This is a genomic window from Nocardia amikacinitolerans (genome assembly GCF_900215415.1).
Taxonomy (GTDB): domain Bacteria; phylum Actinomycetota; class Actinomycetes; order Mycobacteriales; family Mycobacteriaceae; genus Nocardia; species Nocardia amikacinitolerans.
This window is the reverse complement of sequence record NZ_OBEG01000002.1, coordinates 57,672-288,357: the sequence shown is the minus strand read 5'-3', so window position 1 is coordinate 288,357 and position 230,686 is coordinate 57,672. Positions and strand designations below refer to the sequence as shown.

Genomic DNA, 230,686 nt, shown 5'->3' with positions numbered 1-230,686 from the left:
GCGGCGGTGCGCTGGCCCAGGTGAACGAGCGCGGCGTGGTGACCGCTCCCGGCTACTTCGGGACGGTGAACAACTTGCAGTCGGTGGCGCTCTCGCCCGACGGGCAGCTGGTCGCCGGGGTCGCCGCCAACGGACGGCCCGCGCCGGAGCCGCCGCGCACGCTCATGGTCGGCACCTACGGCGGCAACGCTTTTCCGGTCGCCGAGGGCACCACGATCAGCAGGCCGTCCTGGGCCGCCGACGGCGGTGCGGCGTGGGCCGTCATCGACGGCGGACGGGTGATCCGCGCCGTCAACGACCGCGGCACCGGCAACGTCTCGGTGCAGGAGGTCGACACCTCGGCGTTGACCGAGTCGGCGTCCGAGCCGAATTTTCGCGGTCCCATCACCGAACTGCGCATCTCCCGCACCGGCGTGCGCGCCGCGCTCATCGCCGACGGCAAGGTGTACGTCGCGGTAGTGGAACGGCGGCCGGACGGCAAGTACGCGCTGACCTCGCCGCTGCCGCTTGCCGTCGATCTGAGCACCAGGGCGCTCTCGCTGGACTGGCTCGGCGGCGAAGCGCTCATGGTCGCCAGGGAGGGCAATGTCGAGCCGGTGTTCACCGTCTCCATCGACGGTTCCGAGAGGTACCCGCTGACCTCGCAGAACCTCACGGCGCCCGTTCGGGTGGTCGCCGCGTCGCCGACCACGCAGTACGTGGCGGACTCGCGCGGCGTGCTCGAGCTGACCAACAACCAGACCAGCGAACTGCGCTACTGGACCGAGATCCCCGGCCTCGGATCGGACACCGCGCCGGTGCTACCCGGCTGATCCACCCGCCGAATGTCGGTGGGCGGGTGCACACTTCGGTCATGGGAGCCGCCGAACACCTCGCCGCCCTGCTGGACTTGGCGCTGCCCGCTTCGTGCGCGGGCTGTGGCGCCGTGGGCGTCGGCTGGTGCGCGGACTGCGCGGCGGCGCTGACGGGCGGTCCGACGCGGGTGCGTCCGCGCACCGATCCCGGCGTTCCGTGCTGGGCGCTCGCCCCGTACGCCGGTCCCGCGCGCCGCGCGGTGCTGGCCGCCAAGGAGCGCGGCCGCCGCGATCTGGCGGCGCCGCTCGGGCTGGCGATGGCGCGTGGTCTCTCCGGATTGCGAACGCCCGATCGCGTGTTGGTGGTGGTGCCCGCGCCGAGCCGGGGAGCCTCCGCGCGGCGCCGCGGTGGGGATCCGGTGCTGCGGACGGCGCATGCCGCGGCGGGGTGGCTACCGGATTGCCGGGTGGTGCCGATGTTGCGTGTGTGGTGGGGTGTGCGCGATTCGGTGGGATTGACACCCGGTGAGCGACAACACAATCTGCGCGGCAGGGTCTCGGTGCGGCGCGGGCCACTCGCGAGCCTGCGGGGCGGGGAGAACACCGAGGTCGTCGTGGTCGACGATGTCCTCACGACCGGCGCGACAGCCCGCGAATCGGTGCGCGCGCTCCGCGGGGCCGGAGTCGAAACAAGTGCCGTCCTGGTGACGTGTTCTGCTTGACTCCGGGAAATTTGCGTGAACACTGGCGGACCGCCGGTTGGCGTACTACCGTCGCGATCACACACCCGAACCGAGAGTTTGGAGGTGGCGCCTCGGACAACTTCGTGTCGTGCGAATCCCCGGTGTGAGCCAAGCCCGAAGGCGTCAGCCTGTCTGACAACCAACGGCTCTCGCGCACCCCAAGACCTCCGGATTCCGCTCGGCACGGCTCAATCCCGCCGCACGGGAAATCGGTCCGTGCGGCCAGATCCGGGAGGTACGCGTGACGACTTCTTCACGTCCTTCAGTGAAAGACGCAGATCCTTCGGTGCTGGATGCCGGCGCCCTGGATGCGACAGAGCAACCCGCAGCGGACCAACCACCGGCCACTCGCGCCGACATCGTGGTGAAAGGCCGCAACGTCGTGGTTCCTGACCATTACCGAATTTATGTCGCGGACAAACTCTCCCGTCTCGAACGCTTCGACCCGTCGATCTTCCTATTCGATGTCGAGCTGTTCCACGAACGCAACCGTCGTCAGCGCAAAGCCTGTCAGCGCGTCGAGATCACCGCGCGTGGCAAGGGCCCGGTGGTACGGGCGGAGGCCTGCGCGGACAGCTTCTACGCCGCCTTCGAGTCGGTGACCGCCAAGCTGGAGAGCCGAATGCGCCGAATCAAGGACCGGCGCCGGGTCCACTACGGGGAAAAGACCCCCGTCTCGGTCGCCGAGGCCACGGCCGACCTGGTCGACGATTCGCTGTTCACTCTGACGGACGAAGCCTCCAAGGCGCACGCGCACCCCGGTGAGCGCGCCGAACAGGAAGAACCCGAGTACGAGGCCGGTCCGGGCCACATCGTGCGGACCAAGGAGCACACCGCGACACCGATGACGGTCGATGACGCCCTCTACCAGATGGAACTCGTCGGGCACGACTTCTTCCTCTTCCATGACAAGGAGACCGACCGACCGTCGGTCGTTTATCGGCGTCACGCCTTCGATTACGGCCTGATCAGGCTCGCATAGCCAACCGTCGGAAGAGCCCGGCCGACGCCCTCGCGGGCGTCGGCCGCTTGGTCTCCGTACCGGTTCGCGCTCGCGGCCACGCGCGTGCCAGTTCCAGCAGCTGGCGGAGTTCGGAATCGAGGTCGCGGGAGGCGGGCGCCGCGGTCCTCGCGGCGGCGTTGGCGGGACCGTGTCCGTCGGCCTTGGCGCGTATCCCGTGCGCGATCCGCCGCGCGTAGCGCTCCGTCGGACTCGCTCCGGCCGGCATCGGAAGATCGTGGGGCGCATACCTGTTCAGGTGCAGCAGGGCGTCGCGGATCTCCACCGTCATCCGGATCAGTCGCACCTCGGGTTCGTCCTGCCCGGTCGCCGTGAGGTCGAGGACGATCTCCGGCACCGCACGCGTCACGTCCGTCCAGAGCGGGCGCAGCCGTCGGCAGTAGCGCCGGGACCGGTCCCAGCCCGCGCGTGTCACCAGCACGCCGAGCAGCGGCACCGCGAGCACGGCGGCGCTGACCACGATGACGGTGAAGTTCGGCCAGGCCCAGCGGATCAGGTTCGGATCCTCGATGCGCACGGCGTCGCCGAGAATCCCGCCGAAGAGCAGCGCCGAGAACGGCAGACTGCACGCGCCGATCGCCAACGCCGCGAGCAGTGCGCCGTATACCAGCCGTTCCCGCCGCCTGGTGTCCTCGCGAGCCAGTTCCCGCCACAGGGCGGTCGCCATCACGCGACCGCAGGCGATCGCGGGCAGGCAGAACGCCAGCGCCGAGATCGCCGACCACACGCCGGGCGTCTGGCCGAGCAGCGTCCCTTCGTGTCGTGCCGGTGTGCCGACGACCAGGATGACGACGGCGCACGCGGCGGCGATCAGGTCGTAGCGGCGCTGCCGTCGTCGCGCATCCGAGGGGTCCGCACCCGCCCACAGCATGGCAACGCCGTAGGCGCTCATGATCGTGAAGAGCATGCAGCCCATGGAGAGTTGGTGCATGAGGCTGCCGAATCGCGGCGCGATGCCGCGCTCCAGCAGCACCATTCCCGCCGCCGCCCACGCCAGCGCCCGGTTCAGCAGCCGGTCGGTGGTGGTTCGGTGCAGCAGCGCCCACCGGCCGACGGTCACCAGTGCGACGAATCCGATCAGCGGCGCCGCGATCAGCCCCGGTACGGGGGAGTTCACCTACGACGGTCGCGGAAGAACGTCCGGTGCAGCAGGGAGTCGCGGCGCGGCGGCCGCATCGCCTGCAGCATCACCATGTCGGCGAAGGTCTCGGCGTCGCGTTCCCTGCTCGTGCCGTAGTCGGTGCGGCCGAGCACGTGCGCGATGGATTCCGGTGAGATCGAGGGCAGCAGTTCGGCGACGGCCGCGAGGGTGTGCGCGGTCTGGTCGCTCGGCGTCGGCTCCGCTTCCGGGCCGTGGCCGAGCAGCATGTGACCGAGCTCGTGGGCGATGATGTGCTCGGCGTGCCACTCGGTGGTGTCGGCGCCGTAGACGATCACATCGCTGTCCCGCTTGGCGATCCACAATCCGCTGCCGGTGCCGCAGCCCGCGCCCGCGAGCACGGCGGTGTCCACCGGCTGCAAGGTGATCGGGCGGTCACGGAACTCGGCGACGGTATCGAGATAGGTGTTCAGATTCCACGGGTGCGGTATCGGTACGTGCCGGGAAAGCTCCCGGAACCGGGTGTCCATACCGGCCATGCGATGCGATCTCCTACAGCAGTTCCGCGGTCCCGCCCCGTGTAGCTGAGAATGGTACCCAGGACGGCGCGCCGCGGGCGACCCACTGGCCGTCGCCGCGAGGTCAGTGCGCCGGAGCGCCCGATTCGGCGGAATCCTCGGTGCCGCGGATCAATCGGGCGAGCATCGCCCGGTCGACGTCGGAGCCGCGCAGCGCGATGCTCGCGACGTTGGCGTCGCGCATGGTTGCCAGCAGTTCGAGTTCCCTGTCGATGCTCGCGGCGGCCTGCCCGGTGGTGGTCAGATAGCGCGGCGCGACGCCGAAGCAACTCGCGATCGCCGCGAGGACCTCGAATTCGACAGTGGCGCCGTCGCGTTCGTCGTCGAAGCGACCTTCGCGCAGCTCTTCGAGGTAGCTGGCCGCCACCGCGCGGTCCAGCTGGTCGCTGACCTGTTCGGCGACGGACTCGGTGCTGCGTTCCGGCGCCGAGCGCGGGTGCATCACCGCGAACAGTCGGTTGATCTTGTGGCTCAGCGGCAGGTGCGCGGCCTCGGTCATGTCGATCACCTCAGTGCTTGCCGTTGCGATTCGGCGCGGTCGTGCTGTTGGCGGCCAACCACCTGGCCCGGAACTGGGCCTCGGTCGCGGGGCTCACGTTTTCCGAGCGACCGGCGAGCCAGCGCCGGTAACGGCGCTCCTCGAACTCGGTCGCGTCGTCGGCTTCGGCGGGAACCTCGAGCAGGTGCGAGAACGCCATCTCCACCAGCGGGTGCAGCTGGCGGCCCGGTCCGCCGTTGCGTTCCAGCATGACCGTCGCGTAGCGGGCGGACAGCCGGGACACCACCCGGTTCAGGTCCGAGATCGCCTCGACCACAGCGGGTTCGGAGGTCTGGCCGCGCTCAACGGCGTCGGTCAGCCTGCCGGTCGCGGCGAGCAGGCCGGTGAGGTCGGAGATGTCGAAACGGATCGACGTCGGGCCTGCGACGATCGACTCGTCGGTGGCGTGTTCGCCCGATGCGGCCTCCCGCACCGCGGGCGAGCCGCCCGCGTAGGTGCGTGCCGCGCTGCCCGGCAGCCAGCGCAGCGGTGCGTCCAGCTTGTTCAGCGTGTGGGTGCTGATCGCGGCGTCGCCGTCCTCGATCTTTCGGATCGTCGGCGCCGATGGCCCACCCAGATCGCCGATCTGCAGCTGGGTGAGGCCGAGCTCGTCTCGGCGTTCCTTGATGATTCGGCCGAAGCGCTTCTGCCGCGACAGCTCCGAAGGGCTTCTCATAGTGGGCCTCATAGTAGGCCTTACCGGACGGTAATGACAACTTCATAGAAAAGATTTGAAAAATTGGTCGAAAGAACGCTACTGTTCTTTCTGCGTCGGATGCGCGTGCCGACCACTCGAAGCGGTTCCGGGACGAGCAGGGGCGTTCGTCGGGACGGGCGCCCGGCCTGCTAGCGCAACGGCGCGCCGCAGGCCGGCTCAGCGGCATCTGGAGGGGATCGCTGAGCCGCCTGCGGCTCGGGACGAAAAGCCTGCCCGCCCGGAGGGGTGCGGGGAGGCGTTTTCCCGTGCGAGCGTGGACCGGAAACTTACTTCAGAGTAAGTTTGTGGTGTACGTCTCTGGAAAGGAATTCGCATGGCTTCCGACGCCGCTCGCCGTGCCGTCATCGTGTCCGGCGCCCGCACCCCGTTCGTGCGCGCGTTCACCGATTTCACCCGGATGGACTCCATCGCGCTGGCCGACGCCGCCGTGCGCGGCCTGCTGGAGCGCACCGGGCTGCCCGGCGCCCAAGTGCAGGCCATCGTGTGGGGTGGGGTGATCCTGCCGAGCGCGGCGCCCAACATCGCCAGGGAGATCGCGCTCGATCTGCGCCTCGATCCCGGGTGCGAGGGCTACACCGTCACCAGGGCGTGCGCGTCCGGCTTGCAGGCGGTGACCGCCGCGGCGGCCGCGATCGAACGCGGCGAATACGACATCATGATCGCCGGCGGCAGCGATTCCACCAGCAACGCCGAGGTGAAGCTGCCGCAGAAGCTGGTGCACGCGGGCGCGCCGCTTGCGCTCGGCAAGCCGAAGGTGAAGGACTACCTTTCCGCCGCAGCGCAATTGGCGCCGTTCACCGACATCCTGCCGAGCAGGCCGAAGATCGCCGAGCGCACCACCGGCGAGGTGATGGGGGAGTCGGCCGAGAAGATGGCGCGGATCCACGGCATCGGCAGGGCCGAACAGGACGAGTTCGCGGCCCGCTCACACCAGCGCGCCGCGGCCGCCATCGCCTCAGGACGCTTCGACGACGAGGTGCTGCGGGTGCGCACGCCCGAGGGGGTGGACATCGAGCGCGACGGTCTGGTCCGCGCCGACACCAGCGTCGAGAAGCTGGCCAAGCTGAAGCCGGTGTTCGCCAAGGAGGGCACGGTCACCGCGGGCAACGCCAGTCCGCTCACCGACGGCGCCTCGGCGGTGCTGCTGATGAGCGAACAGAAGGCACGCGAGCTCGGCTACCGCCCGCTGGCCGCGTTCCGTTCCTGGAGCTACGTCAGCGTCGATCCCACCGATCAGGTGCTCATCGGCCCGGCGATCTCCATGCCGCGCGCGCTCGACAAGGCCGGAATGTCGTTGTCCGACATCGACTTCGTCGACATCCACGAAGCCTTTGCCGCGCAGACCCTCTCGGTGCTGAGCGCGCTCGCCAGCGACGAATGGGCCAAGACTCGGCTGGACCGCGACACCGCCGTCGGCACCGTGGACATCGACAAACTCAACGTGCACGGCGGCTCCGTCTCCCTCGGCCACCCCTTCGGCGCCACCGGAGCCCGCATGGTCACCACGATGGCGAACGAACTCGCCCGCACCGGCAAGAACACCGCCCTCCTCGGCATCTGCGCTGCAGGCGGCATCGGCGCCTCGGCCGTGCTCGAGCGGGTCTGATCACCGACCGAAGGTGACCTGCACCGTGTCATGCGCGGTGAAGGTCACCTTTGGTCGAGGTCGGTTCCCGGGCCGGCCTCGATCACCAATGCGATCCGTCTGGACCATGTGGGCTCCAGCCCTGAAGAAACGGTTTGAGATCATCGGGCTTCGGCTCCGACAGGCTGGGCACGATACTCGACAGCTGCCGGACAGGATCCAGCATTTCCACGGTTCGTTCAGCCTCGTCGAGTTGTCGCCGGATGGCTTCACGGTCGGCTCCGTCGTATTGTCCGAGAGCTTCTCCGGCCGCCGCTAGGAACCGGCGGTGCTGGTTGACGGACTGCCATTCGCGCGAGCGATCTTTGAAATGCTCCCACCGGGCGTGTTCGAAGTATCGCTTCTTCGCGACCACCATCGCCGATTCCCAGCGCCGCTGGCGTTCGGCCTTCGCACGCTCACGCTCCTGCTTGTGCCAGTCGGCGCGAAGCTTGTGGATCTCGAACGCACGGAATACCTCAGGGAGCTTGGCTTCGACAGGGATGGTCTTCGCGTCACGGTAGTGGTCGCCGTCGTAGCCGCTGCCTGGTCCGCGCACTATGAGTTCGAGCTTTCCGGTGCCGATGAACTCCCACCCACGGTGCCTGATCCACCCAGGCATCGCCTTACGTTCTTTCCACCAGCCCGGATCTACTTTCGGCGCGCCGCTCGCCGCGATCTCCTTGATCTGAATACCGTAGACCCCGGCTGGTGTCCGCAATGCCAGGTGGGATTTGTTCAGGTCGCGCGCTTGGTATCGGTCCGTGTCCTTCGCGGCAGCTCCTGGCGTCATGGCCTCGAGGCCGCGGGCGGCGGCCTCGGTAGCGATTGCCTGCAGGATGCGGGAGAACAAGCTGCCCGCCGGCCGCCAGCACTCGCGCGATCAGCTGATCCGCGTCCGACTCATCCGGCAACACACCCGCCGGCGGCGCCGCATGCCACTTTCGACCAGCGTCGGTAATCGATGCTGCCCAAGTATCCCCCTTTCCGCTAATGGTGATGAGTCCACGGCGTTCCAGGGCTCGCGCGGTTATTCGGTGTTCATGGTCGGTGTAGACACCATCGGGGCACCCATCGAGTACCCATCCGAGAACGTCGACCTGCCTTTGGTTCAGCTGCGCGGGGTTCTTGCCCATCGGGCCATCATTGCTGGCGCCGTCGCTCCAGACTGACGATTTCGGGCAAGTCGACGCCGGAGCATCGATGCCGCATGCCAGTACAGTCGACCGGGTACTCCATATAACCGGCAGATCGTGTTCAACGGGCATCCGAGTCCTGGCCACGCGCACCACTGCGGTCGTGGTCTTCGACCACGATGGTCGCCAGCCCGTTCCGCTTGTAAGGGCCGGGGTTCAACGATTCTCGTCAGCTGCACGCGGTGTTGTCGTGCTTGATCATGTAGGACGAGTTTCCGGCGACTGTGCGGATATTGCTGATCGCGGATTTGGCTTCCGTTGAGGGCTCATGGTCACCGATGAGCAACCGCGCCGGTGTTTGGCCGAGAACCCAGATCGGAAGACGCTGATCGCCAACAAGCGATACCTTATCCAGGCGGATCCGATCGACAGCCATGTGACAGCTGAGCAATACCAGAACCGCGCCCACCATGATGGCGCCCACGGAGACCGGAGGAACGTAGGACGGTGGAAGATCGGACGCGGCATCGGGTTCCGGCAGGTACAACAGCGCCAGCACAATGCCGACGAGCGTCGACACCAGAGCAGATGCCACCAGCCGCGGATTCCGAGAAAGCGACTCCTGCAAGCGCTCCAACGAGCCAGGTACCGATGCCGCAGGCTGCGCGCCGGTACTCGATATGGTTGCCAGCGCGAGCCGGTCGACACGATCACCGTGTTCCAAGTGTCCGTTGGGCGGCGGTGTCTGATGCTCGAACACGAGGTTCTGGTATCGAATTCGTTCGAGGGACACCGCGGTGATCCGGGCCTGAGAATGCGCATCGATCAGGATCGTGTGGACACGCCGTGCCGCATTCTCGGTTGCCCAGTGAGACAAGGAACCGCGGATATCTCGCTGATACAGGTCATCACCATCAGGCAACTGTCGAATCCGCTCCCAGCCAGCGGCAATCAACGCGCGGTCGGCACGCTCCAGGTCCGCCGAGCGTCCCCGAATACTCACCCGGCAGTGTACGCGCGACCAAGCCAAGTTCACGAGGTAGTGGCCGCTGTAGACCAGTCGATTTCTGAACATCGAACTCCCCCTCACATCTGCGATAGCCGAAAACTACTGCGTTTCACCACCAGAGGGCCAATCGATGGCGTCGATCAGGTGGCACCCGAACGACCGGTATCAGCCGGCGATCACCCACTGAGCCGCGATCTGAGCGGACCGCACCGTCCGTGGGCGGCCGGCCGTGTCGCTCATCGTGTGCAGTGAGTGCTAGCGCGATGTGGATGAGATGACGCGCTGTCGGCTCCGACGCCTGTCGCCCGAGTCGACCAGCCTTGTTGCTACGACCTCGATCAAGCTCTCTTATTGCACTGTCGAGCTGGTTGTCGCTGCTGACCGGTTCAACGTAGCTGCGGTTGCTTGATCGGTCAGGGCGCTATGGTCTCTGTCGCCGCGATATTCGTTGACGGTTCAGTGGCAATTCCGGTCGCGCCGAACGTTTCGCGGTGCACCGCTTCGGACAGTGGGCGGCCGGTGCGCCAGCCGTAGCGCTCGAGGTCTGGGACCGTTTGGAATTCGTGGACCGGGCCGACGCAGAGCCACGCGACGGGGCGGATGCCGGGCGGTAGGCCGACCAGTTCGGCGAGGAATTCCGGGTCGTAGAAGGACACCCAGCCGACGCCGATGCCCTCGGCGGTGGCGGCGAGCCAGAGGTTCTGGATCGCGAGAACCGTGGAGTAGACGCCGGTTTCGTGGACGGTCGCGCGGCCGAGCACCTGCGGTCCGCCGCGGTCGTGGTCGTAGCCGACTACGACGCCGGTGCCGCTCTCCACGATGCCCTCGATCTTGATCGGCTCGAAAGTCGTTGCCCGCTCCGGCGGTAGGGCGTCGCGGAACTCCACACGCTTGCCCGCCACATGATCGGCGAACTGGCGCAGCGTGTCCGGTTCACGCACCACGACGAAATCCCACGGCTGCGAATTGCCGACGCTCGGCGCCCGATGCGCGGCGTCCAGAATCCGCCACAGCGTGTCCTCGTCGACCGGCTCCCCGGTGAATTCGGCGCGCACATCGCGACGCAACCGAATGGCCTCGTAGACACTCAGGCGATCAGCACTCACCGCCTCAGTCAACCAAAACGGACCGGCGGGTCCACACCCGCCGGTCCGCTGTGCTCGAGATCCGCCTACTTCGCGAGCTGGAGAGCGTGCTCCGGCCGAGCCGCACGGCGGGCGAACCGCCGCTTGCCCTCGGCGAGTGCGGTGCGCAGGCCGCGGCGCTTGCCGGTGACCGGGTCGATGGTGGCGACGGCGTTGCCGCCGAACTTGCGCTCGGAGGCGGTTTCCGGGGCGTCGTCGGCGGTGTGGCGCAGGTACTTGTTCGGCAGCGCGAGCTTGAGGATGGTGCGCCACGCCTTGAAGTACTGCACGGGAAGCGATCCCGTGGTGTAGGGCAGGTCGTACTTGTCGCACAGCGCGCGCACCCGGACCGCGATGTCGGCGTACCGGTTGCTCGGCAGATCCGGGAACAGGTGGTGTTCGATCTGGTGGCTCAGGTTGCCGGTCATGAAGTGCATGATCGGGCCGCCGGAGATGTTGGCGCTGCCGAGCATCTGGCGCAGGTACCACTCGGCCTGGGTCTCGCCGTCGATGTCGGCCTTGGTGAATTTCTCCGCGCCGTCGGGGAAGTGGCCGCAGAAGATCACCGCGTTGGACCACACGTTGCGAATCATGTTGGCGGCCAGGTTCGCGGTGAGCGTGGAGAAGAACAGGGGACCGGTGAGCGCCGGGAAGACCACGTAGTCCTTGAGCGCCTGCTTACCGACCTTGTTCAGCACCTCGCTGCGCTTGCGCTCGAACTCGGCGCGCTCGGGGGTGCCCGGCTTGTATCGGCCCGCGGCCAGCTTGCCGAGCTCCAGGTGCTGGATCGCGACGCCGTACTCGAAGAACAGCTGCAGCAGCAGGTTGTAGACCGGGTTGCCGATGTTGAACGGCTTCCAACGCTGGTCTCGGGTGACCCGCAGCAAACCGTAGCCGATGTCGTCGTCCATGCCGAGGACGTTGGTGTACTTGTGGTGCAGGTAGTTGTGGGTGTGCTTCCAGTGCTTGGACGGGCCGGTGTTGTCCCACTCCCACGAGCTGGAGTGGATCTCCGGATCGTTCATCCAGTCCCACTGCCCGTGCATGACGTTGTGCCCGATCTCCATGTTCTCGATGATCTTGGCGGTGCCGAGCAGCGCTACGCCGGCGAGCCAGGCGGGCGGAAGGAAACCGGCGTACAGGACCGCGCGCCCGCTGATCTCCAGCGCGCGCTGCAGCCTGATGACATTGCGGATGTACCGCGCGTCCGATTCGCCGCGCGAGGATTCGATTTCCCGCCGGATCGCGTCGAATTCCGCGCCCAACGCCTCCACATCCGCGGCGGTGAGGTGCGCGTATTCCTTGACATCCGAGATCGCCATGGGGGTTACAGTACCGTAAGTTACGACACCGTAGGTTACGAGAATCGCGTAGCTACCGTGGCAAATCTCGCATTGCGAACGCGACGGCCGGATGCTATATCAGGCGCGCCGCAGGTGCAGGCGAAAACCTTTGGCTCGCTCGGTCTTCTGCCGCAGCGCGGCCTGCTCGACGCGCGCCTTCTCTTGGAGGGCGTTCTTGGCCTCGCGCAGCAGCTCCTTCTCCTGGCGCGCCTTGTCCTTCAGCGCTCGCTTGGCCTCGCGCAACACCTCTTTCTCGTGCCGCGCCTTCTCCTCGAGCACAATCTTGGCCTCGTGCAACGCCGAACGCAGACCGCGCCGCTGCCCGGTCTCGGGATCGGTCAACACCGAGTTGTTGTCGGCCCAGCGCTCGGTGTTCGGCAGCGTGATGCCCGCGAACTTGCGCTCCGAGGAGGTCTCCGGCGCGTCGTCGGCGGTGCGCTTCAGGAACCGGTCCGGCAGCGCCAGCTTGTGGATGGTGCGGAAGGCGAGCAGGTACTGCTTGCCGAGCGAGCCCGTGGTGTAGGGCAGGTCGTACTTGTCGCAGAGTTCGCGCACCCGCTGGGCGACCTCCGGGTACCGGTTGCTCGGCAGGTCGGGGAACAGGTGGTGCTCGATCTGGTAGCAGAGGTTGCCGCTCATGAAGGCCATCGCGGGCCCGGCCTTGAAGTTGGCGCTACCGAGCATCTGGCGTAGGTACCACTCGGCCTGCGTCTCGCCCTCGAGCTGCTCGATTGTGAACTTCTCGGCGCCGTCGGGGAAGTGACCGCAGAAGATCACGGCGTAGGCCCAGAGGTTGCGCACCAGGTTGGCGGTGGCGTTGGCCTTCAGCGTCGACTTCCACGCCGGTCCGGTCAGGGCGGGGTAGAGCAGGAAGTCCTTGCTCACCTGGCGCGCGATCTTGCGGGCGAACTCCCGGTTCGGCGCCGACAGCAATTCCCGCCTCGGAGTATTCGTCAGCTCCTTCTCGATGCTCCAATCGTGCAGCGCGATGCCCCACTCGAAGGTGGCGGCCAGCAGCAGGTTGGCCAGCGGCTGCACCAGGTGGATCGGGCGCCACTCCTCGTCGCGGGTCATCCGCAGGATGCCGAAGCCGAGGTCCTCGTCCTTGCCGAGGACGTTGGTGTAGGTGTGGTGCGAGTAGTTGTGCGCGCGCCGCCACTGCGACGACGGACCCGTCTGGTCCCACTCCCAGGTGGTGGAGTGGATCTCCGGATCGTTCATCCAGTCCCACTGCCCGTGGCTGATGTTGTGCCCGAGCTCCATGTTCTCGATGATCTTGGCGACCGAGAGCAGCGCGGTGCCGGCGAGCCAGGCCCAGCGGTTGCGGCTGCCGAAGAGCACCGCGCGCCCGGCGACCTCGAGGCCGCGCTGGGCCGCGATGGTGCGGCGGATGTACTTCGCGTCGCGTTCGCCGCGGGAGAGTTCGACGGAACGCCGGATGCTGTCGAGTTCCTGCCCCAGGGTCTCGATATCGGCTGCCGTGAGGTGGGAGAACGTCTGGATATCGGTGATGGCCACCGGAGTCCCTTCTCTGCTCGACTGATGGGGTCGAGGGTACCCGTGTCTGAGGCGGTATCGGTGTGGTCCGCGGGTGCGCACCGCGCGGACGTCCCGATCCGGCGGATCACACGTCCAGCGTGCAGTCACCCGCAGCGGCGGAGATACAGGTCTGCACCTTGTCGCCCTCGCGGCGCTCGTCGCCGTTTCTCAGGTCGCGTGTGTGTCCGGAACTCAAGGTCACCACACACGTCTGGCAGATGCCCATCCGGCAGCCGAACGGCATCTGAACCCCGACCGACTCGCCGGCCTCCAGCAGGCTGGTCGCGCCGTCGACCGTGACGCTGCGGCCGCTCTTGCCGAAGCTGACAGTGCCGCCCTCGCCGACCGCCGAGCGCTCGATCTCGAACCGCTCCACGTGCAGGCGGTCGGCCAGACCGGCCTCCCGCCAGTGCTGTTCGATCTCGTCCAGCATGGCGGCCGGGCCGCAGGCCCAGGTGTCGCGTTCCCGCCAGTCCGGGAACTTCTTGTCCAAGTCGGCGAGCTTGAACTTGCCGTGCTCGCCGGTCAGGTGCAGGTGCGACTGGAAACTCGGGTGCCGGTCGTGCAGCGCGCGCAGCTCGTCGCCGAACATCACGTCCTCGGCGGTGCGCGCGGAATGCAGGTGCACGACGTCGGAGACCGAGCCGCGCCGGTCCATCGCGCGCAGCATCGACATCACCGGCGTGATGCCGCTGCCCGCGGTGAGGAACAGCACCTTGGCGGGCGGCGGGTAGGGCAGCACGAACCCGCCCTGCGGCGCCTGCAACCGGACGATCGTGCCCGGCTTGACCCCGCCGACGATGTGGCTGGACAGGAAGCCCTCCGGCATCGCCTTCACGGCGACGGAGATCAGGCGCTTGCCGCCGTGCTCGGGGGCGTTCCAGTCCGGCGGGCAGGTCAGCGAGTAGGACCGCCAGTGCCAGCGGCCGTCGACCAGCAGGCCGATGCCGATGTACTGGCCCGGCTGGAATTTGAAGTCGAAGCCCCAGCCCGGCTTGATCACCAGGGTCGCCGAATCGGCGGTCTCCTTGCGCACGTCGACGATCCGGCCGCGCAGCTCGCGCGCCGACCACAGCGGGTTGGCCAGGTGCAGGTAGTCGTCGGGCAGCAGCGGTGTGGTCACCCGGGCGACGGCCCCGCGCAACACGTTGAGCCGACCACCGCGGTCGGCGACGCTCGCCGCGGGCGCTTCGAGCCAGTCCCGGACATTCTTGAAGACCATCGGTGCCGTTTCGTCTTTCTGTCGAGGTGGCGACCGCCGTCGGGGTCGCTCCCGGCTAGGTTACGGCATCGTAGGTTAGCGGGCAGCTCCGACCGCGACCCGACGCCTCAGAGCAGGTCGAGCAGGAACGGCAGCTCCTGTGCCGCGTACCAGGCGAGCTGGTGGTCCTCGGCGTCGCCGAGCACGAACTCCGCGTCCGGGTCGCCGAGATCGGCCGCGTCGACGACGTCCACCGCCTTGGCCACCTCGGGTTCGGCCTCGGCCAGGTCGACGTGGATCGACGCGATCCGGTCGTAGCCGATCGGACCCGCGAGCTTGACCACCGCGTCGTCGAGGTCGGGCCGCAGTTTGGCGCCGACGACGTCCGCGGCGATCACGGCCCGCCGGTACACAGGACCGCCGGACGGTCGCGCGGCAGCGGGTTCGCCGTCCTCGATGTCCTCGACGATCGCCTCGCGCTCGGCGGCGAGCAGGCGCAGCGAGGCGCGGGCGGCCTCGGCCATGGCGACCTCGGCCAGCTCCTCGTCGTCGCCGGAGGCGTAGGCCTCGCGCAGCGCCGGGGTGACCGCGAACGCGGTGCCGCCGATCGGGAACAGCTCCCGCTCGGCGACCAGCTCGCGCAGCATCGGCACCGTCGCGGGCACGTACACCCGCATGGTGTTCTTCTGATCAGACGCAGGCACCGAGCATCTCCTCCATGGACTCGTGCACCGCGGCGGCCAGCACCTCGATGTCGGCCATCGCGTCGCGGTCGGCGTTGAGTCCGTAGAAGACGCGTCCGTCGTAGGACGTGATCCCGATGCTCGAGGCCTGATTGCGCAGCAGCGGCGACACCGGATACATCTCCAGCATCCGCGCGCCGCCGATGTACATCGGCGTCTGCGGACCCGGCGCGTTGGTGATCACCAAGTTGAACGTGTGCTCTGCGAACGTACTCGCCGCCCGCACGCTCATCGCATGCAGGCTGGCCGGAGCGAACCCGGCCATGTGCACCAGCGTGCGCGCCCGCACCCCGCGCCGCGTCCTGCTGTTGGCCTCGGTGGCGTGCGCGATGTGCGAGAGCCGGATCACCGGGTTGGGCTCGCCGACCGGCAGATCCAACAGGAACGAGGACACCTCGCTCGCGGGCTCGAGCCGATCGTGGTCCGGTCCCTCCACGTAGACCGACATGGGCACCACCGCGCGCAGTGTGGTCGATTCGATCAGCGCCTCGCCGCGGGAGAGCAGCCAGTTGCGTAGCGCACCGGTGACCACGGCGAGGATCGCGTCGTTGGTCGAGCAGCCGAAGCGCTGACGGATCTTGCGGTAGTCACCGAGGTCGGTGCGCACCACGTCGAAGCGGCGGCTGCGCGAGGTGCGCGCGTTGAGCGGGCTGTCCGGCGCGCCGATGGCCGCGGTGCGCACCGCCGAGACGATCGAGTCGACCGCGCGACCCGCGGCGCCGATCATCGCGAAGGCGTCGGCGCTCGCGTCGCGCGCCACCTCCAGCGCCTCGCGCGGCTGGGCAGCCAGATGGGTGAGCGCGCCGACGAGCAGTTCCACGTCGGTGGGTTCGCGCGGCGCGACCCAGGAGTCGTCGGCGAGACCGCGCGGCGAGGGACTGTTGTCCAGGATGACGTGTCCGATCTCCAGCGCGCTCGCGCCGTCGACCAGCGCCGAGTGGGTCTTGGTGAAGATCGCGCAGCGGCCCTCGGTCAGTCCCTCGATCAGATACATCTCCCACAGCGGTTTGCTCTGGTCGAGCGGTCGCGAGGCCAGCCGCGCGACCAGGTCGTGCAGCTGCTCGTCGGTGCCCGGACTCGGCAGCGCGGAGCGGCGGATGTGATAGGTGATGTCGAAGCGGCTGTCCTCCACCCACACCGGCCTGCCGAGCGCGAACGGGATCTCGCGCACCTTGCGCCGGTAGCGCGGGACAAGCGAGAGTCTGCTCTCCACGAGATCGACCAGGCGGTCGTAGTCGAGGGCCGGTTCGCCGTCGAGGTGGCCCTCGTCGGCGTTGCGGACGATCGCGAGCGAGCCGATGTGGATCGGATTGCTGCTCGACTCGAGCCGATAGAACGCCGCGTCCTGCGGCGTCAAACGCGTGATCACGCTGCCCGGTGCTCCTTCCGATGCCGTGTCCCCGCTTCATTGTCGTTCGCGACAACCGAAAGGTGGGGGATCCTGTGGCATATCCAGCGAAAAAACACGAGCCGCACTGCTCTTGCCCGTCCGCGTGCCGGGGTGTTGCGGGAACGTTCGGTCCGATCGCACGCCGCCGACGGCGCGCCGGACGTCTGCCATCGTATGGCACCTGCGTTCGAAGCGGTTCGGCTCCAGCGGGATTCACCCGCGGTTCGCCGAAGGGACCGGCGCGACGGGTCGCCGAGTCGCAGGTCCGCGGCCGCTGCGGGCATCGCGCGCGACGCGAGGCGAGTACGGTGAGAAGCGACGCCACGCGACCGCTGCGGCGATGCCGTGCGACGTGATACGACGCTGGTCACCCGCGCTCAGCATGGTCGCGGCATTACCATGAGGGGTGCTGCGGCTTCCGCCGTGCCCGGCGGAGGTTGTGGGGGCCGAAACATTTGACACACCGACCAGAGGACTGACGAGACCCGTGCCTGCGCTGACACTGACGAGGTTGCTACGGATTGGTGAGGGTCGCACCGTCAAGCGGCTCGCTCATCTCGCCGACGAGGTCCTCGCGCTCGACGCGGAGTACGAGCAGCTCAGCGACGCCGAGCTGCGCGCGAAGACCGACGAGTTCAAGGAGCGTTACGCCGACGGCGAGAGCCTCGACGACCTGCTGCTCGAGGCGTTCGCGGTGGCGCGCGAGGCGTCCTGGCGGGTGCTCAACCAGAAGCACTACAAGGTCCAGGTGATGGGTGGCGCCGCGCTGCACCTCGGCAACATCGCCGAGATGAAGACCGGTGAGGGCAAGACCCTGACCTGTGTGCTCCCCGCGTACCTGAACGCGCTGTCCGGCGAGGGCGTGCACGTCGTCACGGTCAACGACTACCTGGCCAAGCGCGACGCGGAGTGGATGGGCCGCGTGCACCGCTTCCTCGGTCTCGAGGTCGGCGTCATCCTCGGCGGCATGAGCCCGGCCCAGCGCCGCGCCGCCTACCACGCCGACATCACCTACGGCACCAACAACGAGTTCGGCTTCGACTACCTGCGCGACAACATGACGCACTCGCTGGACGACCTGGTCCAGCGCGGGCACAACTTCGCCGTGGTCGACGAGGTCGACTCCATCCTCATCGACGAGGCCCGCACGCCGCTGATCATCTCGGGTCCGGCCGACGCCTCCTCGAAGTGGTACGCCGAGTTCGCGCGCATCGCGCCGCTGCTGAAGAAGGACCTGCACTACGAGGTCGACATCAAGAAGCGCACCATCGGCGTGCACGAGGCGGGCGTGGAGTTCGTCGAGGACCAGCTCGGCATCGACAACCTGTACGAGGCCGCCAACTCGCCGCTGGTCAGCTACCTGAACAACGCCATCAAGGCCAAGGAGCTCTACCAGCGCGACAAGGACTACATCGTCCGCGACGGCGAGGTCATCATCGTCGACGAGTTCACCGGACGCATCCTGGTCGGCCGCCGCTACAACGAGGGCATGCACCAGGCGATCGAGGCCAAGGAAGGCGTCGAGATCCAGCCGGAGAACCAGACGCTGGCCACCATCACGCTGCAGAACTACTTCCGCCTCTACGACAAGCTCTCCGGCATGACCGGTACCGCCGAGACCGAGGCGGCCGAGCTGCACCAGATCTACGGCCTCGGCGTCGTGCCGATCCCGACGAACAAGCCCATGGTGCGCGCCGACCAGTCGGACCTGATCTACAAGACCGAAGAGGCCAAGTTCGCCGCCGTGGTCGACGACGTCACCGAGCGGCACGAGAAGGGCCAGCCGGTGCTGATCGGCACCACAAGCGTCGAGCGCTCGGAGTACCTGTCCAAGCAGTTCACCAGGCGCGGCATCCCGCACAACGTGCTGAACGCGAAGTTCCACGAGAAGGAAGCCGAGATCATCGCCGAGGCCGGTCGGCCTGGCGCGGTCACGGTCGCCACCAACATGGCGGGTCGCGGTACCGACATCGTGCTCGGCGGCAACCCGGACATCATCGCCGACATCCTGCTGCGCAAGCAGGGCCTCGACCCGGTCGAGACGCAGGAGGAGTACGAGGCCGCCTGGCATCCGACCCTCGAGCAGGTCAAGCAGCAGACCGAGGAGGACGCCGAGGCGGTCCGCGACGCCGGTGGTCTGTACGTGCTCGGCACCGAGCGCCACGAGTCCCGGCGCATCGACAACCAGCTGCGCGGTCGCTCCGGCCGTCAGGGCGATCCCGGCGAGTCCCGCTTCTACCTGTCGCTGGGCGACGAGCTGATGCGGCGCTTCAACGGCGCGGCGCTCGAGGCGATCATGACCCGGCTCAACCTGCCCGACGACGTGCCGATCGAGGCCAAGATGGTCTCCAAGGCCATCAAGAGCGCGCAGACCCAGGTAGAGCAGCAGAACTTCGAGATCCGCAAGAACGTCCTCAAGTACGACGAGGTGATGAACCAGCAGCGCACCGTCATCTACGGCGAGCGCAACCGGATCCTGCGCGGTGAGGACATGGAGGGCCAGGTCCAGAACATGATCACCGACGTGATCACCGCGTATGTCGACGGCGCCACCGCCGAGGGCTACGTCGAGGACTGGGATCTGGAGAAGCTGTGGACCGCGCTGAAGACCCTCTACCCGGTCGGCGTGGACTACAAGGAGCTGACCGGTGAGACCGGCATCGGCGAGGCGGGCGACCTGACCCGCGACGAACTGCTCGACGCCCTCCTCGACGACGCGCACGACGCCTACGAGAAGCGCGAGCAGGAGATCGACGGCCTGGCAGGCGAGGGCTCGATGCGCAATCTCGAACGGCAGGTGCTGCTTTCGGTGCTGGACCGCAAGTGGCGCGAGCACCTCTACGAGATGGACTACCTCAAGGAGGGCATCGGCCTGCGCGCCATGGCGCAGCGGGATCCGCTGGTCGAATACCAGCGCGAAGGCTTCGACATGTTCGCCGCGATGCTCGAGGGCCTGAAGGAGGAGTCGGTCGGCTTCCTGTTCAACCTCCAGGTCGAGGTGCAGCAGCCGCAGCCCGCGGGCGTCGCCGTCGACCCTGGCCTGCGTTCCCCGGTCGGCGCCATGTCCGGTGCTCCGGCCCCGCTGCCCACCCAGCAAGCCGCCCCCGCCGCCAACGGCGCCCCGGCCGCCTTGCGCGCCAAGGGCATCGATGAGCGCACCACCCGCGGCTTCAGCTACTCGGGCCCCGGCGAACGCGGCGGCGCCGAAGTCCACAGCGACGCCGAGGAATACGGCTCTGAGTCCGGCGCCCACGCCACCCGCCGGGAGCGTCGCGAAGCGGCGCGCGCCGAGAGCAAGGGCAAGCGCGGACCGAAGTCGCGCCGCAGGCACTGACAGCTCGAACAACGAAGGCGCCCAGGGTTTCCTGGGTGCCTTCGTTGTTTTCGGAGTCGGTTGAGAGCTACCCGGTCGCTGCCGGAGAGGGCGGAGTCGTGGAATTCGATGGCGTGTTGGGGGTGCCTTCGTGGCGCCTGAAGCGATGCCCTTCGCCGCTGTTCGCCGAGGTTCGCGAGTAGGGTGTGCTGGTCGAAGCCGCGAGCGAGGCGACTCCTGCGGCCAGGAGGGGAAGGACTGACTGGTAGTGCGGTACTTCAACACCACGGGTCCCTGCGACTCGGAATGGCATTACATGCTTCCCGCCGCCGAGCGGCTGCCCGATGCGCGCCGAATCATCAGCCGTGGACAGTACTTCGTCCTGCACGCGCCGCGACAATCGGGGAAGACGACCAGTCTCGCGGAATTGGCGCGGGAGCTGACCGAGGAAGGGAAGTACCTGGCGCTGCACTTCTCGTGCGAGTACGCCGAACCGGTCGGCGACGACTTCGGCCAGGTCGAATTGCTGCTACTGGATGTGATCAGGGCGGCTGCGAGTGGGTTGGCTCCCGAGTTGTTACCCCCGGATCCGTGGCCCGAAGCGGAGCCGGGCCGTCGGATCGACGCCGCGTTGACCGCGTGGGTTGCCCGTTGTTCTCGACCGCTGGTGTTGTTCTTCGATGAGATCGATGCCGTCCGGGGTGAGAGTCTGCGCAGCGTGCTGCGGCAACTGCGGGGCGGCTACAGCACCCATCGGAAAGGATTTGTGCACGCGGTCGTGCTGTGCGGGCTGCGCGACGTTCGTGACTACAAGGCCGCGTCCGGCGGCGACCCGTCGCGACTCGGATCATCCAGCCCGTTCAACATCAAGGTCGAGTCGATGCGGATCGGTGACTTCACGCACGCTGAGGTAGCCGCGCTGTATGCGCAGCACACCAAGGAAACCGGCCAAGAATTCACTTCCCGCGCGGTGGATCTCGCCTACTACTACACCCAGGGCCAACCCTGGCTCGTCAACGCCCTCGCCGCCGAAGTGATCGACAAGATGCGGGTGCACACCACGATCACCGACGATCACATCGACGAGGCCAAAGAACGGTTGATCGTCGCGCGTGCCACCCACTTGGACTCGCTGGTCTCGAAGCTGAGTGAGGACCGCGTGCGCATAGTCATCGAACCGCTCATCGCGGGCACGCTGCTGGAAGCGGATCTCACCTTCAACGACGCCGTCTCCTACGTCAGGGACCTCGGCCTCATCGCGGGCGATCGGCCGGTTCGCGTCGCGAACCCGATTTACAAGGAGGTCATCCTCCGAGTGCTGGGTTCGGCGATCGAGAACAACGTTCTCCTGGAACCGAGCAGCTTCCGGCTCCCGGACGGTCGCCTCGACTTCCCACGCCTGCTCACCGAGTTCGCCACGTTCTGGAAGTTGAACGGCGAGGTCCTCGTCGCCCAACAGGGCTACCACGAGGCGGCCGCACAGCTGGTGCTGATGGCGTTCCTGCATCGAATCGTCAACGGCGGCGGCTATATCGACCGCGAATACGGCGTGGGTCGCGGTCGCATCGATCTGCTTCTCCGTCAGCCGTACACGGACGCCGACGGCCGCCGGGCGTGGCAGCTCGAGGCGATGGAGTTGAAGGTGTGGCGGGACAAGGAACCCGACCCGCTCACCACCGGCCCCGCCCAACTCGACGGATATCTGGATCGTTTCGTGCTGTCCACCGGCGTGCTGGTCATTTTCGATCGGCGGTCCCAAGCCGACCCGATCGATCAGCGCACGGTCTTCTCCGAGGCGACAACCCCCGCCGGTCGAACGGTCACTGTTCTGCGCGCTTGAGCTTCAGGCCTGTCTCGAAGAGCTGTGCGCAACGGTTGAAACGAGCCTAGAGCCGGACGATCGCGGCCCCGCAGCCGATGTCGGCCACGTAACCCGAAGGCGCCCAGGGTTTCCTGGGCGCCTTCGTTGTTTCGGGGTCACCCGAGGGCGACGCGGGCGCCGCCGGAGAAGGCGGAGTCGTGGAATTCGATGGCGGTGGGGGTGGTGCCCTTGGGGACGTCGAAGGCGAGGACGACGGAAATTCGGTTGCCGGGGTTGATTTCGGTGACCAGGTTCTTGTTGAGGTTCACTTCGGCGGCGGTGTCGTTGCTGTAGAGGCGACCTTGGGCGTCGACGAGTTTCTGGTTGTCGCCGAAGTAGGTCTGCGGTTGGTCGCCGGTGTTGCTGACGTCGACGTGCACCAGGATGAATTCGCCCTGGGCGTCCTTCTTGAGGAATTCGTTGTCGCCGACGGAGGCGACCGGGCGTTCGACGCGGGTGACGACGAAACCGAATTTGCCGTCGCGTACCTCGGAACCCGCGGGGGCCGTGGAGGTCCGCTTCTCCGTGCTCTCGGCGACTTCGTCGGCCGCGCTGCTCAACAGCGCGACGCACCCGCCGAACAGCAGCAGTACGAACGCGAAGAACCCGCCGAGCACCCACGGCCACACCGCCCGCTTCTTCTTCGGCGGCGGCGGGTAGTGCGGACTCTGGCCGGCCCACGGTTGTTGGGGCGTCTGGGGATTGGTCATGCCGGTATTCCTTTCTCGACTGCGGGGCGAGCGCGGTGCTGGGGCTGCCGCACGCGACAGCACGGAAATGCGCGGCGGTTCGATGGCGTGCCGTCGGGAGCGACGGTTCGCGCCGGGCGGTTCGAGGTTTAGCCGAAGTCCCCCGGTGGAAGTCTGGAGGTTAGCCGAAAGTGCTGGACCGAGGGCTTTTTCGGGCAGGTGTTAGGGGGACCGTTCGGTGACTGTCCTGATCATGGTCTGGACACGCCGTTGGCGGCGGGACGCCGTTTCGGTACAGCTCGGGAAACCGGGTGGCTGCCACGGAATCGCTCGAGGGCACTCGCATGCGAGTTCACGGGAGATGGCCGATCGGAGGAGTACCGTCCGGGCTATGGATCGCGATGCTGTTCGCGCGTGGGTGGCGGCCTACGAACGGGCTTGGCGCACACCAGGCACCGACGTACTCGCCGAACTGTTCGCCGCCGACGCCGATTACGTGGTGTCACCCTGGGCGAGCCCGATCATCGGTCTGCCCGCGCTAGCCGAGTTCTGGGAACGGGGCAGGGACGGAGCCGACGAGCCCTTCACCATGACCTCCGACCTCGTCGCGGTCGACGGCGACACCGCGGTGGTCAGGGTGGCGGTCGAATACGAGCGCGACGACCCCTCCCGCTGGCGCGACCTGTGGATCATCCGCTTCGACGATTCCGGCCGCTGTATCCACTTCGAGGAGTGGCCGTTCGCGCCGGGACAACCCGACGGTCACTGACCACACCCGCGCCAACGGGCCACTTCAGTGCCGAACGAGTTTCACGGCGAACGCGCGATTCACGCGCTGTACTGGAGTATTTCGCCTGCGAGGGCGGCGGCGGTGTCGTGCGCCTGCGGCAGGCGGTCGGCCCACGTGTCGGCGGCGTCGCCCAAGTAGACGGCGCGGGCGTGGGCGAGCGCCGGGCGGTGTTCGTCGGGGAGGCGGTCGATGGCCCAGCTCGCGGCCTCGGATTTGGCGCGAATCTCGCCGGTTTCCAACGTCATCCAGACCCGCGCCAGCCGGAGCAGGACGTTGCGCGTGTCGCTGTCGAGTTCGGTGAGCAGATCGGGAATGCCGTCGAGCAGCGCGCCGCGCAGATGCTTCGCCGGGACGGGGTCGAGGAGTTCGGCGGGCGGCGGCCCGAGCAGCGGGGAGTCGGCCTGGAGGGTCATCGTGATCAAGACGGCGAGGTCGGCGTCCGGAGCGGCGACGGGCAGCGCGCCGCGCTCGTACTCGTCGCGCAGCCATTCGCCGTACTGGAAATCGAGGGTCGGCGGATACTGCCACGGCCGCACGTCGGTGTGCGCGATGGTGCTGAGTTCGACGGGCCGCGGCGCCCCGGATACGCGCGGATCGCCCGAAACGGCGAGCAATCCGTCGACCAACGCCCGCCGCTGCTCGGTCTCCAAATGCCCGTCGGTGACCACGAGAACATCGATATCGCTGTGCGGCCGCAACCCGCCGAGCGCCGCCGAACCGTGGCGATAGGCGCCGAGCAACTGGGGCCCGAGCACGGCGCGGAGCAGATCGGCGACGGCGGCTTCCTGAGTCACCCGCTCCACTGTAGGCGCACCCGCGGCACGCGGTCGGCCGACGACGCGCGCGTCGCTGCCCGGAGCGCTCCTACCAGGGCTCGTTGGAATTCAAGGCGACGAGCAATCGGCGAATGGCCGCGACCCTGCGCTCTTTTTCCGGCAGCGCGTCCAGCGCGCATTCCGGATCGGCGGGCGGGCCGAGGTGGGTGCAGCCGCGCGGGCAGTCCTCGATCGCCTCGGCCAGGTCGCTGAAGGCCAGGATGACGTCGTCCGGCGTGATGTGCGCGAGGCCGAAGGACCGCACGCCCGGGGTGTCGATGACCCAGCCGCCGCCCGGCAGCGACAGCGCGATGGACTGGGTGGAGGTGTGCTTGCCCTTGCCGACGCCGGAGACCTCGCCGACCGCCCGATCCGCGTCCGGCACAAGGCGATTCACCAGGGTTGACTTGCCGACGCCGGAGTGGCCGATGAACGCGGTGAGGTGGTCGGTCAGCAGGTCGAGGGTCGGTTCGAGCGGATCGTCGATGCCGCCGTAGACGATGGTGAGATCGAGATCGTCAAAGGCCGAGGCGAATTCGGAGTCGGCAGCCAGATCGTGCTTGGTCAGGCACAGAACCGGTTGCAGCCCACCGACATACGCGGCGACCATGCACCGCTCGACGAACCCGGTGCGCGGCGGCGGATCGGCCAGCGCCACCACGATGAACAGTTTCTCGGCGTTGCCGACCACGATCCGCTCGAAGGGATCGGTGTCGTCGGCGGTGCGGCGCAACACCGTTCGGCGATCGCCGACGCGCACGATGCGGGCCAGGGTGTCGGGCTTGCCGGACAGATCGCCGACGACGTCCACCTGGTCGCCGACCACGATCGGCGTGCGGCCCAGTTCCCGCGCCCGCATCGCCACGATCCGCCGTTCGGGGTCGCCGCCGAGCACGCAGCCCCAGCGGCCGCGGTCGACGGAGACCACCATCGCGGCCTCGGCGTCGTTGTGCTGCGGACGAGTCTTGGTGCGCGGGCGCGAACTTCGGCCAGGACGAACCCGCACATCGGATTCGTCGTAGCCCGCGGCGGAGCGACGTGGCCGGCTCAGTGTGCGGCTCCGTCGTTCAACATGTGCTCCCACAGGGACACGAAGTTCGGCAGCGTCTTGGCTGTGGTGCCGATGTCCTCGATCTCCACGCCCGGCACCCGCAGGCCGAGGATCGCGCCCGCGGTGGCCATCCGGTGGTCGGCGTAGGAGTGCCATGCGCCGCCGTGCAGCGGTGTCGGCACGATCTCCAACCCGTCCTCGGTCTCGCTGACCTTGCCGCCGAGGCGGTTGATCTCGGTGGACAGCGCGGCGAGTCGGTCGGTCTCGTGCCCGCGCAGGTGCGCGATGCCGCGCAGCAGGGACGGGGAATCGGCCAGCGCGGCCAGCGCGGCGACGGTCGGCGTCAGCTCGCCGACGTCGTGCAGGTCGATGTCGATGCCCGCCAGTCGTTCCGGTCCGCGCACGGTGAGTATGCCGTCGAAGACGCGCGCCTCCGCGCCCATGCGCACCAGGATCTCGCGGATCACGTCGCCGGGCTGGGTGGTCAGGCGCGGCCAGTGCGGGATCTTCACCTCGCCGCCGGTGACCGCCGCGGCGGCCAGGAACGGCGTTGCGTTGGACAGATCCGGCTCGACGTCCCAGTCCACGGCGCGGATCGGGCCGGGCTCGACGACCCAGGTCTGCGCCTTGCGGCTGTCCTCGGGCGCCTGCACGCGCACGTCGGCGCGGCGCAGCATCTCCACGGTCATCTCGATGTGCGGCATGGACGGCAGGGCCTTGCCGTCGTGGTGCACGGTCAGTCCCTGGTCGAAGCGCGCGGCCGAGAGCAGCAGCCCGGAGACGAACTGCGAGGAACCGGAGGCGTCGATGGTGACAGGGCCGCCGCGCAGCGCGCCCTTGCCGTGCACAGTGAACGGCAGCGCGTCACCGTCGATGTCGGCGCCGAGCCCCCGCAACGCGTCCAGGATGGTGCGCAGCGGACGCACCCTGGCCTGCGCGTCGCCGTCGAAGGCCACGTCGCCGGTCGCCAGCGCCGCCACCGGCGGCAGGAACCGCATCACGGTGCCCGCCAGCCCGCAGTCGACCGTGCCGCCGCCGAGCTTCGCCGGGGTGACGTGCAACGTGTCCGCGTCACCGGAGATGCTCGTGCCGAGCGCCCGCAGGGCCGCGATCATCAGATCGGTGTCGCGGCTGCGCAGCGCCCCCGTGATCGTGGACGGCCCGTCGGCGAGCGCGGCGAGGATCAAGGCGCGATTGGTGATGGATTTGGATCCGGGCAGGGTGACGGTCGCGTGTACCGGGACATCGACGTGGGGCGCAGGCCAGAAAGTCACCAGTCCATCTTGGCCCATCGCGTCGCCGAACACACCGCCGGTCGCGAACTGCGGCCGAATTGGGTCGTACGGAACCGGCCCGCGTGGTACGCGCGAACCGCAAGGCTCGCGCGTACCGAGCACTTCCTACTTGTGCCGTCCGTGCAGGAACGGAACCAGCTTGCGCAGCAGCTTCATCGTGGAATCGGTGCGGGTGTAGCTGAGCAGCGCCATGCCGGGAACCGTGAAGCGCTGCACCGCGATCGAATGCGGCCGCACGAACTCGCGCAGGCCCGGCTCGCCGTGGATACGGCCGATGCCGGAGTCGCCGACCCCGCCGAACGGCAGGCCGGGGATGGCGGCGAAGGCCAGCACCGAGTTCACCGAGGTGGCGCCGACGCGCAACCGCCGCGCGATGTCCAGGCCGTTCTTCTTCGAGTACACCGCCGAGGACAGGCCGTACTTGGACTTGTTGGCCAGTTCCACGGCCTCGTCGACGCCGTCGACGGTGCGGATGGTGACGGTCGGGCCGAAGGTCTCCTCGGCCACAGCCTCGGAGTCCTCGTCCACGTCGACGAGCACGACGGGCTCGATGAACGGACCCTTGATCGACTCGGGCCCGCCGAGCACCGCGGTGCCGCCCTTCTTCAGCGCGTCCTCGATGTGCCTGCGCACGATGTCGATCTGGCTCGGCATGGTCATCGGGCCGTAGGCGGCCTTGGCGTCGGAGCCGGGCTTGATGTCGGACAGGATCCGCTTGACCTCGGCGACGAACTCCTCGCGCACCGAGCGGTCGACGTACACCCGCTCGACGCCCGCGCAGGTCTGACCGCTGTTGGCGGTGGCGCCCCACGCGACCGCGTCGGCCGCGGCCTTGACGTCGGCGTCGCCAGCAACGATCACCGCGTCCTTGCCGCCGCACTCCAGCAGGACCGGGGTGAGGTTCTCGGCGGCCGCGGCCATGATGCGCTTGCCGGTGGCGGTGGAGCCGGTGAAGGCGATCTTGTCGACGCCGGACTTCACCAGCGCCGCGCCGGTGGCGCCGTAGCCGTTGATGGTCTCGAAGACGCCCTCGGGCAGTTCGGGGTTGGCCTTCTTGAACGCGTCGGCGAGGAAATTGCCGATGCCCGTGGAGAATTCGCTCGGCTTGAACACCACGGTGTTGCCCGCGGCGAGTGCGTAGGCGATGGAGCCGTTCGGCGTGTAGACCGGGTAGTTCCACGGGCCGATGACGCCGATGACGCCCAGCGGACGGTGCTCGAGGCGGGCCGCGAAGTTCGACATCAGCGCGCCCGGCGACACCTTCTTCGGCGAGAGCAGCTTCTTGGCGTTCTTGGCCGCCCATGCGATGTGCTCGAGCGCGAGCATGAGCTCGAGGAACGCGTCGTCGAGCGGCTTGCCGTTCTCCTTGTGGATGAGCTGGGTGAACTCCTCGGAGTCCGCGACCAGGCGGCTGGACCAGCGCAGCAGGTGCTTGCGGCGCTCGTCGAAGCTCAGGGCGCCCCAGGTGGCGGCGGCGGTGCGGGCCTTGGCGACGGCCGCGCGCACCGCGTCCTCGTCGGCGATGGGGTAGGTGGCGATGACCTCGCCCGTGGCCGGATCGACAGACTTCAGCAGCGTGTCTGGCGCGGCGGGGGTGGTCTCGGTGGTTGTCACGTGGTGCTCTCCTCTTGCCTCTACGGTGGCCGGTCGGTGCGCGTGCCGGAGCGGATGGGTGTGATGGCCGTCCCATCCGTTGAGAGAATGCTAGGTCAAAACTCTCACCAGGTCACCACTCAGTATCGATTGTCCCCGAGCTTGTCGGTGCGGGGTGGGAGTATCGGAGATATGTGCGGACGATACGCGACGACGACGAACCCGGGCAGGCTCGCGGTCGAGCTCGACGCCATCGACGAGACCGGCAGCGAAAACGATTCGCGCGCGGGCGGTTTCGAGAACTATAACGTGGCGCCGACGAATCGGGTGCTGACCGTGGTCGAGCGGCACGACCACGACAACCCCGACGACGATCCGAAGCTGCGCATCCGCCGGATGCGCTGGGGATTGATCCCGGTCTGGACGAAGGCGGCCGAGCCGGGCGTCCCGGCCAAGGGCAAACCGCTGTTCAACGCGCGCGCGGACAAGGCGGCGACCACACCCTCGTTCCGCGACGCCGTGAAGTACCGGCGCTGCCTGGTGCCGATGGACGGCTGGTACGAGTGGCTGACCGAACCCGATGCGGTCGGCGGCGGCAAGGGCAAGGCCGTCAAGCACCCGTATTTCATGGCCAACGCCGACGGCTCCCTGCTGTACATGGCGGGCTTGTGGTCGGTGTGGCGGGACCGTTCGGTGCGCGACAGCGAGCCGCTGCTGTCCTGCACCATCCTGACCACCGACGCGGTCGGCGATCTGACCCGCATCCACGACCGGATGCCGCTGCCGATGCCGCGCGAGCACTGGGATGCCTGGCTCGATCCGGATCACCCGGCTCCCGCGGAGCTGCTGGCGACCCCGAGCGAGGAAACGGTGGCGGGCATCGTCGCGCGGCCGGTGTCACCGTTGGTGAACAGCGTCAAGAACAACGGGCCCGAACTGCTCGCCGAGGTGTCCGGCGCGGACACGGAAAAGGCCGGGCAGATCAGCCTGTTGTGATCGCCCGGCCGCCGAATCCGTCGCTCACATATCGCACTTCACCGCGTCGGTGGCGACGTTGAGCGTGCACTTGACGACCCCGCCGAGGAACTCGATGGCCTCGCCCGCGTTGCCGGTGAGCATGTCGATGACCTTGGTGGCGACGTCGCCGCCGTTCTGCTCCGCCTTCTCCGCGTGCTCCGCCGGTTCGTCCTTCTCGTCGTCCTCGTCCTCGTCGGTCTGCTCCTCGCCACCGAAGTCGAAGGGATGGTCGACCTTGGTCACGGCCGGACCGCCAGGAGCGGCCGTCGCTTCCGGCGTCTCGAGCGCGGCGGCGCCCACTGTCAGCAGGGCGGCTCCGGCGAGAGCGACGGTGGCGGTGCGCAGACGGTGGTGCTGGGACATTTCGCATCACATCCTCGGGGTCGGACGAATCGGACCTTGTTCGGGTAACGCAGAAATCAGCGGCGCGCGAAACGGGTCGCGCAGAGACCAGTAACGCACAAGTCCGCGGTGATCCCGGTGGTTTCGTGCCGGTGTCGTCGGACTCGTCGCCGTGAACGGGCGCGCCGCCGCGAACTCGCCGAGCCGTCGGAGCCGTTGCCGTGGTCGCCCGGCGACGGTCCGGTGAGCGTTCGCGGATCCGCTTCCGCGCCCTCAGGCGGTGATCGACGCGGTAACCGCCCCGGCGACGCGCACCAGATCGGCCGGGGCCAGCTCGATCTCCAACCCGCGCTTGCCCGCGCTGCACAGCATCCGATCCCAGCCGAGCGCCGAGTCGTCGATCACGGTCGGCAACCGCTTGCGCTGCCCGAGCGGGGAGATGCCGCCGAGCACGTAGCCGGTGGTGCGTTCGGCCTTGGTCTTGTCGGCCATGGTCGCCTTCGGCGCGCCGAGCGCCGCGGCGGCGGCCTTGAGCGACAGGGTGTTCGGCACCGGAAGCACCGCGACGGCGAGCGCGCCCGTCGAGAGCTCGACTACCAGCGTCTTGAAGATCTGCGCCGCGCGCACCCCGAGTTCGGCGGCCAGCGCGTCGACGGCCTCGGCGCCGTAGGAGTCGGCGCGCGGATCGTGCGCGTAGGAGTGCACGCGGTGCGCGACACCGGCCTTGGTCAGGGTGCGGATCGCGGGAGTCGAGGCGCCTGCCATGGGCGACACGATATCGGCGCGACAGGGCCGCGCCGCAACCCGATTTCCGCACCGGACTCGTCGCAGGGGACCGCCGCGCCGCACGGTGCGGCCGCCCTGCCGCACCACATCGCCCACCCTGTGGGAACACAGCGTGCGGTGGGCATGTTGCATGCGATAACAGGCGCCGCGGCGCCGATCGAACAGCCCAGATGGACGACGTGAAGGAGATGTCGGTGTCCGTACTGCTCGACGAACGTCCGGTGTGGACCGTCGCGTCGCCGACGGAAGCCGGTTTCCCCTCGGAGCTGGACTTGCCGGTAGATTTGGCAGGTACAGCTATCGAAGGGACAGGTGTGACGAGCGACGAAGGCGTGGTGCGCGACGACGGCGAGGTCGGCACCGCGGTCGGTGAAGCCGAGCTGGCGCAGCGATTCGAGCGGGACGCGCTCCCGCTGCTCGACCAGCTCTACGGCGCGGCGCTGCGTATGACCAGGAACCCGGCCGATGCCGAGGACCTCGTGCAGGAGACCTACGTCAAGGCGTTCCAGGGGTTCAAGTCCTTCAAGGAGGGCACCAACCTGCGGGCCTGGCTGTACCGGATCCTGACGAACACCTACATCAACTCCTACCGCAAGAAGCAGCGCCAGCCCGCGCAGTACCCGACCGACGAGATCACCGACTGGCAGCTCGCCGCGACGGCGGAGCACACCTCGACCGGTCTGCGCTCGGCCGAGGTCGAGGCGCTCGACGCGCTGCCGGACGACGACATCAAAGCCGCGCTGCAGGAGTTGCCCGAGGAGTTCCGCATGGCGGTGTACTACGCGGACGTCGAAGGATTCCCGTACAAGGAGATCGCCGACATCATGGGCACTCCCATCGGTACGGTGATGTCCCGGCTGCACCGCGGCCGCAAGCAACTGAAGGGTTTGCTCGCCGACGTGGCGCGCGAACGGGGGTTCAACCGCAGCGAGCGCCAGGAGGTCAAGCAGTGAGTGTGGAGCGGGACCCCGACATGGAGCTCGACTGCACGGCGGTACTAGCCGACGTCTGGCTCATGCTGGACGGCGAATGCGACGACGCGACCCGCGCGCGTCTGCAGCATCACATGGATCACTGCTCGCCGTGTATCGAGGCGTACGGCATCGAGGAGAAGATCAAGAGTCTGCTCAGCCGCAAGTGCGGCGGCGACAAGGCGCCGGATTCGTTGCGCGACCGGCTGACCTTCGAGATCCACAAGTCGATGCGGGTGTACAAGGTCGAGGGCGAATAGTTTGCGCGGGCGGCGTTCTCACCGAACGCCGCCCGGAAACGACTGAGCGGCACGCTCTTCCATTCGGAGGAGCGTGCCGCTCAGTGTTTGATCAGCGAACCGGCTCAGGCGTTGGGCCGCTTGCCGTGATTCGCGGCGTTGCCCTTGCGGCTGCGCTTCTTACGTCCACGCTTACCCATCGGTAGTCTCCTGGCTCTTCCCCGTCACCACGGGGAACACTTCTGATCGAACACATCTGATTGAAGGCCATTGTTCCACATGTGGTTGGCTGTACCTTCAGCGGATACAGGCGCGGTGCGGCGTCGCCGCCGGGCGACCGGCGGAGCCGCCCGAACAACCGAGTGAATGGGGTGTCATGGCTGAGGAAGTGCGCGCGGAGATGGTGTCCACGGTGCTGACCGTCGAGGTGGCGGTCGGCGACCACGTCGACGTCGACCAGACGCTGATCCTGCTGGAGTCCATGAAAATGGAGATCCCGGTCATCACCGAGACCGGTGGCGAGGTGACCTCCATCGCGGTGGCGCCCGGCCAGGTGCTACAGCAGGGCGATCTCATCGCGGTCATTTCCTAGGGCGAAGCGGTAGACCAACGTGGCGACACTGAGCGAGCTTCTTGCCGAACACACCGACCTGCCCGGCGTCGCCGTCGACCATCTGCAACGGGTGGTCGGCGATTGGCAGTTGCTCGCCGATCTGTCCTTCGCCGACCTGCTGCTGTGGGTGGGCGCGGGACCGGTGGTCGAGGGCGCGGACATCGTGTGTGTCGCCCAGTGCCGCCCGACGACGGCCGCCACCGTGCACGTCGAGGACCTGGTCGGCACCACCGCCTTGCAGGCCGACCATCCCCAAGTCTTCGACGCGCTGATGACCGGCAAGATCGTGCGCGCCGACAGCGACGCGGAGGCGCAGGGCGTCTATCACCCGCACCCGGTGCACGCCATCCGCGAGGCCATCCCGGTGCGCTGCGGCGACGACGTGATCGCGGTGCTCTCCCGCGACACCGACATGCAGCGCTCCCGGGTCCGCAGCACCCTGGAGATCGCCTACGTGGCGTGCGCGGACGACCTGTGCCAGATGATCGCCGACGGCAGTTTCCCCACTCCCGAGGACCGAGCCGCCACGCACTCGAGCCCGCGCGCGGGCGACGGCTTCATCCGCCTCGACACCGACGGCATCGTGGTCTACGCCAGCCCGAACGCGCTGTCGGCCTATCACCGGATGGGCTTGCAGAGCGATCTGGCCGGACAGGACCTGGCCGTCACCACCCGCTCGCTGATCACCGACCCGTTCGACGCCCAGGAGGTCGTCGGCGACATCCAGGCCGCGCTGGCCGGGCGCACCGGACGGCGCATGGAGGTCGAGGCGCGTGGCGCCACCGTGCTGCTGCGGACTCTCGTGCTGCGCCCGCACGGCGAACTCGCGGGCGCCGCAGTGCTGGTCCGCGACGTCACCGAGGTGAAGCGGCGCGACCGCGCGCTGCTGTCCAAGGACGCGACGATCCGCGAGATCCACCACCGGGTGAAGAACAACCTGCAAACCGTCGCCGCGCTGCTGCGTTTGCAGGCCCGCCGCACCGAGAACGAGGAGGCGCAGGTCGCGCTCACCGAGTCGGTGCGCAGGGTGACCTCGATCGCCTCGGTGCACGAGATGCTGTCGATGTCGGTGGACGAAGAGGTCGATCTCGACGAGGTCGTCGACCGGCTGCTGCCGATCATGGCCGACGTCGCGACCGTGCACACCACCAGGATCAAGGTCCGCCGCGCGGGCTCGCTCGGCGTTTTCTCCGCCGAACGCGCCACCCCGCTGGTGATGGTGCTGACCGAGCTGGTGCAGAACGCCATCGAGCACGCCTTCGACTCCGGCCAGACCGGCACCGTGACGATTCGCTCGGAACGTTCCGCCCGCTGGCTCGACGTGATCATCAGCGACGACGGCCGCGGCCTCCCACCCGGCTTCAGCCTGGAAGCCTCCGACCGCCTCGGCCTCCAGATCGTGCGCACGCTGGTCACCGCGGAACTGGGCGGCTCCATCGGCCTGCATCCGGGTGCGGATGTGGGCACGGACGCGGTGTTGCGCGTGCCGCTGGGACGCCGTTCGGGCCGCTGACTCCCGACGCTCGACCCGCGGGCCCCTCGATTGGCCCGCGGAGACACCGCTCTACAAGCAGACGACCAACCGCTCGTCGCGATGGGCGCGTAGTCGCCCCGGTGAGACGTGGGTCGAGCCGGTTACGCCGACCGTGGCCCCGTCGAACGCGGCGGTTCCAGACGGCGGGCGCTCGGCGTCATGTGACGTATATCGCGCTTGTTCAGGGAAAGGAGCCTCCGAAGCACTGGCAGCAGCACAACAGCACCGCCGCCTGCCCAACGCAACCACCACAATCAACCTGCCCAACAACAGGTTTCGAGCGAAGCGAGACCTACCATCAGCGTTCGCGGCCGTTCGCGCCCCAGCGGTCGAAGCGCACGCGACGCAGTCGCAAGTCTCGACCGCTGGGGCGCGAGACATAAGGGGCCGCGAACCGCCGCGACGAAGTCGCGGCCAAAAATAATCGAGCCCGGCACCTTTGTCAGGTGCCGGGCTGAATGCTCTACCGGGCCGGGCTGAGAGGGTCCGGTAAAGGCGGTCGTCTTGTCAGACGACGGTGCGGGTGCGGGTGCGCGCGTTGCGACGCTTCAGCGCCCTGCGCTCGTCCTCACTCATACCACCCCACACGCCGGCGTCTTGTCCGGACTTCAGGGCCCAGGACAGGCAGTCGGCAGTAACGGGGCAGCGAGCGCAGACCAGCTTGGCATCGGCAATCTGCGCGAGCGCAGGACCACTGTTACCCACCGGGAAGAACAGTTCGGGGTCCTCGTCGCGACAGATGGCCTTGTGGCGCCAGTCCATTCCTCTGCTCCTTTGCTGGGCGCCGCAAAGGGCGCCTGTCGTTTGTGGATCGTTCACTTGTGCGACTCGAATGTTTCCGCACGGTTGCTTGTGAATGCTTTCACGAACACCGTAGATGTCAATAGGTATCCGGTGCACCGTGGGGAAGCTCACGCAATCGAGGTACCCCCGTGGGGGACCTGCCCGGTCCTTTGTACTCGCTCGAGGCGGTTTTCGCAGCGCAACCGCGAGTTTTTCGCGGCGTTTCGTCAGCGACGTGGTTGCGGCGCCACCACTTCCAGCACATCGGGGACCGCCGTGAAATCCACCACGTTGCGCTTTCCGATGAAGTCGCCATCGATTTGCAGGCCGATGGGTTCCTTCGTCTCGATATGCACCGACGGAACGTCGTCGTCACGAAATAGATTGCGGGACTTGGGATTTCCATTCGGAGCGAGGAGCTGCCTGGCGAGCACCAGTGTCGGTAGCACCGCCATGGAGCGCACCGCAAACACCCCGAGGCCCGTTTCGAAGCTCGTGCCGGGGTTGGTGTGCACCGGCGTGGTGTTCAAGTAGGTCCACGGACTGGCGTTCGTGACGAACGCGTAGTGCACCTCGTCGACCGCTTCCATGCCCGGAATTTCGATCCGAATCCGCGGTTCCCGACGCTTCGCGCGGAAGAATTGTCGCACAGTTGTTCGAACATAGCGACCGGGTGTGGCGGCGTGGCCCTTCGCGCGACTCGCGTCTATGGCCTCGCACACATCGGCGTCCAATCCGACGCCCGCGCTGAAGGTGAACCAGCGGTCGTCGGCGAGGCCGAGGCCGATCGTGCGGTCGTGTTCGAGGGTCAGCAGGTCGATGAGCTGGTTGGTCGCGGTCACCGGATCGGGGGAGATGCCGAGAGCCCTGGCGAACACGTTGGCCGAGCCGCCGGGGATCACGCCGAGCCGGGGAATCCAGGCCTGTCCGTCGTTCAGTTCGGGCAGCGGGAGGAAACCGTTGATTGTCTCGTTGACGGTCCCATCGCCGCCGTGCACGACGATCAGGTCCATCTCGTTGGTGGAGGCCCACTGGGCCAGTTCGGCCGCGTGGCCGCGATGCTGGGTGTGCGCAACGGTCAGCTGGGTGCGGCTCTCCAGGGCGTGGGCCAGTAGGTCTCGGGTCGCCGGTGTGGTCGAGGTGGCATTCGGGTTCACGATCAGCAACGTCCGCACGTTCGCAGCTTAGTGCGGCCGCGAAGGGCCCAAGGCCGTGCGGCCGTGACCGGGCGCACCCTACGCCGCGTCGTAGGCTTGGCGCGTGGCGGAAAGCGGCAAGGCAGAGGTTTCGGCGGACGCGGTTCCCGCGACGGTGCGCGGCGCGGGCGGGCTCGTCGCGCTCGAGGGCGCGGTCGCGGTGACGGTCGCGATCGTGCTCGTGGTGCGCGGGCTGCTCGGTCACGACCAATCGCAAGCCAGCGGCTACGGCACCGCGGCGTGGTTCGGCATTCTCGGCGGCGCCGTGCTGGCCGCGGGCGTCGGACTGCTGCTCGGCCAGCGCTGGGGCCGCGCCATCGCGGTCATCGCCCAGGTGCTGCTGCTGCCCGTGGTGTGGTCGCTGCTCACCGATTCGCACCAGCCGGTCTACGGCGGACTGCTCGGCGTGGTCGTAATCGCCGCGCTGATCCTGCTCTTCGTGCCGTCCTCGACCCGCTGGATGGCCAGGGAGTACGGGGCGGAATAACTTCGGGGCCGACCTATCGCGCGGATGCGATCGTCGCGCGCAGGGCCTGTCGGCAGAGGGCGTCGGCTCGGCGGGTCGTCTCGGGCTGACGGTAGTGCGGCGTGAGGGCGAGTACCTGCGCGCACGCCGTGTCCAGGTCGATCAGGTGACCCACCGACACGAACACCGGCTTGACGCCCGCCCTGGTGCGCAGCGCCCTGCCGACCACTTCGCCGTCGATGATCAGATCCGACGCGTCACCACGTGCGGGCCCCGGTTCGCTGTATTCGCCCCACGCGTTCTTGGCGACTCCGATCGTCGGCACTCCGGCCAGCACGCCGACGTGACAGGCCAGTCCGAAGCGGCGTGGATGGGCCAGGCCCTGGCCGTCGCAGATCAGCAGATCCGGTGCGGCGCCGAGCCGTTCGAGCACGCCGAGGGTGGTGGGCAGCTCGCGGAAGGCGAGCAGGCCGGGCACGTACGGGAAGCTCACCGTGCCGTGCGCGACCGCGGAGTCGACCGTCGCGAGCGTCGACGCGTCGAGCACCACGACGGCGGCGGCGACCACACCGCTCGCGTCGTCGTAGGCCGAGTCGAGCCCGGCCACCGTCCGGAACCGCGGGGGACGGGGATTCGCCGCGACGACGCGCGGCCGCAGCTCGTCCTGAATCGCCGTCGCCGCCGCGGCGTCGGCGGGCCAGCGATCGGGCGTCTCGATCAGCAATCGATCCTCCGCGCGGTTCAGGACGCTTCGGCGGCCAGCTTCACCAGCTCGCCGCCCGACAGCCGGTACCCGACCCACTCGTCCTGCTCGACGGCGCCGATCGAGCGGTAGAAGTCGATGGACGGCGTGTTCCAGGTGAGCACGGACCAGGAGACGCGGCTGTAGCCCTTGTCCAGCGCCTCCCTGGCCAGTGCCGCGATGAGGGCCTTGCCGTAGCCCTTGCCGCGCGTCTCCGGCTTGACGTACAGGTCCTCCAGGTAGATGCCGTGCACCCCGTCCCATGTGGAGAAGTTCAGGAACCAGATCGCGCAGCCGACAACGCCGGTCTCGTCCTCGGCGACGTGCGCGAACAGCGCGGGCGACGGACCGAAGAGCGCGGCGCGCAGCTGCTCGAGCGTCAGCGTGCACTCGTGGCGCGCCTTCTCGTACTCCGCGAGGTCGTAGACGAGATCGACGAGCGCGGGGACGTCGGCGGGGGTGGCGCGGCGGATCGCGGCGGTCACTTGGCTCCCTCGTTGGTCGAAACGATGTTGTGCGCGTGGATGGTTCGCGCGTCGTGCTCGTAGCCGAGCAGACTCACCGCTGCGGTGGACATGGCGAAGCGGCGGCCCTCGACGACCTCGAACTCGGCCCACCGGGCGATCAGCACCCGGGAGAAGTGCCCGTGCCCGACCAGCACCACGTCCCGCTCCGGCAGGACGGGCTCGACGGCGGCGAGCAGCCGATCGGCCCGCGCACGCACCTGGGCGGCCGTCTCGCCGCCGGGCGCCGTGCCGGTCCAGATGGTCCACCCCGGCGTGGTCTCGCGGATCTCGGGGGTGGTCAGGCCCTCGTAGTCGCCGTAGTCCCATTCGGCGAGGTCGTCGTCGACGGTAGTCGCGGTGCAGCCCGCCAGCTCCGCCGTGCGCACCGCGCGCTGCCGCGGGCTGGTGAGGACGAGCGGATCGCGCAGCTTCAGCTCGGCGAGCAACCGCCCGGCGGCCTCCGCCTGCCGCTCGCCGCGCTCGGTGAGCGGCAGATCGGTGCGACTGGTGTGTCGCCGCTCGCGCGACCAGGACGTCTCGCCGTGCCGGAGCAGAACCAGCCGGGCGTCTTCGTGTGCGGACATGCCCTCCATCATGGTCAGAAACGCGCCGCGCCGCCCGGGGCGGGGTTGTGACGCAAGGCACCGACAGATTCGGGCGCCGAGACCGGCGGACGTCAGCCGAGCGCGTGCAGTTGTCCGTCGCGGAGTTCGAGCACGATGTTTCCGAGTACGGCCAGGGAGATCGGGCCGCCCGTGTAGCCGGGACGCGGGAACGGGATGCGGCCGACTTCGGCGCCGGAGGTGGGATCGAGGACGGCGAGGCCGTCGGCGACCGGCAGCAGCAGGCGTCCGGCCATCATCGCGGGCGAGCCGAGCGAATTGGGCGCGGCCCAGAGCGGATCGAATGTGCTTGCGTTCAAGGCGATCACGCTGTTGCCGGTGAACACCAGGAACGCCGAGCCGATCCGGGTGGTCGTCGCGTTGTCGCTAAGCGGAGCGGAAAGTTGATGCACCGCAACGGAATTGCCGGTGCTGTCGTACACGCCGAGGCGCGGTGGCGTGGATTCGCCTGCGCCGGAGACGGTTCCGCCGGGGAGGTAGAGCACGATCCGGCTGTCCGACACCGCGATCACCCGGGCGCCCGGCGCATCGGCGCCAGGACCGGAGAGCACGTGCGAGCCGTACTCCTCGGGCACTGTGTTGTCCTTCGGCGCCGGATTGAGCACCGTCAAACGGGCCGCCGGGTCGTCGGGGCAGCGTTCCAGCACGGCCAGCCGGGACGAGCTGGAACCGGCAGAGAGCAGCGTGCAGCCTTTGCGCGGTTGGGTTTTCACGTTCACCGGCGCGTCGACGTAGCCGTACTCCAGCGTGCGCACCAGATCCGAGCGCCACATCTCCAGTCGCCGCTCGCCGTACGCGAGCACGTAGGTGCCGTCGACCGAGAGCCGCACGCTCGGATCCATGTAGCTGCTGCGCGCGGTGCGGCGTTCCCCGCTGTCACCGGCCAGCAGGGTGGCTTGGCTGCACCCACGCTGGTCCCGGTACACCGCGATCACCATGCCGAACTGCGCTTCCACACCGCACAGCGGCATATCCCGCCGGTAGCGCCACAATTCGGCGCCGGTGGCGGGATCACGGCCGGTAACGGTGCCGCCCGAACCGGTGATCGCCACGCCGCCGGAGGCCAGCGCCCGCGCGCTGGCGTCGTCCGGCGCGTGCCACAACTCCCGCAGGTTCGCGGGGATCTTGTCGGCCGTCGGCGGGGTGGTCGCGGGCGTCGCCGCGGTCACCGATTCGGTGCCCGTAGCGTCGCCGCGCGCCCACACCACCAGCCCCGCGATCGCCACGAGCACGGCGATCGCGACTGCGGAGATGATGTCGGCGCGCGTCCGCCGCTCGGGTGCGAGCACGATTGCGAGACTAGCGGATCCGCCGAACTAAGCCGAAGCAGCCGTTCCCGCGGTCGCGGCCACGGCCTCGCTCGCCTCGGCCTCGTCGGCCTTGCGACGGCGGCGGCGAATCGGCTTCTCGGCGGCCTCCGCGTCGGCGGAAGCGTCGCCGTTCCCGTCGACCGGCGCGTCGGCCGTCTTACGGGTGCGGCGGCGCTTGACCGGTTCGGCCGCTGCCGCGCCGTTCTCGGCGGTGCCGTTGTCCGTCGACTCGGCCGTGACGGCCTTGCGGGTCCGTCGGCGAACGGGCTTCTTGGGCGCTTCCTCGGCGGTCTCGGTCGCGAGTGCCGCCGCGGTCTCAGCCTGCGCCGGTGCCGCGGTGTTGTCCGCGACTGCCGGGGTTTCGGCCTTGGCCGGTGCCGCGGTGTCGTTCGCGACTGCCGCTGCGGTTTCGGCTTCGACCGGTGCCGCGGTGTTGTTCGCGACTGCCGCTGCGGTCTCGGCTTCGACCGGTGCCGCGGTGTTGTTCGCGACGGCCACTGCGCTTTCGGCCTCGACCGGAGCCGCGGTGGCAGCCGTCGTGGCCTCAGCCCGAACCGCAGCCGTGGTCTCGGCCGTGACAGGAACCGCGGTCTCGGTCGCCGCGGTCGCGGGCACGTCGTTCTCGGTCGACTCGGCGGTCTCCGCGGCACCGTTCGCGTCCGCGGACTTCCGCCGACGACGCCTGCGCCGCGCCGGAGCCTCGGCGGTCTCCGCCTCGGCACTCTCGCCCGCGTTCTCGGTCGACTCGCCCTCGTCGGCGACGTCCGCCACGTTGTTGTCCGCGCCCTCGGCGCCGCCGGAGCGCCGCCGCCTGCGCCGACGGCGCGACCGGCCCTCGTCCGCGTTCGACTCCGAACCGTTCTGCCCCGCGCCGTTCGGCTCGGTGTCGTTCCCGTCGACCTCGACGGTCGACTCGGCGCCGACCTCGGCCCCGTCGACGGACTTGCCGCCGCGGGTGCGCCTGCGATTGCGCTTGCGCGGACTGCGCGCCTCGCGCTCGACCACCACGTCGTCCTCTTCGCGGGCGGGCCGCGCCTTGCGGACCGTGCCGGTGACGCCCTCGGGGATGCCGAGATCGGCGAACAGGTGCGGTGAGCGCGAGTAGGTCTCCACCGGTTCCGGGATGCCGAGGCCGAGCGCCGTGTCGATGGCGGCCCAGCGGTTGAGCTCGTCCCAGTCGATCAGCGTCACCGCGACGCCGGTGCGCCCGGCCCGGCCGGTGCGCCCGATCCGGTGCACGTAGGTCTTCTCGTCCTCGGGGCACTGGTAGTTGACGACGTGCGTGACGTCGTCGATATCGATGCCACGGGCGGCCACGTCGGTGGCGACCAGCACGTCGATGGTGCCCTTGCGGAACTTGGTCAGCGCCTTCTCGCGGGCGATCTGACCGAGGTCGCCGTGCACCGCGCCGACCGCGAAACCGCGCTCGGCCAGCTCGTCGGCGACCTTCTGCGCGGTGCGCTTGGTGCGGGTGAAGATCATGGTGGCGCCGCGGCTCTCGGCCTGCAGCACCCGCGCGACCAGCTCACTCTTGTCCAGCGCGTGCGCACGGTAGACGAACTGCGCCGTGCGGTCGTGCACCGCCGAGTCGTGCGGCTCCTCGGCCCTGATGTGGGTCGGGCGGGTGAGGAAGGTGCGGGCCAGCGTGATGATCGGGCCCGGCATGGTGGCCGAGAACAGCATGGTCTGGCGCTTCTCGGGCACCATGTTCAGGATGCGCTCGATGTCCGGGAGGAAGCCCAGGTCGAGCATCTCGTCGGCCTCGTCGAGGACGAGCACGCCGATCTTGCCCAGAATGAGATGGTTCTGCTTGGCCAAGTCCAGTAGTCGGCCTGGCGTCCCGACCACCACGTCGACGCCGTCGCGCAGCGCGGCGATCTGGGACTCGTAGGGACGACCGCCGTAGATCGCGGCGACCTGCAGCTTGCCCTTGTGGTTGCGCAGGTGCTTGCTCGCGTTCTCCAGGTCCTGGGTGACCTGGATGCACAGCTCGCGAGTCGGCACGATGACCAGCGCCCGCGGCGTGCCGTCCAGCGGCGTCGTTCCGGAATCGGCGGTGGCGACGCGGTGCAGCAGCGGCACGCCGAAACCGAAGGTCTTGCCCATGCCGGTGCGCGCCTGACCGATGAGATCCTCGCCGGCCAGCGCCAGCGGGAGCGTCAGTTCCTGAATGGCGAATGTTCGTTCGATGCCGATCTCGGCGAGCGCTCGGACGATTTCCTCGCGCACCCCCAATTCGGCGAATGTCGGGGCGGTATGCGTCGCGTCCAGTTCGGCCGTCAACAGCGTGTCCGCCACACCGGGTTCCTGCTCGACAGTGATCTTGCTCAGGTTCGTGCCTTCCTCGTTATCGCGTCACGCGCGCCCGAGGCGTGGGGCGGACCGGTCGGTCCACGACGACCACGTATCCGCCGATAACGCTCGCCGCAGCCGGATGTCGTTCGGGTGCCGTCCGATGACGGCAACTACCTGGGAACATCGGCGCAGCGCAGTCGGATGCGGATCTGGTGCGCGCACATTTTCCTGGACGACGGAAGCCCTGGCGCCACACCTGTGGCCGACGCATGGGTAACGAAAGTTTCCGTTGTCCGCAGTGATTGTAGCGTGATATTGTGCCCGGCTCGAATTGCCGCCGCCGTTATTCCATGGCAATGCTCCGGTTTCCGTCCCGATCGTCGCCGACCGACGGTGCGCGACTTGACAATTCATCGCCGAGCCGGAATCGGGCGGCGCCGGAAAGTGGGCCGTCCGGCGCTATTCGCGTGCGCCGCGCCCGGCGGGTCGCGACGGCGTGGCGGAGCGGTCTCGGCGTTGCCGTGGAACCTCGCAAACCGGACTTGCCTGTTACCGACGGTACTGGCATGTGAGACATTCTTGTGGTGAGCATCGCAGAGACCGTCACCACCGCCGCCCGCAACGCCTGGGCGCTGACCTTCGGCTCGGGTGTCGAGGCGCCGGACCCCGCGCCGTCGACGGTGCTGTGCGACGAGCCGCACCGACAGCTGCGCCGCTACGAGGGCGGCGCGAGCGACGGCGCGTCCGCGGTGCTCCTCGTCCCGCCGCTCGCGGCCCCGGCCAGCTGCTTCGACCTGCGCCCCGGTCAGAGCGTGGCGCGCTTCCTGCGCGACAGCGGCCGGGCCACCTACGTCGTCGACTATGGCGACATCACCTTCGCCGACCGCAAGATGGGCTTCGAGGACTGGCTCGACGACATCCTTCCTGAGGCGATCATGCGCACCTCCGCCGATGTCGGCGGCAAGCCGGTCGACCTGGTCGGCTGGTCGATCGGCGGAACGCTGGCGCTGCTCACCGCCGCCGCGCACGCGCAGCTGCCGATCCGCTCGATCACCGCCGTCGGCTCGCCGCTGGACTACGACAAGATGACTGGCATCCCGCAGCTGCGCGCGGTCGCCAAGCTCACCGGCGGCATCGCCACCTCGACCGCGGTCAGGGCCGCGGGCGGCATTCCGGCCGGGCTCACCCGCGCCGCCTACCGGGTCACCGCGTGGGACCGCGAGCTGACAAGGCCGTGGTTCGTGGCGAGCAACATCGCGCGCACCGAGACACTGGCCAAGATGGAGTCCATCGACCGGTTCATGGCGGCTATGCCGGGCTACCCCGGCCGCTTCTACGGCCAGTTGTGGGGCCGCCTGATCCTGAACAACGACATCGGCCGCGGCGTCGTTCGGCTCGGCGAGCGGCGCATCGCGCTGGCCGACGTGACCGCGCCCGTGCTGCTGGTCGGCGGGCCGAGCGACGTGATCACCCCGGCCGCCGCCGTCGAGGCGGGCACCCGCACGCTGACCGGCGCCGCGGAGGTCCGCTACGAGACCGCCCCCGGTAGCCACCTCGGCATCCTCACCGGTGATACCGCCCGCGACACCACGTGGGCCTACCTCGACAAGTTCCTCGCGGAACTGGGCTGATCGCCGCCGCCGGATCGAGCCGGGTGTGAGCCGGGGGTAGATCCGGCGGCCGCCCTGACAAGCGTCGCGAAACCGACCCGACGAATGTTCGGCTGGACGAACACTCGCGCCCCGACGCCGCTACGCTAGGGCACATGGGAGCACAGTCAACACTTGGCGTTTCGTTCGATCCGGCTACCTCGCCCATCGCCGCGGACCATCCCGGTGTGACCGATCTGTTCGCCGTGCTCGCCTACGGTGAGATCTCCGCGTTCTACCGGCTGGCCGAGGAGGCCAAGCTGTCGCCGACCCTGCGCGGCAAGGTGGCCGTCGCGAAGATGGCGTCCGCCGAGATGGACCACTTCAAGACGCTCGAGGCGGCGCTCGCCGAGCGCGGCGTCGAGGTGTTCGACGCGATGGCGCCGTTCGTCAGGGCCCTCGACGCCTACCACGCGTCCACCGATCCCTCGACCTGGCTCGAGTCGATGGTGAAGTTCTACGTCGGCGACGGCATCGCCGCGGACTTCTACGGCGAGATCGCGGGCGCGCTGTCGCCGGAGGTCGCCACCGTCGTCCACGACGTGCTCGCCGAGACGAGCCACTCCGAGTTCGTTGTCGAAGAGGTGCGGCGCGCGGTGTCGACCAGCCGCTCCGAGCGCGACCGGCTCACGCTGTGGGGCAGGCGGCTGCTCGGCGAGGCGATCACCCAGGCGCAGTACGTCATGGCGCAGCGCGACGAGCTCACCGACCTGGTGCTCACGGCCACCGGCGATCTCAACGGCATCGCCGCGCTGTTCGAGCGCATGCAGACCAGCCACGCCGAGCGCATGGCGGTCCTCGGCATCTGATCGGATCCGCCCACGGCCGGACCAGGTCGCCGACCAAAGGCCACCTTCGGTCGGTCATACCTGGTCACGGTCACCTTCGGTCGGCGCCCTATTCGTTCGCGGCGCGGGTGTGGACCAGTCGTAGGCCGGTGGTGCGGGTGGCGGCTTGGTCGAGCAGCCAGACGACGACGCTCTGGTCGCGGTCGGTTTCCATCGTTTCGAACGGGACGTCGACCGGGCCGTGCACCGGGTGATCGAACTTCAGCAGGCTCGACACCGGCCCGTCGCCGACCCGGTGCGGCTTCCACCGCTCGCGGAACTCGGGTTCGCGCCGTAGCGCCTCGATCATCGCGAGCAATTCGGCGTCGCCAGGCCAGCGCACCTTCGCGCGTAGCAGCGCGTCCGCGAAGGTGACCGCAGCGGCAGGCCAGTCGCGCAGCGTTCGGCGGGCGCGCGGATCTTTGAAGACGTACCAGGCCAGGTTCGCTTCGCCGTCCTCGTCGAGCAGACCGAGCGGCGTCGCGAAGTCGGCCCACGCGGGGTTCCAGCCGAGGACGTTCAGTCGTCTGCCGATGACGAAGGCGGGTGTCGGCTGGAGCGCGTCGAGCACCGCCCTGATCGTCTCGCCGAGCTGTTCGCGCGGGGATTCGCTACCCGGACAACGGGATTCGTTGCCCGAGGCCATCGCGAGCAGCCCGAAGTGGTGGCGCTGCGGGCCATCGAGCAACAGTGCGTCGGCGAGCGCTTCGACCACCGCGACGGACGGATTGGTGTCGCGGCCTTGCTCCAGCCGGGCCAGGTAGTCGGCGCTGACACCCGCCCGCACCGCGACCTCCTCGCGGCGCAGTCCCGGCGTCCGGCGCCTACCGCCCTCGGGCATTCCGACGTCGGCGGGCCGTAGCTCGCCGCGGCGGGCGACGAGGAATTCGGCGAAACCATTGCGTGCCATGGTCTCCATCGTGCCCGGTCCTCGGACATTCATCCTCGCCCTGCGAGGTCCAGGATAACGGCGGTCTGGTTACCGGACGGTGGTCCGGACAAGGTCGATGGCATGACGAACACTTCCGCAACCACCGCCGCCCAGCAGCTGAAGCCCGGATCCTGGGCGCTGGACACCGCCCACTCCTCGGTCGCGTTCACCATCCGCCACCTCGGCATCTCGAAGGTGCGCGGCGGGTTCACCCGCTTCGAGACCGAGTTCGTCGTCGACGAGACGGGCGCGGCCACCCTCGGCGCCACCATCTACCTCGACTCCTTCGACACCGGCAACGCCGACCGCGACGCCCACGTCCGCAACGCCGACTTCCTCGACGTCGCCAACCGGCCGACGCTCACCTTCCGCGCCCCTCGGCCGGTGGCGATCGCCGAGACCTTCACCGTCGAGGGCGAGGCCACCCTCGGCGCGATCACCAAGCCGGTCACCCTCGAGGTCGAGTGGGGCGGCGTCCAGGACTTCGGCCCGACCGGCGAGCGGCACGCCGGATTCTCGGCGACCGGCACCATCAAGCGCACCGACTTCGGCGTCGGCGGCCCGATGCCAGGCATGCTCAGCGACGCGGTGAAGATCGAGCTGGATATCGAGCTGATCGAACCCAAGTGACCGGCCGCTCGGCCGGATCGCTGTTCGCGGTCAGCGTAGGCAGTGCGGTGCCGCGCGGCCGTTGCCCTGCACTAGCCTTGGACCGGACAGCAAGAGCGCTCGGGCGGACGCGAACGTCCGACCGCCGCACAGGACTCTAGGTTCGGAGGTTGGCCGTGGAGGTCAAGATCGGTATTTCGGATAGCCCGCGCGAACTCGTGATCAACAGCGGGCAGACCCCGGAAGAGGTCGAGGCGATGGTGTCCGAGGCGCTGAGCGGCACCGGCGGCGTCGTGGCGCTCACCGACGAGAAGGGCCGCAAGTTCCTCATCCAGGCTTCGAAGGTCGCCTACGTGGAGATCGGCACCGCCACCAGCGGCCGGGTCGGTTTCGCCGCGGTCTGACGACCTCTACGCGACGAGCCCTCGGGTTCCGGTTGATGACCGAGAACCCGAGGGCTCGTTCGCGATTGGGGCGCGGCAGGAGCCGCGCCGCCGAATCAGAAGCGCGTTGCGTTGCCCGCGTTGTCGATCGGGTGCAGCGGAACGTGCGACAGACCGCCCCAGGCCAGCGCGACGGTGGTGTCGACGGCCTCGTCCTTGGGGATCGGGCGGTCCGCCTCCAGCCAGTAGCGCGCGGTGAACTGGCTCGTGCCGACCAGGCCGACGGCGAGGATGCGCGCGCGATAGGGATCGAGGCCGGAGTCGTGCGCGACCAGGTCGAAGACCGCGTCCACGCACGCCTCGGTGGCCTGCTCCACCCGGCGCTGTACCTGCGGCTCGCTGGTCAGGTCGGATTCGAAGACCAGCCGGAAGCCCTGCATCTCGTTGTCGACGAAGTCGAAATAGGCCTGCACGGCGGCGCGCACGCGCTGACGGTTGTCGGTGGTGGAGCGCAGCGCTTGGCGCACGCTCGACACCAGCATGTCGACGTAGTTCTGCAGCACCGCGAGGTACAGCTCCAGCTTGCTGGTGAAGTGCTGGTACAGCACCGGCTTGCTGACACCCGCGACCTGCGAGATCTCGTCCATGCCCGCCGCGTGATAACCGCGCAGCACGAACACCTCGCTCGCCGCTTGGAGTAGCTGCTGCCGCCGTTCGTCACGCGGCAACCGCGTACCGCGTTTGGTCGGCGCCATGGCCTCGGACGACATTCTGCGGGACGTCATCCGGTCCACGAGGTCAGTCATTTCGGCTCTCCCAGTCGAGTCCCCGGCAAAAGGGGTTGTGCACCGGGTATCCAATGAACGATACCCGGTTGTAGCTCACATGCCGATCGGGGTTGTCGATCTCGTCCAGCGGGTGAGACGTGGCGCACAGCGGAGCTCGGCCCCCATTGGCTCTGGGTCGTCCGGTTCCGTAGGCTCAGAACTCGTGGCAAGGTCCGGTCCCGAAACTCGTTCGGGTGCGGCTGCCCGATCGGGCGCTGTACCGCGGTCCGGGATCCCAGATCGGCCCGGCCGATCCAGACCCGAGCGCGGGACCCGCACCGACCCGTGGCCGCGGAAACCCGACGGCGACGACGCGGCACCCGCGCCCACACCCCCGACGGCAGCACGCGACGCCAACGGCGTCGAGATCTACGACCCTCTCGGTCTCTACCAGGCAGCCGACCGCTCCCATCAGCCGCTTCGGGCGCGCTGGGACCCGACGGCGCCGGATCCGAATCGCTCCCGCGGCCCTCGACCCGATCGCAACGCCAAGAAGCAGAGCGCGCTCGGCCGTTTCGTGTCCACCTACGGGTGGCGCGCGTACGCCCTCCCCGTGTTGTTCGTGGTCACCGTGCTCGTGATCGCCGACGCCGTGCGCGGCGGCGGCAGCCCAGCCGGGTCGACCGCCGCCCCGAGTTTCGGTCGGCTCAGCCCGCCCGCCGCGAACACCGGCGTCATCGGCGCACCACCCGGCGCCGGACAGTTCCCCGCCGATCTGCCCACCGGCGCGCTGCCCGACGGCGGCCCCTTCACCGAGATCGGCGCGGGCACCTGGCGGGTGGTCCCCGGCGGCACCGCCGAGGTCGGCGCGGGCACGGAGTACCACTTCAGCTACACCATCGAGATCGAGAACGGCGTCGACACCTCCGGCTTCGGCGGCGACGAGTCGGTGGCCAAGATGATCGACAGCACGCTGGCCAATCCGAAGAGCTGGGTCCAGGACAAGCGCTTCGCGTTCCGCCGCGTCGATCAGGGCAACCCGGATTTCCGCATCTCGCTGACCTCGCGCCAAACCACCAGGAAGGCCTGCGGTTTCGACATCCCCATCGATTCCTCGTGCTTCAACGCCGATCTGGATCGGGTGGTGCTCTCCGAGGTGCGCTGGGTGCGCGGCGCGCCCGCCTTCGAAGGCGACATCGGCTCCTATCGGCAGTACCAGATCAACCACGAGGTCGGCCACGCGATCGGTTACCACCAGCACCAGCCGTGCGAGGCCGACGGCGGACTCGCGCCGATCATGATGCAGCAGACCTTCGGCACCGAGAACAACGACATCGCCGCGCTCGATCCCGACGGCGTCGTCCCGATGGACGGCAAACGCTGCCGATTCAACCCCTGGCCGTACCCGCGCGGCTGATCGGCGGCGCGGTGCGCGACGATAGAGGGAAGAACGGTTCGATCGTCCGCGTTGCACATCGCGATCGGCCAATTCGATTCGAGGAGTCCTGGACGTGTCATCACCGAAGTCCCTGCCGCCGCTGGTCGAGCCGGCCGCGGAACTGAGCAAGGACGAAATCGCCCGCTACAGCCGTCACCTGATCATTCCCGACGTGGGTGTGGACGGACAGAAGCGACTGAAGAACGCCAAGGTGCTGGTGATCGGCGCGGGCGGTCTCGGCTCGCCCGCCCTGCTCTACCTGGCCGCCGCGGGCGTCGGCACCCTCGGCATCGTGGAGTTCGACGAGGTCGACTCCTCGAACCTGCAGCGCCAGATCATCCACGGCGAGTCCGATATCGGCCGCCCCAAGGCCGACAGCGCGCGCGACTCCATCCTGGAGATCAACTCCGGCATCGACGTGCGCCTGCACAAGCTGCGCCTGGAGCCGGAGAACGCGGTCGAGCTGTTCCGCGACTACGACCTGATCCTCGACGGCACCGACAACTTCGCGACCCGCTACCTGGTGAACGATGCCGCGGTGCTGGCGGGCAAGCCGTACGTGTGGGGTTCGATCTATCGCTTCGAAGGCCAGGTCTCGGTCTTCTGGGAGGACGCCCCCGACGGCCGCGGCCTGAACTACCGCGACCTCTACCCGGAGGCTCCCCCGCCCGGCATGGTCCCGTCCTGCGCCGAGGGCGGCGTGCTCGGCGTGCTCTGCGCGTCCATCGGCTCGATCATGGTGACCGAGGCGATCAAGCTGATCACCGGCATCGGCGAGCCGCTGCTCGGCCGTCTCATGGTCTACGACGCACTGGACATGAGCTACCGGACCATCAAGCTGCGCCGCGATCCGGAACGTCAGCCGATCACCGAACTGATCGACTACGAGGCGTTCTGCGGTGTGGTGTCCGAGGAGGGCCAGGCCGCCGCTGCCGGGTCGACCATCACCGCGCGCGAGCTGAAGGAACTGCTGGACGCGGGCAAGGACATCGAGCTCATCGACGTGCGCGAGCCCGTCGAGTGGGACATCGTGCACATCGAGGGCGCGCGGTTGATTCCGAAGGACCGCATCCTCTCCGGTGAGGCGCTGTCCGAGCTGCCGCAGAACAAGCCGATCGTGCTGCACTGCAAGACCGGCATCCGTTCCGCCGAGGCCCTCGCGGTGCTCAAGAACGCGGGCTTCTCCGACGCCACGCACGTGCAGGGCGGCATCGTCGCCTGGGCCAACCAGGTCGACACCAGCCTGCCGGTCTACTGAGCGACGACGGACTCGTGTCCGCGCGGGTTCGCCCGGCGGACGCACACCGCTACCCGAGGACGGATCCGGGCCGTACAGGGCCCGGATCCGCGCGGTAGCCGGACGCGCGACCGGACCGGCGCGGCGTCCGAATCCGGCCCCGCACCGGCGGTACCGTACGGCCGTGACTTCTGTGGAACCCCCCGAGCACGTGCGCGCCACGTTCGGTCTGCGCGAAGTGACTCCGGTCCCGCTCGGCGACTGGGACGGCGGTTGGCGCTGCGGCGACGTGGTGCTCAGCCCGGTCGCCGATCACGCGCGGGCGGCGTGGTCGGCGAAGATCCGCGAGACGCTGAAGGTCGACGGGCTACGCGTGGCCCGTCCGGTGCGCGCCACCGACGGTCGCTACGTGGTGTCGGGCTGGCGCGCCGACACCTACCTGGAAGGCAGCCCCGAGGCGCGCCACGACGAGGTCGTCTCGATCTCGCTGCGGCTACACCAGGCGACGACGCGGCTGGAGCGCCCGCGCTTCCTCGTGCAGCCGCCGGTCACGCCGTGGGTCGACGTGGACGTCTTCGTTGCCGCCGATCGCGCCGCGTGGGAGGCGGTCCCGCTGCGCAGCCTGCGCGCGGGCGGCGCGGTACCGACCACCTCGCCCGACGGGCAGCGCAGCATGGAACTCATCGGCCAACTCGCCACGCTGCGCAAGCCGGTGCGTACCCCGGCCCAACTGGTGCACGGTGACCTGTTCGGCACCATCCTCTTCGCAGGCGCGCAAAGCCCTGGCCTCACCGACATCACCCCGTACTGGCGTCCCGCCGCCTGGGCCGCGGGCGTCATCGTCATCGACGCGCTCTCCTGGGGCGGCGCCGACGAAGGCCTGCTCGACCGCTGGTCCGATCTGCCGGAGTGGCCCCAAATGCTGTTGCGCGCCGTCATGTTCCGCCTCGCCGTGCACGCGCTGCATCCCCGCTCCACCCCCGAAGCCTTTCCCGGGCTGGCGCGGACCGCCGATATGGTCCGGCTGATGCTCTGAATTCGAGCTGCGCTGGGCGGCGGTGCGCTAAGCTCTGCTCCGCCGCGCACCTCGATGTCGGCGTTTTCGGCTCATGTGCTCGACGGAAAGCCGTAGCTATCCGGCCGCCCACTGGTTCTTCCGCAGTACCCGGTTCGGTGTCGTCCCGCACCGGTGTTGTTCGAAATGTGTAGAGCCGAGCGCGATCTCGTCGATCGTGCTAATTTTGACGAACTCGCGTCCGTGACTTTCCTTGTGGAATCTCGGGGACTGCGACATGGGGTGAGGACAGCGGCAGATGCGAATAAAGCCACGCGAGCAGGTTCTGAATGTCTGGCAGTCGCTGATCTCGACGTGCTATCGAGACGGCGCGTGGCAATGGGGTGGACGCGAGGCCCCGAATTCGATCAGTGACGCCGAACAACTGCTCTGCCTGCTCTACCCGGCCACCGAGATCAGCATGCTTTCCCTCGATCGTCCGAACGACACGGCCGAGGATGTCGCGGCGGCACTGGAAGCACTGGGCGGACCGCCGCGCATCGGCGAAGTGATCGTGCGGGTGCTGGAGGATTACGTCCAGCGCTACACCGATCCGGACGGTGAACCGAACTTCGCGGCCGGGAGCTATCTGCGCGGCGGCGCGGAAGTCCCGCCGACCGAGGAACAGCGCGCGATCGAGATCGTCGATTCGTACTCGATGTCGCTGACCTTGTGCATCGCGGCCCTCGGCTTCCTGCGGGTCTACCAGGTCTACGTGAAGAGCCAGACCTACGAGGAAGCCCGCGCCCTCGAACGCCGGATCGAGGCGCTCGTCGGTGACGTCGGCACCCGGCTCACCGCGGCGATGATCGGCCTGCTTCGCAGCTTCGTCGTGAACACCGTCGATCCCAGAGACGATGCGGGACAAGCGATCCTGGGCATGATGAACCAGACCGGCATGCCCGAGCGGCTGCTGCTCGACGCTCTGGTCCGCGCTCTCGAACCGGTGCGGACCCAGCTGCGCAGCGATGTCACTCTTGCCACCATCCCCGGTGTCGAATTATGGGATGAGCAAAGGCTTTTCGAGTGCGGCTGGAGCTGGGGTGTGGTCGACGGAGCGACGACCATCGATTTCTCCGCGCGACGGATAGCGAGTCGCTCCGGTGTCGCGGACCCCCGGCCGTACCTGTATTTCACCGTCGTCGCGTTGGACGGCATCAACGACCTCACCTCGCAGCGAACCAGGCAGCTCGACCTGCTCGACGACGAACAGCGCAGGCTCGCCGAGGCGTTGCAGACCCGCTGGCATCTGACCCAGCTCTACTGGTCGACGGTGGCGCGGTTCGGCCCAGGTCGCTGGCCACTGGAAGACATTCCGTGGCGGACCTCCGACGGCGAGGAATCCGACTACTACAGTCTCGTGGTCTCCGCCGTGCTCATCCAGGATCTGGTGAACCGCACCGCCAACGACGAGGACCTGACCAGGGCGGTCGACATCTTCGACGAGCTGGCCAAGCGCGGCAAGCTCATTCGTCGCTTCACGCACGACGATCCGGTCGTGCAGCTGCACGTCCCCGGCGTGCCGATGTCGCTCGTCGGCTCGGAGAAGGTGGACGACGGCCCGCGACTGGCCTGGGTCGTCTCGGACTACGCGCCGGTTCTGCTCAAACGCATCCTGCAGGCGGCGCGGCTGTCGGGCAACGTCACCGCCCGGCACCGCCTGATGGAGTTGGCGAAATCGGTGATGCAGCACCTCGAAGCGAGGAAGATCCAGGAGGGTCCCGCCACGGGCCTGTGGGACGACGCGGCGCGTGCTTTCGGTGTCGACGACACCGCCGTGACCGCGCCGTCGTGGTATTTGACCGAGCGCGTCGTCGAGTGCCTGATCACGGCCGCACGCACCTATCGTTCGCTGCCGTTGCGTCCCCCGGCTCTGGTGGACGACGCGGTCGCTTACCTGAGCGAGGCCGAGCACCTGCTGAACCAGGAACTGCTCGGCGTCAGCGCGGTGGACCACTCGGCGAATCGCCGAGCCCTCGCGCGGATCGAGCGGCGGGTGAACCGGGCGCGCGAGCTGGTCACCGAGAAGCCGGGTACCTCGGCGAGTTTGGCCATGAAGGCGCTGGAGGAACTCGAGGAACTGTCCTACGCGGACCAGGACGCGATGAGGAGCCGCTGATCCATGCTCGTCTTCGCGACATCGGACAAGGGCGGCACCGGCCGATCGGTGACCAGCTGCAATCTCGCCTACCGTTTGTGTCTCGGCGGAAAGAACGTCGCCTACCTCGATTTCGACTTCGGTTCGCCGACGGCAGGCGCGCTCTTCGAAGTCAGCGCGGTCGAACGTGGCGTTTCCGGCGGCGCTGGATTACACAGCTATCTGCTGGGGGAGAAGGGCACCGCGACACGGGTCGACGTGCGCGCGAAATCGGATCGCGGCGCATTGCGGCAGATGCCGACCCGATCCGGAAAGCTGGTCCTTTTTCCCGGTGACGAGGGCGGCGCGGAATTTCTCGGCGCGGGTCACGACATGGTGGAGCGCTGCCTCGCCCTGCTGACGGAGGCGTTGTCCGAATTCCACGTCGTCCTGGTCGATCTCAGCGCAGGGCGCTCGGCAGCCGCGCAGTTGGTGCTGCAGGCGACGGCGCGGCGGCAGCTGGCAGGCGCGGTGTCGCGGTGGCTGGTCTTCCACCGGTGGACGCGCCAGCACATCATGGCGACCAGCGCCCTGGTGCACGGTCCGAACGGCCTGCTCAGCTCCGGCGTCGAGTACGGGCACGACCTGGTGCACCTCACCGAATCGATCCGGTATGTGCGGACCGCGGTACCCGACCCGTTCCGCGGCGCGAGCAGCGAGAAACCCGCCCAGGCCCGGTGGCTGCTCGAGCAGCATCAGGCGCTCAAGCGGCTCGCCTCGGTCAAGAAGCTCGGTGCCGACACGCTGCTCGGCGAGACGCCGATGGAGCCGGTCCTGCAGTGGCGCGAGCAAGTTCTCGTCGACGCGGACGTCGACGCGCAGATAGCGAACGAGACGACGGTCGGCGCGTTCGGCGAACTCGCCCGCAGGCTCACCGATCCCGCCGTGTGGGAAACGTTCTGATCTACACCAGCACAGGAAAGGTCTGGACTGCCAGTGGACATCGCCGCACGGTACAGCGAGGCGACCGCGAGCGCACGAATCGCCGCGGTGCCGATGTCGCATGTATCCATCGAAGTGGGGCATTTCTACATGAACGATCTCACCAATGGTGAGGATCGGATCAGGGCGCAATTCCGGGAAGTCAAGGAGTACCTGGATTTCATCGAGGCCAAAGTCAGGCGCCGATACGGCAGGAACACGAAAGTCAGTACTTGCTTTCTTGTCGACGATTACTTCGGGCCGGACACCGACCCGGCGCGGATCATCGGCAAGCTCTTGGCCGCGGCCGCGGAATGCGATATGCGCATCGATTACCTGGCGCGTGAGGAAGGATGTTTCGAGGCGCCGGTCTATACCGATGGCGTCGCCACGGGCATTCGGATTCCGTTGGCGGAGATGGTGTCCGCGCGCGTTGTGCCCGAGCCGGTACAGAACACGACCGGCCGTAGACCGCCTACCGACGTCTCCGGATGGTTGTGCAATGGCCGCCGTTCCTCCGACGACGAGCCACAGCAGGCGATGCGTCTCGAAAAGTACCGGCCTGCCGAGGAATACGGGCGGCGTGAGCATTCCATTTTCCTCGACGCACAGTTGTGGGCTCCGCCGACGAAGAAGACCAGGGCGCGGCCCGGGCAGCAGCGGGTGTGGTCGTGTCCGTTCCTCGCTTCGATATGGCAGCTGCTCCGGCTCGGCATGCTTCGCTACGAAGGCGCGGCCGTCGCCGAGCCGCAGGAGTGGGACCCGGCGGCGGGCTGGCCGGAGAGCTGGCGCGACCTGCCGACCGTGGTGCGATTGAACCCGGAGGCGGATCCGTTCTCGGCCTTCGAATCGATGTCGATCCTGCCGCACCGCTATGTGGAGATCGAGCACGCGGTCCGGGTCATCCTCGCCCACGTCAAGGTGGACGACGCGGTGATCGATGAAGCGATCTGGAGCGGTGTGGCCGAGGGCGTCACCGTGCCGCGCAAGGTCACCGAGCGGCTGGGGCACGTGCTCCTGCCGGGATCCTGACGGGTCGGCGGCGATGACGAACGGGACCGGCGGGCGGACCGTGCCCGCCGACGCGCTGATACTGCTCGGCGAGATCCACACCTGCCTCGTGCCCGATTCCGGGACGTTGAACGCGACCGAAGTCGAAGGTCTGCTCGCCGCCCTGATGCCGGGCAGCCTCGTCTCCACTCGCGCGCGCCCGATTCCGTTGGCGATCTCGCCGACCACGGTGTGCGGAGTGGACTGCAGGTTGGCGACCGTCTCGGGCGCTACGGTGCACGCGATCGGAACGGTGGCCACCGAGGCTGTCGTGTACGGCGGCCGAGTGCTGCAGAGTTGTGCGCGCACCACCGTCCGGCGGGCCGAGCAGACCCAACGGCAGCCGTGGTCGCACTATCTGAGCCGGGTCGGCGTGACCGAGGTGGTCACCAAGACCAAACCGGGGACGCCCGAGGACCTCGCCGACGGCTTCCTCGCCGTTCCGGAAATCGCCGACACCTTGGATCTGTGCTCGATCAGCGAGCGAACCCTGGCCGCGGTTCGCGTCCATCCCTTGCTCGATCAGCAGCAGCCCTTGCTGGCCGGGTCGACACGATTGCGCTGGGTCGCGCGTTACGCCGGAACGGACGCGGAGCCCGAAGTGCGGATGCGGCTCGAGGATGGCGCGCTGCGCACTGTCCGGGTGACCGTGCGCGATCCGGCGGATCTGCCTCTCGCGCAGCGGTTTTGCGCCGACCTGGCCGTGCACGACTGGCTGCTGACCGCCGCGGGAACGGCGATCGAGGAGACCAACCGGCACCCGGCGGGAAGTGCGGAATCGGCGCGGATCCTGTCCGCCATCCTCGAGCATCTCGCTCATCTGTGGATGCCCGGCGTGCACAGCCCGCCCGGTCTGCGCGAACTCTGGAAGCAGCTGCACGCCGAACCGGGATTCGACCGCCAATGGCGGATGAGCGTCGGTCAGCTACGCGATCGCCTGGCGGTCGCCACGTTGGCGGCGCTGCGTGACGCGAAGGTCGCGGCAGCGCCGTGGTGAGCGGCACGGCGGCCGGTCACAGCCGGAACCACCGGCGCACCAACAGCGCGAAGAACACCGACATCGACACCGTCCCCGCGTACGACTCGACGACGAGCAGCGCGCGTCCCGTCCGCCCGACGGCTTCGGTGTCGCCCATGCCCGCCGGATTGAGGAAGTTGATCAAACACAGGTACAGGCTCGAGTGCAGCGCCGTGTCCGCGAGCCAGCTGATGGCCACGGTGAACAGCAGCAGTTGCAGCAGCATCCACATCAGCAGCCGAAACGGCCGATACCCGTAGCCGCACAACAGGTCCGAGAGCTGGCCGCCGATCCGGCGCCAGCGCGGATGGCGGGCACGGCACTGGGCGCGGGCGCGCGCGAGACCGCAGCGGTCGGCCGCGTCCTCGTCTTCGTTCTGCCGGTGCAGGCCGGTGGCGCGGCCGAACGCCAAGGTCGCGTGGCCGGGCAAGCCGGTAGCGGAAAGACATTCGCCGAGGCGTTCGTACACCCTCGCGAGCATGGTGTTCTGCGTGCGGCTCAATCGCAGCGGTCCACGAAACTCGACCTCGGCGGCGAGCAGGGCGGCGAGGAATTCGACAGGCACGTCGTTGGGTCGGCGCGCCCCCGGCAGCGGCGACCGCGCCTCGGCATAGCTGTCGGCGAACACCAAGCTGTCACCGCGTCGGCGGACGCTGGGCGGATCGTAGCTGGTGAGAACGGTTTCCACGTGGGTGTTGAAGGAGTCGAGCAGCAGCTGCTCCGGCCGGTGATCATGCGCGGTGGCCAGGTGCTCGGCGATCTCGGACGCGTAGGCGGCGGCGTGGCGGTTGATCCGGGTTGTCATCGACGCGACGAACGGCAGTGACGACTGATCCGGATGGTCGATCATGATGCTTCTCCCCCGGTGGAACAACGTCGGTTACGACGTCTTTTCCACGATAGCAATGTATTTCGGCTATCTGCCCGGGCCCGGTTTCAGCCAGCGCGGGTCGGCGGAGGACAACGGCGGGCCCGTCGGCGCCCGGCGGATTCGGTACCGCAGCACGTCGCGCGGCTGGCCCGGACCGAAATACTGCTCGTCGTGCTCGGCCAGTTCGAATCCGACGGATTTGTACAGCCTGCTCGCGATCTCGTCGGAGGGCCGCACCGTGAGGTACACGCTGTCGACCGGCGCGGCGCGGCATCTCGCCACGGCCAGTTCCAGCAGCGCGCGGCCGAGCTTGCGCCCGTGGTAGTTCGTGGCGACCGCGAGTCCCATGACCCAGCCGCGGCGCCCGGCGTCGACGCCGACCAGCGCGTAGCCGCGCACGGCGCCGTCGAGTTCGGCGACCACCCAGTTCGTTCCGTGCAATTCGAACAGTTGGCGCAGCGCGACGTAGGACAGCGATTGATCATCGAACTGTTCCCGCTCCAGCGCGGCGATGTCTTCGAGGTCATCGAGCTGTGCGGTACGGAACACCGGCCCTGCCCCCGCCCCTGTCCCGATATCCAACGGCTCACCTCTGTCGCCCCTCGTGAGTCTGTGCTCCAGCGTAAAGCGTTGTTGCGCTGTGGGGTTCGGAATCCAGGGGGCTAGCCGACGTGGTGGTGACAGCCAGGAAGTTGCCCGCGGACGCCGAATGCCGCTGGGAGGATACTCTTCCCAGCGGCATTCGGGTCGAACGGGGGCGTGGCGGTCCCGGAGGGGAAATCGGGATCGCTTTGCCCCGACCGGCGTTCGGGGTTCGGTCCGAACGCCGGACGGTGATGCGGGTTACACCTTCGCGTAGGCCAGCGAGGGGACGCGGCCGATGGCGAACGAGGAACGCAGGTAGAAGAACCAGGTGACCCCCGCCATCACGATGAACGCCGCCGAGTAGGCCCAGAAGGCGGGCGCCATGCTGCCGAAGTTGATGTTGGACAAGCGAAGTGCCTGCTGCAACAGGTACCCGCCGGAGGCGCCGATCGCGCCGATGACACCGATCGCCGCGCCCGCCTGTCGCTTGGCCGACGCCGCGGCCTCGGCGATGTCCATGCCGTGCTCGGAGGCGTACTTCTTGGCCTCCGCGTTGAAGATGGACGGGATCATGCGGTAGGTGGAGCCGTTGCCGATGCCGGTCATGATGAACAGCGCGAGGAAGGCGATCAGGTAGAGCGGGAAGCTCTTCAGCTCGAGTGCCGCCATGATCGCGGCGACCGCGGCGGCCATGCCACCGAAGACGATCACGGTGATCTTCGCGCCGCCGACCTTGTCGGAGATCCACCCGCCGAACGGGCGGCTGAACGAGCCGACGAAGGCGCCGAGGAAGGCCAAGTTGCCGAGGGTGGTGATCCAGCCGATCTTCGCCAGGTCGGGGAAGTTGGCCTTGATGAGGGTGGGGAAGGCGAAGGAGAAACCGATGAAGGAACCGAAGGTGCCGATGTAGAGGAACGACATCACCCAGGTGTGCCGGTTGGTGAGCGCCAGCTTGTAGGACTTGCCGTCGGACTTCGCGGTGCTGATGCTGTCCATGTAGCGCAGCGCGCCGAAGGTGGCGATCAGGATGAACGGCACCCAGACCAGCACCGAGAGCGTGATGCCGAAGCGGTAGCCCGCCGGATCCTTGGCCGTGAGATGGGTGCCGAGGGTGATCAGCAGCGGAAGTACCAGCTGGGTCTGCGCGACGCCGAGGTTGCCGCCCGCGGCGTTGATACCAAGGGCCGCGCCCTTTTTCCCTTCCGGGAAGAAGAACGAGATGTTGGCCATCGACGAGGAGAAGTTGCCGCCGCCGAAGCCGGCCAGCGCCGCGAGCACCATGAACACCCACATCGGCGTGCCGGGCTGGTTCACGAAGTAGGCCAGGCCGAGCGTCGGGATGAGCAGCATGGCCGCGCTGAACGCGGTGAAGGCGCGCCCGCCGAACTTCGGAATGGCGAAGGTGTACGGAATGCGCAGCGCCGCACCGACGAGCGTCGGGGTGGAGGTGAGCAGCAGCGCGTTGCTGACCGCGACGGGGTTGCCCTTGCCGAGCCCGGCGAGGAAGTCGAAGCCCGCGGCGCCCATGCTGGTGACCACGGTGCCCCAGATGACCCACACGCTGAAGCCGAGGTTCTCGGCGAAGACCGAGAAGGCCAGGTTCTTGCGCGCGGTCAGTTTCCCGCCCGATTCCCAGAACTTCAGGTTGTCCGGTTCCCAGTGGTCCAGCCAGCGGCCACGCTTCTGGTGGCTGAACGATTCCGACTGCTGGCCGGTGGCAGCAACTGTGGCAGTCATCGGCTTCCTCTCGATTAGGCTCGACCGACCCTCATCGCGGCAATCGTCGCGCCGTTGCGACGTTGATTCGTCTCGGGACGCCCATCCAAGTCGGGGAGGGGCCGTCGAGTTGCCTTTGTACGGTCGAGACAAAGGTAGAAGCCAGTTGTTGCGGGCCCGTGGCCTTCGATGACGTTCCAGGCAAATCCGACTCACATGGGGGGAACGCCCTCAGTGACCAGTTGGTTACCTGGCGATCGCGCCGCGGGACCGGTCGGAACTATCGGGCGTCCGGGTATTCCGCGATGAGCGATCCGAGGAAGCAGCGCGCGGCCTGCGCGGCGCGATCGGCGTCGCCGTCGACGACAGCCTGCACCAGTTCGTTGTGCTCGGCGTCGTAGGAATCGTCGGATTTCGAAGTCCGGGAGCGGATCACCTGTTCGATGGTGGGCAGCAGTGAGTCGTAGAACTCGAGATACACGGCGTTGTGGCTGGCGACCACGATCGCGCGGTGCAGCGCAACGTCGGCGGCGATGGCGCTGTGGGTGTCCGCGTCCCAGTGGTGGCTGCGTTCCTCGAGCAACCTGCGCAGGTTCGCGATGTCGGCGTCGTCGCGGCGGCGCGCGGCGAGCGCGGCGGCGGTGGTGTCCAGCGCGAGGCGCAGTTCGAGGACGTCGCGCTCCTCGGCGTCGGCGAAGTACTTGCCGAGGGTGCCGCCGACTTCCGAGGCCGCGATCACATAGGTGCCCGAACCTTGGCGTCGTTCCAGCATGCCCGCGTGCACGAGCGCCTGGACGGCCTCGCGCACCGTATTTCGGCCGGTGCCGGTGAGCTCGGTGAGCTCCGGCTCCGTCGGGATGCGGGAGCCGATAGCCCAACGGCCGGAACGTATTTCGGCACGCAGCTGTTCGGTTACCTGGGCGATGAGGCTGGTGCGCCGGACGGGTTGCACCGAAACAGAGTACCGCCCGTCACAAATTGTTGCCGCCGATCATGGGGTCATCCTATGATTTCTCGGTGACAGCGACCCTCTCGAACACCGCGACCCGCCAGGATTCCGCCGTTCTCGAGCAACGCAGGCGCGCGCTCGTCGAGGGTCGACTACTCGTCCTGACCGCGATCGTGATGTCCGCACTGGTCCTGCGCGTCGCCGTCACGGCGTTCAGTCCGCTTGCCGAGCGGATCGGCGCGGACATCGGCTACTCGACCGCGGTCGTCGGCGTCTTCGGCATGATCCCGACCGCGATGTTCGCCCTCTCCGGCCTGCTGACCCCGATCCTGGTGCGCCGCATCGGCCTGGAGCGGACCGCGCTGACCGCGATGCTGATGGCAGGCCTCGGCATGCTGATCCGGGCCACGACGCACGGCACCGCCGAACTGCTGATCTTCTCCGCGCTCGCGCTCGGCGGCATGGGCATCGGCAACGTGGTGATCCCGCCGCTGGTCAAGCGGTACTTCCCGGACCGGCTCGCGGTCATCAGCTCGCTCTACATCACCATGGTGCAACTCGGCACCGTCGTGCCCGCGCTGATCGCCGTGCCGGTCGCCGAGGCGCACGGCTGGCGGATCTCGATCGGTCTGTGGGCGCTGCTCGGCTTCGCCGCCGCGCTGCCGTGGATCAAAGTGCTGCGCGATCGGCGCGGCCGCGACGTGGTCGATACCACCGGTTTGCCCGCCGAAGGCGAAGAGCCGGCGGGCCGCGTCTGGCGTTCGCCGGTCGCCTGGGGGATGGCGGGCATGTTCGGCATGACCTCGCTGACCACCTACGCGATCTTCGCCTGGCTGCCCAAGATCCTGAGCGAAGCGGGCGCGAGCGCGGCGTTCGGCGGCACCATGGTCGGCCTGTTCGCCCTTGTCGGCCTGGTGGCCGCGCTCTCGGCGCCGACGATCGTCGCGCGCTTCCGCAATCCGTTCCCCGTTGTCGTCGGCTGCGCGGCCTTGTTCTTCACCGCTTTCGCGGGCCTGCTGATCGCGCCGATGGGCGCGCCAGTGCTGTGGGTGCTGATTCTCGGCCTCGGCCCGAGCACCTTCCCGATGGCGCTCACCCTCATCAATCTGCGCACCAAGACCCCGCGCGGCTCGGCGGCGCTGTCCGGCTTCACCCAGGGCGTCGGTTACGCGGTGGCGTGCGCTGGCCCGTTGCTGTTCGGCATGCTGCACACCGCAACGGGCGGCTGGCTCGCGCCGTTCGCGATGCTGAGCGTCGCGGTGCTGGTGTTGCTGGTGGGCGCGTGGCAGGCATGCAAGCCGCGCATGCTCGAGGACACCTGGAACTGATCCGGCGGAATCTCCCGGTTCGAGTTGCGTGCCGGTGCGGTGCGGCGCATGCTGTGCGCGTCACACCTCACCGGCCGTTGTGCGCGAGATCGGCTGTTTGTCACCCGTGGAAACGCTTGTGTCACACGGGTGAAACATAACGTTGAAACTCACCCCGATATCCGGGGAATCGTGAGCAACCGTTGATTTGGCGGTCATTTACCGCAGCATTTCGGCAATACCTGTTTCCTACCGTTGGGGCCAACCGATTTTGGGAGGCCCTTGTTGAGCACGCTGACGCGTAACCACAACATCGAGCACTGGGATGCCGAGGACGTCGCGGCCTGGGAGGCGGGCGGCAAAGATATTGCCAAGCGCAACCTGATCTGGTCCGTCTTCGCCGAGCACGTCGGATTCTCGGTCTGGTCGATCTGGTCGGTGATGGTGCTGTTCATGCCCGCCGACAAGTTCGGCATCGATCCCGCGGGCAAGTTCTTCCTCGCCGCGGTGCCGACGCTGGTCGGCGGCTTGCTGCGCATTCCCTACACCGTGGCCACCGCCCGGTTCGGCGGACGCAACTGGACCATCTTCAGCGCGTTCCTGCTGGTCATCCCGACGCTGCTGACGCTGTACTTCGTCAACCAGCCGGGCACCTCCTACACCACCTTCCTGATCGTGGCCGCGTTCGCGGGCTTCGGCGGCGGCAACTTCGCCTCCTCGATGACCAACATCAACGCCTTCTACCCGCAGCGACTCAAGGGCTGGGCCCTCGGTCTGAACGCCGCGGGCGGCAACATCGGCGTTCCGGTCATCCAGCTGCTCGGCCTGCTGGTCCTCGCGACCCTCGGCGACGGCTACGGCGCCCTGATCTGCGCCATCTACCTGGTGCTCGTCGCGCTGACCGCTGTCGGCGCCGCGCTCTACATGGACAACCTGAAGAACCAGAAGGCCGACCTGTCCTACATGGTGACGGCGCTGAAGGTGCCGCAGTCCTGGGCCATCGCCTTCCTCTACATCGGCACCTTCGGTTCGTTCATCGGCTACAGCTTCGCCTTCGCCCAGATCTTGCAGATCAGCTTCAAGGCCGGCGGCGACACCGCAGCACAGGCCGCCGTGCACGCCGCGTCGATCGCGTTCATCGGCCCGCTGCTCGGTTCGCTGGCCCGCCCGTACGGCGGCAAGTGGGCCGACCGGATCGGCGGAAGCCGGGTCACCTTGGTCGTCTTCGGCGCGATGATGGCCGCCACCCTCGTGGTCGGGATCGCCAGCACCGTGGCCGACGGCAACGGCGGCGTCGCCAGCGGCGCCGTGATGACCGTGATGGTCATCGGCTTCATCGCCCTGTTCGTGCTCTCCGGCTTCGGCAACGGCGCGGTCACCAAGATCATCCCGTCGGTGTTCGACGCCAAGTCCAAGAGCCTGGACGCGAGCCCCGCCGAGCAGGCCGCCTGGTCGCAGAACACCTCAGGCGCGCTCATCGGCGTCGTCGGCGCCATCGGTGCGCTCGGCGGCGTCGGCATCAACTTGGTGCTGCGCTCCTCCTACGCCTCGACCAACTCGGCCACCACCGCCTTCTGGGTGTTCATGGCCTTCTACGTCGCCTGCGCCGCGGTGACCTGGTTGGTCTTCCTCCGCCGTCCCACCATGGCCGTCGACAGCGATGTCGTGCACGAGGCCGAGGCGCTGGTCCTCGAGGCCGAGGCCGCCGCAACCAAGTCCAACTCGTCGGCTCGCGCCTGACGCCCGAACCATCCCCAGGGAGGTCACCATGAACCCCACAGTCGATCCCGCCCAGCGCAAGACCGCGGTGGTCGTCGGCCACGGCATGGTCGGGCACCGTTTCGTCGAGGCACTGCGCTCGCGTGACGAAGCCGACCAGTGGCAGATCGTCATCCTCAGCGAGGAGCAGCTGCCCGCCTACGACCGCGTCGGACTCTCGTCCTACGTCGGCAGCTGGGATCCGAGCCTGCTCGCGCTGCCCGGCAACGAGTACGCCGGTGACGCACTCGTCGAGCTGCGCCTCGGCCAGCGCGCCGAGAGCATCGACCGCGACGCGCGCAAGGTCGTCACCTCGGCGGGCGACACCATCGCCTACGACGCGCTGGTGCTGGCCACCGGGTCCTATGCCTTCGTGCCGCCGGTGCCCGGCCACGACCTGGACGGCTGCTTCGTCTACCGCACCATCGAGGACCTGGACGGGATCCGCGCCACCGCGGAGGCGGCCGGTCCCGGCGCGGTCGGCGTGGTGATCGGCGGCGGTCTGCTCGGCTTGGAGGCGGCCAACGCGCTGCGCCTGCTCGGCATGACCCCGCACGTCATCGAGTTCAACGACCGGCTGATGCCCGCGCAGGTCGACGCGGGCGGTGGCGCGATCCTGGAGCGCTTGGTCACCGACCTCGGCCTGAACGTGCACACCGGCGTCGGCACCCAGTCGATCGAGGCCGCGGGTGACGGCAAGCTGAAGCTGACCCTCTCCGACGAGTCGACCATCGACAACGCCTCGCTCGTGGTGTTCTCCGCGGGCATCCGTCCCCGCGACCAGATCGCCCGCGACGCGGGCATCGAGGTCGGTCCGCGCGGCGGCATCGTCACCGACCTGGGTCTGCAGACCTCGGACCCGAACATCTGGGCCATCGGCGAGTGCGCCGCGGTCGAGGGCGTCTGCTACGGCCTGGTCGCCCCCGGCTACAGCACCGCCGAGGTGGTGGCCGACCGGCTGCTCGGCGGCGCAGGCGAATTCCCCGGCGCCGACATGTCCACCAAGCTGAAGCTGCTCGGCGTCGACGTGGCCAGCTTCGGTGACGCGCACGGCACCACCGAGGGCGCGCTGTCGGTCGTGCTGCACGACGCGGCCAAGGGCACCTACGCCAAGCTCGTCGTCTCCGACGACGCGCAGATCCTGCTCGGCGGCATCCTGGTCGGCGACGCGTCCGCGTACTCCGCGCTGCGTCCGCTGGTCGGTCGTCCGCTGCCCGCCGATCCCGCCTCGCTGATCTCCCCGGCGGGCGCGGAACTCGGCGCGGACGCGCTGCCCGACGACGCGCAGATCTGCTCGTGCAACAACGTCAGCAAGGGCTCGATCTGCGGCGCCATCGCCGAGGGTGCTTGCGACGTGCCCGCCATCAAGAGCTGCACCAACGCGGGCACCTCCTGTGGTGGCTGCGTGCCGATGCTCAAGAAGCTGCTCGAGCAGTCCGGCGTCGAGGTCTCCAAGTCGCTGTGCGAGCACTTCACCCAGTCGCGCGCCGAGCTGTTCCAGATCGTTCAGGTCACCGGCATCCGCACGTTCTCGGGCCTGATCGCCAAGTACGGCAAGGGCACCGGCTGCGACATCTGCAAGCCGACCGTGGCCTCCATCCTCGCCTCCACCTCGAGCGACCACATTCTCGACGGTGAGCAGGCCGCGCTGCAGGACACCAACGACCACTTCCTTGCCAACCTGCAGAAGAACGGCACCTACTCGGTGGTGCCTCGGATGCCCGGCGGTGAGGTGACCGCCGAGCAGCTGATCACCATCGGCGAGGTGGCCAAGGAATTCGGCCTCTACGTCAAGGTCACCGGCGGCCAGCGCATCGACCTGTTCGGCGCGCGCGTCGAGCAGCTGCCGCGGATCTGGCAGCGGCTGGTGGACGCGGGCATGGAATCCGGTCACGCGTACGGCAAGTCGCTGCGCACCGTCAAGAGCTGCGTCGGCTCCACCTGGTGCCGCTACGGCCAGCAGGACTCGGTCGGCATGGCCGTGCTGCTCGAAAAGCGTTACCGCGGACTGCGTTCCCCGCACAAGCTGAAGCTGGCCGTGTCCGGCTGCGCCCGCGAATGCGCCGAGGCGCGCGGCAAGGACGTCGGCGTGATCGCCACCGAGAACGGCTGGAACCTCTACGTCGGCGGCAACGGCGGTCTCACGCCGAAGCACGCGGTGCTGCTTGCCGGTGAGCTCGACGACGAGACGCTGATCAAGTACATCGACCGCTACCTGATGTTCTACATCCGCACCGCCGACCGGCTGCAGCGCACCGCGCCGTGGCAGGAGGCGCTCGAGGGCGGCCTGGACTACCTCAAGGCGGTCATCTGCGAGGACAGCCTCGGTATCGCCGACGAGCTGGAGGCCGCCATGGCCAAGCACGTCGACGGTTACAAGGACGAGTGGGCCGCGGTGCTCGAGGACGAGGAGAAGCTCTCCCGCTTCGTCTCCTTCGTCAACGCGCCGGAGGAGGCCGACCCGACGATCTCGTTCGACGACAGCGGCGAGCGGAAGGTGCCGGTGCTGTTGGGTGTGCCACAAATGCCGGCCGCCACGCACGGGAAATAACGACTTAACCGTGCGGAAACAGGACGCCGGTACCAATGAGTAAGGCGTTCGGAGGAGGAACCCGATGACCGTGATCGATACACCCAGCATCTCGCCAGCTACGGCCACCGGTTGGACGCAAGCGTGCCGACTCGACTATTTGATCCCAGGCCGCGGCGTTGCGGTATTGCTGAAGGGTGGCCAGCAGGCCGCACTGTTCCGACTGACCGACGGCAGCGTGTACGCCGTGGGCAATATCGATCCGTTCGGTCGCGCGGCCGTGATGTCGCGCGGGATCGTCGGTGATCGCGGCGGCGTGCCCGTCGTGGCCTCGCCGCTGCTGAAGCAGGCGTTCTCGTTGCTCGATGGGCATTGCCTGGACGATGAATCGGCGGCGCTGCCGGTGTACGCGGTGCGGGTCGACGACGGCATCGTTTCGGTTTCCAACGAGCCGGTCGCGCTCGATTCCTCGGACGGATGAGCATCCATGACGACAACTGAAGCGGGCGCTTGTCTCGCCGGATTCACGGTCGGCATCACGGCGGCGCGGCGAGCCGAGGAGTTCGCCACCCTGTTGACCAGAAGGGGCGCCACCATTGTGTCGGCGCCGGCCATCCGGATCATTCCGCTGGCCGACGACAACGAATTGGAGCGCGTCACAAGGACTCTCGTCGCCGAGCCGCCGCAGATCACCGTCGCCACCACCGGCATCGGCTTCCGCGGCTGGATGGAGGCGGCCGAAGGTTGGGGACTGGCCGAGGAACTGCGCAGCACGCTGGCCGCCACCCGCATGCTTGCGCGCGGTCCGAAGGCCAAGGGCGCCATCCGCGCCGCGGAACTGCGCGAGGAATGGTCGCCCGCCTCCGAGTCTTCGGCCGAGGTGCTCGATCACCTGCTTGCCGAGGGCGTTGAGGGCGTGCGCATCGCGGTGCAGCTGCACGGCGCGACCACCGAGTGGGAGCCGGTACCGGACTTCTGCGAGGTATTGCGTTGTGCCGGAGCGGATGTCGTTCCGGTGCCGGTGTACCGCTGGACCCCGCCCGCCGATCAGGGCCCGATGGACCAGCTGATCGAGGCCATCGTCACCGCGAGCCTGGACTGTGTGACCTTCACCAGCGCGCCCGCAGTGGCGTCGATGCTGATGCGCGCCAAGGAAACCGGGCTGCTGGAGGGTGTGCTGCACGCCCTGCGCGGCCGGGTGCTCGCGGCCTGCGTCGGCCCGATCACCGCGGCGCCGCTGGAAGAGCTCGGCGTGCCGACCTCGATGCCGGGGCGGGCGCGACTGGGTGCGCTGGCCAGGCACGTGGCCGAGGAATTGCCGAGGCGCGCCAGCCGAATTCAGGCCGCGGGGCACAACATCAGCGTGCGCGGCGCGTGCGTCGTGGTCGACGGTCAGGTGCGTCAGCTCGCGCCCGCGCCGATGGCGCTGATGCGTTCGCTGGCTCGCCAGCCCGGTCGCGTGGTGTCCCGCGAGGACCTGCTCTCCGCGCTGCCCGGCGGCGGTGACGACACGCACGCCGTGGAGACCGCGATCGCCAGGCTGCGCGCCGGACTCGGCACGCCGAAGGCGATCCAGACCGTGGTCAAGCGCGGCTACCGGCTCGCCTTGGACGCCGCCGAGTGCACCGACAACAATCCGCGCCAGGTGCCGCAAGCGCGGCCGCAGGTGCCCGGCGTCGGCTCGCCCGCGCGTGCCCCCAAGTACGCTCCGCAACCGATGGGGACCTGGTGAGCACCCCCGCCCTTGTGCTGGTGGCGCACGGCACCCGAAGCACAAGGGGCGTGGAGATGATCGCCGCCTTGGCCGAAGCCGTCTCCCGTGAACTCGGTGCGGCGCAGGCTCTTTCGGAACCGGCCGCCGCGATTTCGGGGCGCGGCGACGGTACCGACGCGCCCGCGGTCCGCACCGCCTTCGTCGACGTGCTCGGCCCGTCGCCGTCGGAGGTGCTGCGCGATCTGACCGGTGCGGCGGAATCCGTTCCCGCCGTGGTGGTTCCGGCGTTCCTCGCCTCCGGCTACCACGTCTACCAGGACGTGCCGCGCGAGGTCGCCGAGAGCGGGCACGACGCGGTGGCCGTCACCCCGGCCATGGGGCCGGATCCGGCGCTGGCCAGGATCATGGCGATGCGGTTGCGCGCGGCGGGCTGGCGGCGCGGTGACGCCGTCGTGTTCGCGGCGGCGGGTTCCTCGGATGCCCGTGCGCGGCAAGACGTTCGGCGGGCGGCCGCGATGCTGGCCGAGCACCTGGGTGCGCCGGTGCGCATCGGTTACGTCGCCACCGGCGCGCCGCGGGTCCCGGAAGTCGTCGCCGACCTGCGTGCCTCCGGTGCGCGGCGGGTGTTCGTCGCGTCGTATCTGCTGGCGCACGGACTGTTCCAGCAGCGGCTGCACGAGGCGGGTGCGGACGGTGTTGCCGAGCCCATCGGCGTGCATCCCGCGGTCGTCCGGCTCATCGCGGATCGGTATCGCGCGGCCGTGCGGGAAATGGTCGATACTCGCGTACGTTGAGTGCCTTCGTTTCGAGCGTTTCGCGGCTCGGCACTTAGGGATTCGCTCAGGTCAGGGCCGCTGAGGTAGGCGGCCCTGACCTATGGCGCTGTCGGGGGCGCCTACGGGCCGGACTGTTCGTGTTCCGGTGCCGAGAGGGCGGGGAACCAGATGTCGGTCAGTACCTCGGCCGCTCGGTCGGCGGAGACGTCGATCGTCCCCTGCATGGCCCAGCGCGTGAAGAAGCGCTCCAATTGCGCGACAAGCAATTCGATGCGTAGCCGCGCCTCGTCCCTGCGTTCGGCGGGCCACCGGGACAGATAGGCGGGCATGCTGTCGGCGAGGGTCATGATGCCCTCGCGCGCCACCTCGCGGAATTCCGGCTCGAGCGCGGTCGCCTCGTCCCAGGCGGGAAGCATGTCCTTGTTCGCGAAGAACCAGTCGATGGCGCGGGTCATCCAGTCCGCGAACGCTTCTCGTGATCCGGTGGTGAGCACCCGGTCCAGGTCGGCGTAGAACAGGCGGATGGTGGCGAGGGTGCCTGCCTCGGCGATGGCGCGCAGCACCTCGGGTTTGCCGGTGAAGTGCAGGTAGAAGGTCGCCCGGCTGCAACCGACGGCGGCGGCGATGTCGTCGACGCGGACGGTCGAGTACCCCTGCGTTTCGAAGAGGTGGCGCGCGGTGTCGACGATCCGCGCCCTGGTCAGGCGCTTCTGTTCCGCGCGCAGCGAGCCGCGGCGGGTCCCGGTCGGTTCGGTCGGCATGGACCAATCTTAGACGACGTGCAAACTCACTAGACACTACGTCCAGCCAGTGCTACTTTGTGGTTCAGGTCACGTCGGCGGGCCTCGCCGAAACGGAACCGTTGTCGCGCAAGGCGATCGGCGAGGTCGTGCGACGCGAGATCGAACTGTAGGGAGTCGGCGATGTTCGACAGCATCATCAAGGGCGGCCGGTGGTTCGACGGCACCGGCGCCCCGTCGGCGGTCCGCCACCTCGGCATCCGCGACGGCAGAGTGGCGCAGGTGTCGGCCGCACCGCTCGACGAGACCGGCTGCGGCCGGGTCGTCGACGCCGCCGGGCAGTGGGTGATCCCCGGCATGATCGACATCCACACCCACTACGACGTGGAGGTACTGCTCGATCCGGCGCTGCCGGAATCGGTGCGCCACGGCGTGACGACCGTGCTGCTCGGATCGTGTTCGCTGTCGACGGTGCACGCCGACGCGGAGACGGCGGGCGATCTGTTCGGCCGGGTCGAAGCCATTCCGCGCGAACACGTCGTCGCGGCCATCGGCGACCTGAAGTCTTGGCGCACCGCCGAGGAGTACGCCGCGGCGCTCGACGCGCTGGCGCTCGGACCGAATGTGGCGAGTTTCCTGGGACATTCGGACGTCCGCGCCGCGGTGATGGGACTCGATCGCGCGACCAGGCACGAGGTGAAGCCGACGCCGGACGAACTCGCCACGATGCGGCGCGCGCTCACCGAAGCGCTCGACGCGGGCTTCGTCGGCATGTCCTCCCAGCAGTTGCTGTTCGACAAGCTCGACGGGAAGCTGTGTCGCTCGCGCACCCTGCCCTCGACGTACGCGACGCGCGGGGAACGCGGCATGCTCAACACGATCCTGCGCCGTCGCGGGCGCGCCCTGCAGGGCGGACCCGACGTGGCACGGCCGCAGAGCCTGGTCGCGATGGCCGCGAGCAGCATCGGGCTGTGGCGGGAACCGCTGAAGGTGAGTCTGCTCTCCGCCGCCGATGTGAAGGCGATTCCCGGTGTGGCGCACGTGTTTCCGGCGCTGACCCGCGCCGTCAACGCCCTCGGCGGCGACTTCCGCTGGCAGCACCTACCGGTGCCGTTCGAGGTGTACTCCGACGGCATCGACCTGCCGGTGTTCGAGGAGTTCGGGTCGGGAGCGGCGGCGCTGCATCTCGCCGACCAGCTCGAAGAGCGCAAGCACCTGCTGAGCGATGAAGACTACCGCCGGTGGTTCCGCAAGGACTACGACAAGAAGTACGGTCCCCGCGTCTGGCATCGCGACTTCTTCGACGCCGAGATCGTCGAATGTCCCGACGAAACCGTGCTCGGCAAGACCTTCGGTCAAGTCGGTCTCGACCGCGGCGGCCTGCATCCGGTCGACGCGTTCCTCGATCTCGTCGTGGAACACGGCGGCAAAGTGCGGTGGCGCACCACCATCTCCAACCACCGCCCCGCCGTGCTCGACCGTTTCGCCGCGGATCCCGGCATCCAGCTCGGCTTCTCGGACGCCGGCGCGCACCTGCGCAACATGGCCTTCTACAACTTCGGCCTGCGGTTGCTGCGCCGCGTCAACGACGCCGAACGCGCGCACCGGCCGTTCATGACCCTCGAACACGCGGTCCACCGCGTGACCGGTGAACTCGCCGACTGGTACGGCCTGGACGCGGGCCACCTGCGCGTCGGCGACCGTGCCGACGCCGTCGTGATCGACCCGGCCCATCTCGATGCCACCCTGGACACCTACGCCGAACACCCGGCCCCGCATTACGCCGGTCTGTCCCGCATGGTCAACCGCAACGACGCGACCGTCACCGCCGTGTTCATCGGCGGAAAGTATGTGTTCGGCTCCGGCGGCGCCGACCCCGGGCTGGGCACCGAACGGGCGGGGCGGTTCCTGCGCGTGGGATGAGGACCGGCTTCGATCTGTCGGTACCCGGGTCCACACTGTGACCCATGGCATACGACGAGGAATTGGCCGAGCGAATCCGCGACCACATCGACCCCGGACTCGCCGTCACCGAACAGAAGATGTTCGGCGGCCTCGCCTTCCTGATCGGCGGCAACATGGCGGTGTCGGCCGTTCGCGACGGCGGGCTACTCGTCCGCGTCGACCCAACCGAAGCCGAGCGTCTGCTCGACGACGACTCCGTCACCACCATGACGATGGGTGGCCGCGAAATGCACGGCTGGCTCCACGTTGCCCCAGCGGCGCTCGGTGATGACACCACACTGCGTGAGTGGGTCGACCGCGGCGTCGGCTACGCCCGCTCCCTCCCCACCAAGAAGTAGATCCGCGCGCCGGTTCCGCGGGGGTGCGGTAATGATCGGGCGGGCTGGGGCGGGGCGAGGGAGGCCGCGCGTGCGCTGAACGCATCACGCTGAGTCCGCCGAAACGGACAGTCCGGGCGGAATCGACGCGTTTCCTTTCTCGACCGCCGGGGGCTCGATACGCTGCGGTGATGATGTCCATGGTGGGTGGGGCCGTCGTGGTGGCGGTGGTCGGCGGGGCGGTGGTCGGTGTGGCGCGGGCGGAGGCTACGCCCGGGTCGGATATCACGGCGGTCACCCTCGGGCAGGCGCAGATTCCGGCCGGTCTGCTGCCGTTCGTGGCGGGGACCGATCTGGTGGTTCGGGAGATCACCATCGGCCCGGGCGGGTCGACGGGATGGCATTGGCACGACGGGCCGGTCTTCGGCTTCGTCCGATCCGGCACCCTCACCCACCCTGGCCCGGATTGTGTCGCGCCGGTGTATCGCACGGGCGACTTCATCTACGAACCCGCGGGGGAGTGGAACGTCCACATCGGCCAAAACCTCGGCCCCGACTCGCTGATCCTCGACGTCGTCTACGCCCCACCAACCGGCGCCCCTCTCTTCCAGGACGCCCCGGCCCCACCCTGCGCCTGAGTACCTCGATCCACGACGACGAACACACCTTCGATCCAGGTGGACAGGGGTCCGTAGCGGTCGCCGGTGGGCCAATGTGGGCGCGCCACCGCAGTCGGCGTGATATCTTTTTCTCAAAGTAGATATCAGCATCGAGGGGAGGCATGACATGGCTCGAACCGTCATCGACGTGGACGACGAGGCGCTCGCCGAGGCTGCCCGTCACCTGGGCACCACGACAAAGCGCGATACCGTCAACGCGGCGCTGCGCGAAATCGTGGACCGCCGACGCCGGGCCGCAGCCGTCGCGCGAATGCGCGAAATGGTGGCTACGGGGGAGATCGACCTAACCGCTATCGATGAGAACGGACCGCAGCACGGTCGTGTTGCATGACCGAGTTGTTTCTCGCCGACACCAGCGCACTGGTCCGGTTCTATCGCAACCAGACGGGCTCCGAGTGGGATCAGGTGGTCGGGGCCGGCTTGGTCGGTATCTGTGAACCGGTGCGGCAGGAGTTCTTACGCGCGGTCGGTGGACGCCCGGCCTACTACGAGGCCGACAGTCTGCTTCGAGAAACTTTCCCGTACTTCGCGATCCGCGACTCGGTCTGGGATGACACAGCCGATCTGCAGCGTCGGCTCGCCGACAAAGGTTGGCACCAATGCGCAGGTCCGGTCGATCTGCAGGTCGCGGTGACCGCGGTCCACCACAAGCTCACCGTGCTACACGCCGATTCGGACTTCGAGACGATCGCCCGCGTAACCGGCCAAGCCGTCGAACGCATCGGCTGACCCGGCAGTGAGAACGCCGAACCGGCCCCTTGGTCGCCGTGACCAGGGAGCCGGTTCTTGGACGAAATCCGTTCTCAGCGCCAGCGTTCTGGGGTGACCGGGGCGTCCCAGGCTTTTGCGTAGCGGCGGGAGTCGGTGGCGTTGGGTTGTTTGTGGCGGTAGACGATGTAGGGGCGGGTGAGGTAGCCGATGGGGGCGCTGAACATGTGGACAAGGCGGGTGTAGGGCCACAGGGCGACCAGGACCAGGACGACAAGCCCGTGCAGCTGGAACGGCCACGGGGTGTCGACCATCAGTTCCGGTTGCGGGTTCAGGGTGAACAGGCTGCGGAACCAGGGGGAGACGGTTTCCCGGTAGTTGTAGGTGCCGAACAGCAGGTTGGCGCCCCAGGTATTGGTCAGTCCGGTGACCAGCGCGGCGGTGAGCAGGGCGTACATCAGCTTGTCGTTGGCGGTGGTCGCTTTGCGCACCGCCGTCACGGTGAACCGGCGGTACAGCAGAATGCCGACACCGGCCAGCACGGAGAGACCGGCCACCGATCCGGCGCCCACCGCGATCAGGTGATAGGTGTGATCACTGATGCCGACGGCCGCGGTCCACGACTCGGGAATCAGCACGCCGAGCACGTGCCCGAAGAACACCCCGAGCATGCCGAAGTGGAACAGCGGGCTGCCCAACCGCAGCAGCCTGCTCTCGTAGATCTGCGAGGACCGGGTGGTCCAGCCGAACTGGTCGTTGCGGTAGCGCCAGATGTGGCCGAGCACGAACGAGGTGAACGCGACGTACGGCAGGATCAGCCACAACTCGACGGGCAAGTGCGGGACGGCGTTCATCGACGGCCTTCCGATTGAGCGAACATCGTGGGGTCCATGGCGAAGGGTTCCAGGCCGACCTCTTCCTCCGGCGGACCTTCGGCCGCGAGCTCGGCGATGCGCCGCCGATCGGCCGTGGTGAGCGGCGGCAGTGTCGCCACCACCGCGGCAAGCGCCCCCGCGTACGGAGAACCGCTGTCGGACAACGAGAGTCGCAGCAGCTCGATGACCGGCAGGTGCTCGCCGAGCAGGCGCTCGCCGCCGATCGGGTCCACCGTCGCGGCGAATTCGAGCAGCACAGGCAGATGGTCGGGCAGTTCCTGATCGCCGAGTTCCACCCCGGCGTGCCGGTAGGCGTGCTTGAAACGCAGCAGCGCCATGCCCCGCTTGCGGGTGTCGCCGTAGGCGTAGAAGGTCAGGTGCAGGCTGGCGCGGCGTCGCATGTCGAAGGTCGCGACGTAGTCGGCGGCCAGGTCGATCGGCGGCGTCGTGCGCAGGTGGGTCAGCAGACCGGCCAGCTGCGGGCGAACCTCGTCCGGCAATTGCTCTGCCGCGCCGTCCAATTCGTCCAGCATGGCCAGCAGGTCCCGGCCGGGGTAGTCCAGCAGCAGCGCGGCGAGCCGCCACACCAGGCGACGGTCCCGCTCCGCCATTCGCACGGCGGGCTCGGGCCGCCGCCGCAGCTTCAGCAAACTCATCTGGCGGCCCCGCTCGGCGCCGCGGTCACGTCCCCTGCGGACGAACCGTTCCCGGCAGCGCCGTTGCTGCCGTTCGCGGCCCCCACCTCGGCAGCGCCGTTGCTGCCGTTCGCCTCTGCGTCGTCGTGCCCGGCGCCGTTGGCCGAGCCGTTCCGCCCAGCACCGTTGGACCCAGCGCCATTGCTGGTCGGGATCAACCCCTCGGTGCTCTTGCCATCCCAGTTGAGCAGATTGATCCGGTTCGACTTCTCCTCCGGCGCGGCACCATTGGTGTCGGTCAGATGGAACTTCTCCACCATCTGATCGAACGCGGTCATACCGGGCCCGCCGTCGGTGTCGAGACTGCATCCGGTGGCGAGCGAATCCAGTTCGTGCGCTTGCGAAGTCGCACCCTGCGGGATCACGTAGCGGTGCTCGTACTTCGCGATGGCGAGCAGCCGGTACAGCGCCTCGATCTCCTCGGGCTCCAGCCGCACCGACGGCGCGATCGAGGGGTCAGGTTCCTCACCGAGGTTCACCGACCGCATGAAAGACCGCATGGCGGCGAGCCTTTGCAGCGACGCGCGCACCGGGCCGAGCTCACCCGCGGTGAACAGCTCCGCCAGGTACTCCACCGGAATGCGCAGCGCGTCGATGGCGCCGAACAGGTTCGCGTGATTCTCCCCGTCGTGCCCGGTCTCGGTGAGCACGTCCACCACCGGCGAGAGCGGCGGCACGTACCACACCATCGGCATGGTCCGGTATTCCGGGTGCAGCGGCAGCGCGATCTGGTAGTCGACGATCAGCTTGTAGACCGGCGAATCCTGCGCCGCCTGAATCCATTCCGGCGAGATACCGGCGCGCTCGGCCTCCGCGATGACGCGCGGGTCGTGCGGGTTGAGGAAGACGCCGAGCTGCGAGGGATACAGGTCCTTGGTGTCGGTGACCGACGCGGCCTCGAGCACCTTGTCGGCGTCGTAGAGCATGACGCCGATGTAGCGCAGCCGACCCACGCAGGTCTCCGAGCACACCGTCGGAATGCCGACCTCCACGCGCGGGTAGCAGAAGGTGCACTTCTCCGCCTTGCCCGTCTTGTGGTTGAAGTAGATCTTCTTGTACGGACAGCCGGTGATGCACTGCCGCCAGCCGCGGCACTTGTCCTGGTCCACCAGCACGATGCCGTCCTCGGCGCGCTTGTAGATCGCGCCGGAGGGGCAGGACGCCGCGCACGACGGGTTCAGGCAGTGCTCGCAGATGCGCGGCAGGTAGAACATGAAGGTCTCTTCGAACTCCAATTTCACCTTGTCCGAGAGCTTGTTCAGCAGCGGGTCCTTGCCCACCTGCTCGGGGCCGGAGCCGAGGTCGTCGTCCCAGTTCGCGCCCCAGGTGACCTTCGTGTCCTCGCCGGTGATCAGCGATTTCGGCCGCGCCACCGGCGTGGTGTCGATGGCGGGGGAGGACAGCAGGTTGTCGTAGTCGTAGCTCCACGGGTCGTAGTAGTCCGACACGGTGGGCAGGTCCGGGTTGGCGAAGATGTTGAGCAGCCGCTTCATGCGCGAGCCGGACTTCAGGGTCAGCTTGCCGCGCTTGGTGAGCGTCCAGCCGCCCTTCCACTTCTCCTGGTCCTGGTACTGCCGCGGATAGCCTTGTCCAGGACGGGTTTCCACGTTGTTGAACCAGACGTACTCGGTGCCGCCTCGGTTGGTCCACGCCTGCTTGCAGGTGACGCTGCAGGTGTGACAGCCGATGCACTTGTCCAGGTTCATCACCATGGCGAGCTGTGCCATGACACGCATATCAGTACTCCACCTTCTGGGACCGCAATCGGACAGAGCGTCGGCACCTCGTCGGGGTCATGTCAGTACTCCACCTTCTGCGACCGCAATCGGACAGAGCGTCGGCACCTCGTCGGGCTCATGTCAGTACTCCACCTTCTGCGACCGCTTGCGAATAGTCGTCACCTCGTCGCGCTGATTTCCGGTGGGGCCGTGGTAGTTCAGCGCGAAGGACTGCTGCGCGTACCCGCCGATGAGATGCGAGGGCTTGATCATGATCCGGGTGAGCGCGTTGTGGATACCGCCGCGCTTGCCGCGCGCGTCGTTCACCTCGGGGGTGCCCTCGATGCGCGGTACGTCCACCGCGCGGTCCTGCGCGTGGTACATGAACACGGTGCCCTCTGGCATGCGGTGCGAGACGATGGCGCGCGCGACGACGATGCCGTTGCGGTTGATCGCCTCGATCCAATCGTTGTCGGCCACACCGATCTTGGCGGCGTCCTTGTCCGACATCCAGATCGACTGACCGCCGCGCGAGAGCGTCAGCATGTGCAGGTTGTCCTGGTAGGCGGAGTGGATCGACCACTTCGAGTGCGGCGTCAGATACCTGACGGTGACGCCCTTCTCGGTCACCGAACCCACGCCCGGCTCGCTGAACAGCGCGGTCATGTCCAGCGGCGGACGGAAGATCGGCAGCTGTTCGCCGAGTTCGATCATCCAGTCGTGGTCGAGGTAGAAGTGCTGGCGCCCGGTGAGGGTGTGCCAGGGCTTGAGCCGTTCGGTGTTGATGGTGAACGGCGAGTACCTGCGTCCGCCGGTCTCGCTGCCCGACCATTCCGGCGAGGTGATCACCGGCACCGGCCGAGCCTGGGTGTCGGCGAAGGTGATTCGCTTGCCTTCGTGCTCGGCGGCCAGGTCGGCCATCTTGGTGCCGGTGCGCCGCTCCAACGCCTCGAAGCCCTCGACCGCGAGGCGGCCGTTGGTGGTGCCGGAGAGGGCGAGGATGGCCTCGGCCGCGTGGGTGTCCTTGGCCAGCGACGGACGGCCCTGCGCCACACCGGAAACCACCGTGCCGTTCATGCCCGCCAGGTACTCCACCTCGGCATCCGGGTGGGTGGTCACGCCCTTGGTGGTCAGGCCGAGTGTGTCGACCAGCGGACCGAGCGCGGCCATCTTCTCGGCCACCTTCGGATAGTCGCGCTCGACGACCACCAGCTTCGGCATGGTCTTGCCCGGAATCGGTTCGCAGTCACCGGCTTTCCAGTCCAGCACGCGCCCGCCCGCCTGCGCGAGGGCATCGGGCGAGTCGTGCTGCAACGGCACCGCGACGATGTCCTTGCGCTTGCCGAGGTGCTTCTCGGCCATCCAGGAGAAGCCGCGGGCGATCCGGTGGAACGCCTCGAAGTCGGTCTTGGCCTCCCACGGCGGGGAGATGGCCGGGGAGAACGCGTGCACGAACGGGTGCATGTCGGTAGAGGAGAGATCGTGCTTCTCGTACCAGGTGGCCGCTGGCAGCACGATGTCGGAGAACAGCGTGGTGCTCGTCATCCGGAAGTCGAGGGAGAGCAGCAGATCCAGCTTTCCGGTCGCCGCCTCGTCGCGCCAGACCAGCTCCTGCGGCCGCACGCCGGTCGCCTCGCCCGCCTGCAGGTTGGAGTCCGCGCCGAGCAGGTGCTTGTGGAAGTACTCGTTGCCCTTGCCGGACGAGCCGAGCAGGTTGGCCCGCCAGACCGTCAGGCAGCGCGGGAAGTTCTCCGGCGCGTCGGGGTCCTCGCAGGCGAAGCGCAGCTCGCCGGACTTCAAGCCCGCGACGACGTGCTCGGCGGGCGTCGTGCCCGCGGCCTCGGCCTCGTCGACGAGATCGAGCGGGTTGCGGTTGAAGGTCGGGTAGCTCGGCATCCAACCGAGCCTGCTGGCCAGCGCGATGTTGTCGGCCGCGGTGCGGCCCTCGAACGCGCCCTTGCCGAGCGGCGAGGCGAACGACTCGGCGGTGAACGGGTCGTAGCGCCACTGGTCGTTGGTCAGGTACCAGAACACGGTGCCCTGCATCTGACGCGGCGGACGCTGCCAGTCCAGACCGAAAGCCAAAGTGGCCCAACCGGTCACCGGACGGCACTTCTCCTGACCGACGTAATGCGCCCAGCCGCCGCCGTTCACGCCCTGGCAGCCGGTGAGCAGCGTCAGGGTGAAGAAGGCGCGGTAGATCTGGTCGGAGTGGAACCAGTGGTTGGTGCCCGCGCCCATCAGGATCATCGAGCGACCGCCGGAACGGTCGGCGTTGTCGGCGAATTCGCGCGCGATGCGCTCGGCCTGCTTGGCGGGGACGCCGGTGATGTTCTCCTGCCACGCGGGGGTGTAGGGGGTGGAGGCGTCGTCGTAGCCGGTCGGCCATTCACCGGGCAGTCCGTCGCGCCCAACGCCGTACTGGGCAAGCAGCAGGTCGAACACGGTAGTCACGCGCTTGCCCGCGACGGTCACCGTCGGCACGCCGCGCAGCAGCACGCCCGCCTTGTCGGTGTCGAAGCGCGGCAGCCGCACCGCGACGGGCTGATTGCCCTCCGCGCCATAAAGACTGAGCAGCGGGTCGACACCACCCAGGTCCAGGTTCCACTTGCCGGCGTCCGCCTCGTTGAAGCGGTGGCCGAGAGAACCGTTGGGCACCACGGGATTTCCCGCGTCGTCCAGCAGCACCGGCTTGTGCTCCGCGCCCTCGACGGTCTCGCCGAGATCGGCGGCGGTGAGGAACTTGCCCGCCAGCGCGCCGTCGTGGTGGTAGACGCCCTCGGCGTCCCAGCCCGCCGGGTCGTCCAGGCAGACCAGGTACGGCAGGTCGGTGTAGCGCTTGACGTAGTCGAGGAACCGCGGGGTGTCGCGCTGGAGGAAGAACTCCTTCAGGATCACGTGCCCCATCGACATGGCAAGCGCCGCATCGGTTCCCGGCCGCGCCGGCACCCACTCGTCGGCGAACTTGGTGTTGTCGGCGTAGTCGGGGGAGACCACGACCACCTTCTGGCCGCGGTAGCGGGCCTCTGTCATGTAGTGCGCGTCCGGTGTCCTGGTGACGGGCACGTTGGAGCCCCACATGATCAGGTAGCCCGCGTCGAACCAGTCGGCCGATTCCGGCACGTCGGTCTGGTCGCCGAACACCTGCGGCGAGGCGACGGGCAGGTCGGCGTACCAGTCGTAGAACGACAGCATCGACCCGCCGAGCAGCGAGATGAATCGGGCGCCGACGGCGTGGCTGACCATCGACATGGCCGGAATGGGCGAGAAGCCCGCGACCCGGTCGGGCCCGTAGCGCTTGATGGTGTGCACGTGCGCCGCAGCGGCGATCTCGGCGGCCTCCCACCACTCGGCGCGCACGAAACCGCCCTTACCGCGGGCGGATTTGTACTTCTTGGCCTTCGCCGGGTCCTCCACGATGGATTCCCAGGCCAGCACGGGGTCCTTGAGCTCGGCCTTGGCCTCGCGGTACAGCTCCAGCAGCGCGCCGCGCACGTACGGGTAACGCACCCGCGCCGGCGAGTAGGTGTACCAGGAGAAGGACGCGCCGCGCGGGCAGCCGCGCGGTTCGTACTCGGGCTTGTCCGCGCCGACCGAGGGGTAGTCGGTCTGCTGCGACTCCCAGGTGATCACGCCGTCCTTGACGTAGATCTTCCACGAGCACGAGCCCGTGCAGTTCACGCCGTGCGTGGAGCGCACCACCTTGTCGTGCGCCCAGCGGTCGCGATAGAAGTCGTCGGCGCCGCGGCCGCCGACCTTGTGCAGGCTGCGCTGGTCCGAGGAGACCTCGCCGCGCTGAAAGTATTTGCCCAGCCGGAGCAATGCGTCACCGGCGTCGGAGGAAAGCGGGCCCGCCTGATCGGAGGGTGCCGAAACATGAGTGCGTGAGTTAACCACGACGCCCCCTTCGAGCTGTGAAATCGGGCTGTTGCACCGACTGTAAGGAGGTGAAGACGCGCGGCCAAACGATTCTCTCACAGCGCGCGGAGGCCGCCGGTGAGTTGTGAGGTCGCGGCAACCTGCCGGTCACTGGGCGGTTGCGACCGACCTTCGGTGACATTCACGTGACCTGGGCCGATGCGGGCTGACCGGCCGAAATACGGCAGCGGGCAGGTGTTTCGGGGCCTTGTCGGTGAAGCTTTCGAAACCGGGGGTTCTCGGGCGGTTTACAATCGTTAACACAACGCGGCGGGGTCGGAGAGCCCGAATTGTGGCGCCGCCCACTGCCCTCGTGGCTACCATGCCGGACCCCGATTCGTCCAGACCCGTGTCGTTCGCCATTCGTTTGCCGTAGAACCGGCGGCGCATAGGCCCCGGTGACACCGTCGCGGTCACCGTGCGCCGCGACACCGCAGAACGGTCGAGGTGCCGGAGGATCTCGCGGCGGCGTCGACCGCCGCGAGCGCGCGCCCCGCCTTCGACGCGCTCTGCTATGCGCGGCGCCGTCAGCTCGTCGGCGCGATCGAGTCGGCCAAGCGCCCGGAGACACGCGCGAAGCGAATCGCTGCGGTGGTCGCCGCGGCGGGGTGACGCGCGTCCTCGAACGGCGGCCATTTCCGAATCGATTCGCTCAATTCTTTTGGGCGACAGCGAGGCGGGGCAAACGGGTACCGACCGGTCGGATATAGCGCCGTACGTGCGCGCATTCGAATGGTCGGTCGAGCGACTTGTCTCTGCCGAGCGGGCGTGCGGCGTCATGAATGGCACTGGCGGAGGTGGCTTTTCACGCCCCGTGAGATTGCTGAAATGTAACCATGACACATGCGTGGTGCGGAATATAAAGAAGGTATATCAGTTAATATCGTCCGCTATGGACAACAGCTCGGATCATCGACGATTGGAGCCATGGACAACGGTATCGCGGCCCGAGTGCCGCGAGCGCGAGGGATTCGGCAGCGCTGCCACTTGGAAGTAGCCAACTGGTTGATACATCTACGTTTTCATAGGAGCGAATAGCTGTGTCACGCAAGTCGACCGAAGCCGGGACGGGCGATCTCCTGCGACCGCCGACCTTCGGCGGGTTGTTGCGGAGGTTCCGCGACGACCGGCGGGTGTCCCGGGAAAAGCTGGCCTTCGCGGCGGGGGTGAGTTCCAGCTACATCACGCACCTGGAGGGCGGCGACCGCGCCCACCCGACGAAAGTGGTGGTCGAAGCGCTCATCGGATACCTGCACCGGATCGCGCCGCTCTCCGACGCCGAGCGCAGACACCTGTTCGACCTGGCCGGGCTGGCCGTCGCCTCGGCACCGACGGTCGCCGAGTTGCGCGCCGAGATCACCCAGGACATGCGCAACGGCCTCGCGATGCACGAGCCCAACGCGGCGGGCTATCTCGACACCCGGTGGAACGTCCTGTCCTGCAACGACGCCTACGCCGCCGTCTTTCCCGGCTTGGTCGAGGACGTGAACGTCCTGCGGTGGTTCTTCGGCAACGAGGTGTCCAAGCGGGTGATGGTCGAATGGGAGCGCGAGGCCGCGCTCACCGTGGACTGGCTGCGCGGACTCATCGGGCAGTCCGCGGGCGCCGACTGGTCCACCGAATTGCTCGCCGAACTCGGCCGGTATCCGGAATTCCGCAGGATGTGGGCGGCCGGGGGAACCGCATACGGCCGGGAAAGTCCGCAAATGCTGCTCCGCGATATCGAAACAGGACGGTCGTTCAGCCTGGACGTGCAGCTCTTCCGGGTGGATTCGGGAAGTCACCCCGGCCGGATTCAATTCTTCCTCGGTATCCGCACGCCCAACCACCCGGCGCGGGCAGGCATCGCCAACGGGGCGGCGGTCAACGGCTCCCTCGGCGGGTAGCTCGTTGTAAAGGCCCAGTGGCAGCGCGGTTTTCGTGGGAAACGTACCGCGCGGCATCGCCATGCACGCGACCGCCGGCCCCATCGGCGAAGCGGTCTCCGGGGCGGCGCCGAGCCCACCCGTGCGCGAAAACCGCTGGGGTAGCACCTTTTCCGACGAACTCATGGGTAGACGATAGCGCGCGGGCTACGCTGTCGAAATGCGTTGCGGGAGATATGCCATGCCCCGTCGCGGGTACCGGCTCTGCGGTACTTCCACTGGTCGGTGGGGGTACCTCACAGGGCGCGGGGGAAGTTCCACTTCGTCTGGACAACGGTTGGGGAAACGTATTTGATCCGTTTATCGGCGCGGTCGGGCAATTAGTTGCGACACTGTGCAGATCTCGAAAGACAACGGATTGCGTGAACATTGCGGGGAGTGTGTGCTCATGGTCGATGACATCGGTTTGGTACCGCATATCTCGCTGGCGGCGGCCGCGAACTGCGCGAACGGAACGTTCGCGGTCTGCGGCGACGAGGGGCGCGCACTGTGGTACGGACCGTTTCTCGACGGCGACGCCGATCATCCGCACGGCGATCGGCGCGCGGGCGCGATGGCCGCCGCGAACCGGGCGGTGTGGCTGGCCGGACGGGCTCGCGCGGACGCGGGCCACGCCGAGGCCACCCTGCATCTCACGGTGACCGAACCGGACATCGATATCGTCACCCTGGCCTGCACCGCGTCCATGTCCGGTCTCGTGCTCGACCTGATCTGCTCGGAAGACAATCCGGCGCTGGACTGGTGCCAGGTCTTCGGCAGCCTGGACTGGAATCCTGGCGCGCTAGTCGATCTGATGGACGGCGAATCCCAGGAGCAGGCACCCGGCAGACATCTACGCGCCGTCGACACCCACACGAACAACGACATCGAGGAAGGGTTGCCCATGATCCGCGACGCAGGAGACATCGGTTCGATCGGTGGGAAGCAGACGGTCGATCTCGGCGTGGAGTTGCGCGCCGCGCTCGAGGCGCTGCTGCTGCACGACGCCGTCGGCCTCGATGCCAAGATGCGCCACGCGATCGCGGCGACGGTGCACCTCGCGGTGGACACCCCGCACGGCCCGCCGGAGGACGCCGAGGAGTTCCTCGGCAGGTTGGACGCGGGCTGGCTGCTCGCCGCGTGGGCGGGGCACGACACCGAGATGTCGCTCATCGCCACGCTCGCCGCGGGTGACGTGCCCGCGCTGTCCTGGTGCGAGCTGATGTTCACCACCGCGCTCGCGCCGTGGTCGACCAGTCCCGTCGCGGTGCACGCGCGCCGAATCTTCGCGACGGTGCAGCACGGCCGCATCGGCGCCGTGCGTCCGCAGGTGCGCGCGTCCGGGGCCTGACACCCGGCGCACGGCCGGAGGTAAGCCGACCCGGATCCGGGCGATAGCGCCCGGTCCGGGGCTCAGGCGGGATCGATCTCGGCGAAAGAGCCGATCCATCGGTGCGGCGGCCGCGGCGGATTGGGTTCGCCGGGCCGGTGCACGCCGACGGCCGACCAGCCCGCCGCGACGGCCGCGTCCAGTTCGTCCGGGTGGTCCGAGAGGAACAGGATCTCGGCCGCGGGCACGCCGACCGCGCCCGCGATCTTGTCGTAGGACGCGGCTTCACGTTTCGGGCCCGCGGTGGACAGGTCGAAGTACCCGCTGATCAGCGAGCCGAGTTCGCCGCCGCGCGCGAAGGCGAACCAATCGCGCTGGTTGCGCACCGAACCCGAGGAGTACACGTACAGCGTCAGCCCGGCGGCCTTCCATTCCGCCAGCGCGGGTGCGACATCCGGGAAGAACTCGCCGTGCAGCGCCCCGCTGCGGAAACCCTCGTGGCAGATCAAGCCCTGCGCGGTCTTCAGCGGCTCGGCCTTGACGTCCGAGCCGAGCCAGCCGCGCAAGATCTCGGCCACCTCGGCGATATCCGCGTCCGGACGTCCGGCCAGTTCCCTGGCACCCGCGAGAACCGGCGCCGCCGCTCCGGCGCTGTTGTCGGCGAGCCACTGCGGCAGCCGATCCCTGGTGTATCCGTACAGGTCCTCGCGCACGGAGCTGGTCGGGCTCGTTGTTCCCTCGATGTCGAGGACGATCGCGCTGGTCACGAGGCGGTGAGCAGTTCGTCGAGGGTGGGGAAGCCCTCGCTGATCCGGTCGCCGGTGAAGTCGCCGATCCAGCCGTCCTCCTCCTCGAAGAAGCGGATCGCGATGAAATCGGGGCGGGTACCCATATCGAACCAGTGCAGCGTGCCCGCCGGGACCGAGAGCAGATCGCCGCCCTCGCAGACCACCGCGAGCACCTCGTCGCCCAGGTGCAGATAGAAGCAGCCGCGGCCTGCCGCGAAGTAGCGCACCTCGTCCTCGGCGTGCCGGTGCTCGTTCAGGAACTTCTCTCTGGCGCCCTTGGCGATGGCGGGCCACTCGGGGTTCGCGTCGTCGGGGTGGATGCGCGCGATGTCGATGTGCTTGTAGCGGCCGGAGGCGTTGAGCTCGGCGACCCGGTCGGCGTAGTGGGCGAGCAGGTCATCGGAGGAGGTCGCGGCGGCCTCTTCGAGCGCGGGCCAGCGCTCGAACGCGATGCCGTGCGCGGCGAGTTCGGCGGCGATCACGGTGTCGTCGGTGGTCCGCACCCGCACGTCGGCGGCGTTGTCGGCGGCCATCACTTGGAGCAGGGTCATGTCAGTCCAATCTCGAGTGACTCGGCGGGCGTGGCGAAGGCGTGCCTGCGGCCGGTGCGAATCACCAGTTCGCACAGCGCCTCCAGGCATTCGGCGCGATCGCGCGCCCGGGAGAGATTCTCCCCCCAGGTGGTGATGCCGTGCCCGGCGATGCACAACACGGGTGGGGCGGCGGGGTTGTCGCGGAGATAGCGTTCGATGTCGGCGCCGATGCGCGGGACGTCGCGCCAGTTGGGGAACACCGGGATATCGATCGCCGACGGGTCGGCGGAACCGAGTCCCTTGATGAGCTCGAAATCGGTGATGCGCAGGGTGGTTTCGCGCTCGGCCGCGCCGGCCTCGGTCGCCAGCGCGGTCGCGTACGGCGAGTGTACGTGCACGACGGCTCCGGCGTCGGTGGTGCGGTACACCGCGGTGTGAATGGTGGTCTCGGCGGAGGGTTTCCGCCGCTGACCCGGCAGCGGGGCGGAGTCCTCGACGGCGACGGTCACCATGTCCGCTGGGGTCAGCTCGCCCTTCGACAGTCCGCTGCCGGTGACGACGGCGGTCGCGCCGTCGCGCACCGAGAGGTTGCCCGCCGTGCCCGGCATCCAGCCGCGGCCGTAGAGTTCCCTTGCGATGTCGGCGAGTTCGGTTCGGGCCGCCGAAACAGGTTCTGTCGCCGCACTGTTCGTGCCGTGCACCACGCCGTTCTCGGTGACGACCGCCGTGACCAGCTCGCTCGGCGTCACGTCGAAGGCCGGGTTGAACACCTCGGTGTCCGCGGGAGCCGTTGCGACGCCGCCGAATCCGGTCACCTCGGCCGCGGCCCGCTCCTCCACGACGATGTCGCGGCCGGTGGCGGTGTTCGGGTCCCGCGTCGATTCCGGCGCCACCACGATGAACGGGATGCCGTGCCGGTGCGCGGCGAGGGCGACGGCGTAGGTGCCGATCTTGTTGGCCACGTCGCCGTTGGCGGTGACCCGGTCCGCGCCGACAAGCACGCAGTCGACCTGGCCGGTGGCCATCGCCCACGCGGCGGCCGAATCGATGGTCAGCCGGTGCGGGATGCCCGCCTCGGCCAGCTCCCAGGCCGTCAGCCGCGCACCTTGCAGCAGCGGCCTGGTCTCGTCGACAAGCACGTTCTCGATCGCGCCGCGCTCGGCCAGGACCCGCAGCGTGCCGATCGCGGTGCCGAACGCGCTGGTCGCCAGGCGGCCGGTGTTGCAGTGGGTGAGCACCCGCAGCGGTCGGTCCGCGCAGAGTCGCTGGACCAGGTCGGCGGCGTGCGTGGCGGCGGCCCGGTTGACGCGGCCGTCCTCGGCGAGCATGTCCAGGGTTTCGGCGAGCACCGCGTCGGCTCCGGCCGGAATCCGGGTGCGGACCCGTTCGACGGCCCAGGCCAGATTCACCGCGGTCGGTCGCGCTGCGGCGATGCGGTCGGCCTCGGACTGCACCCGCGCCTCGTCCACCACACCGTCGACGGTGTGCGCGGCGGTCGCGATGACCACGCCGAACGCGCCCGCGATCCCGATCGCGGGCGCGCCGCGGATGGCGAGCGTCTTGATGGCCTCGATGATCTCGTCCACGGTGCCGAGCCGCAGCTCGCGCACCTCGTGGGGCAGCCCGCGCTGGTCGATGGTGACCAGGGCACCGTCGTCCCAGACCAGGGAACTGTCGTCCATCAGGCGCATCCTTTGTCGCGAAGAGCTGCATTCTGCCTGGTAAACGGTATCCGACCGGGCCGGGTCGCCGACAATCGGCTCAGCGCTGGGCAGACTCAGGACTGGGCAGCCTCGGCGCGCAGCTTCGCGGCTCGTTCGCTCGGGTCGTAATCCGGGCCGACGCCTTCGACGAGTACCAGGTCGCCGTCGATGTGATCGGCTCGCAGCCGCAGGATCGCCTGGTACGCGGGCGAGCGGTACCAGGCCCGCGCCCGCGCCAGATCCGGGAACTCGATCAGCACCATGCTGCCTGGCCACTCGCCTTCCACCACCTCGGCGGGCGGTCCGTGGATCACGAACCGGCCGTCGAACGGGTCCAAGGTGTCCTGGATGCGCTCCAGGTATTCCAGGATCTCCGGGTGTGGACGGCGGCTGCGCAGGTGGGCGAAGCCATACGCGGACATGATCGGTCCCTTCGACGCGGCGGGCCGCTCCGTGGCGAGCGGTGTGCCGAACGTATCGCCGTTCGCGGCGCGCGTCGATTACCCGCGAGGTAATAGAGGGAAGGGATTGTGGCGTTGCGATGAATTGGTGAGCTCTACGAAAAGAAACTGCGTCTGCCGGTTCCGCAGAAACCGGCAGACGCAGTTTTGAGTCGCTCAGTTCTGGCCGTGACGCCGGTCCTGCTCCCGCTGCTCTTCGGGAATCCGGTCCCGCCCAGCTCGATTCATGCCCCTCTGGTCCTGCTCCTGGCGCTGCTGTTGCTGCTGCCGTGGCATCTGCTTGGGCATTTTCTTAGGCGTTTTCTTCGACTTTTCAGCCATCTCCACTCGGTCCTTTCCGAAGTGATTTGATTTCGCCTAACGACAACACCATAGCGAGCGCGCATCACTCGAGGAAGGGGAAAGTGAAAATATGTCGAGAGCCGCCGGTCGGGGGCCGATTTTTCAGAACGGCAGAAGTAGGAATTCCACGGAAATGCCGTCGGACGCCTCGGCGGGGACGACGACGAGCCCGTCGCGGTCGACGAGACCGCCCAGATGGGCCGTGCGCACGGTCGGATCGCCGATCCAGCCACCGGTCGGGGCGATGCGCGCGGGCACGATGCGGGTGACCGGTCCCGACACGTCGGCGGCATTGTGCAGCGGGCCGGTCAGCGGGCGATCCTGCTGAGCGCCGGTGCGTCCCGCCACGATGGCGGGTGCGAGCGCGAGCAGCGTGGCGACGGCCGCGAACGGATTCCCGGGCAGGCCGAGAACCGTTGTCCCGCCGGGAGTTTCGGCGACGATGGTGGATCCGCCCGGACGTAGTCGCAGGCGCGGCACCAGCACGCGGGCCTCGGCGCGCGCGATCGCGCCGCGCAGCTGATCGGCCGCGCCGCCGCCCGTCGCGCCGACGATGACCAGCAGGTCGCAGTCGGTGGACGCGGCGAGGACCTCGTCGAAGCCGTTGGGGGTGTCGCGCAGGTGCACCCGGTCCACCGTCCGGATGCCCGACCCGGCGAGCAGATCCGGCAGGATCGGCCCGATCGAATCCCTGGTCTGGCCGGCGCGCAGCGGGCCGTCGCTGCGGATCTCGTCGCCGGTCATCACGACGCGCGCCCGGACGGGCCCGCGCACCGCGGCCTCGGTGACCTCCACGCTGGCCGCCGCCGAGATCAGCGCGGCGGTCACCCGCGCGCCCTCCGGCGCGACCAGATCCCCGGGTGAGCGGTCCTCGCCGCGGCGGCGGATGTCGTCGCGGATCGGCGTCTCGGGCAGGCGGTGCAGGGTTTCGTCGGAGCCCACCCGGACGAACTCGTCACGGATCACGGTGGTGGTGCCGTCTGGCACGTGCGCCCCGGTGGCGATGCGCACCGCCTCACCCGGCAGCAGACCGACCGGGCGCTGTCCGCCCGCGAAGCCGATGTCGCGGCGCAACCGCCACGGCCCGTCTCCGGCGACGGCGTACCCGTCCATCGCGGAGACGTCGAAGCGAGGCAGCGCCTCGGCCGCGGTGAGCGGCGCGGCCAGCGCGGCGCCGCGCACGCTCGGCAGGTCCGTCCGGTAGGCGGTGAGCCGGGTGAGGCCGTCGCGCAGCGTGTTTCGCGCTTCGTCGAGCGTCAGCGGCGTGGTGTCCGCGGCCCGTGCTCGCGCCTGGCGCACCTCGTCCTCGGTGTCGCAGTCGGCGATACCGGACAGCCCGACGATCACGGTGTCGGCGGGCACCAGCGCCTTCATCGGCTGATTGATCAGCGAATCCAGTTCGGCGAGTGCGGCATTGAGCGCGGAGCGGCGCCAGACGCCGATCAGATACTGCGGGCGGCCCGACTCGTCCGCGGCGAACACCGCCTCGGCGCCGGATTCGGCTTCGTGCCTGAGTAATTCGGCGATCGTGCCCGGCGTCACGAAGGGCATGTCGGCGGCGAGCACCACCACCAGCGGCGCCCTGGAACCGGCGAGCGCGCGCAATCCGGCGTCGACCGCGGCCACCGGACCCGATCCCGGCGGCACCTCGCGGACCTGCCGGATCTCCGGATTCAGCTCCGGCCGGTGCGGCCCGACGACGACGGTGCGCCCGCGACCGGCGACCGCGGCGAGCGCCGCGTCCAGCATCGACCGGCCGCCGATCACGATCGCGGGTTTGTCGACCCCGCCCATGCGGCTGGCCCGCCCGCCCGCGAGCACGATCGCGTCGGCGGCCGTCACCGGACTGGCTCCGCACCGAGGTACACCATGTCCGAAATGCTAATTCGGGCGCGCGGCGGCCGGGGAACGCAGGCCGTCGGCGGGGCGATCCCGGTCGCGGCTCAGACGCGCGACAGGTCCGTCGCCCGGCGGAGCAAGCAGAACTCGTTGGCCTCTGGATCGGCGAGCACGGTGCCGGGGACGCCGCCGAACGCGCCCGCGTCGACCGGCGTTGCGCCCGCTTCGCGCAGCCGTGCCAGCTCGGCGGCGGGATCGTCGGTCGGGAACGCCGTCAGATCGAGGTGCAGCCGGTTGCGTCCCTGCTTCGCGTCCTGGTTGCGGACGAACTCCAGCCAGGACCCGAGGCCCGTCGCCGAACGAAGACCCGCGACCTTGGCGCCGGAATGCACGATCGGCCAGCCCGAGGCGGTGGACCAGAACGCGGCGAGCCGCGCCGGATCCCGCGTGTCCACCACGATGGCCGCCACCGCGCCGGTGTCCACGTACTGCTCCCTCGGCTCGAGCACGCAGAACTCGTTGCCCTCGGGGTCGGCGAGCACCACCCACGGCACGCCGCCCTGTCCGATGTCGACGTGCCGCGCGCCGAGCGCGAGCGCCCTGTCCACCTGAACTCGCTGGTGGTCGAGCGAGCGGCTCGCCAGGTCGAGGTGCAGACGGTTCTTGCCGCTCTTCGGGATGTCCGCGGGCAGGAACGTCAGTGCGATGTCGAGGCCGTCCGGGTCGGGCGCGGCGACGTCGACCTCGTCCGGCCGGTCGACGGTGACCGACCAGCCGAGCAGCTGAGCCCAGAACTCCGCGACGACGCGCGGCCGCTGCGCATCGAAGACGACACACGCCAGGCGGGTGGACATGATTCCACGTTAACGCCTTGGCGCATCCCGAACTTCGGGAAACCGGAAACGCGCCTCGCGCAGATTCACCCTGCCGTCCTCGATCGGCACGTCTTCGGCGGCGAGCAGGCGCAACTGACGGTCGGCCAGATGCGTGGCGGGCCTGCCGCCCGCACGCAGCACCCGGTGCCACGGCAGGTCGGCGGCGTCGGTGCGCATGATCCAGCCGACCGTGCGCGGGGTCGAGAGCCCGGCCGCCGCGGCGATGTCGCCGTAGGTGGCGACCATGCCGGGCGGAATGCTCGCGACGAGCTCGCGCACCAGCTCGATCTGCGCGTCGGAAGTCCGCCCGGCCGATCGAGGGTGACCTTTGGTCTGTCCGACCGGCTGGGGGTCACCTTCGATCGGCGGACGTTTGCGAGAAGTCGGCACGGTCTGGTTCCTAGAGGGCCGCGCGGATCAGGGCCGCGGTTTCGGCCGGACGGGCTTGCGCGACCATGTGGTCGCAGTCGAACTCGTGCACGGTCAGCCGCGGCCCGAGGTGTGCGGCCAGTGCCGCGCGGAACTCGGCGGTCACGAACGGCGGCTGCACCTTCATCGCCTGCACGAGCACCGTCGGCAGCTGGGCGGGCGGCAGCACGAACGCGCGCGCCAGCTGGCCCCAATAGGAGATGACGGCGGGCACGCTCAGCCGCCAGCCGACCCTGCCGTTCTCGGTGGGCACCAGGTGCTGGGCCAGTTCCGCCTCCAGCAGCCGGGATTCGACGTCGTGCCAGGCGCTGGCGAGTTTGTCCCTGCGCGCGTGCTCGATGTCGGCGTAGTCGGGGTACGCGATGGTCCGCGCCGCGATGTCGGAGAGCAGGCCGGCGTCCTCCGCGATCGCGGGATCGAGCAGGACGAGCCCCCGCACCAGCTCCGGGTGCCGTGCGGCCAGGTGCACGCCGACCGCGCCGCCGAAGGAATGGCCGACCACCAGCACCGGCCCGTCGACCTCTGCGGCGAGCAGTTCGACGAGGTCGGCGACGATCGTCTCGAAGTCCCACGGCGGCAGCGAGGTCGACCGGCCGTGCCCGCGCAGGTCCGGCGCTACGACACGGACCTCGGGCAGATGCTCGGCGGCCAGCGCGGCCCAGCGGTGGCCGTGCCCGGTGAGCCCGTGCAGGGCGAGCACGGTCGGGCCCGTGGCGGGACCGAAGCGGTGAACGTGGAGAGTCGGCACCGGGCCATTCTGTCGGGTCGGGCGCGGCACGTCATCCCGGACGGCCGCAGGCGGTGGTCGACGCCCCGGTGTCGCGGAGGTGGCCGTGACGTGGACAACGTCCGGCCGGAGCGGGGCCGCGGCGTGTCGGCCCCGTCTGTTGCAATAGCCGACGTGGTGCGATCGGATAGCGCGGTGCGACTTGTTCGCCGGAACGCAACGGCACCCCGGGCGCGGCTCTGGGGCGCCGACGTGCGCCCACTGCTCGAGGCCACGGCAGGCCCCGCCCCCGCGCGCCAGGGGTGGCGGCCCTGGCAGGTGCTCGGCGGACCGGGTACCGGCAAGACCGCGCTGCTCACCGACCTCGCCGCCGCGCGCATCGCGGCCGGAGCCGATCCGGAATCGGTGCTGCTCCTGACCCATTCGAAGCAGGCGGCGGCCACCGTGCGCGACGCCATTACCGCGCGCCTGAGCGGTACCGGACCCGACGCCGAAGGTGGTGTCCCCGGTGCGACGCGGGAGCCGCTGGTGCGCACCCTGCACTCCTACGCCTTCGCGGTGTTGCGCAGGCACGCCGCAGCGCACGGCAACCCGCCGCCGCGTTTGCTGACCGGTGCCGAGCAGGATGCCGTGCTGCGCGAGATGCTGCGCGGCGACCTCGACGACATCGCCGACGGCGCGACCGGACTGTGGCCGGAGCGATTGCAGCCCGCGCTCGGCCTCGCCGGGTTCGCCGAGCAGTTGCGCAACCTCCTGCTGCGGGCCACCGAACGCGGCATCGGCCCGGAGGATCTGGTGGCGCTCGGCCGCGAGCACGGCAAGCCGGAGTGGGTGGCGGCGGGCCGCTTCGCGCAGCGCTACGAGCAGGCCATGCTGCTGCGCTGGTCGGTCGGCGTCGAGGCGCCCGAAGCGACCGCGCCCGCGCTGGACGCCGCCGAGCTGATCGGCGCGGCACTGGACGCGCTCGCCACCGACCCGAATCTGCTTGCCGCCGAACGAGCCAGGATCGACTACCTGCTGGTCGACGACGCGCAGCATCTCGACCCGCAGGCGGCGCTACTGGTCCGCGTCATCGGGGCGGCGGCGCACTGCGCGGTCGTCGCTGGCGATCCGGATCAGGGCGTCTTCGCCTTCCGCGGCGCCGACCCGCGCTTCGCGGCCGAGCCAGGTGGGCCCGAGGAACAGCGAATCGTGTTGCGGCACAACCACCGCTCCGGCCCGCAGGTGCAGCTGGCCGTCGCCAGGGTCGCGGCAAGGTTGCCCGGCAGTGCGCCGCAACGCTTTTCGCTACCCGACCGCGCGTCGGCGCCCGCGGACGACGGCGCCGCGGTCCGCGTCCGCGTACTCGCCACGCCCGCCAAGGAGGCGGCGCTGATCGCCGACCATTTGCGGCGCGCCCACCTCACCGGCGGGGTGCCGTGGTCGGAGATGGCCGTGATCGTCCGCTCGGTCCCGCTCTCGCTGGCTCCGCTGCGGCGCGCGTTGCTCGCGGCAGGCGTTCCGGTGCAGCAGCCCGCACTGGACGTGCCGTTGGCGCGGCGGCGTGGCGCGGCCTGGATGCTGCTCGCGTTGCGCGCGCTGCTCGCGGGCGAACGGTCGCGCCGGGCGGGAGAGTCGATGTTCTCCGCCGAGGACGCGCTCGATCTGCTCTCCGGTCCGCTCGGCGGCGCGGACCAGATCACGCTGCGGCGGTTGCGTCGTGGTGTCCGGCGCGCGGTGCTGGAGCTGGAGCGCAAGTCGGCGAAGCGTGCGGAAGGACAGGCGTGGTCCGCGGCGACGACGTCGGACGACGTGCCGTTGCCGGAGGATGCGCCGCCACCGGATGATGCGCCGCCGGAGGCGCTTCCACCGGATGACGTGCCGTCGGACATGCTTTCGCCGGATGACGTGCCGTCGGACGCACTTTCGCCGGAGGATGTGCCGTCCGATGATGCGCCCCCGCAGGATGATGTGCCGTCGGACGTGCTTTCGCCGGATGATGCTCCGGCAGAAGCGCTTTCGGCGGAGGATGCGCCGCCGGACGCGCTTTCGAGGGAGGATGCGCCGCCAGAGGACGAATTCGATACGGAGGCAGGGGACACCGAGTGGTCGGCCGTCGACCCCGACTGGATCGTCAGTGAATCGGAGTGGCGAGAAGCCGATCTCGAATGGGGTCTGGAGGTCGCCGAGCACGCGGACGACAGTGCGACGCCGAGCCGTCCCGGCGACGAGCGCCCGGTTGATCGCGGAGCCGCCGATTCGGCACAGGACGACGAAACCCCGAGCGACACGGCACATCCCAGCCCGCTCGACCAGTCGTCGGCCGAGGTCTTGCGCGATCTGCTGGTCGGCATCGGCGATCGCGCACTGCTCGACCGCCTCACCGACGTCGAGGCCGCCCCGCTGCGCCGCGTGCTCGACGCCTTGGATCGCGCACGCAAGGCGCGCAGGCGGGCCACCGGTCTGGAGGACGTGCTGTGGGCGCTGTGGACCGCCTCGCGCCTGGAGCGGCGCTGGGTCGCCCAGTCCGAACGCGGCGGCGCGGTCGGTATGCAGGCCGACCGCGATCTCGACGCCGCCGTCGGCCTGTTCGACGCCGCGGCCGCCTACGTCGACCGCATTCCTCGGGCCGGCATCGAGGGTTTCGTGGAATACCTCGTGCAGCAGGAGATTCCGCAGGACACCGCGCCGCTGACCGCGCCGGGTGAGGCGGTCGCCCTGCTCAGCGCGCACGCCGCGGCGGGTCGGGAGTGGGACGTGGTCGCGGTCGCGGGCGTCCAGGAGGGTATCTGGCCCAACCCCCGGCCGCGCGGCACCCTGCTGCACACCGAGGACCTGGTCGATCTCGGCGCGGGCATCGGTCTGGCGGGCGAACAGGTCAGCCGCGCCGCGCCGATCCTGGCCGAGGAGCGCAGGCTGCTGCTCGTCGCGTGCAGCAGGGCGCGGCGCTCGCTGCTGGTGACGGCGGTCGAATCCGTCTCGGGCGAGCGCGATCTGGTGCCCTCGCGGTTCCTCGCCGAGCTGCTCGGCCACGACGACGACACCGAGCCCGGCGCGTTGCCGGTGGCCGATCCCGGTCGCGCCCTCGTCATGCACTCGCTGGTGGCCGAGCTGCGCGGCGTGGTCTGCGACGCCGAGGCCGACCCGGAGCGCCGCCGCAGGGCCGCGCACCAGCTGGCTCGGTTGGCGCACGCCGGTGTGCGCGGCACCCACCCCGAGGAGTGGTACGGCACAGCCGAACTCAGCTCGCTGCGCCCGCTGTGGGACGACGAGGAGACGGCGGTCGCGCTGTCGCCGTCCACCGTGGAGCTGCTGCGCACCTGCCCGCTGCGCTGGGCGCTGGAACGGCACGGCGGCACCGACGGCGACAACCCGCACGCCGTCAAAGGCAATCTGGTGCACACCCTGGTGCAGGCGCTGGCGGGCAAGGTGCCCGAGGCGCAGGTGCGCGCGGCGCTCGACCGGGCTTGGCAGGCCATCGATCCCGGCACCGGCTGGCATTCCCGCCAAGAGCTGCGGCGCACCGAGGCGATGCTGGAGACCTTCATGGCCTGGATCCGCAACACTCGAGGCGAACTCACCCAGGTCGGCGTCGAGGTGCCCGTCGACACCGTGCTCGCGCCGCGCGGCGACGGCGAACCGCCGGTGCGGATCAAGGGCCGGGTGGACCGGCTGGAGCGGGATGCCATGGGGCGCTTCGTGATCGTCGACGTGAAGACCGGCAAGACACCGATCAGCAAGCAGGCCGCCGCCGACCACGCGCAGCTGGCGACCTACCAGGTGGCCGCCGCGCTCGGCGCGCTCGACGAGAATGCCGGTGGGTCAACGGAATCGGCTGCGGAGCCGGGTGGCGCGCGGCTGGTGTACGTCGCCAAGCCGAGCAGCAAGGAGGGCGCCACCCAGCGCATGCAGGAGCCGCTCGACCGCGCGGCGCTGGACAAGTGGCGCGATACCATCCACGACGCCGCCGCGTCCACCCGCGGCCCGAGCTACCTCGCCATGCGCAACGACGGGTGCCGTCACTGCGCGGTCGCGGGCAGCTGCCCGGTGCAGGACACCGGAAGGCAGGTGACCGACGAGTGAGTCACCCCGCGGTGTCGCCGCTGCGGATCGCCGAGGCGCTCGGCCTGCCACCCCCGACCGACGAACAAGCAGCCGTGATCGCCGCGCCGCCCGGGCCGACCCTGGTCGTGGCGGGTGCGGGCGCGGGCAAGACCGAGACGATGGCCGCGCGCGTGGTCTGGATGGTGGCCAATCGGCTGGTGCTGCCCGATCAGGTTCTCGGCCTGACCTTCACGCGAAAAGCCGCGCAGCAGTTGACCGCTCGCATCCGTACCCGCTTGGCCCGGTTGGCGGGTTCACAGCTGCTGCGCGATCTGGACGCGTCGGGCGAGCTGCGTGCCCAGCTCTCCGGCGCCGAACCCGAGATCAGCACCTACCACTCCTACGCAGGTCGGCTGCTCACCGAGCACGGCCTGCTGCTTCCGGTGGAGCCGTCGGCCACGCTGCTCACCCAGACGCAACTGTGGCAGCTCGCGCACCAGGTGGTGCGGGCATGGGACGGCGACCTGGACACCGACCGCACGCCGGTCTCGGTCACCGAGGCGGTGCTGGCGCTCTCCGGTCAGCTCGCCGAACACCTGGTGGAGGCCGAGCAACTGGCCGAGGCGCACACCGAGCTGGAAAAGCTCGTGCACACCCTGCCCGCGGGACCGCGCCAGCGCGGCGGGCCCAGCCAGGCGCTGCTGTCCATCGTGCAGGTGCAGCGCGAGCGGGTGGCGCTGCTGCCGCTGGTCCAGCAGTTGGCCGCCGCGCTGCGCCGCCGCGGTGCGCTGGACTTCGGCGCCCAGATGTCGTTGGCGGCGCGGCTGGCGGCCGAGCATCAGGAGGTGGCGATCGCCGAGCGCGGCAGGTTCCGGCTCGTCCTGCTCGATGAGTATCAGGACACCGGCCACGCCCAGCGCATCCTGTTGGCCGCGCTGTTCGGCGGCGAAGCGCCAGCGGCTTCCGAGCTGCGTCCCGAAAACGGCGGCGTCGCACGGCGTTTGGCGGTGACCGCAGTCGGTGACCCGATGCAGTCCATCTACGGCTGGCGTGGCGCGTCGGCCGCCAACCTGCCCCGTTTCGCCACCGACTTCCCGCTGGCCCCCGGCGTGCCAGCGCCGATCCTGCCGCTGCTGACCAGCTGGCGCAATCCGCCAGAGGCGCTCGCGCTGGCCAACCTGGTCGCCGAACCGCTGCGCCGCACCGCGCTCGACGCGGGCGGGGTGACCGTCGACGCACTGCGCGCCAAACCCCATGCCGAACCGGGCGTCGTCGCGGTCGCGCTGACCGAAACCGTTGCCGAGGAGCGGGATTGGGTCGCCGAGCGGATCGCGGCCGAATGGTCCGCGCGGCACGCGGCGGGGGAGCCGCCGCCGACCTCGGCGGTTCTGGTGCGCCGCAACGCCGATGCGTCACCGCTCGCGGAAGCGCTACGCAACCAAGGGCTTCCGGTGGAGATCGTCGGTCTCGGCGGCCTGCTCGCCACGCCGGAGGTGGCCGACATCGTCGCCACCCTGCGCCTGATCGCCGAGCCCGCCGCGGGCAGCGCGGCCGTGCGTGTGCTCACCGGCGCCCGCTGGCGCCTCGGCGTCGCCGATCTCGCCGCGCTCGCCAAGCGCGCGCGGGAACTGTCCATCAGCAGGCTCTCCGGCGGCGAGACCGACGAGATCACCGACAGCGCCGCGCTCGCCGCCGCGCTGCGCGAGGTGGCACCCGAACCAGCGGAGCAGGCGGGCTTGGCCGACGCGATCGCCGATCCCGGTCCGCCGGAGAACTATTCGGCCTCGGGTTACAGCCGCATCGAGGCGCTCGGCAGGGAACTCGCCGCACTGCGTGAACGCAGCGGCCAGCCGCTGGTCGAACTCGTGGCCGACGTGGAGCGCACCATCGGCGTCGGCGTCGAGACCCAGGCGCGCCGCGCCATGGCAGGTACTGGAGCGGGACGCGAACATCTGGACGCGTTCGCCGAAGTCGTCGCCGGCTACGCGGCCGACTCGGGCGCCACGCTGAGCGGTCTGCTCGCGTTCCTCGCCGCCGCCGAGTCGGTCGAGAACGGGCTAGAGCCCGGCGAGGTGGAGGTCGCCAAGGATCGCGTGCAGGTGCTGACCGTGCACGCGGCCAAAGGGCTGGAATGGGAGATCGTCGCGGTTCCGCACGTGGTGCGCGGCGTCTTCCCCTCGGGCGCCGCCTCGGCGACGTGGCTCGGCGCGCTTGCCGAGTTGCCGACCTCGCTGCGCGGCGACCGCATCCAGGACGACGCCGCCGAGGGCGTCCCGGTCCTCGACCTCTCGGACCTGTACGCCCGGGCCGATCTGGAGGCCGCCATCAAGACGCACAAGGGCGCGCTGGACCGCAGGCGCCTCGACGAGGAACGGCGGCTGTTCTACGTCGCGCTCACCAGAACCGAACGGGTGCTGCTGGTTTCGGCGCACCACTGGGCAGAGACCGGCTCGACCCCCAAGGGACCGTCGGACTTCCTTCTGGAGCTGAAGAACGCGAGCGAGTCGGCAGGCGGGCCCGCGTTCGGCGTGCTCGACATCGCGCGGTGGGACGATCCGCCCGAGGTCGACGCGGTCAATCCGTTCACCGACAATCCGGCGACCGCCGAGTGGCCGCGCGATCCGCTCGGCCCGCGCCGCGACCCGATCGAGCAGGGCGCCGCTCTGGTCCGTACCGCGCTGGCCGACCTGCGCGCCAAGCCCGCCGACGCACGGCCCACGGCATCATCCGCACGAGACGAGAGCCCTGTCAAGGCAACCGCGCCGGTGCTAGAGGCTGAGCCGGAAGCGCTGTTCTCGATCGACGAACTGACTTCTCCCGCCGACGATTTCGCACCGCCACCCGACGACTTCGAGCCGCCGCCTGACGAGTTCGTCCCGGCCGATCAGGCCGTCGACCCGGACGACCCAGAGGGCTGGGCTGCCGACGTCGACGCGCTGCTCGCCGAGCACGAGGCGAACCTCGCCGCAGCCCAGGAGGTGGAACTGCCCGGCCAGATTCCCGCAACCGCCCTGGTGGAGATGCGCGCAGATCCCGCGAAACTCGCTCGGCGCCTGCGCCGTCCGCTGCCGTACCCGCCGAATCCGTTGGCCCGCCGCGGCACCGCGTTCCACGCCTGGGTGCAGCGCTGGTTCGCGGGCACCCGGCTGCTCGGGCTCGACGAGCTTCCCGGCGCGGGCGAACCCGACCCGCACGACGCGAGCGTCGACGCCGAACTGGCCAGGATGCAGGACGCGTTCCTGAATTCGCCGTGGGCGCACCGCAGTCCGCTCGACGTCGAGGTGCCCTTCGAGACGTCGATCGCGGGCACCGTGATCCGCGGCCGCATGGACGCGGTGTTCGCCGAACCCGGCGGCGGCTGGACCGTCGTCGACTGGAAGACCGGCGCCGAACCCGGACCCGCCGACGAGCCCGCGGTCGCCATGCAGCTCGCCATCTACCGGTTGGCCTGGGCCCGCCTGATGGCCGCGCGACACGGCGGCACCGAACACGAGATGCTCGACAAGATAGGCGCCGCTTTCCATTACGTGCGCTCGGGCCGCACCATCGCGCCCGCGGAGTTGCCCGGACCCGAGGAACTCGCCGAGCTCATCCGTTCGGCCGCGCCGGTCAGACAGGACGACTGACCCCGCGGCACACCTATCGGCCGCGGCGCGCGACTTTCAACGCCGTGGTGACCAAGGGAATCTGCAACGGCAGCCGCAGCACCGTGCCGATCTTCAGCGCGCGGGATGCCTTCTCGCTGCGCGCCGCATCCACCGCCATCTGCACGTTCGCGGGGAAGACGACGACGAACAGCAGCGCGGCGAGCCGCCCGCCGAGCCGCCTGGTTCGCGGCGCCGCGAGTGCCGCCGCCACACCGAATTCGGCGACGCCGGAGACATAGGTGTAGTCGCGGGCCCGGCCGGGCAACGCTCGCGGGATCGTCGCGTCGAAGAACTTGGGCGCCACGAAGTGCATCACCCCGGCGCCGAACAGCAAGGCCGCCAGTAGTAGCGCGGGCCGTCGGCCATCGTCGGTGGTCGGTCGAATGTCTGCCATGGGTACTCACCCTGACATTCACCGGCTGTTCGCGTCGAGTCCGAGCGGTGCGGCGCGGACCCGGTAGGCTCCCGTGCTGTGCCGGAGGGAGAAACAGTGCCGGAGGTAGACCGCGCGGCGAACGAGCGGGCAGGTGAGTGCGATGCTCGGTGATCTCGGGGACCGCGCGTCCAAGGTCGGACTGTCGACCCGTCCGGACTTCGCTTTGGTCGGCGTGCTGCGTATTCCGGAGACGCAGATCAGTCCGTGGGTTTCGCTGAGCCGCAGGATCACGTTCGCCATCGGACTGCTGTTCACCGCGGCGACCGTGGTGTACCTCGGGCGGGCGGGGTACCGCGACAACACCGGCGGCGAACTGTCCTTCCTCGACGCGTTCTATTACGCGACGGTGTCGCTGTCCACCACCGGCTACGGCGACATCACCCCGGCGTCGCCCGAGGCGCGGCTGGCGAACATCGTCGTCATCACCCCGCTGCGCATCCTCTTTCTCATCGTGCTCGTCGGTACAACCATCGGCGTGCTCACCGAACGATCCCGTCAGTCATTCAAGATTCAGCGCTGGAGGCGCACCGTGCGTAATCACACCGTGGTCGTCGGATACGGCACGAAGGGGCGCACCGCCATCGACGCCATGCTCGGCGACGGCGTGCAGCCCGCCGACATCGTGGTGGTCGACACCGACATGGTGGCGCTGGAGCGCGCCGCCAACGCGGGCCTGGTGACCGTGCACGGCTCGGCCACCCAGTCCGACGTGCTCCGACTGGCCAGCGTGCAGAACGCCGCGTCGGTGATCGTGGCGGCCAACCGCGACGACACCGCGGTGCTGGTCACGCTGACCGCCCGCGAGCTCAACAAGAAGGCCAAGATCGTGGTCGCCATCCGCGAGGCCGAGAACATCCACCTGCTGCGACAGTCCGGCGCTGACTCGGTGGTCGTGTCCTCCGAGACCGCGGGTCGCCTGCTCGGCATCGCCACCACCACACCGACCGTGGTGGAGATGATGGAAGACCTGCTGACCCCCGAGCAGGGTTTCGCCGTGGCCGAACGCGAAGTGGAGCCGAGCGAGATCGGCGGCTCGCCAAGGCATCTCAGCGACATCGTGCTCGGCGTGGTGCGCAACGGCGATCTGCACCGGGTCGGCGAGCCGGAGGTGGACGCGATCGAGGCGGGCGACAAGCTGCTCTACATCCGGCGCGCGGCGAAGTGACGCCGTCCGGAAGTAGTCTCGAAGCGTGTCATTTCAGCTGAACGCCATACCCCTGCTGTCCCGCGCCGCGGTCGATCGAGCCGAGGAGGTTCGCGCGGACGAGAAAGCGCTCGAGGAGGGGTGGGCCAAGGCCGGACTGCTCCGCGTCAACCGGCGGGGGCAGGTGCGCTTCGAGGGCGGCGCGCTCGTTTTCGACGCGGCCGTCGAACTTTCCGCCCAACCCGATCCGGCCGCGGTGTTCCTCGGCGTCGCCGAGGGCAGGCACCTGTGGGCGGTCCGTGACAACGAACTCACCGGCGAGCTCACCGACCTGCGCGTCGTCGCGGGCGAGCTGGACGATTTCACCGCCGGACTGCTCTCCACCGCGATGGCCCTGCTGAACTGGCACGACAAGTCCGGCTTCAGCGCGTACGACGGCTCGGCGACGTCGTCGGCCAAGGGGGGCTGGACGCGGGTCACCGAGAGCGGGCACGAGGAGTTCCCGCGCATCGACCCGGCCGTCATCTGCCTGATCCACGACGGCGGCGACCGGGTGCTGCTCGCGCGCCAGAACACCTGGCCGAAGACCCTGTTCTCGCTGCTCGCCGGTTTCGTCGAGGCGGGCGAGTCGCTGGAGCGCTGCGTGGCGCGCGAGATGCGCGAGGAGGTCGGCCTCGACGTCAGCGACATCCACTACCTCGGCAGCCAGCCGTGGCCGTTCCCTCGGTCGCTGATGCTCGGCTTCGCCGCGGTGGCCGACCCGGAGCAGCCGCTCACCTTCTGCGACGGCGAGATCGCCGAGGCGCACTGGTTCACCAGGGCCGAGGTGCGCGAGGCGCTCGCGGCCGGTGATTGGTCCGGCCAACGGGAGGGCGTGCGACTGCTGCTGCCCGGCTCCATCTCCATCGCGCGCACCATCGTCGAATCGTGGGCGGCGCTGGACTGAGCGTCAGGCCAGGGCGGCGAGGGTCTGCTTGACGGTGGCCAAAGAGGGATTGGTCGCCGTCGAGCCGTCCGCGAACCTCACCGTCGGCACCACGTGGTTGCCGTTGTTGACGCTGCCGACGAACTCGGCCGAGGCCGGGTCCTGCTCGATATCGATCTCGACATAGCTGATACCCGACTCGTCCAGCTGCTTCTTCAGCCTGCGGCAGTAGCCGCACCAGGTGGTCGAGTACATGGTCAGAACGGGGTTCACGTCAGTCACGGATCCATTCAACGCTGTACTACCTCGTCCTGTTCCACAGTGTCGCCGGTTTCGCGAGCGCAAGGTGTGGCGGTCGCGTGTCGGACCGGGCTGCCATGATGGTGACCGTGCCCGCCATCGACCTCGACGCCCTGGACCCCGAACAGGCCGCCGCCGTCCGGGCGCCGCGCGGGCCGGTCTGCGTGCTCGCCGGCGCGGGCACCGGCAAGACCCGCACCATCACGCATCGCATCGCGCATCTCGTCTCGGCGGGACATGTCAAGCCCGACCAGGTGCTCGCGGTCACGTTCACCGCGCGCGCCGCGGGCGAGTTGCGCGCCCGGCTGCGCGCGCTCGGTCTCGGTGGCGACGCGAATCAAGTGCAGGCCAGGACTTTTCACGCCGCGGCGCTGCGCCAGCTGAAGTACTTCTGGCCGCAGGTCGTCGGCGACGTGCCGTGGCGGCTGCTGGACGGCAAGTTCGCGGTGGTCGCGCAGGCGGCGCACCGGGCCGGGCTGAGCACCGCGACCGAGAGTGTCCGCGACCTGTTGAGCGAGATCGAATGGGCGAAGTCCTCGCTGCTCGCGCCCGAGGACTACCCCGCGGCGGTGGCCAAGCAGCGCAGGGAACCGCCGTACGACGCGGCGCGGGTGGCCGAGGTCTACGCGGCCTACGAGTCGTTGAAGACCTCCGCGGAGGGCCTGCTGCTCGATTTCGACGATCTCCTGCTGCACACCGCCGCAGCGCTGGAGGACTATCCGGCCGTCGCCGACGAATTCCGCGGTCGCTACCGCAGTTTCGTCGTCGACGAGTACCAGGACGTCACGCCGCTACAGCAGCGGGTGCTCGACGCCTGGCTCGGCGAGCGCGACGATCTGACGGTCGTCGGCGACGCCAACCAGACGATCTACTCGTTCACCGGCGCCACCCCGAGCTATCTGCTCGATTTCTCGCGGCGCTTCCCGGACGCGACGGTGGTCCGACTGGAGCGCGACTACCGTTCGACGCCGCAGGTGGTGTCGCTGGCCAACCGGGTGATCGGCGCCGCACGCGGCCGCATCGCAGGCACCCGGCTCCAGCTGATCGGCCAGCGTCCGGACGGTCCTGAGCCGGAGTTCACCGAATACGACGACGCACCTGCCGAGGCGGCGGGTGTCGCGGGCCAGATCAAGCGGCTGATCGCGGCGGGCACCCCGGCGGCGGAGATCGCCGTGCTCTATCGCATCAACGCCCAGTCCGAGGCCTACGAGCAGGCACTCACCGAGCGCGGCATTCCTTATCAGGTGCGCGGTGGCGAGGGGTTCTTCCAGCGCGCCGAGGTCAGGCAGGCCGTGCAGGCGCTGCGCCAAGCCGCCGCCCGAGACGACCTGCCCGACGGGTCCCGCCGTGGTGCGGCCCTGGTCACGTTGGTCCGGGCGGTGCTCGCGCCGGTCGGTCTCACCGCGACCGAGCCCGCGGGCGCGCAGGCGCGCGAACGGTGGTCGTCGCTGACCGCGCTGGTCAGGCTGACCGAGGAACTGGTCGAGCACGACGCCGATCTGGAGCTGCCCGGCCTGCTGCGCGAGCTGGCCGCGCGCGCCGAGGCCAGGCACCCACCGACCGTGCAGGGCGTGACGCTCGCGTCGCTGCACGCGGCCAAGGGCTTGGAGTGGGACGCGGTCTTCCTCGTCGGGCTCGCCGACGGCACGTTGCCGATCGCGCACGCGCTCGCCGACGACGGCTCGGTCGGCGATCAGGCCGCGCTGGAAGAGGAACGCAGGCTGCTCTATGTGGGCGTGACCAGGGCACGCGAGCATCTGCGGCTGTCATGGGCGCTGTCGCGCGGTGAGGGCAGCAGGCGGACCCGCAGGCGGTCGCGTTTCCTCAACGGTCTGGTGCCCGACGATTCCCCCGCGTCGCGGATCGCGGCGTCGACCGGCCGTCCCGAGGGCAACGGGATACGCCCGTCCTGCCGGGTCTGCGCCAAGCCGCTGATCGGCACCTACGCCACCATGCTCGGCCGGTGCCGTCGCTGCCCTGCGGAACTGGACTCCGCGCTACTGGAGGCGCTCAAGGAGTGGCGCGCCGAAAAGGCCGAGGCACTGCGGGTTCGGGAGTTCGTGGTGTTCACCGACACCACGCTCACCGCGATCGCCGAGCAACTGCCCGCCGACGACCGTGCGCTGGAAGCGATCCCGGGCATCGGTGCGAAGAAGATCGTCGACTACGGGGCCGACGTGCTCGCGATCGTCGCGTCGCGAGTCCGATCGACATCACAAAACCGCAGGTAGAAAATAGGTTGTCGGTTCCGCCGACATTGCATATGGTGGGAATCACGCACCGGGAGGGCATTCCGGCGCGCAGAGTTTCGGACACCGGGGTGCTTCAGACCACCGGGTTCGACACCGGACAGTTTCGACACAACGAGAACAAGGAGGGAGGCAGACCAATGAACGGCAACAACAACTTCGGCGCCATCGGCGTTGCGGTCGGCACGTCCATGTCGGCCTCCCGGGGGATCCTCGCCTTGCAGGGGATCGGTCTGTCCTCAGTAAGTGTGTGCGGTTTTGGTACGCCGGCGACGACTTCGCCGGCGCTTCGGCCGATTCACACCCTTCTCCAGGACAAGCCCAACGGAGGTTGGCACCCGACCGCCAACGCGGCAGTCGGCGTCTTCGCTCGCGAAGCCGGCTATGAGCCGGCGGCCGAGCCCATGGCAGACATCGATCTGCAGGCAGCACGCCTCCGCACCGCACACCCAGCGACCGTGATCAGGAATCGACACAGGTGTCGACCTAGGTAGGGGACCCACCCCAGACCTCCTGGCCACGGATCGCACGAAGCGAAACCGTGGCCAGTACTTTTAAGCGGCCCTTCAGCCGTTTGCCACCGGTTTCGTGGACAACTGACGAACCGCTGCAAACCGAACTGAAGGAGAACGACGTGTTCCCCGCAGAGAGCTGGCCGCAGGCCACCGCTGTCACCCGGGAGGTCACCAAGGTCCTGCCCTGTCGAGCCGGAGATCCCGATCTCTGGTTCGCGGAGAGCCCGGGCCAGCTGGAGCAGGCCAAGGCGCTGTGCGCGTCTTGCCCGATCCGCAAGGGCTGCCTGAGCGCGGCCATCGATCGGCGCGAGCCTTGGGGCGTATGGGGCGGTGAGATCTTCGACCAGGGTGTCGTGATCGCCCGCAAGCGTCCGCGCGGTCGTCCGCGCAAGGTCGCGGTCCCGGCGTGAGAGCCGGGCCCTGGCCTCTCCTCCCTCCGGTCGCTGAGGCCCAACCGTCCGATCCGGACCCCACCGTGGCCCAGGAACGAGAAAGCAGACGAGCCGCTCACCTCGAGATCAGGTGGGCGGCCCGTTTGCGTTGTGGGGGAGCGTCTTTCGCGCCGGTCAGCTGGCCGAGCGCTCGTCGCGCAGGCCGGGCAGCCACGTCGCGGCCAGCTGCATGAACGGCACTTCGGCGTCCAGCTGGGCCAGGATGCCCACCGAGCCGCCGAGAACACGGAAGATCATCACGTGTTCGGCCGGAAGTTGCAGCGCCCGAGCCGTTTTCATCTCCGCACTGGTGAAGTCGGTCGCCTTGCCCGCGACGCGCTGCATCCACCGGCGGGTGAAGTGGAACGAATCGGTCTTGATCGGATCGGCGAACGGCCGCAGGTAGTCGGCGATTTCGCGATGGGTAACGGTGCGGCCGGGGATCACCCACCCGTTGTCGTACATCAACTGGGTCAGCCCGTCGTAGTCCTCCTCGACGGCCATCGCCAGCATCCGCCCGAGGATCTCGGGGAAACCGTTGGGCAGCGGCGCGCACGCGCCGAAATCGATGACGGCCAGCCTGCCGTCGGCAAGCGCCATGAAGTTGCCCGGATGCGGATCGGCGTGCAGCAGTCCGACGGTCTCGGGCGAGGAGAAGTGAAAACGACCCATCAGCAACGCGACCCGGTTGCGCAGCGCGAGCGTGCCGTCCGGATCCTCGGCGCCCGCCTTGATGATCTGGGACACAGGGGTCCCCTCGAGCCATTCGGTCACGATCACCTTCGGCGCGGAGGCCACCACCTTGGGCACCACGATCTCCGGGTGCCCGTCGAAGGCCTTGGCGAACGCGCGCTGGTTCGCGGCCTCGTTGCGGTAATCCAGCTCCTCCTCGGTGCGCTCGGTGATCTCGGCCAGGATCGGCTTGACGTCCGCGCCGGGGATCACCGAGGAGATCAGGCCGGTCATCCGCGACAGCGTCTTGAGATCGGCGCGCAGCGCCTCGTCGGCGCCCGGGTACTGCACCTTCACCGCCACGATGCGACCGTCCGACCACTCCGCCTTGTGCACCTGTCCGATGCTCGCCGAGGCGGACGGTGCGTCCTCGAAGGAACGAAAGCGCTGCCGCCACTGGGTGCCGAGCTGCTGATCGAGCACCCGGTGCACCGTCTCTGCGGGCATCGGTGGTGCGGCGGCCTGCAACTTGGTCAGCGCGTCGCGGTAGTGCTCACCGAACTCCTCGGGAACCGCGGCTTCCATCACGCTCAGCGCCTGGCCGAACTTCATCGCACCGCCCTTGAGCTCGCCCAACACGGTGAACAGCTGTTCGGCGGCCCGCTGGTTCAGCTGCGCGCTGATCTCTCCCTTGTCACCGCCCGCGAGCCTCTTGCCGAAGCCGACGGCGGCCCGCCCGGCGATACCCAGCGGAATCTTGGCTAACTTGGCGTTGCGGGACGAGCCACGGCGCACGATCTCAGACACCTCCCCATCATGGCCGAAGCACCCGGAGCTTTGCCATGGCAATGGGAAGTTTTCGATCTCACGTTGCGCGCTCCGCGTCGATCGTGCGACAACCACAGGCGGCGTGTGGCGCCCAATACCTTCGCTGGAGCAGGTGCGAATCGAGGTCCAACTCGAGCGTGGCGTCCAGCGTCGCGGGCGGTCGGCGCGGCGAGCAGTCCAGGATCGCCTCGAGTTCGCCGAGCGCGAGCGCCGCCGTCGCCGCGATGGCGGCGGGTGAGGCGTGCCCGACCCGGCCGAGCAGCTGGGCGGCGAGGTGGGGCCACTCGGCGTCGTAGTCGACCCGCGTGAGGTCGGCGCAGCGCAAGCAGCTGGTCTCGCCGGGCAGCACCAGCGGACCGACGACGCCGGTGCCATCGCGCACGCGCACCGGAAGATGCGGAATACGGTGCAGCACAAGTGCGCTCGCCAGACGCGGGTCGGTGACCACGGTGTCGGCGAGCACCACGAGATCGTCGGCCTTCGGTCCCGTGACCACGGCCTCCGGCGCGTCCCCGCGCGACCGCACCGGACGGATGCCGACGCGGCGCAATCCCGCCGAGATCGCGTCCGAGAGCGGCCCGAGGCCGTGCACCCGCACCGCGCGGACCGGGCCGGGGCGATCTCGCGGCTGCACCAGCAGACCCGCCGCATCGATCTCCGCAAGCAGCGTGGCGGCGCGTTCGGCGGCGATGCCGCTGCGGCCCGCCTGCCACAGGATCTGCGGCCGGGTCCGTAGCCCATCGAGCAGGCGGAGGAAGCCGAGCACGGTCTGGGTGTCCAGGTCCGGTGGTTCGAGGAGCAGTGCGCGTTCCGGATCCCAGCCGAGCTGGACCACCCCGGACGGGCGGACGAGGATCGTCACCCTGGGGTGCAGCATCGGGCCCTGCGGGCGCAACGTGGTCATGCCAAGCAGTATGCGCACCACGCATGACGCGAATGGGCGCGAAACCCGCGGTTATCCACAGGAATTCGCGCTGTTCACAGGGGAATTCTCAGGACTTGTCGTCGTCCTTGCCGAGCTCGGGTGCGTCCGGTCCGTCGCCGCGTTCGCGCTCGGCCTCCGCGCGTTCGCGCGCCTCGGTCTCGGCCAGCTGCGCCAGCGGGTCGTCGAACGCGGTCGTGCCGCCGCCGATGACCGAGTCGATGAAGCCCGCGGGGTTGTCCAGGTCATCGGAATCGGGCAGCAGGTCCGGGTGCGCCCAGACGCCGTCGCGGGCGTCGACACCCGCGTCGGTGGTCAGCCGTCGCCACAGCTGCGCGGCCTCGCGCAGCTTGCGCGGCCGCAACTCCAGGCCGACCAGGGTGGCGAAGGTCTGTTCGGCGGGTCCGCCGGTGGCGCGGCGGCGGCGCAGGGTCTCCGCCAGCGCGCCCGCGCCGGGCAGCCGGTCGCCGACCGCGTCGATCACCACGACCTGCACCCAGCCCTCGATCAGGGCGAGTAGCGTCTCGAGCCGTTCCAGCGCCTGCTTCTGTTCGGGCGTGGTCTGCGGTTCGAACGCGCCCTGCGCCAGGATCTCCTCGAGCTTCGACGGGTCGGTCAGCGCCATCGGGTCGATGCCCTGGGCGGCCTGCTCGAGCGCGGAGAAGTCCATCTTGATGCCGCGCGCGTAGTCCTCCACCGCGCCGAGCACCTGCTGACGCAGCCACGGCACGTGCGCGAACAGCCGCTGGTGGGCCGCCTCCCGCGCCGCCAGGAACACCAGGATCTCGCTCTCCGGCTGTTCCAAGCCCGCGCTGAACTCCGCGATCGCGGTGGGCAGCAGCGCGCCGGTGCCGGTCGGGCCGAGGGGCAGACCGATATCGGTGGAGGTCAGTACCTCCTTGGCGAGCTGGCCGAGCGCCTGGCCGAGCTGCGAGCCGAACGCGAGGCCGCCCATCTGGCCGAGCATGCCGACCATCGGCGCGGCGAATTCCTTGGCTTCCTCGGGTAGTTGCGCGGTCCACATGCCCGAGATCTGCTCGGCGACCGGATCGCACAACCGCTTCCAGGTGGACAGCGTCTCCTCGATCCAGTCGTTGGCCGTCCACGCGACGGTCTTCGTCGCGCCCGCGGGCAGCGTCGTCGCGCCGTCGAGCCACAGTTCGGCGAGGCGAGCCGCGTCGGTCACCGCCTTCTGGGTGCTCGCCGAGACGGGCGTCACACCGGCGCCGAGCTGCTGGCGGGCCAAGCGCTTGGCGACGTCGTAGTTGACCGGACCCGAGGACGCGCCGCCGGGTTGCCCCATGCCGCTGAGCATTTGACCGAGCGAGGTCAACATCTGGCCGAGCTGCGCGGGATCGAATCCGGGCGCACCGCCGCCGATCGGGAAGCCGAACGGATTGTTCGCCCCGGGACCGTTCGGCTCTTCGCCGCGCTTGCGCGGGTCATCGTCGTCACGGTTCGAGAATCCGAACGGGAAGTCAGTCATGCCTCTAACGTTACGCGCGGACAATCGGCGCGTGACGTGGGCGGCCCGTGCTCGACCAGCTGGCGCGCCCTTTACGCGCACAGCGAACGACCGCGCGGCGCGCGGCCGGATTCCGCGCCTGCACCGTCCGCCGCCGGGGAGGATCACTATGGTGGGCGGGGTGAATCGTCGGATCGTCACCCTCCTGGCCGCACTCGTTCCGGTGCTCGTGCTGGGTGTCATCGGCACCGTGGTCAAGGTGCCGTTCGTCGCGCTCGGACCGGGGCCCACCTTCAACACGCTCGGCGAGGTGGACGGCAAGCAGGTCGTCGACGTGGTCGGCGCCGAACTCGATCCGACGAGCGGGCACCTGAACATGACAACGGTGGCGGTGCGCGACGGGCTGAACCTGTTCGAGGCGTTCGGCTTCTGGGTCAGCGGCCAGCACGGTCTGGTTCCGCGCGCCGAGGTGTATCCGCCCGGCGTGCCGCGCGAGGAGATCGACAAGTCCAATCAGCAGGAGTTCAAGGATTCCGAGGGCGATGCCGAGGTCGCGGCGCTGCACTACCTGAAGCTGCCGACCGTCGTGCTGATCCGCAATGTCGGTGACGACGCTCCCGCCAAGGACGCGCTGCGCCCCGGCGACGAACTCGTCAGCGTGAACGGCGCGCCCATCACGACGCCCAAAGACCTGGTCACCGCGGTCTCCTCGCAGCCGCCGGGCAGCCAGTTGACCGTGGTGTTCCGCCGCGACAACGCCGAGCAGACCGCGACCATCACCCTCGGCGCGCGCCCGGACGATCCGGCCAAGGGCTACCTCGGCGTCACCCCTGGCGAGGGCGCGCTGCCGCCCATGCAGGTCACCTTCAACCTGGCCGACATCGGCGGCCCGTCGGCGGGACTGATGTTCAGCCTCGCCCTCGTCGACAAACTGAGTCCCGGCGACCTGGACGGCGGCAAGTTCGTCGCGGGCACCGGCACCATCGACGGGGAGGGCGCGGTCGGCCCGATCGGCGGCATCCAATACAAGATGATGGCCGCGCGCGAGGCGGGCGCCGAGACCTTCCTGGTGCCCGCGGCCAACTGCAACGAGGCCAGGCAGCGCACGCCCGAAGGCCTGCGCCTTGTCAAGGTGGAGACGCTCGACGGCGCGGTGCAGTCGCTGAACGCGATCAACGCGGGTGCCGAGGCGCCGAGCTGCGGCTGATCAGTCGAGGGTGTGGTGCAGCGCCTCGATGAGGTTCGGCGCCAGGTTCGGGTAGATCCGCAGGTCGAGGTCGCCGAAATCGTCCTCGTCGTCCTGCGGGCGCACCTGCAACAGCGACAGCGACGCGCCGTCGCGCAGCACGGCGGCGAACAGGCGCGCCTCGCGACGGCCGGGGTGCGCCTCGGCGGCGGCGCGTGCCGCGGCGTCGGCGGCCTCGTGGTCGGCGAGCAGCGGGGCGAGCGCGTCGTCGAGGGTGCTCTCGGCGTCCGGCGGCAGCACCACGATCTCCTGCACCAGCACACAGCCTTTGACGGCGGGCGGCCAGCTCGTGGTGGCGAGGAATTCGTCGAGCGCCATCGAGCCGCCGGTGATGTCGTCGGGCAGCGGCTCCTGCGCGATCGGCGTCAGCTCGTCGCCCTGGTCGATCTGATCGAGCAGACCGGGTTCGGCCGCGACCAGATCGGCGGTCGGCACCAGCGCGAACATCTGCGGCGGACGGCCCCAGCCCTCGGCGTCGGTGAACTCCGCGACTTCCCGTACGGCGCGGGACAGGACAAGCTCGGCGTGCAGATCGGCGTTCACGGTGGACATCCTCGCATCACCACCGCGAGCCGATCGGCGAAGCCACCGAAATCCGTTCCGCCGAGCTCACCGAGGCCACACACGACGTCGCGATGTCCGTTTCCGTAGAGTGGGCGCCAGACGGTCCGCGAGGACCGAACCGCAACGTCGGAATGCGGCGCACCGACCGAATATGCCGGTCGGGCGCCGCCGGACCCTGGAGAGTGGCACCGTGGGCATGCGGCCCCCAACCGGCTTACCTTCGTTGTCCCGACGCAGCCGTGTGCTGCTGGTGGGGGCCATCATCCTGGCGGCGTTGCTGCTGCTGGGACCGCGGCTGACCGACACCTATACCAACTGGCTGTGGTTCGGTGAGGTCGGTTTCCGCGACGTGTATCTGACCGTGCTGCGGACCCGCATCCTGCTGTTCCTCGCGGTGGCGGTGTTCGTCGGCCTCGTGGTCTGGCTCGCGTTGCTGCTCGCCTATCGGACGCGACCGGTGTTCATCCCGGTCGCCGGGCCGAACGATCCGATCGCGCGCTACCGCACCACCGTGATGAGCAAGCTCAAGCTGTTCGGCGTCGGCATCCCGGTGCTGCTCGGTCTGCTCTCCGGCCTGGTGGCGCAGTCGAACTGGGTGACGGTGCAGTTGTTCCTCAACGGCGGCTCGTTCGGTGAGACCGATCCGCAGTTCGGCCTCGACGTCGGTTTCTACGCCTTCGATCTGCCGTTCTACCGGATGGTGCTGAACTGGCTGTTCGTCGCGGTGGTCATCGCGTTCTTCGCGAACCTGGTGACGCACTACATCTTCGGCGGCCTGCGGCTGAGCGGGCGTGAGGGCACGCTCACCAAGCCAGCGCGCATCCAGCTCGCGGTTCTCGCCGGAATCTTCGTGCTGCTCAAGGCGATCGCGTACTGGTTCGACCGCTACGAGCTGCTCTCCAGCGCGCGCAAGGAACCCACCTTCACCGGCGGTTCGTTCACCGACATCAACGCGGTGCTGCCCGCCAAGCTGATCCTGCTGTCCATCGCGGTGATCTGCGCGCTCGCCTTCTTCGCCGGCATCGTGCTTCGCGACCTGCGGGTGCCCGCCATGGCCGCCGCGCTGCTCGTGCTCTCCTCGATCCTGGTCGGCGCGGTGTGGCCGCTGGTGGTCGAGCAGTTCTCGGTGCGCCCGAACGCCGCGGACAAGGAGTCGGAGTACATCGAGCGCAACATCGCCGCGACCAGGCAGGCGTTCGGCATCACCGACGACAAGGTCGAGTACCAGAACTACAAGGGCGACGGCACCAAGAACCCGCGCGACGTTCCCGCCGACCGCACCACCATCTCCAACATCCGGCTGCTCGACCCGAACATTCTGTCGCCCACCTTCACCCAGCTGCGCCAGCTGAAGAACTTCTACGGCTTCCCCAACCCGCTCGACATCGACCGCTACACCATCGACGGCGAGGTCCAGGACTACATCGTCGCGGCGCGCGAGCTGGAGCCGCAGAGCCTCAAGGACAATCAGACCGACTGGATCAACCGGCACACCGTCTACACCCACGGCAACGGCTTCGTCGCCGCCCCTGCCAACCGCATCAACAAGGCCGCGGCCAAGGACGCGACCGTCGCGGGCAGCAGCGACAGCGGTTCCCCGGTCTTCGACGACGGCCCGATGAGCTTCGTCAGCGACATCTCCACGCCGCAGGACCGCCAGGCCATCAAGGTCGACCAGCCGCGAATCTACTTCGGCGAGCTGATCTCCCAGTCCGACGCCGACTACGCCATCGTCGGCGCGGCAGGCCAGCCCGCGCGCGAATACGACCTGGACAACGTGCAGTACACCTACACCGGTTCCGGCGGCGTGTCGATCGGGTCCTGGTTCAACCGGCTGGCCTTCGCCGCCAAGTACGCCGAGCGCAACATTCTGTTCTCCGGCGCCATCGGCGAGGACTCGAAGATCATCTTCAACCGCGATCCGCGCGAGCGGGTCGAGAAGGTCGCGCCCTGGCTGACCGCCGACGGCAACGCCTACCCCGCGGTGGTGGACAAGCGCATCGTCTGGATCGTGGACGCCTACACCACGCTGGACAACTACCCGTACGCGCAGAGCACCTCGCTGGAGGGCGCGGTCGAGGACAGCGTCGACAAGAAGACCGGACGGCTGCTGCCCCGCAAGGAGGTCAGCTACATCCGCAACTCGGTGAAGGCCACCGTCGACGCCTACGACGGCACCGTCACCCTGTACGAGGTCGACAGCGCCGATCCGGTGCTGAAGGCGTGGCGCGGGGTGTTCCCGAACGCGGTGAAGCCGGAGGGCGACATCTCGCCGGAGCTGCGCTCGCACTTCCGTTACCCGGAGGACCTGTTCAAGGTGCAGCGCGAGATGCTCAGCAAGTACCACGTGAACGATCCGCGCGAGTTCTTCACCAACAACGCGTTCTGGTCGGTGCCGAGCGATCCGACGATCGAGGGCGGCACCTTCAAGCAGCCGCCGTACTACGCACTCGTCGGCGACCCGAAGAGCGGACGGCCCGAGTTCAATCTGACCAGCGCCATGGTCGGCTTCAACCGGCAGTACCTGTCGGCCTACATCTCGGTGAGTTCGGATCCGGGGAACTACGGCAAGTTCACGGTCTTGCAGTTGCCAACGGATTCGCAGACGCAGGGTCCGCAGCAGACGCAGAACACGATGACCATCAACGACGAGGTCTCGCGCGACAAGACGCTGTTGCAGGGTTCCAACAAGATCAAATACGGCAATCTGCTCACCCTGCCGATCGCCGACGGCGGCATTCTCTACGTCGAGCCGCTGTACACCGAACGCAACAGCGGACCGAACACCTCGACCTTCCCGCAGCTGGCCCGCGTGCTCGTGAGCTATCGCGATCCGGCGACCGGGTCGGTGCTCGTCGGCTACGAGCCGACGCTCGCCGCGGCACTCGAGAAGATCTTCCCCGGCAGCGGCAGTGCCGCGACGGCGCCGAAGGCCGAGACGCCGAACCAGCAGGGGACGACCCCGCCGCCGAACCAGGGCGCCACCGCGCCGCCGCCCGCCCAGGGAACGACCCCGCCGCCGCCGAACGCGAAGGACGCCGCGGTCGTCGAACTGGACGCGGCCCTGCGCAATGTGCGCGACGCTCAGCGCAGCGGTGATCTGGCCAGTCTGGGTGCGGCGTTCACCAGGCTGGAGCAGGCGATCAAGGCGTACGAAAACAGCGGTCGCTGACGCCTTCAGCACAAAAGCGGCGCTGCCATCCCCAGTGATGGCAGCGCCGCTTTCGTGTGCTGTGGCGGTGACGGGGTTTCGGCGTCAGTTGCCCAGCGAGTCGATCAGCGCGCTGTGCTGCGACAGCAGCTGCTGGTACTGGCCCTCCAGGCCGTACTGCTTGGCCAGCTCGGCGCCGGTGCTCTTGACCTGGTCGACGATGTCCTGGCTCTGCTCGACCGCGGGGGCGGGAAGCTCGGGCGCGGGGACGGGAAGCGCGGGGGCGACGGGCTCGGCTTCCGGCTCCGGAGCGGACTGGCCCGCCTGCAGGTACTTGCCGCACGACGGCCAGGCGCCGACACCCTGGGTGGCCAGCACGTTCTCGGCGACCCGGATCTGCTCTTCCTTGCTGGCGTTGTGGGCGTAGCCGGTGCCGCCGTTGGCGGTCCAGGTGCTCTGCGAGAACTGCAGGCCGCCGTAGTAGCCGTTACCGGTGTTGATCCCCCAGTTGCCACCGCTCTCGCACTGGGCGACGCCGTCCCAGTTGTGGGTCGCGGCGGAGGCCGAGGCGGTGGAGAGTGCGAACGGGACGGCAACAAAGGCGCCGGTGATGGCGGCGAGGCCGAGGGCGCGGGTGCTGAACTTCCGGTTCTCAGACATGGTGGTTTCCCTCCCTGCGCCCACCGACTCGACGAATGTCATCGCGTCCCTGTCCCCAGGAGGTCGGGGATCCTCGAACCGCGGGACAGGGTCGCCGGTGTTCGGCGGTTCGAGTTCGAGCCCATCACGGTTTGCTCCGGGCCGTGGACCGACCGTAACCAAGAAATCTCGGCAGATCACATCTTGATAACTATGAGAATTGCATGAAGCGAATGACGCGAAAATCGATGTATGCCCAGGTAAGAAATGCCTCGAGGACAGGTTCTGGTCAGTACGTTATAGCACCGTTATGTGCGCGAGATCACCCTGAAATAGTGACGGCTGTCACGTTTGAAGCGCGGAACTGGTCGGTCGGCTTACGAAAAATGGCCGCCGACGGCCGTCGATGCACGGGCGGCACGCGCAATGTCCGCTCGGTCGGCTCTGCTTGTCCGCGGCAAGTCCGCGCCCGCGAGTGAGTTGCCGCTCGGAGTGGTGATCTGCTCATTTCGTCGTCGAGTGAGCGCTATCCGATTCCTCGGTAACCCGCTGACCTGGCCGAACGGCCTCCTCGGTAAGCGATTTGCCTTCCCCGCGTAGACGTGTGTAATCTGGTGTTCACCGACGCGGGGTGGAGCAGCTCGGTAGCTCGCTGGGCTCATAACCCAGAGGTCGCAGGTTCAAATCCTGTCCCCGCTACTAAGAAAGGCGGCCCCGGAACCACATGGTTCCGGGGCCGCTTTTCGTTGCATTGGTCTGCGTTCAGCATCGGGTGCGGTCGGCGGGCGGCCGCGGCGCGGTGCGTCCGCCCGCCGACGTGGTCATGCGATCAGGGCTGGCCGCTGATGGCCGCGTTCATCGCGTCCATGAACGGCTGGCCGCCCATGATGTAGCCGCCGGCGATCGCGCCGACGACGGCGCCGATGGGTCCGGTGATGATGCTGAAGAAGCCGAGGCCGAGGACGGCGCCGATCAGGCCGCCAAGCACGCCGCCCGCCACGAGGCCGACCACGTTCTTGTTGATCTCCGTGGCGAGGCGGGCCTGCGAGTCGACCGGCTGCATCTCGCCGATCGCCTTCGCGTCCGCCGCCGGCGTGAGCGTCAGCTTCCTGCCGTCTTCGCTGATCTCGTTCGCCACCGACAGGCGCTGTCCGGAGAGCTCGTAGGTCAGCGGCACGTCGGTGACGACCGCGCCGCGATCGGACTTCAGCACCACCTTGGCGCCGCCGTCGACGATCTCGAACCGGCCGTTGTCGACCGTCGTGGTGACAACGCGTGAAGCGTCGGCCAACACCGTGCGGTAGCCGACGCCCTGGTCGACGCCGGACGCCGAAAACTCCTGCTGATCAGCGGGTTTCGCGTGCACGGCACCCGCGGTGAGGCCGACCGCCGCGGCGGTCAAGAGTGTCGTTGTGGCAAGCATGCCGAACTTCATGCTGAATTCCTTTTGACGAGATCTCCGGCTCCCGTGGCCGGATGGCGGGTGACTGTATAGCGCGCGGGCCATACGGCGTCCGAAAATCTTTGGACTTCAGCCGAATTCGGCAGGAAATTGGGCATATCGTTGCCCATTCGTGACCTAGTCAGATGACCGAAATGCCCGGATTCGACAACCTGTCCGGAGTCGTGTAAGCATTTCGTGAGTTTCAGAGTGCAAGTTTCAGACTTCAGATCTCGTCAAGGGCGGGGTTCGAAGCGTGACAGCTGTGGAGGGCGAGACGTGTCGCGCCAACGTGTTCGTGCCGGTTTCGCCTTGGCCTCGTTCTTGCTGGTCTGCGCGGTGTGCACCGGCTTGACGATCATGGTCGCGTTCGCCATGGACGACGCGGAGCCCGCCCGTAGCGCGAGCCCGCAGCTGGTCGACAACATCCGTGCGACAACGGTTTCGGCGGCGCCGTCGACATCGAGCGCGCCCGAGCCTGCCGCCGGGGAACCCATCGCCGAGGGCGAGCTCAGCCCGGCCAGCAAGGCGCCGACCGCGATTCTGCTGAACGTCGGTGACTGCGTGGTGCTCGGCGGCGGCGCCGACGAAATCGAGAAAGCCGCCTGCGGCGGCGGCAATTCCAGCTACAAGGTCTTCGACAAGGTGCCCGCCGACGGCAAATGCCCGGCCGACGCCGACCAGTCCTACGGTCAGCGCGTGCGCGGGGTCGAGCAGGGATCGTTGTGCATGGATATCGACTGGGTCGTCGGCGGCTGCATGGAACTCGGCGCGGGCAATCCGAAACACATCGATTGCGCCGCGGGCGGTACGGCCAAGGGCGTGCGGGTGCTGGAAGTCAAGCAGGGCATCACCGATGTGAACCAATGTGCCTCCGGCAATTACGGATTCGTCTACAACCAACGCCGCTTCGTGGTCTGCGTCGCCGAACTCTGACGTGGGGCGCCGACTTTTCGGTGATGCCATCGGTACCCGTACGGTCGCGGAAACCAGATCGAATCCGCGCGGGTCTCGCGGGTGCCGGGCGGCGCGTCTTGTCGGGACGAAGGCCGCGACCACGTAATAATCCAGGACGTGAACGCCAATGAGGCACTTCTGGCCGCGTTGCGGCACGAGCGATTCGTCCCGGACAAGATCGATGCGTTCGCGGGCGCCGAATTGTCGGCGAAGTACGGCGGTGTGCCGGTGTCACCGGGCGGGAAACTCTCGGTGGCGCAGACGGCGAACGCGCCCGAGCTGGAATGGCCACTGGCGGATGACGAATCCGCTTCGTACACGGTTCTGATGTTCGATGTGGACGCGCCGTCGAGGTCGGCGTCGCACGGGCTGTGCTGGCTGCACTGGGCGGTGGGCGACGTTCCCGGACTCGATATCGCCCGTGGTTCCGAGATCGTGCCGTACGCCGGTCCGACGCCGCCCGCGGGCTCCGGGCCGCACCGATATGTGCTCGTGGTCTACCGGCAGGCGGAGGAAATGGGCGTCCGCCAACTCGGCCGCCCGAAATTCGATCCACTTCGCTTCGCGCATTCGCAGGCGCTCGAGCCCGTCGCCGCGAATTTCTTTGTGGCTGAGAACGAATAACCGGCGCCCCACGAACACTGGCGCTGCCCGGCATCGGGCGGCGTGTTCTCTTCGCCGTCGCGGGTTCGCGCCTTGGCCGCCGAATTGATCGCGGCGTCCTGAGCTGGGCCGCGCGTGCCGGTGCCTTCGTCGGCTGCTGGGGCAGTGAGGTTCGAGCGGCTGGCGGGCGCTCCCGAGCGACAGCAGTTGGCACAATCGCGACTCGCGTCTCGTCGATCACCTCACCGTGCCGCGCGGTCACCAGGGCATGTAGGTCGGGTGAATGAAGGTCACGTCCAGTCGGTCTGGCGGGATGAAGGGGGCCTTCAGTCGGTTACCGCACCGACCATTCTGGACACCAGGCGCTGACCCGACGGTCGCTGCCCGCCCAACTCGGTCGCCAACCGGCCGACTGCAGGCAGCTGACCTGCTCGAAAATCGGGTCTACCTGATGTCGCCTGCACACCCCGGGGCATGCCGCAGACCCCGGGGTGGGCGCGCTCCACACCTTTGGTGCCTATTTGCCGAGAAATTGCGGGCGGACGATAGCTATCGAGGCCGGTACACGGAAAGACCAGACCTCACCTTCCCTCGATACACGAATCACCCTCCCCAGGAGTTCACCGGATGCATCCCACCTTTGTCGCACACGTGCGAGGTCAGGCCGCCGCCTACGGCGACACCAGGTCCTACACCTATCTGCGCGAGGTCGGCCGGGAGCTGGTCGAGGAGGTCGTCACCTACCGGGAGTTGGACCGGGATGCCAGAGCGCTGGCCGAGTGGCTGACCCGGCGCGCCGAGGCCGACCGGCCGGTGCTGCTGCTCTATCCGCCCGGCCTCGAGTTCCTGCGCGCCTTTCTCGGCTGCCTCTACGCCGGCGTGATCGCGGTACCCGCCCCCGCGCCGCACGACGCGCGCAGCAGCCGGCGCGTCCTCGGCATGGTCGAGGACGCGGGCGCCGGGCTGGTCCTCACCACGGCCGAATTCCGCGAGCCGCTGGCCGCGTGGCTGCGCGCGGGCGACGAATCGGGCGTCGCGGTCGCGGCCACCGATGAGCCGCTCGGCGACCCGGACGCGTGGGTCATGCCCGCGCTCACCGCGGAGACCACCGCCTTCCTGCAGTACACCTCGGGTTCCACCAGCGAGCCCAAGGGCGTGGTGGTCTCGCACGGCAATCTCATGCACAACGAAGCGGCCATCAGCGAGGCGACCGCGGCCGACGACACCAGCACCGTCGCGAGCTGGTTGCCGCACTTCCACGACATGGGACTGATCGGAATGCTGCTGCAGCCGCTGTACGCGGGAAGCGATCTCGTCTTCATGTCGCCGATGACGTTCCTGAAGCGTCCCGTCCGGCTGCTGGAGGCGGTCGACCGTTACCGCGCACAGGTCACGGTGGCGCCGAACTTCGCCTACGAGCTCCTCGCGCGGCGGGTGACCGACGCGCAGCTCGCGGGACTCGACCTGTCGTCGCTTCGGGCGGTGTTGAACGGCGCCGAACCGGTCCGCGCCCGCACACTCGACGCGGTGGTCGAACGGCTCGGTCCCGCCGGGTTCGCCCCCGACGTGTTCCTGCCCGTCTACGGGATGGCGGAGGTCACGCTGCTGGCCAGCGCGGCGCGGATCGGCCGAGCGCCGGTGCGCCTGGCGGTGGATTCCGCGGCCCTCGAACGCGACCGGATCGTCCCCGCCGAGAACGGAACGCGCTTGGTGAGCTGTGGCGCGGCGGCGACCGATCTCGACATCCGGATCGTCGACCCGGTAACCCTGCGGACGCTGCCGGACGGGCAGGTCGGCGAGATCTGGATCGGCGGACCCAGTGTGGCGCAAGGGTATTGGAATCGACCGACGGAAACGCGCGAGAAGTTCGCCGCCTACACCGAAGGCGTCGGGCCGTATCTGCGGACCGGTGATCTCGGCGCCCGTCACGAGGGTGAGCTGTTCATCACCGGGCGGCTCAAGGACCTGATCATCATGAACGGCCGCAACCTGTATCCGCACGACATCGAGGAGGCGGTGCGCGACGCCCATCCGGCCGTCGCCGACGCGCCCGGCGTCGTGCTCTCGATCGACGCGGGAGACCAGGAGCGGCTGCTGGTCGTCCAGGGCGTGCGCACCGCCGCGCTGGGTGAGCTGCCCTCCGCCGAACTGTCCGCCCGGATCAGGGCGTTGGTGTCGCGCGGTTTCGACTTGCCCGCGCCGAACGTGGTGCTTGTCGAACACCGCGCGGTGCACCGCACGACCAGCGGCAAGGTGCAACGCAATTCGATGCGGTCGGCGTTCCTGGACAACACGGTCGACGGCGTGTTGCACGAGGAGATCGAACCGTCCGTCCAGCGTCTGCGCGCCCGCGCTCTCGCCACCCTCTGACCGAACCACCGAGGAGATCACCGCAGATGAGAACTCTTGTGCTCGCCCAGCAGGGCGCCCTGGTCGTCGACTGGCTCACCGCGCGGGTGGCCGACCACCTCGACCGCTCCGCCCGCGATATCGACCCGACCCTCCCGCTGGCCGAACTGGGCCTCGATTCGGTCTCCGCGGTGAACATCTGCGGCGAGATCGAGGACGAGTGGGATCTCGACCTGGATCCGACGATCGTGTTCGAGTACCCGACGATCCTCGACCTGGCCGTGTACATCACCGACCAGGTCGCCGACAGACTCGGGCTCGCCGCATGAGCGAGCGAGTCGTGCGCGTGCGCCGTGCGTATGCCGGAGCCGAGTCCCGGCGAGGCGCAGGCATGAGCGGACGTGGTGAGCGGATCGTGCGGCCGGAGCCGAGCCCCAACGAGGTCCTGGCATGAGCCGACGCACCGAGCGGATCATGTGCGGGCACGCCGCGCGGACGACGGAGCCGAGCGACGCGATCGCGATCGTCGGCATCGACTGCCGCTTCCCGCAGGCGCCGGATGCGCGGGCGCTGTGGGCGCTGCTCATGGCGGGCGCGGACGCCATCGCGGAGGTCCCCGGCCAGCGTTGGCGCGCAGGCGATTTCCACGATCCCGCCGGTGGGACCGGCCGGGTCAACAATCGCACCGGCGGCTTCCTCGCCGACGCCGACGCGTTCGACAACGAGTTCTTCGGCATCGCGCCGCGCGAGGCCGCGGCGATGGATCCGCAGCAGCGGCTGCTGCTGCAGTCCGCCTGGCGGGCGTTCGAGGACGCCGCGCTCGACCCGCGGCGGCAGGCGGGTTCGAACACCGGTGTGTTCGTCGGTGTCATGGCCAACGAATGGGCGACCGTGCACATGCGCGACTACGCAGGCATCACCCCGCAAATGGGTTCGGGCAATGGCTATTTCATGACGGCGAACCGGCTGTCCTATCAGCTCGATCTGAAGGGACCGAGCATGGCGGTCGACACCGCGTGCTCGTCGTCGCTGGTCGCCGTCCACCAGGCCTGCGTCGCACTGCGCGCCGGAGAGTGCGATCAGGCGCTCGCCGCGGGCGTCAATATCGCGGTGACGCCGGCGCTCAACGTCTTCTACACGCAGGCGGGCCTGTCCGCACCGGACGGTCGCTGCAAACCGTTCAGCGGGAAGGCCGACGGCATCGGCCGCGGCGAGGGCGTCGCGGTGCTCGTGCTGCGCAGGCTCGCCGACGCGCAGGCGGAGGGGCTGCCGATCTACGCGGTGATCAAGGGCAGCGCGGTGAACAACGACGGCCGCAGCAACGGGATCACCGCCCCGAACCGGTGGGCGCAGCAGCAGGTCGTCGCCGAGGCGTACCGGCGCGCGGGGGTCGACGCGGCGCAGGTCGCGTTCCTGGAGGCGCACGGCACCGGAACGGTGCTCGGCGACATGATCGAGGTCAAGGCGTTGGGCGCGGCCCACGCGGCGCGTCGCGAACGGCCTTGTGCGATGGGCTCGATCAAGGGCAACCTAGGCCACACCGAGGGCGCCGCCGGTATCGCGGGGTTGATCAAGACGACGTTGAGTCTGCACCACCGCGTCGTGCCGCCCACCAGGTACGCGGCGGACGAGAACGCGCGGCTGCGCATGGCCGAGCACGGCCTGCGGCTGCTCGCCGAGCCGATGACGTTGCCGGACGGCCGGATTCACGGTGCTGTCTCCAGCTTCGGCATGGGCGGCACCAACGCCCACATGGTGCTCGCGAGCGCTCCGGCGACGCCGCAGGCAACCGAAGCGGATGGCGGTGGCGTGATTACGCTGTCGTCGAACGATCGGGAGGGATTGCGGCGCAACGCCCTTCGGTTCGCGGAAGTAGTGGAGCAGGATGGCGCCGCGCTGAGCAGGCTGTGCTGGTCGAGCAACGAGGTGAAGTCCTCGGGGCGCCATCGGCTGTCGCTCGTGGTGCGGGATCGTGACCGCGCGGTGGATGCGTTGCGTGCCTGCGCGGACGACGCCGAGCTCGGGACGCATTCCGGTGTCGCCCAACGCACTTCGATCGGCTGGTTGTTCACCGGCCAAGGCGCGCAGTACCCCGGCATGTCCCGTGCTCTGCGCGAGGCGTCCCCGGCGTACCGGCGGGCACTCGCCGAGGTGGACGAGCGGATGACCGCCCACCTGCACCGTTCGGTGGCCGAATTGCTGCTCGGCGACGACGAGATCGTGCACCACACCGAGTTCGCGCAGCCTGCGATCTTCGCGGTGGAGTACGCCATGGCTCGGGCGCTCACCGAGCTCGGTGTCGAGCCCGCGTGGCTGCTCGGCCACAGCGTCGGCGAGTTCGCCGCGGCCGCCGTCGCCGGGGTGTTCTCCCTCGACGACGCGTGTCGTCTCGTCACCGCCCGAGGTCGACTCATGCAGCGGCTGCCGGGCGGTGGCGCGATGCTCGCGGTCCGGTCAACAGCCGACGCGGTGGCCGAGCTGATCGCGGGCGACCCCGACGTGGCACTCGCCGCCGTCAACGGTCCGCGCGAGATCGTGCTGTCGGGTGCCGCCGCGTCGATCGCCCGCATCGGCGCGGTGCTGACGGATCGCGGCGTCACGGTTCGCCCGCTGACCGTCTCGCACGCCTTCCACTCGCCGCTGATGAATCCGATGCGGGACGAGTTCGCGCGGGTGGCCCGCGACTGCGCCTACAACCCGCCGAGCATCCCGATCTACTCGACGTCGCACGGCCGCCTGCTCGCCGCCGACGAGCCGATGGATGCCGACTATTGGATCGAACACATCAGTGCCACGGTGCTTTTCGCCGACGCCGCGGCCGCCGCGCTGACCACCGAGCCGACGCATCTCATCGAGGTCGGGCCCAAGCGCACGCTCGCGCCGATGCTCGGCCGGGCCCATCCGGAACTCGCGGCGCCGATCCTTGTGCCCTGCCCGGGCCCGCGGGCCACCGGCGACGAACTGGCCGACACCATCGCCGCGCTCTACCGCGACGGACTCGACCCGCACTGGGAGGCGCTGTACGAACCCGCCGCCCGAATCCGGCAGCGCATCGGCGGATACGAGTTCGACACGAGCCGCCGCTACTGGACGCAGATCGACGTGACGCCGACCAGCGGCGCCGCTCCGGAAACGACAAACCCCGCTCCCGAAACAACCACGCCCGCACAGCAACACACCGAGGAAACCACCATGGACCAACTCATCGCCCTCTTCCGCGAGCAGGCCGCCGTGCTGGCGGCGGCCGCCAAGGCGGAGGTGGCAGCGCAGCCGACCCAGCCCCGACTTCCCGGTCGGTCAGGACGAGTCGGCGCGGATCTCGACGCGGCGGCCGTGGTGCGCGCCGAGGCCGCGCGGGTCAGCGGGTTTCCGGTCGAGAAGCTGAAGGACGGCGAAACGATCTGCGGTGAAATGGGTTTCGACTCGATCATGACCGCCGACCTGTTCAGCGGTCTCGCGCGCAAGGTCCCCGGTCTCGTCATCGAGCCGAGTTGGTTCACGGAGTCGACGACTCTCGGTGACGTCGTCGGGCTCGTCGCGCCGCATGTGGCCGAAGCCGAAAGTGGCCAGGCGACAGCACTTCTCGACGACGTCCCGGCGACAGAGGTTCCCGACGCACCGGCGCGGTCCGACGTGGAACCGCAGTACCGCATCGCGGACTTCCCCGAAGTGCAGGCGATCGCCGACCGCATCGAGATGGCCGAGAAATTCGGCGTGTCCAACCCCTACTTCGTGATCAACGACGGGGTCACCCGGGACACCTCGGTCGTCGAAGGCCGAGAGGTGTTGAACTTCTCCAGCTACAACTACCTCGGCTTGTCCGGGCACCCTGCCGTGACCGCCGCGGTGCAGGACGCGGTGGCGCGGTACGGCAGTTCCGTCTCGGCAAGCCGCGTGCTCTCCGGTGAGAAGACGATCCACGCCGACCTGGAACAGGAACTCGCCGCGCTGCTCGGCACCGAGGACGCGATCGCGCTGACCAGCGGCCACGCCACCAATGTCACGGTCATCGGGCACATCGTCGGTCCCGACGACCTGATCGTCCACGACAGCCTGGCCCACGACAGCATCCTGCAGGGCTGCAAGCTCTCCGGCGCCACCCGGCGGCCGTTTCCGCACAACGACCACGCCGCGCTGGACCGCATACTCACCGACATCCGTGGCCGATACCGGCGCGTGCTGATCGTCATCGAGGGCGTCTACAGCCAGGACGGCGACATCCCCGATCTACCCGCGATCATCGAGGTCAAGAAGAAGCACAAGGCGCTGCTGATGATCGACGAGGCGCACAGCGTCGGCGTGCTCGGCGCGACCGGCGGCGGTATCGGCGAGTACTTCGGCGTCGACCGCGCCGAGGTGGAGCTGTGGTCAGGGACGATGTCGAAGGCGCTCGCGGGCTGCGGCGGTTACGTCGCGGGCAGCCGGGAACTGATCCGCTTCCTGAAGTACACCGCACCGGGATTCGTCTACAGCGTCGGCATCACCCCGGCCAACGCCGCGGCCTCGCTCGCCGCACTTCGCCAGATGCGTTCGGAACCCGAAGTTTTCGACCGCCTGCGCGGTTTGTCGCGGATGTTCCTCGAACTCGCCAAGGAGGCGGGCATCGACACCGGCGACAGCCACGACACCCCGATCGTTCCGTGCATCATCGGCGACTCGATGCGCACCCTTGCGCTGTCGAATGCCCTGCTGCGCAGGGGAATCAACGTCAACCCGATCCTGCACCCGGCCGTGCCGGAGGACAAAGCGCGGCTGCGGTTCTTCCTCACCACGTGCCATACCGAAGAGCAGATCCGCTACGCGGTGAAGGTGCTCGCCGAGGAACTCGCGATCTTGCAAGCGTGATCGGACGGCCGCGCAGCACCGCGGTTCGCCGAGCCGCCGGAAATCGGTGCGGCCAGATCAAGCCACCGTTCGGCGCGGCAGTGCGGGCGCCGTCGGTCCGCCGGTCGCGGTGATCGGCCGGGAGGCCAGCATCCGGCCGAACAGCTTCGCGAAACGCAAGTGGCCCAACGCCTCTCGGCGGCCGAAGGCGACCGACCACACCGTGTCGGTGCCGGTCGGGCCGGTGTCGCGCCGGTCGAAGCGATCGGCGAGCCAGTTCATGGTGAACGGGGTGCCGATGTAGAGGAGGGGCAGGTGCAGGCTCAGCCGGTCGCGCAGGTACCGGATGGCGCCACCGGCCGCGACGTAGCGCTCGACGTGCGCGTCGACGTCGGCGACGGCGATGAGTTCGTCGTTGACGCCCTGCACCACCAGCATCGGCATGGCGGGGGCCTGAGCGCCGGGGCGGATGTCGTCGAGGACGTAGCGCATCTCCGGCCGGGCGAGCAGCTCCTCGAACGTGGTGCGGCTGTACTTGTCGATGTTCTTGCCCGCGAACCGGGGAATCAGCTCGAAGGTGGTGCGCGACTCGGCTTGGGCGAGCAGGCCGAGGAACTCTGGGTTCACCTCGTCGAGCAGCAGCCGGTCCAGCGCGGGGTAGGCGCGGCGCAGCGCCGCGACGCAGACGGTGGCGAAACCGGAAAGGAAGGTGCCGTTGAGCCGGGTGAACGCCGACCCAGGGTCGCCGACCGGGGAACCGGCCACCGCGCCGACGATGGTCAGCTCCGGCGCGTACTCGGCGGCGAGCTCCGCCGCCCACGCGGTGGCCAGGCCGCCGCCCGAATATCCCCACAGACCGACCGGCGTGCTCGGGTTCAGACCGAGCGGCGCGAAGTTCAGCGCCGCGCGGATGCCGTCGAGGGAGCGGAATCCCGGCTCGCGTGCCACGCCGAACTGCCCCGACATGCCGCCGTGATCGGGCACCGACACCGCCCACCCCCGCGCCAGCGCTCCGGCGATGACCGGTAGCTCGAGCTGCGGGATCGCGCCGAGCGCCCGCGCGCCCCTGCACAGGGCGTAGGACGGGAAACAGCGGGACGAGACGCCGTCGATCGCGCATTGGAACGACACCAGCGAGCGCGGCGCGGTGGGATCGGCGCCCCACGGCAGCAGCACCGTGGTCACCGCGACCTCGGGGATGCCGTTCAGATCGCACGTCCGGTAGAGCAGCTGCCACGCCGTAATGCGCTGCGGGACAACGCCGAACAGCGCGAGCTCGACGCGGCGGGTGCGCAGGATCGCGCCGGGGGAGTACCGGTCCAGGTGCGGTGGCGCCACGTAGAACGGATCCTGCTCGGGAATCAGCGGTCGCAGCGGATCCGGATACAGCTCGGTGACCGGTGCGGCGTCCTCGGCGATGCCCACGCTCATTCGTGTTCGTCCTTTCACGCGCGCGGCGCACGGCTCGGGCGCCGCGGTGCGGCGGATTCGGTCCGGAATTCCGGCGCGGCAGTCCCATAAACGTATCGGCCGGAGCTCGGCACGTTAATTGGCGCGGAAGACGATTTCCGCGGCCGAAATTCTTTCGGTGCAGCGCGGTCCGTGAACCATCACCACGCGGAATTCGTGGGAACGGGTGACACTGACCGGGAGCCGCAGCGCACCCGAGGAGGGCGCCTCATGTCGACGATCAACGGTTTGCCCGCGCACGTGCTCCTGGTGCACGGCGTGGTCGTGCTCGTGCCGCTCACCGCGCTGCTGCTCGTGCTGTCGGCGCTCGTGCCCGCGGTGCGGCGGCGTCTGGTCTGGCTGGTCGCGGCCCTCGCTCTCGTCGGTGCGGTGCTCACCCCGATCACCGCCGACGCCGGCGAGACGCTGGCCGAGCGGTTCCCGTCCCCGAGCGAGGCGCTGCGCACCCACATCGAGCTGGGCCGCAGCATGGTCTACTTCGCCGTCGCGCTGCTGGTGGTCGCGGTGCTGGTGGTCGCGACTCATCTTCTGGAGCTGCGGGGCCGCTCGATCGGGCGCGCCCCCGCGACGCTGCTGGCGATCCTTGCGCTCGTCGTCGGCATCGCCGCGGGCGTGTTGTGCTACCGCGTCGGCGATTCGGGAGCGCGCGCCGTCTGGGGCGTCCCGGCCGCGAGCGCGCTATAGATTCGCGTCGAGAAAGACCGTCACGCCGGTGATGCGGGGGCCGCTCGCCTCGAACTCGACGAATGCCACGCCGTGCGACTCGTCGAGCCGCACGCTCGCGCTGACGGTGCGGCCAGCGGCGATCAGCTTGTCCCACCGCATGGCGCGGGCGCGGTTGGTGAACTCCTCGACCGAAATCGCGTTCCCCGCAGGGAATTCCACCACCGCGTGCTCGCCGAGCAGGGCCCGCACGCGGCCGATGTCGGTCCCGGCCGCCGCCTCGAACAGCTGGCGCGCGGCGCGTTTGCCCGATCTGCCCACGCTCCGCAAGGCCCGCATCATGCCCATCGCGCCGTCGACGCCGAGGTTGGCGACCAGTTGCGGGCCGAGTTTCGCGCCCGCCAGGAGTCCGGGCACCCCGGTGCGCAGCAGTCGCGCGATCATCGCAGGGAGTTCCCAGTGCGCCGCCAAGCGGGCAATCCGCCAGCCGTCGCCGGTGTCGACGAGGTCGTAGCGCAGGTGCATCGGCACGGTGACGGTGGCGCCGGTGGACATGGTCGTCTCGATGTGTAGGTCGCGGACCACTGTCTGCCCGGCGACCAGATCGCGGTCCACCTGGAACGCGATGGAGTTCGGCCCGATGAAGGTGTCGTAGAACCGCGCGATCGCCGCGCGGCCGACGTGCGCGCGCGAGCCGACCGGGTCGTGCACCGCGGCGTCGTCCGCGAACAGGCCGACCCAGGCGGTCTTGTCGTGCGCGGCGACCGCGCGCGGTGACGCCTGAACGGCCGCCAGCAGGTGTTCGGCGGTCGGGTCCAGCGGCATGAGGGTCCTCCATCGTCTCGCCACGGCTCGAATCCATGGTAGAACATGTTCTAATTTCGGCGCCGCCGAACCGCGGCGCCCCGTTCGACGAAGGATCTCGATGGACTGGTACACCGGGAACGCCACCTACGACACCGTGCTCGCGATCGCCTTCGCCTTCGCCGCTTTCGTGCTGGTCGGCGGCCTGTTCGCGCAGAGTCCGTACGGGCGGTTCGCCTCGACGAAGGTCGGCTTCAACCTCAATCCGAAGCTGGGCTGGTGGTTGATGGAGTTGCCCGCCACCGTGGTGTTCGCGGTGTTCTACCTGAGCGGGCCGGATCGTTTCGAGCCGACGTCGCTGGTGCTTGCGTGCATCTGGCTGCTGCACTACGGCAACCGCGGCTGGTTCTTTCCGCTCTCGATTCGGCAGGTCCCTGGCAAGCGCAGCAGCTTCAACATCTCCGTGCTGGCCGCGGGCGTCTTCGTGACCTCGCTGCACGGCTACCTCAACGGCGCGTTCTTCAGTCACGACTACAAGAACCAGTACGGCACCGACTGGCTCATCGACCCGCGCTTCCTGATCGGCCTCGTCGTGTACCTGTGCGGGTTCGGGCTGCTGGTGCGCTCCGAAGCGATCGTGCGCAACCTGCGCGACAAGAACGATCCCGGCGCGACCGAATACCGCATCCCCTACGGTGGCGGCTTCCGTTTCGTGAGCAGTCCGGCCTATCTCGGGGAGCTGATCGCGTGGGCCGGGTTCGCACTGCTGACCTGGTCGCTGGCGGGCGTGGTGATCTTCCTGATCACGGCGGGGAACCTGGTGCCGCGCGCGTTCGCGACGCACAAGTGGTACCGGGAGAAGTTCGCCGACTACCCGTCGGAGCGAAAAGCGTTGATTCCCTTCGTGATCTGAGCTCTGCCGGGGTGTCGTCGGATGCTGGGCGGCTGCCCTGGCCATCGCCGCGCTGTCCGTCGTCGCGGGAACCGCCACGGCGCAACCCGCCGACGCGATCGGCTTCACGGCCCGCGCGACCGACACCGCCTCGATCATCGAGATCGATGCCGGGGCCTTGGTTGTCGAGGACGACGCACTGAAGATCAAAGCTGCCGACGGCACCGTCGTCGCGGGCACGCCGCTGAAGCTGCGCATCGACGACTTCGAATTCCCCATCGCCGCAGCGATTTCCGGCCGCACTGCCACGCTCACCCCGCAGTTGTCGATGGACAAAGCCGTCTACAAGCCCGTCGCCCTCGCCTTCGAGGACAAAGCGCCATGGAAGAGTGAATACGAGCGCGAACAAGCGGCTTGGTCGCGCATGACCAGCACCATCGGCATGGGCGCCAGCATCGGCACCCTGGTCGGCGGACTCGGTGGTGGGGCGGTCGGCTGCGTGCTCGGCGGCATCGTCGGCGCCACGGTCGCCTCGGCCACCATCATCGGCCTCTTCGGACCCTTCATCCCCGCCGCCGCCGTCGGTTGTCTGGGTGGCATCATCGCTGTCGGCGCGCTCGGGACTCTCGCGGGTCAGATCTTCGTGACCGCACCGGTCGCGATCGGCGCGGCCATCCAGTACTTCACCACCATCAACGCACCGTTCACCCCGCCCGCCAAGTAGGGGACGTCCGCACCGAGGCGTGAGGCGGCCGACGTGTGGGACGACGCAGGCTTCGGCCGATTCGGCCCCGGGATGCTTCGGCGGTGGGACAATCATGATGTTGCTCAGGGAAAGTGGACCGATGTTCAGTGCGGATGCCGAACTTCGCTCGGCGCCGTCGTACCGAAGGTTCGACCCCGAGCGTTAGGCGTGTTTTCGCCTTCGCTCCGGCCATGCGCGGGCTGGACTACGCCCAGCTCTGTCCGCTACGGGGTCGCTGCCGTTCGGGCCGGCCGCACCGGGCGGGGATGGAGGGCCGATCAGCGGGAAATGCGCTGGCCGACGACGACTTCTGTGCCGCAACTTCCGCTCGGCGCCTCCGTATCCGCGTCTCGAGTTTCGACCCAGTGGAGGAGGGCACCATGACAACCGCTCAGATTCCCGCGTCCGTCGAAGAGGTCATCAAGCGGATGCGCGCCATCAAGACCGAACTCGACCCGCGAGACGGAGTGGCGAGTTTCAACAACATGTATCTTCGCGTCACCGAATTGGTGGGACAGCAGATCACCGAGGGATTCTTCAAGGATCCCGATTTCGTCGAACGTCTCGACGTGATCTTCGCGCAGCTGTATTTCGACGCGGTCGACGCCGACAAGCGCGGCAAGCCGCCGAACGCGGTGTGGGAACCGGTCTTCGATTCGCGCGCCAACCGCACCGTGTGGCCCCTGCAATTCGCATTGGCGGGCATGAATGCCCATATCAACCACGATCTGGCGGTCGCGGTCGTCAAGACGTGCAAAGAGCGCTCCACCACGCCCGACACCAAACCGGTGTATGCCGATTACCTGAAGGTCAACGACCTGCTGGCCAAGGTCGAGGCGGAGATCCGGGCGGAATACGAGCCCTGGCTGCTGAAGCTGGCCACCAGGGACGCCGAAGCACTGAAACACATCCTGTGCAGCTTCGGCATCGCCCGCGCCCGCGACGCCGCCTGGGCCACCACCCAAATGCTCTGGATCCAGCGCAACAACAGCCTGCTTCTCAAAATGACCATGCGAAGCCTCGAGGAATCTGTCTCCACCTCAGGCCGAATGCTCGTCACCCCGGTCGTCCCACCGCCCAAGTGAGTATCGGACGCCTTGGCCGAAAGTCGTTCAACGGCGGGCCAAGTCGTCCGCTCCTGGGCAGCAAGATAATTCGCAACAACCAAGGCAGATCCCCCGGACCAGCAGGGATTAGGCGGTGCTTTGACCGCGGCCATGGACACTTTGGCTCGCGCGCGTTCGTCCTCTCGCGGTCCTCGTTCGCGCCGCGTTTCGCCGTGGCCAGGTCGGCAGCGGTGAGCGCGGCCGCGAAGCGCAGGGGCAGCGACCGGCCGGAGGGACGTTCGTACGTGGACGCGAAAGACGCGGACATTGTGGGGTTGCGCACGGTTCGCGGTGGGGTGTGTGCGGAGTCACGGTAGGTGTTGTTGCAGGTCAATGGGTTTGCTCGGAGGTTTCACGTTCGCGTTACAGGACCGCACGGGGAAGGAAATCTTCTACCAAGATCGTCGGGGGATGAGGCCGATCGCAGTTCGACCCCGTGTGCACGCGTTGGCGTGCGAGGTGTGCGGCCGGTTGCCGCATCCGCGACGGACCCGTTTGGCGCTGGCGAAGCTGGCGGCCGTCTTTCCGGTGGAGTTGGTGTTGCATGCGCTGGTGATTCATTGGCATCCGCCGTATTTGGTGGCGGTGCTGTTGCTGACGATCACGACCACGATTCTGGTGATCTGGGTGGTGGAGCCGTCGGCGATGCGGTTTCTCGGGTCCTGGATGCACGGGCCCGAGTTGCGGGACCGCGATCGTGTCGATCGGGCGCCCGCGCTGTGGCGAATTCGGGTGCACGTCGACGATCGGCCCGGTCAGTTGGAGGCGCTTGCCGCGCATCTCGCCGATCACGGGGCCAACATCCTGACTGTGCACGTGCATCACTTGGAATCCGGTGTGCTGGACGAATTGGTGGTCGCGACACCCGTTGAAATCACCACGCAGGACCTCACCGCGGCTGTCGTTCAGGCGGGCGGCGCGCAGGTGCGGGTGTGGCCAGCCTCCGCGCTGACGCTCATCGACGGCCAGACAAAGGCGCTCGCGGTCGCCGCGCGCGTAGTAGCCGATGCGGACGAATTGCCGCTCGCCATAGCGGAATTGCTCGGTGCGCGGTACCTGCCCGGTGGTCTCACGGACGAGCCCGCCGAAGGCACGGCGCTCGAGCTGCCGGACGACGAGCGGACGCTGATCTTCCTGCGGACCGATGAACCGTTCACACCCGCCGAGATCGCCCGCGCCCACCGGCTGTGCGACTTGGCACGCATCGTGAGCCGCCACTCCTGAGGACCTTGCTCGCACACACCTACTAGACGCCTCACACAGGCACTGCCTATGCGAGGCGTGCACGGGATATGTGGCAGCTTCGGCGTGGCTCAGAAATACGCCGGGTCGGGTAGTGCCCGTTCGGCCGCGCGTAGTCGTTCGGCGAGGCTGGTCAGCAGGTCGATCGACTCGGCCGAAAGGCCGATGCTCGTGCGAACGAGCCGGCTCAGTCGCGGGTCGCTGAGTTCGCCGATCAACGGGAGGTCGGGATCGGCGGGGTGCTGGTCGAGATGGTCGAGATCCACGGGGGCGCTCACAATCTGACGACTGGAATTGGCGTCACCGTCGCACAAATTGCCCCGTCACGCCAGTACGAATACGTCACGCCAGTGCGAATCGTCAGTGCCGACCCGCCTCCGCTTCCATCCGCGCCACCATGTGCGGATAGTGCAGCTCGAAAGCCGGGCGCTCGGAGCGAATGCGTGGGAGCTCGAAGAAGTTGTGCCGAGGCGGCGGGCACGGCGTCGCCCATTCCAGCGAATTGCCGTATCCCCAAGGGTCGTCCACCGTCACCGGCTCCCCGTAGCGGTAGCTCTTGAAGACGTTCCAGATGAACGGCAGCATCGAGGCGCCAAGCAGGAAAGCGCCGATTGTCGAGACGGTGTTCAACGTGGTGAAACCGTCGCCGGGCAGGTAGTCGGCGTAGCGGCGCGGCATGCCCTCGGCGCCGAGCCAGTGCTGGACGAGGAAGGTCAGGTGGAAGCCGATCAATGTCGTCCAGAAATGCAACCGCGCGAGGCGCTCGTCCAGCATCCTGCCGGTCATCTTCGGGAACCAGAAGTAGATGCCCGCGAAGGTGGCGAACACGATGGTGCCGAACAGCACGTAGTGGAAGTGCGCCACCACGAAATAGGTGTCCGTGACGTGGAAGTCGAGCGGCGGGCTGGCCAGGACCACCCCCGAGAGGCCGCCGAAGAGGAACGTCACCAGGAAGCCGACCGAGAACAGCATCGGCGATTCGAAGGTCAGCTGCCCACGCCACATCGTGCCGATCCAGTTGAAGAACTTGACGCCCGTCGGCACCGCGATCAGGAACGTCATCAGCGAAAAGAACGGCAGCAGAACGGCTCCCGTCGCGTACATGTGGTGCGCCCACACCGCGACGGAGAGCACGCCGATCGCGAGCGTCGCGTAGACCAGCGCGGCATAACCGAAGATCGGTTTGCGGCTGAACACCGGGAAGATCTCGGTGACGATCCCGAAGAACGGCAGCGCCACGATGTACACCTCGGGGTGCCCGAAGTACCAGAACAGGTGCTGCCACAACAGGTTTCCGCCGGTGGCCGGATCGAAGACGTGCCCGCCGAGGTGCCGGTCCACCGCGAGCCCCATCAGCGCCGCCGTCAAGATCGGAAAAGCCAGCAGCACAAGCACACTGGTGACGAGGATGTTCCAGGTGAAGATCGGCATGCGGAACATCGTCATGCCGGGGCAGCGCAGGCAGACCACGGTGGTGATCATGTTGACCGCCCCGAGAATGGTGCCGAGACCCGAGACGACCAGACCCATGATCCACAGATCCGCACCCACGCCGGGTGAGTGCTCGAACAGGCTCAGCGGCGTGTAGCCGGTCCAGCCGAAGTCGGCGGGACCGCCCGGGGTGAGGAAACCGGCCGTCGCGATCGTCGCGCCGAACAGGTAGAGCCAGTAGCTGAACGCGTTGAGCCTGGGAAACGCCACGTCGGGCGCGCCGATCTGCAAGGGCAACACCGCGTTCGCGAAGCCGAACACGACCGGCGTCGCGTAGAACAGCAGCATGATCGTGCCATGCATGGTGAACAGCTGATTGAACTGCTCCGGCGAGAGGAACTGCATGCCGGGCCTGGCCAGCTCGGCGCGCATCAGCAGCGCGATCAGACCGCCGATGAAGAAGAACGTCATCGCGGTGGTCAGATACATGACCCCGAGCACCTTCGGATCGGTGGTGGTGATCATCTTCCACAGATAGGAACCCTTGGGCCCCAACCGACGTGGATAAGGACGGACGGCCTGCAGTTGGGTCGTGCTCACGATCGCGCCACCTTCCGAGAACGCCGGCGGGCCTGTGGACCGGATTATGCGCCGCCGCGCCGGGCGACATGCCGAATTCGGACATCCGCACCCGCGTGTGCGACCTACCCGGGTAGGAGGCGCATTTGCGACCGGGGGCGGATGTGCGCGCCGCGGCGCGGTCGTAGCGTGAGGATATTCCGACAGAGACGTGGGGGCCGAGATGAAGAGCTGGATTCGGTGGGCGGCGATCAGCGGCGTGCCCACGGTGTTTCTCCGGATGCGGGCGCGGCGCGGCGAGCCGCTGGCGCAACTGCTGACCGATCCGCACGCGCGCGAGAATCCGTATCCGTTCGGCGCGCGGATCAGGGCCGAGGGCAGGCTGGTTCGGACGCCGTTCCTTCTGGCATCGGCCGACCACGAGGTCTGCCGGAATATTCTGCGCGACAAGAACTTCGGCGTGACCCCGCCGGACGCGATGGACCTGCCCGAGCCGTTTCGGCGGCTGATCCGCGCCACGGATCTGCGGCTGGCCAGCCCGGTGGAGCCGCCGTCCATGCTGATGGTCGATCCGCCGGAGCACACCCGCTACCGCAAGCTGGTGGCAGGCGCCTTCACCCCGCGCGCGGTGGCCCGGCTGTGCGACCGGGTCGGCGAGGTGACCGAGGAGCTGCTCGATGGCCTAGCGGCACGCGAAAACGCCGATCTCATCGGCGATTTCGCGCTGCTGTTGCCGATCGCGATCATCAGCGAGATCCTCGGCATCCCCGCCGACAAACGCGACGACATGCTCGAATTCGGGAACGCGGGCTCACCGCTGCTTGACATCACCGTCTCGTGGCGCCAGTTCCGCGCGGCCGTCGCCGCGCTGCGCGCCAGCCAGGACTACCTCATCGGCCACATCGAGCACCTGCGCCGCGCACCGGGCGACAACATCCTCAGCGACCTCGCCACCGGCGGCCAACTCACCGACCGCGAACTGCTCGCCACCGCGACCCTGGTCGCGGGCGCGGGATTCGAGACGACCGTCAACCTGCTCGGCAACGGCACGATGCTGCTGCGCGACCACCCCGACCAACTGGATCTGCTGCGCGCCGAACCGGCCCGCTGGCCCGGCGCGATCGAGGAGATGCTGCGCTACGACAGCCCCGTGCAGATGACCGCCCGAACGGCGTTGCGCGACACGGAGATAGCGGGCGTGCGGATACGCGCGGGCGAGACGATCGCGCTCCTGCTCGGCTCGGCGAACCGCGATCCCGCCGTGTTCCTCGACCCCGACACCTTCGACATCACCCGATCCAACGCCAAGGACCACTTGGCCTTCGGCAGCGGCGTGCACGCTTGTCTCGGCGCGAGCCTGGCCAGGATGGAAGGGGCGATCGCGCTCCGGGCGCTCTACGACCGCTTCCCCGACCTGCGGCACACCGGACCGGCGACGCGGCGCGGACTGGTGAATCTGCGTGGGTACGAGCACATTCCGGTGTCGACCGGCGTGGAGAGGCGCGTGGTGGTCGGCTGATCGCTCCCTTCAGGTCGCTGCCTGAGCGTCAGGCGAGCGCTGAGCGGCCAAGCGGTCGAGTTCGGAGGGCGTCTCCGCCAGTCGCTGCCGGATGGGCCAGGCAAACGTGGTTGCCAGCAGACCAAGAGCGCCTTGGGCGCCCCCTGAGCGATCAAGGAAGCCCTGATCAGCGGCTGAGCGGCCAGTAGACAGCCGCGAACTTCTCTGTTGGCGGGCGCGGCTCTGCCGCGTATGCGGGCCGCTGGGCGAGCGCCGCGGTTGGTCGCGAACGGGGTAGCACGGCGGGCGGTGCTCGGCGGCTGGCCGATCAACGCGAAGACAGCGCAGGGCGGTCGCCGGTGGGGATACCGGCGACCGCCCTGAACTTCGATCGCGACTACCTGAGCTTGCGCGCCTTCCCAGCCCAGTCCGCACCCTGATGCCTTGCCGCCTCGGTGAATTCGGCTCCGCGGTGCCGCGCGGTCTCACCCAGCTCCACACCCTTGTGCCGGGCGGCCTCGCGCAGCTCCGCGCGACGGTGCCGGGCGGCCTCGCTCAGTTCGGCGCGCCGGTGCTTGGCGGTCTCGCCGAACCCGGACCCGCCCTTGGCCGCCTTCTTCAGTTCGGCGCGGCGCTGCTTGGCTGCCTTCTTCAGCTCGGCACGGCGCTGCCTTGCGGTCTGGCCCAGTTCGGCTCCGCGGTGCTTGGCGACTTCGCCCAGTTCGGCTCCGCGGTGCTTGGCGACTTCGCCCAGTTCGGCTCCGCGGTGCTTGGCGACTTCGCTCAACTCGGCTCCGCGGTGCTTCGCGACTTCACCGAGTTCGGCTCCCCGCAGCCGCGCGACCTCGCCCCATTCGGCGCCGCGCTGTTTGGCGACGTCACCGAGCTCGGAGCCGCGCACCTTGGCGACCTCGCCCAACTCCGCCCCACGCGCCCTGGCGACCTCACCCAACTCCGCTCCGCGCCCCTTGGCGATACCAGCCCACACCCCACCGCGCGCCTTCGCCACATCGCCGAACTCGTCGCCGCGTTCCTTCGCGATCTCCGCCCACTCCGAACCGTGAGTCCTTGCGGCATCGGCGAATTCGGCGCCGTGCTCGCGGGCGGCGGCGGCCAGTTCCGCGCCGCGCTCCTTCGCCACCGCGGCGATCGCCGCGCCGCGCTGCTTGGCCGCGGCGGCCCAGTCGGGTCCGTGGGTCTGCACGATCTCGGCGAGCTCGGAGCTCTTGGTAGCGGCGGTGCCGCCCAGCGCCTTCGCGCGCTCCGCGACGACGTGCGCCTGCTGGCGCAGTGCCTCACCGTTCGCATTGTCGGCGGCCGCGCCGAACGGCAGCGCCGCCGAGACCGTGGCCGCCGCGTTGCGTGCCGCGCGCTTGCCGCGCCAGCCGAGGGACGGTTTGCCCTCGGTGTCGGCGCTGGCGATCAGCAGTCCGCCGAGCAGGCTGATGTCCTTGAGGAAGGCGTTGCGTTTGGCCGCCTTCCGGTCCGGGTCCTGTTCGGCCCAGAAGTCCTGTTCGGTGATGGTGGCGGGCACCACCGTGGCCGCGAGTACGAGCGAGGCGAGGCGTGGCGCCTTGCCAAGTGCGAGCAGCACGCCGCCCGAGACCTGCGCGATGGCGTTGATCCGCACCACCGTGGCCGGGTCGGCGGGCAGCTTCGCGGCGACGTTGTCCGGCAGCGAACGCTCACCGCGCTCGACCAGCGTCGCGGCGGTCTTCGCGCGCGGTTCGGGATGAATCAGCGTGTCGACCCCATCGGCGACGAAGGCGGTCGCCAGCAGTGGTCGGGCTAGTCGGCGCAGCAACATGAACGTCAACCCTTTCCTCGATGGCTTATCGACCGGGTTCCCGTGGCATAGATCGCCAAACACCAAGATCAGCATACGCCCGAGCGCCATCCCGCCCGGGCGAAAAGTGCTCGTCAGCCGCTCGCCGGGCGCACCTCTGCCGCCGCGTTCGCACCCCGACGCTCGCCGGGCGCACCTTCCGCTGCCGTGCTCGTACGCCCATGCTCGGCGGGCGCGCCTCTACCGCCGCGCTCGTACGCCTACGCTCGCCGGACGTGTCTTCACATCCGGGCTCGAACCTCCGTCAGGAACTGCGCGGCAGCGAGTCGGCGCGCGGCGCGTGCGGTCGGCGGCCGCCGTGCGGGCGGATCTCGGGAGCGGCGAGGAACTCGGTGATCGCGGCCGTCACCGTCGCCGGGTCCTCCACCATCGGGAGGTGGCCGCAGTCGGGGAGCACCACGCTGGTGTGCGGGCGCAGGGTGCGGTCGAGGACGGCGCCCGCCGAGGCGGAGAGGATGTGGTTCTGCTTGCCCCAGATCGTGCAGATCGGCGGGAATGCCGGGCCGGGCGTGAACTCGTCGAGGACGCGGAAGTTCGGAAAGTCCTGCACCAGCCCGTGCAGCGCCTGCAACCGGCCGCGATCGCCCCAGTGCGCCTTGAGCCGGCGCGAATGCTGCATGCCGAGGCGGCGCCCCCGCGCGCCGAGCTGGTTGGCGATGATCAGCGAGATCACCCGGTCGGGCAGGGCGAGCCGCTTGGCGATGGGCGCCAGCGGCAGCTTGGCGTCCACCCAGGCAAGGCCCGCGGACTCGCCCTTGCGCACGGTGTTGCGGGTGAGCGGGCTGACGAGCACCAGCGCGCGCACGTTCGACGGATGCGCCATGGCGTAGCCGAGCGAGGTGGCGCTGCCGAGGCAGTTGCCGATGAGCACGACGTCGGACAGGTCGTGCGCGTCGAGGAAGGCGCCGAGCATCCGCACATACTCTTCGAGCCGGTAGCCCGTGGCCGGTTGCTCGGATTCGCCGTAGCCCGGCAGGTCGAGTGCGAAGACCTCGTGGTCGCGCTTGAGGACCGCCACCTGATCGTCCCAGATATGTCGCTGCGTTCCCGCGTTGTGCAGCAACACGATCGGCGGCCCACTGCCGATACGGTCGAAGACTACGGTCCGGCCCTGGTGCGCGAAAATCGCCACGTCGCCTCCTTGCGAGTGGTCAGGCGTGCGACGTGCACACCTGATTCCCAAGGTAGACCCCGTTATGGTGGCAGGTCGAGACCCCGCGTCACCCGCTCACGTCGGTGATGGCCTCCGCAATGCCCGCGCGAACCACCTTGCCGGTCGCGTTGCGGCTGAGTGGGGTGGTGGTGAGACGCCAGCGGGCGGGCACCTTGTAGTAGGCCAGCCGCTCCCCGGCGAACTCGCGCAGGTCCGCTTCGCTGACCGTCGCGCCCTCACGCACCACCACGAGGGCGGCCACCTGCTGACCCAGATCGGCGTCCGGCACGCCGACCACGGCGCTCTCCTCGACGTCGGGGTGTTCGTCGAGACACTGCTCGACCTCGGTCGGATAGACGTTCTCCCCGCCACGCAGGATGAGATCCGACCGTCTGCCCGACAGCCGCAGCCTGCCCTCCTCCACGATTCCGATGTCGCCGGTGCGCAACCAGCGATCCGGGGTAATCGCGGCCGCCGTGGCTTCGGGATCGTTCCAGTAGCCGAGCATCACGTACGGGCTGCGCACCCAGATCTCGCCCTCCACGCCCTCGCCGACCGGCTCGCCGAGCGGGTCGCGAATCTCCAGGCTCACGCCGATCACCGGACGGCCGACCGTGTCCGGGTGCGCGGCGAGTTCGGCGGGGGCGGCGATGGTGGCGGCCGTCGAGCATTCGGTCATCCCGTAGCTGGTCACCAGCGCATTCCGCGCGACGGGCAGCCGCTGCCGCAGCCGCTCTTGCAGTGCCGCCGAGGAAGGCGCGGAGTTGAGCGAGAAGGCGGCCAGCGAAGACACGTCGTAGGCGTCGAGGTCGACCTCGAGCAGCCGGGTGGCCATGGTCGGCATCGCGCCCCAGTTGCTGATCCGTTCCCGTTCGATCAGCCGAAGCACCCGGTCGGCGTCGAACGCGCCCTGGTAGATGACGGCCGTGTCGCCGGTGACCATCCGCGGCAGCACCAGGTTGTGCAGGCTGGCGATGTGGAACAGCGGGGAGGTCAGCAGGAAACGCCTGCCCTTGGGGCTACCGTCGTCCGCCCCGCCCATGAAGGCCGCGGCCAGCGCGTCGTTGAAGCGGTGATAGTCGATGACCGCCAACAGGTTTCGGTGCGAATGCACCGCGCCCTTTGGCCGTCCGCTTGTGCCGCTGGTGTAGAGGATGACGGCCGGATCGTCTTCGACGACGGCGGCGTCGGGCAACTCGTCCGCCGCGAACTCGGCGACCAGCGCCGGGACGTCGCGCTCCATGGTGAGCACCGGCACGGCGACGCCGAGCTCGGCGACCCGCTCGGCGCGCTTGGCGTCCACGATCAGCACCGCGGGTTCGGTGTGCCCGAGGCCGTAGGCGATCTCGCGCGGCGTCCACCACGCGTTGTAGCCGACCGCGATCGCGCCGAGGCACTGCGCGGCCCAGAACGCCACCACCCACTCGGGAGTGTTCGCCGCGAGGATGCCGACGCGGTCGCCCTTGCCGACGCCGTAGCGGTCCCGCAGCGCCCTGGCCAGCGCGCCGACTTCGGCCGCGTGCTCGGCGTAGGACAGCCGCCGGTCCTCGGTCACCAGGTATTCGCGGTCGCCGAGCGCGGCCGAGGTGGCGAGTAGCTCGCGCAGCGCGCGCCCGCGGTTCTTCAGCACCGGCAGCGGCGCGCCGAGCACGTCCTCGACCGTCGTCTCGAAGGGGCCACCCGGCCCGGTGAGCCGCCCGATGACGGTCGCGGCCAGCGCCTGGGGATCCATGGATTTCGTCATTCGATGTTCCTCGTCGTTCGTGCGCGGGTTCACGGGATCAGTACCGCCCGTCCGCGGATTCGCCCGTTTGCCAGGCGGTCGAGCGCTTCGGGGCCGTCGTCCAGCGCGAAGACCTCGACCTCGACCCGGAGTCTGCCCGATCGAGCAAGCGCGACGGACTCGATCAGGTCGGATTTGGTGCCGCCGTAGGACTTTCGTACCGTCGCACCCCACGGCCAGCCGGGGCCGCCCGCGGGCGCTGCGGTGAGTTCCGGCGCGCCCGCGCCGAGCCCGATCATCCGGTACGCGCCGTTGGGCGCCACGCATTCGACCGCGAGGCGCGCGGTCTGGTCCACGCCGACGAAATCGAACACCGCCTCGGCGCCGCGCCCGCCGGTCCGGTCGAGGATGGCCGCGGCGGTTCCGGCGTCGACGAGCAGTCCTTCCTCGGCACCGTGCGTGCTCGCCAGCGCGAGCTTGTCCTCGTGCACGTCCACCGCGATCACCCTGGCGGCGGTGGTGGCGGCGAGGATCTGCACCGCGACGTGCCCGAGGCCGCCGACGCCGATGACCACGGCCGTCGCGCCGGGCCGCAACTGGTCACGCGCGCCGTCGATCGCGTGGTAGCTGGTCAGCGCGGCGTCGGCGAGCGGGGCCGCCTGGGCGAAGTCCAGATCACCGATCGGCACGAAAGCCGTTGCGGGAATACGGATGTACTCCGCCATGCCGCCGTCGGGACCGAGTCCGGGACACGGCGGCATGGCTGCCCGACCTGCGGCCAGGCACACGTTCTCGTTGCCGCGCACGCACTCCCGGCACACGCCGCACGACCAGCACAGGTAGACGATGCCGCGATCGCCGATCGCCAGGCCGGTCACCCGTTCGCCGATTTCCGCGACGGTGCCCGCGATCTCGTGGCCGAGCGTGAGCGGGTCCTCGCGCAGGCGGAACGGAATCTCCATTACGTGCAGGTCCGAATGGCAGATGCCCGCCGCGCCGACCCGCAGCAGCAGATCGTCGGGTCCGATCGTGGGCACCGGCACCTCGCGTAATTCCAGCGTGCCGGGACCGGTCAGCTGGAGCGCTCTCATGCCGCCCCCTCCCGCACCGCCGCGTAGGTCGCACGCAGGTAGGCGTCGGCGCGGGCCGAGCCCATGATGCCCGGCTCCATCTTGTTCATGGTGTAGGCGAAGGTCAGGCGGTGGTCCAGGTCGTTGACCACGATCGCCCCGCCGTACCCGGCCCACCAGCAGACGCGGCCCTCGGGCACGGCGGGGGCGGTCTGCGGGTGCGGCAGGCCGTAGCCGATGCCGAAGCGCAGCGGAACGAGCAGCGCCTGGTCGACGCCGTCCGATTGCTGCTCGAAGATCAGGTCGATGGTCTTGTCCGAGAACAGTTTCCGTCCGTCCAGCGCGCCGCCGCAGGAGACCACCGACTGCACCCGCGCCACCGAGCGCGCGTTGCCGTGGCCGTTGACCGCGCCGATCTCGGCCTCCTGCCACCCGGGGGTCGCGGTCTCGGCGATATCCAGCAGCGGACTCGTGAGCGTCTTGACCAGAATGCTGTCCTGGTCCAGCGTCGACATGTCGAATTGCAGTGCGGGCGGCGGGATCAGCGGGGCGATGCGGTCGCGGTGCTCGGGGCCGGTGCCGATGTGGAAGTCGGCGCCGAGCGGCTCGGCGAGTTCCTCGGCGAAGAAGCGGCCGAGGCTGCGTCCGGTGACGCGGCGAATCACCTCGCCGACCAAGTGCCCGTAGTTGAGCGCGTGATACCCCGATGCGCTGCCCGGCTCCCACCACGGCGCCTGGGCGGCCAAGCGCGCCGCGGCCGCTTCGGTGTCGTAGATGTCCGCCAGGTCGATCGGCGGCTGCCACCCCGACACACCGGAGGTGTGCGCGAGTACGTGCCGAATCTCGATGTCGCCCTTGCCGTTCGCGGCGAACTCCGGCCAGTAGTGCGCGACCTTCTGGTGCACGTCGAGCTCGCCGCGATCGACGAGCAGCAGCGCGCACAGCGCCGTCATGGTCTTGCTGATCGAGAAGACGTTCACCAGAGTGTCGGTCCGCCACGGCACGGTGCGGGCGTCGTCCAGGTGCCCGCCCCAGATGTCGACCACCGGCTCGCCGTCGACGGTGACGCAGATCGACGCGCCGAGTTCGGCGCCCGAGTCCAGTTGGCGCGCAAACTCGCTCCGGACGCCCTCGAAGCGATCCGCGCAGTATCCCGAGATGTCACTCATGGCTCTCACACCCGGTCCAGCGCTCGGGCGGGCACCGGCAGCGCGTAGCCTGCCGCGGCGGCGCGCTTGGCGCCCCTGGCCATCTCCCGCTGCATATCGCGCACGTACGGCTCGAATTCGACCTGGATCGTGTGGCGCGGTGAGTTGTAATAGCGGCCCGCGCGGGCGTTCTCGGCGGCGCGGATGTCCTCGCGCATCCCCTCCGGGTCGGGCGGAAGATAGCGACCGGTCAGATACGCGGCGACCAGCTTGCTCTGCTGCTCGGCGAAGTTGACCAGCGTGGGCAACGGCTGGGCGAGACCGAGGTAGAAGAGGTTGTCGACGCCCGGCTTCATCATCTGCTTGAAAAGCGGGAGTCGATTGTCGTTGTCCGGCAACAACTCCGGGTCGCTGAAGAACGGGAAGCTGATGTGATAGCCCGTCGCGCAGACGATCACGTCCACCTCTTCCACGCTCCCATCGGCGAAGCGCACCCGCGGCCCCTCCAGCGCGGTGATGGCGGGCTTGAACGCGATGTCGCCGCAGCCGGCGCGGTGCAGGAACTCCTCGCTCGCCGAGGGGTGCGCCTCGAACGGCTTGTGATCTGGCGCGGGCAGACCGTAGAACTCCATGTCGCCGCGGAACTTACGGACGAAGCGCTGCTTCAACTTCAGCGCGACTTTGCGCGGCATCCACGGCGGCACACGGCGTTTGTCGCCGACTTCGCCGTGCACGTATTTCGGCAGCACCCACACCCCGCGCCGGGCCGAGACCGTCAGCCGCGCGGCGAGGAAGCGCTGGGACAGCTCCGAGGCGATGTCGAGCCCGGAGTTGCCCATGCCAACCACGACAACCCGCTTGCCGCGCATGTCGACCGGGTCGAACGGGTCGTTGTAGGCATGGCTGTGCATGAGCACACCGTCGAATTCGCCCGGGTAGTCGGGCATTCTGGGATCCCAGTGGTGGCCGTTGCACACGATCAGCGCGTCGTAGGCGCGGGTGCGGCCGTCGGAGGCTGTCACCAGCCAGAGCCCGTCGGGCTGCCGTTCGGCCGCGGTGACCTTGGTGTCGAACAGGATCTTGTCGCGCAGGCCGAAGTGGTCGACGTAGTTCTTGAAGTACTCGAACAGCTGCGAGTGGTGCGGGAAGTCCGGCCACGACTCCGGCACCGGATAGTCCTCGAAGGCCAAGCGCCACTTGGACGTATCGATGTGCAGGCTCTGGTAGCAGGCCGACATGCCGTTGGGGTTCTTGAAATACCAATTGCCGCCGACCTCGTCACCCGCCTCGAAGCAGTCGAACGGGATGCCGTGGTCCTGGAGGCGTTTGGCGGCGGTGATGCCCGATGGTCCCGCGCCGATGACGCATACCCGGGGAAGTTGCTGAGAAGTCAAAGTCGATGTCCTCGTCTGGAGCTGCCGGCGTCGAGCGGGCCGCGAGCGGTGGGCGACCACCACTAGCGCCGTCCGTCGCCGAAGTGACGTAGGCAACAAATTAACACTCGCTAGACTTGCTGTCTAGTGAGTGGCAAGCTGTCTATTGGAAGCGCCGACGAGACGGAGTTACCGTTCACCATGCCGACCAAGCCGAAGCAAGCCGGGCTCAGCCTGCGCGACGAACAGAAGCTGCAGACCAGGGCCAAACTGCTGGAGGCCGCCAAGGCGCTGTTCGGCGCGAACGGCTACGCCGCGGTGCGGGTCGACGAGATCGCCGCCGAGGTCGGGTGCAGTCGCGCCACCTTCTACCTGCACTTCACCGGCAAGCTGGACATCCTGCGCGCGGTCGCCGCGCAATCCACCGCACCCACCGCGCTGCACTTTTACGAGGATCTGGACCGTGTGCTCGACATCGGCACCCGCGAGGCGTTCGTCGGCTGGATGTCCAGGGCCATCGACTGGTTCCACGAATACAAGGACCTGCTGCCCGCCTGGGACGAGGCGACCACGCTGGAACCCGAGTTCCGCGCGATCGCCAGGCAGGGCATCGCGGCATTGCCCAACGCGATGCCCTCGTACCTGTCCCGCTGGCCCGCCGACCGCGTGGACGAGGCGCGGCTGCGCGTGGAACTGCTTGTGGCGCAACTGGAACGGTTCTTCACCCGGTGGGCGATGCAGGGCACCATCGATGTCGGCGCCGAGCAAGCCGCCGAGGTGCTCACCGACATCTGGTTTCCCGCACTGCAACCGCCCGCGGGGCCGAGTGGTGCGAACTAGGCGTACCTCCGCATTCGCTCCGGCCGTGCGGGGTCTGGGGACGGACTGCATCCGGCAGCGCCGATTGGGTCGCTATATGTAGCCCCGCGTTTGCTGTCGCGGGTGGGTCGGGGCGAGGCGGTGCGAATTCCCGACGCGGTGCGAATCTGTCGGTGGCGTGCGGCATCATCTGTGCACGCAGACATCCACGAAGACCGCTCGGAGTGCCCCATGCCGTCGCCAAGAACCAAACCCAAGCCGTTGTCCGACACCGAGATCGAGCAGATCGCCGCGGAGATCGCGGGCGGCCGGCCGCCGATGGTCTGGTTCACCGCCGCCGCCGTCGGTGTGCCAGAGGGGCGTTCGGGCAAGGTGATCGCGCTCGGCGATCCGTCCGACGGTGATTTCCTGCAGGTGCGGCCGACCGGTTCGAAGGATGTACTGTCCTTTTCTCCGACCGAAGTGACGTTGACCAAGCCGTCGCGCGACCGGGCGGCCGCCGCACCACCCAGCCAGCCGAAGTCGACAACAAGGAAGGACTCGACCGTGACCCAGCCGTCGACCACGACGAGCGCACCGGCGCCGACCGCCAGCCCCGCTCCGGTTCCCCCAGCGCCGAAACCCGTTGCGCCGGTGGCGGAATCGAGCGGACCCGCCGCAGGGGCGTCGAAGCCCGCGACCGCGCCGAAGCCGGCCAAGGCAGCGGCGGCGCGCAAGGCGAAGGCCGCGGAGGTCACGGTGACGCTGTCCGGCACGGCCGACGGCGAATGGACGGTCGAGGTGGTCAACGGAAAGAAGCGCTCGGTGCGCGGGCTGCCGGTGAACAGTTCCGCGGTCGCGCAGGCGGCCAAGATCCTGCACCCCGAAGTGGCCGAGGTGGTCGCCGGAGTCCTGGAGGCGGCGCGGGGCGCGCAGCTGGCGAAGGTCGAGCAGTTGCAGGCCGAGCTGGAAGAGGCCAAGCGACTGTTAGATGAACTGACGGACTGAGTCCCGGCTCTTTCGGAGCTGCCGGACAGGGCGGGCCCCGGGTCGTTCGGCGCGCCGGGATACGGCGGCGTCGGGTGGTCCGTGCTCGTGGCTCAGACCGCGGTGCTCTCGGCGTTCGAGCGCCAGGTCCGAGATGGGGTGTCGGGCGCGGCGATGGGGCGGCCCGCAGGCAGGTGCGGATGGCGCAGGTCGTCGTGGAAGGCGTAGCCGAGCGAGTACTCCTTGGCGTGGTACATCGCCGAATCCGCGTCCCGGATCAGGTCGTAGACGGTGGCCTCGGGGTCGCGTGGACTGTCGCACGCGATGCCGACGCTCGCGGTGATGGGCACTTCGCCCGCGCTCAGTTCGAAGGGGCGGACGAAGGCCCCGAGTAGTCGCTCGGCGAGCACGGCCGCGTCCTGCTTGCCGAGCGGAGCGAGCACCACGAACTCGTCGCCGCCGTACCGGGCGACCGCGTCGTCGCGACGCACCACCCGCCGGATCCTGGAGGCGGCGTTGGCGATCAGTTCGTCGCCGACGGCGTGGCCGTAGCTGTCGTTGACCATCTTGAAGCCGTCCAGGTCGATGAACAGCAGGCACAGCGGCTGATCGCGCCAGTGCGCGCTGTTGCGGTTGAGCGCGCGCAGCAGCGCCGACCGGTTCAGCAGGCCGGTGAGCATGTCGTGATCGGCCTGGTACTGGGCCCGGCGCTCGCTGCGCGCGCTGCGTTGGATCGCGCGTTCGCTGCGCACAAGCACGCCGATCAGCAGCAGCGCGAACAGCGAGGACACCACCGCCCGGTCGACGGCGCCGAGACTCGAGCCGACCACCGGCACCAGCGACGCCACGATCAGCGCGACCGCGATGAAGCTGGCGCGCTGCCTGGAATGGTGTGGATGGATGTGGCGCGGCGCCCCGAGGCTCGCCATGGTCGGGTGCAGTGCGGCGATGCCGACCGTCGCGTAGGCGATCAGCAGCGGCGTCAGCAGGACCTCGTGGCCAAGGGAGGCGGTGCCCGCGGTTTCCAGGCTGTAGCCGAGATCGCCGACCAGCACGGCGACCATGGCCAGGTGCAGCAGCCGCAACGACGTCTCCGAGCGGGTGGCCGTGGCCACCGAATGGGCGACCAAGGTCAGCAGCAGGGCGTCGAGGATCGGATACGACGCCGCGACCACCGTGGTGAGGGTGGTCGCGCGCGATTGCAGGATGGGGGAGATGAGGAAGGTCCAGGAGGCCAGCAGTGCGCCGAGACCGATGAGCGCCGAATCGAGCAACAGATCGTAGTCGCCGCGGACCTGCCTTGGGCGTAGCCAGAGCGTGGCCGCCACCCCGATGCCCAGATATCCGGCGAGCGTGCAGATGTCGTCGAACGGGCTGATCGCGTCGTCGGTGAAGTCGCGCAGCATGGTGCCGAGCGCGAAGAGCACCGCCGACAGCGACAGCAGATACCACGGCAGCGGCTGCGCCGGGCGATGGCGAAGCAGCCCAGCCCCGATCATGGTGAGGGCCCCCGCCACCACCGCAAGCATCGTCAGCAGGGCCAGCGCGCGAGAGTGGAACACCAGCGGCACCGAGATCAGTGCCGTCCAGCCGCCGAGAAGCGCCACGCACCAGAGGTTTCCGGTACAGTAGCCGCGGTCGCTCGCCTGCGCTTCGCTGGATGTCATCAGCCCCCCTTGGTCGCTCCGTCCCCGGTGAACTGTGCGGCGTAGTACGTCTGTGAATCCTCCACCGCGACTTCGACGTTCGTCTGCTCATCGAGCACCGCGCGAATGCTGTCGGCGAACGAGAGCTGAGTGTTGTTGTACGAGCAGATGTCCCAGCCGACCGCGGCGCGCTCGGCCACCAGTGTCCGGACAACTGATTTGATCATGGCATGGAAGGCCGCCCCTTGTCGTGCACTTGGCGCAACAAGGGTGAATCCCGCGTAGTAGATCGCGTTGCGCGCCGCGTGCTCGGGGTAGCGCGCGGCGAAGTAGTCCGGGCTGATCCACGGCACCGTCTCCAAATGCCTGGTCAGCGTGGTCAGTCCGATCGGCTCGCCGGAGGCGGTGCGCGCGACGTGCTTGTGCACTCGCGGATCGACCATCTCCTCGTGGAATTCGTCGCGGTGCAGCACCTGCCTGGCGATGGCCTTGGTGCGCAGCGGGCCGAACGCCTCCTCGTAGAGGCGGTGGAACATCTCGATCCGGTCGTCCGGAATCGTGGTCTCGACGGTGACGTGCACCTCGCTCATCGCCGTCAGCTCCAGGAAGTCGTGTGGTAGGCGGCCAGCACCACCGCGCAGGCCGGGTCGCCCGCGCAGCGCGTCTGGGCGAGCGAGAGCTGCACGGGGCCGAAGGTTTCGGGCCGGTGGGCGGTCATGTCGGCGAGGCTGGCGCGGATCAGTACTTCGACCTCGGCCGCGCTCTCGCCCTCGTGCTCGACGAAGAGCCCCGCTCCCGAACCGTCGTCGCGCAGCGCCCAGCCGATGCCCGCGGCGGCCGAACTGCCCAGCTCGTCGGCGTGCTGCGCGGCGTAGACACAGTAGAGCCGATCGCCCCAGGGGATCGGCTTGCGGACACGGGCGGTGCGCTCCAGCATGGCACGCGGCGGGATCACCGACGACAGGCGAATCAAGTTCGCATCACCCACTCCCAACTCACGCAGGGCCGCGTCGAACGCCGACAGCGCTGTCGGGCCCACCCCGGTCGCCGCGCCGATCTCGATCCTCAGTGGCGCCCCGGGGATCTGCCGGTTGTCACGCTCCGGCCTGCCCAGGGGCGGAAGTAGTCGATCGAACCACTGCAGCCCGAGCAGGCCGCCGCGTGGGGTGGTGTGAATCATAGTGCCCTCCCAAAACTCTCGGCCTAATTTGCAGGCCGATATTGCTTCGAATTCGACTGTGCGGCACGATCGCGAATCGCGCACGCGCACCGGCCGAAAGCGATGCTGGGGCGGCGTGTCTCGTAACGTGTGGCGCGACGAACCAGCTCCGAGTCGATCGAGCGAGGCAGCAGTGCGGACATGGGTGGCGCCGGGTCGGGTGAACATCATCGGCGAGCACACGGACTACAACGACGGTTTCGTGTTGCCCATCGCGTTACCGCTGGTGACGCGGTGCGCGGCCGAGACGACGGCCGACGGGTTCGTCCGCGTCGAATCACGGCAGCGCCCCGGCGAATCGGTGCTGGTCGGAATCGATGAGCTCGTCGCAGCGCGGGATCGACTGCCGGGTTGGGCGCGGTATCCGCTGGGCGTGGTCGCCGAGTTCGTGCGGCGCGGGCACGCCGTTCCCGGTCTCGTGCTGGAACTCGACGGAGCGGTGCCGATCGGCGCGGGACTGTCGAGTTCGGCGGCGCTGTCGTGCTCTGTGGCGGTAGCGCTGCGGGATCTGTGCGCGCCCACCGTCGCCGTCCGTGAACTCATCGATATCGCCAGGGCCGCCGAGAACGACTACGCGGGCGCTCCGACGGGGGTGCTCGACCAGTCCGCGGCCATGCTGTGCACCGCGGGACACGCGCTGTTCCTCGACGTGCGCCGGTTCAGCACCGCCGACGCGGGCTACGAACAGATCCCGTTCGATCTCGCCACTTTCGGCCTCGAGCTCTTGGTCGTCGACACCGGCCAGCCGCACGAACTGGTCGACGGTGGCTACGCGCGGCGGCGCGCCGAGTGTGCCTCGGCCGCGGCCGAACTCGGTGTGCCCGCGCTGCGCGACGCCGAGGCCGCGGACGTGGCGCGCATCACCGATCCGATCGGTCGGCGGCGGGCGCGCCACGTGATCACCGAGAACGCGCGCGTCGTGGCGGTTGCCGAGAAGTTGCGCCGAGGGGCGGATCCGCGCGAGATCGGACCGGACCTGAGCGCGGGCCACGCCTCGCTGCGCGACGATTTCGAGGTCTCGACGGACGCGCTCGACACGGCGGTGACGGCGGCGCTGGACGCGGGCGCGCACGGCGCGCGGATGGTCGGCGGCGGCTTCGGTGGCAGCGTCATCGCGCTGGTCGACCGTGATCGCACCGACGCGGTGGCCGCCGCGGTCGGTGATCGCTTCGCCCGCTCGGGCTTCCCCGCGCCGCGCACGTTCGTCGTGGTTCCAGCCGCCGGAGCCCGCCGAGAGCTCTGAGCGCCGAGTTCTCGCGCGCTGACCAACGCTCGCCGCGGTGAAGTCCCCGGGCCGACGGACTCGCTGAGCAACCGTCCAGGTTTTGTGCGTGATTGTGCCACGCGGGTGCGGCACAATCACGCACAGTGGATGTGAGTACCGCACGACGGACGAGCCAGGACCAGGCCCGTCCATAGCCCGCGCACGGCCGGAGCGAAGCGGAGGTACGCCTCGTCGACCGGCTGCACGCCAGGAGGGACGACGCTGTGCCGCTTGCCGATTCACCTTTCCTCCGGTCCGCACTGCCTGGCGAACCTCCCGGCGCGACACTGCTGCGTTACGAGGCGGCGACCACCCTGCGCCTGGACGCGGATCCCGTCGACTATGCGCTGGTAGCCCTGTATTTCGTGTTCGTGCTAGGCATCGGCCTGTTGGCCAGGCAGCGGGTGTCCTCCAGCATCGACTTCTTCCTGTCGGGTCGTTCGCTGCCCGCGTGGGTCACCGGCCTGGCGTTCATCTCGGCCAACCTCGGCGCGGTCGAGATCATGGGCATGTCGGCCAACGGCGCCGAGTACGGCTTCCCGACCTTCCACTACTTCTGGATCGGCGCTGTACCCGCCATGCTGTTCCTCGGCGTGGTGATGATGCCGTTCTACTACGGCTCCAAGGTGCGCAGCGTGCCGGAGTTCATGCGCCGCCGGTTCGGCACCGGCGCCCACCTGGTGAACGCGCTGAGCTTCGCGATAGCCCAGATCCTCATCGCCGGTGTGAATCTCTATCTGCTCGGTTCCATCGTCAACGTGCTGCTCGGCTGGCCGCTGTGGGTGTCGGTGATCGTGGCGGCGGTGATCGTGCTGTCCTACATCACCCTGGGCGGGCTCTCGGCCGCCATCTACAACGAGGTGCTGCAGTTCTTCGTCATCGTGGCGGCGCTGCTTCCGCTCACCCTGGTCGGTCTGCACAAGGTCGGCGGCTGGGATGGCTTGCGGGACAAGGTGACCGCGTCACCCGGCGGCGCGGAACAGCTGGAATCCTGGGCAGGCAACGCGCTGAGCGGATTCGCCAACGACTTCCTCTCGGTGCTCGGCATCGTGTTCGGCCTGGGTTTCGTGCTCTCCTTCGGCTATTGGACGACCAATTTCGTAGAGGTGCAGCGCGCCATGGCGACGCACTCCATCTCCGCGGCGCGGCGCACTCCTATCATCGGCGCGTACCCGAAGATGTTCATTCCGCTGATCGTCGTCATCCCCGGCATGATCAGCGCGGTGCTGGTGCCGCAGATGGCCGAGTACAAGCAGGCGGTGACCGCCGACCCGGAGTACTCGAGCGACGTCACCTACAACCAGGCGCTGCTGTATCTGATGAAAGACGTGCTGCCCAACGGACTTCTGGGCGTCGGGATCGCGGGCCTGCTCGCGGCGTTCATGGCGGGCATGGCCGCCAACGTCTCGGCGTTCAACACCGTCTTCAGCTTCGACCTGTGGCAGCAGTACGTGGTCAAGGATCGCTCGGACGGGTATTACCTGACCGTGGGTCGCCTCGCCACCGTCGGCGCCACCGTCGCGGCCATCTTCACGGCGTTCATCGCGGGCAATTTCAGCAACATGATGGACTACTTGCAGACGCTGTTCAGTTTCTTCAACGCGCCGCTGTTCGCCACGTTCATTCTCGGCATGTTCTGGAAGAAGATGACGCCCACCGCGGGCTGGATGGGTCTGGTCGCCGGAACCGGCTCGGCCATCACCATTTTCATCATGCACGAGGCGGGCGTTTTCCAATTGTCCGGTCAGGGCGCGAGTTTCGTGGCGGCTGGCACGGCGTTCGTGGTCGACATCGTGGTCAGCGTCGTCGTCAGCCAGGTGACCCAGCCTAAACCGGCCGCCGAACTAGTCGGACTGGTCTACTCGGAGACCCCCGAGTCCATGCGCACCGACCCGGAAGCCGACACGCTGCCCTGGTATCAGCGACCGGTCCTGCTCGCGGGCATCGCGCTGGTGCTCGTCATCGCACTGAACATCCTCGTCGGATAAGGAAGAACGCCAATGCTGTTCGATATCCGCACCATCGTCGGAGCCCTGCTCGGCAGCTACGGGGTGATCCTGGTGATCACCGGCTTGGTCCACGACACCGGCGCCGAAGAGGCCAAGACCGGCGGCATCAACGTCAACGTGTGGGCCGGGGTCGGCATGATCGCCGTCGCGCTGGTCTTTCTCGTCTGGGTGCTGTTGCGTCCGGTCGTGCCTGCCGAATCCGAGACGCCGCACCCCGACGATCAGCCGCGCGCCGGCGATCAGCCGAACACCGCGGAGTGAATCAGATTCCCGGCCGCGGAATATCGCCGCCCGGCCGTGGGATGTCGCCGCCCGGCCTCGGCATTTCGCCTCCCGGGCGCGGCATTTCGCTGCCCGGCCTCGGCATGTCGCCCATTCCCTGGCGCGGCATGTCGCCAGGCCCCTGACGCGGCATGTCACCGGCACCCGGCCGCGGGATGTCGCCACGCCACGCGCCGGTCTCGCTGCCTCGGCTCTCGATGAACTCCTTGAACCGCTTCATGTCCCGGTCGACGCGGTGCTCGAGCACGCCGAGCTTGTCGGCGACGTTCTCCACGAAACCCTCGGGGTCCACGTCCATTTGCGCGGTGACCCGGGTGTGGGTGTCGTCGAGCCGGTGGAAGGTGATCACGCCCGCGTGCCGAGGGCCGCTGTCGGACTTCCACGCGACGCGCTCGTCGGGATGCTGTTCGGTGATGGTCGCGTCGAATTCGCGGGTCGAGGGCCCGACGTGGATGCGCCAGTGGGTGTGCCGGTCGTCGATCTGCTGGACGGCCTCGACTCCCTCCATGAACTGGGGGAAGGTCTCGAATTGCGTCCACTGGTTGTAGGCGGTGTGGACGGGTACGTCGACGTCCACGGTGGCGGCCATTGTGCTCATATTCTTCCTTTCTCTCGTCAGTTCAGCAGGCCGGTGTGCCTGCGTCCGGTGGTCCTGTGCGGCAGCGCGACGCCGAGGGCGATCATGGCGGCCCCGAGCCCGAAGTGCAGCCAGTTGTCGGCCGTGTTGAGCGGAACGAAGTTCGCGTCGCTCGCCTCGTCGACGATCAACCCGTACAGCCACAGGACCAGGTAGATCGCCCCGCCGCCGACCAGGAAGCCCGACGCGGCGCCGGCCGCTCGGGAGGCGAGCAAGCCCGCAACGCCGAAGACGAGGTGAACGATGTTGTGCAGGATGGATACCTGGAAGAGCCCGAGCAGCATGGCTTGGGAGTGGTGTCCAGCCCAGTCGAGACTGTCGTAATCGGTCGTGACGCCCGGGATGAAGCCGAGAATGCCGACGAGCAGGAAAACCGCGCCGACGGCGAACGCGGCGATTCGCACCGGGGACCACTGGTTGGTCCGCGTGGTGGCGTCGAACGTTGCCATGGCAGATGCCTTTCTGTGTACAGGCAACTGGGACACCGGTCGCATACCCGGGCCATTGGCCGACAAACGGCGGCCCGGACGCGGCGAACCCCGCCCGGCCGTGGGCCGAACGGGGTTCGCGCAGGTGAGAGGGTGCTTCTACCGGTTCACTTCGCGGGCGGGGTGAACGGTGCGTTGATGGTGGTGAAGTACTGGATGGCCGCGCCGATGGCGACCGGTGCTGTCACGAAGATCTGCCCGGCGAGGGTGCCGAGCGCGCCGACGGCGAGGATGCCGCCGATGCATCCGACGGCGGCGGCGGGGATGAAGGGTCCGAAGAGGCCGATGATGGTGGCCGAGGCGACCGTGGCGCCGACGATGCCGCCGAGCACGCAGCCGACCGCCCCACCACCGAGTCCGCCGACCAGGGTGCCGATGCTGGCGCCCATGCCGATGGTGCTGGTCATGCGGGACCAGGCGTCCTTTTCCCTGTCGTACTCGTTCTTCCACGGCGCCTTGTCCTCGAAGGGCAGGGCGACGGGCTTGTAGACGGCTTTGTCCATCGACAGTTGCGGGGTGAGTGTGGCGGTGCGGTCGGCGATGTCGGCGGCGATGGGGAACTCGAAGTCATCGATGCGCAGCGTGAGCGGGGTCCCCGCGACGACGGTGCCGTCGGCGGCCTTGATCTTCAAGGCGTTGTCCTCGACGACGAGCGAGCCCGCGTCGATCGAGACGATCGAGGACGTGTCCGTGGCGTTCGCCGTGAAGTTGATCGCGGCGGGGGCGTCGGCGAGCGGGGCGGCCGAGCCGGTGCCTGCGGCGATACCGAGCGCGCTGGTCAGGAACGCGGCGGCGAAGGCGAACTTGGTGATCTTCATGGTGCGGTGAATTCCTTGTTGTCCGGGCTGTCGCGGGCGCGACAGGGCGACGGCCGTCCCTATGACGAATGGGCAGGCCGTGAGGTAACGCGCCGGGGTCGGTGCCGCGCGGCGCGGATAGGTCAGTGGGGGATCAGGACGCGGTGGCGCGCAGCCGTCCGACGAGCCCGATCGCGACGTCAACGGCCAGGAAGGCGAGCAGGCTCAGGCCGACCAACGGCACGAACCAGCCGACGACCAGCGCGGCAGCCAGCACGGGCAGCGCGAGCCACGGCGACGTGCCGCGCAACGCGCCGCGGCGCGGAGCCCGGCCGAGCGCGAATCGCGAACCGCGGGTCGGACGCCTGCGCCACCACATCAGGTAGCCGAACACGATCACCACGATCAGGCCGATCATCGCGACGAGCAGCAGCAGCTGATTCGGCAGACCGAACAGCAAGCCCATGTGGAACGCGATGCCCCAGTTGGTGAGCTTGGCCATCAGCGGCCAGTCGGCGAAGGCGAGCCGGTCGGTGATGCTGCCGGTGGCGCCGTCCACCGCGACCGCGTCGACGGAGTAGGTGCCTGGCATGCGCCGCTCCTTGACGGCGAACGCCTTCTCCGGAGTGGCCGGAATCGTGATCTCCACCGCCTGGGTGATCCCCGCGGCGCGTGCGGACTCGTACACCCGATCCACCTGCGCGATGCGGGCTTGCGGGTCGGCGGGCTTCGGTGCGTGCGCGTGACCGCCGCCGTGGTGGTCGCCACCCGAGGAGTGGTCGGGCGCGGTCGAGCCGGGCAGGGCGGTGCTCACGGCGGGTGTGGTCCAGCTGAGCTGCTTGCGCAACTCGGTGATGTTCTCGCCCGCGTAGGTCGACCAGGTCATGCCGGTGGCCGAGAGCAACAGGATCAGCGGCAGGATCCACACGCCGATCGCGCCGTGCCAGTTCATCGTCCGGCCGCGGCCGCCCTTGGAGCGGTCGGGCGCGAACAGCCACGCGGCGGAGTTGCGCTGCCTGCGCGCGCGGACGCGGCGGAACCACAGCACCAGACCGGCCAGCGCGATGACCCACAGCCAGGAGGCGGCGAGTTCGCTGTACAGCCTGCCGGGTTCGCCGAGGTGCAGATCGCGGTGCAGCTGGTCGATCCAGGTGCGCAGCGGCAGCGCTTGCGAGCTGCCGTAGATGACGGATTCGCCAACCGGCTCGGCGGTGTACGGGTTGACGAACACCGCGCGGCGCTCGGATTCGCCGAGCGACGGGTCGGTGAAGACGACCCGCGTGGTGTCCTCGGGACCCGGCGCGGGCGAGACCGCGGCGAGCGCGAGGTCCGGCCTGGTCGCCACCGCGGCGGTGACCTGCTCGGCCAGCGGGCGTGCCGTTTCGCCCGGTTCGACCGTCAGCAGGTCGCGGGAGAGGAACGACTCCAGCGTCGGTGAGATGGCGTAGAGCGCGCCGGTGACGGCCGCGATCAGAATGAACGGCGCCACGAAGACGCCCGCGTAGAAGTGCAGCCGCATGGCCAGCGCTTGCAGGCCGTTGCGAGCCGAGGACTTGCGCCGCTCGGCGGGTTCTGGTGGCGGCGCCGAGGATTCGGCGTCGGGAGTGATGGTTTCTGTTGTGCTCACGGTCGTTTCGTTTCTGAGGTTCGGAAACCCGGTGGGTGCGCGAGACACCGGCACGCGAACGCACACGGCCGCACCGAGGAGTGCTCGGCGGGTCGACTACATCGCAGGCGGCGAAAGTCCGGACGCGCTACGGCCCCGCGTCGAAACGCGGGACGGCGGCGGGAACGCGAACAGCGCGTTCACACACCGGGTGTGGGTGAGATCAGACGTGAACGAGCCGCGGCGGGCCACGGGTGCGCAGCGTCTCGGCGGCGAGAATCCGCAGGATGACGCGGTCGCGGTGGGTGGTGCGCAGCGGAGCGGGATCGGCGACGACCGGCACCCGACGCAGCACGGGCAGCACCCGAGCCAGGACGGCGGTGCCGATCCGATAGGCCGCCTCGGCGCCGCGAATGACGACGGCGGCGACGCAGGCGGCGACGATGTGCGCCACGAGCATCTGCGGGGTCAGCTGGGCGTCGCCGTGGTGCAGGTGCCCGGAGCTGAATCCCATGGCGACGTGGCCGAGCAGCTGACCGCCGACCAGCGCCGTGATCAGACCCGCCGCGGTGTCGCGCAGCGGAGCGAGTCCTGCCACCAGCGCGCCGACGACCGCGGAAGCCGCGGCGAGCAGGGCGAGGGTGGTGCTGTCGGGGGTCATGCCGCCCGAGGCCCAGCCGTGGGCCGCGATGGAGACGGTTCCCGAGATCGCACCGGCCGATCCGCCGCGCAGCCGCGCGACGGCGCTGCGACGTCCCGCAGCCGACCGGTCGAACTCGATACTCACCCGCTGATGATAACGGACCGGTTACCGGTCGCCGACCAGACTGCGCAACCCACGGAAAACGGGCTCGACCAGGAGTTTCCGTATGGAAGCTCCGGGTCAGCTCCGGTCTGCCTTGAACTGGTTGATCGGGCCTTTGTCCATCTTCACCTCGACGCGGCCGTCGGGTTGCAGGAACGCCGCGGGCCGGAACTCGGAGAACCGCTTGCTGTAGAGCTCGAGCCGTTCGATGAGCACGCCCTCGGGACGGTTGTAGACGATGCCGGGCACGCAGGTGAAGATCCAGCTGGACTTCTTCGCCTGATCGGCGGGGATCACCACCTGATCGGCGCCGTTCTCGATGGCCAGCGACACCCGGTACTTGAAGAACGACCCGGTGCCGTTGTTGATCGCCGAGTACGCCACGGGCACGATCGCGACGATCTCGGGGGCGAAGCGGACCTCGATGATCTCCTCGGTCTGCCCGCCGCCGCTGCGCACGTGGCCCCGGCCGCGGTCGCCGAGGTGCCGGACCAGATCACGGTAGTGCGGGTTGGCCGGGGTGTCCTTGGCGTCGAAGGTGGCGACGTGCACGACCTCGCCGGTGTTCAGCACGACAAGGGCGTAGGCCTCGTAGTCGGTGCCGCTGGCCCACGCCACCCGTAGTCGGATCACCGGGGACTTCTCCAGCAGGACCGGTGGGGCGTTCTTGGTCAGGGTGACGGCGCCCTTGGAAAAGTTCACGCCGGGCGGTGGTGGAGTCTGTGGGTGCATGCCGTGTGGTGCGGCTGATGGTGGAAAAGCTCGTTGGTGCGAGTCCGGCGTCGCGCCGGGAGTTGCGCCGGCGGGCGGAGGCGGGAAAGACTGCGGGGCAGTCCGATACTGGCCAAACGACGCCGCATGCGGTGACCCGGCAGGCGGCTGGCTGAACGAGGTACCCGGCGACCCGGTGGGCGGAACCTGCGGCTGCCCGAACGCGGGGGTGTGCGGAACCGCGGACTGGGATGGCGATGAAAATGGCTGTGCCGCATTCTGATTCGCACTAGGCGGCTCGTCATCGACGGAGATGCCGAAATCGGTGGCCAGCCCCGCCAATCCGCTCGAATACCCCTGCGCCACATTGCGCAACTTCCAGCCGCTCGCGCGGCGATACACCTCGCCGAGGATGACGGTGGTCTCCGAACTCAGCCCGGTGATCGGCAGATCGTGGGCGAGCCCGCCGTCCTCGGTGATGCGGACCGCGAGCGGAATGCCGCCGAACACACCGTTGTCCACCGAGGCGGCCACGACCAGCCGGTCGGTCACCGCGCCGACATTGGGCAGATCGATGCAGATCGCGCCGTCGGTCAGCCGCACCGCGCCGTCCGGCGAGACCGGCTGGTTGTAGAAGACGAATTCGCTGTCGTCGCCGACCTTCCCGTGGTCGCGGACGCACAACACCGACAGATCGATACCGGCGGGTGCGACCGTCACGTGCAATCGCCCGCCGCCCAGCGCGACGTTCCCGCCCTTGCCGATCACGCTGGACATCGCGCCCCTGTCGCTCGAACTGCCTTCTCGCGCAAGCCTAATACGAGCAGACCGGACGGTCGACAGCTCGCGCGGCGCCGATACTCGACGAATACCGGCGCCGCGCGCGCGATCACGGGATCAGTTCTCGATCTCCATCTCGATCAACGGCTTGCGCAGCAGCTTGCCGGTGGCGTTGCGCGGCAGTTCGTCGAGGAAGATCACCTCGCGCGGCACCTTGTAGCGGGCCAGGTTCGCCTTGACGTAGTCCTTGATCTCCTGCGGATCGCGTTTGGAGTCCGGGCCCGGCACGACGAACGCGCGCAGCCGCTTGCCGTACTCGCGGTCGTCGACGCCGACCACGGCGGCCTCGAAGATGTCCTCGCGCCCGGCGATCAGGTTCTCCACCTCGAGCGGGAAGACGTTCTCGCCCCCGGAGACGATCATGTCGTCGTCGCGGCCGTCGATGTAGAGCAGGCCGTCGGCGTCGAAGTGCCCGACGTCGCCGCTGGACATCATGCCGTCGACGATTTCCTTGGTCCGGCCGTCGGTGTAGCCGCTGAACGCGAATCCGTTGTCCACGAAGATGGTTCCGGTGACGTTCGGCTCGGTGATCGGCTTGCGGTTCTCGTCGAGCAGCACGATGCGGATGCCGACGGGCGGACGTCCCGCGGTGGTCGGCGACTTGCGCATGTCCGCCGGGGTGGCCACGGTCATCACCGCGCACTCGGTGGAGCCGTACAGGTTGTAGAGGCTGTCGTTGAAGTGGTCCAGCGTGCGGGTGACCACGTCGGGCGCGATGGCCGAGCCCGCCGCGAAGATCACCTTGATGCTGCGCACGTCGTACTTGGCGAGCACGTCGTCGCCGAGATCGAGGATGCGCTGCAACATGGTCGGCACGACGACCAGCGAGTCCGCCCGGTACTTCTCGATATTGGCAAGCGTCTGCTCGGGGTTGAAGCGGCGCTGCTGGAAGACGACACGGTTGCCGAGCGCAAGACCGATGGTGAACTGGGAAAGGCCGGTGCCGTGGAAGATCGGCGCGGCCATGATCATCGTGCCGTTGGCGGGCAGCGGCACCCGGTCGACGAACTGCGCCGAGGCGAACGGGCTGACCCGGTCGCGCGGCGCGCCCTTCGGGGTGCCGGTGGTGCCGCTGGTCAGGATGACCATGCCGCCCGGCTTGGCCGGGGCGGGCAGCGGCGCGGTGGACCGGCCCGCGGACAGCGATTCGACGGTCGGAATCGACGGGTCGGCGTTGTCCTTCTCGTCGACCCAGGTGAGGATGCGCGGGATCTCGGCGGGGATGGCGCTCATCAGGTCGAGGAACTCGCTGTCGTGCAGCACGGCCTTGACCTTCTCGCGGGTGGCGACGTCGGCGAACTGCGGCTTGGCGAACCCCGTGTTCATCAGGACCGCGCGAACGCCGAGCTTGCCCGCGGCCAGCAGGCTGAGGACCATGCCGCGGTGATCGCGCGCCAGCACGGCGACGACGTCGCCCGGCCGGATGCCCTGAGCTTCCAAACCGCGCGCGAAGGCGTTGGACTGGTCGTTGAGCTGGCCGAAGGTCAGTTCGCCGCGCTCGTCCACGATGGCGGCCGCGTGCGGCCTGGCCTGCGCGGCGTGCATGACGACGCCCGCGAACGGACCGAACTTCAGCACGTTGAACGCCGAGCGCGCCGCGTGGTCCGGGCGCAGCGGGTTGAACAGACCCCGCTTCACCATGACGTTCACGCCGAGTGCGAGGTCACCGGCCTTGCGAACGGAACCGCCGAGCGCGGGAAAGGACAAAGACATAAGGGACAACCTTCCGCGGTCCAGCCACCGGGACTCGGGGTGGTGTGGACCGCAACATCGAGATCCAGTGCTGGCGCTAACAATAGCAAGCAACTGTTACCGAGTGTGTCATCCATCTCACCGCGCGGAGGACTTCGCTTTCGAGTACCACTCGGGTCGCGAATCGGGTTGCGCCGCAAGGGCACCGATTCGCGACCCGATCCGGTCGGCCTTAGATCTGGTACTCCACGAGCACCCGGCGCAGCAGCTTGCCCGTGGGGTTACGCGGCAGATCGTCGAGGAAGACGACCTCGCGCGGCACCTTGTACCTGGCCAGGTTGTCCTTGACGTAGGCCTTGAGCTCCTCGCCGTCGGGCGTGTGGCCGGGCTCCGGGACGATGAAGGCGCGCAGCCGCTTGCCGAACTCGACATCGTCCACGCCGATCACCGCGGCGTCGAACACGTCGGGACGCTCCAGCAGCAGGTTCTCCACCTCCTGCGGGAAGACGTTCTCGCCACCGGAGACGATCATGTCGTCGTCACGGCCGTCGACCATCAGCAGGCCGTTGTCGTCGAAGTGGCCGACGTCGCCGCTGGACATGTAGCCGTCGATGATCTGCTTGTTGCGGCCGTCGGTGTAGCCCTCGAACGGCGCGCCGCTGCGCACGAAGATGCGCGCGGTGACATTGCGGTCGGTGACCAGCTGGTCGTTGTCGTCGTAGAGCCGCACATCGCAGGTGATCGGCGGGCGGCCGACCGTGCCGGGCGCCTGCGCGAGCTCTTCCGGCTTGGCGATGGTGGCGATCGCGACCTCGGTCGAGCCGTACAGGTTGTGCAGCACCGGACCGAAGACCTCGGCGGCGCGCACGCACAGCTCGGGCGAGAGCGCGGAACCGGCCAGCACGATGGCCTTCAGCGAGGAGGTGTCGTACTTGGCGCGCACCTCCTCGGGCAGCTCGACCATACGGTGCAGCATGGTCGGCACCGCGACCAGCATGTCGGCCTTGTGGTCGGACACCATCTTCAAGGTGGCCTCGGCGTCGAAGCGGCGGCGCATCACGATCTTGTTGGACAGCACGGTGCCGACCAGCCAGGTGCCGAGGCCGGTGCTGTGGAAGATCGGCGAGACGATCACCATCGTGCCGAACTTCTGGAACGGGATGCGGTCGACGAACTGCGCGGTGGCCATCGGCGTCACCTTGGTGCGCGGCGCGCCCTTGGGCAGACCGGTGGTACCGCTGGTGAGGATGATGAAGCCGCCTGGCTTGCTCGGCGCGGGCAGCGGCTCGGTGGAGTTCGCGGCGATCAGGTCGTCGAAGGTCTGCGCGCCTTCCGGCAGCTGGGCGCCCTCGTCGACCCAGGTGAGGTAGCGCGGCAGGTCGGCGGGCAGCGCGTCGAGCAGCCCGAGGAACTCGCTGTCGTGCAGCACCGCCCTGACCTTCTCGCGGACGCACACCTCGGCGAACTGCGGCTTGGCGAAGCCGGTGTTCATCAGCGCGATCCGCGCGCCTAGTTTGCCCGCGGCGATCATCGACATGATCAGCCCTCGGTGGTCGCGCGCCAGCACGCCGATCACGGTGCCCTCGGTGATACCGGCCGCGTGCAGACCGCGCGCGACGGCGGTGGACTGCTCGTCCAGCTCGCGATAGGTCAGCTCGCCGCGTTCGTCGGCGAGGGCGACCCGGTCCGGCGCGATGCGCGCGGAATGCCGCACCAGGGCCGCCTGCGGGCCGAATACCTTGGTCTCGCGCATGGTGCGCAGAGTTTCCAGCGGTGCCTTGGGATCGCTGACTCCACGAGACCGCAGCACTCCCAGGGCTTTCACGGTTTCCAGCGCACGCGCCACGCTCACTCGAACTCCTCCACTGAACACTCGCGTCGGCACTCGACCTCGCGATGCGGCTATGTGGATGCCTACCGTAGCAGCGAACGTGTCATGGGTCACATGTGAAGACGACAAAGCGGACAATGGTCCTGTGTGACGTGGCATCGCCGGCGCGGGTCTCCCCGGGCGGCGCCAGTGGCTCGCTCCCGCGGCCTCGCCACCCGCCCGAGCCGACGCACGACACCCGCCGCCCGGATGGGACACCGACATGTCGAGAAATCTGACCCAACTGGAATTGCTGATCGAGCTGGAGCCGGTCGTCGAGCGCGAACTGAATCGGCACCTGTCCACGGCCAAGAACTGGCACCCGCACGACTACGTGCCATGGGGTGAGGGCCGCAACTACGCCGCGATGGGCGGCGCCGACTGGGAACCGGAACAGTCGCGGCTGTCCGAAGTGGCCAGGGCGGCCATGGTGGTCAACCTGCTCACCGAGGACAACCTGCCCTCCTATCACCGCGAGATCGCCGAGGGCTTCTCCAGGGACGGGGCATGGGGCACCTGGGTCGGCCGCTGGACCGCCGAGGAGAACCGGCACGGCATCACGATGCGCGACTACCTCGTCGTCACCAGGGGAGTGGACCCGGTCGCGCTGGAACACGCCCGCATGGCGCACATGACCAAGGGCGCCGACACGCCCGCCGCCTGGGACGCCGACACCAACGCGCTCTACGGTCTCGCGTACGTGACCTTCCAGGAGCTGGCCACCCGGGTGAGTCATCGCAACACCGGCAAGGTCTGCGACGACCCGATCGCGGACAAGATGCTGCAACGCATCGCCGCCGACGAGAACTTGCACATGGTCTTCTACCGCAACATGTGCGAGGCGGCCCTCGAGCTCACGCCCGACCAAGCGCTGGAGGCGATCTCGATGATCGTGCGGAGGTTCCGTATGCCGGGCGTCGGCATGCCGGACTTCCGTCGCAAGGCGGCGCTCATCGCCAAACACGGAATCTACGATCCCCGCCAGCACTTGGACGACGTGGTGATGCCGGTATTGAAGAAGTGGAACATCTTCGGCCGCACCGACTTCGGACCTCGCGGCGAGCAGTGCCGAGAGGAGCTCGGCGCGTTCGTCGAGCAATTGGATCGGGACGCCGCGCGGTTCGAGGAGCGGCGCGATCGGATACTGATGGCGGAGGCGGCGCGCCGATTGGCCGCCGAGACAGGGGATTCAGGGCGAGGCTGAGCCCGTAGCGATCGTCTCTTACGGCGGAAGCAGCTCGAAGACCGGCGGCCGAGACGAGAGGTGCCGGGCGGCCATGCCCGGGCGGTGCGGCGCTGGCCCGAATCGTCAGGCGCGCCGCGCGCGAGCGCGTAAGTCTCTGCGGCGCTGGGCCATTGCCGCGCGGCGGGATGCGCGTGATGGGGCAAGCTGACCGGTTCGTCGCGGCGGCGCGGTGGCCGCCGCGACGAACCTGGGATCAGTTGTAGACCGCGCCCATCGAGGGAACGGAGACGGTGCCGCGCTGGTACTGGTACCCGTCCGGGTTGGCGTCGCTGACCGGGACCGACCAACGGTGCCACAGGGTTCCGTACACCGCGGAGACGATCATGCCGGGGCCGAGGTCGAGCGCCCTGGAACGGATGGTGGTGTCCACCGGCACGTCCTCGTGCTCGAAGAGCACCTCGGTGCCGCTGCGGCCGTTGGACAGATTGACCCACAGCGCTTCCATTTTGGCGCCGCCTTGGTTCGGCGAGATGGTGCCCGGGCCGCCGAAGAAGCCGAGGCGGAAGCCGTCGACGCCCAGCGCGATGCCCGACCCGTACACGCCGGGACCCTGGCCACGGCCGATGTCGGACTGCGCCGGAATCTGGAACGGCTGGGCGGGCAGCGCGACCTCGCTCTTGGCGGGCAACCGGTCCCGCTCGGCGAGCAGCCGATCGATCGCCTCCTCCGCCATCGGATTACCCTCGGCGGCCTCCCGCAGCTTCTGCACCGCGATGCCCCAGTCCACCATCGGGACCTCGGGCTCCGCCGCCGCGCTTCCGCTGAACACCGTTGCCAGCACGGCCGAAACGGCCGCCGCCGCGGTGAGATGACGCTTGAAACTCAGTCGACGCATAACCAATCTCCTTGCCAGAGTCCTTGGTACAGCCTTACTGAAATTCGTCCGCTGACTCGCGGTAACCCTCGAGACCCTAACCGATCCCCCAACCCCCTCCGCCAGCCCACCCCCGCACGCGCGCGGCAGCGTACGGTCGCCGGTCGCCGAAGCATGCGGCACAAAGAAACCGGTGCGGTCCACCCAACCTCGCACCGGCTGAGTTGTCCGGATGTACGGCCAGAGCCGCTCCCTGGCTTGCGTTCTCCGTTCCGGAAAAATGGTCGATGCATAAGGGGCGACACGGCGAAACGATGAGATTCATTGGGGCACAGTCTGTTCCCATTGTCGGGTAAGTCACTTTCCGATACCGTGTACGACGGTGCGCGGCCCAGCCGCTTACCTGCGCAGAACTATGAGTTGAGGGGGAATCATCCATGAGCACAACTGCTTCGAGCAGGTACGTACGCCGGTTCGGTCTCGGTGCTATGGCGGCCGCTGGGGCCATGGTGCTCGCCGCGCCCACCGCCTCTGCGGCTGAAGCCCGCTTGACGATGTCCTCGGACAACGGGACCTATTCTGTCTGGTCGACCTATTCACTAACGGTCACAGCGGACCCCGCAATGCAAGGGACAGCGACCTTCTGCACCACCGTCGATCGCATAACGACCTGTTACAAGCCGATCCAATCATCGAACGGCATCGCGACCATGCAATGGACACCGTCTAAACAGGGCACATATGAGATCGAGGCCAAGTACGTTTACGCCGCTCCGGACGGGCCCAACGGTAGTTACGGACTCCGTGCTCGTGCGACCATCCGTGTCTACTGCCCTGGCCATCAAGGGCAGTCGTGGAACTGTCCGCGCCCCTGACGACTATCCGGTCGGTACGGGTTGCCGGTTTTAGTCTCCAGTCACCCGCACCGGTAAACTCTGCTAGATATACGTGCTCATCGGCATGGGCATCCGCTCACTGGCCAATTGGTGACAAAGAATCCGGGGCGGCTCGCTAATCAGTGGGCAACTCAGGTGGCTGCACGAGCATGACATATGCGTAGACGAGGCAATCGACATATGGTCGGAATCGGCCGATGACGCCCAGTGACGGTCCAGCAGAGGGCGATCTAGTTGTGTGCCTCGGTCGGCGACAGAAAGACCGGTGCGGAGCCACCCAACTCCGCACCGGTCTTTCCTTGTGCGACTGGCTACTTGAGCTCGGCGCTGGTCTTACCGAGCACCCGCCGCGCGACGATGAGCTGCTGGATCTGCTGCGTCCCTTCGAAGATGTCCAGAATCTTCGAGTCGCGGCCCCACTTCTCCAGCAGGGTGCGCTGGGAGTAGCCGATGGTGCCTGCCAGCTCGACGGCCTTGAGGGTGATGTCAGTGCCGGTGCGGCCGGCCTTGGCCTTCGACATGGAGGCTTCCAGCGAGTTGGGCTTCTTGTTGTCGGCCATCCACGCCGCGCGCAGCGCGAGCAGGTAGGCGGACTCGTAATCGGCTTCCATGCGCAGGAATTCGGCCGCGGCGGCGTGCTGGTTGATCGCCGGGGTGTCGTAGGAGATCTCGATACCGGCGGCGGTCAGGATGGCGCGCAGCTCCTCGAGCGCGGCGCGCGCCACGCCGACGGCCATGGCCGCGACCAGCGGACGGGTGTTGTCGAAGGTCTGCATGACCCCCGCGAAACCCTTCTCCACGTTGACTTCCGGGCTGCCGAGGATGTTGTCGGCGGGAATCCGGCAGTCCTGCAACAGGAGCACGGCGGTGTCGGAGGCCTTGATGCCGAGCTTGTGCTCGAGCCGGGCCACCGAGAGACCGGGAGCGTCGCGCGGCACGACGAACGACTTGATCGCCGCGCGGCCGAGGCTCTTGTCGACGGTCGCCCACACCACGATGTGGGTGGCGCGCTGACCGGCGGTGACGAAGATCTTCTCGCCGTTGAGCACCCACTCGTCGCCGTCGCGCACCGCGGTGGTGGTGACGGCGGCGGAGTCGGAGCCGAAGGACGGCTCGGTGATGGCCATCGCGGCCCACACCTTGCCGAAGCGCTTCAGCTGCTCGTCGGTGGCGACGGCCGCGATGGCCGCGTTGCCAAGGCCCTGGTAGGGGATCGACAGCATCAGGCCGACGTCGCCCCACGAGGTCTCCAGGGCGTTCAGCAGCGCGGACATGTTGCCGCCGTTGGTGTTTCCGAGCAGCTCGGTGGCGTGCGCGTCGGACTCGTCGGAGCGGCCGCCCGCGGCGCCGCCGATCTTCTGGGTGCCGGAGTCGGCGAGGCCCTCGACCATGGCGGCCATGGTGTCCAGTTCGACCGGGTAGTCGTGCTCGGCGAGGTCGTACTTGCGCGAGATCGGCCGGAAGATCTCCGAGGCGACCTGGTGAGCCTGGTTGGCGCTGGCCCGCAGCTTTTTGGGGAGTTCGAGATTGATCATTGTGGAAGGTCTCCTGAAGGAAGGAACGAGCCGATCAGATGAGCACGACACCCTCGGCGACGCCGATGGCCCGCAGATCGCGGTACCAGCGCTCGACCGGGTGTTCCTTGGTGAAGCCGTGGCCGCCGAGCAGCTGCACGCCGTCCAGACCGATCTGCATGCCCTTGTCGGTGGCCAGCTTGCGGGCCAGCGCCGCCTCGCGGCCGAAGGACAGGCCCTGCTCCGCGCGTGACGCACCCCGCAGGGTCACGAGCCGCAGGCCATCCAGTTCGATGGCGATGTTGGCGACCATGAACGCCACCGCCTGGCGGTGCGAGATCGGCTCGCCGAACGCCTCGCGCTCGTTGACGTAGGGGATCACGTAGTCGAGCACGGCCTGGCCGGTGCCCGCGGCGAGCGAAGCCCAGCCGAGGCGCGCGAGGCGCACCGCGTCGGCGTATTCCTCGGCGCGGGTCTTGGCGTCGCCGTCGCCGAGGACGGCGTCGGCGGGGACCGCCACGTCGTTGAGCAGCAGGCGGCCGATGCCCGCGGCGCGCAGACCCATGCTCGGATCGGCCTCCACGACCAGGCCCGGCGCGTCGGACTCGACGATGAACAGGGCGGGACGGCCGTCGAGCTCGGCGGCGATCAGGAACAGCTCGGCGTCCGCGGCGGCGGGCACCAGGCTCTTGACGCCGTTGAGGCGGTAGCCGCTCGGCGCGCGGGTGGCCTTGGTCTGGAGGGCGAACGGATCGAACAGGGCGCGCGGCTCGTTGATCACGACCGAGGCCTGCGGCACGTTCTCGCCGGTGAAGGCGGGCAGGTAGGTCTTCTGCTGGGAATCGGTGCCCCACTGGGAGAGGGCGACGGCGACGCCGCTCGGCGCCAGGATCGGCAGCGCGAGGCCCATGTCACCGTGCGCGAGCGCCTCGGCGACCATCGAGTTGGTGACCGCGCCGCGTTCGGAGGCCGCACCCTCGAGCTCCTCGGGCACGTTGATCAGGGTGATGCCGAGTTCCGCGGCGCGCTCGAGCAGGTCGCGCGGCGCCTTGGCGGAGTGGTCGGCATCGTGTGCCGCGGGCCGCAGGATCTCGGCGGCGAATTCGCGCACGGTCTCGACGATCATCTGCTGCTCGTCGGACGGGGTGATGTCGAAGAGGTCCTTCTTCTTCGACTCGTTGTCCGCGAGGCGCTTGGGGGCGCCGCCGCCCGCGACCTTGTTGAACGCGCGGGTGGCCGCACCCAGGGTGCGGAAGCCGGTCTTGGTGCCTTCGTAGGTGACTCGCTCGATCGGCTTGCGCAGGTTGTACTTCTCGGCGAGCTCGGACCCGGTGAGGGTCGTCATGACCCGCATCGCCGCGCCCATCCAGTCCCGCTTGGGCTGGTTGAGGCCGACGGCGGACGTGTCTGGACGTCGCGTCGTTGCGCTGTCTCGAGTGCTCATCATCACCTGTTTTCTCGGATGGGTGGGGTGAGGTCTTGTCCCAGCTATCTTACTCCTGAGTAAGGCTATCTTACTCCAGAGTAAGAAGACCGTCGAGCGGGTGTCCGAGTTGATGGTGCCTGAGGTTGCGGGCGCTTGCTGGACGGTTGACCGATTCACCTCTCGATCCCAGGTGTGCGCGGTTTTTTCAGTGATACCTCACGATTGCCCAATAGTGAAACGAATGTGCTTCACAACCCTGCGGATTCGGCTACGGTGGCGGCACATCGTCTGCCCCCGAAATGGAGGTCTTGTTCATGAAAAGGCTTGTGGTAACAGCCGGGTTCGCGTTGGTGATGGGATTGGGCGCACCAGTCGCGAGCGCCGCGCCCGGACTGCCCTTGACGCCCATCGATGTAAATCCGGGCGGCCCACCGCGCGTCGATTTCGGTTCCGGCGCACCGGTCTTCGACTTGGGCTCGGGTGAGGCGGGGACGGGCATCGACCTCGGTTCGGGCGAGGTCGGGATCCCGTCCGGGTCGGCGGGTTCGGGGTCCGGTGGGTCCGGTTCGGCGTCGGGATCGGGGACCGGATCCGCGCGGCCGGGTAGCGCGGGCTGATGCGGGCGGCTCTGCGGGGCCGCCGTCGCGCGGTGGTTCCGCGGAGTCGACCGCTGTTTCGTCGAACCGAGGCTCGGACCAGATGGACGAGCGCCGCCCGTGACAGGCTCGCGCGAAAACGACTCGGGAGCATTAGCGTATGCCGCATGTCTTCAGGGATGGGGAGTAACCGTTTCGGCGCAGCGCTCTTGGCGATCGCGGCCGGAATGGTCATCGGAACACCCACGGCGAGCGCCGATTTCGTGCCCGCGTCGTGTGCGCAGGGGTGGGTCGCGGAGACCGTGGTCGAAGGTGTCGGGAATCTGGAGAATCTCGACAGCGACGGTGCGGGCGGGTTCTACGTCACCGGCATCCTCGACGGATTCCTCGCCCATGTCGACGCGTCCGGCCGTTTCGAACCGCTGCTCACCGGGCTCGACCACCCGGCGGGCGTCCGCGTGGTCGGCCGCTCCGTGTACTTCCTGACCGGCGACGGCCTCGACGCCCCGCCGGGCACGTTGCAGCGCTACGACATCGATACCGGCGCGGTCGAGGTCCTGCTGACCGGCCTGAACGGACCGAACGGCCTGCTGGTGCTCCCCGACGGGGACCTGCTGTTCACCACCATCGGCATCAAGGCGCCGCCGACCGGCATCTCGCGCTACCGCCCGTCCACGGGCGAGTACACCAAGACGTGGTCGGCGCTGCCGCTGACGAACGGACTCGCGCTCGCCCCCGACAGCCGGTCGATCTTCACCGACAGCCTGGAACTGAAGATCTTCCGCATCCCGCTGGACGCGCCCAACAGCTGGAGCGTCGTCACCGGCATTCCGCAGCTGCTGGCCCTGCCGGACGACATGGAGGCCACCCGCGACGGCCTGCTGTTCGTCGCCGACCACGCGCTGGGCGCGGTCTACCAGGTCGACACCGCCACCGGCGCGGCATGCGCGATCATTTCCGGCTTGATCAAACCGGGGCCGTTCCGCAATCCGCCGGACGGCGCGACCTCGGTGCGCATCGTGCGCGACGGCGACGGTTGGGCGCTGTACGTCACGAGCATGGACGGCGCCCTGCGCCGCTTGCGCCCGCCGCCCGGTCTCGACCTCACCCCCGCGGACGAACGGCGGCGATAGCCGGAACCTGCGCCTACGGCGTCCCCGCGCCAAGTAGGTTGGCGGGCATGGTGGATTCCCGAGCGCTCGAACCCCTCGAGATGGTTCCGGCGACCACGGCCGACGCCGCACCCATCATCGCCATGCGCGATGGCTTGGCGCGTTGGATGGTGAACAACGGCATCGCGCAGTGGCTGCCCGGCGAGTACCCCGTCGCGATCCTCGCGCGGGAGGCGGCGCGCGGCGAATGGTACGTGCGGCGCGAGCCGACCGGCGAGGTGCTCGCCGCCGTGCGGCTGATCTGGCACGACCCCGACTTCTGGGGTCCCGACGAGATCGAAGCCGGGTACGTGCACGGACTCATGGTCGCGCCGGGCCACCGCGGCCGAAGTCTCGGCGCGCGCGCACTCGCGTTCTGCGCCGAACGTACGCTGGCGCGCGGTCTCGACCGCCAGCGGCTGGACACCGCAGCGGACAACCGGGCGCTCCGGAAGTATTACGCCGCACAGGGTTTCACCGAGCTGCGGGAGACAACGCTGCCGCCGCAATTCCACGGCACCGATCGCGTCGTCCTGATGGAGAAGCTGCTGAGCTGATCAGGCGTACCTCCGCATTCGCTCCGGCCATGCGCGGGCTGTTGGCGGACTGCGTCCGGCTGCGTCCGCTAGTGCGCGAAGCGGGACAGCACCGCCTCGTGCAACAGCCCGTTCGTCGCGACGGCGTCGCCGCCGTGCGGTCCCGGCGCGCCGGACAGCGAGGTGAACACCCCGCCCGCCTCGCGGACCAAGATGTCGAGGGCGGCCAGATCCCACAGCGACACTTCGGGTTCGGTGGCGATGTCGACCGCGCCCTCGGCGAGCAGGCAGTAGCTGAAGAAATCGCCGTAGCCGCGCACTCGCCACACGTCGTCGGTGAGCGCGAGGAAGTCCTCGCGCATACCACGCTCGCGCCAGCCGGACAGGCTCGAGAAGGCGAGGCTCGCCGAGTCGAGCTCGGCGACGGCGGACACCGAGATCGGGTGCGGCGCACCGGGATGGAACGTGGTCCAGGCGCCCGAACCGGCCGCCGCCCACCAGCGCCGCGCCAGCGCGGGCGCGCTCACCACGCCGACCACCGGTACCCCGTCCTCCAGCAGCGCGATCAGGCTGGCCCAGATCGGCACGCCGCGCACGAAGTTCTTGGTGCCGTCGATCGGGTCGACCACCCACTGCCGTCCGGCGAATTCCGCGTCGCCGCCGAACTCCTCGCCGAGCACCGAATCCTGCGGCCGTTCGTGCGTCAGCGTGTGGCGGATCGCCCGCTCCACCGCGAGGTCGGCGTCGGAGACCGGTGTCAGGTCCGGCTTCGCGTCCACCTTCAGGTCCAGCGCGCCGAACCGCGCCTTGGTGATCGAGTCGGCCGCGTCGGCCAGCCGCAACGCGAGTTCCAGATCAGAGGAGTGAGCAGCCACGTCCGCAAACCTTAGCGGTTCATGCGGCGACCGATGCCGTCCGCGCCGCGGCCAGCGCGCCCGCCCACCACCGCAGCCGGTCGAGCATCGTCTGCGCGGCGGCGGCGGGCTCGTCCGGTTCACGCAACCGGCCCGCTTCGTCGAAGAGCAGGTAGTAGCGCGGGAACGACACGTACTCCCGGACCGTGTGCGCGTTCAGCTCGTTGAAGACCTGTCGAAGGTGCTCGATCGCCAGCAGCCCGCCACTGCCACCGCTGTAGCCGACGAACCCGATCGCCTTGGCGTCCCACTGGGTGAAGTGCCAGTCGATGGCCGCCTTCAGCGCGGCCGGGTAGCTGCGGTTGTAGTCGGGAGTGACGATGACGTAGGCGTCGGCGGCGGCCAGCCGCGCGCTGAGATCGACCATGCCCTCAGGGCGTGGCGGGTTCGGTTCCATGGCGGGCGGGACAGCGGGCAGCGCGAGCGGCAGGTCCGCGTCGGCGAGGTCGATCACGTCGACCTCGAAGCCGCCGTGCCGAGCGGCCTGCTCGGCGAACCAGGAGGCCACCGTTGGACCGAACCGTCCTTCCCGGACACTGCCGATGATCACCGCGAGCCTGAGTGACGACATTGCTGTTCTCCTTGTGCATCGAGTGCGGCCGGTGCGACCGCCATGTCTCACTGTGCTGGGGTACGGAAGGAGCTGGAAGGCCGCGCGGAGAGTGGTAGCGGCAGGGCCACCCTCGCGGCGGCCACCGCTTGTACCGTTCGAAGGGTGAGCGACAACGAGCTTGGCCTGTTCCTGCGCAGCAGGCGCGAGGCGGTGACTCCCGCGCGTGTCGGCCTGCCCGCCGGACCGCGCAGGCGCACCCCCGGACTCCGCCGCGCCGAGCTGGCCACCCTGGCCGGGGTCAGTGTCGAATACATCACCCGGCTGGAGCAGGGGCGCGACCGTCATCCGTCGCCGCCGGTGCTCGCCGCGCTGGCCGACGCGCTCCAGCTCGCGCCGAGCGAACGCATCCACCTGCATCGCCTGACCAAGACCGACCCCGGCTTCACGTGCATGGGCGACGCGCAGCCGAACCGCCAGGTGCGCGCGACCGTGCGCGCGATGCTCGATCATCTGGACCCGGCGGCCGCGGTCGTGATCAACCGGCTCGGCGAGGTGCTGGCCTGCACCGACGGCTACCGCAGGCTGATGGGTCCGACGGGCCTGCTCGACGCCGACCCCTTCGCCAACCTCGCGCGTTTCGTCTTCGCCGACCCGCGCGCCCGCGAGGTCTATCCGGACTGGGACCACGTGGCCGACCAGCAGGTCGCGACGCTGAAGCAGGGTCCGTTCCGTGCTGACCCGGCCATCGCGGCGCTCGCCGACGAACTCACCGTCGTCGCGGGCGACGAGTTCACCGACCGGGTGGCGAGCGTGCCGAGCCTGCCCGCCGCCACCGGCATCACCCGGCTCGCCCACCCGACGGCCGGTCCGCTGCGGCTGGCCTACGAGACCCTCGACCTGTTCGCCGACGACGACCAGCAGATCATCGTCCACCTCCCCGCCGACGACGCCACGGCCGCGGCGCTGGACGCGTTGGCCGGTCGCCGCCCGGGACAGCTGCGCGCGGTCTCCGGTTGAGGTGTGCCGGGAAATCGCGGGCGCGCTTTTCGTGGTATCGACCGGGACCGGTAGCCTAGTAGACCGTGCATCCTGATGTTTCCGCTGATCTCGCCGAACTCGACGCCACGCTGAAGACGGTCGAGTCGGTCCTCGACATCGAGGAACTGCGCCGCCGCATCGACGAGCTCGAGCACCAGGCGGCGGATCCCGACCTGTGGAACGACCAGGACCACGCCCAGCAGGTGACCAGCGAGTTGTCCCACGCGCAGGGCGAGCTGCGCCGGGTCGAGGAGCTACGCCAGCGGCTCGACGACCTGCCGGTGCTCTACGAGCTGGCCGAGGGCGAGGAGGGCGAGGCCCGCACCCAGGCCCTCGCCGAGGCCGACGCCGAACGCGCCGCGCTGCACGGTGACGTGGAGGCGATGGAGGTCCGCACCCTGCTCTCCGGCGAGTACGACAAGCGCGAGGCGCTGGTCAACATCCGCTCCGGCGCCGGTGGCGACGACGCCGCCGACTGGGCCGAGATGCTGATGCGCATGTACATCCGCTGGGCGGACAGGCACAAGTACCCGGTCGAGGTGTACGACACCTCCTACGCCGAGGGCCAGGGCATCAAGAGCGCCACCTTCGCGGTCAAGACGCCCTACGCCTACGGCACCCTCTCGGTCGAGATGGGCACCCACCGCCTGGTGCGGATCAGCCCGTTCGACAACCAGGGCCGACGCCAGACGTCGTTCGCCGAGGTCGAGGTGCTTCCGGTGGTCGAGACCACCGACCACATCGAGGTGCCCGAGACCGAGATCCGGGTGGACGTGTACCGCTCCTCGGGGCCCGGTGGTCAGAGCGTCAACACCACCGACTCCGCGGTGCGCATCACGCACATCCCGACCGGCATCGTCGTCACCTGCCAGAACGAGAAATCCCAACTCCAGAACAAGATCTCGGCCATGCGCGTGCTCCAGGCCAAGCTGCTGGAGCGCAAGCGGCAGGAGGAGCGCGCCGAGATGGACGCGCTGAAGACCAACGAGGGCGCGTCCTGGGGCAACCAGATGCGCTCCTACGTGCTGCACCCCTACCAGATGGTCAAGGACCTGCGCACCGCGCACGAGGTGAACAACCCGACCGCCGTGCTGGACGGCGACATCGACGGTTTCATCGAGTCCGGTATCCGGTGGCGCATGCGGGAAAGCCAGAACCAGTGAGCTGTTTCGGCAGTCGCGGCACGCGGGAGCAGGCGAATTAGTTTGTGGTGCGTGGCATTCCGGTGCGACGCGCGGCCCGGAACGGTGCTCCGTTGTAGCCTGTCTGGCGTGCGTGTCGCGGATGGTGTGAAACGGCAACAGGGATGGTCGCGGTGATCGCGGCGGCGTCCGCCGCGGATTCCACGGCGTGGCTGCGTTCCAGCGGCCTGGAGATCGTGCTGCTGATCCTCGGCGCGATGTTGTTCAGCCGATTCGCCACGTTCGTGCGCGACCGGGTCACCAGCAAGATCGACGCCGGATTCCGCAGCAGCGACGCGCTCGTGCGGACCGAGGCGGCCAAGCATCGGCACGCGCTGGCCCAGGTGCTCACCTGGGTGGTGCTGACCATCGTCTACGTGCTGGTCGGCATGGAGGTGTTGCAGCGTCTCGGCTTCGCGGTGACCGGACTCGTCGCGCCCGCCGCGGTGCTCGGCGCCGCGCTCGGTTTCGGCGCACAGCGCATCGTGCAGGACATTCTGGCCGGGTTCTTCCTGATCACCGAGCGGCAGTACGGATTCGGTGACGTAGTTCGCATCGCCGTGACTGGAGCCGCGGAGGTGGCCGAGGGTACGGTCGAGGACGTCACGCTGCGGATCACCACGTTGCGCAACGCCGACGGCGAGGTGATCACCGTGCCGAACGGTCAGATCGTGAAAGTGACCAATCTGTCGAAGGATTGGGCGCGCGCCGCGATCGACGTTCCGGTGGCGGCCAGCGCCGACATCACCCGGGTGAACGAGATATTGCACAAGGTAGGAGCCGAAGCGTTCCGCGACCGCAGGCTCGAGCCGCTGCTGCTCGACGAACCCACCGTGATGGGCGTGGACGACCTCACGATGGACCAGATGAACATCCGAATGGTTGCCCGGACGTTGCCGGGTAAGCAGTTCGAGGTCGGACGCGAGCTGAGGGTCCGAGTGGCCGCGGCCTTGCGCCGGGAAGGTATCAGTGAAACCACGTAAATCGACCGCGATCCTCGGGGCAGCCTGGATCGCGACATTCGTGTTGTACCTGTTCGTCAAGCCTGATCAACCGGCTGCGATCGGGATCACCCAGGTCGTGAACGCCGTACCGGCAGTGGCGAATACGGAGCAGGCCGGGAAGTAGCCGCCGCTCCGGGCTGGATGGTAGCTGCGTATCTCGGGTGGATGCGCGGGTTTAGCTGCCAGATGGCTGGAGCCGGACGAAGTCCGTCCGAAAACATGCGCCGGGCCGAGCGCAGGCGAGGCAGCCGCTTACACTGGCTCCCCGTGATCACCATGCGGAACGTCACCAAGTCGTACAAGACGTCGACGCGACCCGCGCTGGACAACATCACGGTCGATGTGAACAAGGGCGAGTTCGTCTTCATCATCGGACCGTCCGGTTCAGGCAAGTCGACCTTCATGCGTCTGCTCCTCAAGGAGGAATCGCCGAACGCGGGGGAGATCCGCGTCGCCGACTTCCGAGTCGATCGGCTACCCGGACGCAAAGTGCCGAAGCTTCGCCAGCGGATCGGCTGCGTGTTCCAAGACTTCCGGCTGTTGCAGCAGAAGACGGTCCAGGAGAACGTCGCGTTCGCCCTGGAGGTGATCGGCAAGCGCCGCCAGTTCATCGACCGCACGGTGCCCGAGGTGCTGGACATGGTCGGTCTCGGCGGCAAGGCCGACCGGCTGCCCAGCGAGTTGTCCGGCGGTGAGCAGCAGCGGGTCGCCATCGCGCGCGCGTTCGTGAACCGGCCGCTGGTACTGCTCGCCGACGAGCCGACCGGCAATCTGGACCCCGACACCAGCGGCGACATCATGATGCTGCTCGAGCGCATCAACCGCACCGGGACCACGGTGGTCATGGCCACCCACGACAACCACATCGTCGACGCGATGCGCAGGCGGGTGGTCGAGCTCGACCGCGGCCGCCTGGTGCGCGACGACGCGATCGGCGTGTACGGAGTGGATCGATAATGCGCGCGAGTTTCCTGTTCAGCGAGGTCGCCACCGGTCTGCGCCGGAATGTGACGATGACCGTCGCGATGATCCTGACCACCGCGGTGTCGCTGGCGATGCTCGGCGGCGGCCTGCTGTCGGTGCGGATGGCCGACAAGACCGAGCAGTACTTCACCGGTCGCCTCGAGGTGCGCTTCTACCTCGACGAGAACATCTCCGCGAACGACCCGGACTGCGCCACCGATCCGTGCCGCTCGCTGCTGGCCGACATGAAGAACACCTCGGGCGTGGTCAGCGTGCAATACCTCAATCGCGCCGCCGCGCTGGAGGAGGCGAAGAAGCTCTTCGCCGATCAGCCGGAGATGGTGCAGTACATCTCGGAGACGCCGCTGCCCGCCTCGATGCGGGTCAAGATGACCGACGGCGACCAGTACGAGCGGATCTACGACAGCTATCACGCCCGCGAAGGCGTGCGCACCGTCGCCAACGACCGCGAGTTCGTCGACCGGCTGCTGCGGCTGTTCGACGGCCTGCGCAACGCGGCCTTCGGCCTCGCCGTGGTGATGGCGCTCGCGGCGCTGTTGCTGATCGCGAACATGATGCAGATCGCGGCGTTCACCCGGCGCACCGAGGTCGGGATCATGCGGTTGGTCGGTGCGACGCGCTGGTACACCCAGCTGCCGTTCCTGCTCGAGGCCGTGGTCGCGGCGGTCGCGGGTTCGGTGCTGGCGATCTTCGGGCTGCTCGTCGCCAGGCCGCTGGTCATCGACCGTGCGCTCGGGCCGCTGTTCGACAGCAATGTGTTCCCGCGGATCACCGGGGACGACATCGCCACGGTCGCGCTGACGATTCTGCCTGTCGGCATCCTGGTCGCTGCCGTGGCCGCCTACGCCACGCTGCGGTACTACGTGCGCGAATAGGACGACGTCCGGCGGGCGGGCGGTGTGCGCGAGCGGGCCGCCGCGCCCGGCGGAATCGGTTTGTCCCCATGTGGAGAACTCGGCCCATACGGCCGGATTCAGCGTGCAGCGGCGGCGCGATGGTCGGGGGTCGCTCGTAGGATGGGCGGCGTGAATCCCCCCGAAGCCCTCCCCGTCGACGTGACCGGCCCAGGCGCTCCCGCGAGCGCCGAAAGTGCTGCGGCGCAAGAGGTTCTACGGTCGCGGGAGGTGCTGAGCCGGGTCTTCGGGTACGACAGTTTCCGCGGCGACCAGGCCGAGATCGTCGAGCACGTGATCGCGGGCGGGGACGCGCTGGTGCTGATGCCGACCGGCGGCGGCAAGTCGCTGTGCTACCAGGTGCCCGCGCTGGTGCGGCCCGGCGTCGGCGTGGTGGTCTCGCCGCTCATCGCGTTGATGCAGGATCAGGTGGACGCGCTCAGCGCGCTCGGCGTGCGCGCGGGCTTCCTCAACTCGACGCAGTTTCCCGACGAGCGGCGCACGGTGGAGGCGCAGTTTCTCGCGGGTGAGCTCGACCTGCTGTATCTGGCGCCGGAGCGGCTGCGACTGGAGTCGACCGCGCAATTGCTCGATCGCGGCAAGGTCGCGCTGTTCGCCATCGACGAGGCGCACTGCGTGTCGCAGTGGGGCCACGACTTCCGCCCCGACTACTTGGGCCTGTCGATGCTGCACGAGCGCTGGCCCGACGTGCCGCGCATCGCGCTGACCGCGACCGCGACCGAGAAGACCCGCGACGAGATCATCGAGCGCCTCGATCTGGGCGGGGCGCGGCGGTTCGTCGCCAGTTTCGACCGGCCCAACATCCAGTACCGGATCGAGCCGAAGAACCGGCCGGAACGCCAGCTGCTGGAGTTCATCCGCGCCGAGCACGCCGGTGACGCGGGCATCGTCTACTGCCTGTCGCGCAATTCGGTGGAGAAGACGGCGGCCTTCCTCAACGAGAACGGTATCGGCGCGGTGCCGTATCACGCGGGTCTGGACAACCGCACCCGCGCGGTGAACCAGGCGCGATTCCTGCGCGAGGACGGGCTGGTGGTGGTCGCCACCATCGCTTTCGGCATGGGGATCGACAAACCCGACGTGCGTTTCGTCGCGCATCTCGATCTGCCGAAGTCGGTGGAGGGCTACTACCAGGAGACCGGCCGCGCCGGACGCGACGGTCAACCGTCGACCGCGTGGATGGTCTACGGACTCAACGACGTGGTGCAGCAGCGCAGGCTGATCGACTCCTCCGAAGGCGATGCCGCGCACCGCAGGCAGCTGCAACTGCACCTTGACGCCATGCTGGCCCTGTGCGAGACCGTGGCCTGCCGTCGCACGCAGCTGCTCGCCTACTTCGGGCAGAGCGGTCTGCCGTGCGGCAATTGCGACACCTGCCTCACCCCGCCCGAATCCTGGGACGGCACGGTCGCCGCGCAGAAGTTGCTGTCCACCGTTCTGCGCCTGAAGCGTGAGCGTGGTCAGAGCTTCGGCGCGGGTCATCTGGTCGACATCCTGCTCGGCAAGAAGAACCCCAAGGTGCTCCAGTACGACCATCACGAGCTCAAGGTCTTCGGCATCGGCACCGATCTGCGCGATACCGAATGGCGCGGGGTCATCCGGCAGCTGCTCGCGCAAGGGCTGCTCGCCGTGCACGGCGACTACGGCGTGCTGACGCTGACCGAGGCCAGTCAAGAGGTGCTGTTCGACGGCCGTCAGGTGCGGTTGCGCCGCGAGCCGGAGCGGGTCGGCAAGCCGGTGCGGTCTGCCAAGACGGCCAAGGCGGCCGCGGCGGTCGACCTCGCGGCCGCCGATGTGCCGCTGTTCGAGAAGCTGCGCGAATGGCGCGGCGCCACCGCCAAGGAGCAGGGCGTCCCCGCCTACGTCGTCTTCCACGACGCGACATTGCGCGAGATCGCCACCCGCAAGCCGGCGAGCCTGGCGCAGCTGGGCGCGATCGGTGGCATCGGCGAGAACAAGCTCGCCAAGTACGGCGAGCAGGTGCTCGAGGTGCTCGCCGCGGAGTAACGGCTCCCACTCTTCGGTGGGCGAACTGTGAAATAGTGCCCCCTCAAATCGACGGCTCCGCCGGTATCGGCCAGGATGGTCGGGGATATCGGAGTGGCGGAGGATCGGCATGAGTGGTGGGCAGGGGATCGGTCGTCGGGAACTGCTGGCGGGTGCCGCCGCGGTGGCGGCCGGGGCGTCGTTGGTCGGGCTGACGCCCGCTCGAGCGGTTCCGGTCGCGGCGGGCGTCACCAAGTTCGGGCTCCCTGCCGAGGACGCCGTGCGCGTGCTCGTCACCGGCGACGCGGGCACCGGCACGCGCGCGCAGTGGGCGGCCGCCGACGCCGCCCGGGCCTTCCACGCGCGCGAGCCGTTCTCGCTGGCGGTCGGCCTCGGCGACAACATCTACGACAGCGGCCCGAACGGCGGCGCCGACGCGCAGTTCGCGAGCAAGTTCGAGCACCCGAACGCCGGGCTGGACTTCCCGTGGGCGATGGTGCTCGGCAATCACGACACGAGCTCGCTCATCGGCGGGGACGGCGGCTGGCTGCTGCGCGGCAACCACGAGGTCGAGTACCACGCCAATTCGCCGCGCTGGTGGATGCCCAGCCGCTACTACTCCGTTCGGGTGCCCGAAGAGCAGCCGGTGGTCGAGTTCTTCGTGCTCGACCTCAACCCGCTCGCCGCCTACCTGCCGCCGCTGTTCGCGCCCTACTGGGCGGTCGACGGCGAGTTCATGAACGCGCAGCGCGCCTGGCTGGATCGGGCGATCGCCGAATCGCCCGCGCGCTGGAAGATCGCGTGCACGCACCACCCGTATCTGAACAACGGCCCGCACGGCGACGCGGGCAACTACGAGGGCCTGTCCATCGAGCCCATCAACGGCGTGCACGTGAAGCGGTTCTTCGAGGACCACGTGGTGGGCAAGTGCCACTTCATCCTGTCCGGCCACGATCACTCGCTCCAGGTGCTCGAACCCACCGCGGCGACCAAGGGCACCCGCCAGCTGGTGTCTGGCGCGGCCGCGAAAACCGTTGGCGCCGAGCCGCGGGTGACACCGAGCGGCGCCGGGACGCCCGCGCTGTACGAGACCTACCACCAGCTGGGCTTCATGGTGATGGACCTGACTCCGGGTGCGGTCGATCTCCGGGTCGTCACCGTGGATCCGGCGACGAGTGCGGGCAGCGAGGTGTTCGGCCGTCGGCTTGCCTGACGGGTGCGGGTCGCCGGACTCGGCATTCCCGCGCGGATCGGGACACGGTTTCTCACAAGCCGAGCGCGGCCGAAACCACGTGGTGAGCGGCCGAACGTCACCGAATCACAACACCCCGAGGGGTTGCGCCGGTAACTTCCCGCCGGGGCGGTTACCGTGCAGGCATGGCACCCGGTGATGGCCCGCCCGAAGGCGGTCCCGAAACGTCCGGCGGATCGCCGCCGCCCGACACCCCCGCCCTAGCGCCGCACGGCCCGATGGACGACGCGGTGGAGTCGGTGTGGCTCGGTCGCCGGCGCACTCCCGTCCACCTCGGCCGCCCGCGCCTGTCCACCCTGCTCATGCTCGCCGCGTTCGTCGCGGTCCTCGTGCTCTACATCGCGCTGCGACCCGGCGGCTGACGGTCTCGCCCGGCCGTAGCCGGAGCGCGGAATAAAACGGTTGCCGCGTCACTTAGAGTTGACCGTTATGAAGGAAAAGGGGCGCAAGGTCATCGCGACCAACCGCCGGGCGCGGCACAACTACACGATCCTCGACGTCTACGAGGCGGGGATCGCGTTGGTCGGTACCGAGGTCAAGAGCCTGCGGGAGGGCAAGGCCTCGCTGGTGGACGCCTTCGCCACGGTCGACAACGGCGAAGTGTGGCTGCGCGGGCTGCACATTCCGGAGTTCAGCCACGGCACCTGGACCAACCACGCGCCGCGCCGCGTGCGCAAGCTGCTGCTGCACAAGCGCGAGATCGAGCGCCTGGTCGGCAAGTCGCGCGAGGGCAACCAGACGCTGGTGCCGTTGTCGATGTACTTCTCCGACGGCAAGGTCAAGGTCGAGCTCGCGCTGGCCAGAGGTAAGCAGGATTACGACAAGCGCCAGGATCTGGCGCGGCGGACCGCCGAACGCGAGGTCACCAGGGAGCTCGGCCGCCGGGTCAAGGGCATGCGCTGAGGCTTCGGCCGACGGTTGTCGACGAACCCCTGCCGCGATCGAACGATCGCGCCAGGGGTTCGTCCGTTCACGTCACAACCGCGCGCACGGTCCGTGCAGCGTCACCCGTTGCAGCGTCGGCCCGCGGAAGTCGGGCACGAGCGTGCGCGACCCCAACGGCGCGTTCGCGTCGGGCACACCGATGACCGCCTGCTGTTTGGTGAGGTCCGGTTCGCCCGACCCGTAGTTGTGCACGGCGGCCATGCCCTCCGAGTCCACCGACAGCCCTTCCAGCGCGCCGCGCACACCCGCGCGGGTCAGGTCGCCCGCCGCTTCCGCGCTGCTGAGCACCGCCTTCATCGGATAGGACACGGCCCAGCCGAGGTTGTAGCCCCAGTTGGTCGGCGGCTGCAAGGCGGCGGCGCGGGCATGCTGAGCGCCGATGCTGCGGCCGTCCCAGCCGTCGTAGGGCGAGGTGTAGTTGTACAGCGAGGTGATCGCCGCCGCGGCGGGCGTCTTCAACAGGGCGCCGTTCCAGGTCGGGGTGGAACCCAGGAATCGGCCGTCGTAGCCGCCCGCGACCAGTTTGCCGATGATCTCGGCGGTTTCGGCGGGACCGGTCGCGAGCAGCACGACCTCCGGCGGGTTGGCAAGGATCTCGGCGACCGGTCCGTCCTGGTTGCCGACCTCGGCGTTCGGGCCGGTGTCGATGCGCGCGTTGACGATCGCGTTGTTCTCCGAAGCCCAGCGCAGCGCGCCGTTGGCGTAGTCGCCGCCGTAGTTGCCTCGGAAGGCGACGACCGCGATCGTGCGTGGCCTCGACTGGAACTGGGCGAACCAGTCCAGGCCCATGATCGCTTCGGTGCAGTACGAATACCCGGTGTCCAGCACCAGGTTTCGATCGGTCTCGCGATACTGCCAGCCCGACCACAGGGTGCCCGCGCCGGTCAGCAGATCGACGGCGTCCATCTCCGGCAGCACCGAAAGTGTCTGCGCCGTCCCGAAACTCATCGCCAAAGCGAGGACGTTCGGTTCGATCTCGTGGAACTTCTCGCGGTGCAGGCCGGGGTCGTAGGCGGTGTCCCTGGCGTATGTCGTGATGTCGACCTCGTAATTGCCGATGCCGCCTGCCTTGTTGACCTCTCGCCAGAAGGCCAGCTGGCCGTCGTTGAGCGCCTTGCCGAGCGGGGCGAACGGCCCGGCCTCCAGGTCGGAGAGCACGCCTAGGTAGATACAGCCCTTGCTCTTGTCCACCGCCTGCGGGCACGGCGCGCTGGTGACGCCCTGTCCCGTCTCGGTCGATGCCGACGAACAGGCCGCCAGTGCGAAGCCCATGGCGATCGCGGCCGCGGCGGCGCGGAACAGCCCGCGGCGGCGGCGGATTGGTACCAAAATTCTCTTCCTTCGATCCAGACGAACGCGTTGCTCGGTGGCCCGCCGGTTCACAGCCGGGCGCACGGCCCGTGCATGGGCAGTTGCGGCAGGGTCGGTCCGCGGTAGTCGGTGGTCACCGTGCGCGAGCCTAGCGGCGCGGACGGGTCAGGGGCACCGATCGCGGCACGCTGGGCCGCGTAATCCGGTGCGCCCGCGTTGTAGGTGTGCGGCGCGGCCATGCCCTCGAAATCGACGGTCAGCGCGTCCTGCGCCGCGCGCACGCTCGCCCGGTTCAGCGGGCCCTGTTCGGCCGCCTTCGTGAGCAGTGCCCGCATCGTGTATGAGCCGGCCCAGCCCAGGCTGTAACCCCAGTTCGTCGGCTCCTGCGGCGCGGCGGCGCGAGCCCGGCGAGCGCCCGTGCTGCGCCCGTCCCAGCCGTCGACGGGCGAGGTGTAGTTGAAGAGGGCCGAAAGTGCGGGCCCGGCTGGGGTTTTCAGCAGCGCGCCGTTCCAGGTGGGAGCCGAGCCGAGGAAGCGTCCGTGGAAGCCGCCCGCGACGAGTTTGCCTATGATCTCCGCGGTTTCTGCGGGGCCGGTGGCCAGCAGCACGAGATCCGGTGGGTTGGCGAGGATCTCGGCGACCGGCCGGTCCTGGTTGCCGACCTCGGTGTTGGGTCCGGTGTCGACCCGCGAGGTGACGGTCACGTTGTTGTGCGCCGCCCAGCGCAGCGCGCCGTTGGCGTAGTCGCCGCCGTAGTTGCCGCGGAACGCGACGACAGCCACGTTGCGCGGCCGGTACTGGTGCTCGGTGAACCAGTCGAGACCCATGATCGCTTCGGTGCAGTACGAATATCCGCTGTCCAGCACCAGATCCCGGTCCGTTTCGCGATACTCCCAGCCCGACCACAGCGTGCCCGCCGAGGTCACGATGTCCGCCGCGTCCATCTCCTGCAGCACCGCGAGGGTCTGAGCGGTGCCGAGGCTCATCGCCAGTGCGAGCACGTTCGGCTCGATCTCGCGGAATTCCTCGACATGGCGGTGCGGATCGTAGGCGGTGTCCCTGGCGTAGGTCGAGATGTCGACCTCGTAGCCGCCGATCCCACCCGCCTTGTTGACCTCGGTCCAGAACGCTGTCTGCCCGTCCTGCATCGCCCTGCCGAGCATGGCGAAAGGTCCGCCGCCGAGGTCGGAGAGCACGCCGAGATAGATACAGCCCTTGTCCCTGTCGATCGCGTTCGGGCACGGCGCGCTGGTGACGCCGGGGCCGGTGGTCGCACTCGGCGTCGAACACGCCGCGGCCAAGACGATGCCGACGATCATCGGTACCGCCGCGGCGTGGAACAGACGACGACGTCGTCTGCTGGTGTTGCCCATTATTGCTCCCTGTCCCAGCCGCCGGTCGATCCAAATCCGGTACGGCCGAACAGGAACAGTACCGGGCAAGGGGTCGCCGAGATGGTGATTTCGCGGTTGCGGTGGGGTCGCTTGGGGGGCCTTCTGGGGAATCGGACGCTTGACCGACTTGGGATTGGGCTGCGTGTGCGCAATTCGTGGGCTAATTGAGGGTTCAAGGAGTTCGGGTCTAGCGGGGTAGACGCTCGTCTATGCGGGGGTGTCCCTATGGTTTGGTCAAGCTGGATCGGTCGCAACTGGTTGAGCCGTCGTGGCGTTTCGGTGTCAGTTCAGTCGTAGTAGCCCGGCGTCGGTGGTTCGGAACCCGCAGGTATCGCGATAGAAGCTGGTGAGATGTGGTTCGTAGTCGACGTGCAGCCACTCGAGGCCGAGTTCGCGTAGGTCGCTGATGAGCGTCGTGACCAGGCTGGTTCCGATGCGCTGATGCTGGAGGTCGGGGGCGACCATGGTGTCGAGGAGGAACGCATGCCGACCTCCATCCCAGACAGCGTGGACAAATCCGACGAGCCGATCGCCGACGAACGCGCCGACCCACGATCTGCTGTGCCGTTCCAGGCGCGCCTTCCAAGGGCTCAGCACGTGGTCACCGCCGAATGCGTCGGTGTGCAGCTGCGAGAGCACCTCATCGTCGACAGCGAAACGGATGCGGAGGTCCGCGATCATGTGGCGTCCTCTCAGCGCAGGTCGTCATGACGAATGAAGTCACGTCATCGTGGCATCACCTCGATGCTGGGACCAGCGGATTTCGGTAGGGTTGTTTGGTTTCGAGCATGGCGTAGATGACGCCGCAGCGGCGTCGGGCCAGGCAGATAAGGGCGGCGTCTTCGCCTGACCCGGATAGAGATCGGCGATGCGGCGCATCGACAGGCCGGGCAGGTAGGCCACGTCATGGCCGCAAGCGCGGGCGACGGTGACCGGCAGCGCGCCGATGCCGATGGTGTTGGGCCGGTCGACCACGATCAGCAGCGGTCCGCGAGCGGCGAGCTGGTCGAACACCGCGCGTAGCCGGGACTCGTCGTTGGACAGTGCGTTGTCGAACGACCGCTTGCCGGTCGTGTCGAGGCCAACCGTAGGCCCATGCCAGGTCCGCGAAGAAGGTCATGGGGTGACCTCCGGTGGGAGTGCGACAGTCGTCCAGGTCGCGCCACCTTTAGTGATCGAGTCTGATCGGTATGACCTAGAACACGCACAAATAATCGGGGATGATTCCGCGTTGGGCGGGTGTTAGCATTACTAGCCCGCAAGGTGCGGGCACGTACGGGGCTGAACGGTTTCGACTGCGTACGTTGATTCAGGGGAAGCGTGTCGGTGCAGGCAAGAGACCACCGTAAGCGTCGTTGCAACCAATTAAGCGCCGATTCTCATCAGCGCGAGTACGCTCTCGCTGCCTAAGCGACAGCGTCTCTGTCGGCCCGGGATATGCCCTCGGTCCCGGTGCCGGCATCAGCTAGAGGGCTCACCGTCCGACTCGGTCGCGGAGCCGGACGGGACATCGAACAGCGACTGGGATCGTCATCTCGGCTTGTTCGCGTGACCGAGAGATCCGAGCAGAGACACAGCGAACTGCACACGGAGAAGTCCTGAAGACACGGCGGAGGACCCGGGTTCGATTCCCGGCAGCTCCACCCACGAAGGCGAGTGCTCGTGAAGAGCACTCGCCTTTTTGCGGGTTCCGCGTGTTTGTGGGGCCGAAGCCCCACACCCCACCCGGCGGGCTCCGCCCCCGCGGCTGGTCCGCGGCGGCAATCTGCATGCCCCGAGGATGAGATTCGAGGCATTTCAGGGGAGAATCTGCAGGTATGCTGTTCAAAACGCCCTTCAACTCGGTGTCGGGAGGTGGCAGATGCTTCGTAGCTTCAGGGTCGGCAACCATCGTTCGTTCGCGGACGAGAACGAGTTGCTGCTGATGCCTGCCGCTGATGATCGGCCTGCGGTTCCGGTTGCCGCGGTGTACGGGGCGAACGCCTCGGGGAAGTCCAACCTGTTGGATGGGCTCCGGTTCATGCAGCGGGCCGTGACGCAGTCGTTTTCCCAGTGGGAGCCATTCGCGGGTGTTCCGCGCACTCCTTACAGCTTTCGGACGAGTCACATAGTCTCTGTGGCGTCGACTTACGTCGTCGAGATCATGGCCGACGGAATTCCGTGGACCTACGGGTTCACTGTCGACAACGAGCGGGTGCTCGAGGAATGGCTTTTCAGCTATCCAGAGAAGCGTAAGCGGGTGTTGTTTCAGCGGACCGGGGACGAGTACAGCTCTGGGTCGGCGATGGCCGAGCATCGGGCTCAGCTCAAAATTCTGCAGGAGCTCACCCGGCCAAACGCCCTGTTCCTGAGTGCTGTCGCCCAAGCCAAGCCGGATATGTTCGAGCCGGTACACCGCTGGTTCCGTGAAACGCTGATTCTGTCAGACGGACGACGTGCGTCGACCGCTGCGATCGCTCGTCGTCTGCGTCGAGTTCTTCTTCGTGGTTCGGCGGCCGAGGGGGCTCGTCTGGTGGAGCTGGTTCAAGAGGCAGACTTCGGAATTGCCGCCATCGACACACCTGTTGTTCCCGAGGCTCTGCTCGATTCCGTCCCGCCCGGGCAACGGCACGACATCACGGGGCTGAAAATGCTCGATGAGTTCGCTTCGAGAAGTGAAGCGCAGGTCGATGACTCGACGGGCAGGATTCCGGTGGTGCACGATGTATACGCAGAGAGTGTTACTCACGCGTTGCCTCCGCTGGTCTTCGTTCATCACGGCAGCGAAGCGGCCGTGCTGCCCCTCGAGCAGGAGTCGGCGGGTACCATCGCCTGGCTCGAGATCTTGCCCGGAGTTCTGGACGCGCTCGATCACGGGCGGGTTCTGGTCATCGATGAGATCGACACCAGCCTTCATCCACTGCTCACCGCGTCGCTGATCGAACTGTTCCAGTCGGATGAGACCAATCCTCGTGGCGCGCAACTGATCCTGACGACACACGACTCCTCCCTGCTCGGTACGGTCGTTCGTCCCGATGGTTTGCTGCGCCGCGATCAGGTGTGGTTCGTCGAAAAGGGCGCGGACGGGGCAAGCTCGCTGTATCCGTTGACCGATTACAAGCCGCGCAACGAGCACAATCTCGAACGTCGCTATCTCGGAGGAAGTTTCGGTGCGATCCCGCGGGTCGACTTCCATCGACTCGCGGAGGTTTTGCGGCATGCCCACCCGGCGTGAGAACTCGCGACGTCGACGGGCGCCGTTCCGCGATCCGGTGACGCTGATCCTGATCGTTTGCGGCGGCGAAGTCACCGAGCCCACGTACTTCCACGGTCTACGCCGACACCTGCGCAATCCGGCAACCAAGTCCGCGGTGACCGTGCGCCCCGAGGACCCCAAGCGCGTCGTTGCCTTCGCGGCCAGGCAACGCGCGGACTACGACCAGATCTGGTGCGTTCTCGACGTCGACGAGTTCGACTACTCCGAAGCGATCCGAATGGCACGGACGTCGAAAATCGGTCTGGCGGTGTCGAATCCGTGTTTCGAGTATTGGCTGCTACTTCATTTCGAGAATTGCGATGCAGCCCTGACAGGTTTTCGAGACGTCGAGAAGCGGCTCAAGAAGCACCTTCCGGCATATGACAAGACTGCGCTCCGTTTCGCGGACTACATCGAGGGTGTGGAGGAAGCCGTGCGCCGCGCGAAGTCGCGGAGTGTGGGCGGTGGCGATGACCATCGCGCCAATCCGTCGACGGGTGTGTGGAAGCTGGTAGAACTGATGTTGCCCGAATCCCCGGAGCGGTAGGGACATCGGGCGGTCCCGTATTGCCGGGTGCGGAGAGGTTTCGTCGCGCGTGTGTCATGATGGCCCGATGAACCGGGGATGCTCTCGGGTTGACGAAATAGCCGGATCAATGAGCGACGGCGGCGGCATGCACCTGCAGTTCGTCGTCTCAATCCGGTTCGGTTTCTGGCGTTTTCAGCAAACGTGTGTGTTGTCCTCGCCGACGGGGAGCGTTCGCGGCGCCGCGGTCGCGCAGGTCTGATCCGGGGAACGCAGCTGATCGGGGCGGTAGGCGAGAACGAGGATCAACGGTCCTTCACCCGCAGCGCCTCGACCGACCATCGTGACCGGGATGGGGTCGTGTCGGGCTACTCCTGAGTATCACGGCGTCGGGTGGCACGGCCCCGGTGTTCTTCCTGTTCGTACGGTGTATTCGCGAGGTTCGGCAGGAAGATGTTTGCTTCGAGATTACGGCTGGGGCGCAATGTTCGTTCGGCGGGTCGGATCGGTGTCGAGCTGCGAGAATGTCACCTACCTCCAGCGAACGAGAGGGGCTGGGGGTTCGGAACTGTCGGTCGGTCGGGGAGAGGCACTGTGTGAATTCGTGGGTGGGCGCTGCGGATCGCACCCGCAAGGGGGCTGAAACTCAATGATCATCCTTTTCGCACCTGTCCGCCGAGGACGGGTGGGCGATGAGGTATCGCGTACATTCGCGCGCCGGGTGGACGGCCGCCGGACCGACGAACAAAACGGAACGGGCGGTATCTGCTGCGGACTGCTCCGATCAGTGTTGTGGACGGGGTGAGAGCGAATGGACGCGGAATTCGTACAATCAATCGCTCAGGTCGGCAGTTACGTCCAGATCAGCTTGGTCGCGGGCGGCGTGCACGAGGGTGTGCTGGAAGAGCTGACATTGACCCGGCTGCGGTTGAAGCAGCCGGATGGCATGCCGGTCGCGGTTGCCTTGACAATGGTCGCCACTGTTGCGCGTAAGACCGCGGCCGTCGAGGTCGGTCAACCCCCGCCGTCCCCCGCTGTGCCGACGTCGCCGGTGCAAGCGCCCACCGAACCCGTGGTTGCCGAAATGGCGGGTCCTCCGCTGGAGGATGCGCTCGCGGCGGTCGCCGGATTGCCGCTACTGCCGATCGATATGAGAATCGAGGTCCTAGTCCAGCACGAAAAACAGCTGCTGCAGATCAGGAATTCGTATGAGAACGCCGAAAGGATCGGCGAACTCGAACCCCGGTTCCATCGGGTGGCGATCCTCTACGGGCGGGTCCGGAACCTGTGGAACGCCGACAAGGGAAATCCGGGGCTGAATCGGCTCGCGGGCGCCTTCAAGTTGCTGATGGAAGACTCCGACGAGGCGCAGGACTACCTCACCGTCGCCGCGGACGGCGGTGACGTACCGGCCATGCGATTGTTGGCCATCAGCGCAGCTCGCAACGGCGACCACCGAACCGCGGTACGCGGGCTCTGCCAGTACGTCGAACACGTTGCCGCGGGCGCGGATTCGCTCACGCGACAGGCGATGCGCGACTTGCTGGCCGCGACCGGAACCGAGCGGTCGAGTGTTCTGGAAGGCTCGCGGCAAGCCAGCGCGCCGGTCGTCGAGTCGACCGTAACCGCTCCGCGAAAAGTGACGCCGAATCGTGCCCTCGAGCAGCCGATTCCCGCGCCGCGACGGCCGGTCCAGTCGCGTCCCGCGCCGTTGACGCAGAACATCCCCCGCCCGTCACAACGCCCGGCCGCGCAGGCAAGGCCGCCGAAGCGGGAACCCAAAGACCCGTATCAGCACGCGAAGTTCATGGAACTGCAGCTGAAAGACTTCGTGCAGGCGAAGATCTACTACCGGCAGGCGATCAAGGAGAATGTCAAACGCGAAAGTGCGGTAAAGGATCTGGCCTGGCTCACGCGGCAAACCGACGGGCCGGTCGCCGCGCTCGAGGTCATCGAGCAAGAATTTCCGGGAATAGTGCAGCCGGGAAACGCGCTGGAGAACATCCTCATCGACTTTCTGACCGGTGCCCGCCGATATCCCGAAGCACTGGAGCTGCTGAATCGTCAATATCAGCGAAAAGACATCACTACCAGTCAACGTGACCATCGGCTGCATCAGATCGCCTTCGTCAAGCTCGCCGCCGGTCAGGATTCCACCGGTGAATGGTTGCAGCTGTACAGCCAATCGCCGGACAACACGGCCGTTCAGCGTGGCCTCGCCGTCGCATTGATTCAGCGCGGCGTGCTCGACGACCTGGACGAAGCGGAAAAGCTCATCGAGCACCATACCGACCAGCATGCCGACGGAATCCGCAAGCGGATCGCCGCGCTGCGCAGCGGTGGTAGCGGCGTGGTATCCGCGGACTGGGTGGAAAAGATGCTACCGCAGGATGCCTCGGGTCTCGGCAGTTCGACGCCGCCCTTGGTGACCTACGTCATGAAGAATTATTCGAAGCTTGCCGACGAGACGAGAAAGCGAGGCACCCGCGCGACCCATCGAGACCTCAACGTCATCGCCGAAACGGCTCGGCAGATGGGCAGCAAACAGCCCGAGAACAGTGCCCAGGCCTATATTTCGGCGGCGGTCCTCGCCCACGAATTGGGTGTGCCCGACAGCGGACGCTATCTGTACTCCGGGCTGACCACCTTGGCCGACCTCATGCAGGACCGCAAGGAGCACGAATCGGCACGGGACCTGTACTGCTCGGCGCTGGCGGCGGCGGACGAGCAGCAAGACGGCGACACGATGCCGGACATACGGTGGGCGCTGACGGGATATCTCCGCTCGCTCAACGGCCGTCGCGCACTGCGCAACCTCCGGCGCGACCGAGACGGGTCGCTTTCCTCGCTCTTGGCCAGCGATGTGTCCAAAGTGCTCGTCGACCTGACCCGCGCGAACGGCGCGAAGGTGCTGGAACTGGTCCGTCCCGTGCTGGCGGATACCAGCGTCGCGCGGGATCTGCTGCTGGACGCGATCTGTACCCGGCCGGAACTTCGGGCGGCGACCGCGGAATGCTTGGCCGATTCGCCCACGGGAATCCCGGCCCGTCCGGACGAGCGCCAGGTGCGCGATGCGTGGCAGCAGGCCGCGGTGTCGTGGAATCGCCGCAAGCGCAGCCTGTCTCACGCGCTCGCCGACCTGCGTCAGGTCACGATCTCGGAAACCACGCTGGACGTGGCGTTGCAGCGCGTGAACGACCCGGATCTGGTGATGCCCGAGGTGATGCAGGATGGGTTGGCCGCGATCGGCCGTGCGTTGGTGGAGCTGCGCAGGTTCACCCACGAGCCGTCTTTCGAGGAGCGCGAGAGCTGCCTGCGCACTGCTGACCACACCGTGCAGCAACTGCGCGACGACGTCCAGCGCGGTCCGACGGCGCTGGCGGTGGAGCTGCTGGAGCCGATCGCCATCCGCATCCAAGAACTGATCGCCGACGCCAACAAGCAGCTCATCGCCGCCCAACCCCCGCAACCGGAACTCAGCCTCGCGCTGCAGGAGAGCAGCAGCGGTCAGAATGGCGTCGTCACGGTGCAGATCAAGGTGTCCAACGCGGCGGGCAGTGCGCCGCTCGGCTCGCCGGAACTGCTCATCAGCGCGGAGCCCGGCCTGTTCTCGGTCGACGATCAGAAGGTTCAGTTGCCGACCGCGGTGCGCGGCAACGATCACCGGATCGAGAGTGTCCGGTTGCGCGTGTCGGAAACCCTGGTCAACGCGGGCGCCTTTTCACTGCCGGTGACGCTGCGATACCGGTTCCGCTCCAATGTCGAATACGAGCAGTACAGTGCGATCCTCCCGGTTCGCCTGGCGCGTGAAGAAGAGTTCGAGCCCATCGACAATCCTTACCAGGACGGTGCGACCGGGCGACCCGTGGAAAGCCCGAAGATGTTCTTCGGTCGAGACGAGTTGATCGACCGGATCCGGGCCCGGCTGCGCAATGCCAAATCACCGGGCATCGGTGTGGCGGTTTTCGGACAGAAACGTGCAGGTAAGTCGTCCATCCGTCTGCACCTCCAGTACCGCCTTGTCGAGCTCGATCATCTGCCGGTCGTGGACGTGGGCAATATCGGTGACCTCTCGCCGCAGCCAGACAGTGATGGAACCCGCCTACTGGCATTGTTGATGTGGCGCATTCTGGAAGGCGCCGACAACGCTTATGCGGCGCTCGAACAGGCCAACGGTATCCCGTTGATTCCGACAGGTCTGGACCGGGAGAAGTTTCTGGAGACGCCGGAGCCGATCTATGACTGCGCGATGATCATGGAGAATCATCGCAGGCGGGTCGGAAACCGACTTCCCCCGCTGGTGGTCTTGATCGACGAGTTTCAATATTTCGACCAGTGGATTCGCCGAGGCCTGCTTTCACCGTCGTTCATGCAGTCTTTCAAGGCATTGCTCGAGCGGAGACTCTTCCATCTGATCATCGTGGGGCAGGCGGCCGTCGACCGATTGATCCAGGCGGATCCGAACGTGTTCGGTGTCTTCTCGACGGAGCGGGTCACCTATCTCGCGAAGGAATACGCCAGGCAGCTGATACAGGTGCCGATCATGATGAAGCGAGACGGCGAGGAGATTTCCAGGTACCACGAGCGCGCGGTGGATCAGATTCTCGATCTCACCGGGGGCAGCGCCTTCTATATCCAGCGCTTCTGCGATCGTCTCGTGGAATATATGAACGCGGAACGGGCGCCGGTGGTTACCGAGGCCGACGTCGAACATGTTCGTGACCAGTTTCTCGACGTATTGGAAATGAAGGATTTCGAGAATCTGGAGTCGTCCGGATACACCGATGCCGAGGCATTCACGCGCGAAGACTACCGAGAGATGCTGCTCGCCATCGCCCGTGCGGCGCACAACCAGGTAGCCACCGTGCGTTCGATCTGCGAGGAGTACCACGGGCAACGGGAGGCGACCGACCTGCTCGAGGACCTGGTCCTGCGCGACGTGGTCCGGCGCGAAGCCGGTGGCTATCAGATAGTCGTTCGCCTCTACCAAGACTGGCTGCTCAAGTACTTCGGCGTGAAGTCCGGGGTGGATCAGCCATGACATCCTCGCATCGACACGCGAGCCTTCCGGCCTCCGACAATCCGTATGTCGGCGTCGGACAGGAGGCGACGGGGGAACGTTTCATCGGCCGCCTCGAGATGGTGCGCCGGGTGCAGGGCGTGTGGCAACGACCAGGGCGGCCGTCGAACTTGCGGGTGCTCGGGCATCATCGGGTGGGTAAGACGAGTCTGGTGCGTCATGCGCTGAACACGTCCACCGTCCCGCGGGCGGAGCTGCTCACGGTCTGGCTGAATGTCGGAAACCATGTATCGGGAGCGGATCTCTTTCGATCGATGAGCCGTCAGGTCATGGAGCGCCTCGACATTTCGGTACGGCGCGACCCGTCGGCAGCGGAATTGGTCGAGTCGTTGCACGCGATCAATGCGGCGGTGCAGCTCAGCGTCGATTGGTACGACCTGTCCGAGGCGACGAAGCGGTTCTTCGCCACGTTGACCGATGCCGGTTACAGTGCGCTCGTCGTGCTGGACGAATTCGATCGGGCGTCGACGGCACTCACTTCGCTGGCGGAATTTCAGTGCCTTCGGACGTTGGCCAGTGAGTCACAGTACTCGTTCGGCCTGATCACCATTTCCAGGCAGCATATCGAATCCATCGAGATCGATGCCATGGGCGGCTCGATTCTGGGCGGTGTCGTGGTGGTTCCGGAGTACGTCGGAATGTTCACCGACACGGAGACCGATTTGATGCTCGCGCGGGCCGCCGAGGTCGGTGTCGGTCTCGCATCGGTCCGCTCGGAGATCATCGATCTGGCCGGTCGGCATCCATTTCTGACCGAGGTGTTGTGCAATCGACTCGTCGCGTTGTATCGGAGCGACGGCGAGGTGGACACGAGTGCGGCCTATCTCGCCGAGATTCACGCATTCGAGACGCAGTTCCGGCAGCTCGTCCACAATATCAACAGCGAAACCGGTGGGCGCGGGTTGGTGATGCTGCAGCGGATTGCGGCGGGACGCCCACTGGACTTGCCTTTGATCGATCTCCAGCATCTGCGTCTGATGGGCATTGTTTTCGGAAAAGGTTCCGGAACCAGCCTGTTCAGCGCCGAGTTCGGGCGTTTCGTACTGACCCACAATCGCGACGGGCACTGACCGAGGAATAGAAATGAATCTTTCGATACATGTCGACAGCGAGGCCGCACCGGACCTCTACCGCTGGCTGGCGAGCGACCCCGAGGTCGCCCGGGGTATCACTCCTGCCGCGGAATCCAGTCGCGGTGATATGGGATTGGCGTTCGACATCCTGAATCTCGTCGTTCCCAATGCCATCGCGCTTTCGAGCTTGATAACTTCGATTCTGATGTATCGCGCATCTCGGGAGGAGTCCGGTACTCGCGTGCCGACCGTGCGGATCGAGTATTCGGAAAAGTACGTGGTAGTAGACGGTGACGTGCAAGTCGTGGTCGAGCAATTGATGTCGCGTTCGGCGACGGGTGGCACCGGGTAGGCATCGTGGCGGATGTACCCGACCCGCAGCGATCCCGAGCCGTGCTACTCGGGGTGTCGCAGTATCCGAAGATGAGCGAGTCGCGCCAGTTGCCCGCCGTGGACGACAGCGTCGTCAAGCTGGCGGAGCTCCTGTGCGACAAGGCGGTGTGGGGGCTGCCGCCGGAGAACTGCGTTGTCCTGCGGAACGTGGAGGATCCCGACACGGTGGTGCAGGCCATACGCGAGGCCGCTTCCACCGCGACGGAAGCGTTGGTCTTCTACTACGCCGGTCACGGCCTGTTCGACGCGGCAATGGACGACGGACTGAGCCTGGCATTGTCACCGTCCTATGAGCCCGGCGGTACGCACACCGCGCTCCGGTACGGATCCGTGCGCCGGGAGTTCCTCATTCAAGCTCGGGCGGCGCGACGGCTGGTGCTCCTGGATTGCTGTTGGAGTGGTCTGGCGATATCCGGCGCCATGGGGAGCGATGACGCCGTCGCCGCCACAGTGGCAATAGAGGGCACCGCGGTGCTCACCGCGTGCGCGGGCACTCGGAAGGCTCTCTCACCCCCCGGTGAGCCGTATACGGCGTTCACCGGCGCTTTGATCGACGTGCTCGAAGACGGTATCCCAGAGGCCGGGCCGACGCTGACTGTGCAATCGCTCTTCGGTGCCTTGCAGCAGCGCCTCGCGAAACGCAACCGTCCGCTCCCTCAGTTGGCAAGCCACGGTGCGGGCGCCGCGATGCCCGTGAGTTGGAATCAGGGTCATCGCCGACCTGCTGATGCCACGCCCCCGGCCCGGTCCACGGACGTTCCGGCTACGACCGTTCGGTCGGCTGCCGCGACCCAAGCAAGGATTCGCGCGCTGACCCGCGCGGGGGCTTACGACGAGGCCTTGGCGGAGCGCTTGACGGCGAGCCGATCGGTCGACGAGGAACTCCTCCCCGAGTGGATCGCCTACTTGCGGCGCACCGGAAGGTACCGCGAGGCCGCCGAACTCGAGTGACCGACGACCGCTGACGGATCGGCCGTCTGGCTTCGGCGGTGCGAGGAACTGCCGGACTGGGCGGGCGTCGCGCTCGGCGGGACCGCATTGCGAGAACGATAGTTACCGGCTGGCAATTTTCTGAGCTGTGTCGATCCCGCGCCACCCGTCGAACACCGGCGCGCAGGTCGGTATAGTCGCCGCGGATGAGTAGTTCCGCCGCCTGTGATGTGCTGATGTCGTCGACCCGCCGGTTTGGGCGTGTGGTCTGGCTTGTGCCTGCGCTACTCCTCGCGTTCACCTGGACGGATTGCCGTGGGTGACGCCGACAGCGCCAACGTCCAACAACGAGGCACGGAAGAGAAATTCGGACACGGTATCGAATCTCGCTGCCGTCTCGCTTTGATGCACTACCAGGCACTGCAAGCAACACCGGGCATCGAGCTACGGACCCATACCACGACGCTCTACAACAGCATCTTTCGTGCCGACAATGAGATGTTGGTCAACGCCCACGTGTGGGGAGTGAACGCCTACGGTGCGCCGGTCTGGCATCTGCGCCGTACTCTCGGCGGTGGTCTGTTCGACACGTATACCGACAGTTTCGACGCGGTCTGGCAAACCGGCCGACCGGTGGAGGGGTAAGCCGATGGCGCGCACCGAGTTCTACGACGACCCAGCAGCACCCGAGCCGAACAGTCTCGTCGTCGCGGCCTCCGCCGTGGTGTGCGACGACAACGGCCGCATCCTGTTGCAGCGGCGCGCCGACAGCGGCCTATGGGCGTTGCCAGGTGGTGGCATGGAGATGACCGACAGCCTTCCCGGCTGTGCTGTGCGAGAGGTCAAGGAGGAGACCGGTCTCGATATCGAAATAACCGGCCTCGTCGGCACTTACACCGATCCGCGCCACGTGATCGCGTACGGCGACGGTGAGGTCCGACGCCAGTTCAACGTATGCTTTCTTGCCCGTGTCATCGGGGGCGACCTCGCCATCTCCGACGAGTCCACCGAACTACGGTTCGTAGATCCTTCCGAACTGGACAGCCTCGACATGCACCACACGCAGCGACTCAGGCTGACCCACTACATGGAGGGGCGAAGCGCGCCATACCTCGGCTGATTTCGCAGGGTGCTCGTGCCCACATTTTGCCCACAATTCCGCGCGATACCCGGTGATTCAGCGTGATTGACTGAGCAGTGTTTTCGCAGGTAGAGCCCGGATTGCTATCCCTGCCAGGACCTTATCCGGGTTCGATTCCCGGCAGCTCCACCAACGAAGCCGAGTGCTCGCGAAGAGCACTCGCCTTTTTGGTTGGTTCCGCGTGTTGTGTGCGGGCGAAGCCCCCACGCCCCACCCGGCGGGCTTCGCCCCCGGACCCCCGTCTCTGGTTGGCCTACTCAATGCTGCACTCGGTCCCGGGCCGCCAACCCCCGACCTGCCTGCTCGATGCCGCTCCCTGCACTCCCATCCCTGACGTGCCTGCCCGACGCCGCGCCCCGGGCGTCCAGTTGTTGTGGGCCGCACGGTGGTCGACGACCGGCGCGGCGGGTACCGCGAGGACCTGCACCAGGGTCTGGGGAATTCGAACTGAGGTCGGGCAGCTACTTCCCGGATTGGCTGCCCGAGCGCCGTAAGGCGCTGAACAGGCACTGACCTCCGTGTTGGCCAGGCGTGCACTCGGTGTTCGATCGCCGACACCGAATCAGTTGCCGCCCAGGATGATCAGATGCTCGATGCCTTGACCGAGAAGCTGTCGACAGTGGCCGACCGATTCTTGGCAGTGGTCACGATCTATCGGCTCGCATCTCCGATCCATAGCCACCATGCTGGAATCGGTACAAGCCCGCTTGGTTACCTAGTTCCCATCGGAGTTCGGGATTGCAGACATAGAACCGGAGTAGGTGGTAGACCCTAGTGGGGTCGGTGGCCAGGAATGTGTGGGGGAGGTCGATGATTCGAGATCCGGTTTCGGGTCCTCGGGGGACGATGTCGATGACGTTGGTTCGGGTGGATCGTACCTTGTCGCAACGGGATTCGATCGCCGAGATATCATCCCAGGCAATGCCTATTGGCGACTTTCCGTACCTGATCGTCACGTGACCAGGAGTCAATTCGATACCGGCGGTGGAACGTATTCCAGCCAGAACCGAATTTCGTCGAACTGGTAGTACCAACGCATCATCACCGGCGGTAGTCCGAATCTCCGCGGCTACCGGCGCTTTTCGTGGAATCTTCGACCATGCCGCTAGCAGAAAGGCGGTGCACAGGGCGCCGGGGAGCAAGATGACCAGAATCCCCTCCCGCGCCGACCCTTCTCCGACCAGAACAGCCCAGATCACCCCGAGCATGGCCTGCAAAAAGAGTAGTCCCATCGCGAACGGCAATACCGCATATCGGTACGAACCGAACGCCTTTCGCTCCCAGTCCGCAGGTAGCGGCAAGTCGGACGTGCTCAGATAGGCGCCCATGAATAACCTCTCTCACCCGCCACCGGCAGCCGAAGCGACGCTCCGAACGCCCGATGAATCGGCGTTAGTTTTTGTCGTCCGCCGCCGTCGCGAAACCTTTTACAACTGGTTCCAGATAGGTGTTGACGTCCTTGAATGCAGCCTTCATATTAGACAGCGCCTTCGTTAAAGTGGCACTCGCCTGTGCAACATCGGTCATCACCTTCGGGGCAACGTAAGGTGTTGCGGCCCCGCCGGTAACGATTACTTCCAGCGAATATCCGATCAATGCTCCGATTAGGTTCGACAGGACGTCGCGCACCACACTCCGAACTCCGTCAACGATACTTTCCGCCACTTCCATCGACTCGCGCATCGCCGCTGCTGCGGCAGCGGCGAAACTGACTTTATCAATGAGTGACCCGGCGTGCAGTCGATACGAAGTGCCCGCCTGCCCCCGCCATGTAGAGATGTCCTGCGCTACGCTGGAATTCCAGTCTGTAGCGACCTTCTCTAATTCCTTGGAAATGGCGTCCCATGACGCAGCGTAAGCTTTGACTATCGCCGGATTTCCCGTCAATCCCTCCAGCACTGCCCGGAGGGGTTCGAGATGCTCGAACATCCACTTGACAATCTGGGCTCCAGCGAAAGCGAAGGGGTCGGTCAGCCCCTTTGCCAGGCCGGTGATATTGATCCCGAGCGCGACGGCCCCTAGGCATGCCGAGTTCACGTCGCCCGACTGGAACTTCGCGACCGTTTCCCACGCATCTCCCGCTAGGGTGCCCTTATAAATACCCGGGTCGCCCGATTCTGCCCCACCGTTGAGGCCGACGTTCGAAAGTGAGCGGTTGCCCTCCTGGAAGTACTGATCGCGAATATTGACGTTTTTATTCAGCAGGTCGTTCGCCGGTGGCTCTGCATCAAAAAGTAGACTCACGAATTTCCCCCCTTATCTTCGGCGATAGACTCCCGAAGCGCCGTCAGTGCTTGCCCGAGCTTGCCATCTTTGTCTTCGAACGTTGTTGCAACCGTCTTCAGTTTGTCCGGAACCTCCGACACGCTCTCGGCGAGTGCGTGAATCACCGAAACAGTATTATCTTGTTTGTCGTCGAAAAGCAGTGCAATGGGTATGCGCGGGATGAGCCCAAAACCATCGTCAGCGTTTCCCAAGTAGGTAGCCGCCTCCAGGCACTTCTCTAAGCTCGTCACCAGCCTTGTTACGACTTCGGCGTGCTTGCGCACCTCATCAGGATCGACGGAGATCGCATCAGGAACTGCCACAGTTACACCAACCAAGACTTCTTGTTGAAGTATTCGTCTTCATCATCCGGCTCATCAGGAGTGACGATCTGATCCCGATCGGGTTTACGTGTGCGCGGTCGTGCCGTTGGCGATTCCGTGGGCCAGCCGGAGGTGTAACCAGAGGACGGCACCGGGTCGGATACGTGCGGAGGCGGCGGGGTCACAGGTTGTGGTGGGATGAACTGCGCCGCTGTGGGTGGCGCGTATGTGGGTTGCGGCGGAATGTACTCGTCGGCTGGTTCCGGGTCTGGGAATCGCTCATCGAGAGCCGCGATGATCGACTCTCCCGCCGAGTCGTTTCCGACGGTCGCGCGCACGACATCGGCAACCTCAGCCCGCAACTTCACTTGCGCCTTGCGCATACAGGACAGGATCTCCGCCGACAATGCGGCAGGATCTATACTACGCACCCCCGGACCCAGGTCGATCGCTGTCGGCACTCCGGTGCTGTCCACCGTGACGCTCACTCGCCCATCCGAGCTGGACGCAGACGCTGACACCACGGCCATCCGCTCTTGCAGTTCGCCGTATCGCCGGGCTTTCTGCTCCAAATCTGTCGCGTACTGCGCCAAATCCTCTGCGGCACGGCTCGGATCAAAGCCGACCATCGTCACCTCCCACTCCCCGAACACCTGTCGGTCCGATCCAACACTGTCAACGAAGCCCGCACCGCGCAAATCACAGAGCGAGCCTTCGGTTTCGTCTTCCGGTATAGACGCGCCGCAGATCCGTTCGGTTCCATCGGGATTCCGCGAGGCCCAGCAAAGGTCCAAAACTCCCAGATGCACGGCTTGCGCGGGGCCACTGCCATGCCTGGTAGCGGTCGACTCGTTGGGCCATCAGCCGCTGGGTTGTGATGCTGGGTCGGTCGAAGCCGGAATGTACGGCCGATACTCGGCGAGCGTGAGGACATATGTCCAGGCGTGCATGCGGGTTGGTTGAGGTCGGCCGCCCGAGGGAACGGGTGGATTCGGGCGCGGCAAGTTTGGGGGAGGGCGAACGGAGCGGTCTCTTTGTCGGGAGATGTTTCGGGGATACCGTCGTGCCGGTATTCGATCTTCACTGAGGAGAAGACCATGACACTGTCGCGTCGGCGGTTCCTGGCTGCGTCGGCGGTTGGGGGCGCGGCGGCGGTGGTGGGGGCGCCGGCGGCGGGGGCGGAAGAGTTGCGGGTGGTGGGGGCGGGGGATCTGGAGTATCTGCCGCTGGTGATGCGGGGGTACAACCGGCGGTTCGCGGCGCGGCCGGAGCAGATCTATGTGCCGAGTTCGGCCGAGCAGGTGCGCGTTGCGGTGGGGCGGGCGGTGGCGGCGGGGTCGCGGTTGGCGGTGCGGTCGGGTGGACACTGTTTCGAGGATTTCGTGGACTCGGCGCAGACACGGTCGATCATCGATCTCGGCCGGATGAATCAGGTGCGCTGGGACGAGACGCACCGGGCGTTCTCGGTGGACGCGGGCGCCGAGCTGGGTGCGGTGTACGAGGCGTTGCGGCGCTGGGGTGTGACGATTCCGGCGGGGATCTGCCTGGGCGTCGGGATGGGCGGGCATGTCAGTGGCGGCGGCTACGGGCCGCTGTCGCGGCGGCTCGGGCTGATGGCCGACTATCTGTACGGGGTCGAGGTCGTCACGGTCGGCGACGACGGCGAGGCCAGGGTGGTGCTGGCGACCAAGGACGGCCCGGACGCGGAGCTGTGGTGGGCGCACACCGGCGGTGGTGGCGGCAATTTCGGTGTGGTGACGCGCTTTCTGCTGCGCGCGCCGTTGTCCGATGGGTCCGATCCGGCGACGGCGCTGCCGAAACCGCCCGGTGCGATGCTGAATTCGCGGGTGGTTCTGCCGCTGATGAGCGAGGCCGCGTTCGTGCGGCTGCTCGGAAACTATCTGGCGTTCTACGAGCGCAACAACGAGCCGGGCAATCGGTTCGCGGGACTGTACGCGCCGTTGAGCTTCCGGACGGTCGGCACCGGGTTCGCGCAGATGATCGTGCTGCTGGATGCCGATTCCGCCGACGCCCGAGCGCAATTCGACGAATTCCTCGGTGCGGTGCTGGATGGTGTGGATGCCGTTCCGGTCGTGCAGCCGGTCGCCCAGCTGTCGTATTCCGACACGGTGCAGCAGGTGTACTACCCGAAAGGTTCGCTGACGCCGCGGGTCAAGGTGAAGGCGGCTTACCTGAGGCGGGCGTATTCCGAGGATCAGCTTCGCGTGTTCTACCGGTACCTGACGAATCTCGCTGTGCTCGGCGAGACGGAAGTGGAGTTCCTGCCCTTCGGCGGAGCCATCAATGCCGTCGCGTCCGATGCCACTGCCATCCCCGCGCGGAATTCCTTCGCGCAGATGCTGATTCACGCGGCCTGGCGACTTCCCGAGGGCGACGACGCGCACCTGCGGTGGGCGCGCGAGCTGTTCCGCGAGGTGTATTCGGCGACCGGCGGCGTCCCGGTGCCCAACGCGGACAACGGCGGAAGTTACATCAACTACCCGGACCCCGATCTGGCGGACTCGCGCTGGAACACCTCCGGCGTGCCGTGGCACCGCTTCTACTACGGCGACAACTACCCGAAGTTGTTGCGTATCAAGCGGACTTGGGATCCGCGCGGGGTGTTCCAGCACGCGTTGTCGATCGGTCGACCGGACTGGTGAGACCGCCGACGTCCACCGTAAGACCAACCGCCACCACCGACGTCAAAGCACCTCACGTAAGCGCGATCACCCGACAAGGCCCACCGGTCCCACCCACATGCTTCGGCGCCCCGACGATGACCGTCGCTCCCGAAGCAGGCGCCGCACCGAGATTCGCCAACATCTCCACCCCGTACCGCCCCGCACCGAGAATCGCGGTGTGCGCGCCGTGATCTCGGCTGAGCGCGTGATCCAAGCTCAACGTGTCCACTCCCACGCCGACGACCCCGCACCGCTGCACCAGATACTCGGCCGCGTCGGGTGCGATGCCCGGTGCGTGCGGCACGCCGTTGGCGTCGAGATTGAGGAAGGCCGCGGCGTCGTGGATGTGACGTTCCCAGCCCGAATACATTGCCACGAAGGCTCGTTCGGGCATGCGGCCGTGCCGAGACTGCCAGTTCTCGATGTCGTCGATGGTGAGCGCCGCGTCGGGGTCGCGTTCGGCACGCGCGCTGATGTCGATGACCACCAGTGGCGCGACGAGATCCGTGACGGCGAGCGCGTCGGTGGTCGCGCCGCCCGGCACGCGATGCGCGGGTGCGTCCAGATGGGTTCCGGAGTGTTCCCAGAAGGCGAGCGCGTTCTGGCCGAATCCGCCGAGGGCGTGCCAGGCCACCGGGATCGCCGTGAACGGCGGACTGCCTGGCCACGTCGGCAGGTGTGGGCCGAGGGCGTGGGTGAGGTCGAGAACGCCGCGTGCCGCCGGGACGGCACGGGCGGGCGGCGCAGCGGCGGCGAAGGCGGCGAGTCCCGCGGCGGCGAAGAGCGCGCGGCGGCTGGGACGGGCGGCGTTCTCATGGGCCGACTGGATGATTTTCGGAGCACACATGTCAGTGGTTCCGGATCTGCGACATGGTGTTCCTGACTTCCGACGAGCGGCGGGCGCTCGCTGACGCGCGTGCTTGGCGGTGACCCGCCGTGGGGACCGGCAAATTCGACGATCCCGACCGAAGATAACCCGCTCCTGCCGTTACGACCTCCCAGCTTGGCGAATCTCACTGCGGCTGGGCAGAATCGCGCGAATGATCGCCGACCGCCGTTCCCGCGCCGTCGCGTCGCTGCGGGGGCTCACCGTCGGCGACGCGTTCGGCGGCTGCTTCTTCGTCCCCGACAACCTGCCCGCGCTCGAAGCCCGCGCCTTGCCGCCGGAACCTTGGTGGTGGACCGACGACACCGAGATGGCGTGCTCGGTCGTCGCCGTCCTGGATCGCCACGGCCGCGTCGACCAGGACGCGCTCGCGGCGTCCTTCGCCGAACACCACGACTTCGACCGCGGCTACGGCCCGAGCGCCAACCGCATGCTGCGCCTCATCCGGCAGGAGGGCGGCGACTGGCGCGAGCTGGCGACCGCGTCGTTCGGCGGAAAGGGCTCCTGGGGCAACGGCGCGGCCATGCGGGTCGCTCCGCCGGCGCGGAGCTGCTCGACGCCATCGCGGCGCGCACACCGCGGGGAGCGGTGCGCGACGGAATCACCTCGGCGCGCGGGCTGCTCGACGTCGGCCAGGCGGAGGCCGCCCGAGCACTCGGCAACGGTCGCGACGTCTCCGCCCCCGGCACGGTGCCGTACTGCCTGTGGATCGCCGCGCGCTTCGACGACTTCGCCGAGGCGTGCTGGGCCACCGCGAGCGCGGGCGGCGACGTGGACACGACATGCGCCATCGTCGGCGGCATTCTCGGCGCACGGGACGCGGCGATCCCGGACGAATGGGTGCGGCGCTGCGAGGAGCTGCCCGAGTGGTCCGGGATCACGCTCACCGGGTCCGCGCGGTGAGCAGTTCGGTAGTTACCGGCGGGCAATCCGTTGCGCAGCGCCGAGCCAGCGCCACCCGTCGAACACCGGCGCGCAGGTCGGTATAGTCGCCGCGGATGAGTAGTTCCGCCGCCTGTGATGTGCCGATGTCGTCGACCCGCCGGTTCGGGCGTGTGGTCTGGCTTGTGCCTGCGCTACTCGTCGCGTTCACCTGGCTGTGTCTGACGCTGCCGCTCTGGCCGTTCAAGGAGATCACCGGCGGCTTCATCGACCTGCAGGTCTATCGTCTCGGCGTCGAAACGCTGCGCAACGGCGGCGACATGTACGGACAACTCCCGCAGACGACCATCGGCATCGGACTGCCTTTCATCTATCCGCCGTTCGCCGCCCTGGTGCTCGCGCCGTTCGCGCTGCTGCCCTGGGACGTCGCGGCGTTCGCCTTCTTCGTCACCTCGGTGGCCGCGCTGACGTTGACCTTGTACCTGGTCGCCCGGCGGGTATGGCCCGGCGAGAACGCGCGGCGGCTCGCGCTGTTCGCCACCGCCTGCGCGGCGCCGCTGGCACTGCTGCTGGAACCGACCAGGGCGACGCTGGACTTCGGCCAGGTCAACCTGCTGCTGATGGCTCTGGTCGCGGCCGACTGCCTGACCGAGAAGCCGAAGTGGCGGCGCGGCATGCTGATCGGCATCGCGGCGGCGATCAAGCTGACTCCTGCCGCGTTCGTCCTGTTCTTCCTGGTTCGCCGCGACTACAAGTCGGCGATCACCGCCGCCGTCACCGGCGCCGCCGCGACCGCGCTCAGCTTCCTCGTACTGCCGAGCACCTCGGTGAAGTACTGGTTCGGCGGCCTCGGCAATGTGGACGGCCTGAGCGGCTCGGCGTTCCACACCAATCAGTCGATCCAGGCGGTGCTCGCCCGGTTGCGGGTGCCCGAGCCCGTTTTCACCATCGTCTGGCTGGTGGTTGGCGCGGCCCTGCTCGCGCTTGTCGTGCTCGCGATGCGGCGGGCGGCCGATGCTCCCGCGCTCGCGTTGGCCATCAACGCGGTCTTCACCCTGCTCGTCTCGCCGATTTCCTGGTCGCACCACTGGATCTGGATCGCGCCCGCGCTGTTCGCCGTGATCGGCTACGCGATCCGGCTGCCGTGGCGGCGCGCGCTGGGCTGGTACGGGGTCGCTGTCGTCGTCGGCGCGGTGTTCGTCTACGGGCCGCAGAACTGGCTACCCAACGGCGAACAGCGCGAGTCGCTGTGGACGCCGTGGCAGCACGTGATCGGCAATACCTATGTGTGGCTGAGCGTGCTGCTGGTGATCCTGTTCCTGGCGACGTCCAGACGCAAAGCGGCGGCGGTAACCCCGGCGCAAGTCCGGCACGAAGTACCCCAGCCGGTTTCGTAATCGTTTGGCGCTGCCTACCGCCCGGTGTAGAGGAGCCGGGCGGGGCAGCCGCGACTGATTCAACGGGGCGATCCTGAGCCGCGAGTACTCGGTTCGATGAGAAAGCGCTGAGAATCGGACCGGCTCAGGCCAGCGAGGCCAGCCAATCGTGCATCCAGGACAGCGCCGTCTCGCCGCCGCCGACGGAGTAGCTGCCGTAGAGGGTGTGCGCCTCGGAGCGGTAGAACTCCTCGAGCTTTCTGCGGCGTTCCTCGTTGGCGGACTCCGAGAGCTGGTTCTGCAGCAGCGCGACCCCGCCGCGCGCCATCAGATCGTTGACGATGGTTCCGAATTCGAGCTGGTAGCGCCACAGGTTGGCGAGGTCGGGGCTGGAGCTCTGGGCCAGGAAACCGGCGAACCTGGTGACGAAGTCGTCGGCGGCGGTGGCACAGTAGAGGTCACCGACCGCGCAGATCGTGCGGGTCTGCGGTGCGACCCAACCGAATCCGCCCACCCGGGGGCCGCCCGCGCCCGCGCCGCCGACCGGCGGGCCGACCAACGCGTCGGTGGGGGAGCGGCGCGGATCGGAGATGAGGCCGACCGCCGCGATCCGTTGCGGCGGAACCACGCCGAGGCCGGTGCCGATCTCGGCGGCCACGTCGCCCGCCGCGTCGGCGCCCTGGCTGTAACCGAGCAGCGCGAGCTTGGTCGCGCCGCACTGGCGCGCCATCGCGCCGAGCATGCCGCGGGCGTTGTCGACGGCTTCCTTCTTCGACGCGCCGTACACGTCGCCTTCCCACGGGAAGGCGGTCGCCGCGTAGCTGACATAGTCCACGCGCACCGAGGACGGCAGGCCGTCGGTCACTCCGGCGAGCATGCCGGGACCGGGCCGGTGCTCGTCGCTCTCCCATGTCCCCGGAATCGCCACGACGTACATGCTCGGGCAGCCCGGATCGGCCTGCGCCCCGCCGCCGACGGAAAGGGTGGACAACGCCATCGCCGAGATGCCGATGACCGCACGAAGAAGTGTGGATCGCATGGTGCCGCTCCCCTTGCTGCACGCCCCGCCCGGGGCTTTCCCTGACTGATCCGCCCCGCGGACGACCCCGGCGGGACAAAGTCCGGCCGAACCCGCACACGGTCGGGGCGGAGGTGCGCCCTGCCTGCGAGAGGTCCGGTAGGTGGCTTTGAGACCAAAGGGTCTCAGATGCATGCGAGGGTAGCGCAGACGTGTGACGGCCCACAATCGCCGCCAATTGTGATTCAAATCACCGATCCGTCGGTGATTCCCTGGTTTCGGCCGAGGCGCTCGCTCTCATCAGCGAATTCGCGCGACGACTTCCGCTTCTTCCGGCCAGCGCTGCGCCCACGGCCGCGCCTTTTCGAGTTGTGCTGCGACGCGCAGGATTTCGAGCTCGCCGTCGGGACGGCCGACCAGCTGGACACTGAGCGGCAGTCCGGAATCCGACCACCCCGCGGGGATCGCGGCAGCCGGATTGCCGCACACGTTCCACATCGCGGTGTAGGCGGTCATCGGCATGCTGCGCAGGATCGCGTGCAGCGCGCCCGCGCCGTCCAGCCTGCCGACCGGCGGCGGCAGGTGCGGCAAGGTCGGGGTGAGGACCAAGTCGTAGCGTTCGAACACGCGGTGGACGCGGGATGCGACCCGTTCGCCGTGCCGTTCCGCCCAGCGCAGCACCGGTTCGGGCGCGAGCACACGCGCGGTGGCCGCGAGCGTGCGGGTACGGCGCTCGAGCAGGTCGGGTCGGTCGACGCGATCGGCCTCCTCTCGGATGCCGCCGAGAAACTGCGGGAAGAACGCGGACGTGGCGTCGGGATAGTCGAGTTCGAATTCCTCGACGTGGTGGCCGAGTTCGGTCAACGCGTCGGCCATCGAGCGGACCGCGCCGGCGCACTCGGGGTCGAGGCGGGTCAAAGGGACGGCGGATCGCACGGAGACGGCGATCCGCAACGGTGTCGCGGGAGCGGCCTCGGAGAACGGGATCGTCGGAGCCGGCGCGTGCCAGCGATCTCCGGCGACGCTACCGCTGATGACGTCGTAGAGCAGTGCGCTGTCGGCGACCGACCTGGTCAGCACGCCGAGCGTGCCGAGCGCGCGCCACAGGTCACCGTTGGGCGCGGTGCTGACCCGCCCGCGCTGCGGCTTCAAACCGAACAGGCCGCAGCAGGCCGCCGGAATTCGGATCGACCCGCCGCCGTCGCCGCCGGTGGCCGCGGCCACCACGCCCGCCGCGACCGCCGCCGCCGAACCGCCGCTGGAGCCGCCCGTGCTGCGGGTGAGGTCCCATGGATTGCGTGTGTAACCGTGCGCCGCGGATTCGGTGAACGGCCAAGTGCCGAACTCCGGCATCGCGGTCTTGCCGACGATGATCGCGCCCGCCGCGCGCAGCCGTCGCACGATCTCCGAGTCGGCCGCGGCGGGCGTGGTCACCGCGGCGCCGCCATAGGTGGTGCGGACGCCCGCGACGTCGACCTCGTCCTTGATCGCGATCGGCACGCCGTGCAGCGGCCCGAGTGCGCGTCCGGCGGCCTGATCTTCGTCGCGAATCCTGGCCTCGGCCAACGCCTCCTCGGCGAGCACGGTGACGAAGGCGTTGAGCCGCGGCTGCACGCGGTCGATGTGCGCGAGGGTCTGCTCGGTGAGTTCGAGCGCCGAGATGCGGCCGGTGCGGATGGCCTCGGCCTGGCCGAGCACTCCGGTGTACCGCGGTCGGTCGCCGGGTTGCTCGTTCATCGGGTTCCCTCTCGTGGGGCCGGCGCGGTCACGTGGACGCACGTTCAGTTGTCCGATTACATGCCGCGCCGTAGGACGTGTCAAGGGTGGTGCGGGGCATCGGCGCGGTTCCCGGGTGATACTGGCGCGCGTGAACATGATCGCCGTGCTGCGCCGCGTGCTCGCGGTCGTCGCTGTCGTTGGTTCCGCCGCCGCGCCGCTGGCGCCGCCACCCGCGCAGGCCGGGCCGTTGACGGACTGCGGGTGGAGCAGACGGATCGGCGCCGACACGCTGAACGTCGCACTGCCCGACACCTTCGCCAACTACTGGATGGCCGCCGTCCCCGCGCTGCCCGCCGAAGGCCTCACCCTGCGCGGCCGATACCCGCACGGCCGGTACATCTCGTTCACCAGCTACCAGGGTTCGCGCACCTTGGACGGCTTGGACGATCTGCGCATCGAGCCGGATCCGGGCAGCGTCAACCCGTTCCGTCCGGGGGCGGACCGCGCCGCGACCGAACGCTCGTTCACCGTGCGGGTGCTGCCGGGCCCCCGACCCGAGCGGCCCGCGCCGAACACCCTCTACGCGGACCCAGGGTTGGCGCTGATCATCTACCGGGTCTACCGCACCGACGAGGGGCGTGATCCGCTCGGCGGCGAGCCGTTGCCGGAGATCACCGTGCACGGAACAGGCGGCCCGCGCGTGCTTCCGGCCTGCACGGCGGATCAGGGGGCGACGGACACGTCCGCCGCGCGCCTGTCCAGCGGTCAGCGGCTGCCCGCGAACGTGCCGGGCCCGGACTACCGCGTGTGGTCGAAGACGAGCGGCGACGGCGTGTTCGCCAACCCGGACAACACCTATCTCGCCTCGCACGTCGCACCGCGGCCGGGACTTGTCGCGGTCGTCCGCGCCGAGTTGCCGACCACTCCCGCGACCTACCGCGGCGAGACCACCATGGTGCCCGCGCAACTGCGGTACTGGTCGATGTGCTCGAACGAGCTTGCCACCACCCGTGTTTCGGCGTGCGTCGTCGACGACGAGACGCCGGTCGACGAGCGTGGCTGGTTCACCGTCGTGGTGTCCGACCCCGCCGACCGGCCCGCGAACGCGACCCGTGAGTGCGGCGTCGCATGGTTGCCAACGACCGGACCCACCACCACACTGCTGATGCGGAACATGCTGCCGGACAAGGATTTCGCGCAGGCGATCCAGCGCGCGCCGCAGGACGATCCGGCCGCGGGGATGGGGGATCACTACCCGCGCACCGAGTTGCGTACGACCGCCGAGTTCGCGGGGATCGGCTGCGGGCACTGAATGAGCAGATGATCGAGCACCCGCCACACCATCGACGCCACATCCGAATCACCAAGGCGCAGCGCCGTATTCGCCGCGAGCAACACCGCATCGAGTTGAAAGGCCGCGAGTTCCGAATCGATCTCGCTGATCTCGCCGTCCGTGACCGCATGCCGGAATTGCGCCGCGAGGGTGGCGCGCCAGTCGCGTTGGTCGCGCAACAGTGCCTCGCGGACCGGCCCAGGGCGACTGTCGAATTCGGTCATGACGGCCGCGCGGAAACAGCCGCCCGCGAACAGCGGCTCCTCGGCGTAGTCGAGCCAATGCGCTACGAGCGCGCGCAGCCGAGGGACTCCGCGCGGTTCGCCGCGCGCGGGTTCGACGACGGCGGCGACGAAGAGTTCGCGCGCGTGGTCGATGGCCGCCAGTTGCAGCGTCTCCTTCGATTTGAACAGCGTCTGCACCCCCGCCTTGCTCATGCCGGTGTCGGCGGCCAGGCGGCCGAAGCTGAGGCCGTCGAGGCCGTCGAGGGAGGCGAGGTCGACGGCTCGGCGCAGCACCACGCCGCGGGTGCGCGCCCCGCGCAGCAGTCGCTTGTCGGTGGTCACGACGGGACCCGCTGACCGAGGCGATGGGCGAGCTGCTTGACCGCCTCGGCGGCGAGCACCGCCTGTCCGTTGGCGGCGAAGTGGATGCGGTCGGCGCTGAGCAGGTCGGCGCGGTCGTTGACCGGGTGATCCCACATGTCGACGACCACGGCGCGGTACTCGCCTGCCAGCCGGCGGGTGATCGCGTTGACGGTGCGGACCCGGTCGGTCCAGTCCGCGAACGCGGGCACCCGATACGCGCGGCCGAGCGTGAAGGTGGTCAGCTGGGCGCCGGTCGCCGCGGCGCGGCGGTACAGCTCGCGCAGGTGCCGCTCGATCAGCGCGTAGTCGGGTGTGCGGCGGACGATGTCGTTGGCGCCGCACGGCAGGTGCAGCAGGTCGGGGCCGAAATCGATCATGCGATCCAGCTGGTCGAAGGTCTGTTCGGTCGTCGCGCCGTCGACCGCGATATTGAGGTACGCCAAGTCGGGCGCGACTCGGCGCAGCGCGTCGGCGACGCGGTCGGCCCAGGGCAGGCTGGCGTATCCGGCGCGCGGGTCGCCGGTGCCCGCGGAGAGGCTGTCGCCGATCACCCCGAAGCGTCGCCATGGCGCGTCGAACAGAAGGGCTGCGGATTCCAGAGCGGACAGGCAGTACGGGTCCGTCTCTTCGGTGCTGAAGTGGTCTGCGATGGTCACCAACTAAACATACGGCCGACCGTATGCTTGGATCAAGAGGCGTCGCTGGCCGGAATTCTCGATTTCGGACCGGTCGTTATGATTCGCGAAACACGCTGCACCCCAATGTTTCCGGGCGAATCGCGGTAAGATCACGGCGGCGTTCTCGAACCGTCGCCGACATCAGAAGAGGGGTACGGCTGTGAGCATGATTCTCGCTACGGCACATGACATGTACGGCACAGTGCTGGCCCAGGTCGGGAACCCGACCCCCGAGGCCCCGCCCATCTCGGACAAGATCCTGCAAATGGTTCGTTACCTCACCTGGTTCGTGCTGCTCTCGGGAATCGCCGCCATCACCTACGCGGGCGGCCGGTTCGCCTGGGAGAAGTGGACCGGCGGCGGCCTCCAGTCGCCGAAGATGGTGGCCGGAGCCATGATCGGTGGGGCCGTCGCGACCAGCGCGGGCACGATCATGAACGCGGTCGTCGGCTGAGGCCGAGTTCGGCGCGGCTCAGGCGGCGCGCCACTTGATGGAGCAGCCCATGCTCGGTCGCTGCGGCTCCGGCGCTGGCTTGCCCGCGCGCACCGCGGCGAGTGCGGCGCGCAGTTCGGAGCCGGTGACGGGTTTCCGGTTGCCAGGGGTGGATTCGTCGAACGCGCCGCGATAGGCCAGCAGGAGACGCGCGTCGTAGAGGAAGAAGTCCGGGGTGCATGCCGCGCCGAAAACGCGGCCGACCGACTGGGTTTCGTCGATAAGGTACGGGAACGTCCACCCGGCCCGTTCCGCTTGTGCGCGAAGCCCTTCCGGCTTGTCGTCCGGGTAGGCGTCGGCGTCGTTGGTGCAGATCGCCACGGCGGGCACGCCCGAGTCGCCGATCACCGCGCCGAGTTCTTTCTCGATGTGCTTCACATACGGGCAGTGGTTGCATGCGAAGACGACCAGCAGTCCGGGACCGTTCGCGTAATCGGACAGGCGGTGGGTCCGGCCGTCCAGATCGGGCAGTGCGAAGTCGGGCGCGGGCGTGCCCAGCGGGACCATCAGGGATTCGAGTGCCATAGCTGCCTCCGTCCGGTTCCCCTACGAGGGTAACGGGGTCGCGGAGCCCACGGGCGTAGTCGGACGGGCGAACCGGGAGCGTCTCACTTCGTCAGATCGGCGGGATCGGTGTTGGCGCCGCACAGCACGACGCACACCCGCTCACCGGGCGCGGGACGGTACGCACCGGAGGTCAGCGCGGCCATGGCCGTCGCGGCGGCGTGTTCGACCGCCAAGCGATGCTCGGCCCAGAGCGCCCTGCGGGTCGCGACGATCTCCTCGTCGGAGACGAGCACCGATACCGAGTCCGCCGCGTGGGCCGCGACGAGAGCCAGCTCCGTCACCCGACGCGCGCCGAGCGCGTCGGCGGCCACCGAGTCGACCGCGACGTCGACGGGTGTGCCCGCCGCGAGCGCGGCGTGCAACGCACGGCAGTTCCGCGGTTCCACGGCGACCACTCGGACGCCGTAATGCGCCGCCGCGGTCGCGATCCCGGCGAACAAACCGCCGCCGCCCACCGCAACGACGACGGTATCCAGCTGAGGCAGCTGTCGATGAATCTCGATCAGCAGGGTCCCCGCGCCCGCGGCGATGAGCGGGTTGTCGTAGGCGTGCGAGAGCAGCGCGCCGCTGGACTCGGCGAAGGCCTGGCAGGCCGCGAGCGCGTCGGCGTACTGCTCGCCGACCAGCCGGACGTCCGCGCCGTAGCCGCGCAGCTTGTCGACCTTCACCGTGGGCGCGGTGGCGGGCAGGAAGACCGTCGCGGGCACCCGCTGGCTGCGCGCTGCCCACGCGCAGGCCATACCCGCGTTGCCACCGGAGGCGATGGTGACGCCGGAGTCGGGCAGGCTGCCCGCTTCGCGATGCGTCTGGAGGAAGTTCTGCGCGCCCCTTGCCTTGAAGGTGCCCGTGTGCTGGAGGAATTCGAGTGCCAGCCAGATGCCGGGTGACCCGTCGTCCGGCGCGTCGGCGGGCGCGATCGCGACGGGTCGGACGCGGCCCGCGATGCGCTCGGCGGCCGCCTCGATGTCGTCGTAACCGAGTTTCGTCGGGTGCGGTTCCATCGGGCTCCTCCGGTGTCGTCGTGCGCGCGAAGGCGATCATAGTCAGCCGCGCGCGCCGCGAATTCCGCCCGCCGAACGCCCAATTTGCCGATCAATTGCGCGAATACGGCGCGGATTACCGGTCAGCCGGGGGAGGAGCTGTCATGCTCTGTTTCGTTCGCTGATCCGACCCGCTGCCGAGCGCACGGGATGAAGAGAGGTCGATCCGTGAAATCGAGTTGGATGGCGGTGCCCGCGCTTTTGGCCGTCGCGGTATCGGGTTGTTCCGGTGACACTTCGGCCGATACCGCGACTACCTCGACCGCGACGCCGGCGAAAGCAGCGGGTACGACGACCGCCGCCGCACCGAAAAACGCCGATTCCGCGGGCGGCGTGGACATACCGCTCGGGGAGACGAAATCGGTGCCCATTCCCGCAGACGCGATCATGGAAATCAAGGTTCCTGCGGAATGGGGGGCCGCCGTCGACAGCGTGCGCTGCGCGGTAACCGACAGCAACGGCCGAAACGAGGATCTGCGTTCGTCGGAGCCGAAGAAACAGGAGGCGATCGCGGGCGCGCAGTGGATCACGCTGTGGACGTTCTCCTCGCCGCCCGCTACCGAGGTCACCGTCGGCTGCGTGGACGCGGACAACGCGGTCACCGCCGCCGAGCTGCGCTACATCCGCGTCGTCCCGCGCGGGCTCGCGCCGAGCTGAGCCCACGGCCGGGACTGTTCGCTCCGGCCGTGCGCGGGTGCCGCTCCGGCTACTTGCCGTGGGCGCGCAGCTGATAGAGGCCCTTGGTCACCGCGACCGTCTTGCCGTCGGCATCGGTGACGACCGCCTCCAGCGTGAAGTCCGACTTTCCGCGCTCGGCCGCCTCGGCCTCGATCCGCGCGATCTCCTCCTCCGGCAACGTGGCCTCGGCGCGCAGCTGCGATTTCGCCATGCCGACGAACTTGATCTCGAAGCCCTTCACCAGCGGGTAGTAGGCGGAATTGTCGAACGTGGCCACGGCGATCGCGCCGCCGAGCACCTCCGCCACGGTGAACTGGACGCCCGCGTAGATCACCCCGAAGTGATTGCCGTTGCCCTCCAGCGGCACCGTCGTCGCGGCGAATCCGCGGCGCACCTCGACCGCCTGGACGCCCATCTTGGCGGCCGCCGGGATGGTGAACTCCAAGGCGCCGTTGATGATGTCGACGAACGGAGGGGCGTCGTCGGTGCTGTTGTCGGTCATGCGGACCGATTCCTTTCGCGCGCGCGGTCCGGCGTGCCATCGGCACACGGTGTCCGCGCTTGTCCGCCGCGGACTTCGTCGTCCCTGATTCACCGGTCCCGCCCTCGGCGAGGGCGGGTGCCATCAGATTAGGAAACGGGCGGTGCGCCGCGCAATCGCGGTTGTCGGTGCCGCTGAGTAGCCTCGGGATCGTGGGCGACGACGGATATCGCGAGCGCCCGTCCCGACTGGACGGCGCGGTGCTGTGGACACGCACCGTGACCCGCACCGAGGAACCGCTGCCGGTGCTGCCGGACGGCTGTATGGATCTGCTGTGGCGGGACGGCGCGCTGTTCGTCGCGGGTCCGGACACCACCGCGCATCCCGCTGGCAGTCCGAAGCCCGCGCGATACACGGGCTTGCGGTTCTTTCCCGGCACGGCGCCCGCGCTGCTCGGCGTGCCCGCGCACGAATTGCGGGACCAACGCGTCGAATTGGCGAATCTGTGGCCCGCGGCGACCGTGCGGGAGCTCGCGGGCCGGGTCTCGGACGCGCCCGATCGGGCCGCCGCGCTCGAGTCCATCGCGCTGCGCCGCGCGGCCGAGGTCGAGCCACCCGACCCGCTGCTGCGCCGCGTCGTCGCGGCACTGCGCGCGGGCCGATCGGTCGCCGCGACCGCCGATGCCGCGGGCGTGGGAGCCCGTCTGCTGCACCGCCGTTCGCTGGCCGCCTTCGGCTACGGCCCCAAGACCCTGGTCCGCATCCTGCGGCTCCAGCGCGCGCTGGCCGACGTCCACGCGGGCACGCCGCCCGCCGATGTCGCGATCGCGGCCGGGTACGCGGACCAGGCGCACCTGTCACGCGATATGCGGGAGTTGGCGGGCATGACGCTGACCGAGTGGACCGCCCGCCGCGGGCGTGATCGAGCCACTGCCTGATCCGCTGCCGTGCGCCGGTTTCGGTCGACGCGGGCCGTCGCGTAGCGGGTCGCTTCCACGCAACCAGGGGCCACCATCCGGTCGCGCGGCCTCTCCCGCCGGTTGCGGTCGACGCGGCGGCCTCACGAGGGGCTGCGGTCCGGTCGGCGGGCTCCGTTCGGTGGTGGTTCGACGCACTGCGACGCGGCCCTGTTAGGAGGACGCTCCGGTTCGGTCGCGCTGCCTGACCTCCGACCCGGCCCGGCGGCGGGCAGAGCCTAGGTCCGGCGGAGTGGCGAAAGCTCAGCCCAGCGGCGCGTACAGGTCGATCCCGTTCCCGTCGGGGTCCTGGATGACGGCGTAACGCTGGCCCCACGGCGCGTCCCAGGGCTTCAGTTCGCCTTGGTAACCCGCCGAGACCAGGTCGGCGTAGATCGAGTCCACCTCGGCGGCGTCGGCGCAGCGGAAGGCGAGGCCGATACGGCCCGCGCTGGTCGGCGGTTCCCATTCGGCGTGGAAGGAGCGAACCGTGTCCTCGGTGTCGAGGGCGAGGCGAACGCCGCCGGCGAGCTGGGCTTCGACGTGTGGCTGGGTTTCCGCGTCGGCGGGGAACTCGAGGCCGAGGCGGCGGTAGAAGGCGAGCGAGGCGGCCATGTTCGAGGTGACGATGCCGATGAAGTCCAGTTGCGGTGTCATGTCGGCAGCGTAAGTGCGGCGGGCCGGTTCGGTCTTGAAGGAATCGGACACTCAGTGCTTTGGCGCTGGCACCAGTTCGGCGATGAGGTTCTCGACCAGGATGCGGATGCGGTCGCGGATGGTGCGGACCACCTCGATGGTCTGTCCGGCCGGATCGGGCAGCACCCAGTCGCGGTAGCTGATGCCGGGGAAGAACGGGCACGCGTCGCCGCACCCCATGGTGATCACCACGTCGGAGACGCCGACGGCCTCGTCGGTCAGCTTCTTCGGCGTGTTGTCCGCGATGTCGATGCCGACCTCCGCCATGGCCTCGACCGCGACCGGATTCAGTTCGGCCGCAGGCGCGCTGCCCGCGGACCTGACCTCGATGCGTTCACCGGCGAGAGCGGTCAGAAACCCGGCGGCCATTTGGGATCTGCCTGCGTCGTGCACGCAGACGAACAGCACACTGGGCTTGTGGGCCATGGGACGCCTTTCGGTGGGGCTCGGGGTAATGCGGTGCCGGACCCGTCCGACGGCGCGGAGTGGTCCAGGTGCGTGCCGTCCGGGAGGCTCGGGCCGAAACGCTGTCGTAGCGTAAGGGATACGGGCAATTGCCCGGCGAGGATGGGGCACCTGTGGCTCCGGTCTTCCTGCCGTGCCGGGGTATTCGCGCTGCTAGAGGCGGTGGGCCTCGAAGTCATTGCCGTGGCGAAGGATTGCCCACAAATGAGAACGGACCGGTCGGTCGCGGAATTCGCTTTGCGGCCATGAGCATCGTCGAGACCCTTTGCCGCGCTTGATGAATGAGTGCTCCGATCCGGATCCGAAACGCCGAAACCGCCGCGACGTCCGGATGGCGTCGCGGCGGTCGGTCGTGCTTGCTCAGATCGGGCGCAGATCGATCACCTTGCGCAGCCGCGCCCGGTCGCGCTCGAGGCGGCGCGCCTCGTAGGCGATGGGGAAGTAGCGCACCCGCTCGGGCAGCAGCGGCACGATCCGCCCGATCAGCCAGCCGAGCACCCGCAGTTTGCGTTCGTCGGCGGCGGTCCAGGTGAGGCCGAGCTTGCGGCGCGCGGCCTCCGGTGTGGTGCCGACCGTGACGAAGTACTGCATCCGCCCGATCGGCGCGACGGCGGCGCGCCAGACCGGCGCCAGCGCGCGCGGAAGCTGCTTGGGCGGTGCGACCGAGCGGATCACCCGCAGGTAGTCGTGCGCGATCGGCGTTTCTTGGAGGTGGTTCTCGACCACGTCGTCGAAGAACTTCTCGAACGCGGCGTAGTTCTCGGGAACCTCTTTGGGCGCCACCGAGAAGTTCCGCATCAACTGCAGCGTCTCCTGGTAGTACGCCTCCTTCTCGGCGTAGGTGAGCGGGCGGCGGCCGAAGTACTTCGCGCTCTCCGTGAACGCGAACGTTCCGGTGTGCAGCACCCACGCCCACGGCCCAGAGGCCAGCGCCTTGTGCCGCACGCCCGCGGCATCGGTGGTGTTCAGCGAGGCGTGCATCGCGCGCAGCCGGTCGGCCTCGGCGAGCGCCTCCTCGCCGCCGTAGACCCACATCATCACCGAGGAAAGGCTGCGCACCGCGCGGCCCATGGGATCGGTGCGGAAGGTGGAGTGCTCGTCGACGACGGCGGAGATGGTCGGCTCCATGGTCTGGAGGAGGAAGGCGGATCCGGCGGTCAGCGAGAACGTGATCAGGCCCGTCTCGTCCCACATCCTGGTGCCTGGCGCGAAGGGGCGGCGTGGCGGCAGCTCCCGCGCGGTGGTTTCGAGTGCGGCGGACGCGGTCATTGCGATCTCCTTTGATCGACCCACTTCAGAACGATGAGATGATTAGCATACCAATCTCTCATTCTCTTGGCGCGACGAAATTCGGCCACGGCCTATGGGCGCTGTCGGGCGAAGCACGTCGACAATCCGCGCACGGCCGGAGCGAAGGCGGAGGAACGCATACTCTGGCTGGCATGGGTACGCAGTGGCGCGAGCGCACCGGCCGGATCGGCGTCCTCACCGGCGCGGGCATTTCCACCGATTCCGGGATCCCGGATTTCCGCGGGCCGCGCGGGGTCTGGACGAAAGACCCCATCGCCGAACTGCTCTCGACCTACGACAACTACTTGGCCGATCCGGGCCTGCGACGGCGCGCGTGGCTGGCCAGGCGCGACAATCCGGCCTGGCAGGCGACCCCCAACGCCGCGCACAAGGCGCTCGCCGAGCTGGCAAGGGCCGGTCGCGCGGTCACGATCATCACCCAGAACATCGACCGACTGCATCAGCGCGCGGGCTCGGCGCCCGAGCGGGTCATCGAGATCCACGGCAACATGTTCGAGGTCGTCTGCGTGGAGTGCGATTTCGAGACGAGCATGGCCGCCACGCTGGAGCGCGTCGCCGCGGGCGAGCCCGATCCGCCGTGCCCCGAGTGCGGCGGCATCCTCAAGGCCGCGACGATCATGTTCGGCCAGCAGATGGACCACCGCAGCCTGACCAAGGCCGCGCTCACCGCCGAGACCAGCGACATCTTCCTGGCCATCGGCACCTCGCTCCAGGTCGAACCCGCCGCCTCGATGTGCGCCGTCGCCGTCCGCGCTGGCGCCGACCTCGTCATCGTCAACGCCGAACCCACCCCCTACGACGACCTCGCCACCGAGGTCGTCCGCGAACCCATCGGCACCGCCGTCCCCCGCCTTGTCGCCGAAATCCTCGGCGCCGAGGGGAACTGATCAGCCGATGGGGCCGAGGACGCGGTCGAGGTAGGGGTTGGCGAAGCGGCCCTTGGGGTCGAAGCGGCGGCGGACCTCGGTGAAGCGGTCCCAGTCGGGGTAGCGCTCGCGCAGGGTGTCGGCGGTCTGGAAGTGGCGCTTGCCCCAGTGCGGGCGGCCCTGGTAGCGGTCGAAAACCTCTTCGCAGGCGCGGAAGTACGGCTCCCACTCCATGCCGCGGTACTGGTGCACGGCGATGTAGCAGGTGTCGCGGCCGCCCGCGGGGGAGAGGAAGGCGTCGTCGGGGGCGACCCAGCGCACCTCGATCGGCATCGGGGTCTGGAAACGAGCCGAGACCTCTTTGATCTCCCGGATGGCCGCGACCGAATGCTCGCGCGGGATGGCGTATTCCATCTCGGTGAACCGAAACAGCCTCGGCGAGGCGAACACTCGGTAGGAGCGGTCCACCTGGCGGCGGTAACTGCCCGCGTAGGCGGCGCCACGGTGGATCCACGGGATCGCCCCGGCCTGCCACTTGCCGAAGCGGCACAGCGCGTCGAACGCGTAGTTGGACATGAGGATGTCGGCGAACCAGTCCATCATCTTGCCGCGCGGCTGCTCAGGCAGCTCGACGCGGTTGTTGCGCTTGGTCATCGCCAGCGGGCTGTGCGCGAACATGTAGAACTCGAAATGCTCGTTCTCGTCGACATGGGCATCGAGATCGGCGAGCACCTCGTCCACCGGAATCGGTCGTTCGATGCCTTCGAGCACGAACGAGGGCACCAGCTGCAATGTCACGGCGGTGACCACGCCGAGCGCGCCGACGCTGACCCGTGCCGCCCGCCAGCCGTCGGGATCGTTCTCGGCGTCGACCTCGATCCGGCTGCCGTCGGCGAGCATGAGCTCGACGGAATGCAGTGCGGCGGAGATGTTCTGTAGGGTCGCTCCGGTGCCGTGCGTGCCGGTCGCGGTCGCGCCCGCGATGGTCTGCACATCGATGTCGCCGAGGTTGGGGAAGGCCAGCCCGGCGGCGTGCAGTGCGGTGCTCGCCGCGTTGAGGGTGATGCCCGCCTCGACTCGCGCGCGCCCGGTCGCCGTGTCGAGTTCGAGGACGCGGTTCATCCGGGAGAGGTTCAGCAGCAGCCCGTCGGTGCAGACGGTGTCGGTGAAGGAGTGGCCCGCGCCGGCGACGCGGACCGTCTGTCCGCGGTCGGTCGCGCTCGCGAGCAGCTCGGCGAGTTCGTCGTGGTTGCGCGGGGCGGCGATGCTCGCCGGTGCGCAGTGTTGATCGCCGGCCCAGTTCACCCACGAATTGGTCATGCGTCCAACTTTAGGGCATGGGCTGTGACGCGCGCTACCCGAGCTCGGTTTTCGAATTACCTGCGGCGCCCCAGGCAGGTGTGCGCCTTGGCGGCTTCGACGTCGTCGTCGGTCAATGGCGGAACGAGCAACGGCCTGCGCGGGATGGACTCGGCGCGCACCCCGTTCAGCATGATCGCGGCGTAGCGCTGCCAGACCTCGGAATTCACCGGCTTGGCGAACTCGGCGAGCGCGTCGACCATGTGGATCAACGCGAAGAAATCGCTCGCCTCGATCTCGGGTTGCAGGGCGCCGGCGTCGCGGGCCCGCTCGATGACGGACGCGACGGTCGGCTTGATGCGATCGCGCAGCGCGGCGAAACGCTCGGGATCCTCCTCGAGTTCGAGCATCACCTCGCTGAACCCGCGATTGTTCGCCAGGTGCCTGCAGGCGTACTCGAAGAATTGGACGAGTCCCAGCCACGGGTCGGGATGCTGCGCCGCGTCCTCGGCCGCCACGGCGAATTCGCCGATGTGCTGCTCGAAGACCTCGGCGATGAGCTCCTTCTTGTTCGCGAACCGCCGGTACACGGTCCCCACGCCGACACCGGCCTTTTCGGCGACGTCGTCGAGGGTGATCTCGAGTCCGTGGTCGGCGAACAACTCGCGCGCCGCGGCGACGATGCGCTGCTGATTGCGCGCGGCGTCGGCGCGCAGGCGTCGAGGCGGAGAAGTGGCAGTGGCGGGATTCACACCCCCATGCTAGCAACGACCGGGATTAAGTGGAGGCGTTGTCTCCGTTAACGTGATAGCTTCTATTGGTAAGCGGAGGTGTCATCTCCGCATCGACGACCCGAACTCCGAGGGGACCTATGACAACCGCGATCGACCGTGGGGCACCGGCCCCCGAGAAAGCCCAGCGCCGCGGCTCACACGCGCTGCGCTGGTGGGTGCTCGCCGTGCTCGGCGTCGCCCAGCTGATGGTGGTGCTCGACGCCACCGTGGTGAACATCGCACTGCCTGCCGCCCAGCAGGATCTCGGCTTCAGCGACGCCGACCGCCAGTGGGTGATCACCGGCTACGCGCTGGCATTCGGCAGCCTGCTGCTGCTCGGCGGACGGCTCAGCGACCTGTTCGGCCGCCGCAACACCTTCATCGTCGGCTTGGTCGGCTTCGCCGTCGCCTCGGCCGTCGGCGGCGCCGCGCCCAACTTCGAGGTGCTGGTCGCGTCCCGCGTCGGCCAGGGCGTGTTCGGCGCGCTGCTCGCGCCCGCCGCGCTCTCGCTGCTGACCGTCACCTTCACCGAACCGTCCGAGCGCGCAAAGGCATTCGGCATCTTCGGCGCGGTCGCGGGTACCGGCGGCGCGATCGGTCTGCTGCTCGGCGGCGCGCTCACCGAGTGGGCGAACTGGCGCTGGGTGATGTTCGTCAACCTCGCCTTCGCGGCCGTCGCGCTGGTCGGCGCGGTGCTGCTGCTGGCCAAGCACGTCAGCGCGGAGCGGCCCAAGCTCGACATCCCCGGCACCGCCGTGGTGACCGCCGCGCTGTTCGGCATCGTCTACGGCTTCTCGCACGCGGAGACCGACGGCTGGACCAACGGCGTCACCCTGGCGTTCCTGTTCGGCGGCGCCGCGCTGCTCGCGGTGTTCGTCTGGCTGGAGACTCGCGTCGCGCATCCGCTGCTGCCGCTGCGCATTCTGCTCGACCGCACCCGCGCCGGCTCCTACATGACCGTGTTCGTGATGGGCATCGGCATGTTCGCGATCTTCCTGTTCCTGACCTACTACATGCAGCTGAGCCTGGGCTACTCGCCGATCAAGACCGGCGTGGCGTTCCTGCCGATGGTGGCGGCCATGATCGTCTCCTCGACGACCGCGCCCTCCCTGCTGCTGCCCAAGTTCGGTCCGAAGATCGTGGTCACGGCCGGCTTCCTGGTCGCCGCGGCGGGCATGGCGTGGCTGACCAGGATCGGCCTGGACACCGGTTACGGCACGCACATCCTGCCCGCACTGATCCTGATGGGTCTCGGCCTCGGTGGCGCCATGGCGACCGCCTTCCAGGGCGCGACGGCCGGCGTCCAGCACGAGGACGCCGGTGTGGCCTCCGCCATGATCAACACCAGCCAGCAGGTCGGCGGCTCCATCGGCACCGCGCTGCTGAGCACGATCGCCGCCTCGGCCGCCACGGACTACCTGTCCACCGCGCAGCCGGGCCCGCTGGCCGTCGCGCAGGCGCAGATCGAGAGCTACACCACCAGCTTCTGGTGGGCGACCGCGACATTCGTCCTCGGCGCGGTGCTCTCGGCGGTGCTGATGCCGAACACCGCGCCCGCGCCCGCGGAGGGTGAGCCGGTGCTCGCGCACTGACTCCCGGATGCGTCGCACTACGCCAACGGTGGTCGCGCACTGAACAATCGGTGCTCGCGCACTGAGCCGACATCCGAACAACGCAGCGCCCGCGCCGGTTTCGACCGGACGCGGGCGCTGTGCTGTGCGGGTCAGCAGTTGCTCGGCGCCGGGAGCCCCGCGAATCGATCGGACAGGTAACCGAAGGCCCGCGGCGCGCCATGGGTGATCGCGCCGCCGTGGTCGACGCCGGGCAGGATGTCGAGCTGCACCGGCGTGCCCGCCTGGCAGTAGCGCCCGGCGACCGCGCGGACCAGGTCCGGATCGACCTCGTCGGCCTCACCGTGCCACTCGTACAGCGGGACGCGCGGCACGCCGGGGAAGGTTTCCAGGCTGTTCTCGTGCAGCACGCGGACGAGGGACGGGTCGGCGTCCATCGGCCCGTCGAGCACGTCGGAGAAACTGCGGTTCGCGCCCGCGCTGATGATCTGCTCGGCGCACGCGTTGGCGATCTCGTCGCGCAGCGCCACCCCGGCCGGATTGAGCAACCGCGACATCGCCGCCTGTACTGGGTATTCGCGTTCCAAGCCCACCGCCACCGCGAATCCCAGGCCGAACAGCGGATTCGGGGTGGTGCCGAGATCGCGGGCGAGCTTGCCCATGTTCATCGGTACGCCGCCCATGGCGACGCCGACGATCGGCAGCTCCGGCGCGTACTCCGGGGCGAGCGCCGCGGCGAATCCGGTGGCCATCCCGCCGCCGGAATACCCCGTCATGCCCACCGGACTTGCCGCGAGGCCGGCGGGGGCGAAACGCTTGGCCGCGCGGATGCCGTCGAGGGTGATACGGCCACCGAGTTGGGCAGCGCCGTACGCGCTCGTCGGGCCGAGGTGGTCGGGCACCGCGACGGCCCAGCCCCTGGCCAGCAGCAGATTCAACGCGGGCGCCTCGCGCATGCCACCGTCGAAGAGGCTGTGCGAGGGCGCGCAGTGCATGCCGAGCGAGTTGACGAACGGCTGATACGACACCAGCGGCCGGTCGAGCCCGCCGCCCGGCGGCACAAGCACCGTGGTCACCGTCGCGATCGGTTCGTCCGCCGAGTTCGTGGAGCGGAACAGCAACTGCCAGACCGTGGAACCCGGAAAGTTCGCGGCGGGCACCATCCTGCTGCGCACCACGTCACCGGGTTGGAATCGGTCCAAATCGGCTGGCGCGGCGTAGAACTCGTCGGCGTCGGGAACGGGATAGACCGGCGACGCGCTCGCGGGCGCGGCGTGCCCGACACAGGCCGCGGCGGCGAGTGCGGCCAGTGCCAGTCGCAGCAGCGCGCGCAGCCCCCTGCTCGAAGTTTGCTGTCGCCCGGTGCGATGCGTTGTCGCCGTCCTCGGACGCGCGATCGGTACTGCCCGTCGTGCCGCCATCGTCGCTCCAGTGCCGAAGGGATTGGGGAGGGTGGAACCGCGGCGAAAACCTTCGGGGCATTCGTAGTCGGCGGCCGAACGCATGTCAACGAACGCGGCTGTTCGTCACCCGTGTCCCCGCCCGAACCGACCGCGTGGTCCTACCGATAGCATGACGCCGGTGACGTTCGGCGCGGCAGGAGGTCAGCAGATGGGCTCGCAAGCCCGTACCCCGGCCGTCGAGCCCGCGGTGCTCGCGGTGATCTCCGTGGGCGGCGGAATCGGCGCCGTGATGCGCTATCTCGTCGGTCTGCGGTGGCCGTCGCAGCCGGATCAGGTGCCGTGGGCGACCTTCGCCGTCAATGTCGTCGGTTGCTTCTCGATCGGAATTCTGATGGTTCTGATCACCGAGGTGTGGGTAGCCCACAGACTGCTGCGCCCCTTTCTCGGGGTCGGGTTGCTGGGCGGTTTCACGACCTTTTCGACCTACAGCGTCGAGATTCGTAGACTGCTCGAATCGGGCGCGGCGATCGAGGCGTTCGGCTATCTCGGGGGGACGGTGGCGGCGTCGCTCGGCGCGGTCTGGCTCGGCATGGGGGTGGCGCGGCTCTCGGCGGGCACGACACGGCCGCGACGGCGCGGTGGACGACAGTGAACGACGCGGCGCCCGCAGGCGGCGCGGTGGACGACTTGTACGTACGACGGAAGGGGGTCAGGCGATGAGTGGTTCACCTGCGGACGCGGGTCGGTGGCAGCAGGCCGCGCGGTTGACGGTGCTGCTCGACGAGGACGACAAGTGGCGGCGCGGCCCCCTGTTCCACGAGATCGTGCGCCGCGCCCGCGACGCCGGTCTGGCCGGCGCAAGCGTGTGGCGCGGCGTGGAAGGCTATGGCGCGTCCTCGCGTATCCACACCAGCCGCGTCCTCGACCTCGCCGAGCACCTACCCGTGCAGGTCATGATCGTGGACGAGACGCAGCGGCTGCGCGAGTTCGTGGCGGAGAACGCCGAGGTGCTCGCCGGCGTGACCGTCACGCTGTCGCCGGTGGAGACCTGGCAACCCGCCCTCGGGGCCGCCCGATGATGGCGGTACTCGTCGTGGTCGGCGGTATGGTCGGCGCGCCTTTGCGCTATCTGATCGACCGCGCGATGGCCGCACGTTTCGAATCCCTGCTGCCTTTGGGAACTTTGACCGTTAACATTGTCGGTTCGGCGGTGCTGGGCGGATTGATCGGCGCGAGCGCGGGCAGTTGGATTCTCGAGGTAGCGGGAACCGGTTTCTGTGGTGCGTTGACGACGTTCAGCACGTTCGGTTACGAGACCATCCGGCTGGTCGCGGACGGCGCCTACCTCTACGCGGTGGGCAATGTCGTGATCAGCGTGACGGCCAGTTTGGCCGCGGTGTACGCCGCCGCGTCCGCGACCCAGTGGTTGTGGACATGATCCTGATGACGAGCCGGGCGCAGCCGACCTGGAAGGGAGACCCGAGCATGGCCCATGATCGAGCCGGGCGACCCGCGCGGGCGACCGACCTGGAGGACATCGCCCACCTGGTGACCGCCTACTACAGCCACATCCCCAACCCCGCGGATCCGGCGCAGCAGGTGGTGTTCGGCACCTCGGGGCATCGCGGGTCGAGCCTGGACAGCGCGTTCAACGAGGCGCACATCCTGGCGATCACCCAGGCCATCGTGGAATACCGCGCCACCCGCGGCATCACCGGTCCGGTGTACCTCGCCAGAGACACGCACGCGCTGTCCGAGCCCGCATGGACCACCGCGCTCGAGGTGCTCGCGGCCAACGACGTGACCGCGGTGATCGACGCACGCGACCGCTACACGCCGACGCCCGCCCTGAGTCACGCGGTGCTGCGCCACAACACCAACGGCACCAGACATCAAGCCGACGGAATCGTGGTCACCCCGTCGCACAACCCGCCCCGTGACGGCGGCTTCAAATACAACCCGCCGCACGGCGGTCCGGCCGACACGGTCGCCACCGACGCCATCGCCGCGCGGGCGAACGAGCTGCTGCGCACCGGTCTGTCCGAGGTGAAGCGGACGACGCTGCAACACGCGATGGCGACCTGCGTCGAGCGCTACGACTATCTCGACCACTACATCGCCGATCTGCCGAACGTATTGAATCTGGACGCGATTCGCGGCGCGGGCATCCGCCTCGGCGCCGACCCGATGGGCGGCGCCAGCGTCGACTACTGGGAGGAGATCGGCCAGCGCTACGACCTCGAGCTCGAGGTCGTCAACCCGTTCGTCGACCCGACCTGGCGTTTCATGACGCTTGACAGCGACGGCAAGATCCGGATGGACCCGTCCTCGCGCTACGCCATGGCGGCGCTGGTCGCGATCAAGGACGACTACGACATCTCCACCGGAAACGACGCCGACGCCGACCGGCACGGCATCGTCACGCCCGACGGCGGGCTGATGAATCCCAACCACTTCCTCGCCGTCGCGATCGAATACCTGGTGGCGAACCGGATCGGCTGGGACGCGCTGACCAAGATCGGCAAGACGGTGGTCACCTCGTCCATGATCGACCGGGTGGTCGGCGTGCTGGGCCGCGACGTGCACGAGGTGCCGGTCGGGTTCAAGTGGTTCGTGCCCGGATTGTTCAGCGGCAGCCTCGCTTTCGGCGGCGAGGAGAGCGCGGGCGCGTCGTTCCTTCGGATGGACGGCACGGTGTGGACCACCGACAAGGACGGCATCCTGCTCGCGCTGCTCGCCGCCGAGATCGCCGCCTGCACCGGGCAGACGCCGTCCGCGCGCTACGTCGAGCTCGAGCGCCGCTACGGCAGCCCGGCCTACGCCCGCATCGACGCCGCGGCCACCGCGGAACAGAAAGCGCGGTTGGCGAGGTTGACTCCCGATGTGATCACCACCGAAGAGATCGCCGGCGAGCCGATCACCGCCGTGCTCACCCGCGCCCGAGGCAACGGCGCGCCGCTCGGCGGACTCAAAGTCACCACCGAGAACGCCTGGTTCGCGGCGCGTCCGTCCGGGACCGAGGACAAGTACAAGATCTACGCGGAGTCGTTCCACGGCAGCGAGCACCTTGCCCAGGTGCAGGCGGCCGCGGAGGAGATGGTGGGCAAGGCGCTGACAGGTGAGCGGTAGAGCCGAGTCGCAGGCGGACACCGGAGCCGGGCCGCGTAGCGCTGGGGCGCTGCCCAGCGAGATCTGGGTGTTGATCGGGGCGGCGTTCGTCATCGCCATCGGGTTCGGCTTGGTGGCGCCGGTGCTTCCACAGTTCGCGCGCAGCTTCGGCGTCGGTGTCGCGGCCGCTTCCGCGATCGTCAGCGCGTTCGCGTTGATGCGGCTGCTGTTCGCGCCGGTCAGCGGTCGGTTGGTGCAGCGGCTCGGTGAGCGCTGGGTGTATCTGTCCGGCCTGGTGATCGTCGCGGTGTCCACCGGGGCGAGCGCGCTCGCACAGACCTATTGGCAGCTCCTGGCTTTGCGCTCGGTGGGCGGCATCGGCTCGACCATGTTCACCGTGTCGTCGTTGGCGCTGGTGATCCGCCTGTCGCCGCCCGAGCAGCGCGGGCGGGTGTCGGGGCTGTGGTCGACGAGCTTCCTGGTCGGCTCGGTGAGCGGTCCGCTGGTGGGCGGTGCGCTGGCCGGACTCGGGCTGCGGGCGCCGTTTCTCATCTACGCCGCGGCGCTGCTCGCGGTGAGCGCCGCGGTCTACCTGAGCCTGCGCCACTCGCATCTGGCCGCGCCGGAGGTCAGCGGGGAACTGCGCGTCATGACCTTCCGTCAGGCGCTGGCCCGCCCGGCCTACCGCGCGGTGCTGTGGTCCAACTTCGCCAACGGCGCGGCCATCTTCGGCGTCCGGATGGCGCTGGTGCCGCTGCTCGTGGTGGAGGTGCTTCAGCAGCCAGCGGGGATGGCGGGCGTCGCGTTGACGGCCTTCGCGGCGGGCAATGTCGCGGTGCTTTTCCTGTCCGGCAGGCTGTCGGACAGGTGGGGGCGCAAGCCCTTCCTCGTCGTCGGCTCGCTGGTGTGCGCGCTCGGCACCGCCGGGCTCGGGTACGCGCCGAACTTCGGCTGGCTGCTGGTGACGTCCGTCGTCGCCGGGCTCGGCTCGGGCATGCTGACGCCGACCCAGCAGGCCGCGCTCGCCGACATCCTCGGACCCAAGGCGCGCGGCGGGCCGGTGCTCGCGGGCTTCCAGATGGCGGCCGATCTCGGCACCGTGCTCGGGCCGATCGCCGTGGGCGCGCTCGCCCAGCACACCTCCTACGGGCCCGCCCTCGCGGTGACCGGTGCGCTGCTGGCCATCGCGGCCGCGGCGTGGTTGGTCGTGCCCGAAACGCTGCGCGGACACACCGCCGAAGTCGAGACCGATCATGTCGCGGCGGTGCCGTGCGACGACGCGGAGTATCAGCTCGCGCACCGTGCGGCGGACGAGTGCGAGGAAGCGCGCGGACAGACTCACGAGGAACGACCACCCGCACCCACCGGGTCACGCCGCTAGCCCGATGAGAAGCCGCCACGGGCTTGCCACACACTTTGCCGACGCTTCACACAGTCAGCGGCTCTGTGAGGCGTTCACATGGTGTGTGGGGTTCGCGCCCCTCGCACGGCCCGGCGCACATCGGAGGCGGGGATTGCGGCAGAGTGATGGTGTGAGCGAGCCTCAGCGAGTGACCCAGCAGCACAGTGCGTCGCGGTGCACGACTCGGCCGAGCGTGGGCGCGGCATGAACCAACCGCGTTCGAACTACACACCGCGCCCGATGTCCAGCGCGACCAGCTACGCCCTCGGCGGTGTCGCGCTCGCCCTGATCGTGTTGATCGTTTTCCTGGCATTCCGCTCGGGGCGCGACGAACCGGACGTGCGCAACGACGGCTACGGTCCCGTGCGCGATCCCGGCGTTGTCGCGGTGCTGCAACCCGACGGCGTGGTTCTCCTCGGCAAGCCCGGGGCACCCAAGACGATCGATGTCTACGAGGATCCGCTGTGCCCCGCCTGCGGCGGGCTCGAGCGCGTCTACGGCCAGGAACTCGCCCAGAAACTGGACGAGGGCAAACTCGCGGTGCGGTACCACTACGTCAACTTCCTCGACCCCAAGTCCAGCAGCAAGGACTACTCCACCCGCGCGATCGCGGCCAACGAATGCGTCGCCGAGGCGGGCAACGGTCCCGTCTACGCCAAGTTCCACGAGCTGCTCTTCGCCTCGAAGCAGCCGAAAGAAGGCGGCGACGACCTGAGCAACGAGGAGCTTTCCGTACTGGCGCGGGACGCCGGAGCCCAAGAGCAGGCCGTCCAGTGCATCGCTACCGGTGCGAAGGTGGAATCCGCCAAGGCGCACGCGAAGGCCGCCACGGACGACCTGAACGCACGGCTGGACGGTCCCGCCGCGACGCCGTCGGTGTTCGACGGGACGAACAAGGTCGATGTGAACAACGAGGAGTGGGTGGCCCAGCTGGCTCCCTGAGCCGCCGGCCCGACTTCGCGGAGTATCCCGACGCCAACTAGGTGCGGACCGGCCCGGAGCGCGATCCTCGAGTGCTGCTCCGTGGCTGGTGCCCGCGGATGGCAGGTCGGATGATCCGGCTCCTGCGGCGCGCATTCGGCGCAGCGGCGCCGACGCGTCTGCCGCTGAATTCGCGGGAGTCGAACGGCGACCCTCGAGGTCATCGAGCCGCGTGTCTTCTCCCGTCACGTCGACCGGGTGCCGAGGTGTGGGCCGGCCGGGAGTGCGATCCTCGAGTGCTGCTCCGTGGCTGGTGCCCGCGGATGGCAGGTCGGATGATCCGGCTCCTTTGGCGCGCATTCGGCCGAGTCGGGTGAGCCGACTGTTCCGTGGCGAGACGCCGCCCTTTCCGGCCGGTCGGTGCGCGACTCAGGCGTGGTGTGCGGCGTCGTCCGGGATGTCGTCCTCGGGGGCGATTCGGGCGAGTTGGCGGTGCAGCGGGATGTGGCCGTCGAGCGGGTAGAGCAGGTCCTCGCCGGTCGGGCGGTCGGCGGTGAACGCGGTGATCGGTGCCTCCCGCTTGGACGGATTCGACTCGGTCGGGCTGCTTCGGGCGCGGTTCGACGCATGGTCGCATGTCGTTCCGGTGGCACTCGAAACAGCTTGCGTACCAGCAGTTTCGATCGATGGAAGTTCGATATCGGTGTGCGGGAACAGATATCGCGCACCCTCGCGCACGGTGGTGTGCACTTCACCGTTCGGCGCGGTCCACTGCCACCGATCGCGATCGGCGCGCCACACCCGCCACTGTTTCCGCTTGTCCGCCAACGACTTCAGTCGTACGTGCCGCGAACAGAGCACCGCGAGTCCGCCGCCGCTGCGCTCCAGTTCGCCTTCCGCGGCGGGAATCGTGCAGCCCGGAAACCGGCACATGCCGTCCACCGCCCGAATCTCGCTCGCGATGCGTCGCAGCGCCGCCTCCTCGTCTTCGGTGTGCTCCCGAACCACCTGAAACGTCGCATGCTCGGCCAGCAGTCGCGCCAGCGCCGCATCGATCGGCCCGTAGCCGGCCAGGAACGCGGGCGCCTCCCGCATGTCGAGCAAGGTGTCCGCGGCGATCCCGATCTGGATCAGCGGCCGTCGCGGCGGTTCCGCGGGAACGCCGGCCTTGGGACACCGTTGGCCGCGGCCGCAGCGGCAACGCAGCCGTCCCGACCCGTCCGCCAGCGCCACCAGCGCGTCGGCCCGCCGCTGCGGCATCGTCCGCGGATCCGCCGCGCAGACCTGCAAGCTCATCTCCCGCAACCGCATCGCGACCGTCTGCGCGCCGGGCGCGGGCAGCAGCCCGTCGAACACCGCCATGCTGTCCTGCACCGCCCGAATCCGCACGTCGCGGTCCTCTTGCCGCCGTTCTCGACGCCGCTGCGCGCCCGCCGGATCCAGCCGGTTCGCCCACCGCCGCGCCGCCTGCCGCAGCCGCGCCGGATTCGTCCGCGCCGCCGCCTCCAGCAGGCGCGGCTCCAGCGCGTCGACGACCTCCTTCGTCAGCACCCGCGTGCTGTCCACGATGACCCGCACCTTCGCAAGGTCGATCCGCCCCGCCGCGAACGCCATCCGAGTGCGAGGCAGTGCCTCCTCGAGCACCAACCCGACATCGATCAGCGCCCCCGCGGTGCCCTCGTCCACATAGAGCGCGACCGCCGCCTCGGCCGCCGCGAACTCCCCGGCTCGCACCCCGCCCGGCCCCGGCTCCGCGCTCGCTGCCCGATGCCGCCGATACAGCTCACGCACCGCGAACACCTCCGCCGCCTGAGCCGCGGCCGCCGCCCCGTGCACCGCCCTGAGCGCCTCGATCAACCCTTCGTCACTCATGGCCCCGAAGTCCATCGCAGAGAGCTGATTCTGTTCGAACATGTGTTCGATTCTACGGTTCGAGTTCACTCCGCCGCCACCCCTTTTTCCAGGCGATTTGGTTGCAGACACGCCGGTGGTGTAACTTTCATCAGGCGCGAGGGAAACCGAGCGCGACCCACCAAGGGGCTATGGCGCAGCTGGTAGCGCACCACACTGGCAGTGTGGGGGTCAGGGGTTCGAGTCCCCTTAGCTCCACTCGAACAAAAGGCCAGGTACGGAAAAATTTCCGGACCTGGCCTTCGTCATTTCCGAACCTCTCACGAGTGCCGTTGACGACACGACCGACGACAGTTCATATCGCGGTGTCGTCGGCCGAGGCGCCGAACAGGGCATCCATCGAATCCAGCGCGTCGCGCTTCACCGCCTCGATCACCTCCAGATAGATCCCGGTCGTCACGGTGATCGAACTATGCCGCAAGATCTTCTGCACCGTCGCGGCCTCCACGCCCTTCGTAAACAGCAGCGTCGCGCACGAATGACGAAGATCCTGCACCCGCACCTGCGGAACACCCGCCGTCTCGCACAACCGTTTGAACATGCGATTGACGTTTCGCGGCTCGATCGGACGCCCGAGTCGCGTCGTGAACACCGGCCCGGATTCCCGCCACTGATTGCCCGCGGTGAATCGCTCCTCCATTTGCTTCTTCCGATGCCCACGGAGGATCGCCAGCAGCGGCCGCGGGATCGGAAGCGTCGCGCGGGAACCGTCGGTCTTGACCTCTTCGAGCTTCAGTTCGCCATCCACCCGATGCAATCCATGGCGCACCACCAAACGACCGGCAGTCAGGTCGACGTGCTGCCACTCCAGCCCGAGCGCTTCACCGCGGCGCAACCCCATCGCCAGCGCCACCGCCCACAACGCGTGAAGGCGATGTTCCTCGGCCGCCTTGAGCAAACGCTGCGCCTCCGGTCTGGTGAACGCGCGAACCTTGTAGTCGCCGCCGCCGCGGACCTTGACCGAGCGAGCCACGTTCCGGCTCACCAGCTCCTCTTCGACCGCATCTTGCAGCGCGGCCCGCAGCACCCGCAGCACGTGGCGAATGGAGTGGATCGATAAGACGTCGCCACAGCATTCGGCCGGCGTCTTCGCGCAACAGCGCGGCTTGGCCCGGCGGGCGTCCTTCTTCTGGCCGCAGCACTGGCACTTGGTGCGAAGGCCGTTGGCGAACTCGCGCACATGGCGACTCTCGAGGCTCTTGAGTTTCCGTTTGCCGAGCCCCGGAACGATGTGCAGCCGGACATCACCCTCGTAGGTCGCGTAGGTGGTTCGCCGGATCTTCGGCTCGGCGATCTCCTCCAGCCAGTACCTCATGTACTGCGCGACCGTCATAGTCGTCACGTCGACCGGAATTCTCTTGCGCTGCAACTCCTTCAGCCGCGTGCGCTCGGCGTCCGCCTCTTCCCACGTCGCGCCGTAGACGCTGATCCGCTTGCGCTTGCCCTCCGGGGTTTCCACGAACAGCTTCAATTCGTAGCGGCCGTCCTTACGGGCGCCGATCGTGCCGGAACCGTTCGGATTGCGCTTACGCTGCCTCTTCTCGACCATCACGCCGCCCGGTCGATCAGATCGGAGATGTAGGCGTCGAAGGATTGCCGAACAATCCGCCTGCATCGACCGAGCTTCACCGACTGCACTTCACCCGCCCAGATCAGCTGGTAAATCACATACCGGCTGACCTTCAATTCGTCGGCCGCCTGCTGCACCGTCATGAATTTCTCCGCCATTCCCGATCCCTCCCTACGCTGCTCGTCCAACTGCCGAAATATCTTGCTGTGCAGCGGCTCCCGCTGCGATCAGCGCGTTGGTGTATTCCGCGTGCCAGGCCGTGCGCCGGGCGATCTCACCGAGGATGAGGTGGTCGCGGGGTGGGGCGGAGTGGTCGCCGGGTTCGACCGGTCGCACGATCAGGTGGCTGGTGTCGGGTTTGACGATGCCGACCTTGGCGAGCAGTTGCCGAACGAATTCGGCCCGGTCGGCCTTGTGATCCGGGAGGGTTTTGCCGGACCAGCGGCGAGAGACCACCACACGACGGCCGGGCAGGCCGAGGGTGTCTCGGCGGTGGGCTTTGCCCTTGCAGCGGCCGGGCACGGTCTTGTCGCTGGCGCCCTGAGGCACGATGCCGTAGCGCAACCACACCGCGCATTTCGGTGAGCACGGGGTGTGCTGAAGTTCGGCGTGCAACCGGTCGTAGTGGATCGCGGTCCGGGTCGAGTCGGTTTCCAGGACTTCGCTGATCGACTTCGTCAGGTACTTGGTCACGTAGCCAATGGCGCGGTCGGCCTTCTCGCCGGGGATGTAGCCCTTCATGTGGCCGGGGTCCATGCGTTCGCCGAACCGCACCGTGTAGGCCGGTTCGAGGTCGTCCACCGCGTCGAGCACGTCCAATGCTTCATCCCAGCCGGTCAACGGCTGCCCGGTGTCGGGGTCGATGAACGTCAATGCACGGTAGTCCCAGACCGGCATCCGGTCGCCGGAGTAGACCTCGTGTTCGGGGTCGAAGTGTGGCCACCACACCTGGTGGTAGGTCGCCGCGGTCACCAACCGGAGGAGTTCGCGGGAGATGGCACCTCGCAGCAACAGGTGCAAGTGCGGGGCGCCACGCCGCTGGGGCTCCACGGTGGCGAAGTACTGCACGTCATAGCCGACCGCCCGGCGCAGGTTCTGAATCCAGCGATCGACCAGCTTGGAGAAGAACACGATGTCACGGGCCGCGCGGGCGTAGTCGTAGCTCTCCGGGTCACGCGGGGAACCATCGCCGCAGGGCTTGCCTTCGGCATCCACCGCACCGTCCTGATTCATCGCACCGTAGGACGGCATGGTCAGGGTGACCATCATCGAAGACCGGTAGCCGCCGATCACCTTGCCGACCGTGTGCCGCTCCACCTTCCGCCGCGGCAGATCCGGTACATCCTGGCGCCGTTTGGTCGAGCGGGTACGCCGCTTGCGCGGTTTCGGGTCCAACGGCGGGATCGGGCCGCGAAACCCGGAATCGCGAAGGTCGCGGTCCAGGTCGGCCACGAGTGCGGCGA

General features: G+C 68.4%; 204 protein-coding genes, 2 tRNA genes, 1 other RNA gene and 4 pseudogenes (2 of these 211 only partly in view). 103 read left to right on the top strand and 108 right to left on the bottom strand.

Annotation, left to right across the window (positions count from 1 at the left end; genetic code table 11):
• The 3 genes from lpqB to hpf form a co-directional block, all read left to right on the top strand.
• Window positions 1–812: the end of an MtrAB system accessory lipoprotein LpqB gene (lpqB, locus tag CRP45_RS09610; RefSeq protein WP_245910035.1), read on the top strand. It extends 988 nt beyond the left edge of the window; the window shows 812 of its 1,800 coding nt (coding positions 989–1,800); its start codon lies beyond the left edge, outside the window; it ends in the stop codon at window positions 810–812.
• A gap of 41 nt (window positions 813–853) precedes the next feature.
• Window positions 854–1,516, top strand: a complete 663-nt coding sequence (locus CRP45_RS09605; protein ID WP_097244817.1) for a ComF family protein — start codon at window positions 854–856, stop codon at window positions 1,514–1,516.
• A 310-nt stretch (window positions 1,517–1,826) separates the two neighbouring features.
• Entirely contained in the window at window positions 1,827–2,519 is a 693-nt protein-coding gene (gene hpf / locus CRP45_RS09600) for a ribosome hibernation-promoting factor, HPF/YfiA family (protein WP_372507955.1), read from the top strand.
• Here hpf and CRP45_RS09595 read toward each other — a convergent pair.
• The 4 genes from CRP45_RS09595 to CRP45_RS09580 form a co-directional block, all read right to left on the bottom strand.
• Entirely contained in the window at window positions 2,506–3,675 is a 1,170-nt protein-coding gene (locus CRP45_RS09595; RefSeq protein ID WP_097244816.1) for an MAB_1171c family putative transporter, read from the bottom strand. The genes hpf and CRP45_RS09595 overlap by 14 nt on opposite strands.
• On the bottom strand, window positions 3,672–4,196 hold the full coding sequence (locus CRP45_RS09590) for a hypothetical protein (RefSeq protein WP_245910034.1): 525 nt from the start codon (window positions 4,194–4,196) through the stop codon (window positions 3,672–3,674). Before CRP45_RS09590 ends, CRP45_RS09595 begins: the two co-directional genes overlap by 4 nt.
• Before the next feature lie 103 nt (window positions 4,197–4,299).
• Complete coding sequence (locus CRP45_RS09585; RefSeq protein WP_143861397.1) at window positions 4,300–4,734, bottom strand: hypothetical protein; 435 nt, start codon at window positions 4,732–4,734, stop codon at window positions 4,300–4,302.
• A 10-nt stretch (window positions 4,735–4,744) separates the two neighbouring features.
• Entirely contained in the window at window positions 4,745–5,449 is a 705-nt protein-coding gene (locus tag CRP45_RS09580; protein WP_097244814.1) for a helix-turn-helix domain-containing protein, read from the bottom strand.
• 355 nt (window positions 5,450–5,804) lie between these two features.
• On the opposite strand from CRP45_RS09580, the gene CRP45_RS09575 reads away from it, so the two are divergent.
• A complete protein-coding gene (locus CRP45_RS09575; RefSeq protein WP_097244813.1) occupies window positions 5,805–7,097 on the top strand; it encodes an acetyl-CoA C-acyltransferase in 1,293 nt (430 codons plus the stop codon).
• An 82-nt stretch (window positions 7,098–7,179) separates the two neighbouring features.
• Here CRP45_RS09575 and CRP45_RS09570 read toward each other — a convergent pair whose 3' ends face one another.
• Window positions 7,180–7,968 (bottom strand): hypothetical protein, encoded by a 789-nt coding sequence (locus CRP45_RS09570; protein ID WP_097244812.1) that lies wholly within the window; start codon window positions 7,966–7,968, stop codon window positions 7,180–7,182.
• On the opposite strand from CRP45_RS09570, the gene CRP45_RS33270 reads away from it, so the two are divergent.
• Window positions 7,955–8,287 (top strand): hypothetical protein, encoded by a 333-nt coding sequence (locus tag CRP45_RS33270; RefSeq protein WP_143861395.1) that lies wholly within the window; start codon window positions 7,955–7,957, stop codon window positions 8,285–8,287. The genes CRP45_RS09570 and CRP45_RS33270 overlap by 14 nt on opposite strands.
• 193 nt (window positions 8,288–8,480) lie before the next feature.
• On the opposite strand, the gene CRP45_RS09565 is transcribed toward CRP45_RS33270, so the two are convergent.
• From CRP45_RS09565 to CRP45_RS09535, 7 genes are all read right to left on the bottom strand, one after another.
• A complete protein-coding gene (locus CRP45_RS09565; protein WP_143861394.1) occupies window positions 8,481–9,254 on the bottom strand; it encodes a hypothetical protein in 774 nt (257 codons plus the stop codon).
• A 419-nt stretch (window positions 9,255–9,673) separates the two neighbouring features.
• Entirely contained in the window at window positions 9,674–10,366 is a 693-nt protein-coding gene (gene bluB / locus CRP45_RS09560; protein ID WP_179830830.1) for a 5,6-dimethylbenzimidazole synthase, read from the bottom strand.
• Window positions 10,367–10,431: 65 nt separating this feature from the next.
• Complete coding sequence (locus tag CRP45_RS09555) at window positions 10,432–11,706, bottom strand: fatty acid desaturase family protein (protein WP_097244809.1); 1,275 nt, start codon at window positions 11,704–11,706, stop codon at window positions 10,432–10,434.
• A gap of 99 nt (window positions 11,707–11,805) precedes the next feature.
• A complete protein-coding gene (locus CRP45_RS09550; RefSeq protein ID WP_097244808.1) occupies window positions 11,806–13,245 on the bottom strand; it encodes a fatty acid desaturase in 1,440 nt (479 codons plus the stop codon).
• A gap of 106 nt (window positions 13,246–13,351) precedes the next feature.
• Complete coding sequence (locus CRP45_RS09545) at window positions 13,352–14,488, bottom strand: ferredoxin reductase (protein ID WP_097244807.1); 1,137 nt, start codon at window positions 14,486–14,488, stop codon at window positions 13,352–13,354.
• Between the two features lie 107 nt (window positions 14,489–14,595).
• Window positions 14,596–15,144, bottom strand: a complete 549-nt coding sequence (locus CRP45_RS09540) for a DUF6912 family protein (protein ID WP_067789322.1) — start codon at window positions 15,142–15,144, stop codon at window positions 14,596–14,598.
• A gap of 13 nt (window positions 15,145–15,157) precedes the next feature.
• Window positions 15,158–16,579 carry a WS/DGAT/MGAT family O-acyltransferase gene (locus tag CRP45_RS09535; protein WP_097244806.1) on the bottom strand — a complete coding sequence of 474 codons (1,422 nt, stop codon included), beginning with the start codon at window positions 16,577–16,579 and terminating at the stop codon, window positions 15,158–15,160.
• A 508-nt stretch (window positions 16,580–17,087) separates the two neighbouring features.
• On the opposite strand from CRP45_RS09535, the gene secA reads away from it, so the two are divergent.
• The gene (secA, locus tag CRP45_RS09530; protein ID WP_097244805.1) at window positions 17,088–19,934 is read left to right on the top strand and encodes a preprotein translocase subunit SecA; all 2,847 of its coding nucleotides are present in this window, start codon (window positions 17,088–17,090) and stop codon (window positions 19,932–19,934) included.
• 247 nt (window positions 19,935–20,181) lie between these two features.
• Window positions 20,182–21,753, top strand: a complete 1,572-nt coding sequence (locus tag CRP45_RS09525) for an ATP-binding protein (RefSeq protein ID WP_218841125.1) — start codon at window positions 20,182–20,184, stop codon at window positions 21,751–21,753.
• A 137-nt stretch (window positions 21,754–21,890) separates the two neighbouring features.
• Here CRP45_RS09525 and CRP45_RS09520 read toward each other — a convergent pair whose 3' ends face one another.
• Complete coding sequence (locus CRP45_RS09520; protein ID WP_097244804.1) at window positions 21,891–22,484, bottom strand: DUF4352 domain-containing protein; 594 nt, start codon at window positions 22,482–22,484, stop codon at window positions 21,891–21,893.
• Window positions 22,485–22,854: 370 nt separating this feature from the next.
• Between CRP45_RS09520 and CRP45_RS09515 the strand changes: the two genes are divergently transcribed.
• Entirely contained in the window at window positions 22,855–23,232 is a 378-nt protein-coding gene (locus CRP45_RS09515) for a YybH family protein (protein ID WP_097244803.1), read from the top strand.
• 59 nt (window positions 23,233–23,291) lie between these two features.
• Here the strand turns inward: CRP45_RS09515 and CRP45_RS09510 are convergent, their stop codons facing one another.
• The 4 genes from CRP45_RS09510 to CRP45_RS09495 all read right to left on the bottom strand — a co-directional run bounded on the left by CRP45_RS09510 (window position 23,292) and on the right by CRP45_RS09495 (window position 28,028).
• Window positions 23,292–24,047, bottom strand: coding sequence for an aminoglycoside adenylyltransferase family protein (locus CRP45_RS09510; protein ID WP_097245413.1), 756 nt, complete (start codon window positions 24,045–24,047; stop codon window positions 23,292–23,294).
• A gap of 70 nt (window positions 24,048–24,117) precedes the next feature.
• Window positions 24,118–25,119 carry a ribosome small subunit-dependent GTPase A gene (gene rsgA / locus CRP45_RS09505; RefSeq protein ID WP_245910120.1) on the bottom strand — a complete coding sequence of 334 codons (1,002 nt, stop codon included), beginning with the start codon at window positions 25,117–25,119 and terminating at the stop codon, window positions 24,118–24,120.
• Window positions 25,116–26,411 (bottom strand): 3-phosphoshikimate 1-carboxyvinyltransferase, encoded by a 1,296-nt coding sequence (gene aroA, locus CRP45_RS09500; RefSeq protein WP_097245412.1) that lies wholly within the window; start codon window positions 26,409–26,411, stop codon window positions 25,116–25,118. The genes rsgA and aroA overlap by 4 nt, the downstream gene beginning before the upstream one ends.
• A gap of 108 nt (window positions 26,412–26,519) precedes the next feature.
• Window positions 26,520–28,028 carry an aldehyde dehydrogenase family protein gene (locus CRP45_RS09495; protein ID WP_097244802.1) on the bottom strand — a complete coding sequence of 503 codons (1,509 nt, stop codon included), beginning with the start codon at window positions 28,026–28,028 and terminating at the stop codon, window positions 26,520–26,522.
• 171 nt (window positions 28,029–28,199) lie between these two features.
• Between CRP45_RS09495 and CRP45_RS09490 the strand changes: the two genes are divergently transcribed.
• The gene (locus tag CRP45_RS09490; protein WP_097244801.1) at window positions 28,200–29,003 is read left to right on the top strand and encodes an SOS response-associated peptidase; all 804 of its coding nucleotides are present in this window, start codon (window positions 28,200–28,202) and stop codon (window positions 29,001–29,003) included.
• 24 nt (window positions 29,004–29,027) lie between these two features.
• Here CRP45_RS09490 and CRP45_RS09485 read toward each other — a convergent pair whose 3' ends face one another.
• Window positions 29,028–29,387 (bottom strand): hypothetical protein, encoded by a 360-nt coding sequence (locus tag CRP45_RS09485; protein WP_097244800.1) that lies wholly within the window; start codon window positions 29,385–29,387, stop codon window positions 29,028–29,030.
• A 252-nt stretch (window positions 29,388–29,639) separates the two neighbouring features.
• The gene (gene ybaK / locus CRP45_RS09480) at window positions 29,640–30,131 is read right to left on the bottom strand and encodes a Cys-tRNA(Pro) deacylase (RefSeq protein WP_097244799.1); all 492 of its coding nucleotides are present in this window, start codon (window positions 30,129–30,131) and stop codon (window positions 29,640–29,642) included.
• Window positions 30,132–30,322: 191 nt separating this feature from the next.
• On the opposite strand from ybaK, the gene CRP45_RS09475 reads away from it, so the two are divergent.
• Both CRP45_RS09475 and rsrA read left to right on the top strand, forming a co-directional pair.
• Window positions 30,323–31,105, top strand: coding sequence for a sigma-70 family RNA polymerase sigma factor (locus CRP45_RS09475; protein WP_097244798.1), 783 nt, complete (start codon window positions 30,323–30,325; stop codon window positions 31,103–31,105).
• Window positions 31,106–31,125: 20 nt separating this feature from the next.
• Complete coding sequence (gene rsrA, locus CRP45_RS09470) at window positions 31,126–31,383, top strand: mycothiol system anti-sigma-R factor (protein ID WP_067789544.1); 258 nt, start codon at window positions 31,126–31,128, stop codon at window positions 31,381–31,383.
• Window positions 31,384–31,487: 104 nt separating this feature from the next.
• Here rsrA and CRP45_RS35275 read toward each other — a convergent pair whose 3' ends face one another.
• A complete protein-coding gene (locus CRP45_RS35275; RefSeq protein WP_022597109.1) occupies window positions 31,488–31,562 on the bottom strand; it encodes a 50S ribosomal protein bL37 in 75 nt (24 codons plus the stop codon).
• Window positions 31,563–31,738: 176 nt separating this feature from the next.
• On the opposite strand from CRP45_RS35275, the gene CRP45_RS09460 reads away from it, so the two are divergent.
• Both CRP45_RS09460 and CRP45_RS09455 read left to right on the top strand, forming a co-directional pair.
• The gene (locus CRP45_RS09460) at window positions 31,739–31,954 is read left to right on the top strand and encodes a biotin/lipoyl-binding carrier protein (protein WP_067789356.1); all 216 of its coding nucleotides are present in this window, start codon (window positions 31,739–31,741) and stop codon (window positions 31,952–31,954) included.
• A gap of 19 nt (window positions 31,955–31,973) precedes the next feature.
• Window positions 31,974–33,488, top strand: coding sequence for a sensor histidine kinase (locus CRP45_RS09455; protein WP_097244797.1), 1,515 nt, complete (start codon window positions 31,974–31,976; stop codon window positions 33,486–33,488).
• Between the two features lie 528 nt (window positions 33,489–34,016).
• Here the strand turns inward: CRP45_RS09455 and CRP45_RS09450 are convergent.
• Both CRP45_RS09450 and CRP45_RS09445 read right to left on the bottom strand, forming a co-directional pair.
• Window positions 34,017–34,271 carry a WhiB family transcriptional regulator gene (locus CRP45_RS09450; RefSeq protein WP_011211115.1) on the bottom strand — a complete coding sequence of 85 codons (255 nt, stop codon included), beginning with the start codon at window positions 34,269–34,271 and terminating at the stop codon, window positions 34,017–34,019.
• 248 nt (window positions 34,272–34,519) lie between these two features.
• A complete protein-coding gene (locus CRP45_RS09445; protein ID WP_097244796.1) occupies window positions 34,520–35,467 on the bottom strand; it encodes a diacylglycerol/lipid kinase family protein in 948 nt (315 codons plus the stop codon).
• 85 nt (window positions 35,468–35,552) lie between these two features.
• On the opposite strand from CRP45_RS09445, the gene CRP45_RS09440 reads away from it, so the two are divergent.
• Window positions 35,553–35,975 carry a hypothetical protein gene (locus CRP45_RS09440; protein WP_097244795.1) on the top strand — a complete coding sequence of 141 codons (423 nt, stop codon included), beginning with the start codon at window positions 35,553–35,555 and terminating at the stop codon, window positions 35,973–35,975.
• 13 nt (window positions 35,976–35,988) lie between these two features.
• Here the strand turns inward: CRP45_RS09440 and CRP45_RS09435 are convergent, their stop codons facing one another.
• From CRP45_RS09435 to CRP45_RS09415, 5 genes and pseudogenes are all read right to left on the bottom strand, one after another.
• Window positions 35,989–36,678 (bottom strand): endonuclease V, encoded by a 690-nt coding sequence (locus tag CRP45_RS09435; protein ID WP_097244794.1) that lies wholly within the window; start codon window positions 36,676–36,678, stop codon window positions 35,989–35,991.
• Window positions 36,679–36,695: 17 nt separating this feature from the next.
• The gene (locus CRP45_RS09430) at window positions 36,696–37,181 is read right to left on the bottom strand and encodes a GNAT family N-acetyltransferase (RefSeq protein ID WP_097244793.1); all 486 of its coding nucleotides are present in this window, start codon (window positions 37,179–37,181) and stop codon (window positions 36,696–36,698) included.
• The gene (locus CRP45_RS09425; protein ID WP_245910033.1) at window positions 37,178–37,786 is read right to left on the bottom strand and encodes an acid phosphatase; all 609 of its coding nucleotides are present in this window, start codon (window positions 37,784–37,786) and stop codon (window positions 37,178–37,180) included. The genes CRP45_RS09430 and CRP45_RS09425 overlap by 4 nt, the downstream gene beginning before the upstream one ends.
• 92 nt (window positions 37,787–37,878) lie before the next feature.
• On the bottom strand, window positions 37,879–39,114 hold the full coding sequence (locus tag CRP45_RS09420; protein ID WP_097244792.1) for an Rv3212 family protein: 1,236 nt from the start codon (window positions 39,112–39,114) through the stop codon (window positions 37,879–37,881).
• A 959-nt stretch (window positions 39,115–40,073) separates the two neighbouring features.
• Window positions 40,074–41,486: pseudogene (locus CRP45_RS09415) on the bottom strand (DEAD/DEAH box helicase); the annotation flags it as partial.
• 528 nt (window positions 41,487–42,014) lie between these two features.
• Between CRP45_RS09415 and CRP45_RS09410 the strand changes: the two are divergent.
• Together CRP45_RS09410 and CRP45_RS09405 are read left to right on the top strand one after the other, a co-directional pair.
• The gene (locus CRP45_RS09410; RefSeq protein WP_097245411.1) at window positions 42,015–43,061 is read left to right on the top strand and encodes an alpha/beta fold hydrolase; all 1,047 of its coding nucleotides are present in this window, start codon (window positions 42,015–42,017) and stop codon (window positions 43,059–43,061) included.
• 134 nt (window positions 43,062–43,195) lie between these two features.
• Window positions 43,196–43,888, top strand: coding sequence for a ferritin-like fold-containing protein (locus tag CRP45_RS09405; RefSeq protein WP_067789381.1), 693 nt, complete (start codon window positions 43,196–43,198; stop codon window positions 43,886–43,888).
• An 88-nt stretch (window positions 43,889–43,976) separates the two neighbouring features.
• On the opposite strand, the gene CRP45_RS09400 is transcribed toward CRP45_RS09405, so the two are convergent.
• Window positions 43,977–44,816, bottom strand: coding sequence for a helix-turn-helix transcriptional regulator (locus tag CRP45_RS09400; protein WP_097245410.1), 840 nt, complete (start codon window positions 44,814–44,816; stop codon window positions 43,977–43,979).
• A 102-nt stretch (window positions 44,817–44,918) separates the two neighbouring features.
• On the opposite strand from CRP45_RS09400, the gene CRP45_RS09395 reads away from it, so the two are divergent.
• Window positions 44,919–45,467 carry a YceI family protein gene (locus CRP45_RS09395; protein ID WP_097244791.1) on the top strand — a complete coding sequence of 183 codons (549 nt, stop codon included), beginning with the start codon at window positions 44,919–44,921 and terminating at the stop codon, window positions 45,465–45,467.
• A 155-nt stretch (window positions 45,468–45,622) separates the two neighbouring features.
• Window positions 45,623–45,850, top strand: coding sequence for a DUF3107 domain-containing protein (locus CRP45_RS09390; RefSeq protein ID WP_067789386.1), 228 nt, complete (start codon window positions 45,623–45,625; stop codon window positions 45,848–45,850).
• A gap of 95 nt (window positions 45,851–45,945) precedes the next feature.
• On the opposite strand, the gene fasR is transcribed toward CRP45_RS09390, so the two are convergent.
• Window positions 45,946–46,635 (bottom strand): HTH-type transcriptional activator FasR, encoded by a 690-nt coding sequence (gene fasR / locus CRP45_RS09385; RefSeq protein WP_097244790.1) that lies wholly within the window; start codon window positions 46,633–46,635, stop codon window positions 45,946–45,948.
• A 184-nt stretch (window positions 46,636–46,819) separates the two neighbouring features.
• Here fasR and CRP45_RS09380 point away from each other — a divergent pair, with 184 nt between their 5' ends.
• The 7 genes from CRP45_RS09380 to CRP45_RS09350 all read left to right on the top strand — a co-directional run bounded on the left by CRP45_RS09380 (window position 46,820) and on the right by CRP45_RS09350 (window position 55,430).
• A complete protein-coding gene (locus CRP45_RS09380; RefSeq protein WP_342747006.1) occupies window positions 46,820–48,013 on the top strand; it encodes a DUF3152 domain-containing protein in 1,194 nt (397 codons plus the stop codon).
• 94 nt (window positions 48,014–48,107) lie between these two features.
• Window positions 48,108–49,292 carry an adenylyltransferase/sulfurtransferase MoeZ gene (gene moeZ, locus CRP45_RS09375; protein WP_097244788.1) on the top strand — a complete coding sequence of 395 codons (1,185 nt, stop codon included), beginning with the start codon at window positions 48,108–48,110 and terminating at the stop codon, window positions 49,290–49,292.
• A gap of 163 nt (window positions 49,293–49,455) precedes the next feature.
• Window positions 49,456–50,307, top strand: coding sequence for a TIGR02569 family protein (locus tag CRP45_RS09370; RefSeq protein WP_067789395.1), 852 nt, complete (start codon window positions 49,456–49,458; stop codon window positions 50,305–50,307).
• A 277-nt stretch (window positions 50,308–50,584) separates the two neighbouring features.
• The gene (locus CRP45_RS09365) at window positions 50,585–52,444 is read left to right on the top strand and encodes an SCO2524 family protein (protein WP_067789400.1); all 1,860 of its coding nucleotides are present in this window, start codon (window positions 50,585–50,587) and stop codon (window positions 52,442–52,444) included.
• 3 nt (window positions 52,445–52,447) lie between these two features.
• The gene (locus tag CRP45_RS09360) at window positions 52,448–53,365 is read left to right on the top strand and encodes an SCO2523 family variant P-loop protein (protein ID WP_097244787.1); all 918 of its coding nucleotides are present in this window, start codon (window positions 52,448–52,450) and stop codon (window positions 53,363–53,365) included.
• Between the two features lie 33 nt (window positions 53,366–53,398).
• Window positions 53,399–54,415 (top strand): SCO2522 family protein, encoded by a 1,017-nt coding sequence (locus CRP45_RS09355; RefSeq protein WP_245910032.1) that lies wholly within the window; start codon window positions 53,399–53,401, stop codon window positions 54,413–54,415.
• 13 nt (window positions 54,416–54,428) lie between these two features.
• Window positions 54,429–55,430, top strand: coding sequence for an SCO2521 family protein (locus tag CRP45_RS09350; protein ID WP_097244786.1), 1,002 nt, complete (start codon window positions 54,429–54,431; stop codon window positions 55,428–55,430).
• Window positions 55,431–55,446: 16 nt separating this feature from the next.
• Here the strand turns inward: CRP45_RS09350 and CRP45_RS09345 are convergent, their stop codons facing one another.
• The 4 genes from CRP45_RS09345 to CRP45_RS09330 all read right to left on the bottom strand — a co-directional run bounded on the left by CRP45_RS09345 (window position 55,447) and on the right by CRP45_RS09330 (window position 59,575).
• Complete coding sequence (locus tag CRP45_RS09345) at window positions 55,447–56,301, bottom strand: hypothetical protein (RefSeq protein ID WP_097244785.1); 855 nt, start codon at window positions 56,299–56,301, stop codon at window positions 55,447–55,449.
• A gap of 66 nt (window positions 56,302–56,367) precedes the next feature.
• Window positions 56,368–56,904, bottom strand: a complete 537-nt coding sequence (locus tag CRP45_RS09340; RefSeq protein ID WP_179830829.1) for a GNAT family N-acetyltransferase — start codon at window positions 56,902–56,904, stop codon at window positions 56,368–56,370.
• 261 nt (window positions 56,905–57,165) lie between these two features.
• The gene (locus CRP45_RS09335; RefSeq protein ID WP_097244783.1) at window positions 57,166–58,644 is read right to left on the bottom strand and encodes an MFS transporter; all 1,479 of its coding nucleotides are present in this window, start codon (window positions 58,642–58,644) and stop codon (window positions 57,166–57,168) included.
• Window positions 58,645–58,903: 259 nt separating this feature from the next.
• Window positions 58,904–59,575 carry a FadR/GntR family transcriptional regulator gene (locus CRP45_RS09330; protein WP_067789416.1) on the bottom strand — a complete coding sequence of 224 codons (672 nt, stop codon included), beginning with the start codon at window positions 59,573–59,575 and terminating at the stop codon, window positions 58,904–58,906.
• A 65-nt stretch (window positions 59,576–59,640) separates the two neighbouring features.
• On the opposite strand from CRP45_RS09330, the gene CRP45_RS09325 reads away from it, so the two are divergent.
• The 6 genes from CRP45_RS09325 (at window position 59,641) to CRP45_RS09300 (ending at window position 67,675) form a co-directional block, all read left to right on the top strand.
• Window positions 59,641–60,900, top strand: a complete 1,260-nt coding sequence (locus tag CRP45_RS09325; protein ID WP_245910031.1) for a CynX/NimT family MFS transporter — start codon at window positions 59,641–59,643, stop codon at window positions 60,898–60,900.
• 261 nt (window positions 60,901–61,161) lie between these two features.
• On the top strand, window positions 61,162–62,619 hold the full coding sequence (locus tag CRP45_RS09320; protein WP_097244782.1) for a nitrate/nitrite transporter: 1,458 nt from the start codon (window positions 61,162–61,164) through the stop codon (window positions 62,617–62,619).
• A gap of 28 nt (window positions 62,620–62,647) precedes the next feature.
• Window positions 62,648–65,188, top strand: a complete 2,541-nt coding sequence (nirB, locus tag CRP45_RS09315; protein ID WP_097244781.1) for a nitrite reductase large subunit NirB — start codon at window positions 62,648–62,650, stop codon at window positions 65,186–65,188.
• A gap of 64 nt (window positions 65,189–65,252) precedes the next feature.
• Window positions 65,253–65,648, top strand: a complete 396-nt coding sequence (nirD, locus tag CRP45_RS09310) for a nitrite reductase small subunit NirD (RefSeq protein WP_067789430.1) — start codon at window positions 65,253–65,255, stop codon at window positions 65,646–65,648.
• A gap of 6 nt (window positions 65,649–65,654) precedes the next feature.
• Window positions 65,655–66,899, top strand: a complete 1,245-nt coding sequence (locus CRP45_RS09305; RefSeq protein ID WP_067789433.1) for a uroporphyrinogen-III synthase — start codon at window positions 65,655–65,657, stop codon at window positions 66,897–66,899.
• Complete coding sequence (locus CRP45_RS09300) at window positions 66,896–67,675, top strand: sirohydrochlorin chelatase (protein WP_097244780.1); 780 nt, start codon at window positions 66,896–66,898, stop codon at window positions 67,673–67,675. The genes CRP45_RS09305 and CRP45_RS09300 overlap by 4 nt, the downstream gene beginning before the upstream one ends.
• Window positions 67,676–67,776: 101 nt before the next feature.
• On the opposite strand, the gene CRP45_RS09295 is transcribed toward CRP45_RS09300, so the two are convergent.
• Entirely contained in the window at window positions 67,777–68,418 is a 642-nt protein-coding gene (locus CRP45_RS09295) for a TetR/AcrR family transcriptional regulator (protein WP_097244779.1), read from the bottom strand.
• 162 nt (window positions 68,419–68,580) lie between these two features.
• Here CRP45_RS09295 and CRP45_RS09290 point away from each other — a divergent pair, with 162 nt between their 5' ends.
• The 5 genes from CRP45_RS09290 (at window position 68,581) to CRP45_RS09270 (ending at window position 72,088) form a co-directional block, all read left to right on the top strand.
• Window positions 68,581–70,320, top strand: a complete 1,740-nt coding sequence (locus CRP45_RS09290; protein ID WP_097244778.1) for an N-acyl-D-amino-acid deacylase family protein — start codon at window positions 68,581–68,583, stop codon at window positions 70,318–70,320.
• A 44-nt stretch (window positions 70,321–70,364) separates the two neighbouring features.
• Entirely contained in the window at window positions 70,365–70,700 is a 336-nt protein-coding gene (locus CRP45_RS09285; protein ID WP_097244777.1) for a TfoX/Sxy family protein, read from the top strand.
• 170 nt (window positions 70,701–70,870) lie between these two features.
• On the top strand, window positions 70,871–71,317 hold the full coding sequence (locus tag CRP45_RS09280) for a cupin domain-containing protein (protein ID WP_097244776.1): 447 nt from the start codon (window positions 70,871–70,873) through the stop codon (window positions 71,315–71,317).
• A 148-nt stretch (window positions 71,318–71,465) separates the two neighbouring features.
• Complete coding sequence (locus CRP45_RS09275; protein ID WP_097244775.1) at window positions 71,466–71,690, top strand: type II toxin-antitoxin system VapB family antitoxin; 225 nt, start codon at window positions 71,466–71,468, stop codon at window positions 71,688–71,690.
• Window positions 71,687–72,088 (top strand): PIN domain nuclease, encoded by a 402-nt coding sequence (locus CRP45_RS09270; protein ID WP_097244774.1) that lies wholly within the window; start codon window positions 71,687–71,689, stop codon window positions 72,086–72,088. Before CRP45_RS09275 ends, CRP45_RS09270 begins: the two co-directional genes overlap by 4 nt.
• A gap of 74 nt (window positions 72,089–72,162) precedes the next feature.
• Here the strand turns inward: CRP45_RS09270 and narI are convergent, their stop codons facing one another.
• From narI to CRP45_RS09250, 4 genes are all read right to left on the bottom strand, one after another.
• Window positions 72,163–72,921: a respiratory nitrate reductase subunit gamma gene (gene narI, locus CRP45_RS09265; protein ID WP_097244773.1), complete on the bottom strand. Its 759-nt coding sequence runs from the start codon at window positions 72,919–72,921 to the stop codon at window positions 72,163–72,165.
• Window positions 72,918–73,598 carry a nitrate reductase molybdenum cofactor assembly chaperone gene (narJ, locus tag CRP45_RS09260; RefSeq protein WP_067789453.1) on the bottom strand — a complete coding sequence of 227 codons (681 nt, stop codon included), beginning with the start codon at window positions 73,596–73,598 and terminating at the stop codon, window positions 72,918–72,920. Before narJ ends, narI begins: the two co-directional genes overlap by 4 nt.
• A complete protein-coding gene (narH, locus tag CRP45_RS09255; RefSeq protein ID WP_245910117.1) occupies window positions 73,595–75,364 on the bottom strand; it encodes a nitrate reductase subunit beta in 1,770 nt (589 codons plus the stop codon). Before narH ends, narJ begins: the two co-directional genes overlap by 4 nt.
• A gap of 132 nt (window positions 75,365–75,496) precedes the next feature.
• The gene (locus tag CRP45_RS09250) at window positions 75,497–79,252 is read right to left on the bottom strand and encodes a nitrate reductase subunit alpha (RefSeq protein WP_425436927.1); all 3,756 of its coding nucleotides are present in this window, start codon (window positions 79,250–79,252) and stop codon (window positions 75,497–75,499) included.
• 468 nt (window positions 79,253–79,720) lie between these two features.
• Here CRP45_RS09250 and CRP45_RS09245 point away from each other — a divergent pair, with 468 nt between their 5' ends.
• The 3 genes from CRP45_RS09245 (at window position 79,721) to CRP45_RS09235 (ending at window position 82,528) form a co-directional block, all read left to right on the top strand.
• A complete protein-coding gene (locus tag CRP45_RS09245) occupies window positions 79,721–79,885 on the top strand; it encodes a YdeI/OmpD-associated family protein (protein ID WP_218841124.1) in 165 nt (54 codons plus the stop codon).
• 428 nt (window positions 79,886–80,313) lie between these two features.
• The gene (locus CRP45_RS09240) at window positions 80,314–81,159 is read left to right on the top strand and encodes a helix-turn-helix transcriptional regulator (protein ID WP_097244770.1); all 846 of its coding nucleotides are present in this window, start codon (window positions 80,314–80,316) and stop codon (window positions 81,157–81,159) included.
• A 427-nt stretch (window positions 81,160–81,586) separates the two neighbouring features.
• On the top strand, window positions 81,587–82,528 hold the full coding sequence (locus CRP45_RS09235) for a hypothetical protein (RefSeq protein WP_067789568.1): 942 nt from the start codon (window positions 81,587–81,589) through the stop codon (window positions 82,526–82,528).
• Between the two features lie 62 nt (window positions 82,529–82,590).
• Here CRP45_RS09235 and mtnC read toward each other — a convergent pair whose 3' ends face one another.
• From mtnC to CRP45_RS09195, 9 genes are all read right to left on the bottom strand, one after another.
• Entirely contained in the window at window positions 82,591–83,274 is a 684-nt protein-coding gene (mtnC, locus tag CRP45_RS09230) for an acireductone synthase (protein WP_097244769.1), read from the bottom strand.
• Window positions 83,271–83,846 carry a 1,2-dihydroxy-3-keto-5-methylthiopentene dioxygenase gene (locus tag CRP45_RS09225; RefSeq protein ID WP_067789465.1) on the bottom strand — a complete coding sequence of 192 codons (576 nt, stop codon included), beginning with the start codon at window positions 83,844–83,846 and terminating at the stop codon, window positions 83,271–83,273. Before CRP45_RS09225 ends, mtnC begins: the two co-directional genes overlap by 4 nt.
• The gene (gene mtnA, locus CRP45_RS09220; protein ID WP_097245407.1) at window positions 83,843–85,510 is read right to left on the bottom strand and encodes an S-methyl-5-thioribose-1-phosphate isomerase; all 1,668 of its coding nucleotides are present in this window, start codon (window positions 85,508–85,510) and stop codon (window positions 83,843–83,845) included. Before mtnA ends, CRP45_RS09225 begins: the two co-directional genes overlap by 4 nt.
• Window positions 85,511–85,605: 95 nt before the next feature.
• Entirely contained in the window at window positions 85,606–85,953 is a 348-nt protein-coding gene (locus tag CRP45_RS09215) for a DUF1330 domain-containing protein (protein WP_097244768.1), read from the bottom strand.
• Between the two features lie 195 nt (window positions 85,954–86,148).
• Window positions 86,149–86,313, bottom strand: a complete 165-nt coding sequence (locus CRP45_RS33745) for a hypothetical protein (protein ID WP_179830828.1) — start codon at window positions 86,311–86,313, stop codon at window positions 86,149–86,151.
• Window positions 86,314–86,436: 123 nt separating this feature from the next.
• Window positions 86,437–88,176, bottom strand: coding sequence for an NTP transferase domain-containing protein (locus tag CRP45_RS09210; RefSeq protein ID WP_097244767.1), 1,740 nt, complete (start codon window positions 88,174–88,176; stop codon window positions 86,437–86,439).
• Window positions 88,177–88,277: 101 nt separating this feature from the next.
• The gene (locus CRP45_RS09205; protein ID WP_097244766.1) at window positions 88,278–89,027 is read right to left on the bottom strand and encodes a VOC family protein; all 750 of its coding nucleotides are present in this window, start codon (window positions 89,025–89,027) and stop codon (window positions 88,278–88,280) included.
• A 9-nt stretch (window positions 89,028–89,036) separates the two neighbouring features.
• Window positions 89,037–89,336: an MGMT family protein gene (locus tag CRP45_RS09200; RefSeq protein WP_245910116.1), complete on the bottom strand. Its 300-nt coding sequence runs from the start codon at window positions 89,334–89,336 to the stop codon at window positions 89,037–89,039.
• A gap of 112 nt (window positions 89,337–89,448) precedes the next feature.
• Window positions 89,449–90,225: an alpha/beta fold hydrolase gene (locus CRP45_RS09195; RefSeq protein ID WP_097245405.1), complete on the bottom strand. Its 777-nt coding sequence runs from the start codon at window positions 90,223–90,225 to the stop codon at window positions 89,449–89,451.
• Window positions 90,226–90,381: 156 nt separating this feature from the next.
• On the opposite strand from CRP45_RS09195, the gene CRP45_RS09190 reads away from it, so the two are divergent.
• Together CRP45_RS09190 and CRP45_RS09185 are read left to right on the top strand one after the other, a co-directional pair.
• Window positions 90,382–94,266, top strand: a complete 3,885-nt coding sequence (locus CRP45_RS09190; protein ID WP_245910115.1) for a PD-(D/E)XK nuclease family protein — start codon at window positions 90,382–90,384, stop codon at window positions 94,264–94,266.
• Window positions 94,263–97,853 carry an ATP-dependent helicase gene (locus tag CRP45_RS09185; RefSeq protein ID WP_097244764.1) on the top strand — a complete coding sequence of 1,197 codons (3,591 nt, stop codon included), beginning with the start codon at window positions 94,263–94,265 and terminating at the stop codon, window positions 97,851–97,853. The genes CRP45_RS09190 and CRP45_RS09185 overlap by 4 nt, the downstream gene beginning before the upstream one ends.
• 13 nt (window positions 97,854–97,866) lie before the next feature.
• Here CRP45_RS09185 and CRP45_RS09180 read toward each other — a convergent pair whose 3' ends face one another.
• Window positions 97,867–98,268: a DoxX family protein gene (locus CRP45_RS09180; protein WP_097244763.1), complete on the bottom strand. Its 402-nt coding sequence runs from the start codon at window positions 98,266–98,268 to the stop codon at window positions 97,867–97,869.
• Window positions 98,269–98,410: 142 nt separating this feature from the next.
• Between CRP45_RS09180 and CRP45_RS09175 the strand changes: the two genes are divergently transcribed.
• Window positions 98,411–99,475, top strand: a complete 1,065-nt coding sequence (locus CRP45_RS09175; RefSeq protein WP_097244762.1) for a potassium channel family protein — start codon at window positions 98,411–98,413, stop codon at window positions 99,473–99,475.
• Between the two features lie 25 nt (window positions 99,476–99,500).
• Window positions 99,501–100,400 (top strand): NAD(+) diphosphatase, encoded by a 900-nt coding sequence (gene nudC, locus CRP45_RS09170; RefSeq protein WP_097244761.1) that lies wholly within the window; start codon window positions 99,501–99,503, stop codon window positions 100,398–100,400.
• A gap of 3 nt (window positions 100,401–100,403) precedes the next feature.
• Here nudC and CRP45_RS09165 read toward each other — a convergent pair whose 3' ends face one another.
• Window positions 100,404–100,634, bottom strand: a complete 231-nt coding sequence (locus CRP45_RS09165; RefSeq protein ID WP_097245404.1) for a mycoredoxin — start codon at window positions 100,632–100,634, stop codon at window positions 100,404–100,406.
• Between the two features lie 122 nt (window positions 100,635–100,756).
• Between CRP45_RS09165 and CRP45_RS09160 the strand changes: the two genes are divergently transcribed.
• The 3 genes from CRP45_RS09160 to CRP45_RS09155 all read left to right on the top strand — a co-directional run bounded on the left by CRP45_RS09160 (window position 100,757) and on the right by CRP45_RS09155 (window position 103,853).
• Entirely contained in the window at window positions 100,757–102,910 is a 2,154-nt protein-coding gene (locus CRP45_RS09160; RefSeq protein ID WP_097244760.1) for an ATP-dependent DNA helicase UvrD2, read from the top strand.
• Between the two features lie 158 nt (window positions 102,911–103,068).
• Window positions 103,069–103,422, top strand: coding sequence for a hypothetical protein (locus tag CRP45_RS33265; protein WP_143861393.1), 354 nt, complete (start codon window positions 103,069–103,071; stop codon window positions 103,420–103,422).
• 140 nt (window positions 103,423–103,562) lie between these two features.
• On the top strand, window positions 103,563–103,853 hold the full coding sequence (locus tag CRP45_RS09155) for a WhiB family transcriptional regulator (RefSeq protein WP_067789589.1): 291 nt from the start codon (window positions 103,563–103,565) through the stop codon (window positions 103,851–103,853).
• A gap of 156 nt (window positions 103,854–104,009) precedes the next feature.
• Here CRP45_RS09155 and CRP45_RS09150 read toward each other — a convergent pair whose 3' ends face one another.
• The 3 genes from CRP45_RS09150 to CRP45_RS09140 all read right to left on the bottom strand — a co-directional run bounded on the left by CRP45_RS09150 (window position 104,010) and on the right by CRP45_RS09140 (window position 107,782).
• Window positions 104,010–105,353, bottom strand: a complete 1,344-nt coding sequence (locus CRP45_RS09150) for an ABC1 kinase family protein (RefSeq protein WP_097244759.1) — start codon at window positions 105,351–105,353, stop codon at window positions 104,010–104,012.
• A 58-nt stretch (window positions 105,354–105,411) separates the two neighbouring features.
• Complete coding sequence (locus tag CRP45_RS09145) at window positions 105,412–106,278, bottom strand: hypothetical protein (protein WP_097244758.1); 867 nt, start codon at window positions 106,276–106,278, stop codon at window positions 105,412–105,414.
• Window positions 106,279–106,366: 88 nt separating this feature from the next.
• On the bottom strand, window positions 106,367–107,782 hold the full coding sequence (locus CRP45_RS09140; RefSeq protein ID WP_097244757.1) for a zinc-dependent metalloprotease: 1,416 nt from the start codon (window positions 107,780–107,782) through the stop codon (window positions 106,367–106,369).
• A 160-nt stretch (window positions 107,783–107,942) separates the two neighbouring features.
• Between CRP45_RS09140 and CRP45_RS09135 the strand changes: the two genes are divergently transcribed.
• Window positions 107,943–108,968 carry a YlbL family protein gene (locus tag CRP45_RS09135; protein WP_179830825.1) on the top strand — a complete coding sequence of 342 codons (1,026 nt, stop codon included), beginning with the start codon at window positions 107,943–107,945 and terminating at the stop codon, window positions 108,966–108,968.
• Here the strand turns inward: CRP45_RS09135 and CRP45_RS09130 are convergent, their stop codons facing one another.
• Entirely contained in the window at window positions 108,969–109,559 is a 591-nt protein-coding gene (locus CRP45_RS09130) for a PPA1309 family protein (protein ID WP_097244755.1), read from the bottom strand. It lies immediately after the preceding gene.
• Window positions 109,560–109,761: 202 nt separating this feature from the next.
• Between CRP45_RS09130 and CRP45_RS09125 the strand changes: the two genes are divergently transcribed.
• The gene (locus CRP45_RS09125; protein ID WP_097245403.1) at window positions 109,762–112,743 is read left to right on the top strand and encodes a UPF0182 family protein; all 2,982 of its coding nucleotides are present in this window, start codon (window positions 109,762–109,764) and stop codon (window positions 112,741–112,743) included.
• 84 nt (window positions 112,744–112,827) lie between these two features.
• Here the strand turns inward: CRP45_RS09125 and CRP45_RS09120 are convergent, their stop codons facing one another.
• The gene (locus CRP45_RS09120; RefSeq protein WP_067789601.1) at window positions 112,828–113,382 is read right to left on the bottom strand and encodes a transglycosylase family protein; all 555 of its coding nucleotides are present in this window, start codon (window positions 113,380–113,382) and stop codon (window positions 112,828–112,830) included.
• 604 nt (window positions 113,383–113,986) lie between these two features.
• Here CRP45_RS09120 and CRP45_RS09115 point away from each other — a divergent pair.
• Window positions 113,987–114,060, top strand: a tRNA-Met gene (locus CRP45_RS09115).
• Window positions 114,061–114,190: 130 nt separating this feature from the next.
• Here the strand turns inward: CRP45_RS09115 and CRP45_RS09110 are convergent.
• Complete coding sequence (locus tag CRP45_RS09110; RefSeq protein WP_097244754.1) at window positions 114,191–114,796, bottom strand: DUF8020 domain-containing protein; 606 nt, start codon at window positions 114,794–114,796, stop codon at window positions 114,191–114,193.
• 285 nt (window positions 114,797–115,081) lie between these two features.
• On the opposite strand from CRP45_RS09110, the gene lppU reads away from it, so the two are divergent.
• From lppU to CRP45_RS09085, 5 genes are all read left to right on the top strand, one after another.
• Window positions 115,082–115,738 (top strand): LppU family putative lipoprotein, encoded by a 657-nt coding sequence (gene lppU / locus CRP45_RS09105; RefSeq protein ID WP_097244753.1) that lies wholly within the window; start codon window positions 115,082–115,084, stop codon window positions 115,736–115,738.
• 81 nt (window positions 115,739–115,819) lie between these two features.
• A complete protein-coding gene (locus tag CRP45_RS09100; RefSeq protein ID WP_179830824.1) occupies window positions 115,820–116,383 on the top strand; it encodes a YbhB/YbcL family Raf kinase inhibitor-like protein in 564 nt (187 codons plus the stop codon).
• Window positions 116,384–116,989: 606 nt separating this feature from the next.
• Window positions 116,990–118,732 carry a fatty acyl-AMP ligase gene (locus CRP45_RS09095; protein WP_097244751.1) on the top strand — a complete coding sequence of 581 codons (1,743 nt, stop codon included), beginning with the start codon at window positions 116,990–116,992 and terminating at the stop codon, window positions 118,730–118,732.
• Window positions 118,733–118,758: 26 nt separating this feature from the next.
• Window positions 118,759–119,040 (top strand): acyl carrier protein, encoded by a 282-nt coding sequence (locus CRP45_RS09090; protein WP_097244750.1) that lies wholly within the window; start codon window positions 118,759–118,761, stop codon window positions 119,038–119,040.
• Between the two features lie 121 nt (window positions 119,041–119,161).
• The gene (locus tag CRP45_RS09085; protein ID WP_425436926.1) at window positions 119,162–123,556 is read left to right on the top strand and encodes an aminotransferase class I/II-fold pyridoxal phosphate-dependent enzyme; all 4,395 of its coding nucleotides are present in this window, start codon (window positions 119,162–119,164) and stop codon (window positions 123,554–123,556) included.
• A gap of 57 nt (window positions 123,557–123,613) precedes the next feature.
• Here CRP45_RS09085 and CRP45_RS09080 read toward each other — a convergent pair whose 3' ends face one another.
• Entirely contained in the window at window positions 123,614–124,966 is a 1,353-nt protein-coding gene (locus tag CRP45_RS09080; protein WP_097244749.1) for a lipase family protein, read from the bottom strand.
• 249 nt (window positions 124,967–125,215) lie between these two features.
• On the opposite strand from CRP45_RS09080, the gene CRP45_RS09075 reads away from it, so the two are divergent.
• Complete coding sequence (locus CRP45_RS09075) at window positions 125,216–125,689, top strand: DUF2231 domain-containing protein (protein ID WP_097245401.1); 474 nt, start codon at window positions 125,216–125,218, stop codon at window positions 125,687–125,689.
• On the opposite strand, the gene CRP45_RS09070 is transcribed toward CRP45_RS09075, so the two are convergent.
• Entirely contained in the window at window positions 125,684–126,493 is an 810-nt protein-coding gene (locus CRP45_RS09070; RefSeq protein WP_097244748.1) for a nuclear transport factor 2 family protein, read from the bottom strand. The genes CRP45_RS09075 and CRP45_RS09070 overlap by 6 nt on opposite strands.
• Window positions 126,494–126,593: 100 nt before the next feature.
• On the opposite strand from CRP45_RS09070, the gene CRP45_RS09065 reads away from it, so the two are divergent.
• From CRP45_RS09065 to CRP45_RS09050, 4 genes are all read left to right on the top strand, one after another.
• Complete coding sequence (locus CRP45_RS09065) at window positions 126,594–127,385, top strand: phosphatidylethanolamine N-methyltransferase family domain-containing protein (RefSeq protein WP_097244747.1); 792 nt, start codon at window positions 126,594–126,596, stop codon at window positions 127,383–127,385.
• Window positions 127,386–127,422: 37 nt separating this feature from the next.
• Window positions 127,423–128,088 (top strand): DUF8020 domain-containing protein, encoded by a 666-nt coding sequence (locus CRP45_RS09060; RefSeq protein WP_097244746.1) that lies wholly within the window; start codon window positions 127,423–127,425, stop codon window positions 128,086–128,088.
• A 401-nt stretch (window positions 128,089–128,489) separates the two neighbouring features.
• Window positions 128,490–129,194, top strand: coding sequence for a DUF5995 family protein (locus CRP45_RS09055; protein ID WP_067789609.1), 705 nt, complete (start codon window positions 128,490–128,492; stop codon window positions 129,192–129,194).
• 432 nt (window positions 129,195–129,626) lie between these two features.
• On the top strand, window positions 129,627–130,439 hold the full coding sequence (locus CRP45_RS09050; RefSeq protein ID WP_097245400.1) for an ACT domain-containing protein: 813 nt from the start codon (window positions 129,627–129,629) through the stop codon (window positions 130,437–130,439).
• An 89-nt stretch (window positions 130,440–130,528) separates the two neighbouring features.
• On the opposite strand, the gene CRP45_RS09045 is transcribed toward CRP45_RS09050, so the two are convergent.
• Window positions 130,529–130,723 (bottom strand): hypothetical protein, encoded by a 195-nt coding sequence (locus CRP45_RS09045; RefSeq protein ID WP_067791937.1) that lies wholly within the window; start codon window positions 130,721–130,723, stop codon window positions 130,529–130,531.
• Between the two features lie 94 nt (window positions 130,724–130,817).
• Window positions 130,818–132,488: an aa3-type cytochrome oxidase subunit I gene (ctaD, locus tag CRP45_RS09040; RefSeq protein WP_245910030.1), complete on the bottom strand. Its 1,671-nt coding sequence runs from the start codon at window positions 132,486–132,488 to the stop codon at window positions 130,818–130,820.
• A gap of 202 nt (window positions 132,489–132,690) precedes the next feature.
• On the opposite strand from ctaD, the gene CRP45_RS09035 reads away from it, so the two are divergent.
• On the top strand, window positions 132,691–133,986 hold the full coding sequence (locus CRP45_RS09035; RefSeq protein WP_097244744.1) for a cytochrome P450: 1,296 nt from the start codon (window positions 132,691–132,693) through the stop codon (window positions 133,984–133,986).
• 376 nt (window positions 133,987–134,362) lie between these two features.
• Here the strand turns inward: CRP45_RS09035 and CRP45_RS09030 are convergent, their stop codons facing one another.
• The 6 genes from CRP45_RS09030 to CRP45_RS09005 form a co-directional block, all read right to left on the bottom strand.
• The gene (locus CRP45_RS09030) at window positions 134,363–135,772 is read right to left on the bottom strand and encodes a DoxX family protein (RefSeq protein WP_097245399.1); all 1,410 of its coding nucleotides are present in this window, start codon (window positions 135,770–135,772) and stop codon (window positions 134,363–134,365) included.
• Between the two features lie 283 nt (window positions 135,773–136,055).
• Window positions 136,056–136,943 carry an alpha/beta fold hydrolase gene (locus tag CRP45_RS09025; RefSeq protein ID WP_179830823.1) on the bottom strand — a complete coding sequence of 296 codons (888 nt, stop codon included), beginning with the start codon at window positions 136,941–136,943 and terminating at the stop codon, window positions 136,056–136,058.
• A gap of 88 nt (window positions 136,944–137,031) precedes the next feature.
• The gene (gene casG, locus CRP45_RS09020; protein WP_097245398.1) at window positions 137,032–138,708 is read right to left on the bottom strand and encodes a steroid-24-oyl-CoA synthetase; all 1,677 of its coding nucleotides are present in this window, start codon (window positions 138,706–138,708) and stop codon (window positions 137,032–137,034) included.
• Window positions 138,709–138,737: 29 nt separating this feature from the next.
• Window positions 138,738–139,778: an NAD(P)-dependent alcohol dehydrogenase gene (locus CRP45_RS09015; protein ID WP_097244742.1), complete on the bottom strand. Its 1,041-nt coding sequence runs from the start codon at window positions 139,776–139,778 to the stop codon at window positions 138,738–138,740.
• Window positions 139,775–140,926, bottom strand: coding sequence for a serine hydrolase domain-containing protein (locus tag CRP45_RS09010; RefSeq protein WP_097244741.1), 1,152 nt, complete (start codon window positions 140,924–140,926; stop codon window positions 139,775–139,777). Before CRP45_RS09010 ends, CRP45_RS09015 begins: the two co-directional genes overlap by 4 nt.
• 5 nt (window positions 140,927–140,931) lie before the next feature.
• On the bottom strand, window positions 140,932–142,299 hold the full coding sequence (locus CRP45_RS09005) for a flavin-containing monooxygenase (RefSeq protein ID WP_179830822.1): 1,368 nt from the start codon (window positions 142,297–142,299) through the stop codon (window positions 140,932–140,934).
• 180 nt (window positions 142,300–142,479) lie between these two features.
• Here CRP45_RS09005 and CRP45_RS09000 point away from each other — a divergent pair, with 180 nt between their 5' ends.
• Entirely contained in the window at window positions 142,480–143,118 is a 639-nt protein-coding gene (locus CRP45_RS09000; RefSeq protein ID WP_097244740.1) for a TetR/AcrR family transcriptional regulator, read from the top strand.
• Between the two features lie 210 nt (window positions 143,119–143,328).
• The gene (locus CRP45_RS08995; protein ID WP_097245396.1) at window positions 143,329–144,084 is read left to right on the top strand and encodes a DUF6319 family protein; all 756 of its coding nucleotides are present in this window, start codon (window positions 143,329–143,331) and stop codon (window positions 144,082–144,084) included.
• A gap of 92 nt (window positions 144,085–144,176) precedes the next feature.
• Here CRP45_RS08995 and CRP45_RS08990 read toward each other — a convergent pair whose 3' ends face one another.
• Genes CRP45_RS08990 through CRP45_RS08980 form a run of 3 tightly spaced genes read right to left on the bottom strand, consistent with a single transcriptional unit; the run spans window position 144,177 to window position 146,889 of the window.
• Window positions 144,177–145,730: a GGDEF domain-containing protein gene (locus CRP45_RS08990; protein WP_097244739.1), complete on the bottom strand. Its 1,554-nt coding sequence runs from the start codon at window positions 145,728–145,730 to the stop codon at window positions 144,177–144,179.
• Window positions 145,730–146,299: a hypothetical protein gene (locus tag CRP45_RS08985; RefSeq protein ID WP_067791969.1), complete on the bottom strand. Its 570-nt coding sequence runs from the start codon at window positions 146,297–146,299 to the stop codon at window positions 145,730–145,732. Before CRP45_RS08985 ends, CRP45_RS08990 begins: the two co-directional genes overlap by 1 nt.
• A gap of 5 nt (window positions 146,300–146,304) precedes the next feature.
• Window positions 146,305–146,889, bottom strand: coding sequence for a pyruvoyl-dependent arginine decarboxylase (locus CRP45_RS08980; protein WP_169810925.1), 585 nt, complete (start codon window positions 146,887–146,889; stop codon window positions 146,305–146,307).
• A 172-nt stretch (window positions 146,890–147,061) separates the two neighbouring features.
• Here CRP45_RS08980 and galK point away from each other — a divergent pair, with 172 nt between their 5' ends.
• The 3 genes from galK to CRP45_RS08965 all read left to right on the top strand — a co-directional run bounded on the left by galK (window position 147,062) and on the right by CRP45_RS08965 (window position 150,462).
• Window positions 147,062–148,171 carry a galactokinase gene (gene galK, locus CRP45_RS08975; RefSeq protein WP_097244738.1) on the top strand — a complete coding sequence of 370 codons (1,110 nt, stop codon included), beginning with the start codon at window positions 147,062–147,064 and terminating at the stop codon, window positions 148,169–148,171.
• Window positions 148,172–148,482: 311 nt separating this feature from the next.
• The gene (locus CRP45_RS08970) at window positions 148,483–150,180 is read left to right on the top strand and encodes a sodium:solute symporter family protein (RefSeq protein WP_097245395.1); all 1,698 of its coding nucleotides are present in this window, start codon (window positions 148,483–148,485) and stop codon (window positions 150,178–150,180) included.
• A 12-nt stretch (window positions 150,181–150,192) separates the two neighbouring features.
• Complete coding sequence (locus tag CRP45_RS08965; RefSeq protein WP_097244737.1) at window positions 150,193–150,462, top strand: hypothetical protein; 270 nt, start codon at window positions 150,193–150,195, stop codon at window positions 150,460–150,462.
• A 163-nt stretch (window positions 150,463–150,625) separates the two neighbouring features.
• Here the strand turns inward: CRP45_RS08965 and CRP45_RS08960 are convergent.
• The 8 genes and pseudogenes from CRP45_RS08960 to CRP45_RS08925 all read right to left on the bottom strand — a co-directional run.
• Window positions 150,626–151,081 (bottom strand): annotated as a pseudogene (locus tag CRP45_RS08960) (SRPBCC family protein); the annotation flags it as partial.
• Window positions 151,082–151,098: 17 nt separating this feature from the next.
• Window positions 151,099–151,569, bottom strand: coding sequence for a DUF4383 domain-containing protein (locus CRP45_RS08955; protein ID WP_067791976.1), 471 nt, complete (start codon window positions 151,567–151,569; stop codon window positions 151,099–151,101).
• Window positions 151,570–151,715: 146 nt separating this feature from the next.
• Window positions 151,716–152,426, bottom strand: a complete 711-nt coding sequence (locus tag CRP45_RS08950) for a DUF8020 domain-containing protein (protein ID WP_097244735.1) — start codon at window positions 152,424–152,426, stop codon at window positions 151,716–151,718.
• A 133-nt stretch (window positions 152,427–152,559) separates the two neighbouring features.
• The gene (locus CRP45_RS08945; RefSeq protein WP_097244734.1) at window positions 152,560–154,032 is read right to left on the bottom strand and encodes a PepSY-associated TM helix domain-containing protein; all 1,473 of its coding nucleotides are present in this window, start codon (window positions 154,030–154,032) and stop codon (window positions 152,560–152,562) included.
• Between the two features lie 202 nt (window positions 154,033–154,234).
• Window positions 154,235–154,798: a hypothetical protein gene (locus CRP45_RS08940; protein ID WP_097244733.1), complete on the bottom strand. Its 564-nt coding sequence runs from the start codon at window positions 154,796–154,798 to the stop codon at window positions 154,235–154,237.
• Window positions 154,799–154,894: 96 nt separating this feature from the next.
• Window positions 154,895–156,304: a TerD family protein gene (locus CRP45_RS08935; RefSeq protein ID WP_097244732.1), complete on the bottom strand. Its 1,410-nt coding sequence runs from the start codon at window positions 156,302–156,304 to the stop codon at window positions 154,895–154,897.
• A gap of 120 nt (window positions 156,305–156,424) precedes the next feature.
• Entirely contained in the window at window positions 156,425–158,080 is a 1,656-nt protein-coding gene (locus tag CRP45_RS08930; RefSeq protein WP_097244731.1) for an acyl-CoA synthetase, read from the bottom strand.
• 211 nt (window positions 158,081–158,291) lie between these two features.
• The gene (locus CRP45_RS08925) at window positions 158,292–159,911 is read right to left on the bottom strand and encodes an acyl-CoA synthetase (RefSeq protein WP_097244730.1); all 1,620 of its coding nucleotides are present in this window, start codon (window positions 159,909–159,911) and stop codon (window positions 158,292–158,294) included.
• Window positions 159,912–160,152: 241 nt separating this feature from the next.
• On the opposite strand from CRP45_RS08925, the gene CRP45_RS08920 reads away from it, so the two are divergent.
• Window positions 160,153–161,133 (top strand): acyl-ACP desaturase, encoded by a 981-nt coding sequence (locus tag CRP45_RS08920; protein ID WP_097244729.1) that lies wholly within the window; start codon window positions 160,153–160,155, stop codon window positions 161,131–161,133.
• 235 nt (window positions 161,134–161,368) lie between these two features.
• Here the strand turns inward: CRP45_RS08920 and CRP45_RS08915 are convergent, their stop codons facing one another.
• From CRP45_RS08915 to CRP45_RS08905, 3 genes are all read right to left on the bottom strand, one after another.
• Window positions 161,369–162,010 (bottom strand): hypothetical protein, encoded by a 642-nt coding sequence (locus CRP45_RS08915; protein WP_097244728.1) that lies wholly within the window; start codon window positions 162,008–162,010, stop codon window positions 161,369–161,371.
• Window positions 162,011–163,196: 1,186 nt separating this feature from the next.
• Complete coding sequence (locus CRP45_RS08910) at window positions 163,197–164,420, bottom strand: acyl-CoA dehydrogenase family protein (RefSeq protein WP_067792003.1); 1,224 nt, start codon at window positions 164,418–164,420, stop codon at window positions 163,197–163,199.
• A 34-nt stretch (window positions 164,421–164,454) separates the two neighbouring features.
• Window positions 164,455–165,849, bottom strand: a complete 1,395-nt coding sequence (locus tag CRP45_RS08905; RefSeq protein WP_372507913.1) for an acyl-CoA dehydrogenase family protein — start codon at window positions 165,847–165,849, stop codon at window positions 164,455–164,457.
• 739 nt (window positions 165,850–166,588) lie between these two features.
• Here CRP45_RS08905 and CRP45_RS08895 point away from each other — a divergent pair.
• Both CRP45_RS08895 and CRP45_RS08890 read left to right on the top strand, forming a co-directional pair.
• Window positions 166,589–167,554 carry an SMP-30/gluconolactonase/LRE family protein gene (locus CRP45_RS08895; protein WP_097244725.1) on the top strand — a complete coding sequence of 322 codons (966 nt, stop codon included), beginning with the start codon at window positions 166,589–166,591 and terminating at the stop codon, window positions 167,552–167,554.
• A gap of 47 nt (window positions 167,555–167,601) precedes the next feature.
• Entirely contained in the window at window positions 167,602–168,129 is a 528-nt protein-coding gene (locus CRP45_RS08890; protein WP_245910029.1) for a GNAT family N-acetyltransferase, read from the top strand.
• A 68-nt stretch (window positions 168,130–168,197) separates the two neighbouring features.
• On the opposite strand, the gene hisN is transcribed toward CRP45_RS08890, so the two are convergent.
• Window positions 168,198–168,983, bottom strand: a complete 786-nt coding sequence (gene hisN, locus CRP45_RS08885) for a histidinol-phosphatase (RefSeq protein WP_097244724.1) — start codon at window positions 168,981–168,983, stop codon at window positions 168,198–168,200.
• Window positions 168,984–169,002: 19 nt separating this feature from the next.
• Window positions 169,003–169,593, bottom strand: a complete 591-nt coding sequence (locus tag CRP45_RS08880) for an NADPH-dependent FMN reductase (protein ID WP_097244723.1) — start codon at window positions 169,591–169,593, stop codon at window positions 169,003–169,005.
• Window positions 169,594–169,737: 144 nt separating this feature from the next.
• Here CRP45_RS08880 and CRP45_RS08875 point away from each other — a divergent pair, with 144 nt between their 5' ends.
• From CRP45_RS08875 to smpB, 10 genes are all read left to right on the top strand, one after another.
• Window positions 169,738–170,592 carry a helix-turn-helix transcriptional regulator gene (locus CRP45_RS08875; RefSeq protein ID WP_097244722.1) on the top strand — a complete coding sequence of 285 codons (855 nt, stop codon included), beginning with the start codon at window positions 169,738–169,740 and terminating at the stop codon, window positions 170,590–170,592.
• A 65-nt stretch (window positions 170,593–170,657) separates the two neighbouring features.
• Entirely contained in the window at window positions 170,658–171,776 is a 1,119-nt protein-coding gene (prfB, locus tag CRP45_RS08870) for a peptide chain release factor 2 (protein WP_067792023.1), read from the top strand.
• A gap of 143 nt (window positions 171,777–171,919) precedes the next feature.
• Window positions 171,920–172,777 (top strand): mechanosensitive ion channel family protein, encoded by an 858-nt coding sequence (locus CRP45_RS08865; protein ID WP_097244721.1) that lies wholly within the window; start codon window positions 171,920–171,922, stop codon window positions 172,775–172,777.
• Entirely contained in the window at window positions 172,764–172,922 is a 159-nt protein-coding gene (locus CRP45_RS35385) for an Rv3103c transmembrane domain-containing protein (RefSeq protein WP_483869971.1), read from the top strand. The genes CRP45_RS08865 and CRP45_RS35385 overlap by 14 nt, the downstream gene beginning before the upstream one ends.
• A 143-nt stretch (window positions 172,923–173,065) precedes the next feature.
• The gene (ftsE, locus tag CRP45_RS08860; RefSeq protein WP_097244720.1) at window positions 173,066–173,755 is read left to right on the top strand and encodes a cell division ATP-binding protein FtsE; all 690 of its coding nucleotides are present in this window, start codon (window positions 173,066–173,068) and stop codon (window positions 173,753–173,755) included.
• On the top strand, window positions 173,755–174,657 hold the full coding sequence (ftsX, locus tag CRP45_RS08855; protein WP_067792032.1) for a permease-like cell division protein FtsX: 903 nt from the start codon (window positions 173,755–173,757) through the stop codon (window positions 174,655–174,657). The genes ftsE and ftsX overlap by 1 nt, the downstream gene beginning before the upstream one ends.
• 141 nt (window positions 174,658–174,798) lie before the next feature.
• The gene (gene recQ, locus CRP45_RS08850; protein WP_425436925.1) at window positions 174,799–176,703 is read left to right on the top strand and encodes a DNA helicase RecQ; all 1,905 of its coding nucleotides are present in this window, start codon (window positions 174,799–174,801) and stop codon (window positions 176,701–176,703) included.
• A 109-nt stretch (window positions 176,704–176,812) separates the two neighbouring features.
• Window positions 176,813–177,895 carry a metallophosphoesterase gene (locus tag CRP45_RS08845; RefSeq protein WP_097244719.1) on the top strand — a complete coding sequence of 361 codons (1,083 nt, stop codon included), beginning with the start codon at window positions 176,813–176,815 and terminating at the stop codon, window positions 177,893–177,895.
• Window positions 177,896–178,059: 164 nt separating this feature from the next.
• Window positions 178,060–178,296 carry a WLR motif membrane protein gene (locus tag CRP45_RS33260; protein WP_143861391.1) on the top strand — a complete coding sequence of 79 codons (237 nt, stop codon included), beginning with the start codon at window positions 178,060–178,062 and terminating at the stop codon, window positions 178,294–178,296.
• 67 nt (window positions 178,297–178,363) lie between these two features.
• Window positions 178,364–178,837: an SsrA-binding protein SmpB gene (gene smpB / locus CRP45_RS08840; RefSeq protein ID WP_043729939.1), complete on the top strand. Its 474-nt coding sequence runs from the start codon at window positions 178,364–178,366 to the stop codon at window positions 178,835–178,837.
• A gap of 72 nt (window positions 178,838–178,909) precedes the next feature.
• Here smpB and CRP45_RS08835 read toward each other — a convergent pair whose 3' ends face one another.
• The 4 genes and pseudogenes from CRP45_RS08835 to CRP45_RS08820 all read right to left on the bottom strand — a co-directional run.
• On the bottom strand, window positions 178,910–180,208 hold the full coding sequence (locus CRP45_RS08835; protein ID WP_245910027.1) for an ABC transporter substrate-binding protein: 1,299 nt from the start codon (window positions 180,206–180,208) through the stop codon (window positions 178,910–178,912).
• Window positions 180,209–180,258: 50 nt separating this feature from the next.
• Window positions 180,259–181,563 carry an ABC transporter substrate-binding protein gene (locus tag CRP45_RS08830; RefSeq protein ID WP_097244718.1) on the bottom strand — a complete coding sequence of 435 codons (1,305 nt, stop codon included), beginning with the start codon at window positions 181,561–181,563 and terminating at the stop codon, window positions 180,259–180,261.
• A gap of 303 nt (window positions 181,564–181,866) precedes the next feature.
• The gene (locus tag CRP45_RS08825; RefSeq protein ID WP_097244717.1) at window positions 181,867–182,265 is read right to left on the bottom strand and encodes a GNAT family N-acetyltransferase; all 399 of its coding nucleotides are present in this window, start codon (window positions 182,263–182,265) and stop codon (window positions 181,867–181,869) included.
• 108 nt (window positions 182,266–182,373) lie between these two features.
• Window positions 182,374–182,670: pseudogene (locus tag CRP45_RS08820) on the bottom strand (IS110 family transposase); the annotation flags it as partial.
• A gap of 191 nt (window positions 182,671–182,861) precedes the next feature.
• Here CRP45_RS08820 and ssrA point away from each other — a divergent pair.
• From ssrA to CRP45_RS08775, 9 genes are all read left to right on the top strand, one after another.
• Window positions 182,862–183,230, top strand: a transfer-messenger RNA (tmRNA) gene (ssrA, locus tag CRP45_RS08815).
• 215 nt (window positions 183,231–183,445) lie between these two features.
• Window positions 183,446–184,798: an AAA family ATPase gene (locus tag CRP45_RS08810; RefSeq protein ID WP_179830821.1), complete on the top strand. Its 1,353-nt coding sequence runs from the start codon at window positions 183,446–183,448 to the stop codon at window positions 184,796–184,798.
• Window positions 184,782–185,366, top strand: a complete 585-nt coding sequence (locus CRP45_RS08805; RefSeq protein WP_097244716.1) for an RloB family protein — start codon at window positions 184,782–184,784, stop codon at window positions 185,364–185,366. Before CRP45_RS08810 ends, CRP45_RS08805 begins: the two co-directional genes overlap by 17 nt.
• Before the next feature lie 790 nt (window positions 185,367–186,156).
• Window positions 186,157–190,386, top strand: a complete 4,230-nt coding sequence (locus CRP45_RS08800) for an ATP-binding protein (RefSeq protein ID WP_097244715.1) — start codon at window positions 186,157–186,159, stop codon at window positions 190,384–190,386.
• A complete protein-coding gene (locus CRP45_RS08795) occupies window positions 190,383–191,495 on the top strand; it encodes an ATP-binding protein (RefSeq protein ID WP_097244714.1) in 1,113 nt (370 codons plus the stop codon). Before CRP45_RS08800 ends, CRP45_RS08795 begins: the two co-directional genes overlap by 4 nt.
• A 13-nt stretch (window positions 191,496–191,508) precedes the next feature.
• Window positions 191,509–191,850: an effector-associated constant component EACC1 gene (locus CRP45_RS08790; protein WP_097244713.1), complete on the top strand. Its 342-nt coding sequence runs from the start codon at window positions 191,509–191,511 to the stop codon at window positions 191,848–191,850.
• Between the two features lie 5 nt (window positions 191,851–191,855).
• On the top strand, window positions 191,856–192,842 hold the full coding sequence (locus CRP45_RS08785; protein ID WP_342747004.1) for a caspase family protein: 987 nt from the start codon (window positions 191,856–191,858) through the stop codon (window positions 192,840–192,842).
• Window positions 192,843–193,136: 294 nt separating this feature from the next.
• Window positions 193,137–193,466, top strand: a complete 330-nt coding sequence (locus CRP45_RS08780; RefSeq protein ID WP_245910025.1) for a hypothetical protein — start codon at window positions 193,137–193,139, stop codon at window positions 193,464–193,466.
• Between the two features lie 4 nt (window positions 193,467–193,470).
• Entirely contained in the window at window positions 193,471–193,941 is a 471-nt protein-coding gene (locus tag CRP45_RS08775; protein ID WP_097244711.1) for an NUDIX hydrolase, read from the top strand.
• Between the two features lie 665 nt (window positions 193,942–194,606).
• Here CRP45_RS08775 and CRP45_RS33255 read toward each other — a convergent pair.
• The 4 genes from CRP45_RS33255 to CRP45_RS08760 all read right to left on the bottom strand — a co-directional run bounded on the left by CRP45_RS33255 (window position 194,607) and on the right by CRP45_RS08760 (window position 197,179).
• Window positions 194,607–195,290: a hypothetical protein gene (locus CRP45_RS33255; protein ID WP_143861389.1), complete on the bottom strand. Its 684-nt coding sequence runs from the start codon at window positions 195,288–195,290 to the stop codon at window positions 194,607–194,609.
• Between the two features lie 64 nt (window positions 195,291–195,354).
• On the bottom strand, window positions 195,355–196,206 hold the full coding sequence (locus tag CRP45_RS08770) for a hypothetical protein (RefSeq protein WP_097244710.1): 852 nt from the start codon (window positions 196,204–196,206) through the stop codon (window positions 195,355–195,357).
• Window positions 196,203–196,550 (bottom strand): type VII secretion target, encoded by a 348-nt coding sequence (locus CRP45_RS08765; RefSeq protein WP_179830819.1) that lies wholly within the window; start codon window positions 196,548–196,550, stop codon window positions 196,203–196,205. Before CRP45_RS08765 ends, CRP45_RS08770 begins: the two co-directional genes overlap by 4 nt.
• 2 nt (window positions 196,551–196,552) lie before the next feature.
• Window positions 196,553–197,179, bottom strand: coding sequence for a YbaB/EbfC family nucleoid-associated protein (locus tag CRP45_RS08760; RefSeq protein WP_245910114.1), 627 nt, complete (start codon window positions 197,177–197,179; stop codon window positions 196,553–196,555).
• Between the two features lie 468 nt (window positions 197,180–197,647).
• Here CRP45_RS08760 and CRP45_RS08755 point away from each other — a divergent pair, with 468 nt between their 5' ends.
• Entirely contained in the window at window positions 197,648–199,213 is a 1,566-nt protein-coding gene (locus CRP45_RS08755; protein ID WP_097244707.1) for an FAD-binding oxidoreductase, read from the top strand.
• A 52-nt stretch (window positions 199,214–199,265) separates the two neighbouring features.
• Here CRP45_RS08755 and CRP45_RS08750 read toward each other — a convergent pair whose 3' ends face one another.
• Window positions 199,266–200,081: a cyclase family protein gene (locus tag CRP45_RS08750; RefSeq protein ID WP_097244706.1), complete on the bottom strand. Its 816-nt coding sequence runs from the start codon at window positions 200,079–200,081 to the stop codon at window positions 199,266–199,268.
• Between the two features lie 193 nt (window positions 200,082–200,274).
• On the opposite strand from CRP45_RS08750, the pseudogene CRP45_RS35085 reads away from it, so the two are divergent.
• Window positions 200,275–201,023: pseudogene (locus tag CRP45_RS35085) on the top strand (ADP-ribosylglycohydrolase family protein).
• A 95-nt stretch (window positions 201,024–201,118) separates the two neighbouring features.
• The gene (locus CRP45_RS08740; protein ID WP_179830818.1) at window positions 201,119–202,399 is read left to right on the top strand and encodes a glycosyltransferase 87 family protein; all 1,281 of its coding nucleotides are present in this window, start codon (window positions 201,119–201,121) and stop codon (window positions 202,397–202,399) included.
• A gap of 124 nt (window positions 202,400–202,523) precedes the next feature.
• On the opposite strand, the gene CRP45_RS08735 is transcribed toward CRP45_RS08740, so the two are convergent.
• Both CRP45_RS08735 and CRP45_RS08730 read right to left on the bottom strand, forming a co-directional pair.
• Window positions 202,524–203,417, bottom strand: a complete 894-nt coding sequence (locus tag CRP45_RS08735) for a cutinase family protein (protein ID WP_097244705.1) — start codon at window positions 203,415–203,417, stop codon at window positions 202,524–202,526.
• Window positions 203,418–203,696: 279 nt separating this feature from the next.
• Window positions 203,697–205,133: an amidase gene (locus tag CRP45_RS08730; RefSeq protein ID WP_097244704.1), complete on the bottom strand. Its 1,437-nt coding sequence runs from the start codon at window positions 205,131–205,133 to the stop codon at window positions 203,697–203,699.
• A 130-nt stretch (window positions 205,134–205,263) separates the two neighbouring features.
• Here CRP45_RS08730 and CRP45_RS08725 point away from each other — a divergent pair, with 130 nt between their 5' ends.
• Window positions 205,264–206,427, top strand: coding sequence for a hypothetical protein (locus CRP45_RS08725; protein ID WP_143861387.1), 1,164 nt, complete (start codon window positions 205,264–205,266; stop codon window positions 206,425–206,427).
• Here CRP45_RS08725 and CRP45_RS08720 read toward each other — a convergent pair.
• Window positions 206,367–207,014, bottom strand: coding sequence for a TetR/AcrR family transcriptional regulator (locus CRP45_RS08720; RefSeq protein WP_097244702.1), 648 nt, complete (start codon window positions 207,012–207,014; stop codon window positions 206,367–206,369). The two genes, CRP45_RS08725 and CRP45_RS08720, sit on opposite strands and share 61 nt — an antisense overlap.
• The gene (locus tag CRP45_RS08715; protein WP_097244701.1) at window positions 207,011–207,691 is read right to left on the bottom strand and encodes an SGNH/GDSL hydrolase family protein; all 681 of its coding nucleotides are present in this window, start codon (window positions 207,689–207,691) and stop codon (window positions 207,011–207,013) included. Before CRP45_RS08715 ends, CRP45_RS08720 begins: the two co-directional genes overlap by 4 nt.
• 187 nt (window positions 207,692–207,878) lie before the next feature.
• On the opposite strand from CRP45_RS08715, the gene CRP45_RS08710 reads away from it, so the two are divergent.
• Window positions 207,879–208,166, top strand: a complete 288-nt coding sequence (locus CRP45_RS08710) for a hypothetical protein (RefSeq protein WP_097245390.1) — start codon at window positions 207,879–207,881, stop codon at window positions 208,164–208,166.
• An 18-nt stretch (window positions 208,167–208,184) separates the two neighbouring features.
• On the opposite strand, the gene CRP45_RS08705 is transcribed toward CRP45_RS08710, so the two are convergent.
• The 3 genes from CRP45_RS08705 to CRP45_RS33250 form a co-directional block, all read right to left on the bottom strand.
• On the bottom strand, window positions 208,185–208,730 hold the full coding sequence (locus CRP45_RS08705) for a thioredoxin family protein (protein WP_067792387.1): 546 nt from the start codon (window positions 208,728–208,730) through the stop codon (window positions 208,185–208,187).
• Between the two features lie 83 nt (window positions 208,731–208,813).
• Window positions 208,814–209,773 carry a threonine/serine dehydratase gene (locus CRP45_RS08700; protein ID WP_097244700.1) on the bottom strand — a complete coding sequence of 320 codons (960 nt, stop codon included), beginning with the start codon at window positions 209,771–209,773 and terminating at the stop codon, window positions 208,814–208,816.
• Window positions 209,774–209,895: 122 nt separating this feature from the next.
• Window positions 209,896–210,183 (bottom strand): hypothetical protein, encoded by a 288-nt coding sequence (locus tag CRP45_RS33250; protein WP_143861386.1) that lies wholly within the window; start codon window positions 210,181–210,183, stop codon window positions 209,896–209,898.
• On the opposite strand from CRP45_RS33250, the gene CRP45_RS33245 reads away from it, so the two are divergent.
• The gene (locus tag CRP45_RS33245) at window positions 210,176–210,469 is read left to right on the top strand and encodes a hypothetical protein (RefSeq protein WP_143861385.1); all 294 of its coding nucleotides are present in this window, start codon (window positions 210,176–210,178) and stop codon (window positions 210,467–210,469) included. The two genes, CRP45_RS33250 and CRP45_RS33245, sit on opposite strands and share 8 nt — an antisense overlap.
• Before the next feature lie 49 nt (window positions 210,470–210,518).
• Here CRP45_RS33245 and CRP45_RS08690 read toward each other — a convergent pair whose 3' ends face one another.
• Window positions 210,519–210,992, bottom strand: a complete 474-nt coding sequence (locus CRP45_RS08690; RefSeq protein ID WP_067792398.1) for a YiiD C-terminal domain-containing protein — start codon at window positions 210,990–210,992, stop codon at window positions 210,519–210,521.
• Between the two features lie 191 nt (window positions 210,993–211,183).
• Here CRP45_RS08690 and CRP45_RS08685 point away from each other — a divergent pair, with 191 nt between their 5' ends.
• Window positions 211,184–211,909, top strand: a complete 726-nt coding sequence (locus CRP45_RS08685; protein WP_097244698.1) for a helix-turn-helix transcriptional regulator — start codon at window positions 211,184–211,186, stop codon at window positions 211,907–211,909.
• A 282-nt stretch (window positions 211,910–212,191) separates the two neighbouring features.
• Here the strand turns inward: CRP45_RS08685 and CRP45_RS08680 are convergent, their stop codons facing one another.
• From CRP45_RS08680 to CRP45_RS08670, 3 genes are all read right to left on the bottom strand, one after another.
• Window positions 212,192–212,584, bottom strand: coding sequence for a VOC family protein (locus CRP45_RS08680; protein ID WP_084483462.1), 393 nt, complete (start codon window positions 212,582–212,584; stop codon window positions 212,192–212,194).
• Window positions 212,585–212,635: 51 nt separating this feature from the next.
• A complete protein-coding gene (locus CRP45_RS08675) occupies window positions 212,636–213,049 on the bottom strand; it encodes an arsenate reductase ArsC (protein ID WP_067792404.1) in 414 nt (137 codons plus the stop codon).
• Window positions 213,050–213,448: 399 nt separating this feature from the next.
• Complete coding sequence (locus tag CRP45_RS08670; protein ID WP_097244697.1) at window positions 213,449–214,357, bottom strand: oxygenase MpaB family protein; 909 nt, start codon at window positions 214,355–214,357, stop codon at window positions 213,449–213,451.
• Window positions 214,358–214,530: 173 nt separating this feature from the next.
• Between CRP45_RS08670 and CRP45_RS08665 the strand changes: the two genes are divergently transcribed.
• Complete coding sequence (locus CRP45_RS08665; protein ID WP_097244696.1) at window positions 214,531–215,286, top strand: SIR2 family NAD-dependent protein deacylase; 756 nt, start codon at window positions 214,531–214,533, stop codon at window positions 215,284–215,286.
• On the opposite strand, the gene CRP45_RS08660 is transcribed toward CRP45_RS08665, so the two are convergent.
• Window positions 215,287–216,585: a D-arabinono-1,4-lactone oxidase gene (locus tag CRP45_RS08660; protein ID WP_097244695.1), complete on the bottom strand. Its 1,299-nt coding sequence runs from the start codon at window positions 216,583–216,585 to the stop codon at window positions 215,287–215,289.
• 56 nt (window positions 216,586–216,641) lie between these two features.
• Complete coding sequence (locus tag CRP45_RS08655) at window positions 216,642–217,316, bottom strand: TetR/AcrR family transcriptional regulator (RefSeq protein WP_097244694.1); 675 nt, start codon at window positions 217,314–217,316, stop codon at window positions 216,642–216,644.
• Between the two features lie 119 nt (window positions 217,317–217,435).
• On the opposite strand from CRP45_RS08655, the gene CRP45_RS08650 reads away from it, so the two are divergent.
• A complete protein-coding gene (locus tag CRP45_RS08650; RefSeq protein ID WP_067792415.1) occupies window positions 217,436–218,929 on the top strand; it encodes an MFS transporter in 1,494 nt (497 codons plus the stop codon).
• 131 nt (window positions 218,930–219,060) lie between these two features.
• Here the strand turns inward: CRP45_RS08650 and CRP45_RS08645 are convergent, their stop codons facing one another.
• The gene (locus CRP45_RS08645; RefSeq protein ID WP_425436934.1) at window positions 219,061–220,242 is read right to left on the bottom strand and encodes a lipase family protein; all 1,182 of its coding nucleotides are present in this window, start codon (window positions 220,240–220,242) and stop codon (window positions 219,061–219,063) included.
• 316 nt (window positions 220,243–220,558) lie between these two features.
• Here CRP45_RS08645 and crcB (CRP45_RS08640) point away from each other — a divergent pair, with 316 nt between their 5' ends.
• The 6 genes from crcB (CRP45_RS08640) (at window position 220,559) to CRP45_RS08615 (ending at window position 225,763) form a co-directional block, all read left to right on the top strand.
• Entirely contained in the window at window positions 220,559–220,963 is a 405-nt protein-coding gene (crcB, locus tag CRP45_RS08640) for a fluoride efflux transporter CrcB (protein ID WP_245910023.1), read from the top strand.
• 64 nt (window positions 220,964–221,027) lie between these two features.
• A complete protein-coding gene (locus tag CRP45_RS08635; protein ID WP_097244693.1) occupies window positions 221,028–221,390 on the top strand; it encodes a DUF190 domain-containing protein in 363 nt (120 codons plus the stop codon).
• Window positions 221,387–221,749, top strand: coding sequence for a fluoride efflux transporter CrcB (gene crcB / locus CRP45_RS08630; protein WP_097244692.1), 363 nt, complete (start codon window positions 221,387–221,389; stop codon window positions 221,747–221,749). The genes CRP45_RS08635 and crcB (CRP45_RS08630) overlap by 4 nt, the downstream gene beginning before the upstream one ends.
• Window positions 221,750–221,796: 47 nt before the next feature.
• Window positions 221,797–223,440, top strand: coding sequence for a phosphoglucomutase (alpha-D-glucose-1,6-bisphosphate-dependent) (gene pgm / locus CRP45_RS08625; protein WP_067792463.1), 1,644 nt, complete (start codon window positions 221,797–221,799; stop codon window positions 223,438–223,440).
• A complete protein-coding gene (locus CRP45_RS08620) occupies window positions 223,430–224,800 on the top strand; it encodes an MFS transporter (protein ID WP_097244691.1) in 1,371 nt (456 codons plus the stop codon). The genes pgm and CRP45_RS08620 overlap by 11 nt, the downstream gene beginning before the upstream one ends.
• Before the next feature lie 261 nt (window positions 224,801–225,061).
• Window positions 225,062–225,763: a DsbA family protein gene (locus CRP45_RS08615; RefSeq protein WP_245910022.1), complete on the top strand. Its 702-nt coding sequence runs from the start codon at window positions 225,062–225,064 to the stop codon at window positions 225,761–225,763.
• Window positions 225,764–226,171: 408 nt separating this feature from the next.
• Here the strand turns inward: CRP45_RS08615 and CRP45_RS08610 are convergent, their stop codons facing one another.
• Entirely contained in the window at window positions 226,172–227,656 is a 1,485-nt protein-coding gene (locus tag CRP45_RS08610) for a DUF222 domain-containing protein (RefSeq protein WP_097244689.1), read from the bottom strand.
• A gap of 122 nt (window positions 227,657–227,778) precedes the next feature.
• Here CRP45_RS08610 and CRP45_RS08605 point away from each other — a divergent pair.
• A tRNA-Ala gene (locus CRP45_RS08605) sits at window positions 227,779–227,851 on the top strand.
• A gap of 97 nt (window positions 227,852–227,948) precedes the next feature.
• Here CRP45_RS08605 and CRP45_RS08600 read toward each other — a convergent pair.
• The 3 genes in view from CRP45_RS08600 to CRP45_RS08590 are tightly spaced (at most 28 nt apart) and all read right to left on the bottom strand, a layout consistent with a single transcriptional unit that may run on beyond the window.
• On the bottom strand, window positions 227,949–229,268 hold the full coding sequence (locus tag CRP45_RS08600; RefSeq protein ID WP_097244688.1) for a tyrosine-type recombinase/integrase: 1,320 nt from the start codon (window positions 229,266–229,268) through the stop codon (window positions 227,949–227,951).
• Entirely contained in the window at window positions 229,202–229,366 is a 165-nt protein-coding gene (locus CRP45_RS08595) for a helix-turn-helix domain-containing protein (protein WP_179830817.1), read from the bottom strand. The genes CRP45_RS08600 and CRP45_RS08595 overlap by 67 nt, the downstream gene beginning before the upstream one ends.
• Before the next feature lie 28 nt (window positions 229,367–229,394).
• Window positions 229,395–230,686: the 3' portion of a replication initiator gene (locus tag CRP45_RS08590; RefSeq protein ID WP_097244686.1), read on the bottom strand. 421 nt of this gene lie beyond the right edge of the window; 1,292 of the gene's 1,713 nt are visible here — the last part of the coding sequence; the start codon falls outside the window, past its right edge; it ends in the stop codon at window positions 229,395–229,397.

Excerpts from the sequence above, each read along its gene's own strand:
- CRP45_RS09605 (WP_097244817.1), top strand. The coding sequence starts at position 854 with ATGGGAGCCGCCGAACACCTCGCCGCCCTGCTGGACTTGGCGCTGCCC.
- CRP45_RS09590 (WP_245910034.1), bottom strand. The coding sequence starts at position 4,196 with ATGGCCGGTATGGACACCCGGTTCCGGGAGCTTTCCCGGCACGTACCG.
- CRP45_RS09585 (WP_143861397.1), bottom strand. The coding sequence starts at position 4,734 with ATGACCGAGGCCGCGCACCTGCCGCTGAGCCACAAGATCAACCGACTG.
- CRP45_RS09580 (WP_097244814.1), bottom strand. The coding sequence starts at position 5,449 with ATGAGAAGCCCTTCGGAGCTGTCGCGGCAGAAGCGCTTCGGCCGAATC.
- CRP45_RS09575 (WP_097244813.1), top strand. The coding sequence starts at position 5,805 with ATGGCTTCCGACGCCGCTCGCCGTGCCGTCATCGTGTCCGGCGCCCGC.
- CRP45_RS33270 (WP_143861395.1), top strand. The coding sequence starts at position 7,955 with ATGCGGGAGAACAAGCTGCCCGCCGGCCGCCAGCACTCGCGCGATCAG.
- CRP45_RS09555 (WP_097244809.1), bottom strand. The coding sequence starts at position 11,706 with ATGGCGATCTCGGATGTCAAGGAATACGCGCACCTCACCGCCGCGGAT.
- CRP45_RS09545 (WP_097244807.1), bottom strand. The coding sequence starts at position 14,488 with ATGGTCTTCAAGAATGTCCGGGACTGGCTCGAAGCGCCCGCGGCGAGC.
- CRP45_RS09540 (WP_067789322.1), bottom strand. The coding sequence starts at position 15,144 with ATGCGGGTGTACGTGCCCGCGACGGTGCCGATGCTGCGCGAGCTGGTC.
- CRP45_RS09520 (WP_097244804.1), bottom strand. The coding sequence starts at position 22,484 with ATGACCAATCCCCAGACGCCCCAACAACCGTGGGCCGGCCAGAGTCCG.
- CRP45_RS09515 (WP_097244803.1), top strand. The coding sequence starts at position 22,855 with ATGGATCGCGATGCTGTTCGCGCGTGGGTGGCGGCCTACGAACGGGCT.
- aroA (WP_097245412.1), bottom strand. The coding sequence starts at position 26,411 with ATGGGCCAAGATGGACTGGTGACTTTCTGGCCTGCGCCCCACGTCGAT.
- CRP45_RS09490 (WP_097244801.1), top strand. The coding sequence starts at position 28,200 with ATGTGCGGACGATACGCGACGACGACGAACCCGGGCAGGCTCGCGGTC.
- CRP45_RS09485 (WP_097244800.1), bottom strand. The coding sequence starts at position 29,387 with ATGTCCCAGCACCACCGTCTGCGCACCGCCACCGTCGCTCTCGCCGGA.
- ybaK (WP_097244799.1), bottom strand. The coding sequence starts at position 30,131 with ATGGCAGGCGCCTCGACTCCCGCGATCCGCACCCTGACCAAGGCCGGT.
- CRP45_RS09475 (WP_097244798.1), top strand. The coding sequence starts at position 30,323 with ATGGACGACGTGAAGGAGATGTCGGTGTCCGTACTGCTCGACGAACGT.
- rsrA (WP_067789544.1), top strand. The coding sequence starts at position 31,126 with ATGGAGCTCGACTGCACGGCGGTACTAGCCGACGTCTGGCTCATGCTG.
- CRP45_RS09460 (WP_067789356.1), top strand. The coding sequence starts at position 31,739 with ATGGCTGAGGAAGTGCGCGCGGAGATGGTGTCCACGGTGCTGACCGTC.
- CRP45_RS09450 (WP_011211115.1), bottom strand. The coding sequence starts at position 34,271 with ATGGACTGGCGCCACAAGGCCATCTGTCGCGACGAGGACCCCGAACTG.
- CRP45_RS09425 (WP_245910033.1), bottom strand. The coding sequence starts at position 37,786 with ATGTCCGCACACGAAGACGCCCGGCTGGTTCTGCTCCGGCACGGCGAG.
- CRP45_RS09405 (WP_067789381.1), top strand. The coding sequence starts at position 43,196 with ATGGGAGCACAGTCAACACTTGGCGTTTCGTTCGATCCGGCTACCTCG.
- CRP45_RS09400 (WP_097245410.1), bottom strand. The coding sequence starts at position 44,816 with ATGGCACGCAATGGTTTCGCCGAATTCCTCGTCGCCCGCCGCGGCGAG.
- CRP45_RS09395 (WP_097244791.1), top strand. The coding sequence starts at position 44,919 with ATGACGAACACTTCCGCAACCACCGCCGCCCAGCAGCTGAAGCCCGGA.
- fasR (WP_097244790.1), bottom strand. The coding sequence starts at position 46,635 with ATGACTGACCTCGTGGACCGGATGACGTCCCGCAGAATGTCGTCCGAG.
- CRP45_RS09365 (WP_067789400.1), top strand. The coding sequence starts at position 50,585 with ATGCGAATAAAGCCACGCGAGCAGGTTCTGAATGTCTGGCAGTCGCTG.
- CRP45_RS09360 (WP_097244787.1), top strand. The coding sequence starts at position 52,448 with ATGCTCGTCTTCGCGACATCGGACAAGGGCGGCACCGGCCGATCGGTG.
- CRP45_RS09350 (WP_097244786.1), top strand. The coding sequence starts at position 54,429 with ATGACGAACGGGACCGGCGGGCGGACCGTGCCCGCCGACGCGCTGATA.
- CRP45_RS09345 (WP_097244785.1), bottom strand. The coding sequence starts at position 56,301 with ATGATCGACCATCCGGATCAGTCGTCACTGCCGTTCGTCGCGTCGATG.
- CRP45_RS09335 (WP_097244783.1), bottom strand. The coding sequence starts at position 58,644 with ATGACTGCCACAGTTGCTGCCACCGGCCAGCAGTCGGAATCGTTCAGC.
- nirB (WP_097244781.1), top strand. The coding sequence starts at position 62,648 with ATGAACCCCACAGTCGATCCCGCCCAGCGCAAGACCGCGGTGGTCGTC.
- nirD (WP_067789430.1), top strand. The coding sequence starts at position 65,253 with ATGACCGTGATCGATACACCCAGCATCTCGCCAGCTACGGCCACCGGT.
- CRP45_RS09305 (WP_067789433.1), top strand. The coding sequence starts at position 65,655 with ATGACGACAACTGAAGCGGGCGCTTGTCTCGCCGGATTCACGGTCGGC.
- CRP45_RS09295 (WP_097244779.1), bottom strand. The coding sequence starts at position 68,418 with ATGCCGACCGAACCGACCGGGACCCGCCGCGGCTCGCTGCGCGCGGAA.
- CRP45_RS09290 (WP_097244778.1), top strand. The coding sequence starts at position 68,581 with ATGTTCGACAGCATCATCAAGGGCGGCCGGTGGTTCGACGGCACCGGC.
- CRP45_RS09285 (WP_097244777.1), top strand. The coding sequence starts at position 70,365 with ATGGCATACGACGAGGAATTGGCCGAGCGAATCCGCGACCACATCGAC.
- CRP45_RS09280 (WP_097244776.1), top strand. The coding sequence starts at position 70,871 with ATGATGTCCATGGTGGGTGGGGCCGTCGTGGTGGCGGTGGTCGGCGGG.
- CRP45_RS09275 (WP_097244775.1), top strand. The coding sequence starts at position 71,466 with ATGGCTCGAACCGTCATCGACGTGGACGACGAGGCGCTCGCCGAGGCT.
- CRP45_RS09270 (WP_097244774.1), top strand. The coding sequence starts at position 71,687 with ATGACCGAGTTGTTTCTCGCCGACACCAGCGCACTGGTCCGGTTCTAT.
- narI (WP_097244773.1), bottom strand. The coding sequence starts at position 72,921 with ATGAACGCCGTCCCGCACTTGCCCGTCGAGTTGTGGCTGATCCTGCCG.
- narJ (WP_067789453.1), bottom strand. The coding sequence starts at position 73,598 with ATGAGTTTGCTGAAGCTGCGGCGGCGGCCCGAGCCCGCCGTGCGAATG.
- narH (WP_245910117.1), bottom strand. The coding sequence starts at position 75,364 with ATGGCACAGCTCGCCATGGTGATGAACCTGGACAAGTGCATCGGCTGT.
- CRP45_RS09235 (WP_067789568.1), top strand. The coding sequence starts at position 81,587 with ATGGTCGATGACATCGGTTTGGTACCGCATATCTCGCTGGCGGCGGCC.
- CRP45_RS09225 (WP_067789465.1), bottom strand. The coding sequence starts at position 83,846 with ATGACCCTGCTCCAAGTGATGGCCGCCGACAACGCCGCCGACGTGCGG.
- mtnA (WP_097245407.1), bottom strand. The coding sequence starts at position 85,510 with ATGGACGACAGTTCCCTGGTCTGGGACGACGGTGCCCTGGTCACCATC.
- CRP45_RS09215 (WP_097244768.1), bottom strand. The coding sequence starts at position 85,953 with ATGTCCGCGTATGGCTTCGCCCACCTGCGCAGCCGCCGTCCACACCCG.
- CRP45_RS33745 (WP_179830828.1), bottom strand. The coding sequence starts at position 86,313 with ATGGCTGAAAAGTCGAAGAAAACGCCTAAGAAAATGCCCAAGCAGATG.
- CRP45_RS09205 (WP_097244766.1), bottom strand. The coding sequence starts at position 89,027 with ATGTCCACCCGCCTGGCGTGTGTCGTCTTCGATGCGCAGCGGCCGCGC.
- CRP45_RS09180 (WP_097244763.1), bottom strand. The coding sequence starts at position 98,268 with ATGGCAGACATTCGACCGACCACCGACGATGGCCGACGGCCCGCGCTA.
- CRP45_RS09175 (WP_097244762.1), top strand. The coding sequence starts at position 98,411 with ATGCTCGGTGATCTCGGGGACCGCGCGTCCAAGGTCGGACTGTCGACC.
- CRP45_RS09165 (WP_097245404.1), bottom strand. The coding sequence starts at position 100,634 with ATGTACTCGACCACCTGGTGCGGCTACTGCCGCAGGCTGAAGAAGCAG.
- CRP45_RS09160 (WP_097244760.1), top strand. The coding sequence starts at position 100,757 with ATGATGGTGACCGTGCCCGCCATCGACCTCGACGCCCTGGACCCCGAA.
- CRP45_RS33265 (WP_143861393.1), top strand. The coding sequence starts at position 103,069 with ATGAACGGCAACAACAACTTCGGCGCCATCGGCGTTGCGGTCGGCACG.
- CRP45_RS09145 (WP_097244758.1), bottom strand. The coding sequence starts at position 106,278 with ATGACCACGTTGCGCCCGCAGGGCCCGATGCTGCACCCCAGGGTGACG.
- CRP45_RS09140 (WP_097244757.1), bottom strand. The coding sequence starts at position 107,782 with ATGACTGACTTCCCGTTCGGATTCTCGAACCGTGACGACGATGACCCG.
- CRP45_RS09130 (WP_097244755.1), bottom strand. The coding sequence starts at position 109,559 with ATGTCCACCGTGAACGCCGATCTGCACGCCGAGCTTGTCCTGTCCCGC.
- CRP45_RS09120 (WP_067789601.1), bottom strand. The coding sequence starts at position 113,382 with ATGTCTGAGAACCGGAAGTTCAGCACCCGCGCCCTCGGCCTCGCCGCC.
- CRP45_RS09110 (WP_097244754.1), bottom strand. The coding sequence starts at position 114,796 with ATGAAGTTCGGCATGCTTGCCACAACGACACTCTTGACCGCCGCGGCG.
- CRP45_RS09095 (WP_097244751.1), top strand. The coding sequence starts at position 116,990 with ATGCATCCCACCTTTGTCGCACACGTGCGAGGTCAGGCCGCCGCCTAC.
- CRP45_RS09090 (WP_097244750.1), top strand. The coding sequence starts at position 118,759 with ATGAGAACTCTTGTGCTCGCCCAGCAGGGCGCCCTGGTCGTCGACTGG.
- CRP45_RS09085 (WP_425436926.1), top strand. The coding sequence starts at position 119,162 with ATGAGCCGACGCACCGAGCGGATCATGTGCGGGCACGCCGCGCGGACG.
- CRP45_RS09080 (WP_097244749.1), bottom strand. The coding sequence starts at position 124,966 with ATGAGCGTGGGCATCGCCGAGGACGCCGCACCGGTCACCGAGCTGTAT.
- CRP45_RS09075 (WP_097245401.1), top strand. The coding sequence starts at position 125,216 with ATGTCGACGATCAACGGTTTGCCCGCGCACGTGCTCCTGGTGCACGGC.
- CRP45_RS09070 (WP_097244748.1), bottom strand. The coding sequence starts at position 126,493 with ATGCCGCTGGACCCGACCGCCGAACACCTGCTGGCGGCCGTTCAGGCG.
- CRP45_RS09065 (WP_097244747.1), top strand. The coding sequence starts at position 126,594 with ATGGACTGGTACACCGGGAACGCCACCTACGACACCGTGCTCGCGATC.
- CRP45_RS09055 (WP_067789609.1), top strand. The coding sequence starts at position 128,490 with ATGACAACCGCTCAGATTCCCGCGTCCGTCGAAGAGGTCATCAAGCGG.
- CRP45_RS09050 (WP_097245400.1), top strand. The coding sequence starts at position 129,627 with ATGAGGCCGATCGCAGTTCGACCCCGTGTGCACGCGTTGGCGTGCGAG.
- CRP45_RS09035 (WP_097244744.1), top strand. The coding sequence starts at position 132,691 with ATGAAGAGCTGGATTCGGTGGGCGGCGATCAGCGGCGTGCCCACGGTG.
- CRP45_RS09030 (WP_097245399.1), bottom strand. The coding sequence starts at position 135,772 with ATGTTGCTGCGCCGACTAGCCCGACCACTGCTGGCGACCGCCTTCGTC.
- casG (WP_097245398.1), bottom strand. The coding sequence starts at position 138,708 with ATGACGAAATCCATGGATCCCCAGGCGCTGGCCGCGACCGTCATCGGG.
- CRP45_RS09015 (WP_097244742.1), bottom strand. The coding sequence starts at position 139,778 with ATGAGAGCGCTCCAGCTGACCGGTCCCGGCACGCTGGAATTACGCGAG.
- CRP45_RS09010 (WP_097244741.1), bottom strand. The coding sequence starts at position 140,926 with ATGAGTGACATCTCGGGATACTGCGCGGATCGCTTCGAGGGCGTCCGG.
- CRP45_RS09000 (WP_097244740.1), top strand. The coding sequence starts at position 142,480 with ATGCCGACCAAGCCGAAGCAAGCCGGGCTCAGCCTGCGCGACGAACAG.
- CRP45_RS08995 (WP_097245396.1), top strand. The coding sequence starts at position 143,329 with ATGCCGTCGCCAAGAACCAAACCCAAGCCGTTGTCCGACACCGAGATC.
- CRP45_RS08990 (WP_097244739.1), bottom strand. The coding sequence starts at position 145,730 with ATGACATCCAGCGAAGCGCAGGCGAGCGACCGCGGCTACTGTACCGGA.
- CRP45_RS08985 (WP_067791969.1), bottom strand. The coding sequence starts at position 146,299 with ATGAGCGAGGTGCACGTCACCGTCGAGACCACGATTCCGGACGACCGG.
- CRP45_RS08980 (WP_169810925.1), bottom strand. The coding sequence starts at position 146,889 with ATGATTCACACCACCCCACGCGGCGGCCTGCTCGGGCTGCAGTGGTTC.
- CRP45_RS08965 (WP_097244737.1), top strand. The coding sequence starts at position 150,193 with ATGCTGTTCGATATCCGCACCATCGTCGGAGCCCTGCTCGGCAGCTAC.
- CRP45_RS08955 (WP_067791976.1), bottom strand. The coding sequence starts at position 151,569 with ATGGCAACGTTCGACGCCACCACGCGGACCAACCAGTGGTCCCCGGTG.
- CRP45_RS08950 (WP_097244735.1), bottom strand. The coding sequence starts at position 152,426 with ATGAAGATCACCAAGTTCGCCTTCGCCGCCGCGTTCCTGACCAGCGCG.
- CRP45_RS08935 (WP_097244732.1), bottom strand. The coding sequence starts at position 156,304 with ATGTCCAGCGTGATCGGCAAGGGCGGGAACGTCGCGCTGGGCGGCGGG.
- CRP45_RS08930 (WP_097244731.1), bottom strand. The coding sequence starts at position 158,080 with ATGTCTTTGTCCTTTCCCGCGCTCGGCGGTTCCGTTCGCAAGGCCGGT.
- CRP45_RS08920 (WP_097244729.1), top strand. The coding sequence starts at position 160,153 with ATGTCGAGAAATCTGACCCAACTGGAATTGCTGATCGAGCTGGAGCCG.
- CRP45_RS08915 (WP_097244728.1), bottom strand. The coding sequence starts at position 162,010 with ATGCGTCGACTGAGTTTCAAGCGTCATCTCACCGCGGCGGCGGCCGTT.
- CRP45_RS08910 (WP_067792003.1), bottom strand. The coding sequence starts at position 164,420 with ATGATCAATCTCGAACTCCCCAAAAAGCTGCGGGCCAGCGCCAACCAG.
- CRP45_RS08895 (WP_097244725.1), top strand. The coding sequence starts at position 166,589 with ATGTCTTCAGGGATGGGGAGTAACCGTTTCGGCGCAGCGCTCTTGGCG.
- CRP45_RS08890 (WP_245910029.1), top strand. The coding sequence starts at position 167,602 with ATGGTGGATTCCCGAGCGCTCGAACCCCTCGAGATGGTTCCGGCGACC.
- CRP45_RS08880 (WP_097244723.1), bottom strand. The coding sequence starts at position 169,593 with ATGTCGTCACTCAGGCTCGCGGTGATCATCGGCAGTGTCCGGGAAGGA.
- CRP45_RS08865 (WP_097244721.1), top strand. The coding sequence starts at position 171,920 with ATGGTCGCGGTGATCGCGGCGGCGTCCGCCGCGGATTCCACGGCGTGG.
- ftsX (WP_067792032.1), top strand. The coding sequence starts at position 173,755 with ATGCGCGCGAGTTTCCTGTTCAGCGAGGTCGCCACCGGTCTGCGCCGG.
- recQ (WP_425436925.1), top strand. The coding sequence starts at position 174,799 with ATGGGCGGCGTGAATCCCCCCGAAGCCCTCCCCGTCGACGTGACCGGC.
- CRP45_RS08845 (WP_097244719.1), top strand. The coding sequence starts at position 176,813 with ATGAGTGGTGGGCAGGGGATCGGTCGTCGGGAACTGCTGGCGGGTGCC.
- CRP45_RS33260 (WP_143861391.1), top strand. The coding sequence starts at position 178,060 with ATGGCACCCGGTGATGGCCCGCCCGAAGGCGGTCCCGAAACGTCCGGC.
- smpB (WP_043729939.1), top strand. The coding sequence starts at position 178,364 with ATGAAGGAAAAGGGGCGCAAGGTCATCGCGACCAACCGCCGGGCGCGG.
- CRP45_RS08830 (WP_097244718.1), bottom strand. The coding sequence starts at position 181,563 with ATGGGCAACACCAGCAGACGACGTCGTCGTCTGTTCCACGCCGCGGCG.
- CRP45_RS08825 (WP_097244717.1), bottom strand. The coding sequence starts at position 182,265 with ATGATCGCGGACCTCCGCATCCGTTTCGCTGTCGACGATGAGGTGCTC.
- CRP45_RS08810 (WP_179830821.1), top strand. The coding sequence starts at position 183,446 with ATGCTTCGTAGCTTCAGGGTCGGCAACCATCGTTCGTTCGCGGACGAG.
- CRP45_RS08805 (WP_097244716.1), top strand. The coding sequence starts at position 184,782 with ATGCCCACCCGGCGTGAGAACTCGCGACGTCGACGGGCGCCGTTCCGC.
- CRP45_RS08800 (WP_097244715.1), top strand. The coding sequence starts at position 186,157 with ATGGACGCGGAATTCGTACAATCAATCGCTCAGGTCGGCAGTTACGTC.
- CRP45_RS08795 (WP_097244714.1), top strand. The coding sequence starts at position 190,383 with ATGACATCCTCGCATCGACACGCGAGCCTTCCGGCCTCCGACAATCCG.
- CRP45_RS08790 (WP_097244713.1), top strand. The coding sequence starts at position 191,509 with ATGAATCTTTCGATACATGTCGACAGCGAGGCCGCACCGGACCTCTAC.
- CRP45_RS08775 (WP_097244711.1), top strand. The coding sequence starts at position 193,471 with ATGGCGCGCACCGAGTTCTACGACGACCCAGCAGCACCCGAGCCGAAC.
- CRP45_RS33255 (WP_143861389.1), bottom strand. The coding sequence starts at position 195,290 with ATGGGCGCCTATCTGAGCACGTCCGACTTGCCGCTACCTGCGGACTGG.
- CRP45_RS08760 (WP_245910114.1), bottom strand. The coding sequence starts at position 197,179 with ATGGTCGGCTTTGATCCGAGCCGTGCCGCAGAGGATTTGGCGCAGTAC.
- CRP45_RS08755 (WP_097244707.1), top strand. The coding sequence starts at position 197,648 with ATGACACTGTCGCGTCGGCGGTTCCTGGCTGCGTCGGCGGTTGGGGGC.
- CRP45_RS08750 (WP_097244706.1), bottom strand. The coding sequence starts at position 200,081 with ATGTGTGCTCCGAAAATCATCCAGTCGGCCCATGAGAACGCCGCCCGT.
- CRP45_RS08740 (WP_179830818.1), top strand. The coding sequence starts at position 201,119 with ATGAGTAGTTCCGCCGCCTGTGATGTGCCGATGTCGTCGACCCGCCGG.
- CRP45_RS08735 (WP_097244705.1), bottom strand. The coding sequence starts at position 203,417 with ATGCGATCCACACTTCTTCGTGCGGTCATCGGCATCTCGGCGATGGCG.
- CRP45_RS08730 (WP_097244704.1), bottom strand. The coding sequence starts at position 205,133 with ATGAACGAGCAACCCGGCGACCGACCGCGGTACACCGGAGTGCTCGGC.
- CRP45_RS08710 (WP_097245390.1), top strand. The coding sequence starts at position 207,879 with ATGATTCTCGCTACGGCACATGACATGTACGGCACAGTGCTGGCCCAG.
- CRP45_RS08705 (WP_067792387.1), bottom strand. The coding sequence starts at position 208,730 with ATGGCACTCGAATCCCTGATGGTCCCGCTGGGCACGCCCGCGCCCGAC.
- CRP45_RS08700 (WP_097244700.1), bottom strand. The coding sequence starts at position 209,773 with ATGGAACCGCACCCGACGAAACTCGGTTACGACGACATCGAGGCGGCC.
- CRP45_RS33250 (WP_143861386.1), bottom strand. The coding sequence starts at position 210,183 with ATGGGCACCGATTTCGTCTCCCCGAGCGGTATGTCCACGCCGCCCGCG.
- CRP45_RS08690 (WP_067792398.1), bottom strand. The coding sequence starts at position 210,992 with ATGACCGACAACAGCACCGACGACGCCCCTCCGTTCGTCGACATCATC.
- CRP45_RS08680 (WP_084483462.1), bottom strand. The coding sequence starts at position 212,584 with ATGACACCGCAACTGGACTTCATCGGCATCGTCACCTCGAACATGGCC.
- CRP45_RS08675 (WP_067792404.1), bottom strand. The coding sequence starts at position 213,049 with ATGGCCCACAAGCCCAGTGTGCTGTTCGTCTGCGTGCACGACGCAGGC.
- CRP45_RS08670 (WP_097244697.1), bottom strand. The coding sequence starts at position 214,357 with ATGACCGCGTCCGCCGCACTCGAAACCACCGCGCGGGAGCTGCCGCCA.
- CRP45_RS08665 (WP_097244696.1), top strand. The coding sequence starts at position 214,531 with ATGGGTACGCAGTGGCGCGAGCGCACCGGCCGGATCGGCGTCCTCACC.
- CRP45_RS08660 (WP_097244695.1), bottom strand. The coding sequence starts at position 216,585 with ATGACCAATTCGTGGGTGAACTGGGCCGGCGATCAACACTGCGCACCG.
- CRP45_RS08650 (WP_067792415.1), top strand. The coding sequence starts at position 217,436 with ATGACAACCGCGATCGACCGTGGGGCACCGGCCCCCGAGAAAGCCCAG.
- CRP45_RS08635 (WP_097244693.1), top strand. The coding sequence starts at position 221,028 with ATGAGTGGTTCACCTGCGGACGCGGGTCGGTGGCAGCAGGCCGCGCGG.
- crcB (WP_097244692.1), top strand. The coding sequence starts at position 221,387 with ATGATGGCGGTACTCGTCGTGGTCGGCGGTATGGTCGGCGCGCCTTTG.
- pgm (WP_067792463.1), top strand. The coding sequence starts at position 221,797 with ATGGCCCATGATCGAGCCGGGCGACCCGCGCGGGCGACCGACCTGGAG.
- CRP45_RS08615 (WP_245910022.1), top strand. The coding sequence starts at position 225,062 with ATGTCCAGCGCGACCAGCTACGCCCTCGGCGGTGTCGCGCTCGCCCTG.
- CRP45_RS08610 (WP_097244689.1), bottom strand. The coding sequence starts at position 227,656 with ATGTTCGAACAGAATCAGCTCTCTGCGATGGACTTCGGGGCCATGAGT.
- CRP45_RS08600 (WP_097244688.1), bottom strand. The coding sequence starts at position 229,268 with ATGCAGGCGGATTGTTCGGCAATCCTTCGACGCCTACATCTCCGATCT.
- CRP45_RS08595 (WP_179830817.1), bottom strand. The coding sequence starts at position 229,366 with ATGACGGTGCAGCAGGCGGCCGACGAATTGAAGGTCAGCCGGTATGTG.